At 35.9% G+C, this 230,686-nt stretch carries 219 protein-coding genes, 1 tRNA gene, 1 pseudogene and 1 riboswitch (2 of these 222 running past the window's edge); of the genes and pseudogenes, 30 read left to right on the top strand and 191 right to left on the bottom strand.

From position 1 onward, the window contains the following. From IGI65_RS07540 to IGI65_RS07495, 10 genes are all read right to left on the bottom strand, one after another. On the bottom strand, nucleotides 1-623 hold the 5' portion of the coding sequence (locus IGI65_RS07540; RefSeq protein WP_438773752.1) for a LacI family DNA-binding transcriptional regulator. It extends 334 nt beyond the left edge of the window; only the first 623 of its 957 coding nucleotides appear in the window; it begins with the start codon at nucleotides 621-623; its stop codon lies beyond the left edge, outside the window. 114 nt (nucleotides 624-737) lie between these two features. After that, on the bottom strand, nucleotides 738-1,133 hold the full coding sequence (locus IGI65_RS07535; RefSeq protein WP_071864971.1) for a rhodanese-like domain-containing protein: 396 nt from the start codon (nucleotides 1,131-1,133) through the stop codon (nucleotides 738-740). A gap of 15 nt (nucleotides 1,134-1,148) precedes the next feature. Beyond that, nucleotides 1,149-2,114, bottom strand: a complete 966-nt coding sequence (locus IGI65_RS07530) for an ROK family glucokinase (RefSeq protein ID WP_438773751.1) — start codon at nucleotides 2,112-2,114, stop codon at nucleotides 1,149-1,151. 6 nt (nucleotides 2,115-2,120) lie between these two features. Then, complete coding sequence (locus IGI65_RS07525; protein WP_071864969.1) at nucleotides 2,121-2,327, bottom strand: YqgQ family protein; 207 nt, start codon at nucleotides 2,325-2,327, stop codon at nucleotides 2,121-2,123. A 20-nt stretch (nucleotides 2,328-2,347) separates the two neighbouring features. Further along, complete coding sequence (locus tag IGI65_RS07520; protein WP_438773750.1) at nucleotides 2,348-3,043, bottom strand: rhomboid family intramembrane serine protease; 696 nt, start codon at nucleotides 3,041-3,043, stop codon at nucleotides 2,348-2,350. Then, a complete protein-coding gene (locus IGI65_RS07515) occupies nucleotides 3,036-3,482 on the bottom strand; it encodes a 5-formyltetrahydrofolate cyclo-ligase (protein ID WP_438774424.1) in 447 nt (148 codons plus the stop codon). Before IGI65_RS07515 ends, IGI65_RS07520 begins: the two co-directional genes overlap by 8 nt. After that, complete coding sequence (locus IGI65_RS07510) at nucleotides 3,428-3,601, bottom strand: hypothetical protein (protein ID WP_438773748.1); 174 nt, start codon at nucleotides 3,599-3,601, stop codon at nucleotides 3,428-3,430. Before IGI65_RS07510 ends, IGI65_RS07515 begins: the two co-directional genes overlap by 55 nt. Before the next feature lie 226 nt (nucleotides 3,602-3,827). Continuing rightward, the gene (locus IGI65_RS07505; RefSeq protein ID WP_438773746.1) at nucleotides 3,828-4,817 is read right to left on the bottom strand and encodes a FecCD family ABC transporter permease; all 990 of its coding nucleotides are present in this window, start codon (nucleotides 4,815-4,817) and stop codon (nucleotides 3,828-3,830) included. Nucleotides 4,818-4,819: 2 nt separating this feature from the next. Then, nucleotides 4,820-5,803: a FecCD family ABC transporter permease gene (locus IGI65_RS07500; protein WP_438773745.1), complete on the bottom strand. Its 984-nt coding sequence runs from the start codon at nucleotides 5,801-5,803 to the stop codon at nucleotides 4,820-4,822. Beyond that, nucleotides 5,793-6,593: an ABC transporter ATP-binding protein gene (locus IGI65_RS07495; RefSeq protein WP_095006782.1), complete on the bottom strand. Its 801-nt coding sequence runs from the start codon at nucleotides 6,591-6,593 to the stop codon at nucleotides 5,793-5,795. The genes IGI65_RS07500 and IGI65_RS07495 overlap by 11 nt, the downstream gene beginning before the upstream one ends. Before the next feature lie 204 nt (nucleotides 6,594-6,797). On the opposite strand from IGI65_RS07495, the gene IGI65_RS07490 reads away from it, so the two are divergent. Together IGI65_RS07490 and IGI65_RS07485 are read left to right on the top strand one after the other, a co-directional pair. Beyond that, nucleotides 6,798-7,727: an ABC transporter substrate-binding protein gene (locus tag IGI65_RS07490; protein ID WP_438773744.1), complete on the top strand. Its 930-nt coding sequence runs from the start codon at nucleotides 6,798-6,800 to the stop codon at nucleotides 7,725-7,727. Nucleotides 7,728-8,081: 354 nt separating this feature from the next. Then, nucleotides 8,082-9,101, top strand: coding sequence for an AI-2E family transporter (locus IGI65_RS07485; protein ID WP_438773743.1), 1,020 nt, complete (start codon nucleotides 8,082-8,084; stop codon nucleotides 9,099-9,101). A gap of 426 nt (nucleotides 9,102-9,527) precedes the next feature. Here IGI65_RS07485 and rpmG read toward each other — a convergent pair whose 3' ends face one another. From rpmG to IGI65_RS07465, 4 genes are all read right to left on the bottom strand, one after another. Further along, a complete protein-coding gene (gene rpmG, locus IGI65_RS07480; protein ID WP_016172256.1) occupies nucleotides 9,528-9,677 on the bottom strand; it encodes a 50S ribosomal protein L33 in 150 nt (49 codons plus the stop codon). Nucleotides 9,678-9,917: 240 nt separating this feature from the next. Beyond that, nucleotides 9,918-10,373, bottom strand: a complete 456-nt coding sequence (locus IGI65_RS07475) for a hypothetical protein (protein ID WP_412257664.1) — start codon at nucleotides 10,371-10,373, stop codon at nucleotides 9,918-9,920. A gap of 467 nt (nucleotides 10,374-10,840) precedes the next feature. Next, a complete protein-coding gene (locus IGI65_RS07470; protein WP_438773742.1) occupies nucleotides 10,841-12,061 on the bottom strand; it encodes a CCA tRNA nucleotidyltransferase in 1,221 nt (406 codons plus the stop codon). Then, entirely contained in the window at nucleotides 12,048-12,410 is a 363-nt protein-coding gene (locus tag IGI65_RS07465; RefSeq protein ID WP_438773741.1) for a nucleotide pyrophosphohydrolase, read from the bottom strand. The genes IGI65_RS07470 and IGI65_RS07465 overlap by 14 nt, the downstream gene beginning before the upstream one ends. 151 nt (nucleotides 12,411-12,561) lie before the next feature. On the opposite strand from IGI65_RS07465, the gene IGI65_RS07460 reads away from it, so the two are divergent. Beyond that, nucleotides 12,562-13,470: a YitT family protein gene (locus IGI65_RS07460; RefSeq protein WP_438773740.1), complete on the top strand. Its 909-nt coding sequence runs from the start codon at nucleotides 12,562-12,564 to the stop codon at nucleotides 13,468-13,470. A gap of 76 nt (nucleotides 13,471-13,546) precedes the next feature. On the opposite strand, the gene IGI65_RS07455 is transcribed toward IGI65_RS07460, so the two are convergent. From IGI65_RS07455 to IGI65_RS07375, 17 genes are all read right to left on the bottom strand, one after another. Continuing rightward, nucleotides 13,547-14,107, bottom strand: a complete 561-nt coding sequence (locus tag IGI65_RS07455) for a ReoY family proteolytic degradation factor (RefSeq protein WP_095006789.1) — start codon at nucleotides 14,105-14,107, stop codon at nucleotides 13,547-13,549. A 19-nt stretch (nucleotides 14,108-14,126) separates the two neighbouring features. Then, the gene (locus IGI65_RS07450) at nucleotides 14,127-15,383 is read right to left on the bottom strand and encodes a tetratricopeptide repeat protein (protein ID WP_438773739.1); all 1,257 of its coding nucleotides are present in this window, start codon (nucleotides 15,381-15,383) and stop codon (nucleotides 14,127-14,129) included. Then, the gene (locus IGI65_RS07445) at nucleotides 15,383-16,432 is read right to left on the bottom strand and encodes a hypothetical protein (RefSeq protein WP_438773738.1); all 1,050 of its coding nucleotides are present in this window, start codon (nucleotides 16,430-16,432) and stop codon (nucleotides 15,383-15,385) included. Before IGI65_RS07445 ends, IGI65_RS07450 begins: the two co-directional genes overlap by 1 nt. 126 nt (nucleotides 16,433-16,558) lie before the next feature. Then, a complete protein-coding gene (gene rpsN, locus IGI65_RS07440) occupies nucleotides 16,559-16,828 on the bottom strand; it encodes a 30S ribosomal protein S14 (protein ID WP_071864954.1) in 270 nt (89 codons plus the stop codon). Nucleotides 16,829-17,099: 271 nt separating this feature from the next. Beyond that, on the bottom strand, nucleotides 17,100-18,356 hold the full coding sequence (ilvA, locus tag IGI65_RS07435) for a threonine ammonia-lyase IlvA (protein WP_438773737.1): 1,257 nt from the start codon (nucleotides 18,354-18,356) through the stop codon (nucleotides 17,100-17,102). 24 nt (nucleotides 18,357-18,380) lie between these two features. Beyond that, complete coding sequence (ilvC, locus tag IGI65_RS07430; protein ID WP_438773736.1) at nucleotides 18,381-19,370, bottom strand: ketol-acid reductoisomerase; 990 nt, start codon at nucleotides 19,368-19,370, stop codon at nucleotides 18,381-18,383. A gap of 50 nt (nucleotides 19,371-19,420) precedes the next feature. After that, complete coding sequence (gene ilvN / locus IGI65_RS07425; protein ID WP_071864951.1) at nucleotides 19,421-19,897, bottom strand: acetolactate synthase small subunit; 477 nt, start codon at nucleotides 19,895-19,897, stop codon at nucleotides 19,421-19,423. Nucleotide 19,898: 1 nt separating this feature from the next. Continuing rightward, the gene (gene ilvB / locus IGI65_RS07420; protein ID WP_438773734.1) at nucleotides 19,899-21,608 is read right to left on the bottom strand and encodes a biosynthetic-type acetolactate synthase large subunit; all 1,710 of its coding nucleotides are present in this window, start codon (nucleotides 21,606-21,608) and stop codon (nucleotides 19,899-19,901) included. A gap of 5 nt (nucleotides 21,609-21,613) precedes the next feature. Further along, a complete protein-coding gene (ilvD, locus tag IGI65_RS07415) occupies nucleotides 21,614-23,302 on the bottom strand; it encodes a dihydroxy-acid dehydratase (protein WP_438773733.1) in 1,689 nt (562 codons plus the stop codon). Nucleotides 23,303-24,005: 703 nt separating this feature from the next. After that, nucleotides 24,006-24,764, bottom strand: coding sequence for a C39 family peptidase (locus IGI65_RS07410; RefSeq protein WP_438773732.1), 759 nt, complete (start codon nucleotides 24,762-24,764; stop codon nucleotides 24,006-24,008). Nucleotides 24,765-24,972: 208 nt separating this feature from the next. Further along, nucleotides 24,973-25,248, bottom strand: coding sequence for an HU family DNA-binding protein (locus IGI65_RS07405; protein WP_016172327.1), 276 nt, complete (start codon nucleotides 25,246-25,248; stop codon nucleotides 24,973-24,975). 238 nt (nucleotides 25,249-25,486) lie between these two features. Next, complete coding sequence (gene der / locus IGI65_RS07400; RefSeq protein WP_071864948.1) at nucleotides 25,487-26,797, bottom strand: ribosome biogenesis GTPase Der; 1,311 nt, start codon at nucleotides 26,795-26,797, stop codon at nucleotides 25,487-25,489. Nucleotides 26,798-27,042: 245 nt separating this feature from the next. Next, nucleotides 27,043-28,305 (bottom strand): 30S ribosomal protein S1, encoded by a 1,263-nt coding sequence (gene rpsA, locus IGI65_RS07395; RefSeq protein ID WP_095006797.1) that lies wholly within the window; start codon nucleotides 28,303-28,305, stop codon nucleotides 27,043-27,045. A gap of 279 nt (nucleotides 28,306-28,584) precedes the next feature. After that, complete coding sequence (gene cmk, locus IGI65_RS07390; protein WP_438773730.1) at nucleotides 28,585-29,259, bottom strand: (d)CMP kinase; 675 nt, start codon at nucleotides 29,257-29,259, stop codon at nucleotides 28,585-28,587. Nucleotides 29,260-29,333: 74 nt separating this feature from the next. Then, on the bottom strand, nucleotides 29,334-29,927 hold the full coding sequence (locus tag IGI65_RS07385; RefSeq protein WP_438773729.1) for a LysM peptidoglycan-binding domain-containing protein: 594 nt from the start codon (nucleotides 29,925-29,927) through the stop codon (nucleotides 29,334-29,336). Between the two features lie 74 nt (nucleotides 29,928-30,001). After that, nucleotides 30,002-31,390 carry a RecQ family ATP-dependent DNA helicase gene (locus tag IGI65_RS07380; RefSeq protein ID WP_438773728.1) on the bottom strand — a complete coding sequence of 463 codons (1,389 nt, stop codon included), beginning with the start codon at nucleotides 31,388-31,390 and terminating at the stop codon, nucleotides 30,002-30,004. Further along, complete coding sequence (locus IGI65_RS07375; RefSeq protein WP_438773727.1) at nucleotides 31,374-32,402, bottom strand: helix-turn-helix domain-containing protein; 1,029 nt, start codon at nucleotides 32,400-32,402, stop codon at nucleotides 31,374-31,376. The genes IGI65_RS07380 and IGI65_RS07375 overlap by 17 nt, the downstream gene beginning before the upstream one ends. A gap of 30 nt (nucleotides 32,403-32,432) precedes the next feature. Between IGI65_RS07375 and IGI65_RS07370 the strand changes: the two genes are divergently transcribed. After that, nucleotides 32,433-32,660, top strand: coding sequence for a ferredoxin (locus IGI65_RS07370; RefSeq protein WP_071864942.1), 228 nt, complete (start codon nucleotides 32,433-32,435; stop codon nucleotides 32,658-32,660). A 161-nt stretch (nucleotides 32,661-32,821) separates the two neighbouring features. Here IGI65_RS07370 and IGI65_RS07365 read toward each other — a convergent pair whose 3' ends face one another. The 16 genes from IGI65_RS07365 to IGI65_RS07290 form a co-directional block, all read right to left on the bottom strand. Further along, a complete protein-coding gene (locus IGI65_RS07365; protein ID WP_438773726.1) occupies nucleotides 32,822-34,162 on the bottom strand; it encodes a M20 family metallopeptidase in 1,341 nt (446 codons plus the stop codon). A 181-nt stretch (nucleotides 34,163-34,343) separates the two neighbouring features. After that, nucleotides 34,344-35,846 carry a YfcC family protein gene (locus tag IGI65_RS07360; RefSeq protein WP_071864940.1) on the bottom strand — a complete coding sequence of 501 codons (1,503 nt, stop codon included), beginning with the start codon at nucleotides 35,844-35,846 and terminating at the stop codon, nucleotides 34,344-34,346. Between the two features lie 582 nt (nucleotides 35,847-36,428). After that, nucleotides 36,429-37,022 carry an ECF transporter S component gene (locus IGI65_RS07355; protein ID WP_438773725.1) on the bottom strand — a complete coding sequence of 198 codons (594 nt, stop codon included), beginning with the start codon at nucleotides 37,020-37,022 and terminating at the stop codon, nucleotides 36,429-36,431. 131 nt (nucleotides 37,023-37,153) lie between these two features. Continuing rightward, nucleotides 37,154-37,276: riboswitch (FMN riboswitch) on the bottom strand. 52 nt (nucleotides 37,277-37,328) lie between these two features. Beyond that, on the bottom strand, nucleotides 37,329-38,048 hold the full coding sequence (locus IGI65_RS07350; RefSeq protein ID WP_095006803.1) for a pseudouridine synthase: 720 nt from the start codon (nucleotides 38,046-38,048) through the stop codon (nucleotides 37,329-37,331). After that, entirely contained in the window at nucleotides 38,048-38,632 is a 585-nt protein-coding gene (scpB, locus tag IGI65_RS07345) for an SMC-Scp complex subunit ScpB (RefSeq protein ID WP_071864936.1), read from the bottom strand. The genes IGI65_RS07350 and scpB overlap by 1 nt, the downstream gene beginning before the upstream one ends. Beyond that, complete coding sequence (locus IGI65_RS07340; RefSeq protein WP_438773724.1) at nucleotides 38,622-39,374, bottom strand: segregation/condensation protein A; 753 nt, start codon at nucleotides 39,372-39,374, stop codon at nucleotides 38,622-38,624. Before IGI65_RS07340 ends, scpB begins: the two co-directional genes overlap by 11 nt. Nucleotides 39,375-39,388: 14 nt before the next feature. Then, nucleotides 39,389-40,279 (bottom strand): site-specific tyrosine recombinase XerD, encoded by an 891-nt coding sequence (gene xerD / locus IGI65_RS07335; protein ID WP_412257702.1) that lies wholly within the window; start codon nucleotides 40,277-40,279, stop codon nucleotides 39,389-39,391. Nucleotides 40,280-40,390: 111 nt separating this feature from the next. Continuing rightward, nucleotides 40,391-40,837, bottom strand: a complete 447-nt coding sequence (gene fur, locus IGI65_RS07330; protein ID WP_095006804.1) for a ferric iron uptake transcriptional regulator — start codon at nucleotides 40,835-40,837, stop codon at nucleotides 40,391-40,393. A gap of 90 nt (nucleotides 40,838-40,927) precedes the next feature. Beyond that, complete coding sequence (locus IGI65_RS07325; protein ID WP_438773723.1) at nucleotides 40,928-41,797, bottom strand: CvfB family protein; 870 nt, start codon at nucleotides 41,795-41,797, stop codon at nucleotides 40,928-40,930. Nucleotides 41,798-41,828: 31 nt separating this feature from the next. After that, the gene (locus IGI65_RS07320; RefSeq protein WP_438774423.1) at nucleotides 41,829-42,152 is read right to left on the bottom strand and encodes an AzlD domain-containing protein; all 324 of its coding nucleotides are present in this window, start codon (nucleotides 42,150-42,152) and stop codon (nucleotides 41,829-41,831) included. After that, complete coding sequence (locus tag IGI65_RS07315; protein ID WP_438774422.1) at nucleotides 42,142-42,813, bottom strand: AzlC family ABC transporter permease; 672 nt, start codon at nucleotides 42,811-42,813, stop codon at nucleotides 42,142-42,144. Before IGI65_RS07315 ends, IGI65_RS07320 begins: the two co-directional genes overlap by 11 nt. 132 nt (nucleotides 42,814-42,945) lie before the next feature. Next, nucleotides 42,946-44,856, bottom strand: a complete 1,911-nt coding sequence (locus tag IGI65_RS07310; RefSeq protein ID WP_438773722.1) for a cell division site-positioning protein MapZ family protein — start codon at nucleotides 44,854-44,856, stop codon at nucleotides 42,946-42,948. Between the two features lie 223 nt (nucleotides 44,857-45,079). After that, nucleotides 45,080-46,186 (bottom strand): RNA polymerase sigma factor RpoD, encoded by a 1,107-nt coding sequence (rpoD, locus tag IGI65_RS07305; RefSeq protein WP_016172347.1) that lies wholly within the window; start codon nucleotides 46,184-46,186, stop codon nucleotides 45,080-45,082. Between the two features lie 24 nt (nucleotides 46,187-46,210). Then, entirely contained in the window at nucleotides 46,211-48,076 is a 1,866-nt protein-coding gene (dnaG, locus tag IGI65_RS07300) for a DNA primase (protein WP_438773721.1), read from the bottom strand. 259 nt (nucleotides 48,077-48,335) lie between these two features. Beyond that, nucleotides 48,336-49,178 carry a DUF368 domain-containing protein gene (locus tag IGI65_RS07295; RefSeq protein WP_071863774.1) on the bottom strand — a complete coding sequence of 281 codons (843 nt, stop codon included), beginning with the start codon at nucleotides 49,176-49,178 and terminating at the stop codon, nucleotides 48,336-48,338. An 88-nt stretch (nucleotides 49,179-49,266) separates the two neighbouring features. Next, complete coding sequence (locus IGI65_RS07290) at nucleotides 49,267-49,887, bottom strand: lysozyme family protein (RefSeq protein WP_438773719.1); 621 nt, start codon at nucleotides 49,885-49,887, stop codon at nucleotides 49,267-49,269. Nucleotides 49,888-50,086: 199 nt separating this feature from the next. On the opposite strand from IGI65_RS07290, the gene IGI65_RS07285 reads away from it, so the two are divergent. Both IGI65_RS07285 and mprF read left to right on the top strand, forming a co-directional pair. Continuing rightward, nucleotides 50,087-50,800: an alpha/beta fold hydrolase gene (locus IGI65_RS07285; RefSeq protein ID WP_438773718.1), complete on the top strand. Its 714-nt coding sequence runs from the start codon at nucleotides 50,087-50,089 to the stop codon at nucleotides 50,798-50,800. A gap of 8 nt (nucleotides 50,801-50,808) precedes the next feature. After that, nucleotides 50,809-53,385 (top strand): bifunctional lysylphosphatidylglycerol flippase/synthetase MprF, encoded by a 2,577-nt coding sequence (mprF, locus tag IGI65_RS07280; RefSeq protein WP_438773717.1) that lies wholly within the window; start codon nucleotides 50,809-50,811, stop codon nucleotides 53,383-53,385. Between the two features lie 185 nt (nucleotides 53,386-53,570). Here mprF and lepB read toward each other — a convergent pair whose 3' ends face one another. The 7 genes from lepB to IGI65_RS07245 all read right to left on the bottom strand — a co-directional run bounded on the left by lepB (nucleotide 53,571) and on the right by IGI65_RS07245 (nucleotide 59,007). Next, the gene (gene lepB, locus IGI65_RS07275; protein WP_412257720.1) at nucleotides 53,571-54,110 is read right to left on the bottom strand and encodes a signal peptidase I; all 540 of its coding nucleotides are present in this window, start codon (nucleotides 54,108-54,110) and stop codon (nucleotides 53,571-53,573) included. 15 nt (nucleotides 54,111-54,125) lie between these two features. Then, nucleotides 54,126-55,556, bottom strand: a complete 1,431-nt coding sequence (locus IGI65_RS07270) for a S41 family peptidase (RefSeq protein WP_438773716.1) — start codon at nucleotides 55,554-55,556, stop codon at nucleotides 54,126-54,128. Between the two features lie 15 nt (nucleotides 55,557-55,571). After that, entirely contained in the window at nucleotides 55,572-55,793 is a 222-nt protein-coding gene (locus IGI65_RS07265) for a YozE family protein (protein ID WP_071863769.1), read from the bottom strand. Further along, complete coding sequence (msrA, locus tag IGI65_RS07260) at nucleotides 55,786-56,307, bottom strand: peptide-methionine (S)-S-oxide reductase MsrA (RefSeq protein ID WP_438773715.1); 522 nt, start codon at nucleotides 56,305-56,307, stop codon at nucleotides 55,786-55,788. Before msrA ends, IGI65_RS07265 begins: the two co-directional genes overlap by 8 nt. Before the next feature lie 4 nt (nucleotides 56,308-56,311). Continuing rightward, entirely contained in the window at nucleotides 56,312-56,965 is a 654-nt protein-coding gene (locus tag IGI65_RS07255) for a YpmS family protein (protein ID WP_438773714.1), read from the bottom strand. A 30-nt stretch (nucleotides 56,966-56,995) separates the two neighbouring features. After that, complete coding sequence (locus IGI65_RS07250; RefSeq protein ID WP_438773713.1) at nucleotides 56,996-57,892, bottom strand: SGNH/GDSL hydrolase family protein; 897 nt, start codon at nucleotides 57,890-57,892, stop codon at nucleotides 56,996-56,998. 269 nt (nucleotides 57,893-58,161) lie between these two features. Continuing rightward, nucleotides 58,162-59,007: a DegV family protein gene (locus IGI65_RS07245; protein WP_438773712.1), complete on the bottom strand. Its 846-nt coding sequence runs from the start codon at nucleotides 59,005-59,007 to the stop codon at nucleotides 58,162-58,164. Nucleotides 59,008-59,144: 137 nt separating this feature from the next. On the opposite strand from IGI65_RS07245, the gene trhA reads away from it, so the two are divergent. After that, complete coding sequence (gene trhA / locus IGI65_RS07240; protein ID WP_438773711.1) at nucleotides 59,145-59,798, top strand: PAQR family membrane homeostasis protein TrhA; 654 nt, start codon at nucleotides 59,145-59,147, stop codon at nucleotides 59,796-59,798. 107 nt (nucleotides 59,799-59,905) lie between these two features. Here the strand turns inward: trhA and IGI65_RS07235 are convergent, their stop codons facing one another. From IGI65_RS07235 to IGI65_RS07170, 14 genes are all read right to left on the bottom strand, one after another. Continuing rightward, nucleotides 59,906-60,406, bottom strand: coding sequence for a dihydrofolate reductase (locus tag IGI65_RS07235; RefSeq protein ID WP_438773710.1), 501 nt, complete (start codon nucleotides 60,404-60,406; stop codon nucleotides 59,906-59,908). A gap of 31 nt (nucleotides 60,407-60,437) precedes the next feature. Next, nucleotides 60,438-61,385: a thymidylate synthase gene (locus IGI65_RS07230; protein WP_438773709.1), complete on the bottom strand. Its 948-nt coding sequence runs from the start codon at nucleotides 61,383-61,385 to the stop codon at nucleotides 60,438-60,440. 51 nt (nucleotides 61,386-61,436) lie between these two features. After that, nucleotides 61,437-63,260 carry an ABC-F family ATP-binding cassette domain-containing protein gene (locus IGI65_RS07225; RefSeq protein WP_438774421.1) on the bottom strand — a complete coding sequence of 608 codons (1,824 nt, stop codon included), beginning with the start codon at nucleotides 63,258-63,260 and terminating at the stop codon, nucleotides 61,437-61,439. A gap of 443 nt (nucleotides 63,261-63,703) precedes the next feature. Then, nucleotides 63,704-65,749 carry a cation:proton antiporter gene (locus IGI65_RS07220; protein ID WP_438773708.1) on the bottom strand — a complete coding sequence of 682 codons (2,046 nt, stop codon included), beginning with the start codon at nucleotides 65,747-65,749 and terminating at the stop codon, nucleotides 63,704-63,706. 3 nt (nucleotides 65,750-65,752) lie between these two features. After that, nucleotides 65,753-66,034 carry an AAA family ATPase gene (locus tag IGI65_RS07215; RefSeq protein WP_071863759.1) on the bottom strand — a complete coding sequence of 94 codons (282 nt, stop codon included), beginning with the start codon at nucleotides 66,032-66,034 and terminating at the stop codon, nucleotides 65,753-65,755. Between the two features lie 196 nt (nucleotides 66,035-66,230). Further along, nucleotides 66,231-68,366 (bottom strand): penicillin-binding transpeptidase domain-containing protein, encoded by a 2,136-nt coding sequence (locus IGI65_RS07210; RefSeq protein WP_438773707.1) that lies wholly within the window; start codon nucleotides 68,364-68,366, stop codon nucleotides 66,231-66,233. A gap of 334 nt (nucleotides 68,367-68,700) precedes the next feature. Next, nucleotides 68,701-69,810 (bottom strand): LCP family glycopolymer transferase, encoded by a 1,110-nt coding sequence (locus IGI65_RS07205; RefSeq protein WP_438773706.1) that lies wholly within the window; start codon nucleotides 69,808-69,810, stop codon nucleotides 68,701-68,703. Between the two features lie 156 nt (nucleotides 69,811-69,966). Next, the gene (locus tag IGI65_RS07200; RefSeq protein WP_438773705.1) at nucleotides 69,967-70,776 is read right to left on the bottom strand and encodes an ABC transporter permease; all 810 of its coding nucleotides are present in this window, start codon (nucleotides 70,774-70,776) and stop codon (nucleotides 69,967-69,969) included. 42 nt (nucleotides 70,777-70,818) lie between these two features. After that, a complete protein-coding gene (locus IGI65_RS07195; RefSeq protein WP_438773704.1) occupies nucleotides 70,819-71,874 on the bottom strand; it encodes an ABC transporter ATP-binding protein in 1,056 nt (351 codons plus the stop codon). A 133-nt stretch (nucleotides 71,875-72,007) separates the two neighbouring features. Then, on the bottom strand, nucleotides 72,008-72,403 hold the full coding sequence (tagD, locus tag IGI65_RS07190) for a glycerol-3-phosphate cytidylyltransferase (protein WP_071863754.1): 396 nt from the start codon (nucleotides 72,401-72,403) through the stop codon (nucleotides 72,008-72,010). Nucleotides 72,404-72,503: 100 nt separating this feature from the next. Next, nucleotides 72,504-72,704 (bottom strand): cold-shock protein, encoded by a 201-nt coding sequence (locus tag IGI65_RS07185; RefSeq protein WP_071863753.1) that lies wholly within the window; start codon nucleotides 72,702-72,704, stop codon nucleotides 72,504-72,506. 82 nt (nucleotides 72,705-72,786) lie between these two features. Then, nucleotides 72,787-73,266 (bottom strand): GNAT family N-acetyltransferase, encoded by a 480-nt coding sequence (locus IGI65_RS07180; RefSeq protein ID WP_438773703.1) that lies wholly within the window; start codon nucleotides 73,264-73,266, stop codon nucleotides 72,787-72,789. A gap of 59 nt (nucleotides 73,267-73,325) precedes the next feature. After that, a complete protein-coding gene (locus tag IGI65_RS07175) occupies nucleotides 73,326-73,934 on the bottom strand; it encodes a superoxide dismutase (protein WP_438773701.1) in 609 nt (202 codons plus the stop codon). A gap of 99 nt (nucleotides 73,935-74,033) precedes the next feature. Further along, nucleotides 74,034-74,474: a GtrA family protein gene (locus tag IGI65_RS07170; protein WP_438773700.1), complete on the bottom strand. Its 441-nt coding sequence runs from the start codon at nucleotides 74,472-74,474 to the stop codon at nucleotides 74,034-74,036. Nucleotides 74,475-74,628: 154 nt separating this feature from the next. Here IGI65_RS07170 and IGI65_RS07165 point away from each other — a divergent pair, with 154 nt between their 5' ends. Together IGI65_RS07165 and IGI65_RS07160 are read left to right on the top strand one after the other, a co-directional pair. Beyond that, nucleotides 74,629-75,432 carry a DUF1189 domain-containing protein gene (locus tag IGI65_RS07165; RefSeq protein ID WP_438773699.1) on the top strand — a complete coding sequence of 268 codons (804 nt, stop codon included), beginning with the start codon at nucleotides 74,629-74,631 and terminating at the stop codon, nucleotides 75,430-75,432. Nucleotides 75,433-75,527: 95 nt separating this feature from the next. After that, nucleotides 75,528-76,472: a phosphoglycerate dehydrogenase gene (locus IGI65_RS07160; protein ID WP_438773698.1), complete on the top strand. Its 945-nt coding sequence runs from the start codon at nucleotides 75,528-75,530 to the stop codon at nucleotides 76,470-76,472. A gap of 88 nt (nucleotides 76,473-76,560) precedes the next feature. Here the strand turns inward: IGI65_RS07160 and IGI65_RS07155 are convergent, their stop codons facing one another. The 27 genes and pseudogenes from IGI65_RS07155 to IGI65_RS07025 all read right to left on the bottom strand — a co-directional run bounded on the left by IGI65_RS07155 (nucleotide 76,561) and on the right by IGI65_RS07025 (nucleotide 103,071). After that, nucleotides 76,561-77,502 (bottom strand): glycosyltransferase family 2 protein, encoded by a 942-nt coding sequence (locus IGI65_RS07155; protein ID WP_438773696.1) that lies wholly within the window; start codon nucleotides 77,500-77,502, stop codon nucleotides 76,561-76,563. A gap of 15 nt (nucleotides 77,503-77,517) precedes the next feature. Beyond that, entirely contained in the window at nucleotides 77,518-77,811 is a 294-nt protein-coding gene (locus tag IGI65_RS07150) for a HesB/YadR/YfhF family protein (protein WP_095006827.1), read from the bottom strand. A 12-nt stretch (nucleotides 77,812-77,823) separates the two neighbouring features. After that, complete coding sequence (locus IGI65_RS07145) at nucleotides 77,824-78,489, bottom strand: potassium channel family protein (protein ID WP_438773695.1); 666 nt, start codon at nucleotides 78,487-78,489, stop codon at nucleotides 77,824-77,826. Nucleotides 78,490-78,588: 99 nt separating this feature from the next. Next, on the bottom strand, nucleotides 78,589-79,218 hold the full coding sequence (locus tag IGI65_RS07140; RefSeq protein ID WP_412257574.1) for a response regulator: 630 nt from the start codon (nucleotides 79,216-79,218) through the stop codon (nucleotides 78,589-78,591). A 53-nt stretch (nucleotides 79,219-79,271) separates the two neighbouring features. After that, a pseudogene (locus tag IGI65_RS07135) lies at nucleotides 79,272-80,331 on the bottom strand (sensor histidine kinase). Beyond that, nucleotides 80,328-81,059 (bottom strand): cell wall-active antibiotics response protein LiaF, encoded by a 732-nt coding sequence (gene liaF, locus IGI65_RS07130; protein ID WP_438773694.1) that lies wholly within the window; start codon nucleotides 81,057-81,059, stop codon nucleotides 80,328-80,330. Before liaF ends, IGI65_RS07135 begins: the two are co-directional and overlap by 4 nt. A 332-nt stretch (nucleotides 81,060-81,391) precedes the next feature. Then, nucleotides 81,392-81,871, bottom strand: coding sequence for a transcription elongation factor GreA (gene greA / locus IGI65_RS07125; RefSeq protein ID WP_071863740.1), 480 nt, complete (start codon nucleotides 81,869-81,871; stop codon nucleotides 81,392-81,394). 106 nt (nucleotides 81,872-81,977) lie between these two features. Continuing rightward, on the bottom strand, nucleotides 81,978-83,396 hold the full coding sequence (mltG, locus tag IGI65_RS07120) for an endolytic transglycosylase MltG (RefSeq protein ID WP_438773692.1): 1,419 nt from the start codon (nucleotides 83,394-83,396) through the stop codon (nucleotides 81,978-81,980). Nucleotides 83,397-83,495: 99 nt separating this feature from the next. After that, nucleotides 83,496-85,475, bottom strand: a complete 1,980-nt coding sequence (locus IGI65_RS07115) for a GH25 family lysozyme (RefSeq protein WP_438773691.1) — start codon at nucleotides 85,473-85,475, stop codon at nucleotides 83,496-83,498. A gap of 100 nt (nucleotides 85,476-85,575) precedes the next feature. Then, entirely contained in the window at nucleotides 85,576-86,415 is an 840-nt protein-coding gene (gene rfbD, locus IGI65_RS07110) for a dTDP-4-dehydrorhamnose reductase (RefSeq protein ID WP_438773689.1), read from the bottom strand. Between the two features lie 55 nt (nucleotides 86,416-86,470). Continuing rightward, a complete protein-coding gene (gene rfbB, locus IGI65_RS07105) occupies nucleotides 86,471-87,499 on the bottom strand; it encodes a dTDP-glucose 4,6-dehydratase (protein ID WP_438773474.1) in 1,029 nt (342 codons plus the stop codon). 12 nt (nucleotides 87,500-87,511) lie between these two features. Beyond that, nucleotides 87,512-88,084: a dTDP-4-dehydrorhamnose 3,5-epimerase gene (gene rfbC, locus IGI65_RS07100; protein WP_438774414.1), complete on the bottom strand. Its 573-nt coding sequence runs from the start codon at nucleotides 88,082-88,084 to the stop codon at nucleotides 87,512-87,514. 11 nt (nucleotides 88,085-88,095) lie between these two features. Next, entirely contained in the window at nucleotides 88,096-88,965 is an 870-nt protein-coding gene (gene rfbA, locus IGI65_RS07095; protein ID WP_438773473.1) for a glucose-1-phosphate thymidylyltransferase RfbA, read from the bottom strand. 30 nt (nucleotides 88,966-88,995) lie between these two features. Further along, nucleotides 88,996-90,510 carry a DUF2142 domain-containing protein gene (locus IGI65_RS07090; RefSeq protein WP_438773688.1) on the bottom strand — a complete coding sequence of 505 codons (1,515 nt, stop codon included), beginning with the start codon at nucleotides 90,508-90,510 and terminating at the stop codon, nucleotides 88,996-88,998. 19 nt (nucleotides 90,511-90,529) lie between these two features. Further along, nucleotides 90,530-90,880: a hypothetical protein gene (locus IGI65_RS07085; protein ID WP_438773687.1), complete on the bottom strand. Its 351-nt coding sequence runs from the start codon at nucleotides 90,878-90,880 to the stop codon at nucleotides 90,530-90,532. A gap of 11 nt (nucleotides 90,881-90,891) precedes the next feature. Beyond that, nucleotides 90,892-91,665 carry a glycosyltransferase family 2 protein gene (locus tag IGI65_RS07080; RefSeq protein ID WP_438773686.1) on the bottom strand — a complete coding sequence of 258 codons (774 nt, stop codon included), beginning with the start codon at nucleotides 91,663-91,665 and terminating at the stop codon, nucleotides 90,892-90,894. Between the two features lie 15 nt (nucleotides 91,666-91,680). Then, complete coding sequence (locus IGI65_RS07075) at nucleotides 91,681-92,019, bottom strand: DUF2304 domain-containing protein (protein WP_438773684.1); 339 nt, start codon at nucleotides 92,017-92,019, stop codon at nucleotides 91,681-91,683. Next, a complete protein-coding gene (locus tag IGI65_RS07070) occupies nucleotides 92,019-92,735 on the bottom strand; it encodes a glycosyltransferase family 2 protein (protein ID WP_438774420.1) in 717 nt (238 codons plus the stop codon). Before IGI65_RS07070 ends, IGI65_RS07075 begins: the two co-directional genes overlap by 1 nt. 10 nt (nucleotides 92,736-92,745) lie before the next feature. Further along, nucleotides 92,746-93,477, bottom strand: a complete 732-nt coding sequence (locus IGI65_RS07065; protein WP_438773683.1) for a WecB/TagA/CpsF family glycosyltransferase — start codon at nucleotides 93,475-93,477, stop codon at nucleotides 92,746-92,748. Further along, a complete protein-coding gene (locus tag IGI65_RS07060; protein ID WP_438773682.1) occupies nucleotides 93,474-94,613 on the bottom strand; it encodes a CDP-glycerol glycerophosphotransferase family protein in 1,140 nt (379 codons plus the stop codon). Before IGI65_RS07060 ends, IGI65_RS07065 begins: the two co-directional genes overlap by 4 nt. A gap of 186 nt (nucleotides 94,614-94,799) precedes the next feature. Further along, nucleotides 94,800-95,030, bottom strand: coding sequence for a hypothetical protein (locus tag IGI65_RS07055; RefSeq protein WP_245813011.1), 231 nt, complete (start codon nucleotides 95,028-95,030; stop codon nucleotides 94,800-94,802). Between the two features lie 267 nt (nucleotides 95,031-95,297). Next, the gene (gene asnS / locus IGI65_RS07050; protein ID WP_071863729.1) at nucleotides 95,298-96,596 is read right to left on the bottom strand and encodes an asparagine--tRNA ligase; all 1,299 of its coding nucleotides are present in this window, start codon (nucleotides 96,594-96,596) and stop codon (nucleotides 95,298-95,300) included. Between the two features lie 55 nt (nucleotides 96,597-96,651). Then, nucleotides 96,652-97,845, bottom strand: a complete 1,194-nt coding sequence (locus IGI65_RS07045; RefSeq protein ID WP_438773680.1) for a pyridoxal phosphate-dependent aminotransferase — start codon at nucleotides 97,843-97,845, stop codon at nucleotides 96,652-96,654. Between the two features lie 85 nt (nucleotides 97,846-97,930). Further along, complete coding sequence (locus tag IGI65_RS07040; RefSeq protein ID WP_438773679.1) at nucleotides 97,931-98,434, bottom strand: cell wall elongation regulator TseB-like domain-containing protein; 504 nt, start codon at nucleotides 98,432-98,434, stop codon at nucleotides 97,931-97,933. An 81-nt stretch (nucleotides 98,435-98,515) separates the two neighbouring features. Next, entirely contained in the window at nucleotides 98,516-101,266 is a 2,751-nt protein-coding gene (locus tag IGI65_RS07035; protein WP_438773678.1) for a helicase C-terminal domain-containing protein, read from the bottom strand. A 202-nt stretch (nucleotides 101,267-101,468) separates the two neighbouring features. After that, nucleotides 101,469-101,669: a cold-shock protein gene (locus IGI65_RS07030; protein WP_016172403.1), complete on the bottom strand. Its 201-nt coding sequence runs from the start codon at nucleotides 101,667-101,669 to the stop codon at nucleotides 101,469-101,471. A gap of 280 nt (nucleotides 101,670-101,949) precedes the next feature. Next, nucleotides 101,950-103,071 (bottom strand): baeRF6 domain-containing protein, encoded by a 1,122-nt coding sequence (locus tag IGI65_RS07025; RefSeq protein WP_438773677.1) that lies wholly within the window; start codon nucleotides 103,069-103,071, stop codon nucleotides 101,950-101,952. A 165-nt stretch (nucleotides 103,072-103,236) separates the two neighbouring features. Between IGI65_RS07025 and IGI65_RS07020 the strand changes: the two genes are divergently transcribed. Continuing rightward, entirely contained in the window at nucleotides 103,237-104,571 is a 1,335-nt protein-coding gene (locus tag IGI65_RS07020; protein WP_438773676.1) for a Y-family DNA polymerase, read from the top strand. Nucleotides 104,572-104,671: 100 nt separating this feature from the next. Here IGI65_RS07020 and IGI65_RS07015 read toward each other — a convergent pair whose 3' ends face one another. Further along, a complete protein-coding gene (locus tag IGI65_RS07015; RefSeq protein WP_438773675.1) occupies nucleotides 104,672-105,604 on the bottom strand; it encodes a DUF7916 family protein in 933 nt (310 codons plus the stop codon). 265 nt (nucleotides 105,605-105,869) lie between these two features. Between IGI65_RS07015 and IGI65_RS07010 the strand changes: the two genes are divergently transcribed. Then, a tRNA-Arg gene (locus IGI65_RS07010) sits at nucleotides 105,870-105,943 on the top strand. A gap of 33 nt (nucleotides 105,944-105,976) precedes the next feature. Here IGI65_RS07010 and IGI65_RS07005 read toward each other — a convergent pair. The 11 genes from IGI65_RS07005 to sfsA all read right to left on the bottom strand — a co-directional run bounded on the left by IGI65_RS07005 (nucleotide 105,977) and on the right by sfsA (nucleotide 116,584). Further along, nucleotides 105,977-107,137 carry a GNAT family N-acetyltransferase gene (locus tag IGI65_RS07005; protein ID WP_438773674.1) on the bottom strand — a complete coding sequence of 387 codons (1,161 nt, stop codon included), beginning with the start codon at nucleotides 107,135-107,137 and terminating at the stop codon, nucleotides 105,977-105,979. Nucleotides 107,138-107,312: 175 nt separating this feature from the next. Continuing rightward, on the bottom strand, nucleotides 107,313-107,726 hold the full coding sequence (locus IGI65_RS07000; RefSeq protein ID WP_071863721.1) for a DUF3284 domain-containing protein: 414 nt from the start codon (nucleotides 107,724-107,726) through the stop codon (nucleotides 107,313-107,315). Beyond that, the gene (locus IGI65_RS06995) at nucleotides 107,723-107,920 is read right to left on the bottom strand and encodes a DUF3188 domain-containing protein (protein WP_071863720.1); all 198 of its coding nucleotides are present in this window, start codon (nucleotides 107,918-107,920) and stop codon (nucleotides 107,723-107,725) included. The genes IGI65_RS07000 and IGI65_RS06995 overlap by 4 nt, the downstream gene beginning before the upstream one ends. A 69-nt stretch (nucleotides 107,921-107,989) precedes the next feature. After that, nucleotides 107,990-108,211: a hypothetical protein gene (locus IGI65_RS06990; RefSeq protein ID WP_438773673.1), complete on the bottom strand. Its 222-nt coding sequence runs from the start codon at nucleotides 108,209-108,211 to the stop codon at nucleotides 107,990-107,992. 164 nt (nucleotides 108,212-108,375) lie between these two features. Beyond that, nucleotides 108,376-109,797, bottom strand: coding sequence for a PTS sugar transporter subunit IIC (locus IGI65_RS06985; RefSeq protein ID WP_071863718.1), 1,422 nt, complete (start codon nucleotides 109,795-109,797; stop codon nucleotides 108,376-108,378). 125 nt (nucleotides 109,798-109,922) lie between these two features. Next, nucleotides 109,923-110,225 (bottom strand): PTS lactose/cellobiose transporter subunit IIA, encoded by a 303-nt coding sequence (locus IGI65_RS06980; RefSeq protein ID WP_379924011.1) that lies wholly within the window; start codon nucleotides 110,223-110,225, stop codon nucleotides 109,923-109,925. A 48-nt stretch (nucleotides 110,226-110,273) separates the two neighbouring features. Further along, nucleotides 110,274-110,597 carry a PTS sugar transporter subunit IIB gene (locus IGI65_RS06975; protein WP_071863716.1) on the bottom strand — a complete coding sequence of 108 codons (324 nt, stop codon included), beginning with the start codon at nucleotides 110,595-110,597 and terminating at the stop codon, nucleotides 110,274-110,276. Nucleotides 110,598-110,739: 142 nt separating this feature from the next. Then, the gene (locus IGI65_RS06970; protein WP_438773672.1) at nucleotides 110,740-113,445 is read right to left on the bottom strand and encodes a sigma 54-interacting transcriptional regulator; all 2,706 of its coding nucleotides are present in this window, start codon (nucleotides 113,443-113,445) and stop codon (nucleotides 110,740-110,742) included. A 54-nt stretch (nucleotides 113,446-113,499) separates the two neighbouring features. Next, the gene (locus IGI65_RS06965) at nucleotides 113,500-114,768 is read right to left on the bottom strand and encodes a DEAD/DEAH box helicase (RefSeq protein WP_438773671.1); all 1,269 of its coding nucleotides are present in this window, start codon (nucleotides 114,766-114,768) and stop codon (nucleotides 113,500-113,502) included. Continuing rightward, nucleotides 114,765-115,787: a Gfo/Idh/MocA family protein gene (locus IGI65_RS06960; RefSeq protein ID WP_438773670.1), complete on the bottom strand. Its 1,023-nt coding sequence runs from the start codon at nucleotides 115,785-115,787 to the stop codon at nucleotides 114,765-114,767. The genes IGI65_RS06965 and IGI65_RS06960 overlap by 4 nt, the downstream gene beginning before the upstream one ends. 56 nt (nucleotides 115,788-115,843) lie before the next feature. Then, a complete protein-coding gene (gene sfsA, locus IGI65_RS06955; RefSeq protein ID WP_438773669.1) occupies nucleotides 115,844-116,584 on the bottom strand; it encodes a DNA/RNA nuclease SfsA in 741 nt (246 codons plus the stop codon). Nucleotides 116,585-116,709: 125 nt separating this feature from the next. On the opposite strand from sfsA, the gene IGI65_RS06950 reads away from it, so the two are divergent. The 3 genes from IGI65_RS06950 (at nucleotide 116,710) to IGI65_RS06940 (ending at nucleotide 118,790) form a co-directional block, all read left to right on the top strand. Then, the gene (locus tag IGI65_RS06950; protein ID WP_438773668.1) at nucleotides 116,710-117,057 is read left to right on the top strand and encodes a DUF4828 domain-containing protein; all 348 of its coding nucleotides are present in this window, start codon (nucleotides 116,710-116,712) and stop codon (nucleotides 117,055-117,057) included. A gap of 103 nt (nucleotides 117,058-117,160) precedes the next feature. Continuing rightward, nucleotides 117,161-117,307 (top strand): hypothetical protein, encoded by a 147-nt coding sequence (locus tag IGI65_RS06945; RefSeq protein WP_016172419.1) that lies wholly within the window; start codon nucleotides 117,161-117,163, stop codon nucleotides 117,305-117,307. Between the two features lie 181 nt (nucleotides 117,308-117,488). Next, nucleotides 117,489-118,790, top strand: a complete 1,302-nt coding sequence (locus tag IGI65_RS06940; protein WP_438773667.1) for a serine hydrolase — start codon at nucleotides 117,489-117,491, stop codon at nucleotides 118,788-118,790. 110 nt (nucleotides 118,791-118,900) lie between these two features. Here the strand turns inward: IGI65_RS06940 and IGI65_RS06935 are convergent, their stop codons facing one another. After that, on the bottom strand, nucleotides 118,901-119,383 hold the full coding sequence (locus tag IGI65_RS06935) for a GyrI-like domain-containing protein (RefSeq protein ID WP_438773666.1): 483 nt from the start codon (nucleotides 119,381-119,383) through the stop codon (nucleotides 118,901-118,903). Nucleotides 119,384-119,514: 131 nt separating this feature from the next. On the opposite strand from IGI65_RS06935, the gene IGI65_RS06930 reads away from it, so the two are divergent. Further along, nucleotides 119,515-120,717, top strand: a complete 1,203-nt coding sequence (locus IGI65_RS06930) for an ElyC/SanA/YdcF family protein (protein WP_438773665.1) — start codon at nucleotides 119,515-119,517, stop codon at nucleotides 120,715-120,717. A 67-nt stretch (nucleotides 120,718-120,784) separates the two neighbouring features. On the opposite strand, the gene IGI65_RS06925 is transcribed toward IGI65_RS06930, so the two are convergent. Both IGI65_RS06925 and IGI65_RS06920 read right to left on the bottom strand, forming a co-directional pair. Next, nucleotides 120,785-121,288, bottom strand: coding sequence for an HD domain-containing protein (locus IGI65_RS06925; RefSeq protein WP_071863707.1), 504 nt, complete (start codon nucleotides 121,286-121,288; stop codon nucleotides 120,785-120,787). A gap of 117 nt (nucleotides 121,289-121,405) precedes the next feature. Next, nucleotides 121,406-122,164, bottom strand: coding sequence for a TrmH family RNA methyltransferase (locus IGI65_RS06920; RefSeq protein ID WP_438773664.1), 759 nt, complete (start codon nucleotides 122,162-122,164; stop codon nucleotides 121,406-121,408). A gap of 98 nt (nucleotides 122,165-122,262) precedes the next feature. Between IGI65_RS06920 and IGI65_RS06915 the strand changes: the two genes are divergently transcribed. Continuing rightward, entirely contained in the window at nucleotides 122,263-122,544 is a 282-nt protein-coding gene (locus tag IGI65_RS06915; protein ID WP_071863705.1) for an acylphosphatase, read from the top strand. Nucleotides 122,545-122,744: 200 nt separating this feature from the next. Then, nucleotides 122,745-123,689, top strand: coding sequence for a membrane protein insertase YidC (gene yidC, locus IGI65_RS06910; RefSeq protein WP_071863704.1), 945 nt, complete (start codon nucleotides 122,745-122,747; stop codon nucleotides 123,687-123,689). A 128-nt stretch (nucleotides 123,690-123,817) separates the two neighbouring features. On the opposite strand, the gene glyS is transcribed toward yidC, so the two are convergent. From glyS to IGI65_RS06845, 13 genes are all read right to left on the bottom strand, one after another. Continuing rightward, nucleotides 123,818-125,896, bottom strand: a complete 2,079-nt coding sequence (gene glyS / locus IGI65_RS06905; protein WP_438773663.1) for a glycine--tRNA ligase subunit beta — start codon at nucleotides 125,894-125,896, stop codon at nucleotides 123,818-123,820. 1 nt (nucleotide 125,897) lies between these two features. After that, nucleotides 125,898-126,812, bottom strand: coding sequence for a glycine--tRNA ligase subunit alpha (gene glyQ, locus IGI65_RS06900; RefSeq protein ID WP_071863702.1), 915 nt, complete (start codon nucleotides 126,810-126,812; stop codon nucleotides 125,898-125,900). A 64-nt stretch (nucleotides 126,813-126,876) separates the two neighbouring features. Then, complete coding sequence (locus IGI65_RS06895; RefSeq protein ID WP_438773662.1) at nucleotides 126,877-127,116, bottom strand: hypothetical protein; 240 nt, start codon at nucleotides 127,114-127,116, stop codon at nucleotides 126,877-126,879. 291 nt (nucleotides 127,117-127,407) lie between these two features. Further along, nucleotides 127,408-129,069, bottom strand: a complete 1,662-nt coding sequence (locus tag IGI65_RS06890; RefSeq protein WP_438774419.1) for a formate--tetrahydrofolate ligase — start codon at nucleotides 129,067-129,069, stop codon at nucleotides 127,408-127,410. 244 nt (nucleotides 129,070-129,313) lie between these two features. After that, the gene (gene recO, locus IGI65_RS06885; RefSeq protein ID WP_071863700.1) at nucleotides 129,314-130,084 is read right to left on the bottom strand and encodes a DNA repair protein RecO; all 771 of its coding nucleotides are present in this window, start codon (nucleotides 130,082-130,084) and stop codon (nucleotides 129,314-129,316) included. 11 nt (nucleotides 130,085-130,095) lie between these two features. Next, entirely contained in the window at nucleotides 130,096-130,995 is a 900-nt protein-coding gene (gene era, locus IGI65_RS06880) for a GTPase Era (protein ID WP_071863699.1), read from the bottom strand. A gap of 17 nt (nucleotides 130,996-131,012) precedes the next feature. Beyond that, nucleotides 131,013-131,405 (bottom strand): diacylglycerol kinase family protein, encoded by a 393-nt coding sequence (locus tag IGI65_RS06875; protein WP_211269887.1) that lies wholly within the window; start codon nucleotides 131,403-131,405, stop codon nucleotides 131,013-131,015. Next, the gene (gene ybeY / locus IGI65_RS06870; RefSeq protein ID WP_071863697.1) at nucleotides 131,389-131,865 is read right to left on the bottom strand and encodes an rRNA maturation RNase YbeY; all 477 of its coding nucleotides are present in this window, start codon (nucleotides 131,863-131,865) and stop codon (nucleotides 131,389-131,391) included. The genes IGI65_RS06875 and ybeY overlap by 17 nt, the downstream gene beginning before the upstream one ends. After that, nucleotides 131,865-134,063 (bottom strand): HD family phosphohydrolase, encoded by a 2,199-nt coding sequence (locus tag IGI65_RS06865; protein ID WP_438773661.1) that lies wholly within the window; start codon nucleotides 134,061-134,063, stop codon nucleotides 131,865-131,867. The genes ybeY and IGI65_RS06865 overlap by 1 nt, the downstream gene beginning before the upstream one ends. A 30-nt stretch (nucleotides 134,064-134,093) precedes the next feature. Next, on the bottom strand, nucleotides 134,094-135,065 hold the full coding sequence (locus IGI65_RS06860; protein ID WP_438773660.1) for a PhoH family protein: 972 nt from the start codon (nucleotides 135,063-135,065) through the stop codon (nucleotides 134,094-134,096). A 123-nt stretch (nucleotides 135,066-135,188) separates the two neighbouring features. Next, the gene (locus IGI65_RS06855; RefSeq protein WP_438773659.1) at nucleotides 135,189-135,635 is read right to left on the bottom strand and encodes a GatB/YqeY domain-containing protein; all 447 of its coding nucleotides are present in this window, start codon (nucleotides 135,633-135,635) and stop codon (nucleotides 135,189-135,191) included. A gap of 26 nt (nucleotides 135,636-135,661) precedes the next feature. Next, a complete protein-coding gene (rpsU, locus tag IGI65_RS06850; RefSeq protein WP_002356740.1) occupies nucleotides 135,662-135,838 on the bottom strand; it encodes a 30S ribosomal protein S21 in 177 nt (58 codons plus the stop codon). 174 nt (nucleotides 135,839-136,012) lie between these two features. Then, nucleotides 136,013-136,432 (bottom strand): Fur family transcriptional regulator, encoded by a 420-nt coding sequence (locus IGI65_RS06845; RefSeq protein WP_071863780.1) that lies wholly within the window; start codon nucleotides 136,430-136,432, stop codon nucleotides 136,013-136,015. A 151-nt stretch (nucleotides 136,433-136,583) separates the two neighbouring features. Between IGI65_RS06845 and IGI65_RS06840 the strand changes: the two genes are divergently transcribed. Next, complete coding sequence (locus IGI65_RS06840) at nucleotides 136,584-137,432, top strand: pyruvate, water dikinase regulatory protein (protein ID WP_095006856.1); 849 nt, start codon at nucleotides 136,584-136,586, stop codon at nucleotides 137,430-137,432. 151 nt (nucleotides 137,433-137,583) lie between these two features. Here the strand turns inward: IGI65_RS06840 and thrB are convergent, their stop codons facing one another. The 9 genes from thrB to IGI65_RS06795 form a co-directional block, all read right to left on the bottom strand. Beyond that, nucleotides 137,584-138,447, bottom strand: a complete 864-nt coding sequence (gene thrB, locus IGI65_RS06835; protein WP_438773658.1) for a homoserine kinase — start codon at nucleotides 138,445-138,447, stop codon at nucleotides 137,584-137,586. Beyond that, on the bottom strand, nucleotides 138,444-139,502 hold the full coding sequence (gene thrC / locus IGI65_RS06830) for a threonine synthase (RefSeq protein WP_071863691.1): 1,059 nt from the start codon (nucleotides 139,500-139,502) through the stop codon (nucleotides 138,444-138,446). Before thrC ends, thrB begins: the two co-directional genes overlap by 4 nt. A 2-nt stretch (nucleotides 139,503-139,504) precedes the next feature. Then, nucleotides 139,505-140,782: a homoserine dehydrogenase gene (locus tag IGI65_RS06825; RefSeq protein WP_438773657.1), complete on the bottom strand. Its 1,278-nt coding sequence runs from the start codon at nucleotides 140,780-140,782 to the stop codon at nucleotides 139,505-139,507. 177 nt (nucleotides 140,783-140,959) lie between these two features. Further along, nucleotides 140,960-141,247 (bottom strand): ArsR/SmtB family transcription factor, encoded by a 288-nt coding sequence (locus tag IGI65_RS06820; protein WP_071863689.1) that lies wholly within the window; start codon nucleotides 141,245-141,247, stop codon nucleotides 140,960-140,962. Nucleotides 141,248-141,269: 22 nt separating this feature from the next. Further along, on the bottom strand, nucleotides 141,270-142,997 hold the full coding sequence (locus IGI65_RS06815) for a phospho-sugar mutase (RefSeq protein WP_438773655.1): 1,728 nt from the start codon (nucleotides 142,995-142,997) through the stop codon (nucleotides 141,270-141,272). Between the two features lie 314 nt (nucleotides 142,998-143,311). Further along, nucleotides 143,312-144,247 carry a thioredoxin-disulfide reductase gene (gene trxB, locus IGI65_RS06810; RefSeq protein ID WP_438773654.1) on the bottom strand — a complete coding sequence of 312 codons (936 nt, stop codon included), beginning with the start codon at nucleotides 144,245-144,247 and terminating at the stop codon, nucleotides 143,312-143,314. A gap of 392 nt (nucleotides 144,248-144,639) precedes the next feature. Continuing rightward, complete coding sequence (locus IGI65_RS06805) at nucleotides 144,640-146,100, bottom strand: family 1 glycosylhydrolase (RefSeq protein WP_438773653.1); 1,461 nt, start codon at nucleotides 146,098-146,100, stop codon at nucleotides 144,640-144,642. A 54-nt stretch (nucleotides 146,101-146,154) separates the two neighbouring features. Continuing rightward, entirely contained in the window at nucleotides 146,155-147,588 is a 1,434-nt protein-coding gene (locus IGI65_RS06800; protein WP_438774418.1) for a 6-phospho-beta-glucosidase, read from the bottom strand. Between the two features lie 144 nt (nucleotides 147,589-147,732). Then, nucleotides 147,733-149,121: a 6-phospho-beta-glucosidase gene (locus tag IGI65_RS06795; protein ID WP_438773652.1), complete on the bottom strand. Its 1,389-nt coding sequence runs from the start codon at nucleotides 149,119-149,121 to the stop codon at nucleotides 147,733-147,735. A 180-nt stretch (nucleotides 149,122-149,301) separates the two neighbouring features. Here IGI65_RS06795 and IGI65_RS06790 point away from each other — a divergent pair, with 180 nt between their 5' ends. Next, entirely contained in the window at nucleotides 149,302-150,216 is a 915-nt protein-coding gene (locus IGI65_RS06790; protein ID WP_438773651.1) for a MurR/RpiR family transcriptional regulator, read from the top strand. 64 nt (nucleotides 150,217-150,280) lie between these two features. On the opposite strand, the gene IGI65_RS06785 is transcribed toward IGI65_RS06790, so the two are convergent. From IGI65_RS06785 to IGI65_RS06775, 3 genes are all read right to left on the bottom strand, one after another. Then, nucleotides 150,281-152,185 (bottom strand): beta-glucoside-specific PTS transporter subunit IIABC, encoded by a 1,905-nt coding sequence (locus IGI65_RS06785; RefSeq protein WP_438773650.1) that lies wholly within the window; start codon nucleotides 152,183-152,185, stop codon nucleotides 150,281-150,283. 14 nt (nucleotides 152,186-152,199) lie between these two features. Next, nucleotides 152,200-153,075 (bottom strand): BglG family transcription antiterminator LicT, encoded by an 876-nt coding sequence (gene licT, locus IGI65_RS06780; protein ID WP_412257486.1) that lies wholly within the window; start codon nucleotides 153,073-153,075, stop codon nucleotides 152,200-152,202. A 565-nt stretch (nucleotides 153,076-153,640) separates the two neighbouring features. Next, complete coding sequence (locus IGI65_RS06775; RefSeq protein ID WP_071863680.1) at nucleotides 153,641-153,862, bottom strand: YneF family protein; 222 nt, start codon at nucleotides 153,860-153,862, stop codon at nucleotides 153,641-153,643. Between the two features lie 154 nt (nucleotides 153,863-154,016). On the opposite strand from IGI65_RS06775, the gene ndk reads away from it, so the two are divergent. Next, a complete protein-coding gene (gene ndk / locus IGI65_RS06770) occupies nucleotides 154,017-154,445 on the top strand; it encodes a nucleoside-diphosphate kinase (protein ID WP_438773649.1) in 429 nt (142 codons plus the stop codon). A gap of 120 nt (nucleotides 154,446-154,565) precedes the next feature. Here the strand turns inward: ndk and IGI65_RS06765 are convergent, their stop codons facing one another. Both IGI65_RS06765 and IGI65_RS06760 read right to left on the bottom strand, forming a co-directional pair. Continuing rightward, on the bottom strand, nucleotides 154,566-155,456 hold the full coding sequence (locus IGI65_RS06765) for a deoxyribonuclease IV (RefSeq protein WP_438773648.1): 891 nt from the start codon (nucleotides 155,454-155,456) through the stop codon (nucleotides 154,566-154,568). Between the two features lie 75 nt (nucleotides 155,457-155,531). Continuing rightward, a complete protein-coding gene (locus IGI65_RS06760) occupies nucleotides 155,532-156,437 on the bottom strand; it encodes an AEC family transporter (protein WP_438773647.1) in 906 nt (301 codons plus the stop codon). A 243-nt stretch (nucleotides 156,438-156,680) separates the two neighbouring features. On the opposite strand from IGI65_RS06760, the gene IGI65_RS06755 reads away from it, so the two are divergent. Next, nucleotides 156,681-159,185 carry a transglycosylase domain-containing protein gene (locus tag IGI65_RS06755; protein ID WP_438773646.1) on the top strand — a complete coding sequence of 835 codons (2,505 nt, stop codon included), beginning with the start codon at nucleotides 156,681-156,683 and terminating at the stop codon, nucleotides 159,183-159,185. Nucleotides 159,186-159,262: 77 nt separating this feature from the next. Here IGI65_RS06755 and ccpA read toward each other — a convergent pair whose 3' ends face one another. Next, nucleotides 159,263-160,264, bottom strand: a complete 1,002-nt coding sequence (gene ccpA, locus IGI65_RS06750; RefSeq protein ID WP_071863675.1) for a catabolite control protein A — start codon at nucleotides 160,262-160,264, stop codon at nucleotides 159,263-159,265. A 198-nt stretch (nucleotides 160,265-160,462) separates the two neighbouring features. Between ccpA and IGI65_RS06745 the strand changes: the two genes are divergently transcribed. Beyond that, nucleotides 160,463-161,569 (top strand): aminopeptidase P family protein, encoded by a 1,107-nt coding sequence (locus IGI65_RS06745; protein WP_438773645.1) that lies wholly within the window; start codon nucleotides 160,463-160,465, stop codon nucleotides 161,567-161,569. Nucleotides 161,570-161,710: 141 nt separating this feature from the next. Here IGI65_RS06745 and IGI65_RS06740 read toward each other — a convergent pair whose 3' ends face one another. From IGI65_RS06740 to IGI65_RS06620, 25 genes are all read right to left on the bottom strand, one after another. After that, a complete protein-coding gene (locus tag IGI65_RS06740; protein ID WP_071863673.1) occupies nucleotides 161,711-162,388 on the bottom strand; it encodes a YtxH domain-containing protein in 678 nt (225 codons plus the stop codon). Nucleotides 162,389-162,409: 21 nt separating this feature from the next. Further along, entirely contained in the window at nucleotides 162,410-162,853 is a 444-nt protein-coding gene (locus IGI65_RS06735; RefSeq protein WP_438773644.1) for a DUF948 domain-containing protein, read from the bottom strand. Between the two features lie 185 nt (nucleotides 162,854-163,038). After that, complete coding sequence (gene galU / locus IGI65_RS06730; RefSeq protein WP_071863671.1) at nucleotides 163,039-163,929, bottom strand: UTP--glucose-1-phosphate uridylyltransferase GalU; 891 nt, start codon at nucleotides 163,927-163,929, stop codon at nucleotides 163,039-163,041. A gap of 14 nt (nucleotides 163,930-163,943) precedes the next feature. After that, nucleotides 163,944-164,963, bottom strand: coding sequence for an NAD(P)H-dependent glycerol-3-phosphate dehydrogenase (locus IGI65_RS06725; RefSeq protein ID WP_438773643.1), 1,020 nt, complete (start codon nucleotides 164,961-164,963; stop codon nucleotides 163,944-163,946). Nucleotides 164,964-165,083: 120 nt separating this feature from the next. After that, the gene (lgt, locus tag IGI65_RS06720) at nucleotides 165,084-165,914 is read right to left on the bottom strand and encodes a prolipoprotein diacylglyceryl transferase (RefSeq protein WP_095007085.1); all 831 of its coding nucleotides are present in this window, start codon (nucleotides 165,912-165,914) and stop codon (nucleotides 165,084-165,086) included. Nucleotides 165,915-165,963: 49 nt separating this feature from the next. Then, nucleotides 165,964-166,899 carry an HPr(Ser) kinase/phosphatase gene (gene hprK / locus IGI65_RS06715; protein WP_071863668.1) on the bottom strand — a complete coding sequence of 312 codons (936 nt, stop codon included), beginning with the start codon at nucleotides 166,897-166,899 and terminating at the stop codon, nucleotides 165,964-165,966. A gap of 369 nt (nucleotides 166,900-167,268) precedes the next feature. Continuing rightward, the gene (locus tag IGI65_RS06710; RefSeq protein ID WP_071863667.1) at nucleotides 167,269-167,631 is read right to left on the bottom strand and encodes a phage holin family protein; all 363 of its coding nucleotides are present in this window, start codon (nucleotides 167,629-167,631) and stop codon (nucleotides 167,269-167,271) included. Next, the gene (locus IGI65_RS06705) at nucleotides 167,631-167,936 is read right to left on the bottom strand and encodes a PspC domain-containing protein (protein ID WP_071863666.1); all 306 of its coding nucleotides are present in this window, start codon (nucleotides 167,934-167,936) and stop codon (nucleotides 167,631-167,633) included. Before IGI65_RS06705 ends, IGI65_RS06710 begins: the two co-directional genes overlap by 1 nt. A 57-nt stretch (nucleotides 167,937-167,993) precedes the next feature. Continuing rightward, complete coding sequence (gene liaX / locus IGI65_RS06700; RefSeq protein ID WP_438773642.1) at nucleotides 167,994-169,505, bottom strand: daptomycin-sensing surface protein LiaX; 1,512 nt, start codon at nucleotides 169,503-169,505, stop codon at nucleotides 167,994-167,996. A gap of 336 nt (nucleotides 169,506-169,841) precedes the next feature. Then, a complete protein-coding gene (phoU, locus tag IGI65_RS06695; RefSeq protein WP_071863664.1) occupies nucleotides 169,842-170,519 on the bottom strand; it encodes a phosphate signaling complex protein PhoU in 678 nt (225 codons plus the stop codon). A gap of 10 nt (nucleotides 170,520-170,529) precedes the next feature. After that, nucleotides 170,530-171,288, bottom strand: coding sequence for a phosphate ABC transporter ATP-binding protein PstB (pstB, locus tag IGI65_RS06690; RefSeq protein ID WP_071863663.1), 759 nt, complete (start codon nucleotides 171,286-171,288; stop codon nucleotides 170,530-170,532). Between the two features lie 32 nt (nucleotides 171,289-171,320). After that, the gene (pstB, locus tag IGI65_RS06685; RefSeq protein ID WP_071863662.1) at nucleotides 171,321-172,127 is read right to left on the bottom strand and encodes a phosphate ABC transporter ATP-binding protein PstB; all 807 of its coding nucleotides are present in this window, start codon (nucleotides 172,125-172,127) and stop codon (nucleotides 171,321-171,323) included. Nucleotides 172,128-172,189: 62 nt separating this feature from the next. Next, nucleotides 172,190-173,074 (bottom strand): phosphate ABC transporter permease PstA, encoded by an 885-nt coding sequence (gene pstA / locus IGI65_RS06680; protein ID WP_412257453.1) that lies wholly within the window; start codon nucleotides 173,072-173,074, stop codon nucleotides 172,190-172,192. Then, entirely contained in the window at nucleotides 173,074-173,994 is a 921-nt protein-coding gene (gene pstC / locus IGI65_RS06675) for a phosphate ABC transporter permease subunit PstC (RefSeq protein WP_438773641.1), read from the bottom strand. Before pstC ends, pstA begins: the two co-directional genes overlap by 1 nt. 285 nt (nucleotides 173,995-174,279) lie before the next feature. Continuing rightward, nucleotides 174,280-175,134, bottom strand: coding sequence for a phosphate ABC transporter substrate-binding protein PstS (locus IGI65_RS06670; protein ID WP_071863659.1), 855 nt, complete (start codon nucleotides 175,132-175,134; stop codon nucleotides 174,280-174,282). Nucleotides 175,135-175,456: 322 nt separating this feature from the next. Next, complete coding sequence (cls, locus tag IGI65_RS06665; protein WP_438773640.1) at nucleotides 175,457-176,908, bottom strand: cardiolipin synthase; 1,452 nt, start codon at nucleotides 176,906-176,908, stop codon at nucleotides 175,457-175,459. A gap of 227 nt (nucleotides 176,909-177,135) precedes the next feature. Then, the gene (gene ftsX, locus IGI65_RS06660; RefSeq protein ID WP_438773639.1) at nucleotides 177,136-178,020 is read right to left on the bottom strand and encodes a permease-like cell division protein FtsX; all 885 of its coding nucleotides are present in this window, start codon (nucleotides 178,018-178,020) and stop codon (nucleotides 177,136-177,138) included. After that, a complete protein-coding gene (ftsE, locus tag IGI65_RS06655) occupies nucleotides 178,013-178,699 on the bottom strand; it encodes a cell division ATP-binding protein FtsE (protein WP_071863656.1) in 687 nt (228 codons plus the stop codon). The genes ftsX and ftsE overlap by 8 nt, the downstream gene beginning before the upstream one ends. Before the next feature lie 102 nt (nucleotides 178,700-178,801). After that, nucleotides 178,802-179,915, bottom strand: a protein-coding gene (prfB, locus tag IGI65_RS06650; protein WP_438773638.1) for a peptide chain release factor 2 whose coding sequence is annotated in 2 segments (ribosomal slippage) — nucleotides 178,802-179,842 and nucleotides 179,844-179,915 — 1,113 coding nt in all. Because the reading frame shifts where the segments join, the coding sequence is not laid out codon by codon here. A 136-nt stretch (nucleotides 179,916-180,051) separates the two neighbouring features. Then, nucleotides 180,052-182,559 (bottom strand): preprotein translocase subunit SecA, encoded by a 2,508-nt coding sequence (gene secA / locus IGI65_RS06645; protein WP_071863655.1) that lies wholly within the window; start codon nucleotides 182,557-182,559, stop codon nucleotides 180,052-180,054. A 405-nt stretch (nucleotides 182,560-182,964) separates the two neighbouring features. Next, nucleotides 182,965-183,519 carry a ribosome hibernation-promoting factor, HPF/YfiA family gene (gene hpf, locus IGI65_RS06640; protein WP_016172483.1) on the bottom strand — a complete coding sequence of 185 codons (555 nt, stop codon included), beginning with the start codon at nucleotides 183,517-183,519 and terminating at the stop codon, nucleotides 182,965-182,967. 157 nt (nucleotides 183,520-183,676) lie between these two features. Beyond that, on the bottom strand, nucleotides 183,677-184,357 hold the full coding sequence (locus tag IGI65_RS06635) for a ComF family protein (RefSeq protein WP_438773637.1): 681 nt from the start codon (nucleotides 184,355-184,357) through the stop codon (nucleotides 183,677-183,679). After that, nucleotides 184,347-185,657 (bottom strand): DEAD/DEAH box helicase, encoded by a 1,311-nt coding sequence (locus tag IGI65_RS06630; RefSeq protein WP_438773636.1) that lies wholly within the window; start codon nucleotides 185,655-185,657, stop codon nucleotides 184,347-184,349. Before IGI65_RS06630 ends, IGI65_RS06635 begins: the two co-directional genes overlap by 11 nt. Before the next feature lie 170 nt (nucleotides 185,658-185,827). Then, nucleotides 185,828-186,151 carry a PTS sugar transporter subunit IIB gene (locus IGI65_RS06625; RefSeq protein WP_071863652.1) on the bottom strand — a complete coding sequence of 108 codons (324 nt, stop codon included), beginning with the start codon at nucleotides 186,149-186,151 and terminating at the stop codon, nucleotides 185,828-185,830. Between the two features lie 81 nt (nucleotides 186,152-186,232). Then, nucleotides 186,233-186,520 carry a DUF7662 domain-containing protein gene (locus tag IGI65_RS06620; RefSeq protein ID WP_071863651.1) on the bottom strand — a complete coding sequence of 96 codons (288 nt, stop codon included), beginning with the start codon at nucleotides 186,518-186,520 and terminating at the stop codon, nucleotides 186,233-186,235. A 118-nt stretch (nucleotides 186,521-186,638) separates the two neighbouring features. Here IGI65_RS06620 and IGI65_RS06615 point away from each other — a divergent pair, with 118 nt between their 5' ends. After that, the gene (locus IGI65_RS06615) at nucleotides 186,639-187,277 is read left to right on the top strand and encodes a YigZ family protein (RefSeq protein WP_438773635.1); all 639 of its coding nucleotides are present in this window, start codon (nucleotides 186,639-186,641) and stop codon (nucleotides 187,275-187,277) included. A 71-nt stretch (nucleotides 187,278-187,348) separates the two neighbouring features. On the opposite strand, the gene IGI65_RS06610 is transcribed toward IGI65_RS06615, so the two are convergent. Further along, nucleotides 187,349-188,056: a GntR family transcriptional regulator gene (locus tag IGI65_RS06610; protein ID WP_071863649.1), complete on the bottom strand. Its 708-nt coding sequence runs from the start codon at nucleotides 188,054-188,056 to the stop codon at nucleotides 187,349-187,351. Nucleotides 188,057-188,266: 210 nt separating this feature from the next. Then, nucleotides 188,267-192,511, bottom strand: a complete 4,245-nt coding sequence (locus tag IGI65_RS06605) for an acyl-CoA dehydratase activase-related protein (RefSeq protein ID WP_438773634.1) — start codon at nucleotides 192,509-192,511, stop codon at nucleotides 188,267-188,269. Nucleotides 192,512-192,686: 175 nt separating this feature from the next. Between IGI65_RS06605 and IGI65_RS06600 the strand changes: the two genes are divergently transcribed. Then, nucleotides 192,687-193,292: a TetR/AcrR family transcriptional regulator gene (locus IGI65_RS06600; RefSeq protein ID WP_438773633.1), complete on the top strand. Its 606-nt coding sequence runs from the start codon at nucleotides 192,687-192,689 to the stop codon at nucleotides 193,290-193,292. A gap of 118 nt (nucleotides 193,293-193,410) precedes the next feature. On the opposite strand, the gene IGI65_RS06595 is transcribed toward IGI65_RS06600, so the two are convergent. The 5 genes from IGI65_RS06595 to map all read right to left on the bottom strand — a co-directional run bounded on the left by IGI65_RS06595 (nucleotide 193,411) and on the right by map (nucleotide 198,991). Then, nucleotides 193,411-193,578 carry a hypothetical protein gene (locus IGI65_RS06595; protein WP_438773632.1) on the bottom strand — a complete coding sequence of 56 codons (168 nt, stop codon included), beginning with the start codon at nucleotides 193,576-193,578 and terminating at the stop codon, nucleotides 193,411-193,413. A gap of 115 nt (nucleotides 193,579-193,693) precedes the next feature. Beyond that, nucleotides 193,694-195,775: a heavy metal translocating P-type ATPase gene (locus IGI65_RS06590; RefSeq protein ID WP_438773630.1), complete on the bottom strand. Its 2,082-nt coding sequence runs from the start codon at nucleotides 195,773-195,775 to the stop codon at nucleotides 193,694-193,696. A gap of 114 nt (nucleotides 195,776-195,889) precedes the next feature. After that, complete coding sequence (locus IGI65_RS06585) at nucleotides 195,890-197,011, bottom strand: glycosyltransferase family 4 protein (RefSeq protein ID WP_438773629.1); 1,122 nt, start codon at nucleotides 197,009-197,011, stop codon at nucleotides 195,890-195,892. Nucleotides 197,012-197,028: 17 nt separating this feature from the next. After that, nucleotides 197,029-197,967: a YihY/virulence factor BrkB family protein gene (locus tag IGI65_RS06580; protein ID WP_438773628.1), complete on the bottom strand. Its 939-nt coding sequence runs from the start codon at nucleotides 197,965-197,967 to the stop codon at nucleotides 197,029-197,031. 259 nt (nucleotides 197,968-198,226) lie between these two features. Next, entirely contained in the window at nucleotides 198,227-198,991 is a 765-nt protein-coding gene (gene map, locus IGI65_RS06575) for a type I methionyl aminopeptidase (RefSeq protein WP_438773627.1), read from the bottom strand. Between the two features lie 218 nt (nucleotides 198,992-199,209). On the opposite strand from map, the gene IGI65_RS06570 reads away from it, so the two are divergent. Then, on the top strand, nucleotides 199,210-199,653 hold the full coding sequence (locus tag IGI65_RS06570; protein ID WP_438773626.1) for a flavodoxin: 444 nt from the start codon (nucleotides 199,210-199,212) through the stop codon (nucleotides 199,651-199,653). A gap of 117 nt (nucleotides 199,654-199,770) precedes the next feature. Here IGI65_RS06570 and IGI65_RS06565 read toward each other — a convergent pair whose 3' ends face one another. Further along, a complete protein-coding gene (locus IGI65_RS06565; protein ID WP_071863641.1) occupies nucleotides 199,771-200,343 on the bottom strand; it encodes a TetR/AcrR family transcriptional regulator in 573 nt (190 codons plus the stop codon). A 259-nt stretch (nucleotides 200,344-200,602) separates the two neighbouring features. Between IGI65_RS06565 and IGI65_RS06560 the strand changes: the two genes are divergently transcribed. From IGI65_RS06560 to zwf, 3 genes are all read left to right on the top strand, one after another. Beyond that, complete coding sequence (locus IGI65_RS06560; RefSeq protein WP_095007095.1) at nucleotides 200,603-201,832, top strand: aminopeptidase; 1,230 nt, start codon at nucleotides 200,603-200,605, stop codon at nucleotides 201,830-201,832. 380 nt (nucleotides 201,833-202,212) lie between these two features. Continuing rightward, complete coding sequence (locus tag IGI65_RS06555) at nucleotides 202,213-202,860, top strand: metal-dependent transcriptional regulator (protein ID WP_438773625.1); 648 nt, start codon at nucleotides 202,213-202,215, stop codon at nucleotides 202,858-202,860. A gap of 11 nt (nucleotides 202,861-202,871) precedes the next feature. After that, entirely contained in the window at nucleotides 202,872-204,392 is a 1,521-nt protein-coding gene (gene zwf, locus IGI65_RS06550; protein ID WP_438773624.1) for a glucose-6-phosphate dehydrogenase, read from the top strand. Between the two features lie 175 nt (nucleotides 204,393-204,567). On the opposite strand, the gene IGI65_RS06545 is transcribed toward zwf, so the two are convergent. From IGI65_RS06545 to IGI65_RS06455, 19 genes are all read right to left on the bottom strand, one after another. Then, nucleotides 204,568-206,007 carry a glutamate synthase subunit beta gene (locus IGI65_RS06545; RefSeq protein ID WP_438773623.1) on the bottom strand — a complete coding sequence of 480 codons (1,440 nt, stop codon included), beginning with the start codon at nucleotides 206,005-206,007 and terminating at the stop codon, nucleotides 204,568-204,570. A 1-nt stretch (nucleotide 206,008) separates the two neighbouring features. Further along, nucleotides 206,009-210,475: a glutamate synthase large subunit gene (gene gltB / locus IGI65_RS06540; RefSeq protein WP_438774417.1), complete on the bottom strand. Its 4,467-nt coding sequence runs from the start codon at nucleotides 210,473-210,475 to the stop codon at nucleotides 206,009-206,011. 252 nt (nucleotides 210,476-210,727) lie between these two features. Continuing rightward, complete coding sequence (ileS, locus tag IGI65_RS06535; protein WP_438773622.1) at nucleotides 210,728-213,520, bottom strand: isoleucine--tRNA ligase; 2,793 nt, start codon at nucleotides 213,518-213,520, stop codon at nucleotides 210,728-210,730. A 255-nt stretch (nucleotides 213,521-213,775) separates the two neighbouring features. Continuing rightward, complete coding sequence (locus IGI65_RS06530; protein ID WP_071863635.1) at nucleotides 213,776-214,537, bottom strand: DivIVA domain-containing protein; 762 nt, start codon at nucleotides 214,535-214,537, stop codon at nucleotides 213,776-213,778. 17 nt (nucleotides 214,538-214,554) lie between these two features. Next, entirely contained in the window at nucleotides 214,555-215,337 is a 783-nt protein-coding gene (locus IGI65_RS06525; protein ID WP_438773621.1) for an RNA-binding protein, read from the bottom strand. An 18-nt stretch (nucleotides 215,338-215,355) separates the two neighbouring features. Then, a complete protein-coding gene (locus tag IGI65_RS06520) occupies nucleotides 215,356-215,604 on the bottom strand; it encodes a YggT family protein (protein ID WP_071863633.1) in 249 nt (82 codons plus the stop codon). Nucleotides 215,605-215,635: 31 nt separating this feature from the next. After that, nucleotides 215,636-216,169, bottom strand: coding sequence for a cell division protein SepF (locus IGI65_RS06515; RefSeq protein WP_438773620.1), 534 nt, complete (start codon nucleotides 216,167-216,169; stop codon nucleotides 215,636-215,638). A gap of 14 nt (nucleotides 216,170-216,183) precedes the next feature. Further along, a complete protein-coding gene (locus IGI65_RS06510; protein WP_438773619.1) occupies nucleotides 216,184-216,861 on the bottom strand; it encodes a YggS family pyridoxal phosphate-dependent enzyme in 678 nt (225 codons plus the stop codon). A gap of 24 nt (nucleotides 216,862-216,885) precedes the next feature. After that, the gene (gene ftsZ, locus IGI65_RS06505; protein ID WP_071863630.1) at nucleotides 216,886-218,124 is read right to left on the bottom strand and encodes a cell division protein FtsZ; all 1,239 of its coding nucleotides are present in this window, start codon (nucleotides 218,122-218,124) and stop codon (nucleotides 216,886-216,888) included. Nucleotides 218,125-218,148: 24 nt separating this feature from the next. Beyond that, nucleotides 218,149-219,477, bottom strand: a complete 1,329-nt coding sequence (ftsA, locus tag IGI65_RS06500; protein WP_071863629.1) for a cell division protein FtsA — start codon at nucleotides 219,475-219,477, stop codon at nucleotides 218,149-218,151. Between the two features lie 148 nt (nucleotides 219,478-219,625). After that, nucleotides 219,626-220,723 carry a cell division protein FtsQ/DivIB gene (locus IGI65_RS06495; RefSeq protein WP_245813044.1) on the bottom strand — a complete coding sequence of 366 codons (1,098 nt, stop codon included), beginning with the start codon at nucleotides 220,721-220,723 and terminating at the stop codon, nucleotides 219,626-219,628. 10 nt (nucleotides 220,724-220,733) lie between these two features. Beyond that, on the bottom strand, nucleotides 220,734-221,828 hold the full coding sequence (gene murG / locus IGI65_RS06490; RefSeq protein ID WP_438773618.1) for an undecaprenyldiphospho-muramoylpentapeptide beta-N-acetylglucosaminyltransferase: 1,095 nt from the start codon (nucleotides 221,826-221,828) through the stop codon (nucleotides 220,734-220,736). 18 nt (nucleotides 221,829-221,846) lie between these two features. Next, nucleotides 221,847-223,208 (bottom strand): UDP-N-acetylmuramoyl-L-alanine--D-glutamate ligase, encoded by a 1,362-nt coding sequence (gene murD, locus IGI65_RS06485; RefSeq protein WP_438773617.1) that lies wholly within the window; start codon nucleotides 223,206-223,208, stop codon nucleotides 221,847-221,849. 12 nt (nucleotides 223,209-223,220) lie between these two features. Further along, on the bottom strand, nucleotides 223,221-224,183 hold the full coding sequence (gene mraY / locus IGI65_RS06480) for a phospho-N-acetylmuramoyl-pentapeptide-transferase (RefSeq protein WP_071863625.1): 963 nt from the start codon (nucleotides 224,181-224,183) through the stop codon (nucleotides 223,221-223,223). A 136-nt stretch (nucleotides 224,184-224,319) separates the two neighbouring features. Further along, on the bottom strand, nucleotides 224,320-226,527 hold the full coding sequence (locus IGI65_RS06475) for a penicillin-binding transpeptidase domain-containing protein (protein ID WP_438773616.1): 2,208 nt from the start codon (nucleotides 226,525-226,527) through the stop codon (nucleotides 224,320-224,322). After that, the gene (gene ftsL / locus IGI65_RS06470; RefSeq protein ID WP_412259291.1) at nucleotides 226,528-226,938 is read right to left on the bottom strand and encodes a cell division protein FtsL; all 411 of its coding nucleotides are present in this window, start codon (nucleotides 226,936-226,938) and stop codon (nucleotides 226,528-226,530) included. It lies immediately after the preceding gene. A gap of 14 nt (nucleotides 226,939-226,952) precedes the next feature. After that, nucleotides 226,953-227,906 (bottom strand): 16S rRNA (cytosine(1402)-N(4))-methyltransferase RsmH, encoded by a 954-nt coding sequence (gene rsmH, locus IGI65_RS06465; protein WP_438773615.1) that lies wholly within the window; start codon nucleotides 227,904-227,906, stop codon nucleotides 226,953-226,955. A 14-nt stretch (nucleotides 227,907-227,920) separates the two neighbouring features. Continuing rightward, nucleotides 227,921-228,352, bottom strand: coding sequence for a division/cell wall cluster transcriptional repressor MraZ (gene mraZ / locus IGI65_RS06460; RefSeq protein ID WP_071863621.1), 432 nt, complete (start codon nucleotides 228,350-228,352; stop codon nucleotides 227,921-227,923). Nucleotides 228,353-228,516: 164 nt separating this feature from the next. Further along, on the bottom strand, nucleotides 228,517-228,885 hold the full coding sequence (locus IGI65_RS06455) for a DUF3397 domain-containing protein (protein ID WP_071863620.1): 369 nt from the start codon (nucleotides 228,883-228,885) through the stop codon (nucleotides 228,517-228,519). A 173-nt stretch (nucleotides 228,886-229,058) separates the two neighbouring features. On the opposite strand from IGI65_RS06455, the gene IGI65_RS06450 reads away from it, so the two are divergent. Then, nucleotides 229,059-230,012: a magnesium transporter CorA family protein gene (locus IGI65_RS06450; RefSeq protein ID WP_071863619.1), complete on the top strand. Its 954-nt coding sequence runs from the start codon at nucleotides 229,059-229,061 to the stop codon at nucleotides 230,010-230,012. Nucleotides 230,013-230,090: 78 nt separating this feature from the next. Continuing rightward, the gene (locus IGI65_RS06445) at nucleotides 230,091-230,207 is read left to right on the top strand and encodes a DUF4044 domain-containing protein (protein ID WP_071863618.1); all 117 of its coding nucleotides are present in this window, start codon (nucleotides 230,091-230,093) and stop codon (nucleotides 230,205-230,207) included. Nucleotides 230,208-230,270: 63 nt separating this feature from the next. Here the strand turns inward: IGI65_RS06445 and recN are convergent, their stop codons facing one another. Next, a protein-coding gene (recN, locus tag IGI65_RS06440) for a DNA repair protein RecN (protein WP_438773614.1) crosses the window boundary here: on the bottom strand, nucleotides 230,271-230,686 show its 3' end. Its footprint extends 1,261 nt past the window's final position; only the last 416 of its 1,677 coding nucleotides appear in the window; the start codon falls outside the window, past its right edge; its stop codon occupies nucleotides 230,271-230,273.

The raw sequence follows: 230,686 nt of genomic DNA, 5'->3' as shown, positions 1-230,686 counted from the left end.
TGAGTGGAACGATTGGGTAGACGAAAAATTGTAGAGGGTAATTTATTTGCTGACATAATATCTAAATAGCCTTTTTCTCGCTCTTTTGCAAAAGGTTCTGCTACGTCAATTCCAACAAAAATTATGTTTTGATATCCTACTTTTAACGCATATTTTGTCGCTGTCGCAGTTCCATAACGATTGTCGCTATCCACAAAATCAATATTATGAGTATTTTCGCCAAATAGTATTACTGGTTTGGTTAATGTATTTATCCAATCAAAGTCCTGCGTGCGTACACCGGTCAATATATAACCATCACAAGAACCATGGTCCACCCCATTACTAGTAACTAGCTGCAAAGAATAATGAGCTTTCCCCACAGCACGAGCAATTCCCATCAATAAATTCATATAATAGGGTTCTGTTGTATCTAATTCTTCTAAAATATAGAGCTTAATAATTTGAGAACGATTTGTAACCAATGCCTTTGCCGCAATATTTGGATGATAGTTCAGTTCTTGCATTGCTTGATAGACTAGTTTTTTCAATTCAGTTGTTACTTGCTCAGGATGATTTATCACCCGTGAGACAGTCATTTTTGATACATTGGCACGTTTTGCAACATCAGATAAGGTAGCCATTTTATCTCCTTTAAATGATTACTTAATAGTAAAGCATTTTTTATTTTTAATATGTATTTATCTCTAGTTTAACAAAAAAAGCTGTAACGGAGAATGCCCCGTTACAACTTAAAATTAATTTTTCTTTTTCACTTTACCTTCCCAGCTTTGATAGCCACCTTTAAGCAGATAAAGATTGGTATAGCCGGCTTTACGTAATTTGTTGGCAGCTCGAACAGCAATCGCACGTTTTTGATCGTAAATATAAACGGGTTGATCTTTACGAATACTGCCAATTGAGTTTTTCAAAACAGAATAAGGTATATTGCGAGCTCCTAAAATATGTCCTGCGTCAAACTCATCTTTTTCACGGACATCAATTATTTGCGCTTTACGCATTCCTTCTCGAAATGTTTCTTGATCAATTGTTGTAGCAGATTTTTTTGCCATGATACGAATATATAATTCATTAATTCCAATTCCTAATAAAATGGCAATTAAAACAATATCAATAATAATAATGGGAGACATTTTTTGCTTTCCTTCCTATTTCACAATATCCAATGCTAGAGAAGCTGCGCCAATAACGCCCGCTTCATTGCCTAATTGGGCTAATTTAATACTTGTACTTTCTGTTACTTGTGGGAAAGTAAATTCAGCAAAGTACTTTTCAACGCGGCTACGTAAAAATTCACCCGCAGCAGAAACGCCACCACCTAAAACAATTGCAGATGGATTTAAGGTATTACCTAAATTACCACATGCTAAACCTAAATAATAGCAGACTTTATCTACGACCATTAGTGCAAAAAGATCGCCTGCTTCAGCGTATTCAAAAACATCTTTAGAAGAAATATCATAACCTTCATCTAATTGTGCTTTTAATTTAGAGTCGCCTGCATATTCTTCAGCTAAGTGACGTGCTACGCGCACAACGCCAGTGGCAGAAGAAACAGTTTCAAGACAGCCTTTTTTACCACATGTACACATAAAACCGTTAGGATCAACTGTTACGTGTCCAATTTCGCCAGCACAACCTGCTACACCATGTAATAAGTGACCTTCGGCGATAATTCCACCACCAACACCTGTTCCAAGTGTAATAAAGACTACATCAGGATTATTTTCCCCTGCACCTAGCCAACGTTCCCCAAGGGCTGCGACGTTTGCATCATTATCAATTGCAAATGGAATTTTTGTTCCTGCTTCAATTTGTTCTTTGACAGGTTGTAATGTCGTCCAGTTCAAATTATAAGCACCAATTACTGTCCCTGCTTTACGATCAACACTACCAGGAGTTCCCATACCAATTCCAATAAAGTCTTCTGGTTTCATATTATATAAAGATAAATGATGATTAATTGATTCTACAATTTCTGGTACGATATGACTGCCTTCATCTAAAATGTTGGTTTCAATACTCCATTTTTGTTGGATTTCACCTTCTGCAGTTAAAATTGCAAACTTGACAGTTGTCCCTCCAAGATCAATTCCAATAATTTTTTTGTCCATGCACAATTATCCTTTCTGTCGACTTTCTTCAATACGGTGTTCGCGTTTTAATATACGCCAACAAGTCATATAAGTATCATGATCAATTAAGCGACCTTCATACAATTTTTTTAACTCAATTAACATTAATTCGATATCATAAATGCGCTTGCCAACATAAATATATATACCAAAACGCTTAAATAATTGTTGAACATCGTAAAGAGTTTCCATTTAACACACTTCCTCGCATATTATACAGGCAATCCATATTTTTTTAAACCATATAAAAGACAAATCACTAAAAGAAATCCAAAAATCACCCCAGAAATAATTCTGGTATGAATTGAAAAACGGCCATGATTTTGAGGTAATGCAACGACATTTCCTAATAAAAGTCCACCGATGATACCACCAATATGTCCCCAAATATCAATAGAACGATCAAAGATTCCAAATAATAAACTAAGCCCCACAAAAAGAGCAAATTGTCTGACCATCCCCTGAATGGCAGGATTGTTGCGGAAATAATATCCTAATAGTAAAAATGCCCCAAAAACGCCAAAAATAGCTGTGCTACTACCAGCAGAACGAATGCCAGCATCATTAAAAGCGAAACTAACAAAGTTACCCATTACACCACTTAATAAATACAAAATGAAAAAGCGCCAATGGCCATAAATCGCTTCTACTTGTTGTCCAATAAAATATAAGACAATCGAATTTACAGCGAAATGCGTCAAGGAAAAATGGATAAAAATCGGTGTGATAAAACGCCAGTATTGATGAAGGTAAGCGATAAAAGGCCCAAACATTACTCCTTTTGTTTCAATTTCTAAACTCGGAACAAACATTAGTAAATAAACTACAGTTTGGATAGCCAAAAAACTGTAAGTAACAATTGGTTGATTGAGCCAACGTTTCCATGTCAATTTCCATTCCTTATTCATAAAAAACCTCGTTTCTAAAATCGGTAATTATTTTCTTTACGGGTATATCCAATTCAGCTGGTTGCCAATCATCCCGCAACTGCTCATTAAAAGCTAGGCTAACCGTTTGGCCTTGAAATGTTGTTAAAAAGCGATCATAATAACCGCCTCCAAATCCAATTCGATAACCTTGGCTAGAAAAAATCAATCCTGGCACAATTAATAAATCAATTTCAGACTTTTCCACTTGCTGTTGGACTAGTGGCTCTTCTACGCCAAAATTAGAAAGTAAGTATTGCGTCTTTTCGTCCACAGGATGAAAAGTTAATAAACGGTCTTGCGGTGCTTTGGGGACTACTACTTTTTTTCCTTCAATAAACGCCCTTTGAAAAATAGGTTGAGTATCTAATTCAATTCCAGTAGCACGAATAACACCAACACAACTTGCTTCACTCCATATTTTACTAGAAAATAATAGGCGTAAAATAATAGCTTCTTTATTTTGTTTTTTTTTTGTTTATCGGCGGCCAGTTCTTGCAAAATTGCAATTCCTTCTTTGCGCAATGCTTTTTTATCCAAACGAATCGCTCCTTTATTTGGAAATCTTTTACATGAAGATTAGATCAGTAGCTAAATTGTTCTGATCTACAGAAAAGACTCTTACTTGCATGGTATCGAAAAAGCCACAAAATAGCAAACCTTGCTTTAAGAGGATCTTTTTGCGCTTATTTTAATCAAATAGACAAGAAGAAAGTTAATAATACTTACCTCTTGTCTATTTGGTTAAAAGCTAATTTGTCCTATATTATTGCATTTTGGGTTTTTGAACTAAAAGAGCTAAGAAATAAGGTGCGCCACAAATTGCGACCATCACACCAGCAGGCAGCTCCCCACTTTCTAAAAGTAGTCGTCCTAATGTGTCAGCGGCTAAAACAATACAGGCCCCAATTAATAAAGTTAACGGAAAACGTTGCGTCGCGCGATCTTTTAAAAGCCTTTTAGTAAGATGAGGTGCTAGCAGACCAACAAACGCTAAATTGCCACAAAATGCGACACAACTAGCGGCTATCGCTGCGCCTAAAAATAGAAAACGTAGTCGTATTTTACGGACTTTTACCCCGATACTTAGTGCTTGTTCATCATTTAGTTGCAACAAATCTAAATAAGGCAGCTGCACCAATGTAATGGTAATTAAAATAAACAGCCAAAAAAATAAAATGAAAACATAACTCCAGTTTGCTCCCCATAATGAACCAGCAAGCCAATTAGTTACAAAACGATAGCGATCTGGTGCAACTTTAATTGTACCCAACAACGTTAACGCACCAAAACCAGCGTTTACCGCCACACCTGCTAATAGTAACTTATCAACTGCGATAAAGGGCCCTTTTTGATTGGCGATGACATAAACCAAAAAAACAGCAACTAGCCCGCCACTTAAAGCTAATAAAGGTAATAAAAAACCATTCCCTTGTGCAAAAAAGCCTAAATAAATGAGAACAAAAAAACCAGCACCACTGTTAATACCTAAGATAGAAGCATCCGCTAAATCATTACGTGTGACACCTTGCAATAAAAAACCAGCGGCTCCTAAACCGGCACCGCCTAATAGCGCTAAAACGGTTCGCGGTAACCTTAGTTCAACAATAGTGAACTGAAGAGCCTGACTAGCCGTACCTGTCAGCAGGTTATAAATAGCCGTTATACTTATTCTGTTTTTTCCCCATAAAATACTAGCCAGAAATAAAAGAAGCAATAAAACTGTCAGACTAGTATAAACATATTTTTTCTTCATGACTAGCTCCTCCAAATCCTAAACAACAAGAAAGGAACCCCAACGATTGTAATTAAAAGGCCTAATGGTGTTTCAAATGGTGGGTTTAGTAATCGGGCTAATAAATCTGCTAAGACAACAAAAAAGCCACCACCAACAAGAACTAAAGGTAATAATTTACGATAATTATCACCTGTAAAATGGCGCAAGACATGAGGCACCATCAACCCAATAAAACTAATTGGCCCCACTAATGCCACCGCAATTCCCGCCAAGAAAACTACCAGTATTAAGGTTACAAATCGAATCCGTTCAGGCTTTTTCCCTAACGCCATCGCATTATCGTCACCTAAAATTAACAAATTGATGCCTCCAGCTAAAAACAGCAATCCCCCAACAGCAATCAAATACAGCCACCAAACTTGTTGCAACTGCTGCCAAGTTATATTAGCAACCCCGCCAACAAACCAAAAAGCTATATCTTGTTGTAAATCAAATACTAGCCCCAGTGCTTGACTGATTGCAGTAAAAAGACTACTAATCGCCACACCAGCTAAAATAAGACGTGTTGGTGTTAGAGAAGCAACAGAACGTCTACTAACTAAAAAAATCAAAAAAGCAGCTAAAAAAGCGCCACCAAATGAAAACCAAATTGTTGCAGTAATAGATGTTTTAGGAAAAAAAATAAAAACAAGTGCTAATCCCAGTGAAGCGCCGCTATTAATCCCTAATAAGCCTGCATCTGCCAAAGGATTTCGTGTTACCCCTTGCATCACGGCTCCACTTAACGCAAAGGCGCTACCGACTAAAAAAGCACCAATAATACGAGGCAACCGTAAATTTATAATAATTTGTTGGGATTGCTTTTGACTGTCAAAGTGAAAAAATGCATTACTAATTTCTGTTAGGGAAATATCTGCTGCCCCATTTGTTAATGAAAAGAACAAAATCAAAAAGGCTAGAAAAATTAACAAGCTCCATACTATAATAAGTCGTCTAGTCTTCATCATCTGTCACCTGTAATTCATAATTCATTAAAAGTGGCTTTTCAGTTTTAATATCCACGGTTAATTCTGCTTGAATAGAAAATAAGCGTGCTAAATTTTCAGTGGTCATTACCTTTTGCGGCGTACCACTAGCAATAATTTTCCCCTGTTTTAAACCAATTAAAATATCTGAAAAACGGGAAGCCAAATTTAAATCATGAATAGACATGACAATTGTTTTTTGATATTTTTGATTGATTTTTTGCAAAAGTTGTAAAATTTCCAATTGATGCGCTGGATCTAAAAAAGTTGTTGGTTCATCTAAAATTAAAATATCTGTATCTTGTGCTAATGCCATCGCCAACCAAACCCGTTGTCGTTGTCCTCCTGAAAGAGCTTGTAGAGAACGATCCGCTAGTTTAGTCAAACTAGTCGCCGCTAGCGCCCAGTCAATCGCTTCTTGATCTTTTTGATCCAACTGGCGCAATCCTTTTTGATATGGAAAGCGTCCATAAGAAACCAACTCTTTAACGGTCAATTCTAGATTTTGTTCTGTATTTTGGGCCAATAGCGCAATTTGTTGTGCCACTTCTTTAGTTGGGATTGTTTCAATACTAACCCCATTTAAATTTACTACTCCTTTTTGTGGCTGCATAATCCGCGCCAACGTTTTTAACAATGTCGATTTACCGCTGCCATTTGGGCCGATTAAGCCAATTATTTTTCCCACCGGCAACTCTAAAGATAAGCCCTCAATAATAATCTGCTTTTGATAACCCACCGTTATTTCTTTTGCTTCCAAGGTAGTCATTGCACTTCTCTACTTTCATTGATAATGATTATCAATTATCGCTTTAATTTGTAGATTCGTCAATAGTAGCAAAATTGATTTCAGTTCATTGCCTTTTAAAAATATAATTGACAAAAAAATGAACTATGCTAGTATTTTTAAATGATAATGATTCTCAATTAATTAGACACCAGTTTTATTCTACATGAAAGAAAGGACGCCGTTATGAAAAAGTATCAAAAAATTACAACTAGCTTATTGTTAGTAACCAGTCTCTTTTTATTTGCCGCTTGCGGGACAAATAAAGATACTTCTACTAAAGAAGAAACCCGTACCCTTACTGATCAACTCGATCATAAAGTTAAAGTTCCCAATCACCCCAAGAAAATTATTGGAAGTTATTTAGAAGATTACTTGGTCGCTTTAGGTGAAAAGCCTGTGGCCCAATGGACAGTGGGTGGCGGTACACATCAAGATTACCTAGATAAAGATTTAAAAGATGTTCCCCTAATTAATTACGACTTACCTTATGAAGAAGTATTGTCTTATGAGCCTGATTTATTATTAATTGAATCAAACGGTCTTGTTGAAGGCGCAAAATATGACAAATACGCTAAAATTGCCCCAACCTACGTGGTAAAAAACGGAGAAAATGTGACGTGGCAAGATAAATTAACTGATATTGCTAACGTCTTAAACAAACAAAAAGAAGGCAAAAAAGTACTTCAAGATTATGAAGCACTCGTAAAAGAAACGAAAAATGCTTATGCAGATAAAATAAAAAATAAATCTGTAGCAGTATTGTGGGTTACCAATAACTCAGCCTTTATGGTAGCAGATAATCGCTCTAGTGGTGATTTATTGTATCAGCAATTAGGTTTTGAAGTACCGACTTTAACCAAAGAGATTAGTGAAAAAGCAACTTCTGACTGGTCTGCTGTTTCATTAGAAAAATTAGCTCAAATTGATTGTGATTATTTAATTTTGGTTAATAGCGATAAAGGTGCGGCAATGTTTAAAGACCCCCTTTGGCAAAACATTCCAGCAGTAAAAAATGGGAATCTCTGGGAATTTGGTCCCGAAAAAAGTTGGTTATACAATGGTCCCATCGCTTACCGCGAAATGATTGAAGATGTAAAATCACATTTGAAATAAACGTAAAAGATAACGGGCACTTGCTTTAATAAGCAGGTGTCCTATTTATTAACTGCTTTTAATCTCACTATAAAACAGCTCAAATTTAAGGGATAAACTCTTCTAAATTTAAGCCACGCTACCAACTATAGTGAAACCGAATGCTCATTGATTGCCTTAGTAGCTATCCATAACAAAAAATACCATAAAAAATTTTAGTACATTTCTTAACAGTACTTTCATGAATGCGCATATGTCACACTCCTGTTATACTTATTTTAAGCTAACATTTTTGTTCGTTTAATAGTAATTAATACGTTTGCCCGCAAAATAACGCTATACTAAAGAAAAATTCATCAAAATGGGGTGTGCTTTTTGAAACTTTATGAAAATTTTATCGCCAATTTAAAGCTAAGGCGTTACGTAGTACTTTTAAGCATTGTATTTTTATTGTACTTGGCACGTAGTTTGATGACTCCTATCTTACTGACGTTTATTTTTACTTATTTAGCGGTTCATTTTGTCCATCTCGTTCAACGATTTGTAAAGCTAAGACCTTTTATTATTGTCCTTTTTCTTTACGGTGGCTTATTACTACTCTTATACATCGCATTGACCAAGTACATTCCGATTTTGTTCCATCAAACGTGGAATTTAGTCGAAACAGTCATTGATTTTTATGATAATCAACCAACAAGCTCTAACCAAGTCATTAATTGGATATTAAAATACGTCCAACGCAGCGAATTTCTCGACCAACTAAAAGGTGGTGCAAGTTTTATTATCGGCTACCTCCACGATTTTGGTAATTTAGCAGTTTCTCTTGCATTATCTTTTTTACTTAGCTTCTTTTTTACTGTTGAATTGAAAAAAGTCAAAGACTTCTCCAAATTGTTTTTAACGAGTGATTTTGGTTGGTATTTCCAAGACGTATTTTATTTTGCTCAAAAATTTATTAATACTTTTGGCGTTGTTTTAGAAGCTCAATTTTTCATCGCCATTGTCAATACAGTCATCACCCTCATCTGCTTAGCGATTATGAATTTTCATCAACTGCCAAGTTTAGGTTTAATGGTATTTTTATTTAGTCTTATTCCTGTTGCCGGTGCAATTATTTCCAGTATCCCATTATCATTTATTGCCTATTCGCAAGGTGGAATGTGGGATTTACTTTTCATTTTATTTATGATTCTTGGCATTCATATTTTGGAAGCATACGTTTTAAATCCTAAATTTATGTCAAGCCGCACAGAATTACCGATCTTCTATACTTTTGTCATTCTACTTCTCTCAGAACGATTATTTGGCATTTGGGGGCTTATTGTAGGCATTCCTATTTTTACTTTTTTCTTAGATGTAATGAAAGTAAAAAAAATCCCCCATTCAAAAGAATAGGCAGACTCTTTTTAAATATTCTAAATAAAAAAACTAGCACAAAAGCTATTAACGCGCTAAAAATTACTTTTAAATTACGCATAAACTTTTCAGATTAGTTTTTATAGCTAAACAAAAAATTATTTCTAATTACCCTGTCACCTGCGAAATCAGGTGGCTTTTTTGTACCTTCAAAAGAAAAGGATGTTTACTACGACTGAAAAGTTTTTTGGTATCGCAAAGATCTTTTTTTCTAAAAGACGTTTTTCGCGAGAAAAAAACGCACGGTTTTCTAATCCACATTCTTTACATAGGGAACTAAATAACAAAAAATCGACAGTAGATAAGCTAATTAACCATCTAAATTTCTAACAAATCTACTTCAAAATCTACTTCAAAAAAAGAAAAACCCTCTAAAACACTGGTCTTAAAGGGTTGTTCAAATGATTATTTAGTTTCACGGTGTAAAGTAACTTTTCTTTCGCGTGGGCAATATTTGTTTTTTTCCAAGCGGTCAGGGTTGTTACGTTTGTTTTTGCTTGTTAAATAGTTACGTTCTTTACAAGAAGTGCACTCTAATGTGATGTTTACGCGCATGTTTTTCCCTCCCATATCCTCATTGATACTCTAAGATTTCTCTCAGACTTTAGTATGATAGCATGTTTTTTCTTTGAATGCTAGTCTTTTCAGCGAATTTTGTTAAGTAGTTTTACTTGACGATAAATAACCGTAGTAATTTACTAATATTATTCATTTAGACTTTCATCATGACTAAAGTTGAAAGGAATCTTTACACAAAAAACCTCACAAAAATTATTGTGAGGTTTAAAATTAATTTTATTCGAAATATTCACCATAAACATCTTCAACTGTTTGTTCTGGATTGATGACGATGTAAAGGCTCTTGGTTTCTTCGCTAACTTTAGTTGTTTGGTAAACATTATCCAAACCTTCACTATCTTTGTCTTTGTATGGGAAATACACCATATCTGGTTTACCTGTTTTAAACAAGATTTCCATCCGTTCAATATCTTGATATTTCAAAGCACGGGCAAACATTCCTGATTCTAAACCACCTAAGTTAATATCGTGGGTAGCGACATGATCACCTTCTGGATAAATTTCGATTTTAAAACCTGCACATGGGTGAATTTCTACAAATTCACTCCCGTTAATACGACCATAACTCGTAGTAATTTGTTTAATCCACAAATCACCAATAAAGCGACGACTAATCGTCCAAGTTTCTCCATTACGGAAATAAAATTTCAATGCTGTCATTTCTCTAGCCATCTAATTTCCTCCTTCTATCGTCAACAAATCATTTCAAATTTTGAAACAATGATTGCGATATAACAATTTTTCAATCCATTAATAAGTTTAGCACAATTTTACCGTGTAAGTTAAGAAAATGCTTACAGTTAATACCATTTAGCACAAAAAAAGCGTAATTTAATTCTACTTGATTAGAAGTTTTTATTAACTGCTTCCTTTTTGTCAGATTCATAAAGAACAAATGCTGTTTTTTTATTTTGCGTCAATGTCCAAGTCCGACAGTTATTATAGTTTTCACTTTGAATCTTTTTAAATTTAAATGCCCACTTTAAATGCTAGTTGCAGTAATTATTTTCTAGCTGTTCATGTCAAATAATGATAACGTTTATCAAATATTTTCAAGTAATCAAAAGTTTACGGGTAATTTTAAATCCAACACCCTGCCATCATCCATGGTGACTGAAATAGATTTACTTGTCGTGATATCACTCTTGTTTAGCATCTGCCAAAAGTGTCTCAGCTTTAGCTAGTAACGTTGTAGCATCGTTGGCTAAACTACCTGTCACTACTAGATATTCTAATTGACTTAAAACTTCTTTTAGCCATTTGCCAGGCTTTAATTTGAATTTTTGTAATAAATCATTGCCATTAATCGCAAGTTCACGCAAATGTTTAATAGGTAATGCTGCATAAATATCTTTTACTTTAGTTTCTGCGGGCACTAGATTATAAAAAGGGGTCAATGCTTCTACTGCTAAGCTATTCTCTAAGCCTAGCTGATAGATTTCCCAAGATTTTAACGGCTGCTCTTGGCGCACTTTTAATCCCCAGTGAAGTGCTTGTACTTCCTGAATTAAATCATTGGAAGCCTTCCATTTTTTTAAAAAAGGCCGAATTAAATTTTGCCCAATACCCATTTGCTCAAATAAAACTGTCCACCCTTGCGCCGCAGTAGCAAAAGAAATTGGTTTTAAATCTGCAAAGCGTAATAATGCTTCCCCATAATACCGGAACCCAGGACAATACAAATAACATTCCGTTTCAACTAAAAAACGAATGGCCTGATTACGAAATTTACCTAACAAAAGCTTGCTAAATTCCACATAAATCCGTTCAACTGAAATTTTTTCTAATAGAGCATGATTTTCATTGATGGCATCAAACGTCTCAATTTCAAAAGCAAAGCCTAATTGACTAACAAAACGTAACCCCCGCATCATACGTAATGCGTCTTCATGAAAACGTTCATGGGGATTGCCAACTGCTCGTAAAACATGCTCTTGTAAATCCATTAGACCATCGAATAAGTCGATTATTTCTCCATCATCTTTTAATGCAAAGGCATTAATCGTAAAATCGCGTCGTTTTAAGTCTTCTGTTAAGGAACGGACAAATTCCACTTGATCAGGTCGTCTAAAATCTTGGTAAGTTGATTCGGTTCGAAAAGTTGTCACTTCATACTGATCATCTTGGTGTAAGACTAAGACAGTACCATGTTCAATCCCAATATCAATTGTTCGAGGAAAGATAGCTTTAATTTCTGCTGGAAAAGCACTTGTAGCGATATCTACATCGTGTATCTTGTGTCCAAGTAAAATATCACGGACACTTCCACCGACAAAATATGCCTCAAAGCCCGCTTGTTCAATTTGGGTCATCACCGGTAAAGCTAGTTGAAATTCTTTGGGTAAATTAGCTAATTTCATTTTCATCCTCCGGCGCAAGTTTGCCATCTTTTCGCTCAAAGCGGTATGAATCGCGTTGATTAAACTTTGCCATGTTTTGGTCGAAAACTTCCGTTAAATCAATATCTAGAGAATTCGCCATTAATAACAAAACAAAAAGTACATCTCCTAATTCTTCGGCGACTGTATTTGGTGCTTCATCTGCTTTCTTTTGCTTTTCCCCATAATAATGGTTTACTTCTCTAGCTAATTCGCCTACTTCTTCTGTCATACGCGCCATTTGAGCTAGCGGAGAAAAATAGCCGACTTTAAATTGAGCAATATACGCATCAACTTCTTGTTGCATTTGTTGTAATGTTTTTTCTGTCATGTGATCACTCCTACCATTATCTTATCAAAATAAAGGATCAATTCAAACTACCCACTAATTGTCTATCTGCATTTTTCGTGCTACATTTGATTATATCTACAACAATCGTTATCCTATTTTGTTTTTTAATAAATAAAAAGAAGGTGAAACTATGAACGTAAATAAGTATACACCGTTATTACGTGATTTGGTTTTAATTTTAATTGGTACTTGCATTTACGCATTTGGTTTAATTTACATTAATATTCCTAATAGCCTCGCTGAAGGGGGCGTGACTGGGATTACGTTAATTTTAAGAGGGTTATTTGGAATTAATCCGGCTTATAGCACTTTTATTTTAAATATTCCAATTATCATTTTAGGCGGTCAAATTCTAGGTAAAAGGTCTTTTTACTATACCATTTTTGGGACGACGAGTTTATCTATCTGGTTATTTATTTGGCAAAAAGTCCCACTGGCGATTAATTTAGAACACGATCTATTGATTTCTGCTTTATTAGCAGGAATTGTAGCAGGTTTTGGTAGTGGTATTGTTTATCGTGTTGGCGGAACCACAGGCGGCAGTGATGTTATCGCTCGTATTTTAGAGAAAAAACAAGGAATCTCAGTGGGACGTTCACTATTTTGTTTTGATATTTTAATTTTATTGGCTTCTTTAACCTATATTGACTTAAAGAAGATGATGTACACACTAATTTTTTCTTATGTTTTTGCTAATATTGTTGATGCAATTTTGGATGGTGGGTATTCTGCTAAAGGAATTTTAGTAATTTCAAATGAAACTAAAAAAATGGCACCAGTTTTAATGGCGGTGACTGGTCGGGGTACGAGCTTTTTAAAAGGTGAAGGGGCTTACTCAGGAACAGATAAAAATATTTTATATATGGTTGTGACTTCCCGTGAAGTTATGGAAGTAAAGCGAATTATCGCAGAATATGATTCACAAGCTTTTATTTCTGTCATTAACGTACATGAAGTGACCGGTGAAGGCTTTACTTACAAACGACCAAAGAAAAATTTCCTAAAAAATTGGAAAAATTCTGCGCCTTCACAAAAATAAATTAAAAAGCAAACGACGCTAAAATGATAGTCTCAATTAGTTTTTTAGACTATCATTTTAGCGTCGTTTGCTGGACCTATTCAGCTGTTTTTTGTCCCTTGTGCTGTAATTTTTTATTAACAGCTTCAGATAAACGCAGGAAAGTTTCTTCATCGCCCATTTCTAAAGCCTGATCAATTTCTTCGTATAATTGCTTAATTTGAGCCCTTTGTTCTTCTGTTGCTAGAAATTGATTGATACTTTCCAACACATCTGCATCAATATTTTCATTCCATTTCATAAACGGATTATCTTCTAATATCGCTAAATAACTTGAACTATCCCAAGTATTTTCAAAAAGACACTCAATGTAGAGCGGTTCTTTCCAATTCAAGCGAATTTCATGAAAAATTTGATCGCTATCTTCAAAAGTTTTACCTTGTAAAAATAATTTGAGTGGCTCTCCTTGTACAGTTAAATCGCGAATTTGTAAACCGCGATTAGTGGCATCTGCATTTTCAACAAAGTGAACATTATTTAAAATTGCTTCGTGATTAGCCAAATAATTCAAAATCCAGCAAACCTCTCGGCGACTAAAAGAAGCATGGGTAACAAACCAGTTGAGAAAATTTTTCTTTTCTTTGACGTCGATAATCATCGTCCTCACCTTCTTTTCTTTAAGATAAAGCCTCCACAATCGATTGCACTTCTAAGTCTCCTGGTTCATGGGCCAAGTAGTGTTCCAATAATTCTTTTGCTGCTTGAATTTTTCCTTCTTCTCGTAAGAAGATACCATATTCTTTCATAAATTCCGGTTCATGATGCAATTCAAGATTAGCTTTTTCAAAATGAACGGCAGCTTCGGTAAATTCTTCCAATTGATTATAAGCATGCGCTAAGTTCCATTGGGCATAGGCGTCATCTGAATTATCCATTTCATTAATTGTAGCGATTACCTCTTCATACTCTTCTTGTTTTAAGTATAAATTACTTAGCATAAAGAGTGTTTGATCTAATTTATCTCCTGTTTCTAAAGCTTTTTGTAAATATTCTTCAGCTTTTTTGTCATCGTGAAGGCGATAAACATTTTCAGAAGCAAATTGATAAAAATCGACATTGAAAGGATTTTCTTTAATTCCAGCCTCAATCACTTCTTGAGCCTCTTCTAATTGTTCTTCATCTTGTAAAGCTTCAGCTAAATACAAGTAAAGTGACTGATATTGCGGATTTAAATTCCGTAATTGTTCTAAAAATTGAATAACTTGTTCATTTTCTTTTAATTGCCGGTAAACAAAGGCGATTTGGAAAAGTCGGTCATCGGTGACTTCTGTTTCTAAAGCGCGACGTAAATGAATTATTGCCTCTTCAAATTGCCCTTCCATACTTAGTGCTGTTCCAAGCCGTTCTTCTAACAAAATATCTGCCATCTCAGTAATACCTGAATTTAGTAAAATTTGATAAATCGTAGCTGCTTCACCAAAGCGTTCTGTATTAAAAAACAATTCTGCTAATGCAAATTGAATTAATGGTTCATCTGGTAGAATTTTGGCAGCTTCGGTTAATTTTGCTTCACTTACCTCAGGGATACCAATCATTTGATAAAGGTCAGCTGACAACAACAACGCTTGAACATAATAATCACTATCTTTTGGTACCTTTTCAATAAAGTTTAACGTTTGGTCACTGTTATCATTTTCAATTGCAACTTCAGCCAATCCCAAATAGAGTTCTTCATTATTGGGATACTTTTCTAATAAATGTAAAAAAGTTTGTTCTGCTTCTTCTAAAAACCCAATTTGTACCAAATACTGTGCTAGTTCGTGCAATTCACTGTCTTCATCATGAATTAAAGCTTGATTAAATGCCAAATTGGCACTTACTAAATCTTCGTTTTCCAATGCTTGTAACATTTGTTCGCTATAAGAAGTTTCCATTAACTTTCACTAATCTCCTTTAATATATCTTGATATTTTGTCATTGCTTGTTGTAACGATTGGACAGTTATTTCCTGATTATAGCCTGTTTTACCTATTTCTTCTAATACCGTTATCGCTTCTTGTTTTTGTGCTTGAGCCAAAACTTGTAGTTGGTAGTCAGCTAAAGAAATTTGTTCGGGTAAAAAAATAGGATAACCCAAGTGATTAAACCAGATTAAAAAGTTTTTCAAATTAAAATGAAGTTCATGAATTGCATCACTCCAAAACAAATGAAAAATAATGCCAAAAAGACGCTTCATGTTAGAAGATAATAAATGTCCATTTTCAGTCTGATAAAAAGCCGATTCAAATAATTGACCAAACGTCTCAATTTCAGTTGAACGAGCATAATAATCAATTAGCTCTGTGATTAAAGCAGAAAAAGAGCGACGATAGACTTTCTGTTGCGTAGAAAAGTTTACATATAAATTTTGTAAAAATTGATAATCACAAACAAGACCCGCACGAATAAAAACAAGTAAGTCCACTAATTTTCCATCTCGTTGTGCTTCTGTCAATGTTTGATCAAAATAGATTGCTTGTGGCAAATTGCTAACTTGCAATAAGACTTGATTATTTTGTTTCATAATCGCTTGTTCCACTAAAAGTGCTTTAGCTAACGAGCGTACCGAAACAGGCAGACACCAATACTGACTTTTTAAAACAGTTGTCTGAGCTACAAAACCCGTCAACTGCATCACGCCTTCATTTCCATAAGCACAAAACAAATAGTGGCGATTTTTAGGAAAGCGTTCTAAGAATTGAAGTAAACTCATCAACTCTTCGACGTTATTACAATAAGTCTGGTTACGACAGACATACCAATCAATCTCATCAATCCCTTTAAAAAGTTGATTTATCTTTTCAAAAGAACGATCATAATATTTTTGATTTGTGATGATTATGACGTGCTGGATAGAATTACTTTTAAAATGAATACTTTTATTTAATGTTTCACCATAAAAAATTGCAGTGGTAAAGTGGTTCTTCTGATAGCTTTTTTTCATAAGCTCCTCCTATTACAAGTTTATCATTAAAAGCTAGAGAACCAAAAGATTTCGCCGTTTTTTCACTGTCAAAAAAAGAAAAAAAACTTCCCAATTTTAATGAGAAGTTTAAAAAAACATTATTAATTACCAGCTCGCTTTTTTCACGCCGGGAATTTTACCTTCATGGGCTAATTCTCTAAATTTAACCCGTGACATTCCAAATTTACGCATATAACCTCTTGGACGTCCATCGATGCGATCCCGATTTTTCAATCGATTGGGATTGGAATCTTTGGGTAACTTTGCTAACGCTTCGTAATCGTGATTTTGTTTTAATTCATAGCGGATGTTCGAATAGCGAGCAATCATCGCTTCTTGTTTTTTTGCTTTTGCAATTTTAGATTTTTTTGCCATTTAAACTGTCCTTTCTTTTTACGCTAACAGACAATTTCTTGAGCTTATTTATTTTATAAAACGTAATTCTTACGCTTTATAAATATAACATATTTATCTTTTCACTGCAAATAAGACAACTTCAGTACCAAATTATATCATCTTTTAACGTCAACAACTTAAAAGAAGATGTGACAAAAACAGTTTCCATTTTTAATAAACCAAAATTTGGAAAGTTATTTTCTTTAAATTTTATCTTATTTCCTGAAGCTGACTGTCTCTGTCACAACCGCTAAACCAACAAAGAATAAAGAGAGGGTTCTTTTTGTAGATCAATATATGTTGGATCAAATTCAGCTAATCGGGTTAACAGCGTAGCTAAGTCGCTAGTTTGTTTAAGCAAAATACCCAATACTACTGGTCCAGTACCTCGATTTATTTTTTTGGTATACTCAAAACGCGTTATATCATCATTGGGACCTAAAACTTCACTGACAAATTCTTTTAGCGCACCTGGCCGCTGGGGAAAATTCACTACAAAATAATGTTGCAATCCTTCATACACCAACGATCGTTCTTCAATTTCTGCCATGCGACTGATATCATTATTCCCACCACTAATTATACAGATAACTGTTTTACCTTTAATTTCCGCTTTTAAAACTTCTAAAGCGGCTACACTGAGGGCACCAGCTGGTTCTGCCACGATTGCTTGTTTTGTATATAATTCTAAAATTGTCGAGCAAACCGCTCCTTCATCTACTGTTACTAAAAAATCCAAATAATTTTTAGTCTGAAAATACGTGAGTGAACCAACTTCTTTAACAGCTGCACCGTCGACAAATTTATCAATTTGCTTTAAAGCTATGGGACCATCATTGTCAAACGCAGCCTGCATTGACGGTGCTCCTTTTGGTTCAACGCCAATAATTTTCGTAGATGGACTAGTATTTTTTACATAAGCTGCCACACCGCTAATTAGCCCACCTCCACCAATTGCAGCTAAAATGTAATCTGGTTTAAAGCCTTCTTTTTTAGCATCGCTCATCATCTCAAGTGCTAATGTTCCCTGGCCGGCAATAATATTATGATCATTAAAAGGTGCGATAAAGGCCATCTTTTGTTTTCGTGCAAATTCTTTTGCCGCTTTAGCCGAAGCATCAAAAGTATCGCCAATTAATTGAATTGAAACTTTTTTACCGCCAAAAAATTCAACTTGTGCAATTTTTTGTTGTGGCGTTGTGGTGGGCATAAAAATGACCGCTGGAATATCCATTTCACAACTAGTATAAGCTACACCTTGGGCATGATTACCAGCGCTGGCACAAACCACACCATTTACTAGTCGTTCTGCGGACAATTGTTTAATCGCATAATAAGCGCCTCGTAACTTAAATGAGCGCACTTTTTGTAAATCTTCTCGCTTTAATAAAATAGTTGCTTCGTATTTTTCCGATAAGTAGCGATCATATTGTAAAGGTGTGTGCGTCACTGCTTTTTTTACTACTTGGTAGGCGTCTTTCACTTCAACATCTGTAATCAAGTCCAAGGTTTCCACCTCCTAATACTAATCTTATTTTGTCACAAAAGGCATCATTTTACGTAATTGTGTACCGACTTCTTCAATTTGATGTTCCGCATTTTCTACTCGCATTTTCTTAAATTCAGGGAAACCGGCTTGATTATCAGCAATAAATCCTTGGGCAAATTTGCCATTTTGAATATCCGTTAAAACTGCTTTCATATGTTTTTTTGTTTCAGCTGTAATTACCCTTGGACCAGAAACATAGTCACCGTATTCGGCAGTATTTGAAATAGAATGACGCATCTTCCCAAAGCCACCTTCATAAATCAAATCAATGATTAATTTCATTTCATGACAAACTTCAAAATACGCTAATTCAGGCTGATAACCCGCTTCTACAAGTGTTTCAAAGCCTGCTTCAATCAGTGAAGTTAAACCACCACATAAAACAGCTTGTTCACCAAATAAATCTGTTTCGGTTTCTTCTTTAAAAGTTGTCTCTAAAACACCAACCCGAGTTGCGCCGATTCCTTTGGCGTAAGATAAGGCAATTTCTTGAGCGTAACCAGTAGCATCTTGATAGATAGCAAATAACGCAGGTACCGCAAATCCTTCTGTAAAGGTGCGCCGAACTAAATGGCCTGGTCCTTTGGGTGCTACTAAAAAGACATCAACATCTTTAGGCGGTGTGATAACATCAAAGTGAATGTTAAAGCCATGAGCAAAAGCTAACGCATTACCCGCGTAAAGATTAGGGGCAATTTCTTTTTCATATAGGTTACCTTGAATTTCATCAGGAGCTAAGATCATGACAACATCACTTTCTTTAGTGGCATCTTTAACAGCTTTGACTGTAAAACCATCCTCACGAGCTGCTTGAGCAGATTTACCTTCACGAATGCCAATTATAACGTTATGACCGGTATCGCGTAAGTTTTGCGCATGGGCATGACCTTGTGAGCCATAACCGACAATTGTGATGGTTTTTCCTTGTAATGCATCTTGTGAGACGCTATTTTCGTAATAAACTTTTACCATATTCATGACCTCCATATATTTGAAATTCTATTAACAGCAATTCCTTGCGATTAACCTCTAGTAAAACCGGTGATGCCGGTACGTGCCATTTCTTTAATGCCATATGGACGTAAAATATCAATACAAGCATCAACTTTTTCTGAAGAACCTGCAATTTGAACTGCGATAGTTTTTAAACCAACGTCTACAATATCAGCTCGAAATGGTTCAATCATCGTTTTAATTTCGGTACGAGTAAAAGCTGGAGCATTCACTTTCACTAGTGCCAATTCTCTTTCTAAATGGGGCTCAGCGGTAATATCAGAAACTTTTACGACTGCAATTTGTTTGTTTAATTGTTTTGTCACCTGCTCAACTTCCGCTAAGTCATTTACACTAATAACAAAAGTCATTCGCGAAATTTCCTGATCTTCAGTTTGTCCAACTGAAATACTTTCAATATTCACTTGGCGCCGATATAAAACGCTACTGATACGACTTAATACCCCTACTTGATTGTAGACTAAGGCGGTGATCATCCGTTTCATTTTAATCCACCCCCATCATTTGATCGTTAGCTTTACCTGGCGGAATCATTGGTAAAACATGTTCTGTAGCAGAAACAACCACTTCAATGAGGCCTGGTCCAGGTTTGTTAAAAGCAGTAGTAAAATCGGCTTCCATCGTCTCAGGATCATCAACTCGATCGGCTTCAATTCCATAAGCTTTTGCTAACATGACAAAATCTGGTGAGTTTTTAAAAACAGACTGAGACCGGCGATTGTCAAAGAAAACTTCTTGCCACTGACGCACCATCCCTAAAGAACTGTTATTAAGTAAAATGAATTTAATTGCTAATTGGTGTTCATTTAAAATCGCAAATTCTTGATTCGTCATTTGAAAGCCACCATCCCCAACAAAAACGACAACTTGTTTAGACGGATTACCCAATTTAGCCCCAATCCCAGCAGGAATACCATATCCCATTGTTCCTAAACCACCACTAGTAATTAATTGCTTTGCAAATTTAAAAGGATAATATTGGGCCACCCACATTTGATGTTGTCCAACATCAGTTGCCACAATCGCATTACCTTTAGTCAATTTGCCAACAAGTTCAATCACTTTTTGTGGTTTAATCTCTGAATTATCACAGCGGTCATACTTAAAAGGCTGCTCTTTTCTGCGCTTTTGACAAAGATTTTGCCATTCACGAGTATCTGGGATGGCACATTCACGATCTAACAGCGCCAAAAGTGTTTTTTTCACATCGGCAACAATTGGAATTGTAGTCGGAATCACTTTGCCAATTTCTGCTGGATCAATATCCACATGAACCACCGTCGCATTTTTGGCAAAATCTTTTGAGGAAGTAGCAAGTCGATCCGAAAAGCGACAACCAAGATTAATGAGTAAATCACACTCAACTAACGCCATATTCGCTGCATAAGATCCATGCATTCCCGCCATACCTAAGAACAAATCATGATTAGAAGAAACAACACCCAATCCCAACAAACTTGCAATAATAGGAATTTGATATTTCTCTGCAAGGTAGGTAAGTTCTTTTGAAGCTTCTGCGGCTACTACACCGCCGCCGGCTAATATCACGGGACGTTTTGCTGTCGCTAAGTTTTCCACTAAACGCCGAATTTGAAGTGGTGAAGGTTCCATATTGGGATGATAACTCTCCAAATCAACCGGACAATCAGCTTGTCCTATCGTTTGACAAACCGTCATATCTTTAGGCAAGTCGATTACAACAGGCCCTTTTCTGCCAGTAGTTGCAATGTGAAACGCTTCACTTATAATTCTTGGTAAATCGTTAATATTACGAACTTGGTAATTATTTTTTGTAATCGGCAGTGTGATACCTAAAATATCAGCTTCTTGAAAAGCATCTTTGCCGATTCCTTCTGTGACTACTTGACCTGTAATCACCACTAACGGCACAGAATCACTCATAGCATCTGCAATACCAGTCACGGCATTAGTCGCTCCAGGCCCACTTGTTACAATCACAACTCCTGGTTTTCCTGTCGATTTAGCGTATCCTTGGGCTGCATGCACTGCTCCTTGTTCGTGGCGAGTTAAAATGTTGAGAATGTTGTTTTGATACAGGGCATCATATAATGGCAAGACAGCACCGCCAGGATAACCAAAAATAATTTCAACGTTTTGTTTAACTAGACACTCTAGTAACAGCTTTGCTCCGGAAATTTTGTCTGAAACGATTGCATTTTTTTGTGTACTTGCCATAGATCTCACTCCATTTCTTCTGGTAATTTCATAATGCCACCTGTATGGGCTGAAGTAACCAAAGCCGAATAACGGGCTAACCAACCTTTTTGAACTTTCCGTTTAAAAGGTGACAACCTATCCCGGCGAGAAGCCATTTCTTCTTCTGAGAGGGCGACGTCAATTTTGCGGTTAACTAAATCGATGGTAATTTTATCCCCATCATCGACTAAAGCCAGTGGACCACCGCTTGCTGCTTCAGGCGAAATGTGACCAACTGCAATTCCCCTGGTGGCGCCTGAAAATCGGCCGTCAGTAATCAATGCGACATCTTTGCCTAAACCTCGTCCGACAATACTAGAAGTTGGTGCTAACATCTCAGGCATCCCCGGTCCACCTTTTGGTCCTTCGTATCGAATTACGACAACATGTCCTTTTTGAACAGTGTGATCATCAATTGCTGCGACAGCTTCGTCATGCGAATTAAAACAGATTGCTTTACCAGTAAAGATTTCAATCCTTGGATCAACGCCCCCAACCTTTATAACGCTACCAGCTGGAGCAATATTGCCGTATAAAATGGATAAGCCACCAACTGGACTATAAGGATCTTCTTTAGGATGAATAACTTCTTTGTTTTGAATGGTTGCCTTCGCAACGTTTTGGCGAATTGTTTTTCCTGTTACAGTTATGCGCTCAGGATGAATGGCATCTTCAATGTGAACTAATTCATTAATGATGGCAGAAACGCCACCGGCTTTATGAACGTCATGCATTGAGTAGATAGAAGATGGCGCAATTTTTGCTAAATAAGGGACACGCTTGGCAATCGCATTCACGTCTTCTAGGTTGTAATCAATCTCGGCTTCGTTGGCAATTGCTAAGGTATGTAAGACCGTATTGGTGGACCCTCCCATCGCCATGTCTAATGCAAAAGCATCATCAATTGCATCTTTTGTAACGATATCCCGTGGCTTTATTTGTTTTTTCACAAGATCCATTAAATGATATGCGGACTTTTCAACTAATTTTTTCCGTTCATTTGAAACTGCTAGAACTGTCCCATTACCCGGTAAAGCTAAGCCTAAAATTTCTAACAAACAGTTCATCGAATTTGCCGTGAACATCCCTGCGCATGAACCACAAGTGGGACAAGCATTTTGTTCTAAAAAATTAAAATTTTCTTCTGTCATTTGGCCGTCTTTATATGCTCCGACTGCTTCAAACATCGTTGATAACGTTACTTGATGTCCTTTTTTGTCAATCCCTGCTTTCATCGGGCCACCTGAGCAAAAAATAGACGGGACATTTGTCCGGACAGAAGCCATGATCATCCCTGGGGTAATTTTGTCACAATTTGGCATATAAAAGACACCGTCAAACCAATGGGCGTTAATTACTGTTTCAGCAGCATCCGCAATTAATTCGCGACTCGGTAATGAATAACGCATGCCAATGTGTCCCATCGCAATGCCATCGTCAACCCCAATAGTATTAAATTCAAATGGAATCCCTCCAGCTTTCCGAATAGCATCTTTAGCCACTTCAGCAAGCTCTTTTAAATGAACGTGACCAGGAACAATATCAATATAAGAATTACAAATAGCGATAAAAGGCTTATTCATATCTTGAATATTTTTAACTTGACCAGTTGCGTATAACAGGCTCCGGGCAGGTGCTGCGTCGATTCCTTTTTTTATTTGATCACTTCTCATTTTATCAGCTCCCATTTTTAACCTTTAAGAAAAAAAGCACCCCAAATTTTTTTGGGATGCTTTTGTAAGAATCCCTCTGACTAAAGCAAATAGGACTCAAACAATCGGATTTTTACTCAACTTCCGTGTTTTAAGTCCTCAACTTGATAATTAAAATGACGTTTTCACAATTCAAGTTATATTTGCACATAAAGGTTTTCTCCTGTCCTTAAAAATAGTTTATTTTTAATTAATTTTTTTAAATATATCGTGTTCATTCTTTAAAGTCAATTAATTTTCAGAATTTTTTTTATTTTCTTTCTTTAGCAGCAAAAATAATTATTTTTCAAATAATCAACAAATTATATTCCGGATAGAATAAAAATCTCTAATTTTAACTTTTATCGGTTAGTAAAATTTTCTAAAATAATAACATCTACTAACCAAATAAATCTTCTATTACCTTTTCTCCTCTTTAAACAAAAAAGCCCTTAAGTCTCATGAGCTTAAGGACGATTCAATGACAATATTAGCAATTTTTTAGTTGCTTAATATCCCTAAAAGATAGCACAAACAAATAACATTTTTTAATAGCTCTTTTAGAAATAACAATTTTTTCAGGCGAAAAGATTTTAAGGTTCTTACGACAAAACTTTTTACAGATTTTATGAGCTTTACTTTCCTTTCACCAGGATAATTTTTCTTAAAAAGATTTCAAACTTTATTATTCGGCGTCAACTAAATAAAGCGACTGTGAACCCATTTTTTCATAAATTTCCTCTAAAACGGCACGATCAATTTCTTCATCTTTTTGACCATAAGGATTGTTAACGTAGACATTTGTTCCTTTAACACCTGTTATAACAACCGCATGACACAATCCTGTCACAGAGACACTACCGGATTTGGTTTGCCATAACATAAAATCACCTTCACTTGGAATCTCATAGTCAACTGTACTCACAATCCAAACTGGCGTCCCCATTTTCACTTGTTCTAATAACGTTTCAAAGTCTGTATCACGCGAGCTGACAACTTGATATTGATCTTTTACAACTGCACGGGCTACTTTTTCAATTGGTTCGACAAAAGCACCCATTGCCATATCGCCTCCATAAATATTCCCCACAAAACCTTCTTGTGGATCGCCATGAATATTATTGGCTTCATCTTCATAAACAGGAACATATGTTAATTTAGCAGCTAACTCATTTTTATTTGTTTGAAAACCATAATATTGTAATAACATGGAAAGTGCGGTTATTTCACAGCCATTTTCTAAAGGTATCTCACCTTCAAATTGACTTTCTAAAGGTACATTTAGCAAGGTATTTTGACTCTGTGCTTCTTGCGAACTTGTCTTTACCGTCACATTCTCAGTTGAGATTGCGGTATGATCACTTTCTTTAGAAAGATTTCTCTGAAGTAAAAAAGAACCCGAAAGTACAATTAGAACCAATAACGCTTTTTTTATACTTACCAATTCATTCCCCCCCTTGTGTACTAACTAAAGAATCGCATACTTAACTTAAATGAAACTAAAAAGAACTTAATTAATGGGTCAATAGTGAATTTGGGAATTACGAAATAACGTCTAATTCTTTTCGAGAGCTACTTTTTTGCTACTTTTAGTTTAGCACAAAATAAAAAACCGTCAGAGCCCGAAAGCCCCAACGGTCTTTTCACTGCAATTATTTCACAGCATCTTTCAATGCTTTACCTGGTTTGAACGCAGGTACTTTGCTTGCAGGGATTTCAATTTCATCACCAGTTTGTGGGTTACGTCCTTTACGAGCCGCACGAGAGCGAACTTCAAAGTTACCAAAACCGATTAATTGAACTTTTTCACCTTTAGCTAAAGCATCTTGGATTGTTGAGAAAACAGCATCAACAGCTGCAGTAGCGTCTTTCTTAGTTAAGTCAGTAGCTTGTGCAACTTTTTCGATCAATTCAGCTTTATTTGCCATGGATGATTTCACCTCCTAAAAAGAGTCTTGATGTAAACATCAATTCACAAAAGTTTGAGTGGTCCAAACTTTTGCAAAAAATATTGATCAGTATCAATATTCTGATACTACGTTATCATAAGAACCTTGTAATATCAAGGATTTTGGGCAGTTTAAACTGTATTTTTCACTTCACTTAGGCTTTTTATCAAAAGGGAGCGTTATCTTTTGATAAAGCGGTAAAAATATGATAAAATCGCTATTTTCGCCGTCTTGGAATAACGCGAATTGGTGTACCTTCAAAAGTGAACGCTTTACGAATTTGATTTTCTAAAAAGCGTGCGTAAGAAAAATGCATCAGCTCTTCTTCATTAACAAAAATAATAAAGGTTGGTGGTTTCACTGCCACTTGGGTTGCGTAGAAAATCTTCAAACGTTTGCCTTTATCTGTCGGTGTCGGATTAATAGCCACCGCATCCATAATAATGTCATTTAAAACTGCAGATGGTACACGAAGATTTTGATTCATACTCACTTCTTCAATTAATTCAGGTAATTTATTTAGGCGTTGTTTGGTAACCGCTGAAACGAAAATGATTGGCGCATAATCCAAGTATTGAAATTCTTCTCTGATTTCTGCTTCAAAATCCCGCATCGTATTTGTTTCTTTTTCAACTAAATCCCACTTGTTGACTACGATAATCATTCCCTTACCGGCCTCATGAGCATAACCTGCTACGCGTTTGTCTTGTTCACGAATTCCTTCTTGGCCATTTAAGACCATTAAAACTACGTCAGATCGTTCAATAGCACGCATTGCTCGCATAACAGAATACTTTTCGGTACTTTCATAAACTTTTCCTCGTTTACGCATACCAGCAGTATCAATCATTAAGAATTCTTGCCCGTCTTCAGAAGAAAAATGCGTATCAATCGCATCGCGCGTTGTACCTTCAATATCAGAAACAATCACGCGATCTTCTCCTAAAATAGCATTGATTAAAGAAGATTTACCGACATTAGGCCGACCGATTAAGCTAAACTTAATAACGCCTTCATCGTCTTCTTCCATTTCATCACTAAAGTGTTTAACTGCTTCGTCTAATACATCCCCTAACCCTAAACCGTGACTACCGGAAATAGGATACGGATCGCCTAAACCAAGGGAATAAAATTCATAAATTTCCGCCCGCATTTCTGGATTATCGACTTTATTCACGGCTAAAATGACTGGCTTGTTACTTCGATATAAAATTCGTGCCACCATCTCATCAGCATCCGTAACACCTTCTTTAGCACTTGTGACAAAAATAATTACATCTGCTTCATCAATTGCAATTTCTGCTTGATGCTTGATTTGATCCATAAAAGGTTCATCACCTAAATCAATCCCGCCTGTATCAATAATACTGAAATCTCGACCTAACCATTCCCCATTTGCATAAATACGATCTCGAGTCACGCCGGGAGTATCCTCAACAATTGAGATACGCTCGCCGGCGATCCGGTTAAAAATTGTCGATTTCCCTACATTCGGACGGCCGACAATCGCAAGAGTTGGATTTGCCATTACTCTACCTCCTTAATTCTTTGAAACATTTTCTTTTATAAGAAAACTTTATCTTTATCATAACAATTTTCAGCTGATAATACAGTCCACTTGCACAATCTTTCTTAGTTTACCCAAAGGATTGACAACATGCAAGTAAAATTATGCAACCCTTTTAAGATGCCTTTATCCTAACGAAAAAGAGACACTGCATCTCTTTAGAGAAATTATGCAGTATCTCTTTATTTTTGACAACTTATAAGAAGTTATTCTTCGTCTTCTTTTACGATTTCTTCAGCATCTTCAGAAGTTGAAGCTTCGTCATTTGCTTCATCGCTATTTGATAGAGCTTGACCTAAAATATCTCCCATTGTAAAGCCAGTGCTTTCTTCTGGTAGATCATAGCTGTCTTCTTCTACAACTTTTTCTTCAGCTGGTTTTTCTTCTAACGCTTTAATGGAAAGGGCAATGCGGTGTTCTTCAGGATTTACTTCTAACACTTTCACTTTTACTTCATCGCCTTCATGTAACACTTCATGAGGAGTCGCAATGTGTTTGTGAGAAATTTGAGAAATGTGCACTAAACCTTCAACACCTGGGAATACTTCCACAAAGGCACCAAAGCTAGTTAGGCGTTTTACAGTTCCATCTAAAACCGTACCAACTGCTGCTTTTTCTTCAATATCTGACCAAGGTCCAGGTAAAGTATCTTTAATGGATAAAGAAATACGTTCTTTTTCAGGATCCACTGATAATACTTTCACTTGTACTTTATCGCCCACTTTTAACGCATCGCTTGGTTTAGCCACATGACTATGGGAAATTTCAGAGACATGAACTAAGCCGTCAATTCCACCTAAGTCAACAAAAGCACCAAAGTCTGTTAAACGAGCCACTGTTCCTTCGACTACGTCACCATCATGAATTGAATTTAATAGTTCTTCTTTACGAACTGCTTTTTCAGATTCAACCACTGCTTTATGTGATAAAATCAAACGATTTTCAGAAGGTTCAATTTCAATGATTTTGAAAGCTAAAGTTTTTCCTTTATATTCTTCAAAATCAGCTACAAAATGATCTTCAACCATTGATGCCGGTACAAATCCACGGACACCAACATCCACGACCAAACCACCTTTAACTACATTGGTTACAGGGGCTTCAATAATTTTGCCATCTTTAAAGTCTTGTTCAATTTCTTCCCAAACTTTTTTCGCATCTAGACGGCGTTTTGATAAAAGATAGCTGCCGTTTTCTTTATCTTTACCAATCGTAGAGATAACGACTAGTTCTAAGACATCGCCTACTTTAACTACCTCATTGATGTCTTCAATTGGAAGTGTAGATAATTCTTTTACAGGAACTACCCCTTCAACACCGGCGCCTTCGATTCCTACGATGGCTTGTTTGTCTTCTACGGCTAAAACTTCACCTTTAACAATATCCCCCACGTTAACTTCTTGGAAGCTTTCTAACGCATCCGCCATAGATTCGCCGTTTTCTACTTGATTGTTTTCAAATTCTGTCATGACATATGTCCTCCTAACCAACAATTAATCGTTCGCTGTGCACTACACACTACAACTTTAAGTTTAAATTATTCTAACCTAAAAATAAAGCGATTTCCATTATTTCTTGCAATTTACTTTGTTTTATCAGTTTTTTGCTAAAATGAAGTTTCTAGTAAAATTGCCAAGATAAAAATGTCTTACTGCAATATGTAGCGTAACATCTAAATCTATTATAACGATATAAAAAACATTTCACCAAATAAAAAGGCTCACACCAACCTGTGCAAGCCCTAAAAATTACAAATAACCTTTATCTTTTACAACTGTTTTAATTTTCGCTACAACACCTTCAATCGATTTACCCGTTGTATCAATTAAAATTGCGTCTTTTGCCTGTTTCAAAGGTGAAACTTCTCGATGTGAATCGATATAATCTCGCTTTTCAATTTCAGCTTTTAAAGTTTCAAAATCAGTTTGAATCCCTTTGGTTTGATTTTCTTTATAACGACGTTGCGCTCTTTCTAGAACACTAGCAACTAAGAATATTTTTACTTGAGCATTTGGTAAAACGGCCGTACCAATATCACGTCCATCCATCACTACACCACCGTTTTCAGCGATGATTTGTTGTTGTTTGACTAATTCTTTTCGCACCAGCTCATGAGCAGAAACTTCAGAAACATTGTTAGTAACATCTGGTTGGCGAATAGCTTGACTCACGTCTTCTCCGTCAATAAAAACTAGCTGTCCTGCTTCGGTTTGCTTAAAGGTAATTGGATATTGATGAATTAAGTTCACTAAACTCTTTGCATCAGAAAAAGCAACACCATGCTTAATAGCTAGGTATGTAACACTGCGATACATCGCACCTGTGTCGGTATAAATAAAGCCATAGTCTTTTGCTAAAATTTTTGCCACTGTACTTTTCCCAGAAGACGCCGGTCCATCGATTGCAATATTAATTTTTTCCATTTGTTTGCCACCTATTCTTTAGACATTAAAAAAGCCGAACCAAAAATGCCGTGATTTTTGGACCGGCTATTTTTTTACTTAATTCGTAATTGTTGACCAGGATATAATAAGAAATTATTCGGATCGATACCGTTTAGTTGATACAATTGATCCACTGAAATTCCTGCACGAGCAGCTACTTGATTTGGCCCTTCGCCGTTTTGAACTGTAATATATTGTTCACCCGTTTGAGCGTTTTGGTCTTGTTGATTTTGCCCTTGTTGATTTTGTTCTTGTTGCGCTTGATCTTGATTGTTTTCTGTTGAACTTGGCTCTGTTTGTTCACTAGAACTTGAGCTCGTTTCACTTTCAGAAGATTCGGTTGTTGAACTTTCAGCAGTTGATGATTCTTCTGTCGATGATTCTTCTGTCGTAGACACTAATGATGAAGACGCAGTCGATGGTGTTGAATCGGCATTTTTCTTATCATGTGTTAACCACATTACAAAACCCGCTGGCACTAAAATACATAGTGACAATAAAATAACCAAAATAACTAAAAACTTGGAAGTGCCACGTTTTTGACGTCTTTGTTGCGCGCGTGATGATGTTTCTTCATCAGTATCATAAATTGGTTGTTCCCATGGTTCTTGTGTTTCGTTGTCAAAATCATTTTTCTTTTTACTCAATGTTCCTACCTCCTGAAAAGCTTTCGCAGTGTATTATACCATAGCCCTTTTATTGTTGTCGCAAAAATATGACTTCAATCGTTTTCTTTAAATAATTTTAGGAAAATCTCTTGCCAACTAAAGCATTGTTGATTGTGCTTGAATGATACTTGACTTTGTTTTAAGTCTAAACCATCGTTGTCACAGCAATCGTCGGGTTTTATTTCTATTTTTTCAGCAAAATTCTCTAAAATAAATTCTCGGCGACAGGTCGTAAGGTTAATGTAAGCCAACATTTGATTTAACTTTTTGCTTTTAACCTGCTCGTTTACCGTTATTGCGGCTAATACTTCTTCTTTACCTATGCTCTGGCTTAAATCAAACCACTTATTTTGCAGCTCGCTAAAGGCTTGATTGGTTTTTTCAGCTAATAATTGTTGAAAACCACTACGTTCATCTTGGCGCATTTGTTTGAAGTAATGATGAATTTTTTCATCATTTTTTTGATAAAGTAAAATTGCCTGACTTTTTTTGCCATCTCTGCCTGCACGCCCGATTTCTTGGACGTAATTTTCAATACTATCTGGTAAATCAAAATGAATCACAAAGCGAATATCGCGTTTGTCAATTCCCATCCCAAAAGCATTTGTCGCAACTAAAATATCCAATTGATTACTTTGAAATTGTAATTGTAAACGACTTCTTTCACTACCATCTAATCCGCCATGATAATAACCAATATTATACTCATTTTTTAACTGATGATATAAAATTTCCACTGTTTTTTTGGTAGCACAATAAACAATCCCCGGGCCTCCAATTTTCTTTAATAGCTCAGTTAAAGTCGTAAATTTATCTTCTGTTTGGCGCACAAATAGGGCAATGTTTTTGCGGTCCACAGATCTTTGGATTTTTTCATAGTTTTTAGTTAATAATAGTTTCGCAATATCATTTTGTACAAAAGGAGTCGCTGTTGCAGTCAACGCTAAAGTGGTGGGATTATCTAAATAGTTTTTGACTTTTCCTAATTGACGATATTCTGGTCTAAAATCGATCCCCCATAGTGAAACACAATGGGCTTCATCAATTACAAAAAAAGCAATTTTTTGTCGTTTTAAAATGTGCAAAATCTTATTTTGCCATAACATTTCCGGACTAACAAATAAAAATTTATAATCTGATAAGTGGGCTAAAACGAATTCTTTTTCCGCAAAGGTTAACTGACTATTCAATGCTACCGCCTGAACGCTCTGATGGTTTAATTGACTTACTTGATCTTCCATCAAAGAAATCAAAGGTGAAACAATAATTGTCAAACCTGGAGTTAAATAACTTGGCAGTTGGTAGCATAAACTTTTACCAGTTGCAGTTGGCAAAATACCTAAAACATCTTTTTTCAACAGTAAGGCTTCAATAACTTCTTTTTGCCCTGAGCGAAAATGGTTAAAACCGAAGTATTGTTTTAAACTATCTTCTAACGTCATGGAAAGCCTCTCTTTTCTTTTGTATTTGATATAAACGAAATTCGACAAATTCTAAAGGAAATTGGTTATAAATATCCCGATAAGAAACAGTAAATATATCTGTTATTGGCAAAGACTCTAAATAGGTGTACGTCTTAGGGGAAATAAAGGCTGCAAAAGAAAAATCACGATCAAAAAGAGCCCATTCAATGATATGATCTGAAACCGTGCCTACTTTTAAATGACGATTAGCTGCAACTTGTAAAATACTTTGCCCTGACAATAGTTGTTTGCGGGTTAAGAGCATACTACTATTATAATTTTGCCGCAAAAGACCTTTTAAAAGTTGATAGCAATACGTCTTAGAATCTGACTTTTTTATTTCATTTAGTAATGGATGAAGACAGCTCGCAAAATAAATACTATCCCAAGGTGGACTTTGAAATTTAGCCGGTAACAACTGATAATTCGTTTGTGGCAAAACATCATTGCCACTTAACTGTTGGGCTAAAAAATCCCCATCACTTTGGGGTAACGCCTGAAATAAACTAGTTAACTCTTTAGATAAACTAGCTTTACTTACTTTGTTTTCTTTACAAAGCTGCATAACTGGTCGCGTATAAAGCGGACTTGTTTCTAATGGACGAAGTGATTTTTCTGACGTTTGCACAACTTGTTGAACAAAATAAGCCAACAGGCGAAAACACTGTATATCGCTGCGACCAAAATTAAAATAATCTACTTGTTTTAAACGACTCGTTTTAAAAGTATCGCTTTTTTTCCTACCTTCAGGACTGATAGCGTATAAACCATTAGAGAGTTGGTTGATTAATCGCTCTTTTTCCAACTGGGCAATACTTTTATTAAAGACTGCTTGAGAAAGTTCAGGTTGACTACCCAAAAATGGCAATAAATCCACAAAGTAAGCATAACTCATAATAGCAGACGTTCGTTTACCCGTTAATAAATGAAAAAGCGTACTAGTTTTTAACTTGTCAGTCATAGAAAATAACGCTAAAATAAATTGATTCACTAAATACGCCTCCTGAAAGTTGGTGGAAAAATGACAACTATTTGCCGTCTGGTACCAGAACGCTGTATTGCTTGCGGCCTTTGCGCTATTTATGCTCCTGATATTTTTGATTATGATGAAGACGGAATCGTTTTATTTAAGGAAGAACCTGAAGCCAGTCAACAATTTGTTCGCACTACCGAACAAAAAGCTGTCCTTAAAGCCGCTGCAAAATGTCCTGTCAGAGCAATTTTACTTGAAAAAGAAAAGAGACGCTAGCGATATTTTTTAAGCTCATTCTTTATTACTATAAAAATTAGTTCAAATAAATCAAAATACCCAAACGTTAGAATGCGACTGATATCAAGTAAGAAACAAGCTATCGGTAACTTTCTCCGTTTGGGTATTTGTATTAATTATATTTCTGCATTAAGCAAAATTTATTTTGCACATAAACGATAAATTGATTCTGCGTAAATGTCCATTGCTTTATACATTTGATCTAATTCCCACTGTTCATTCGCTTGGTGCATAAAGTCAGGGGTATCTTCAAACATTGCACCATAGGCAACACAGTTTTTCATCGTCCGGGCAAAAGTTGCGCCGCCAGAAATTTCAGGTTCTGACATATCACCTGTCATTTCGCGGTAAGTTGCTAATAAAGTTTTTACTAAAGTAGAATCTTGTGGTACATATAAAGAATCCAACCAATCGAATTCTTCATAAGTTAAATCGTATTCTTTAACCTTTTCAGCAATTTTTGCTTCCAAATCTTCTTTTTTCACTGTTACAGGTAAGCGCATATCCACACCAATTTTAGTTTCTGTTGGTGAGATTACTAAGCTGGCAAAGTTCATCGTTAATTCACCTGATTGTTCATCTTGTGTTTTACCGACAACGTTTTCCCCTGTTGCATTTTCTTTGACTAATTTACCCAAGAAATTTAAAGGTGCAAAGTCAACTGATTCACTTAAAGCCATAGCTAGGCGTGTAATCGCATTGATTCCTTCTGGCGCATCTTTTGCATGGACACTCTTACCTTGAACGACAACAGCATCGCCTTCCATTTCATAAGGGAAACCTAATTTATCTAAACTTGCTTTGACAGCCTCCACATACTCACCTTCATATGGTGCTGTATCCGGAACAACATTTAATGCGCCGCCAGTATTAACCGCAACTTTGTCTGTCCCAGGACCAACAAGATATGCTTGTAGTAAACCTTTTTCAGCAAAAGTTAGTGGGAAGCTATGGTCAGGGGCGATTCCCGCTGTAGCACTTTCTTCTTTTTCGTTATATTTTTCCATACAACGCCATAAATTTTCTTCATCTGAACCAAAGATAAAACGAATGCGTTGATTAAATTCCACACCACTATCCATTAAAGCTTTAACAGCGTATAGTGCTGCCATGGAAGGACCTTTGTCATCTTGAGAACCACGACCATAAATAATTCCGTCTTTAATTACTGGATCAAAAGGATCAGTATTCCAGCCTTTTTGGTCAGCTGCCGGTACAACATCCATGTGACATAAAATAGCAAATAAATCTTCACCTTCACCCACTTCAGCATAAGCATAATAGCCTTCAGGATCTTTGAAAGTGCGGAAACCAATGCCATCACAAATTTCTAAGACTTGGTCTAAAGCTTTTACAACGTTTTTACCAAAAGGATGGCCTGCGCCACTATCAGACTCATCTAAAACTGAAGGGACTTGGATCAGTTTTTTTAAAGCCTCCACCGCTTCTTCATGATGTTTTTGGGTAACAAATTGTTTCATACAACTACCTCCTAAATTTTAAAAGCAAAAGGTGAACACCATTCACACTCTTACTATACTACCAATAAATAAGAAAAAGAGAGCTTCAAAAATAACCGAAACTCTCTTTTTAAAACTGAGAAACTCAGTTATAGATATGAAGTTAAACCTATCTTAGCCAACTTTAAGCAAAATGTCTATCTTAAAGTAGTGTTCCAATTGCAAGTAAGATACAAATCGCAACAAACAAAATTGCAATTAATTTGGTAATGTATTTCCACCATTTACCAATATCAATTCGTGCAATCGCAACAGCCCCCATAACAATTGCTGAAGTTGGAGTAATTAAGTTTACTAACCCTGAAGCAGACTGGTAAGCAGTAATTACTAAGTCTTTACCAACCCCTGCAAATTCACCCATAGGTCCAATAATACCCATTGTAGCAGCGGCAAGACCTGAAGTTGATGGAATTAAGAATGACATTGGAATATAGAAAACAAATGTCAAGATAATAAAGACGATTGATGAAAGACCAGAAAGACCTTTTTCACCCCAGTTTAGAATTGTGTCAGTAATCATACCGTTATTCATGACAACTTGAATACCACGGGCAACAGCCACAACAATTGCTACACCGATTAAATCAGAAGCACCGGTTAAAAATTCAGAAATAAATTCTGATTCTTTAAAGCCATAAACAATCGCTACAACGATTGACATTAATAAGAACAACATTGTAATTTCAGGGAAGTACCATTGACCAAATGGTAACATATCTTTACCAAGTACCATGCCTAAACCTGGTAGACCAGATAACCATTTTGTAAAGTCAGCGAAAATGTTGATGCCAAACTCTTCCCATGGAATTAAACTTAAAATCATTAATAAGAACGTTACAATAAATAAAATATTTACATTGCGTTGTTTTTTTGTAACCCCTTCTTGACGATTGATAGCATCAATATCAAAGTGTTTCATGTCTTCTTCACGTTGATTGTAAACAAGGGACTGTGTTGGATCTTTTTCAATTTTAGCTGCATAACGGTAAACGTATGCAATTGAAATCGCAACTAAAACAACCCACATGATGATACGTAATAACATCCCATCAGCCATTGAAATACCAACCGCATCAGAAGCAACACCAGTCGCAAACGGATTCACTGTAGATGCTAAACAACCAACTTGTGAACCAATCAAAACGATTGATACCGCAACGATTGAGTCAAAACCTACCGCCATCATAACTGGAATTAGCAATGAATAAAACGGAATAGTTTCTTCGGCCATACCGTAAGTTGAACCACCCAAGGCAAAAATTGGTAATAAAATAAAGATTAAGTTCTTTTCACGGCCTTTAAAGCGTTTTACGATTGAACCGATTCCTGCATCTAATGCGCCAGTTTTATTGACGATTCCAAGGAACCCACCAACGATTAAGATGAAAAATGAAATAGAAATAGCTGGATCTGTTGTTTCAGAACCTAACATCCCTAAAACTGGTGCCATCATCACGTCGTAAAAACCTTGTGGATTTTGAGCCACACGTTCATAGGTTCCCGCTAAAATGTTACCAGCATCGTCCACTTTATAATGACCGGCTGGAATGAACCAAGTCAAAATGGCGATGAATGCAATGATAATAAATAATACCGTGTACGCAGAAGGCATCTGGAATTTTTTCTTCGTTTGCGTATTTTCCATTTTTTCTCTTCCTCTCTTTTCCTATATTTTGTAACTATAAAATAGATTACATAGTTATTTTATCAGAGATAAGACAATCTGGGAAATAATTACACAAGTTTTTTTATCGTCTTTTCGCTGTTTCATTATGTATATTCATTTTATAGTTGACTAATTTGTAAGTAGAACTTGATAGCACGGCTTTTGTTCCACTCCTACAATAATTGTACCGCTAGTTTCTTTTTATAATATGAAAAATACTTACTTGAAAATGCGAAGAATTTCTCTTTATACACTGCCTTTTTGATTATTATACAATTCAGTGCATATACGTTACATTTATTTTGAAAACGCTTTATCATTTTGCCACTTTTTGTATTTTATTTCATCAAAAAAATCAACTTGTTTTTTTTGTACAAATTCTCCAACAAAAAAATTGGCATTGAAGAAATAACTTGAGTAGCAAAAATTGTTGTCAAGTAACTTTTATTCATTTATAAAATATTGTTAGCTTAAGAATATAAAAACGATGGGACTTTTTTTATATCAAAAAAAGAAAAAGGCTGTGACCACCCTTTGGTCACAGCCTTAAGAAATCTTTTTTTACCCGCAATGTTGTTGTTTACGTCGTTTTTGTTCTAAAAAAGGAAGTAGCTTGGTGTAAATAACTAGAAAAGCAGCACTGACAATTGCTCCTTTTAATAAATTAAATGGAACAACTCCAATTGCAATATATTGGGCTAATGAAACACCTAACATTTTATCAGCCGTTAAGCCTAATACGCTTAAATAGACAGGTGTAATGACAAAATAATTTGCAATACTCATAAAAATTGTCATAGCTAAAATTCCACTAGTAATACCTAAAACTTTGTTGCCAATTTTATTTTTTCCTTTAAAGAAATAATACATTGGCAATGTAAAAAGTGAACTAGCAAAAAAGCTTGCCACATCCCCTACCAGATTACTTAACTCTAATCCAGTTGTTAATAGATGTAGTAAAGAGCGAATAAATGCTGTTGCAATCCCTGCCATTGGCCCAAATAAAAACATGCTTAGCATCACCGGTATATCACTGAAATCAACTTTCATAAATGAAAAAGCTGGTATAACCGGAAACGCCACATACTGCAAAATAACACCCATTGCCGCAAACAATGCGACAGCCACCATTTTTTGTACCTTTGTGTTCTTCATTGAAATCCTCCTAATTAAGGACCCATCTTCAATCGAACCTTTTTGAAATAATCTTTTTCATAAAAAAAACTCTATTTTCCATGCAGGGAAAATAGAGTTAGAGTTATCTGAAATAGGTTACTTCAAATAAGCCCTATCTTCTTTATCCAGACTATACTGTCGGTATCGGATTTGCACCGATTCAACCGCAAATGAATGCGGCTCGTGGACTATAACCACCGGTCGGGAATTACACCCTGCCCCTGAAGACGAACCTTTTATTTAATTACACTTACATTATATAAGAAACAAAAAAAATTACAAGTATTAATTCTTAGCTAAATTTAAAAGCTGACTAACTTCTTTTTTGTGTAGTGGACGATATTCGCCTGGACGTAAATTATCTAATGTTAAATTTCCGTATTTTTCCCGTTTTAGTTTTTGAACAGGTAAGCCAACTGCTTGCAACATTTTTTTAACTTGATGATTTTTGCCTTCATGAATTGTCAACTGAATAATTGCAGTTTGTGCTTTAGTATCCGTTGATAAAACATCATAATGGGCTGGTCCATACTTTACTCCTTCAAAACGCAAGCCTCGACTTAATGGACGTAACTGCTGCTTTTCTGGAATTCCTTTGACTTTTGCGACATACACTTTATCTACTTCATGTTTGGGATGAGTTAACTTTTGGGCAAATGCACCGTCATTGGTTAACAACAACAAACCAGAAGTATCGTAGTCCAAACGACCGACCGGATAAATTCGTTCTGTGGTTCCGCTAAAGAAATCTGTGACAACTTTACGGCCCTTGTCATCACTAACAGCAGAAATAACACCCCGAGGTTTATAAAACATGAAATAAACTGGTTCTTCTTGATTAATTGGAACATTATCGACTTCAATTTGATCTTTACTGCTCACTTTAACCCCTAATTCTGTCACGGTTGTCCCATTAACTTTGACGCGACCTTCACTAATTAAAGTTTCAGCTTTACGACGCGAAGCAATTCCTGCATGTGCGATAACTTTTTGTAATCTTTCCATTATTCTTGTCCTCCATTTTCTGTTTCATTGAAACGGTCAAAAAATAAATCCATCGGGACATCTTCTGTTAACTCATTTTCCATTGCTTCAATATCGGGTAGTTCGGCTAAAGATTTTAAGCCAAAATAATCCATAAAATAATCAGTTGTGCCATATAAGATAGCCCGGCCAGGACCATCAACACGACCTTTTTCCTCAATTAATTGTCTTGCAACTAATTTTTGCACCGATCCACTCGATTGCACGCCACGAATCTCATCGACTTCCATTCTAGTCAGTGGTTGTTTATATGCAATAATTGCCAAAGTTTCTAAGGCAGCTTGCGAAAGACTATTTGAAAGTGGTGATTGGGCGTATTTTTTTAGTAAAGGAGCAAATTCTTTTTTAGTTGTTAAGACGAAATGGTTCCCTACTTCTAAAATATGGAGCGCAGAATCACTGTCTTCGTAATAACGTTTTTGTAAAATTTGAATCATTTCATAAGTTTGCGCAGTTTTCGTATTTAATAAATAGCTTAATTCTTCTAAGCCAATTCCTTCGTCGCCAACTACGAATAATATAGCTTCTAATTCACTAATTTTCATCTTTTTCTCCTGTTGCAAATAGGGTAATTTCCCCATAATTTTCCGTCTGACTAATTGTTACACTGCCAGTCTTCATTAATTCTAATACGGCCAAAAAAGTTGTTACGACTTCACTTTTAGTATAGCTTTGTAAAAAGTCAGTTAAGCTTTTTCCTTCACTAGGTTTTAAATTCGCTAAGCTTCGTTTAATAGCAGTCATCTTGTCTTCAATCGTTGCTTCATCTGAAGTAATAGTTGTTTCAATTACTTGTCTTTTTTTCTTTTTTTCTAGCATATTATGAAATGCTAGAAATAGATCAATTGTATTAAACTGATTGGCTGGTAATAATGGGTTATCTTCTTTATAGTCATCTACATCCATTGGTTCTTTAGTAAAGTAATCGCCACGTTCTTTTGCCTTATCTGATAGCACTTCAGCAGCATACTTAAACTTGCGATACTCCAATAATTGACTAACTAAAACTTCACGTGGGTCTTCTTCATAGACGTCTTCTTGGGCCACAATCTCTTGCTTTGGTAAAAGCATTTTTGACTTTATTGCCATCAAAGTTGCAGCCATCACCAAATAATCCCCTGCAACTTCAAGTTCTAGTGTTTGCATAGCATGAATATATTGCATATATTGTTCGGTAATTGCGGCAATTGGTATATCGTAAATGTCGATTTCTAATTTTTGAATTAAATGAAGCAATAAATCTAGCGGCCCTTCAAAAACAGCCAACTTGACATTAATCTCACTCATAAGTTCACCAACTTCTATGCACGGGGAAAATATTGTTTGTAAACATCCGTCATGCGTTTTTTCGTAATGTGGGTATAAATTTGGGTCGTCGAAATATCGGCGTGCCCCAATAGTTCTTGTACCGTTCTTAGATCGGCCCCATTTTCCAATAAATGCGTAGCAAAGCTGTGCCGTAATGTATGAGGTGTCACGGTTTTATAAATTCCAGCCATTTGTACGATTCGTTTCAGATTTTTCCAGATTCCTTGCCGGCTAAGTTTAGTACCATGATTATTAACAAAAAGATAGGCCTCTTCTGGGTTTTTTCGTGTTAAATAGGGTCTTGCTTCTGAAAGATAGCGTTGAACCCATTTAATCGCAATATCGCCTAAAGGAACAATTCGTTCTTTATCCCCTTTACCCAAAGTCTGTAAAAGCCCCATTTCTAAATGGAGATCATTCAATTTTAAATTAACTAATTCACTTACCCGCAGCCCTGTTGCATACATCACTTCTAAAATAGCGCGATCGCGTAAACCTAGTGTCTGTTTAGTATCTGGTGTTTGTAGCAGTTGCTCTACTTCGTTTAAACTTAATGTATCTGGCAGTTTTTGTTGCTTTTTCGGTGAATCAATATGCTGCATTGGATCATGATCTGTATAACGTTCTTGACGTAAAAATTGATGGAATCGCCGTAGACTAGTAATCATACGCGCAATTGTGGCATTAGAGCGATTATCTTCTTTTAGTGTCTGCAAGAAACTAACCACTGTAAAACGATCGACCTCTTGCCAAGCAGTAATTTTTGATTGATTCAAAAAAGCCAGATATTGTAAAAGATCACGTTGATAACTTTTTTTGGTATTTTCAGATAATCCCCGTTCAATCGTTAAATAATGTAAATAATCGGTAATTTGTTCTTGCATCTTCCACCATATCCTCTTTTATAACATCTCTATTATCATACCAAATCGTAACCGTTTATAACAGAAAAAAAATAAGCTACGCCAAAGCCAATGTCGGACTCTGGCATAACTTCACTTTTTTTGACAATTCTGACATATTCCATGAAAAGTCAAGCGATGATCTTTCACGATAAAATGATATTTACTTTCAACAATTTCTTCTACATCGCCTAATAAGTCTTCTTCAATTTCTTCGATATTACCACATTCAATACATAACAAATGATGATGAAAATGTTGTGCGCCTTCTTTGCGGAGATCATAACGAGACACACCATCATTAAAACTCACTTTATCTACTACATGCAATTCAGTTAAAATTTCTAACGTCCGATAGACTGTCGCTAAACCGATTTCCGGACTTTTTCGCTTTACAAAAAAGAAAACTTCTTCGGCGGAAAGATGGTCTTTTTCATTTTCCAATAAAACCAATAATGTCGCTTCCCGCTGCGGAGTTAATTTGAATCCGGCTTCGTGAAGTTGTTGTTTCACTTTTTTCATTGTAGTTATAGTATCCATGTATCCTCCGCAACCCTTTTTTATAATAATTATAAACTAACGTTTTACTATAAAGCTTAGATTATACTTATTATAAGGAAAAAGCAAGAATTATACAAGGTCTGTTTTCTCAATTAGATAAGTAAAACCGTCTTTTTGCTCAACTAATTTTGCTTTTAAGAGATGTCCCATTGCCCGTTTAAATTGGCCTTTACTAATACCAAACATTTCCTTAATTGCTTCAGGATCCGATTTATCGGTGTATGGCATTTTATTTTCTTTTGCTCGGCGTAAATACGCTAAAAGCATTTCCGCATCGTCACTAATCGCTTCATACGCTCTAGGTTTAAGAGATACATTTAAAACACCATCTGGACGAACCCCAATTACACGCCCTGAAACTACCTCTCCTAGACGCGGTTCTTGATAACGTTCGCTAGGATGGATGAAGCCCAGATAGAAATCTTCGGTTAAAATATAAGTTCCGGCAATTTTTAAGCGAAAAACAGTACCGGTAATATTTTGATTTTTTTGTTCTTCTTTTCCTTTTTTGCTCATGGAACGAAAAACTTTTTCCTCTGCTAAAGTGCCCCAAATACGTCCTTTTTGATCGACCCGTAGAGCAACCAATAGTCGATCCCCTTTTTTCGGCCATAATTCTGTTAAAGTAGGCAATTCATCAAGTGAAACGGCGATTTCTTTATCTGGTAAGCCAATATCAACAAAAACGCCCAAATCTCGTCTTGAAGCTATAACTGTTGCAAAAGCGTAATGTCCTTGCCGACTTTTGGGGATTTCAGTAGTGAGGGCATTTTCATGACGTTGGTTTTGATAAGCAAATCCTGTGACGCTTTCACCTAATTGATGTTCACCTTCACTTTTTGGCAAGCGAAAGGTAACGCCGTTTTTTTGGATAAAATAGGCTGTGTCATTTTCATCTATGACCATACCAGTAATAATAGTAGCTAATAAATCATTCATATTTTTTCTCCTTGTTGCGCTTTGCGCTAAACTATATAACAAGACGGATTAAAGCAATTGCGATTATTCCGACAACTACAATTTTCATCAAGTCCTTCGTATAGTAACCTACCATTAAAGCAGGGATGCTGGCAAGTACTTCTGCACCTTTAATTGTCGGCCAATTTCCTGCTCTAAAATGAAGCAGGCTCTGAATTAACAGCGCAAATAAAATACAAAGGGGTAAATAAGACAAAAATATTTCCGCTTTGGGGGGAAATATTAATTTTTTGGCGAGAAGAAAAGGTAAAATACGGGGAACCCAAGTGACAATACTACAGCCTAAAATAAGAATAAGTACATTACTACTGATCATCATGCGTCACCGTCCCAACTAAGCAACCAATTAAAGTCGCCACAATTACTGCAATTTCAGCAGAAGTAAAGCGCATAAATACAATTAAAGTAATACAGACACTCACTAAAACTTGTAACGTTTGCGTTGTTCTTTTCTTCAGGGGTAATTCAACTTGAAACAGACATAAACCTAAAAACATCGCAGTTAAAGCAAAATCCAATCCAAAACGATTAGGATCTGGAATAAATTGTCCCAACAAACCACCCGTAATATTTGCTAGCACCCAAGTAAGATAAGCCGCTATATTCAGGCCATGCATCCAATGCGTTGTTAGAGGGCGTTTTTCTTGGAGGGCTGTAGTTAGCACACCATAAGATTCATCGGTTAAAAGCGTGCCGATTCCAATATTATTTAAGATAGAATATGGTTTAAAATAATTTGTAACAGATAGACTCATCAAAAAATGGCGAGAATTGACCAGAAAGACGGTCAAAATGATAGTTGAAATTGGCGCATGAATAGCTAATAAGCCACAAATAATAAATTGTCCACTACCAGCATAAACTAATAAAGATAATAGTAAAATTTCAAGCAGCGAAAGGCCAACCCCTTTTTCCACGACGCCTGCGGCAAAACCAATTCCCAGATAACCTAACATAGTTGGTATACAGGCTTTCATTCCATCTTGGAAACTTTCATAGCGCTGTGTTTCTTCCAAAAAAATACCCCCTTCTTTTCGTTTGCTTTTAATCATAACGAAAAAAAGAGGGACTGACAAGAAAGCGTCAGAAAATAAATAAAATTCGTTCTTTTATCTAATCGTATGGTCGTTGCCATTGCCACGGAAATAACCCGTTTTACAATTAATCGTAACAATGTAATAAGGCAACGCTTTTTCAGAAATTCCTTTTAATAAAGAAGATTTAGTATTTGTAGCAAATAGATTGTAATATCCTTCGCCATTTTCAATCGTCACAGGCTCTAAATAATAACCACCTGCTACGATATAGCCTCGATCAATACATGTTTGAATGACTTTTTCTTTGATTCCGGCATTCCAAACCCAAGCTGGATTACTAGTATCTGCCACAGCGCTAGGATTTGTCGCCATAATAGGTTCGTTATTATTATTTGGATGCATATTAGGTGAAGCTTCTGCCGGCAAACTATTATTTTGTTGTTCGCTTTGTGATTTTGCCGCTTGTTCTGTTGCTTGCTGTTCAGCTGCTGCTTGGGCTTCTTGTTGTTTTTTTGCTGCGGCAGCTTCTTTTTTCGTTAGAGTGTCATCAACTTTTTTCAAGTTTTCCGTTAAAGTTTTCTTTTGAACTCCATCAAATAATTTTGCTACGGCTTTTTGAGCCGTTTGATATTGTTGACGTGATACGCTGTCTTTGACTTTGTCATCGGCATAAATGACAGCCATTGCCTTTTTAGCGGCATTCAAGTCGTTTAATTGTGACTTGGCATCACTAATAACGTTGTTAATGGCTTTAGAAAATTCGTCATCTGTAGTTAAAGGATCAACGTTTACATCGTCTCCTTTAATTGCAACCGTTGTTTTTACTTGTGAACCATTGACGACAGGACTTTCAAATAAGTTATTTACCGCTGCAACAATCGTCATTTTTTCTTGAAGGCTATTGATTTCATTAGCTAAATCCGTTAGCTGCTCTTTTGTCCCAGCAGTATTGGCTTTCTTTTTCAACTCATTTACTTCTTTAGTTAAGTCTTCAAGTTGTGTGTTTGTTTTATCAGCTTTAATAAATTGATGACTTGTATCCGTATAAAAATCTGCGAGTTTTTCTTTGATACTAGTTTCTTGCGCTTCTATTTTTTGTTGTTCTTGACGAGCTTGCGCTTTAACGTTTTGGTCGTGAACATAATAGCCATAGCCGCCACCACCTAAGATAATTGCAGTTGCCAAAAGCACAAATGGCCATTTTTTACGGGGAGCTTTTGTTGTATTACCAATTTCTGATACACGTTCTTCTTTTGAGCTATTAGCTGTCTTAGCAGGATTTGAAACCAAAGACTCAGAATCACTAGCCGTCTCATCATCAACTTTATCAGCTGGTGTGTTTGTTTGACTTATACTAGCTGAATCGATTGGATCATCCATTGCTTCTTGCTCTTCAGTTGCTTCATTTTCGATACTTTCATTTTTAGTTGCAGAGCTATCAATTATCTCTTGGTCATTTAGTGCTGCTATCTTCGTTTCATTTGAAGGTTCTTCTTCAACTGCTGTTATCTCAGGTTCAACAGGTTCTGACTTTGCAGGATCAGTCTCTTCATTTAGTTTTTCATCATTATCTACACTATTGCCATTTTCTTCTCCAGCTACAATTTCTGGTGATGATTTAGGCTGATCAGGTTCTAAAGATGCTGCAGTTGTCGTTTCACTTTTTTCAGCAACATCTCCTAGTTTAGGCGTTTCAGGTTCTTCATAGTCATCTTTATGCTTTTTAATATAGTCAGCTAAAATAGGATTGACATCCGCTAGATCATCTTCTTTTGTCGCTTCATTTAGTGATTCTTCCATCACAGAACCAATGGAGACATCTTTAAAATCTGACCATTTAACTGAATCATTATTATCAAGATTGTTTTCTTTAATCGTCGCAAGTTTTCCGGCAATATTTTCTTTTATTTCTTCACCACAACGCGGACAAACCATTTGACCATCAAGAGGCTCAAACCCACAGTGGGGACATTTGTTAATCACTGTTTTTCTTGCTTCCTTTCTGCATAAAACTTTGATTTCGCATTAGCTGGCAAAATTTCTGCCAAACTATCTAGTCTATTATAAACGTTTCCGCTTAGGATAGGAAGTTAGGATTTTATTAAGAAAATTGAAGTCAGTCAAAATTCATAAATAGCTTTTAAAATAGAAATTTAAAGAAATTAAAAAAACTGTTACGCCAATAAAACAGCGTAACAGCTTGATATTATTCTAAGAAATCTTTTAATTGTTTCGAGCGAGATGGATGGCGCAATTTCCGCAATGCTTTTGCTTCAATTTGGCGAATCCGTTCTCTGGTAACCCCAAAGACTTTTCCGACTTCTTCTAACGTCCGGGTACGACCGTCATCAAGACCAAAACGAAGACGTAACACATTTTCTTCTCGATCTGTCAAAGTATCTAAAACATCTTCTAATTGTTCTTTTAAGAGTTCATAAGCCGCATGTTCTGCTGGGCTAGTTGCTTCTTGATCTTCAATAAAATCACCTAAATGAGAGTCGTCTTCTTCACCAATTGGCGTTTCTAATGAAACGGGTTCTTGGGCAATTTTTAAGATTTCACGTACTTTTTCAGTTGGCAAATCCATTTCTGCGCCAATTTCTTCAGGTGTTGGTTCTCGTCCTAGGTCTTGTAGTAATTGACGTTGGATTCGAATCAACTTGTTAATCGTTTCAACCATGTGAACTGGAATTCGGATTGTCCGGGCTTGGTCAGCAATTGCACGAGTAATCGCTTGACGAATCCACCAAGTCGCATAAGTAGAAAACTTGAAACCTTTGCGGTAATCGAATTTTTCTACTGCTTTCATTAATCCCATGTTACCTTCTTGGATTAAATCTAAAAATTGCATTCCACGACCAACGTAACGTTTGGCAATGGAAACAACTAAACGTAAGTTTGCTTCAGCTAAGCGTTGTTTTGCTTCTTGATCGCCTTCTTCAATTTTTAAGGCTAGTTCAACTTCTTCTTCAGCCGTTAAAAGTGGTACGCGACCAATTTCTTTTAAATACATACGCACAGGATCATTTATTTTTACCCCTGTTGGTGCGGACAAGTCTTCTTGTTTGGCTGCTTCTGCTTTCTTTTCATTGCTCTTTAAGCTGTGAACAGACGGTTCGCCATTTTCGTCGACGACACTAATACCAGCATCTTCAACTTTTTGGATTAATTTGTCCATTGCGTCAGCATCTAATGAAAAAGGTGTGGCCAATTTATTGGACAATTCGTCGTAAACGACTTGGCCATTGGGTTTATTTTCTTTGATAAAGGCACTTACCGCTTTATCATATTCTGTTTTTTGTTCTTTTGCCATGAAAAGAAGGCCCCCTTTGTGTAATTAAGCTTGCTGCAATTGTTTGGTTAAATCTATTATTTCAACTGCCAACTCTAATGCCTGCTGCATATTGCCCAATTGACTTGCTTCTTGCTGCATAAATTTCTTTTGATTAATTTTTTCAGCAATGCGTGCCTTTTGGAATAAACGCAAAATGCTTTTTATCTCCTCTTCAGAAGAATCTTGCGGTACATTAAGATAGGCAATTTCAATCACTTTATTTTTCACTGCCGTTTCTGCTAAATAATCGAGAAAATCAGGTAAAGAAAAGTTGCCAAAACTCTCGATAAAGTTTTCATACATAAAATAAATCGTTTGATATTCATCATGGATAAAAACTAGCTCTGCTTGTTGTAGACGCGATAACAGTGAACTATCGTTAAAGAGTCGATACAAAATTAGCTGTTCGCCTCGTTCGACCTGAGTTAATGGTCTATTTGGCAGTTGGGTTATAGCTGATGATTTTACTTCCTGTGAACCAAATTGAGGCGCATCTTCAGTCGCTATATTGTGCCGTGGTGCTTTTGTAGCTTCTTGTCGTCGTTTTTGTTTGAATTCACTGAGTTGTTGCTGCAGTGTTTCCCGACTTAAATGAAACTCCGTGGCAATTTGAGTCAGATAACGATCCTGAGCGAGTAATGAATCAACTTTTGCCAATTCTTGTAATAAATCAGTTACATAGTCAAGTTGTTCTTTTTCGTTACTTAAGTTTCTATTTTGGCGTAAATAAGCCATCTTAAAACCAAAAACAGTTTCACGGCCATGATAAGCCAATTCATAAAATGCTTCACTACCGTACTTTTGAACATACTCATCTGGATCAAGTTTTTCCGGTAATTGTAAAATTGCCAAATCCAAATTACTGTGTTCATCTAATAACGCTATCGCCCGATCAGTTGCTTTTAATCCAGCATTGTCGCCATCGTAACTAATGACAATTTCGCCTGCAACTCGTTCGATTATTGCAATTTGTTGACTTGTTAAACTCGTCCCCATACTGGCAATTCCGTTTTTTACACCAGATTGCCAAGCAGCAATAACATCCATAAAGCCTTCAAATAAAAAAACGGTATTTTCTTTGCGGATTACAGATCTGGCTTTATCAAAATTAAAAAGGACTTGGCGTTTATTAAATAATTCGGTTTCCGGTGAGTTTAAATACTTCGGTTGGTTTTCGCCTGGATAATCCGGTGTTATTAAAATACGTCCGGAAAACCCGATCGTCTTTCCCTTTACATCGTGAATTGGAAACATAATCCGTTGATAAAAACGATCGGCTAATTCACCATTTTCTCGTTCCACAAAAAGTCCCGACTGAACTAAAAGAGTGGAATCCACTTTTTCGTTAGCAAAAACTTGTTGCAAAAATTGGCGTTCATTTGGTGCAAAGCCAATTTCAAACTCATCAATCAGCTCTTGGGTTAACCCACGTTCTAATAAATAATCTAAAGCTAACTGCCCGGCAGCTGTATTCACCAACATATGGTGATAAACTTCTTTTGCTTTTTCATGCAGTTTAATTAATGCCTGTTGTGGTGAATTGCCCACTTGCGTCGTTGTATTTAATTTGTATTCATCAGCAAAAGGAATTTGTTCAATTTCTGCTACTTTTGCGACAGCCTCTGGAAAAGTAAGTCCTTCTAATTCTTCAACAAAACCAAAAACGTTTCCTCCCCGACCGCAACCAAAACAGTGAAAAATCTGCTTATCTTCGGCGACAGAAAAAGATGGCGTTTTTTCTTCGTGAAAAGGACACAAGCCAACGTAGTTTTTACCGGCTTTTTTTAGCTGGACGTATTGACCAATGACTTCGACAATATTACTCTTTTCCCGAATTTCATCAATTACATTCTGAGGTATTCTGGCCACTTCATTCACCTCCAGCCTGCAAATTATTAAACAATTGTTATCGGTAAAAAATCGCACTAATTAAAAATCAGCGCGACTTCAAAAAGACCCAATAATACAAACTATATTCTAACATATTCTCTTTGTTTTTCAAGTCTTACGACCTAAAGTCCGTGAATTGAAAAACACTCATTAAAAAAGTGCTAAAGAAAGTATTTGCTCTATTCAAAAGCTCAAAAGCATTTTTTGGCAAAAGCCAAACAAAATTATTTTAGGACAACTATTTGTACTGATCTTCTAGTTTGCTCATCCAAGCACCCAATAATGCGCCCAGCAGACACAACACAACACAACCAGCGTAACCTGCAAAAGTAAACCCTTGATAATTCGTTGGAATAATCATCACAGTCGAAGCAAAAACAATTCCTAAAATAAAATGGAACAATTGAGGATAAGCTTTACTAAAAATATAATCCATCACTTTTGACAAGCCTAAAACGGTGATAATACCACCAATCCCAATTGGAATGATCACACTGAGATTTAAATCTTTAATACCATCAGACATCGCTTTATACATCCCCATGTATACTAAAAAGTTGGAAGGGCTAAGTCCTGGCACAATCATCCCCAAACCAATTAAGCCACCTGCAATTATCCAAGTGAAAAAGTTTTGATCTACTTGAGAAAATAAACCTGAACCTTTCCACAAAAATAAAAAGCCTAATGTAAAACTCACCACTAAAATAATAATTTCTCTTTTACTACGCCCTTTTTTACCGGCTTCTTTCCATAAAGCGGGAACTGTTCCTATAATACACCCCACAAAAAACCATAAAATAATCGTTTCATACGTTCCTAATAAAAAACTCACCACAAAAGATAATAAAAAGACACCAGTGATACCACCTAAACCAACTGGAATAAAAAATAAAACATTTTCTTTAAAATTACGGGTTATGTGCGCTAAAAACGAAATAATCCGTTCGTAAATACCAAAAATTGCCGCTAAAGCTCCCCCAGAAACTCCTGGCAAGATGAAACCTGACCCAATAAACATGCCTTTAACAAAGCGAAGTAGCCAATCTTTTGTTTTCGCCTCTTTTGCCATTGTTTTTCCCATCTTCTAAGACACTCCTCATGATTAAATTCAACTTTAACAATTAATAAAATACCTTTTAAAGTTTAGCATATTTGGTTTTGCTTGCAAGCTAAAATAAAAAGTTCGTCCAATTGATTTTCTTTTCGTTGAATTTCACCAGATCCGCATAAAACATATTCCCGCCATTATGGTATAAAAAGCCACCATTATAAAGTAATGACTGAATTCCCCAATAACGGTATTTCGTTTTATCTTGATTACCTAAAATTGGCGATAAAACATCTTTAGAATATTTTTCCGCTAGTTCGACTGTGTTTGTCCCCCCATTTTTGGCAACAAAATCAATATAATCCAAACCAAAATTATAGGCTTGAACAGCCGTCCAGATATCACAGTCTTGTGCTTGTGCTTTTTTGATAGCGGCAGCTAAAAATTTAACACCGGCATCAATACTTTCGTCTGTATTTGTAATCTTATTTTGGGTACCATAGCTACTTTCAGAACTTTGCATCACGTCAGAGCCTTGCCCTTTTGATTCAGTAAAAATGATAGCCTGCGCTAATTTTTCTTTAGAAGAAATCTGATATTTTTTGGTCGCGCTAGCAACAATCGCATCGTATTGATGGACTTGTTTTAATATTTGATAATTTCGAAAGCCAATAAAAATAATACCTACTAAGACAATCAAAATTAAACACTTTAAAATAATCTTGCTAATTTTTTTTAACATAAAAACCATCCAAACGTTTTGAGTATTTTTCTATACTACTATTTCTCTTTTTCTATGGCTATCACAAAACCATTTCTTGGTAATAATTTTAGAAAAACAAAATATTTGGCAACAACTTACAATATTGTTTGGCTAAAATTATCCATATCATTGTTCATAATTTTAGCCAATCGTTATAATGAAAGAAAGGAGGGTGCCTATGACAAGTGGATTTATTACTTTAACAGATCAAACCAAGCTCTATTATGAACGCTATGGCGCCGGTAAACCTTTGATTTTTTTACATGGCAACAATAGTAGTGGTCGCTATTTTAAAAAACAAGTTCCTTTTTTTGCCAATTATTTTGATTGTCTCATTTTAGATACGCGTGGTCATGGCCGTTCTAATAATGAAGCGAAAGAGCTTAATTTTCGCCTTTTAGCTGGTGATTTAGCAGAGGTTATGGAAATTTTAAAGCTTACTAAGGCTACTATTTTAGGCTTTAGTGATGGTGCCAATCTAGCCATGGTCTTTTCCCATATTTTTCCCGAAAAAGTTGAAGGCCTGATTTTAAATTCCGGCAATTATCGTGTAAACGGGGAAAAGTGGCTAACTAGAGTGGCTACTCAATTGGGCTATTTTAGCTTGGCTTTTTTAGGAGTTTTTAGCACTACTTTTATAAGACAAAAAAACATGCTGAGTTTAATGGTGAATGATTTACCGTTAAGTGAAATAGATTTAGAGAAGATCACTGCCAAAACACTCGTCATCGCAGGCACTTGTGATGTCATTAAAACCAGTCACACCAAAAAAATAGCCGCCCTCTTACCCAATAGTCAGCTAATTTTAATTAGCAAAGCCGGTCACACAGTCGCTTTTAGTCATCCGGAAATTTTCAATCAAATGGTTTACAAATTTTTACAAGAAAAGTAGGTGTTGATATGCAAAAAATTATTGCCAAAGTAAAAAGCTATGAGAGTATTTTAAAAACAATTTTTCTTTTCGCAGTTATCATTATTGTAGTAGGTGAACTTATTTCAATTAGCAAAACAATTAATATCGCCCAGTTAAAAGCTACTTTGGGAGATGTCCCTATTTACAAAGTCTTTTTAATGTTTATTATTGGCCTGATTGCTGTTTTACCAATGGTAGGCTATGATTTCACATTAAATAAGATGTTGAATTTGAATCACAAAAAAAGTTACATTTTTGAAATGAGCTGGTTAATTAATACGATTAACAATATCGCAGGCTTCGGAGGATTTATTAGCATTGGGTTACGTTCAGAATTTTTTGGCAAAGGCCAAAAGGGAAAAGACGTCGCCAGCGCACTATCAAAAATATTGATCTTCTTAATGTCTGGCCTTTCTATTTATAGTTTGATTTCCTTTTTCTTAGTTACTTTTACTGATATTAATCCTTATTTAAAACAGTATTGGATTTGGTTAATCGGTGGTGGCTTATACTTCCCTGTTGTTTTAATCATTACCCATTTTAAAAAGACTGGCTTATTAGGTGGACTTAAACAACAGTATCGTCTTGAACTAATTGCAACTTCCTTTTTGGAGTGGACAGGTGTAGCCGGTTCGTTTCTAGCAATAGGATATTTAATGGAAGTTCCTTTTCCTTTATGGCAAGTCTTGCCACTTTATATCGCAGCTTCTGTTATTGGGATTGTCTCCATGATTCCTGGGGCATTGGGTAGTTTTGATATTATGATGATTTTAGGATTATCCAATCTGGGAATCAACCGTGAAACAGTAGTTGCTTGGCTTTTACTCTATCGAATTTTTTATTACCTGATTCCTTTTGCTATTGGTCTAGCACTTTTCTTCAAAAATCTATGGACAAAAGTGGACGTACGTTACTCTGGTATACCCAAACAACTTACATTGGAAATTTTCCATAAGATCGAAGTAATTATGCTTTATTTTTCCGGTATTATGATGGTCCTAATGGCAACAATTCCCCAAGCGTTTTCTGAATTCAAATGGTTACAACACGTCAATCCATTTCGCTTCCACATTATCGTGCAATTTCCTAGTATCGTTTTAGGATTTAGCTTGTTAATTATGGGTAGAGGGATTGCTTCACGAGTAAAACGCGCCTATTTCCCGACCATTATGTTAATTGTGGCCGCGATTATTTATACGTTTTTAATTGACTTTAGTCTAGCCGCAATTATTTTCTTAAGTCTGATTTTATTGATTACAATTTTATCTAAAACTGAATTATTCCGTGAACAACTCGTCTACTCATGGGAACAATTAACTGTTGACGGTATTATTATCGGTGGCCTAACTCTTTTATATTTAATTATTGGTATTTACAATCTGCCTACATTTCCCCACCATCACCGAAAACCGATTAGCTTTTTCTTGTTTCCTTCAGAAAAGTTATGGTTTTCAGGGTTTGTCGCAATTTTAGTTATCGCTTTGTTTATTTTGCTTTTTGTCCGTTACTTACAAGGGAAAAAGCAACAGCCTGGTCAAGCGTTTGATGAAGCAAAAGTTAGCCATATTCTCACCACATATGGTGGAAATTCAGATTCTCAACTGGTCTATTTAAAAGATAAAAATATTTACGTCTACAATAACGGCAGCGATGATACCGTCTTTTTACAGTTTGCGACTTACAATAATAAAAATGTGGTGATGGGTAGTCCCAATGGCAATAAAGCTGATTTTGAAGCGGCGATTGCCCAATTTATTCACGATGCAGACTTATTGGGCTATTTACCAGTCTTTTATGAAACAGATGAAGAAACCGTTATGATTTTGCATGAATTAGGTTATGACTTCATCAAGATGGGCGAAGAAGCACTAGTTGAATTGGATACTTTTACCACCTCTGGTAAAAAGATGAAAGGAACACGAGCAGTTTTAAATAAAATTGAAAAAAATGGCTTTACTTTTGAAGTTTTACAACCACCATATTCTGACCAACAAATGAAAACTTTTAAAGAAATTTCTGATAGTTGGTTAGACGGCCGAAAAGAAAAGGGATTTTCATTAGGCTTTTTCTCTGAAGATTATTTGCAACGCGGACCAATGGCAGTGGTCAAAAATAGCGATGGTGAAATTGTTTCTTTTGCCAATATTATTCCGACCTATACTAATGAGATTGGTACCATCGATTTGATGCGTCATCATGCCCAAAAAGCGCCATCTGGTAGCATGGATTTCTTGTTTGTTAACTTGTTTTCTTATATGCAAGAAAATGGTATTCAGTATTTTGATTTGGGAATGGCGCCACTTTCAAATGTCGGTCAATCCCGTAAAAGTTTCTTACAAGAACGTATTGCTTATCTAGTGTATGAATTTGGTTCACGATTTTACTCTTTCCAAGGTCTCCGAGACTATAAAGAAAAATATGCCAGCCAATGGCGCTCTCGTTATACCTTGTACTCTCGTGATAGTTGGATTGCTTATGTAATGTTGGCAATATTATTTATTGACAACCGGACAGTTGATAAAAAGACACCACTACACGGTGTAAAACGCTTTTTGAAGCGTTAAGCCAGATTTAATTTTAAAAAAAACAGGTGTGACAAAAATCTTGTCACACCTGTTTTTTGGCGATAAACTCTTGTTTCAAAAGCAAATTTTGCTTAAATAACCCGAAATTTCACAAATATTTAAGTAGCAATTTCTTAACATTACTTCCTATTTCTTGAAGCTGATCGCTTCTGTCACCTATCATTTTAAATAATCCGCCAATGTTTAAAAGGATAATAGACAAAGCGTGCTTTTCCTAAAATTGATTCTGCTTTAATCGCCCCAAAAGAACGACTATCTTTTGAAATACGGCGGTTATCCCCCATCACAAAATAACTATCCGGACCTAATTTTTTAGTCCCAGTTAATTCTTCTAAAGAAAAATCATTGGTAAAAGAGCCCTCATCTGCTAAGTTCTTCTTATTTGTTGCTAAAAAGGGTTCTGAAACGACCTTGCCATTAACGTAAAGCTTATCGTTGTCATAATATAGTTCATCCCCAGGCAAGGCTATGACTCGTTTAATATATGTCGTACCACTTGCTAGTTGAAAAACGACAACGTCAAAACGTTTAATTTTGGAAATTTTTTCCATGATGACCATATCATCTTGTTTTAAAGTAGTCTCCATTGAATTTCCTTCTACCGGCACGGGAATAAGTAAAAAACCACGTACTAAAATAGCAATTGCAAAAGCAATAATGGCATATTTTATTGTCATCCAAAAATATTCTTTAAACTTTTTCATACCATTTCTCCTGCATTAATTCTTTGAAGCCATTTCTTTTTTCAACACGTCAATTCCTTTATGGTACGCTTCATCATGACTCGTAATTTGCGTAGTTAATTGTTTTTCAATCGCATCGGCAGTCTCTGTGTTTAAAGTCTGTGAAACTTCTAAATGTTGTTTAGTTTGAAAATCTTTCAGCGCATTTTTGGTTTTCTCATTAAACACATCTCCAGCGGTATCATAACCTAAAGCATTTAAAAAGCGATTTAGACGTTTGATTTCATCAGAAGACTGGCCTTGTTTTAATTCCTTGTCCCGTGGTAGTGGCGCTAAATAAGCATAATCAGGAAAATCAGCTTTAATCGTTGGTTCTAAACCTTTTTCGTGAATCCAATTACCTTTTGGGGTTAGCCATTTACTGACGGTTAGTTTTAAACTACTTTTATCATCAATCGGACTAACCGTTTGAACCGTTCCTTTACCAAAAGTAGTCGTACCGATAATCGGTATTTTAGCAGATTCTTTTAATGCGGCCGCAAAAATCTCTGAGGCAGAAGCAGAGCCACTATCTACTAACACGACTGTCGGTTCAGTTACTTTAAATCCTTGATCAAATTTTTCGCCAGCAACTGCTTTTGAAACAGTATGATGATTGTCTTTAAATTCTACAATAGTTTGACCATCTTTTAAAAACATACTTGCCATTTTTTCAACTTGATCTAATAGTCCACCAGGATTTTGTCTGACGTCTAAAATAAATGATTTTGCACCTTGCTTACGTAATGAAGTGATAGCATCTTTTAGTTCTTTAGCGGTATTCTCGCCAAAACTACTGATTTGTAGTACCCCAATTTGCTTATTTTCATTACTGATTTTTTCTGTAACAGTGTGAAGCGGAATCTTATCTCGCTTTAAAGTAACTGCGAATGTCTCGTTACCACGCTTTATTTGTAAAACAACTTCGGTTCCTTTTTTACCACGAATTTTACTTACTACTTCAGCTAATTTTTTTCCTTTGGTAGTCATTTGGTCTACTTTTAAAATGATATCATTTGCTCTTAGACCACTTTTAGCAGCTGGAGTATCTTTAATTGGCGCTTGCGCAATTTCAGGATATTCATCTTTTATTTGCAATGTCGCGCCGATTCCTTCAAAACTATCAGATAAAGATTGATTTAATTGACTCGATCCTTCTTCATCTAAAAAAGTCGTATACGGATCATCTAAGGCCTCTGTCATGCCCTTTAACGCTCCATTGACCAATGTCTTCGAATCTACATCCCGATAGTAACTTCCCTTTATTTCATCATACAATTGTTGTACTTGAGCTAAATCATCATTGCTTTTTGCGACTGTTTCATTTTGTAATTCGTGAATAGTCCCATACAAATAGCCGCCAGCGCCAAAAAGAACTGCCACTGTTACGAGGGAAGCAAAATAAATTTTAGGGGATATTTTCTTCATCTTGGGCCTTCTTTCTTAACGATTGTTTTCCACATATTGCTCATAAATGCGATCAAAAATATCCATACTTGTTAGGTAATTAACATTCATCTCCAAATAACTAGATAACTCATCATAATCACTAGTATGTTTGGGAAACTGAATATCATGACTGACATGATTAGCGAAAACTTGTTCTTCACTTAAATGATTTGGCCCTTTTAAAGTCAAAACATAATGATAAAAACTTCTACGCATTAAACTCCTCCCAATGTTCTTTAATAAATTCAGCGCGTCTTTGGTGATTTAAAGCAAAATTTTGAGGATGTTTTTTATAGTAATCTTGATGATAACTTTCTGCTTCATAAAAAGGTTGCGCTGGTTCAATTGTCGTCACAATCGGTTCAGAGAAAACACCGCTATCAGCTAAAGCTTGGCGACTTTTTTCAGCTTTTATTTTTTGTTCTTCATTTAAATAAAAAATAACTGGTCGATAATTATCCCCACGATCTTGAAATTGACCAAAGGCATCGGTGGGATCTGTCTGTTGCCAATAAATTTGCAATAATTCTTCATAGCTAATAATTTCAGGATCAAATATAATTTCCACTGCTTCAGTATGACCTGTGGTATGAGTTAAGACTTGCTCATACGTTGGGTTTTCCACGTGACCTCCTGTATAACCAGAAGTCACTGTATAAATTCCAGGTTGTTCATCAAATGGTTGCACCATGCACCAAAAACAACCACCTGCAAAAATTGCGCGTTCCATCAAATCATTCCTTTCCTTCTGGCAAATATAAGCCTACTTGAATTTCATCGTCAATTAAATTAATCTTTTTAGCTTTGACAAAAAGGCCCGTTGGTAATTGAAACTGATCTAAACGTAAAGTAATAGCTTTATCTTTCGGGGTTACTTCAATCCATTCTGGAAAATCATAATTTCGCTTCACCAATTTCATAACTTCTTCAATGGGCAGACCCAATGTACCAATTGACATGCTCTTGGCCCGCAATTGAATATTTCCGTTTTCCATCACATAAGGATCAAAGTACAAATAAAAATGAACCGGAAAATTTAACACTTTTGTCTCACCTGAAAGCATAGCTTCATTTTCTAGGGCAAATTGATATTTCACGCTACTATCTTTTTGAAAATCAGTTAAATAGTAATCAATTAAAGCATTTAACTGACTTTTGTTCATAGAAATTGTAGTAACTTCTTGTCCTTTAGTATTAGTTACTTTTGCGGTTTCACTATAATTTGGTTCTCTGATAGCAAAAATTCTCGTACCCAAAAAGATACCGGTGCCAATGACAAACGCCGTTAAGACTAAAAATGCAATCTTCCAACCATTCATTTTTTTGAAATTCATCTTTTTGAATATTTGTATTTCTTCACGAGTTTTTTTAGGATTATTTTCAGTCATTTGCGACTACTCCTCGCCTTTATAGGTTTCTTATTTTATCAGCCACTCTGATTTCGTTTGAATTAATTCATCTCGCAATGCATTGGCCATTAACTGATAGCCCAAATTATTCGGATGAAACTTATCCTGGTCATATAACGCATTGTTATCGACAATATTTAAATCACTACTATTTGAACTTTTTATATCAGCTTCTGCTGAAGAATCAAGTGTACTGTCAATGCCCACTTCATTATCAAGTCCACGGTATAACAAATCATTAATTGGAATAAAATGAACATTTTGAAATTCTTTTGTCGTTTCTTCCGTAGCTAAATTCCAGTTATCGACAATTTTTTGCATATCGGTAATTTCAGGAAAATTTAAATAAAATGGATTGTAGATACCAAAAACGTAAATAGGCGCTGTTTGATTTTCTTTTTGCATTAATGTAATGATTTCAGCTACCCTTTTTTGATATTTAGCTTGTGGTTTCTGAAATGTTTTAATAGAAAGGCCAAAGAAATTATCTTGAATCACTTTCATTAAATCATTTCCACCTACAGTTAATGTCAAAATATCTGCCGAAGCAATATTTTTTAAAATTTTCTTTTCTTTTTTCATGCGTTTTAAAATCTGATCACTACGTTCTCCAGCCACCCCGTAATTTTCCACTTCTACACTGGTTAGACGATAGCGTTCTTCAATATCGTTTGTAACGATAGGAACAAAACCACCACGTTTAGTTTCATCACCTATTCCTTCAGTCAAAGAATCACCGACAGCAACAAAGTGAATTTTTTCTTTTTGATTTTTCACCACTTCATTACTAGGTGCTGATTCCAAGATTGGTTTGGCAGCAGGAATTGCTTGATTTAGCACAATATAAACAAACATTGCACCAATCCCCACGATCAAAACGGTAATCAGGGGTTTAAAAATTTTCAATAGCTAAACCTCCTCTTTAAAACTAAGCCAAAAAGCCATAGTATCGCTTATTTTAGCAAAAAAAAGGATAAAAAGGTAGTATCCCACATTAACGCTAATAAAGCTTTACTTTTCTCTAATTACTAGACTGTAAAATTTACCAATCAAAAAGAAGCCAAAACAAAAGTTTGCTCGTAGCAGCTGCTTATTAATCAATTTTTTAGATAAATCATTTCTTATCTCTTTTGATTATTGATTATTTCGCATACTTTTGTTTTAACTTCCAATTATTAATCTTCCGTATAATAAGTTATCGCAAATGCACCTTTACCGGTGTGTGTTGCAATAATCGGCGTGGTGTGTAGCAGTGGGATATGCATTTCAGGAAAAATTTCTTGTAGTTCTTTTTTAAATTCTTCACATAAGGCTAAACCATCAGCATGGGAAATACCAATACTTTTTACGTTGGTTTTTTGCTGTAATTCTTTTTTTAATCCTTCAAACCATTTGGTAAAAGTTTTTGTCCCCCGTCCTTTTACCACTGGAATCAATTCAGAATGATCAAAGTCCATTACAACTCGCATATTGAGTAAGTTAGATAAAATCCCTGTTGCGCGACTAATTCGTCCACCTTTTACGAGATTATCTAACGTTGAGACACCGATATAAAGTTTTGTGTTTTCTCTTACTTTTTCAACCGCTGTCAAAACTTCAGCTAATGAACTGCCTGCTTGTGCCATTTGGGCGGCTTTAATTACTTGAAAAGATAGGCCTTGATCTGTCGTGTCACTGTCAATGACTGTCACGTCACTTTTGGATAAATTACTCGCTTGACGGGCTGCTTCAACTGTCCCACTCAAGCCTTTCGTCATATGGATAGACAAAATTTGACTGCCATCTTCTCCTAGTGCATCAAAAAGCTCAACAAATTCGCCAATTGGTGGTTGACTTGTTTTGGGTAATTCTTTGGCTGTAGCCATCATACTCATAAATTTCTCACCAGATAGTGTTTCGTCATCTTTATATAAGACGCCATCAATCATTACCGATAAGGGAACGATTTCAATTTCTAATTTCTCTTGCACTGCTTTTTCCATCGTACACGATGAATCCGTAACTATTTTAAGTTTTGCCATGGTTCCTTCACTCTTCCTTTAACATTGCTCATCTTCATGTTAAAATACGTCTAAACATGCTCTGTCTCTAAGTATAACAGAGACATTTTGTTTTTTCATTAATTTTGAAACATTCCCTAAAAGGAGGTAGGTAAGATATGGAAAAACCGCAATTTTCTCGTAAATATTTAATCGTAAATGAAGTGCTAAACGCTGTGACTCACGGTATTGGCTTTGGTTTAGCAATCGCTGGACTTGTTATCTTATTAGTCAAAGGTGCCCGTTTAGGATCAGCCATCCATGTAGTTTCTTATGCGATTTATGGATCGATGATGATTCTACTTTTTTTGTGCTCTACTTTATTTCACAGTTTAATTTTTACCAAAGCAAAAAAAGTCTTTCAAGTATTTGATCATGACTCCATCTTTCTTTTGATAGCAGGTAGCTATACTCCTTTTTGCCTTTTAAGTATTAAAGGTTGGCTAGGATGGACGTTATTTGCATTAATTTGGCTCTTAGCAATTACTGGCATTATTTATAAATCTTTGACACTGCATAAAAAAGATACAGTCTCTAAGGTTTCAACTTTTATTTATTTGTTCATGGGTTGGCTTTGTTTAGTGGCGGCTAAAGATTTGTGGTTATCTTTAGGCAATATGGGAACTGCACTTTTAGTTGCTGGCGGCATGGCCTATTCCATTGGAGCCCTGTTTTATAGTCTGAAGAATATTCGCTTTATGCATGTGGTGTGGCATCTTTTTGTTATGTTAGGTGCAGGTTTTATGTATTTCTCCATTTTACTTTATACTTAAAAAGTGATGATCAGTTCATAATTGTTAGTTTAAAATTTTAGCTAACTATCAAATAAAAGCTAAAAAATGAGGTGTGATAAGAGTCCATTATCACACCTCATTTTTTATTAATCCGCATGAATACGTTCATATTCTTCAAAAGTATGGGGGAATTTATTCTTGTCATCAATTTTTCCGGCAACTTTTTTCACCAAGCGCCAATTTTTCCATTCAATCGCAGGAAAATACGTGTCCCCTTCAAAAGAATCTTCAATTACAGTGCGAAAAATGTAATCGCAAAAAGGTAATAACGCCGTATAGACCGCCGCTCCACCTGCAATAAAAACCGTATGCTCTTTTTTTTGTGCATATTCCAACACTGCATTAACATCATGTATTACATAGACGCCTGCTGGAGCTTGATAATCTGGATTACGTGTTAAAATGATAGTTGTTCTTCCCGGTAAAGGTCTTCCGCCCATTCCTTCAAAAGTCCGCCGTCCCATTATTAATGTATTGCCAATCGTCATCTCTTTAAAAAACTTTAAATCGTCTGGTAAATACCAAGGTAAAGCTTCATTTTTGCCGATTAAACCATTTTGATCTTGGGCCCAAATTGCTGCTAACATGACAATCTCCTTTTTATAAATTGTTTTTTATTTAAACTGCAATCGGTGCTTTAATTGTAGGATGAGGATGATAATTTTCCACTTGAATGTCTTCCATTTCAAAGTCAAAAACAGAAGATTTTGTTTGATTTAAAACTAATTTTGGTGCTGGACGAACATCTCGAGTTAACTGTTCATTCATCTGTTCAATATGATTTTGATATAAATGTGCATCCCCTAAAGTGTGGACAAATTCTCCTACGCCTAAACCTGTTTCATGAGCAATTAGATGTGTTAGCAATGCATAGCTTGCGATATTAAACGGCACACCTAAAAAGACATCTGCACTTCTTTGATATAATTGGCAGCTTAACTTACCGTCATAAACATAAAATTGAAACATCGTATGACAAGGAGGAAGCGCCATTGAAGGAACATCTTCTGGATTCCATGCCGTTACGATGAGACGACGGGAATTGGGATTGGTTTTAATCATCTCAATGACATCTTTAATTTGATCAATGAAAGTTCCATCTTGCTTTTCCCAATGACGCCATTGATAACCATAAATATGGCCCAAGTCACCATGTTTTTGGGCAAACTTCTCATCTGCGACAATTTTTTCGCAAAAAGCTTTCATTTGTTTTTGATATTCTTCATTAAATTTCTCATCTACCAAAGAACGACGACCAAAATCCGTCATATCTGGACCAGTATAATCCGCACATTTTACATAGCGTTCAAACGCCCATTCATCCCAAATATGGTTATTGTGTTGCAACAAATAACGAATATTAGTATCACCCTTTAAAAACCACAACAATTCACTTTTGATTAAACCAAAAGGAACGCGTTTAGTCGTCAGTAATGGAAAGCCTTCATTTAAGTCAAAACGCATTTGGTAACCAAATAAACTTTTCGTACCAGTTCCCGTCCGATCCCCTTTATCGTGTCCTTCTTCCAATAGCTTTCTGCCTAGATCTAAATATGCTTGTTCCATAAATATCCTCCTTACCATTCAAAAAGATTTCAGTCATATTATATTCATCGCTTAGTCTGTAGCAAATTCACTTAAATACTCCCACCGTTGCATCTTTTCTTCTAACAAAGCTTCAGATTTACTAATCTGCTTTTGTAATTCTTGTAATTTAGTAAAGTCTGCCCCTTGATGATTCATCTCTTCTGTTAGCGTGGCAATCTTTTCTTCTAGCTTTGTGATTTCTTCTTCGATTGCTTCCCATTCTTTTTGTTCCATGTAAGTCAATTTTTTCTTTACTGCATCTTTTGGCTTGGTTACTGGATCTTCACTGATTTTTTTAGTTACGGATGTGGGAGAATCTCCTATCGTATTTTCCGCTAAATAGTCGGTAATACTACCAAAATAAGACGTAATAATGCCATTCCCTTTGAAAATCAGTAGTTTTTCAGCGACCTTGTCTAAGAAATAGCGATCGTGGGAAACAGTTAAGACTGCACCAGGGAATGTATCTAAATAATCTTCTAAAACAGTTAATGTCGCAATATCTAAGTCATTTGTCGGCTCATCTAACAATAAAACGTTCGGTTGACTCATTAATAATTTTAGTAAAAACAGACGGCGTTTTTCTCCACCGGATAATTTGCCTATTGGTGTGCCGTGGGTTTGGCGTGGAAATAAAAAACGTTCCAGCATTTCCGTCACACTAACTTGAGTACCATCATTTTTTTTGACCATTTCAGCTACTTCTTGCAGATAATTGATCATGCGCTGATTTGGATCCATCACATCACTTTGCTGCGTATAATAAGCCATACGAACAGTTTCACCAATCGTTAAAGTACCGCTTTGTAAAGGAATTTTGCCACTAATAAGATTGAGTAACGTTGATTTACCGGCGCCATTTTCACCAGTGATGCCAATTCTTTCTCTAGCCTGCACTAATAAATTGAAATCATTTAAAATTACTTTATTCTCATAGGCATAATTTGCTTCTTTTAACTCGATTACTTTTTTTCCCAAACGTTTAGTCGCTATTTCAATGGCGACTTGTTCTTCATTTTTAGTTTGGCCCATACTTTCTTTTAAATCTTCAAAACGATTAATACGTGCTTGTTGTTTAGTTGTTCTAGCCTTAGCTCCGGCTCGCATCCAGGCTAACTCTTGTTTATAAAGTTGCTTTTTCTTTTGTTCCGCTTCAGCATTTACCCGTTCTCTTTCAGCTTTTGCCGCTAAATAGTTTTCATAATTTCCACTAAATTCTTGCAACTCCCCATTTGAAAGCTCAAAAATACGATTGGTTACACGATCTAAGAAATAACGATCATGGGTAACCATTAAAAGGGCACCACGATAATTTTTCAAATAATTTTCTAACCATGTAATTGCATCATAATCCAGATGGTTTGTCGGTTCATCTAATAAAAGTAAATCCGGCTCATCAATTAAAACTTGCGCCAAACCGACCCGCTTTTGTTGCCCACCTGATAAATTTTTAATCGGTTCATTTAATTGGTGAATACCTAATTTTTGCAAAATAATTTTAGCATTGGTGTCAGTCTGCCAAGCATCTTGCTCGTTCATCGCTGCTTCTGCTTTGGCAAAACGTTTTTGCGCTTGCTCACTTGTGCCATCTATCGTTAGCTGCTGTAAAGCTTGCTCATATTCTTTTACTACCTGAACTTTCAGGCTGTCACTTTCAAAGACCGCCTGTAAAACAGTTTGATTTGTATCAAAGTTACTTTCTTGGGCCAAATATGCGATACGATAATCTTTGGCATAGTCTAGAGGATTTAAATCACCGTCACCACTTTCAATTCCGGCAATAATTTTTAACAAACTACTTTTACCGGTCCCATTAATTCCGATTAAACCAATCCGATCTTTTTCATGGATCATAAAATTTAAATCGTAAAATAATGTTTTTTCGCCGTAAGTTTTGTGTAGTCCTGTCACTTTTAATTCTTTCATCTGTCACCCTCCAATGTCTCACACATTGTACCATTATTTGTAAAAAAAAACAGTTAGACATTTTGTGTTAACTTTATTTTTTCATTCAATTTTTATCTAATTCAATTGTCTGAAAACTATAAGATGTGGTCGATTTTTAGCCATGATATTTCTCTTAGATACTAATAAAATTAACTATGCAACATTTTTAACCAAACAAAAAAATGCTACTAAATAGTGCCCCACCGCCAAAGCTAATTTTTTGCTTTGAGACTTAGAGGTGGCACCCTTAGTAACATTTTTCAATTAAGTAACTATTTTTTGCATTCATTTATTCATCAGCAAATACTAAATGAGCTAGCTCTTTTTACGAATCAAAATCACCTGTGATTTTAGATTTTTCTAAAAAAAGGTACTCTTGGTAAGTTACCTGTCTGCCCCATTGCATAAGATTCTAAAAGATTCACTTTACGGCGATACTCATTAGCTGCAAAAGTTGTAATAGTTCCAGCCGTTTCAAATAAATCAATCACTTTACGTTCCAAATAATAACCACGTAACATTTCTTTAATATAAGCGGGATCTTGTCGAATCATGACTGCTGCCATAAAATCATTTAGCTCCAATTGTCCCATCATATTTTGACGTTGCTCTAAGAAATGGGCGATAATTTTTTCATCATAAACCCCATCTAAACTAGACAAACTTTGCTTAATTAATTTTGTATTACGCAAGTATACTTTTTTAATTTGATTTAAATCATTTGGTTGCATTTTTTTAGGGGCATTTTGTCTTCTTTCAAAAAAGAGTTTAGGGTGCAAAATCACCCGGATAATTCGTCTCACCACTAATAACCAAAAAGCGAGAAATGACAAAATTTGCTGCCCCACCGAATGTTGAAAATTAGCGATAAAGCGAGAATAAAAACGATAGGTATTACCATCAATTTCATGGCGGCGAAAACTTTCATCTAAACCATCCCGTTCAATACCAATAATTAACGCCTGGATTTCTTGTACTTCTTGCCGTTCGCTTTCTGTCATCGCTACCGTATAAATATCCCACATTCGGTTTTCATACGTTTGGATTACAGCTTTTAATGCAATTTGTTCATTTTCTGTTAATGTTTCATCTAACTGATCTACCTTTAGTTCTTCTTTGACTTCTGATAAGATAGCTAGTCCTTTTTCATCAACTGGTACTTCTGCTTCACCATCAGCAATTTGAGGTAAAACAACTAAGCTAATGATCAAACTTAACAAAATAACTCCAGCGGTTAAAAATAATAGGACGCTACGTTGCGGGAATAATTCACCGTGAAGGCTGGTTGGTAAAATAAAAATAGTCGCTAAACTGACGGTTCCTTTCACCCCACCAAATGTTAAAAGTAAAATTTCTTGCCACGACTTTGCTTTACTTTTTTTAGCACTAAAAAGATTTAAAAGTAGCAAAAAAATAAAACGAATAAAAAACAAAATGATCGTAACTGCTACAATAACCAACAATAATAACCAATTAGCATAAACATCACTTTCCCAAATTGGTGAGAAAACTTGTGAGATTTCAATTCCCAAAAAAATAAAGACGAGACCATTTAAAGTAAAGACAATCGTATTCCATGTCGCCGTAGAAACATTTGCCAGTTCCGCTTGAAATAAAGTTACTTTTTGCCGTCCAGTAGCTTGCATAACTCCCGCTACAACAGCAGCAATAATGCCAGATACACCAATAATTTCAGAAAAAACGTATGCTACAAAGGGTAATAAGAGTTCAATCAACAAATAAGCTGTCACATCTTGGGCAGATAATTGCTCAATTAAACGGATTAATTTTCTTTTTCCCCAAACTACAACGATCCCCACAAGAGCTCCGCCAACGCTAGCAAACAGTAGACGCCACGAACCTTGCCAAATAGAAAAACTCCCAGTAACTAATGCGATGGTAGCAAATTGAAACGCCGTTACACCAGAAGCATCATTTAATAAGCCTTCGCCTTCTAAAATTCGCATTACCCGTGGAGGAATTTTTAACGATTTCGTAATAGAAGACACTGCCACAGCATCAGTTGGTCCTAAAGCCGCGCCAAAAGCCATACAAGCTGCCAGAGGAATGGTTGGCATTAAAGTATGTAACGTTATTCCCACCGCCACTAAAGTTACAAGTACGCCACCAAAAGCTAAAGATAAAATCGTCCCGAAATTTTTAAAAATGACAGGTAAATCCGCATGTTCTCCTTCCCGAAACAAAAGTGGTGCGATAATTAACACTAGAAAAATTTCTGGGCGAAAATTCAACGTCCGACCATAACTTGATAGACCAACTAAAATACCAAAGAATATTTGGATGAAAAAAATAGGTACAGTCGGAATAATCTTGGCTAAAATATTGGAAAATGTAATGGCTACAGCAATTAAAATAATTAATTCAACTAACTCCATCCCTTACTCCTTTTGTTTAAATTCACACAATAATTTTAAAAAGATTTCTTTGCGCGCTACAATTTTTTCTTCGAGTTCTTTTAACTCTTTGGGCTGCTCTTCCAACTCTGTTTGTGCTCTTTTGGCCTCTAAGCGCAAAAGTTCATGTTTCAACCGTTCTAATTTTCGATAGCTAAATAAATTTTTGCGCCTTATTTTTTCTAAAATACGCCGTCTTTCTGCCATTGTTAGACTACCATATTTTGTGCGTAACAAATTCATCTGTGTTTCAAAGTCTTTACTCATGATTTTTCTCCCTTAAAAAATGTCTTATTAACAGTAGCGCAAAGAATTAAAGTTGACAAGTAATAACTGCGTTTCTTAAGGCCAACCCAACTTTTTGTGAAACTTCAATTTATTAAAAAGAAACCGCAGCTGTACACCTTCTATTTCAAAAAAAAGACGATGCGACAAGAATTTTGTCACACCGCCTAAAATATAGTTAGTTATTCATGTAAAGATCATAATAAGCATCCATGATTTCTTTAGCAATAATGACATTGACATGATCATCATCATTTTTCAAGTTTGGCAACATTACGCTAATAGCGACCTTAGCATCATCAGATGGCCCATAAGCGACAATATTACTATTGATGGTATCAATCAGTTTACCATTTTTTGTAGTAACAGAGGTTTCTGCCGTACCTGTTTTAGCTGAAGCTGACATTTTTGCTCCCGCTAAAGCAGTTGCAGTCGTATAAGGATCATTCCCATGAACGGCATCGTAAAATCCACCTTGAATAATATCCATTTGACTTTTTGAAAGATTAACAGTATTTAATATTTTCGGCTGAATCGCTTTTTTCAAATTGCCTAAATTGCCTTCAGCGTCATTTCCATAAATTCCACTCACGATATGAGGTTGAATTCTTTTACCACCATTTGCCACTGTTGCAGCATATTGTGCAAGTTGCATTGGTGTGTAAGTATCAAACTGACCAAAAGATAAATCGAGTACACTCCCCCCATTATTTTGGGAATCTAGGAACCGAGTATCTTTAATCAAACCACTTTCTTCACCAGGAAGATCAATACCTGTTTTTACACCCATCCCATATTCAGAAAATGCTTTTCGCAAAGCATCATAGGTGCCAATCTGTTTGTCAATTAAAGGCATTGAAATATTATATTGATAGTCCATGTGTAGTAATTTAAAAGCAACTTTCATCATATAAGCATTTGATGAAATCTCCAGTGCTTTACGGGCCGATAAATTACGGCTCCCACTACCGTCTTTATTATAGATTGATGCTTTAACAGCGGTACCGTTGACTTTTATTGGTTCATCGTATAGGACTTCGTTGCCATTTAAAACCCCATTTTGCCAACCAGCTGTAAGTGTACCTGCTTTTACTACCGAACCAGGTACAAAGGCTGATTGAACAGTTCCTAAAGCATGTTCCTCTAATGAATCACTTTGTTCTTTATGCAAAAAACCAGCCATAGCTAAGACACCACCAGTATTGGGGTCCATCGCTACAGCATATGCCCCAGGTGAATAATCCGCCTTACCTGCATCAATTAAGCCTTGATAATTTTTTTTCAAAATCGCTTCTACCCGTTTTTGAAATTCAGCGTTAATAGATAACACTAAATTATCTCCTTTTGCTCCAGGCGAGACTTCTTTTTGGCTTGAAATATTACCTTGTCGATCTAACAATACTTCAGATTGTGACTTTGTTCCTTGTAAAACATCCTCATACTGTTTTTCTAAAAAGCTCGTTCCAACCCGATCGTTACGAGCATAACCTTTTGCCAAATATTTGTCTAAATCTTCAGCAGGAAGCCCTGTAGTTTCTGTTGAAACTTTACCTAAAATACTACGTAAAGAGCCATTTTGGGCATAGTCACGTGTCCAGTCAGTTCCAGTTGAAACTCCTGACAATTCACTTGCACGTTCAGCAACAACTGCTAATTCTTCATCTGTTACATCTTGATTTTTAATATAAACCGTATTTAAAGCAGATGCGCTATTCATTCGTTTGAAAATCATTGCGGCTTTTTTTTGTTTCGTATCAAATTCAATTTCTTTTGCAGAAACTTTATCAACCAATTTAGCGTAAAGCTTACTTTGGTCAGTAATTAATTTCTCGCTAGTGCTTAAGCGATCATTAGCTTTTTTCAAATTCTTCGGATCAGCCAACCAATAGTCTTTCAAATCTCGTTCTTGTAATGTTTTATCTATCGGAACATCGATTAATTCATTCAGACGGTTCGCAATTTTCAACAAATCCTCAGCGGACATTGTATTTCCTCTGGTAAAAGTGATGGCAGGATTAGCTTTATTGGTAACTAACGCTTTACCCGTAGCATCATAAATCATTCCTCGCGGTGTACTGCCTTTAATATCAATTGTCGAAGAAGCCTTTAGCTGTGTGGCAATATTATCGCCATTAACAATTTGCAAATAACCAAGTTGTGCAATTAAAGCAATAAATAAGGCAAAAATAATAAAGAAAAGAAAGTTTAAACGAAATGGAACATGGGAACGCGGCGCTGTTTTTGAAGGTGCCCGTCCGTCTTTCAATTTTTTTTCGATATGCGCTTTTGTAAATTTATCTTTAAGATCTTTCATGAGTCAAATCCTTCCAAAACATGAGTACCGTCTTATTTTACCAAAAAACAAGTAAGAATACAGTTTTATTCCTCAAATAAATAAAACCTTAAGCTTGTTTTTAATCTAAAGATAAAATGTTCCACAAGAATAATTATCTTTTTAATTTTTTATCACAAAATCGGGTAATTTAATGGATTTAACCATTATCTTTTTCTCATAAATTGTGAAACATTCTTTTTCCTTACTTTTTGTTTTTTATAAACTGTGGGTAACTACAAAATAAAAAAATCTTGAGAATGAAAAAAAGACAATCTCAAGAAAACTACCCGAGATTGTCTTTTTTAGCATACTATTAGTAAGCAGCTTGTTCTTCATAATTTTGATCATAGTCAGAAGTAGTTTGGCTACCATCATCATACCCTTGTGTCCCTGTTACATTTTGAACAGAGCCATCAGCGTCTGAGGTTTGATTAGTATCATCATAAAACTGTCCTTGCGCATATCCACTTGTATATTCATCACCAGTTGGTAAAGTTTCACTTGTAGGTAAATTCAACTCTGCTTTCAATTTATTTTGCATAGTCAAAATTTGATTTAAACCTAACATTTGGTAATAAATACCATTCATCATTTGGCCTTCGCCTTCTAGTTGATCTTGCTCAATCTTTTTGAAAGCCGGAATATACTTATTGGCAATATCTAACATATCGTCCCAAGAAAGATCGGTCTTAGTATTTTTTTCAACGGCTTTTAAGATTTTTTGATAGTTTGCTACGCTATCAATACTCATCACTTTATTGACGATTTTCGTAATTACTTCCCGTTGGCGTTTTTGGCGACCAATATCACCTTCTGGATCTTGTTTACGCATTCTCGCATAGGCCAGACCAGTTTTACCATTTAATTTGATTTCACCTTTTGGAACGTGGACACCTTCTAGGGTAAAATCAATTTTGTTATTCACAGTAATTCCGCCAACAGCGTCAATTAAATCACGTAATCCTTGCATATTAATCGACACATAATGATCTAATGGAATATCCAGCAAATTTTCTACTGAATCCATCGCCATCTCTACACCACCAAAAGCATACGCATGGTTCAACTTATCCATCGTGCCGTAACCAACAATTTGAGTATAAATATCACGGTCTAAACTAACAATTGTTGAACGTTTCTTTTCTGGGTTTACCGTTACCACCATCATCGAATCTGAACGACCTTGTTCTGTTCTTCCTAAAGCACCGGTATCAATCCCCATTAATAAAACAGAAAAAGGTTCAGTATTATCAATATTGGCTTTTGAAACATGGCGACTATTTTTCCGGTCAACCTTTTCAACGATAGCATTAAACGAACTGTTTGCATCGTGGTACATTTTGATTCCGTAAGCAGTCGCCCCTAAAACAGCGACAGTGATTACACCCACGATTCCTAAGATAATTTTTTGATATAAACGCATTGGACACCTCTTAAGTTAACTTTTTCATTTGTGGAATATCGTATAAATTCTGCCATAATTTTCTACTTTGGGCAATGCCGGATTACTTTTATTACTCAAACTTAACACTTTTGCAACATAAATGAAAAGAAGCAATCAAATCTGATTGCCTCTTTTTTAAATATAATCAACAAAACGAGCCCGGAATTTCATATGCAAATGGCTCCCTAAAATAAGCAAAATTAAAATAATTCCCCAAAATATTAAGGTATAATTGGCTTTTTCCCAAAACCAAGCTCGGCTTAAAAAGGAGTCTCTGATGCCGTCATTAATGTAATAAATTGGATTAAGTTTTAGTATTTTAACCATCCAAATTGGTAGATTGCGATTATCTATATCCCATATTGTACCTGATACATAGAAAAGAAGACGCAAGATAGATTGTAAAAAGATATGATAATCACGAATTAAAACAGTAATTGTAGCATTGAGAATACCAAAAGCAAATAAAAAGACAATTAGACAAATAAAATAATAGAAGTATTGTAACCAATAGATGGTCGGCATAACACCGGTTCCTAAAAGAACGGCTACAACTATTCCTAGCATAGGAAAGTAAGATGACAAATTACTAACAATATTAATGGTCGGCAAGACACTGACGGGAAATTTCATTTTAGCTACCATGCCAACTTGTCGATGAATCGAATTTGATGCCCCTAGAATTGAGGAGTTGGTATAAAACCAGGCGGTAATCCCCATCAACATCCAAACAAAGAAGGAAACTCCATCAATTTTACGATTGCCATTCATACCGACCCCAAAAACCAAATAGTAAATTCCTACTTGAATGGCGGGATTCAAAATTTGCCACGCAAGTCCCAAATAATGGCTTTGATAAGTGGCCTTATCTTCATAGCGGGACATGCGAAAAATCATTCCTAAATGTTGAAACTGTTCTTTAATTATCAACCAAATTTCTTTCACTAAAATCTTCCTTTACATATCAACGACTAGCAATAGTCATCCTTATTTAAAAACTTGTACGATGGTATCTACGGGATGCTTAATAGCATGTGTTAAAGAGCGTCCGCTAAATGATACTAACGAAAAGAAAATTGTCGCAATAGTTGCACCAACGAGAACAGCTTTTGTTACTCCTGTCATTTTATCACCTAATGGCGTCCGCTTTAAATTCTTGTTAATTTGATCTTCAGGTAGTTTTTGTGCCACTAAATGTTGATCTTGTTTAGCGTTTTCTGCCAGTTTAGTAAGGCTAAAAGATTTTTGTTCTTCTTTACACTTATCTTGATAAGCTTTTTGTTCTTTTTTAGACAACTTTTTAAACCAATTGATGAACTCTTTATACTCGCTCATCACCTCATTGGTAGGTCCAATAGCACGCATATCGCCATAATGCATCCAAATAGTTTTATCGCAGAGTTTTTCGACTTGAGCCAACGAATGACTCACAAAGAAAATAGTTTTTCCTTGTGCTTTAAATTCCATAATTTTATCGACACATTTTTGATAAAAAGTTTCATCACCAACAGATAATGCTTCGTCAATGATTAAAATATCGGGATCATTGTGAACTGCAATTGCAAATCCTAATCGCGATTTCATACCACTAGAATAACTTTTAACTGGTTGGTTCACAAAATCACCTAAGTCAGCAAAAGCTACAATTTCATCCATTTTGGCATCAATTTCCTTATTAGTAAGACCAGTCATTAAAGCCTTCAAGCGGATATTTTCAATCCCTGTTAATTGTGGCTTTAAACCAGCTCCAATAGCAATAATTGATGTATCGCCATTTACTTCCATCGTGCCAGAAGTTGGCGGAATGATACCACTAATAATATTGGAAAGCGTCGATTTACCAGAACCATTAATTCCAATAATTCCAACAGATTCACCAGCTTTTACTTCAAAATTAACTCCTTTTAATGCCCAAAAACGGGGAACATTGCGATGATAAAACTTGAAGAGTGCCTTTACTTTATCAGATTTCTTTTTGTACAAATCATACTCTTTTGTAACAAGAGTGCTTCTTACTTTAATATTGTTTTCCAAAATCTTCATCCTTTACCAGATATTGACTTGAAATAGTTCACGCTACATCATACCATATTTTATTTATTGGTCAAAACAGCCTCTAATAAAATAGACCAAAAATATGAAAAAGTCGAGAAAATTCTCGACTTTTTCGAAATTATTATAATTTTAAATCGTTTTTAATTTGCGTAGTGGAGATTTCAGGTGTCCGGGGGAGATAAATAACTTCAGCTTCTGTTTCTTCTTGCAGAAAATCAAACTTACCTGCCCAGTCGTCTCCCATTACAAATTTATCAATATGATAAAGTTCGATGTCACTAACTTTTTGATCCCAGGCTTCTTCAGGAATTACTAAGTCTACATACCGAATTGCTTCTAACAATTGTTTACGTTTTTCATAACTGAAATAACATTTTTTTTGTTTTTCATCCCAGTTAAACTCATCCGTTGACAGAGCAACGACTAAATAATCACCTTGTTCTTTGGCACGCCGTAACAAATTAATATGGCCATAATGCAATAAGTCAAAGGTTCCATAAGTAATAACACGTTTCATATTTTTCCCTCGTTTCTTTTTCATATAACGAAGATAGCAAAAAAGATTTAAAAAGGCAAATAAAGAAAAAAACCGGAATAAAATCCGGTTAAAAAGTAAATTATAATTTAGTTACTTCAGCTGCTTGTGGACCCCGAGCGCCTTCAACGATTGTAAATTCAACATCTTGGCCTTCTTCTAAAGATTTGAAGCCATCCCCTTGAATTGCTGAGAAGTGTACGAAAACATCATCGCCACCTTCAGTTGTAATAAAGCCAAACCCTTTTTCGTTGTTAAACCATTTCACTTTTCCTTGTTCCATATTTCGTGTAGCCTCCAAAAAATATAATTTAACGGATAATCCGTCACTTAATTATAACCAAAATTGGAAGCGGTAGCAAATTTTATTTTTCTAAAATATAATCATTCATAATAAAGCCATTGCCGATCTCATCGTCTTTTGTAGCAACAATTTTAAAGCCACAATGCTCGTACACTGCAATGGAATGCGCGTTATCCCGATTTACTCGCAGTTGTTGTTTTAAGCCTAATTTTTCACTTAAATTATCGTACCAAGTAAAAATTTCACGCATCAATCCCTGTCCTCGAAATTCTTTTTTGATGTAGAGCTTACTAATATAGATTGCTGTATCCTTAATCTCGTAGGCTGTATAACCAATAATTTCATCTTCTTTTAATAACGAAAAATAACGAGCACCTCGTTTTATTTCTGCTTCAATATTTTCTTTTGATTGATAATTGTGTAACATAAAATCCACTTGTTTTGCTCCAATAATTGGCGTAAACCACTCTTGCCAAATTTCGACAATAACAGGATATAATACTGCGATTTCTTGTTTTGTTTCAATTTTCTTTTTTTCCAAATTGTTTCCTCCAAATAAAAAATGTGGTGAAAGTTTCCCTTCACCACATTTTAGACTACTTATTTTGCATTTTCAAAATGTTCATTGGCTTTATCCCAATTTACAACTTCCCAAAAAGCTGCAATATAATCAGGACGCACATTTTTATATTTCAAATAATAAGCATGTTCCCAAACATCTAAGCCGATAATTGGTGTTTTACCTTCCATCAATGGTGAATCTTGATTAGCAGTAGACATAATAGCCAATTTGCCGTTATCAACTACTAACCAAGCCCAACCAGAACCAAAACGTCCAGTCGCAGCTGTTTTAAATTCATTTTTAAAATCTTCAAAAGAACCAAACGTTTCATCAATGGCATCTTTTAGAGCGCCAGTTGGTATGCCACCAGCATTTGGTGCCATAATTTCCCAGAAGAATGTGTGGTTAGCATGTCCACCACCATTGTTTTGAACAGCAGTGCGAATATCAGCTGGAATTTCATCCATGTATGCAATCAATTCTTCAACACTTTTTTCTGCTAATTCAGGATATTTTTCCAAAGCTGCATTTAAATTTGTTACATAAGTGTTGTGATGTTTATCATGGTGTAAGTGCATTGTTTCCACATCAATATAAGGTTCCAATGCATCATATGCGTAAGGTAATTCTGGTAAAGTATAAGCCATTTCTAAACTCCTCCTAAATGTTATTTACAATGTAAACACTATCAAAGAAAAGTCAATTATTCAAAAAATATGCTTCAATTTCTTTAACTTGAGCAACATTTAAACTATTTTATCCTTTGGTTTAAAAATAAACAATTTACTAAACAGATAGTTTGCGATAACCACAATAATTTGGGTTATCAATTTCGACCAGAAATCACTAACTCCAATTCCCTCAATTAAAAGAAACATTACTCCCATATCAATTCCATAAGAAAGTATGCGGTAAAAAATAAATTTAGCAAATTCGATTGAAAGTTCTAAAAAATTTTCCGATTTTGATTGAAAAACCCATAATTTATTGGTGATAAAAGCAAATAACACCGCTGCTATCCAAGAGATTGTATTTGAGTTAAATAAATTCAAATTTAACGTGTCACGAGCTACAAAGTATGTAATAAAATTTACTAGCGTCGCTAAACCGCCAAAAAATAAATAAATAAAAACTTCCCACAAATGTCTTTTTTCCAATTCACTTTTAAATTTAAAATAGTAATTCACACTATTACTCCCTTACATTTCATTCGTTTTCCATGATACACAAATAGCAGTAGCTATTCGAGTGTTTTCAAATAAATTTAACCAATTCTCCTTGTAAAAGCACAAGACCTTCGATAGAATGGATTGAATACTTATAAAAGGAGTCTTGCTCTGAATGTTATCACTAATGAAAAGTTCTTTTTTCCAGTTTCAAAAATTACTGGAAGCAAAAAAATTACCATTTGGAAAGATAATTGGTTATGTCTTTATATTGGGAGCTGTTCTAGCACTACCTCTTGCTTACAAAGTAAGTGGTGTTTTTCATGAAATCCAGCAAGATGGTCAAAAAATTGCCGCAAAACTTCCCGATTTTACTATTGAAAATAATCAACTTACGCCGGCAAAAGAAAATGAAAAAGGTTTTATCTATCAAACAGATTCAATTATTTTTACTTTTGATCCTGAAGGAAAGCGTACTGAAAAAGATATTACTACAGATATGGTTGGCAACTTTTTAAGTATCGGCCTATTAAAAGACAGTCTAGTCGTTGCTATGCCGAGTACTGGAACAGGTTCTGCTTTATTAGGTGACAATCAACTAGTTATCCCCTACACAGAAGCTGCTTTAAAAGGCTTAGACGGCCAACATATTCGTGAGTACTTAAAAGACGCTAAAATACCTTGGTGGATGTATCTGATTGCCTTTTTAGTTTCTCTTTATCCTAGTGTCATCAATTTACTCGTGACGCTATTATTTGCCACTCTTGGCGCAACACTGCAAACAAAAATGCGCCGACTCAACTTAAGTAGTTTTGAAAATTTCAAAATTGTTGTTTTTGCAGCAACTCTCCCAGTTGTTATAACTGCATTAATTCACCTTGTAACCATGGGATTTGACGGAACAATGTTCATCTTGATTGCAACTTTATTTATTTACAATCAAGTGATAAAAGGCCTGGCTGGCAAAGACAAAGTTTAACTTAATCAAAAGACTCTTTTCAAATTTAGAAAAGAGTCTTTTTTTGTTCCTTTTGATACAATGATAGTAGCTAATCATTAAAAGGAGATGTCCTTATGACAAAATTTATCTTATCACAACGTTCTTTTAAATCTGAGTATCTCGATCAAATAAAAAAAATAGCCCCTCAATTTCAATTTATTACAAAGATTCATGCAAAAGAAGATTGGGAAAAAGTTACAGTTACGATTGGCTGGCAAGAAGAATGGCAACCACTATTAGCTTCAAACTCTAATTTAAAATGGGTACAAAGCATTTCCGCTGGGGTGGATTATTTACCACTTAACGATTTTGAAAGTAAAAATATTTTATTAACCAATGCAAAAGGCATTCACAAAGAAGCAATTAGTGAACATGTTTTAACAACTATTTTGATGCGTCTGCGGGGCTTTAATGAAGCAGCGATTGGTCAACGTCATAAAAAATGGAGTCAAGCTGTTTTTTACGGAAAATTAGAAGAACAAAAAATTCTTATCATAGGTACTGGCCAAATTGGTCAAGAACTGGCTAAAACATTAAAATTATTAGGAAATCAACCTGTAGGAGTAAATACAACAGGCCATAAAGTAGCAAATTTTGAACAAACTTTTGCTATTTCACAGTTAAAATCAATCGTTAAACAATTTGATTTTGTCATCAACATCTTACCGCTCACAACACAAACTCATCACTTATATGATGCCGACTTTTTCAACGCTATGAAACACACTGCAACTTTTGTTAACGTTGGAAGAGGAGCTAGTGTTGACACAAACGCTTTACTTGTAGCACTCCAAAAAAGAAGCATTGCTTATGCTGCACTAGATGTTTTTGAAGAAGAACCGCTTCTTCAAACTAACCCATTATGGCAGCTAGATAATATTTTAATTACACCTCACATCGCAGGGATGGTACCACATTTTCAACAAAAATTTATGGCAATCTTTTTACAAAACCTAACATCTTTTGTTTCAAATCAATCTGTCGTTAAAAATCAAGTCGATTTAAAAAAGGGTTATTAACCTTTCCCCTTATATTCTTATATAAAATGCAAAATTAAAAACCTTGGTAAAATAGCTAAATCATTATTTCTAGCTATTTTCCAAGGTTTTAATCATTTTCTTGATCAGATTCTTTAATTAAATAATGAGGTCTTTTTTTAGTTTCCAAAAAGATTTTGCCAATATATTTACCAATAATCCCTAAACAAAGTAATTGCAACCCACCAACAAATAAAAAAATCGAAACCATTGAAGGCCAGCCACTCGTCGGATCACCAAATAATAATGCCCGAATTACAATAAAGATTAAAGCAATACCAGAGCCTAAACAAGAAAATGCCCCTACAAAAGAAGCAATATTTAAAGGTACATCAGAAAAATTTACAATCCCATCGAGAGAATATTTTAATAATTGCCAAAAAGACCAAGAAGTTTTACCAGCAATACGCTCCACATTTTCATAAGCAATGTATTCTGTCTGAAAACCAACCCAGCTAAAAATCCCCTTTGAAAAGCGATTATACTCTGTTATTTGTAAAACAGCATTCACCATTTTTCGTGTCATTAGACGAAAATCTCGTACGCCAGGGACAAGTTCTGTTTCACCAATTTTATTCATCAAGCGATAAAATAAACCAGCAAAAAAACTTCGAATTTTTGGTTCACCAGCACGGTTTTTTCGTCGTGTTCCCACACAATCCAAGTGATGTGCGACTAGTAACTGATACATTTCGACTAATAAGTGCGGTGGATCCTGTAAATCGGCATCCATTAATGTGACATAGTCTCCTTTGGCATTTTGCAAACCAGCATAAATTGCAGCTTCTTTACCAAAATTACGCGAAAAAGAATAGTAATGAATTTTTTTAGGATTTTCTTTTGCTAGGCGTTGCATGAGTGGCAGTGTTTGATCGGTAGAACCATCATCAATTAAAATATATTCGATTTCAAGAGGTAATTTTTGTTCAATTTTTTTCATTTCAGTAAAAAAATAAGGTAAACTTTTTTCTTCATTAAAACAAGGTACAATCACTGATAAAAGCATCTGCATAGGCTCCTAACAATTTTATTCTTCTTGAAATAGATACTTAGGTTCATTTAATTCTTCATCTAAATCAACTGTTAAATCGTAACCTTTAAAAAACCATTCATCTGCTTCATCTGCGTAAAATAAAATACCGTCTGCAGTTGTTTTTCCAATTGGATGTTCAGGTGTATCCACTGACATTCCCACTGAAAAACCTTCATGAACTTGGGTTTTGCCATAAACTTTTCCGTAAAACCGTACACCCATCCCGTCATCTACTGTCAATTCATTTTTAAACCATTGTGCAGCTTGTGGTGTTATTGTTATTTTCATCAGTATCCCTCGCTAGTCATTCATTTTTTCGTCTAATATATCGACATCATCTGTTTCCCCAATCACTAACAAATTATCATTTTTTAAAACGATTTCATCCGCAGTTGGCGAAACGACTACTTTACCATTTACGCGGCGAATTCCTACCACCGTTAAACCAAAATTTTGTCGAAAATTCAGATCTGCTAAACTTTTATCGTAGAATTTCGGATTGGTTACACGAATTTCTGCTAAAGAATAAACATCAGATAATTCTACGTAATCTAAAATATTTTTAGAAACCAAATTATGCGCAATACGTACACCCATGTCTCGTTCCGGATGAACAACGCGATCCGCACCAATCTTTTCTAATACGCGGGCGTGATATTCATTTTGCGCTTTCGCTAAAACATTTGGTACACCCATTTCTTTAACCATAAGCGTAACTAAAATACTTGCTTGAATATCTTCACCAATCGCAACAATGACATGATCAAAATTTCGAATTCCTAATGAACGCAACGTCATTTCATCTTGTGCATTTCCCACAACAGCGTGGGTAGCAATGTTCATATACTCATTCACGCGATCTTCACTACTGTCTATAGCTAATACTTCTTGACCAGATTCAATTAGGGTACGACAAATACTGCCGCCAAATCGTCCCAAGCCAATAATGGCATAATTTTGTTTCATCTTATTCTCCTCATTTTAGAAATTTGAAACTTAGTGACTGTTACTTATGAAGTTAGTATAACAAAGACCCCTTCGTTGTGCTATCGAAGAGGTTTTTTCTTATTTGGCTAAACCATGTTTAAAAGCATAAATAGCAGCTTGAGTTCGATCTTCTACTTCTAATTTGGATAAAATATTAGAAACATGGGTTTTCACCGTTTTTAAAGTAATAAAAAGCTCATCTGCAATCTCTTGGTTGCTTTTTCCTTGCGCGATTAATAATAAAATCTCTCGTTCACGATTGGTTAAATCTTCGTGTAAAATCGGCGTTCTATTGGTTAAGCGATGCATCATTTTATTGGTAACTTCTGGTTCTAAGATTCGTTCACCTCGATACGTCGCCCGAATAGCGTCAGCAATTTCATGTGCTGTAGACGTTTTAAGTAAATAGCCTGATGCACCAGCTTCAATTGCAGGATAAACTTTTTCGTCATCAATAAAACTAGTAACTATTAAAATTTTAGCTTCTGGCCAACTTTTTAGGATGGCTTTGGTCGATGCAATACCATCCATCACATCCATCACCAGATCCATTAAAATCACATCTGGTTTTAATTCCAACGCTTTTTCATAACCAATTTGACCATTCTCAGCTTCACCAACAACTTCTATATCTTCTTGAATCGATAAATAGGAAGAAACCCCTAAGCGAACCATTTCATGATCATCGACAAGTAACACTTTAATCACACCAATATCCTCCTTCAAACCAAATCACATTATCTACGATTATATTTTTAATCCTAGACAATTGGAATTTTTATTTCAACACTTGTTCCTTGTCCTTTAAAACTAATAATCTTACACGTACCACCGACACTGGCGACACGTTCTTTAATATTCATTAAACCATAGCTACCGGCATTTTGCTCGCTTGTATCAAAACCTACACCGTCATCAATGACCCGTAACAAGACATTTTGCCCGACTTTATGCAAATAAACTTCCAATTCTTCTGCTTTAGCGTGACGCAACGTATTGGATAGTAGTTCTTGAACAATTCGAAAAAGCTGATCTTCAATGGTAGGCGCAAGTCTAATTTCTTCTGCTTCCCACTTCAACTTAATCTTTATTTTAGACTGCAGCTCATTTAACAACTGTTCAATCCCCATTTTCAAACTCTTACCTTCTAGACTAACTGGACGCAAATGTAAGAGCAGTGCCCGCATTTTCAGATTGCGAAGCGTTGATGATATCTGAAACCATCTGTAGTTGCTTTTGCTGCGGTAATGGCAATTCCATTTTTTGGGCCTGCTCATTTAATGCTGACAACATCATCATAGCTGCAAACAATTGTTGCGAAACAGAATCATGAAGTTCACGGGCTAAGCGATGCCGCTCCACTTCTAAAATTTCTTCTTTTGTCTGCCCGTCCATTAATTGTGGCCGGCTATTTAAAGTTTGCAGTTCTGTAGAAAGCTTATTTAGCTTTTGACCAATCTGGATTATATCTTGATCAATCGCAGTTAAATAATGATTTTCTTTTGAATGGGAAACAGATTCTTTTAATAACTCCGATTCATAGTTACCCGCCACTAATAATCTTAACTTTTCTTCTATTTCACCAAATGAACTCTTACGGAATAAAGAAATCAAAATATAAGTAACCACACCAAAACCAATGGAAATAGCCAAAATATAAAATATCAAAGGTAAAAAGAAAACCCGCGTTTGTAGTGAAACAAGCCACCAATCTTTAACCTTATTAGCATGAAGATACGAAAATAAAACTAAAATTAACGTGATAAATATGGCAATTCCAGTATAAAGTGCAATCATTCCTTTTGAAATTTTTGCCATCATACTCGAATCACCTCAATATCCCCAATTAAAGTACTAGATAAAATTTTAATACGACGTTCGCTCGTATCATAATCTTCACTATAGACGGTAATTCTTTCACTGCGTAATGCGGTTTGTTCACCTATAAAAGTTACATTTCCAATAAAGCTACCATGCTCTAAGGCTATTCCAATTCCTAGCGGCACTAAAATTCTTGTTTTTCCAAAACCCTTACGTAGCATAATAATATTATCTCGTTTTGGTAAAATCGTATTTCCCAAATCAATAATCGTATCACCAGAAATCATATTGATGTTAATATCATCCCATTCAAAAACTTGATGACCAATTCTTTCATTACCAAATAAAGCTTGGCGCTCCATTTTACTTGGATGAAGCTTTGGAACAGTTGTTTCTACCATCACCATTTGTTTTTTCTTCCAAAAGGCATTTTTGGTTAAATCCAGACCTGTTATTTCTACGCCTTTTAACCCAATAAATAAAACACCAAATACTAACATTAACCAGACAGCAGGATTATTTAAAAGACTGATAAATACTGCTAATAAACCAACAATCAACCAAAAATTGGTTCTACGCCCTCTTTTTTGGGCACGGCTAGTCGTATACAAACATAAAACACCAAATATAAGTAGTAATAATAAAGGCGGACTATTGAAGACCTGCCATAGAGCATAAAGAAACAATAGTGCTTCAACTACAAGAAAAAAACGCCAAGGACTTCTCAATTCTGCCACCTCCGGATAGTTAATCTTTTCATAGATAAATCGCTCCAAAACTTTTGATTCTTCACAACATTTCTATTTTATCATAACGAAAAGTGAAAAAAATAGAATCGGTCTAAAGAATGAAAAAAGAATAAGCTTAACTATTAAAAGTTAAGTGATATTTTCAACCTAAGCGTTAATCAGATTGTAAAAAATCAACTTTTTTATTATTTTTTTGATTACGAGTGCTTAGTTTTATCATTATAAAAAGCCAGCTTAAGAACTTTTATCGTCCTTAAACTGGCTTTTGTTATCTTCTAAAATCTAAATTTTATGAAAATAAATTTACTTTATTAAGCTTGTTCAACTTTAGTAATTTTTACTAACATATCGCCACCAGGAGTTTGGATTGTGACGTCTTCACCAACTTTTTTACCAATCAAAGCTTGTGCAATTGGTGAATCGTTAGAAATTTTACCGGAAAAAGGATCTGATTCCGCACTACCAACAATGGTATATTCTTCTTCATCACCATCTGGTTGTTCTACAAAAGTAACTTTTTTGCCCAGTGAAACTTCATCACTATCGACACCATCATTATCAATAATTTGAGCAAAACGAATCATATTTTCTAAAGTTGTAATTCGGCCTTCTACAAACGCTTGTTCATCTTTTGCAGATTCATACTCAGAGTTTTCTGATAAGTCACCAAAACCACGTGCGATTTTGATTCGTTCGATAATTTCGCCGCGTTTTACTGTTTTTAATTCTTCTAATTCTTGTTCTAATTTCTCTTTACCTTCAACTGTCATTGGATAAACTTTTTCTACCATGGTAATTTCTCCTTCATTCTCAACTCTAAAATCGCAAATAGTAACCTTTTCGCAATTAATATCGAAAAGGTTACCATGCTTTTTTTAAAATGTAAATGTTAATAATTTAATTATTGACATATTTTTCAACTAAAGCTAAATGTTCTTCATAAGTTTCTGCATAATAAACTTTACCTGTTTTAATATCTGCGACAAAATAATAATAGTTATTCGGTGTTGGATCTAATACAGCTTTAATTGATTGTTCGCTTGGACTATCAAATGGTCCTGGGCCGTAACCAGTATTCGTATATAAGTTATATGGCGAATCCACTTGTAAATCTTTATTGTATACTTTTTCTTTGTGTTCTCCTAATGCATACAAAATTGAAATATCCGATTGTAATGGCATTCCTGACGCAATACGATTAAAGAATACTTGGGCAATCTTCTTGCGATCTGTCTCTGTTACACCTTCTTTTTCAACTAAAGAAGCAAGTGTCATAACTTCTTGAACATCCATATTTTTTTGCTTAATTGTTTCATAATATGCAGACATAACACTGTTTGTCTTCTCAATCATTTGTGTCACAATATCTTCTAAAGAAGAAGTCTTGTAATAATCATAAGTTGCTGGGAATAGATAACCTTCTAAACGATAGCGAACACCACTTGCCTTAGCTGCACTTGCTAAAAGATCAGGATATTTTTCCTCCATTTTTTTAAAGAAATCTTCATCTTTCATTAAATCAATAAAATCAGATTTTTTGATTTTGGTATCTTTTGCAATAATATCACCAATTTTATCGATATCAACACCCTCAGGTATGGTAAGTTTGGCATCAGCTCCGGCAGTTCCTGCACCGCCACCTTGTAGGTTCTTACTAATATCTTCTAAAGACATAGAAGGTGAAAAATGATAACTACCAGCTTGAAAACCAGTTAAGTTATTGAATTTCGTATAATAATTAAACACCATTCCACTTTTAATTACTTTATCTTCTTGTAATATTTCACCTATTTGTTTATTAGAGGAACCACTTGGAATTTCGACCGCAATTGTTTTTTTGCTATCGGGATCTAGCGGCTGTAAACTACTAGAAACATAACGATAAACAGAAAATCCTAAAATACTACCAATTACAAGTAGGGCTAAGACGACAACTGTGACAATTTTACTAACAATACGATCTTCTTTTTGACGCATTTTACGTCGCTTCAATTCTTCAGCAGAAGCACTTAAAGCCGGTTTATTATCATTTTTAATCTTTTCTTTAACATTTTTCTTTTTAGCAGGCGTTTTCTTTGTTTCTTTTTTCGTCGTAGTACCTTTTTTAGAGGAAGTGTTAGTTCCCTTGGTTCCGCCACTTCTTCTAGTGCCAACTGACTCTTTTGAAACATTCAAGCGTTCTCTTTGGCTGCCTTTATTTTGTTGACTATCTTGATTGGAACTTCTTTTTGGCTTAGAAGCTTCCTCATCTGAATTATTTAACGAATTTAAAATCTTGTCTTTGAAAGATTCTTCTTCTGGATGTTGTTTAGACAAAACAACTCCTCCTTACTTTCATGATACTAGCTTGTACCATTATACACGAAAGTCAGGAGGAGTAAAATGCTTTTTGCTATTTTAAAACTTTATCAACAATTATTTCGTAGCGTTTGCATTAATATAACCCAGCCATACACCACTGTGACTGTATAAGGAATAATATGTTGCACCATTAAAATGTTTATACTGATATTTAGCAATCAACGTTTGGTTTAAATAGTTATTACTCTTATTTTTTTCTTTCCAAGAAAAATTTTGCCAAATACTATAATTTTTGCGTTTAATTTTTACAGATTTATTATAAGACAACGCAATTCCTTGTTTTCCAGTAATTTTCGTTCCATTTTTATTCACGTAACCTAACCACTTATTATTCTTATCATAAAGAGAAAGATATGAACTACCATTGGTATGCTCATAAATGTATTTCGCATTCAGTGTTTGGTGATAATAGTTTGAAGAAGCATCGCGCTTTTTCCAAGAAAAGTTTTGCCAAAAATTATAGTTTTTACTACTAATAGAAACATATTGATGAAACGCTCGTGCTGGTCCTTGATTTGCTTGTTTTGTCAATTCATCATTTGCCACGTAGCCTAACCATTTACCGTTTATATCATAAAGCGATTCATAACGTCTTCCATTAAAAGCGTTATAATAATATTTAGCCACATACACTTGTTTTTTTATTTCAGCAGTAATATTTTTTGGCTTATTTAGATTTTTATTGGTATACAAATTCGCGTTACTGTTGATCTTAACATAGCTATTTGTTGAATATATTTTACCAAATTGACCACCTGCGCCATTGGTAGTAGCATTTTTATTTAGATAACCTACCCATTTGCCGTTGTTATCATATAAAGAATAGTAACTTGAGCCATTAACGTGGTCATAACGATAGCGTACTTCAAGAGTTTTATTAAGATAAGTTGCAGAATTTGAACGCTTTTTCCACGAAAAATTTTGCCAAATAGAGTAGTTTTTATTAGAAATCGTTACGTAACGCTGATCTTTAATCGCCTCTCCTTGAGGGGTACCAATAAACTTACCTTTGTAATCAGCCGACATATCAAAAACACCATTAACACCTGGAAAAACTACTTGAGAGGTCCATTGCCACGCACTAAACTCTGTATTCCAATGATTAGTTGGGTTATAAGGATATTGGGCTATCCAACAGTTGTCTAAACCTAATTTTTGGGTATCAATCTTCCCTGTGTCAACCCAATGACGCCCAATATAATGCATAGTATTTTTAAAACCTAACTCACTTAATCGTTGGGCAAAAGCCAGCGAATTTTTTGTATGGTCTCCACTGTTAACAATCTGAGGTTCTTCAATATCATTTACCATTAAAGTGTTACTAGTTAATTGTAGGTTCTTTGCAAACGCGGCAAAATATTCCGCTTCTCTTCTTGCCTGTGACACACTAGTGAACCAACTGTAATGATAGACATGAACCTTCAGACCAGCTGCTTGTGCATTTTTGATTTGATCAGCAGCATATGGATTTTTATAAGAAGTAGCTTCAGTAAGCTTCACTACTACACTTCTTACACCATAATTTTTGATTTTAACATAATCCGATACTTTTAAATCACTATTCCAAGAAGATACATCAATAAAATCAAATCGTGGTCTCCCAGACTCACCTGCATTAATTGTTGGAATAGAAAACGCACTTCTACCATAAGAGCGTAGCTTTCTTCGCCCAGCTGCTCCATTCAAATCAGAGCGACTTTCTTGCAAAGGAAATAAGTCATCTGTTTGCTGTAGATACGCTTGTAAGTCACTATCTGTTTCAGAATAATTTTCTGTTGTAGAAGTTTCTGTACTTTCTACAGATTCATCTGTTTTAGTATTTTTTTCTGTAGAATCCGTAGAAAACAAAAGTTCATCTTTACTGGTCTGATTTTTTTCAGTTTCTGATGAAGTACTCTGTATGCTTTTTGTGTCAATTGTCACTTGATTTTCTACGTTATTGGCAAAAGAATCTTCTGCAGCTTTAACTGCTGTAACATTTAATGTTGTACTTAACAACAATCCCCCAACTAACAATCTGATAACATTTTTCAATTTCAATCTCCTTCCAATCTTTTTCCTATTATAATTTAATCATACTATTAAAATAGGAAAAAGCAAAGAGAACTATTAATTTAACTCAAAAAAATTTCGATTAACCTTTTTTACTCAAACTTAATCCCAATACTTTCTTCCACGTAGGAATCTTAAACCCTAAACTTTCTGCCTTGGATAAATCCATTACAGAATATTGTGGACGTGTTGCTTTTTGTGGAAACTCTGTTGAAGTTACAGGTAAGACTTTCACATCTGTATCTTTCAAAATTTCTTTTGCAAATTCATACCATGAGCAACTACCTTCATTTGATAAATGATATGTGCCATATTCTGATTTATTTTCAATCACAAAAAGCATAAATTCAGCTAACGTTCGTGTCCAGGTTGGGCGACCAAATTGATCATTCACAACCGTTAGTGTATCATGCGTTTTTGCTAAGTTTTGCATCGTGAAAACAAAGTTATGACCATATTGTCCAAAAACCCAAGAAGTTCGAATAATATAGTATTTTTCCAGTACATTTTTTACAGCATTTTCACCTAAAAGTTTTGTCCGCCCGTATTCATTTAGTGGGTTTGTTTTATCGTCTACACGATACTCATGTCCTTTTTTTAAGCCATCAAAGACGTAGTCTGTACTAATGTAAATCATCGTTGCATCAACTGCTTTCGCAGCTTTTGCCACATTTTCAGTACCAATCACATTAATTCTTTCGTCCAATTCTTTCCCTTCATCTTCGGCCTTATCTACAGCTGTATAAGCAGCACAATGATAAATGATTGCTGGTTTCAGTTTCATAATAAATTGTAGTGTTTTTTCCGCATCGGTTATATCCAACTCTTTTGCATCAGTCGAAATGTATTCAACCTTATTTTCATCTAATAAATGACGTAACTCAGACCCTAATTGTCCGTTTCCACCTGTAATTAAAATCAATTTTTTTCCTCCTAAAAAAGCAGGAATTCTCCTGCTTTAAACTTTCAACAAATCACTATTGGCCTTGTTTGGCATAGTTGTCTTCAACTTTTTGTTTTTCAGCTTGCCACCAAGTTTGATGATTTGTATACCAGGCAATGGTATCTTTTAAACCAGATCGGAAATCTGTAAATTCAGGTTGCCAACCTAACTCTTCACGCAATTTTGTAGAATCAATAGCATAGCGCAAATCATGCCCTGGGCGATCATTAACATGTTCATAAGCATCTTTAGGTAAGCCCATCTCTTCCAAAATCATTTCCATTACAGTTTTATTATCTTCCTCGCCATCGGCTCCAATAAGATAAGTCTCGCCAATTTTACCTTTTGTGAGAATCAACCAAACTGCAGAAGAATGGTCGTTGGTATGGATCCAGTCGCGTACGTTTTTTCCATCCCCATAAAGTTTTGGTTTAATACCACTCAAGATATTTGTAATTTGGCGTGGAATGAATTTTTCAATGTGTTGATACGGACCATAATTATTCGAACAATTGGAGATGGTTGCTTGTAAACCAAATGAGCGCACCCAAGCCCGAACTAATAAATCTGAACTTGCTTTAGAAGCAGAGTACGGACTAGACGGGTTATAGGGTGTATGATCGGTAAATTTTTCACCCTCACCTTCGCCATGCCCAGGAAGATCTTCACGTAATGGTAAATCTCCATATACCTCATCAGTTGAAACATGATGATAGCGTACGCCAAATTTACGACACGCTTCTAATAAAACAAAAGAACCTATGATATTCGTTTGAATAAATGGAGAAGGGTCTTTTAACGAATTATCATTATGAGACTCAGCAGCATAATGAACAACAGCGTCCGCCTCTTTTACCAAGCTCTCAACAAGAGCAGCATCCGCAATATCTCCTACTACTAGCTCTACGCGATCAGAAGGTAATCCAGCTAAATTTTCTTTATTGCCAGCATAAGTTAATTTATCCAATACTGTTACATGAACTTTAGGATGATTATTTACCACATAATGAACAAAATTTGATCCGATAAAACCAGCTCCGCCGGTAACAATAATATTTTTCACTATTTCAACCTCCTAAATTTCACCATAAACAAATGGATTTTCTACTTCAAATTCTTTTAAAGTTGGATGTTTTTTATCTTTATCTGATAGAATTGCTTTGTCTAAAGCAATTGGCCACTCAATAGCTAAATCTGGATCGTCAAAAGCAATACCTGCATCCGCTTCAGCATTATAATAATTATCACATTTATACAAGAAGTTAACATTCGGTGTTAAGGTGACAAACCCATGGGCAAATCCTTTTGGTACCAATAATTGGCGATGATTGAATTCTGACAATAGATAGCCTTCCCACTTTCCATAAGTAGGGCTTCCTTTACGGATATCCACAATCACATCTAAGACGACACCGGAAACAACACGTATTAATTTCGTTTGTGCCGCTTCCCCTTTTTGAAAATGCAATCCGCGTAAAACACCAGGTTGGGTCGAAAGCGAATGATTATCTTGAACAAAATTATATGTAATTCCAGCTTCTTTAAAATCTTGTTCGGAATAACTTTCAGTGAAAAAGCCACGATGATCTCCAAAGACTGCTGGTTCAATAATTTTAACGTCCTGTAAATTTGTATTTGTTACTTTAATTTTTCCCATCACTATGCCTCTTCTACTAAACGGAGTAAATATTGTCCGTATTGATTTTTCTTTAAAAATTGTGCCAACTCTTTAAGTTCCTCTTTTGTGATATAGCCCATCCGATAGGCAATTTCTTCTAAACACGCCACTTTAAGATTTTGTCGTTTTTCAATTGTCTCAATAAAAGTGGATGCTTCTAATAAAGATTCATGTGTGCCTGTATCTAACCAAGCATAGCCGCGTCCCATCACCTCAACAGAAAGATCTCCTCTTTCCAGATACACTTGATTGACATCCGTAATTTCCAACTCACCCCGTGGTGAAGGCTGAATATTTTTGGCAATTTCAATGACGTCATTATCATAAAAATACAAACCCGTTACAGCATAATTTGATTTTGGTTCTGTTGGTTTTTCTTCAATTGAGATAGCATGCATCTTTTCATCAAATTCAACTACACCGAAACGTTCTGGATCATTGACGTGATAGCCAAAAACAGTTGCACCTACTTCTTTTGTAGCTGCACGTTGTAACATTTTAGATAAGCCACCACCGTAGTAAATGTTATCCCCTAAAACTAAGCAAACACTATCATTTCCAATGAATTCTTCACCAATAATAAAAGCTTGTGCTAAACCATCGGGGCTTGGCTGAACAGCATACTCAATGTGAATTCCTAATTCATGTCCATCACCAAATAATTCTTCAAAACGTGGTGTATCTTGTGGGGTAGAGATAATTAAAATCTCTGTTATTCCTGCCAACATTAATGTCGACATTGGATAGTAAATCATCGGTTTATCGTAAACCGGCATTAATTGTTTAGATGTTGCTTTGGTTAAAGGATATAGGCGTGTGCCGGATCCTCCTGCTAGAATTATACCTTTCATGACTTAGTTTCCCTTTCTAATTCAAAATAATCAATAATACGCACCTATTCTCATGGTCGCCATCCAGACTAATAACAAGATTGAAAATCCCATAATTAGTTGCGAAATGCGACTTTCGTCAATAAATTCTTCAACATTACCAATAAAAAATTTATACGATTGGTTCAAGTAAAATGGAGAAAAAACGAGAATTCCAAAAAAATATCTCCCTTGTACTCCATTAATCACCTTTTCTCCGACTCCTGTAAATGATAAATACATGATAATATTTGTTAAAATTATTATTGCAAAACTTACTAAAATGACCGAAATTTTGAAAAATTTGTTTATTCTACCGATAAACTGCAATGGTGAAAATAATATAATCGCTCCAGCCAATATAAGGCTTATAAAAGCAGCAATTTCTGAGTAATAATATGACCAGCCAAAAGAAAAATATTGTTTGATTTTTAGAATACTTTCGACTACTCCAGAAGATAAACTATTAAAAAAATAACGAGGGTGTTCCATAATATATTTCAATTGTAGAGACTCATTGACTTGATTTGGTAAATCATCAGGCGTAATAGAAGAATAGATTTTAATCCAAAGTAGAGAAAATATTAACACTACTAAACATATACCAAAACTTAAAGAATATAATTTAACATTTCTATATTTTTTAATTGGAATAAAAATTAGCAAACCTATTAAAGCTACATATGGTAATTTACTCATTGCCATCAAACAACATAATACCATTAAATAAATTAAGTCATTTAATTCAATTCTATTATCGCGACAAAAAATACTTGCATACTTGCTAAGTATTAAAAGTATCAACCCATAAAAAATAGCATCTTGACTAAATGAAGCCGATATATATATCGGCAAATGCTGAATTGAAAAGAATGCTAATATCAATTTAAACTTTTCAGATTTTCTTATAGCAAAAAAAGACATTAGCGCGTAAACAAAAAGATTCATCAACCTTCCTAAATAAAACATTACACCAAGATTTCCGGTGAAGATCCTACCTAAAAAAATTCCTAGAGCACTTGGTAAATACATTAAGGTGCCATAAGGCCGAGTTGCTTTTATTTTAGTTTCAATTGTTTTTTTTGAATTATGCTCAATTTCGAATAAATTGAGTTCCATAAGATTTTTTTTAGGGTTCAATCTATTTATACCATTGTATCCTGTTTGCTTCTCCAAAAACTCATAATCCTTTGAAATTTTTAAATTGTTTTTATCATTACTTAAAAAAAAGTTTCCTTCTGCTACGTACTCTGCTCGAGCATAGTGGGCGGGTTCATCTAAAACATCAAATACAGGAGACAGGAAGACAAAAAGAGTTCCAAATAGGGCAATGATAGCCAAAGAGGCCCATTCTATCTCAGAAGTTAGAAATAGAACTGCTGACGCACCTACAAAAAAAACAAGGAGTATGGGCCACCAATCAAATTGACGAAAACCAGTGGAATATCCACCACCAATTATTGCTACAAAAAAACATGAAAGAAGAAACCATCTATTTTTAAAAAAATCTAATCGTAAATTATTCAAAACTTCCTCCGCCTACACCTTATTTTAAATTTAAAATAACAGCACCAACAATAATTAACGATGCTCCTATAATCGTAGTATAGGTAATAGTTTCATTCAATATAAAATATGAACTCACCAATACCGCAAGATTAGTCAACGCAACGCCTAAGGGTACGACAAAACTTATATCAGATTTAGAAATAATATACATCCACATTAAAAAACTAATCATATAGCAAAGTAAACCTAACAGGCTCATTACAGGTATATGAAAACCAAATGCTGTCTTACTGAGTGTCAGAGAAATTCCTCCTCCAGTTGACCCTAATTTGAACAGTACTAAGCCTGAAGTTGATAACACCACATAGAATAAAAATAGAATCATCATAACATCTCCAATTAATTATTTGTTGTTTGACTCTTTGCATAAAATTTTATTAAAAGATTGGCAACTGAGCGCGGCCAAAATTTTCTATACATTAAGATATCTTCTTTTGTTCGCGTATTGTCAGAAATAGTGTTTGTCGTCTCTGAATCTTCGTGAATTCTGTGATACATTAGGTCCTTATTTATAAATTGAAATTTGCCCTCCATTTTACTAATCTCATACCAAGCTAGCCAGTCAAGAGAAACTCTCAACGTTTCATTAAATTTAAATGGATTTATTTTATCTAAATTATAAGTTACAGCAGGACAGCAAATTGGATTTCCAAACGCTAAAATTCGTAATCGCCAAACTTTATTTTTAGGAAAAAGGTCTATAGCGTTTAACATTAATCGTTTAATTTTTAGATTTAAATTTTTTGCAATAACTTCGCCATCCTTCCATTCTTTATAATCACTGTATGCTATTAAGGTATCTTCATCTATTTTCTCCATGATATTTTTTAAATAGTGATTAAGATAGACATCATCTTGGTGTGCAATTGTGACATATTTTGTGGTTATAAATGAGAGTGCATTATTCCAATCTTTTCCAATACCTCCACCAGCCTTAGTATAGAAAGGGATTTCGTACTTTTCTCCTAAAGTTTTAATAAAATTATTTGGCGTAGAACTATACATAATAATTTTAGATTTCAAACTTTGTCTTTTCAGTGATCGTATACAATCTTCTAAATACTCGCTTTCTTTATAGGCACAAATTACAAAAGTATGATCCGTAGAGTCCATAAATAATTCTCCTTGCTATTTTTCTTTTTTCGACTTCAGAATTGATATTTCTTGAATCAGAGTATTAAGCTGGCTTTGTTGTCTAGACAGTTTAATAGAAAGTCGAAATACCAGATAGAGTAAAAATATTATTGCAGAAAACATTAAAAAATTTGACGTAATTTGAAAACCGAATAAATTAGCTATAGCTGCTGGAATTTTAGGGAAAAGAGAAAAAACGACCCAAATAATCCCAAAAGCTATCCATATAGCAGCATTTTCTAAAAGGAATCTATTGGTATTTATATTTCGGATGATGAAATATAAAAATAGTAATGCAATAATTACCATCATAATTGAGAATATATTAATCACTAATCTCCCTCCTTCATAAGAGCAGATATAATTATTGATGAACAAACATCAGACATGTACCTGATAGATTTTAATGGCGTAATAGAGGATTTCCCTCCGTTTCTTTCGAACATATTAACTGCTACTTCTTCAACAAAAAGTTTTTTCTTCAAAATGTGAACAATCGATTCTGGTTCTGGATATTTAACAGGATATCTTTGAGAAAAGAATTGAATGACTGACTTATCAGCAGCACGATATCCTGAAGTTGTGTCAAATATTTTTTTTCCTGTAACCAACTTGATAAAAAAAGAAATAATATTGATTCCAAATCTTCTCATTCCAGTAGTTTGAAAATCAGCTAATTTATCTCCCATAAAACGTGATCCAACTACAAGATTAGCTTGCTGATTTAAAATAGGATTGATTAAATTTTCTAATGAATTAATATCATGTTGACCATCTCCGTCAAATTGTACGGCAATGTCATAATCCATTTCTTTTGCATAACGATATCCTGTTTGCACCGCACCACCAATCCCCATGTTCATAATTAAATTAATTGAATTGATATTCTCGTTTCTTAATAAGTCTTCCGTATTATCAATTGAACCATCATTAATTACAACATAGTCTAAAGTATATGAAAACGAATCGCGAAAATCATTAACTTTTCTAATTGTATTCAATATACTCTCTTCCTCATTATAAGCTGGTATAATAAGTAAAACTTTTATATTCATTTTTTTAATCATTTCCATTCCTCATCTTCCACCACAAACTTTTTACCACAAAAATTGGCAGTTGCACGATGCGACCAATTCGTGTGGGATTACTTAATGAGCGATACAGCCACTCCAAATGTGTCTTAATAAAAAAAGCGGGTGCTCGCTTTACATGGCCACTTAAAACATCAAAACTTCCACCTACATCTTGAAAGATGTTCCCGTTAACATTTGCCATGTTCTCTGCCAACCAAAGTTCTTGGCGCGGAAATCCTAAGGCCACAAAAACAAAATCTGGCTGTACAGCATTCATCTGGGCAACAATTTCATGATTTGTCATTTTTGTGTAGCCGTCGATACTGCCAGCGACTATTAAATTAGGATAATCATTTTGAATATTTTTGATAGCATCGTTTAATACTTCTGGCTTAGCGCCATAAAAAAAACACTTTTTCTGTGTTTTATTGGCATATTCTAAAAGCTCCACCATCAAATCAAAACCGGCAACTCGTTCTTTGATTTTGCCACCGGTAATTTTTGAGACTAAAACAATTCCAATACCGTCTGGAATGCGGTGGGTGCTATTTTCAATTAATTGTATTATAGCAGGGTATTTTTTTGCTTCTAATGCAATTTGAGGATTCACGCTGATAATACTCATTTTTTGTTTGCTAGCTAAAAACTTCGGTACGTCGTCTAAGATAGCAGCATACGTTATTTGATCAACGGGTAATCCAAGAATCATTTCCGTCATCTATTTTCAATCCATCCTATCAATTGTTTGTGGGCATTCCCAGTATTATATGTATTCCACATATGATTGAAATCCACTAAATTTTTATAAGGATAATCTAAAATCCTCTCCACTAATTCTGTTTCTTTTATCACAATGGCTTTTTGTAAGCTTTCACCAAAATTTTGCTGTAAGCCTACCGTTTCATTATACTGATTAAAATCCGGACAATAATAAAGCAATTTCCCCCCTGGATTAGCCAGCGCATATTCAAAAGGAACAGAAGAATAATCTGATATTAAACAATCAACATTTTGCAACAAAGCCGGTAATGAAAGTGAATCAAAACTGGTTATTACATCTTCATGAGCAGCTAGTTTTGCTTGTAAGATTTTATCATGGGGATGCGCTTGAGCAAGTAATTGCCATTCAGCACCTAATTTTTGACGCAAGCTAGTAAAATCTAAAAGGGGTGTTTCATAGCTTTCACGATAAGTTGGTGCATAAAGCAATGTCTTTTTAGTACCAAATCTGGCAATAAATTGTTTTTTATTTTGTCTTTTTAACTCACTGTCAAAATAAATATCGGTTGGTAAATAACCAAACGGCAAAAATTCTGCTTTTTTTGCGTGATAACTATCTTCAAAAATAGTCTTCATTTTTTTGGAACCAATAACATAATGAGTGAAACGATTATAAACCGCTTGATAGCGTTCTTTATCGGCATTACTTTGCGCTTTTGCGTAGTTTGCTTCTAGACCAAAAGACTTAGCTGCACCAGCTGCATGCCACAATTGCACTACCGCCGTTCTATTAGAAAATTGAATTCCTGCTAAAAAAGCAAAATAGTTATCGCATAACACCACATCCGCATTTTTTGTTAATGCGACAATGTTATTACTAAAAATCTTTTTTGCAGCTAGAGAATAAGTATTACAGCCGAATCTTTGATAAGATTGGGCGACCTGTTCACTATTAGCAGTATAGCCAATCACTAACTCATGTTTAAAATGCGGCGCAAGATGATCAAGTATGATATTACTAGTTGTTGGAAAACTCAGTAAAAACACAACTTTCTTTTTTTGCACTGGGCGTTGACTTAGTAGATGGATTAATTTTAGATAACTATTTTTTACTGCCGTACTGACTTTTTTCATATTTACTCCTTTTTACACTATGGTCTATTGTACATGAAAAGCCAATGATTGAAAATAATTGTAAACAAACTGTCATATTAAGATTATGTATTTAGCCTAATTTTCTCTTTCATTCTTTTATATTAATTACTTTATAACAAAAAAATGTCGCAGTCTAATAGACTACGACATTGGCAAATATTCAAATTAACTAAAGAAACAATTTTCGCCTACAGCACGTTTAATATCGTAACTTGTAGCTGTTACATAGGGATTGTCTTGTGATACTTTATCGCGATCGCAAAGCTCACAAAAGTCGACTTTAAAGATAATACCGTCATTGACTACTTTTGCAGCGGTTGCCAAAATGGCACGATGAAATCCTTTCGGTTGGACCATATACTGTTTTCCTAACAAAATTGATTTTTCTGTTATCACTTTTATAACCCCTTTTCTTTTCTTGCGTTGCATTCATGATAACATACCTTTTATAACTTAATCAAGTTAATTTCGCTTTAAATCAATTATTTTAACTTGTATATACATATATACCAATTTTAGACCTAGTTCAAAAAAATGAAATAAAATAATAACTTTTAACTAAAGTTCGATTAAAAAAGGGCAAAAAAACTGCCACACAATAAAAAGACCCCCAAAAGTTAAAATTTTGGGGGGCACTTCAAAAAGCTTATGACAGTTTTTTTGTTATGGATAAATCCGATTTAATAAACGTGGGAATGGAATAGCTTCACGGACATGTTCAATACCAGCTAACCAGGTCACGGTTCTTTCTAAACCTAATCCAAAACCGGAATGCGGAACTGAACCATATTTACGTAAATCTAAATACCATGAATATTCATTTTCATCTAATCCATGCGCACGAATTTGTTCTAAAAGATACTCATAATCAGTTGCTCGTTCAGAACCACCAATAATTTCACCATAGCCTTCAGGGGCAATCATATCGGCACAAATCACCAAATCTTCACGAGTTGGGTGTGGTTTCATGTAAAATGGTTTAATTGCTTTTGGATAATTCAAAATGAAAACTGGACGATCAAAGGAATTAGCAATAAAAGTTTCATGAGGAGAACCAAAATCATCGCCCCATTCAATATCTTCAAAACCATTTTCTTGTAATAATTTAATTGCATCATCATACGTGATACGTGGGAAAGGAAGTTGTGTATATTTTTCTAATACACTACGATCCCGTTTTAAAACATGTAGCGCATAATCGCAATTATCTAAAACACTTTGAACCAAATAGGCAACATATTGTTCTTGTACTTCTAAACTTTCTTCTTGATGCATGAAGGCCATTTCTGGTTCTAACATCCAAAATTCAATCAAATGACGGCGTGTTTTAGATTTTTCCGCCCGAAAAGTTGGGCCAAAAGAAAATACTTTACCAAAAGCCATTGCGGCAGCTTCCATATAAAGTTGGCCAGACTGAGAAAGATAAGCTTTTTGATCAAAATAATTTGTTTCAAACAAATCAGTGGTACCTTCTGGAGCAGATCCGGTTAAAATTGGCGGATCAATTTTAACAAAGCCTTCTTTGTTAAAGAACTCATAACTTGCTCGAATCAACTCATTACGAATTTGCATAATGGCATGTTGACGAGAAGAACGGAGCCATAAATGACGATGATCCATCAAAAAGTCTGTTCCATGTTCTTTTGGCGTAATAGGATAGTCATGACTTTCGCCGATAACTTCAATATTTTGTACACCGATTTCATAGCCAAACTTTGAACGACTATCTTCTCTAATTTCGCCAGTTACTAAAATCGATGTTTCTTGATTTAAGTTTTTGGCTGTTTGGAAAATTTCTTCAGCTACTTCGCTTTTCACTACCACGCCTTGGAAATAAGCTGTCCCATCGCGTAATTGCAAGAAAGCAATCTTACCACTTGAGCGTTTGTTAGCAACCCAAGCTCCAATGGTGACAACTTCGCCTACGTGGTCTTTTGCATCAATGATTTGAATTTGTTCCACTTGTGTCTCTCCTATTCTTTCACACTAATTATTGTGAGGATTTCCTTCTAGCATTCTAATCTTTATTGCGTTTGTTTTCAACAAATTTATGCATTCGTCTTACAGCTTCTTCTAAAACATCCCAACTAGCCGCATAACTTATCCGCACATTTTCTGGTGCGCCAAAGCCTGCACCTGTAACTAAAGCGACGTGACCTTCTTCTAATAAATCTTCGACAAAAACATTGACATCATCATAACCACACATTGCCATGGTCTTTTTAACATTTGGGAAAAGATAGAAGGCCCCTTGCGGTTTTTTCACCTCAACACCAGGAATTGCTGCGATTAAAGGATACAATTTATTCAAGCGTTCCTCAAAAGCTACCCGCATTTTTTCAACAGAGCTTTGATCTCCTGTTAAAGCTTCTAAGGCAGCATATTGACTCGCAGCAGTCGGATTACTTGTTGATTGAGAAGCAATTGTTGTCATTGCTTTAATGATTTTAGCGTCACCTACAGCAAACCCAATCCGCCAACCAGTCATGGAATAAGTTTTTGAAACACCATTAATCACTATTGTCTGTTTAGCAATGGCATCTGATATAGTAGCGATTGGTGTGAATTTATTATCGTCATAAACTAAACGACCATAAATATCATCTGCGATAATTAAAATATCATTTTCAACCGCCCAGTTACCAATTGCTGTTAATTCTTCTTTGGTATAAATCATACCTGTAGGATTAGAAGGTGAGTTGATAATAATCGCAACTGTCTTATCTGTTCGTACTTTTTCCAATTGGGCCACGGTAACTTTAAAATCATTTTCAAAACCACCATTTACATAGACTGGGATACCTTCAGCTAGTTTTACTTGTTCTCCATAACTGACCCAATAAGGCACTGGGATAATAACTTCATCGTCTTTATCTAAAATAGCTTGAAATAAATTATAAAGCGCATATTTTGCGCCATCCGTTATGATAGTTTCTTCCACCTTGTAATCGAGTCCATAGTAGTTTTTCATATAATCAACCACAGCTTGACGCAACTCAGGAATACCAGCAGACTGGGTGTAAAAACTGGCTTTACCAGAAGTGATAGCTGCAATAGCAGCCTCTTCTATGTTTTTTGGGGTGATAAAATCTGGCTCACCTACCGTCAAACTCAGCACATCTACACCTTGCGCTTTTAAAGCTTTTGCCTTAGCAGCAGCAGCTAATGTGACTGATGGTTCTAATTTTTGGGCCCGTTGCGACAATTTCATCCTCATCATCTCCTCAATAAATTAAAAATCGTAAAGCGGTTATTTTAACCGAAATTATTTTCGGAATAAAAACAGTGGGCTTATCTTACACATCTTTAATAACTTTGACTTCTTCCCCTTTTTCAAACGACAATAAATAATAAGTAATTTGCCCATCTTCATCAGTAGCCATTACTTCCCAAACAGGCTTTTTATCATAAATCCCCAATTCAGCTTTTTTAGCAGTTTGGCTATGAAAAGTATTGTTAACTAGCGCTTTTGCTTTAGTAGCTGTAATACCATCTTTTTGGGGTAAGACAGTAATTTTTTCTCCTGATTTAGGAACAATAACAGCAATTTCTTGCCCTTTTTTATCACTACCAATTAAACTAAAATACGTCTGTTGGCGGTTATACCAATAAAATTCATCCACATTTACTAAATCAGTATGTTTTTTTGCTAAAGCAGTCGCTTCTTTTTTTGCTTGCTGCATAGGACTTTGGGCTTTTAAATAACCTAAAATACCTAGCGCAATCAAGATAACTAAAACACCAGAAATAATAAATAAAATTAGCTCCTGACGTTCTTCTTTTGCCAAGTTTTTTTTCACCGATTGACGCTCCTTTTGTGATAATTGCCTTTAATTATAGCAGACTTCAAGTTAAAAAGTTTTTCAGCACTTAAAATTCCGCTAATCTTTTAAAAATTTTGTAATCTCTTCAGTCATTTCTAAAAGTGGAATCTCTTTAATTGCAACTTTTTTAGGAATAGACTGACGTAATTTTTTACCATAAGTAGTATTTACAAAGCGCCGATCCAACACTACTAGTATACCTTGATCTTCAGGGGAGCGAATGAGACGTCCATAGGCTTGACGTAATTTTAACATAGCGTTTGGTAAAGATTCTGTCTGAAAAGGATCAACCCCAATCGATTTCAAAAAGTCATACCGCGCTTTAACCATGGGCCGTTTGGGATTTTCAAAGGGTAAACGTGTCACAATCACAAGCTCCAACTGTTCACCAGGAAGATCAATACCTTCCCAAAAACTATCTGTGCCAAATAAAATTCCAGACTCACTTTGACTAAAGCGTTTCAACAGCTTATCTCGACTGCCACCAATTCCTTGGGCAAGTATTTCTCGTCCATTTTCTAAAAAAGATAAATGCATTTTTTCATATACTTTTTGCAAAACTTCATGGGAGGTAAAAAGTACTAAGGCAGGACGATTAAAATCTTTCAATAAAGCAGTCAAATTTTCTGCTAAAAAGTGACTATACTCATTAGGTGAAAGTTGTGGTATATACGCTGCTTTAGTCGGAACTATAACTTCTGTTTGCTTTTCATAATCAAATGGTGATGGCACAATTTTTAAACTAGCAGCAGGGATTCCCAATCGTTTGGCAAATAAATTACGGTCTTTGGTAAGCTTTAGCGCCCCACCAATATAGATGATCTTTTCAAAGCGAGGATACCATTTTGTTTGCGGTAAAATCGCTGCTTTGAAATCTGTAACTTGAAAGGTTAATCCTGATTGTCTTTCATTTCTTAAGACCCAGTGAAGATAACGAGGCGCAAAATCATGACAAAAGCGTTGTATAATACGTCGTTGTTTTTCTAAATCATTTAATAAATCCGCTAATGTAGCAAAATCAATTTGAGCACAAACGCCCCAAGCAAGTCGCCGTTTAGCGAGAAATTGTTGCCAAAGAGTGCCAATTTCGCTACTTTCTTGTAAAAACAATTCAATTTTTTTTAAACATTTCAAAGTTTTTTTATCAAACTTCGTAAAATCTGCTGCCGTTACGATTTCTTGATCTAAAGATAGTTCTGTTAACAATAAATCTGTTAATGTCTCATAACAATCAGTCAGTGCGATTAACTCTTCTTTTAGTAAATTAATTAATCTTTTTCCTTCTGACTCTTGTGTTAACCAATTATCCAGCCTAGTAAAAACACCTTCATCACTTACAGCCTGTTCTACACGTTTAGTAAAAGAAAATGTATTAAATGATTCTGCGGCGATTTTTTCACAAATCGCTGGTAAATGATGAGCTTCATCGATAATTAGATAAGGTGATTCAGGTAATAAAGGTTCTTTTCGCAAACTTTCTTGCGCCAAATAAGCATGATTAACAATCAGACAATTACTTTCTTGCATCTGACTATTTAAAAACTTTAAAAAATCATGGGGATAAAATGGCGATTTGGGTGATAAGTAGTCTACGCCATGATGCGCAACGTCTTGGAAAAAGAGATGATTTAAATTAATTAAATTCAGTTCGCCCAAGTCCCCTGTTTTGGTTTTTGTTAACCAGACCAAAACCGCCATTTGATAAAGAGTGTATTGCTTTTGTGGTATTGGATTTAGCAGGGTCTGTTTAAACCTCGCTAAGTCTAAATAATGTCGTTTACTTTTTACCACTACAGCTTGAATTTTTTGATCTAAGAAACGATTTAACAACGGAATATCTTTTTTTATAATTTGTTCTTGTAATAGTAAAGAAACAGTGCTGATGACAAGTGGTTTTTCAGGTGTGGCTAAAAAACTCGCTGGTAGCAAATAACCAATCGTCTTGCCCATGCCTGTTGCGGCTTCAATTAATAAATCTTTCGTCTCTGTTTGCGCAAAATGTTGATAAACCAAATTCATCAACCGTGCCTGCTCTTTACGAAAGGATAACTTATTTTGATAGAGTTTTTCTTTTTGGGTTTTCTTTTGCGGATAATTTTTTTGATAGTGACTATCTTCATACAACGTAATTGCTTTTTTTTTCAATGCAATCCCGTCAACTATTTCTAGATCATCTGCTAGCGGTGGATTTTCTTTTACTTGTTGCTGATAAATATTTTCAATATAATCCTTCGTTTGCATCGCAGTTAGGGTAGCTAATTCACTAATTGTCTTTAACGTAACCAGTGGCAATTGTCGCATGATAGCTTCAATGTAAAGTAGCAGTGCTGCGGTAACCTCAGCATCACTATCAGCTTGATGTGGATTATCATGTTGCAGGCCAAAACTTTCCGCTAAATCACTTAACCGAAAACTGCTTTCTTCCGGCAAAAAAATTTGAGCTAATTCAACAGTATCGATACCCGGAATGTCTAAAGGCAAAACGCCACAACGCTTTAATTCAGCATTTAGAAATTGATAATCAAAAAAGATATTGTGTGCTACAAACACAGTATCTGCTAAAAGATCAGCAATAATAAAAGCAACATCTTCAAAATAAGGTGCTTTTTGAACACGGCTATTTGTAATATGCGTTAAATTTTGAATTTGCTTAGGAATTTTCTTTCCAGGATTAATATCCGTAGCAAAACGATTGATTAGACGGCCATTTCTAATCAAAACACAGCCTATTTGGATAATACGATCAACTTTTGGGTCTGTGCCTGTTGTTTCAATATCCACCACGGCATACGTTGTATTTTGGTTCATGATCAGCCATCTCCTAGTAAATTGATAATCTTAATAAAGGTTCATTTGAAATTATACTATTTTTTCAATAGTCATGAAATAAAAACCTGTTTTTCGTAAACAAAGTAAAATATAGTAGCTTGTTCCTTATTAAAATTATATAACCTTAAATACAAAAAAAGCCTGACGAGAAATCTCGTCAGGCTTATAAGTTTAATTTAAATTAAGCTTTGTTAACGTTTGTTGCTTGAGGGCCACGTTGACCTTCTTCAACATCAAAAGTTACTGCTTGGCCTTCTTCTAAAGTTTTGAAGCCGTCGCCTTGGATAGCTGAGAAGTGAACGAATACATCGTTACCGTCTTCTGCTGTAATGAAACCAAAACCTTTGTCTGCGTTGAACCATTTAACTGTACCTGTTTGCATATTAAAAATCCTCCTTGTGTGAAACACACGTATTTGTGCAATTCCTTGTATCCGGTGAAAAAGTGGAAGATGTTTAAATATGAAACAAGCTTGCCATTAATTACCTTTACAATAACTACAAAAAGAATTGTACCACATATATTTTATAAAAGCGAATTTATTTTGACTAAATGTTAAGAAGATTTAATAAAGACCCCAAAAAGGCTCTCCTTTAAAAGAAATCTTCTATTTTCATGCGTGATATTAAAAAAGTCCGTTTCAAAAGAAACGGACTTTTTTTCTAATAACGTAAGATGGCGACTAAACTTTTTTCGTCCGGTGCATCTTTTTGTTCTAATACAAAAACTTTACCACTATTTTTAACCACATCTGCAGCCAAATTGTTTAATACTTGGCGACGATCATATTCTGTATCTGGGTCTTCACCAAAACCATCTACTAAATTAGACGTCGCGATGAATAGATGTGAAATGCGTCCTTCTTTGGCTGCTAAAGCAATATCTGGTAATTGATCAACAAATTTTTTATCTAATAATTTTTGATAAGAAGCAATTTCAGCTTGCGATAAAGTCGTCGTAATTTCAGCTAAATCTGCTTGAATTTTTTTAATGTCCAATTGCGCTGGTGAGCCAGAAATTGCAGCATCCGAGCGATAATAAGGTGTTTTAGCATATTTTTTAAACATCGTTTGATTTTCAGGTAAAGCATATAAATATAGTGGATAATTTTCAGCATTATTAAAAGTATCTTTAAAGAAAGTATCTACTGCTTGATAGTAGTTTACCCAATCAATTTCAACTTCTTCATCTTTGGCGTTAACACCATGATAGGCAATCCCTTCTTTTGAACCAGTTTGACTACCTTGTGAACTGTAATTTAAATTTCCGCCTGTTAATTCGTCACCTAAAGCTGTTTTAACATCAATTGGCGCATCGTCTGGTAAAGCGACTTCACTAATTTCTTTATTGTCGACAAAATAAAGTTTCATCGAATCACGATTTAACGCTAATAAATAGTAGGTGTAATTAAATTGACCATTTTTAATGAGAGCCAATAAATAAGGTAAATCGCCAACATAATATTGATCATCTACTGCAATATTTAAACGATGAACCAGCGTTTCTTCAGGCGTTAAGAAGACGGCGACACTTTTAGTACCACTACGCCAAAATGAGGCATCAGCTAAAAGGACGTCAATTTTATCTTGAATTTTTTTCCATTCTTTTTCAGGATATTTTTTCTCAAAACGTTTTTTGGCTTCTTTGGCAAAGTTTTTAAATTTTATTTGATCTTTTTCTACATCTTGGTGGGCAACGTGTGTATTTAACATAATCGTAACAAAAGGCCCTTTTTCAAGATCAGCAGTTAACTGCTGCAAAACTTCATTTCCAACTTTGGTCATAAAACATTACCTCCTAAAAATAATGAATAACACTACACTAAAAGTGTAACACGCTTACATTTTTACATAAAGCAATAAGACCTTATCTAAGCTTTTATCGACAAAAATTACTACTTTACAAAAACAAACACACGTTCGTATAATATAATCAGTGAGGTGAGAATAATGACAGCGAATTTTGATTATCGTAAAGAAGATGTTCAAGATATTTTATTTATTGATGTTAAATCATTTTACGCTACAGTGGAGTGCGTTATGCGCGGACTCGATCCTTTAACCACTCGTCTAGTTGTAATGAGTAGTGAGGATAGTACCGGTAACGGCTTAATTCTGGCATCTTCGCCTGCAGCAAAAAACGACTTAGGCATAAGTAATGTGACGCGTGCCGATAATTTACCAGATGATTCCACCTTATTGAAAGTTCCTCCTCGCATGAGTCTATATATTAAAGAAAATATGCGCTTTAATGAAATTTTTCAACAATATGTCGCAGATGAAGATTGGCTTCCTTATTCAATTGATGAATCCATTTTAGATGTTACCCATTCTTTAAATCTATTTTATCCTGACACTACTGAGTCACGTTATATGAAACGGATGCGTCTAGCTCGCCATATCCAAAATGAAGTGAAAGAAAAATTAGGTCTAGTTTTATCCATTGGTATCGGTGACAATCCCCTGTTGGCAAAATTAGCATTGGATAATTTTTCTAAACATAGCTCCAATTTTATTGCTGAAATTCGCTATCAAGATGTTTTAACTAAAGTGTGGTCTATCCCTGAATTGACGGATTTTTGGGGAATTGGAAATCGCATGAAAAAGCGACTTTATAACTTAGGAATCGATAACATTAAACAACTCGCTAATAACGATCCTATCCAACTACAAAATCATTTTGGCATTTTAGGTCTACAACTGTATTACCATGCCAATGGTATTGATCGCACAATTATTTCAGAAAAAGCTCCCCAAACAAAAGAAAAATCTTATGGCAACAGTCAAGTTTTACCAAAAGATTATACCAGTCAAGCGGAAATTGAAATTGTGATAAAAGAAATGGCTGAACAAGTTGCTACGCGAATTCGGCGACATCATTGTTTGACGCAATGTGTTTGTCTATACATTGGGGCTAGTCGTGGGGAGGAAAAAGCAGGCTTCTCCCATCAAATGAAAATTTCTGTAACGGACAATACCAAAGAATTAGTGAACCATTGCCTTACAATTTTCCGCCGTTATTATACCGGTCAAATTGTCCGTCACATTGGCGTTAGTTACTCAAAACTAGTTTTTACCAATGCCAAGCAGCTCAATTTATTTACACCGCCGGAAGTGCAGCTAAATGAAGAACGCTTGGATCAAATAATTGATAAAATTCGTTCCAAGTATGGTTTTTCAGCAATTATCCACGCTACAAGCAAATTAACCGGTGCCCGCAGTCTTGCACGAAGTCATCTAGTCGGAGGCCATAACGGCGGCGCTGGTGGGTTAGATGGTTTATAGCCTAGCATAAAAAGTAAAAAGATGCCTTTTAATTTTCAAGCCATACATAAAGGACGTAACCAAAAATGTCACGTCCTCTTTCTAATCTATCTAATTAATATTAACGATTGATTGAGCGAGCAACACGATTAAGTGTGTGGCGCATTCCGCGAATCGCTATAGACATTTCAAAAATATTTTCTGCTGGTGCCATCCCACCATAGCCAGCATCGCCAATATGTTGCAAATCTACGCCGCAAATTTTATTGGTAATCGCCATTTGACGCAGTGTTTCTGGTCGGGCACTTTCCTGACTGGTGCCAATTGCGGTCATTGTTAACAAGTCATTTTCCTTTGCTAGTTTGACTGCTGCAATTAAATCTTGCTCTAAAAAGCCTTGAATCGTCCCTACAGCTGGAAGTAATAAAATATCTGCTCCTGCATTTGCATAGGCTTCAATCGCTTCTGTTGTTACAACAGGCTCACTTGAACCAGCACTGTGCATCTTACCTGCAATAACTAACCCTGAAAAATGTTCTTTTGCAATTTTTACTGCTTCTGCAATTGCTTCATTCGTTACCCCTGTACCTGGGTTACCTGTAAAACAGATGAAATCAACTCCTAATTTTTCGGCTTCTTTAATCGTTTCAACTGAGCTAGTACGACCTTTTGAAATTACCACTTGCTCACTCATTAAATCTAAATCAGCTGGAATCGGTTCTAAATTAATCCCTATTGGTCGCCCGGTTAATTTTTTTAACATAGGAATAGGATTTTCAATTACTGCATTCTTATCAAAAATCATTTCTGAAGTTAAGCCAGGCATACCAAAAACAACCGGCCGAAAACAATCAAAACCATTTAATAAAATCAGATCGGCACCAAAAGCCGCGGCAACTTCAGCATTAGTAATTTCGCCTGCTTGTGGAATTGTTTGAACAACTGTTTCCGTTACAACTACACGACCTTCACTGGCTTTGATGGATTGTTTTAATTCTTTGGCACTCATTTTTTTAACATCACTGTAATCAGCACTAATCAATCGTTTTACCATTTTTCTTCCTCTTTCTTTACGGATGATTTCATCCTTTGTTATATAACAAAATAATTATATTTAGTTGAAATAATAAAACAGCTAATAAACTAATCCAAACGATAACCTCATGGCTATGGCGCAGCGATAATTGGTCTAAACTCCTATGGCAAAGTTACTGGATATGGTTTGACCGTCACCGGGAGAATAGGTTATACTTGAATACGGTTATTTAACTAAATAACGACCAGTTAGCTGTTAAAATTGCAACGCAACAGTAATTTTTGTTCCCGTAGCTCAGTCGGATAGAGCAGTCGCCTCCTAAGCGACAGGCCGCTGGTTCAATTCCAGTCGGGAACGTTAGTGAAGTCCATTTTGGGGCTTCTTTTTTATTTAAAAATAATCTCCTAATAACGGTTTTTCCGTTGGTAAAAGTGTTGTTAATTGGCGTGCCAAATCAGTTGAAAGTTCAATTTTTTCAGCTGCACGTAGCTCATTTAACGAAACACTACCCAAAAATAACTGCGTGAAACTTTGTGGTGTTACTTTTATACGTGGAAGCTTACTTGTCGCAACTTGCTTAACACTTTTTTCTGGCGTAATTTCATAGCATCCGTTATTAATGGGTAGAAAAGAATCCGCGACAATTTCAATCGTGAAACTTTGCTTAATCTTATTTTGCCAAGGATAAGCCTTTAAAAATGTCAGTATATTAACTACCCGCGCCATCATATATGGCAATATTTTCACATCTACTTGTGGATTACAAACTTGTAGCAGTTTTGTCTCACCATTATAAGGACAGCTCCAACCAATCTTTTTGACAGTTCCACTATGCGCTTTAATAAAAGCATGTAAAGCATTAAATCCTGATTGTGTTAACGCAATTAATTCCATAATTTCTAATTTATCTTGAACAATTTGATAAACTACATATCCTCTAGCTTCGTTTTTTTCTTCATATATGGCAAAGTTAAAATCTTTATGCAAGTCAAATTTATATTTCAGCCACCATTCTGCTCGTTGTAAACCACCTTTTTGACTTTCGTCACTTTTTTGGTAAATTGTCTTCATTACCTCTTTTGCAGCTGGAAAAGTAATGCGTCTAACTTTTCCCATGGATTTTTCCGCAAAAGGCCACATTTCAGGGGATGCTTCATACCGAATTTGTAAAAATGCTGATTCATAGCCATAGCGACGGTAAAAAGGATAAGAAAATGGCGCCAAATAAGAAAGCTCTGTCCCTTGCTTATAACTATCTTGTAAAATCTCTCTCATAATGGCATCAATTCGGCCTTGTTTACGAAATTCAGGATAAGTAGAAACAAATCCGATCCCCTTCATTTTAAAAGTTTGATCCCAAAAATTTATGAAAAAAGGCGTCGCCATAATTTGACTGGCTAGTATTTCATCAGCAAATGAACCATAATTTTCTGAATTTTTTGCTAAATACGTAAACCGCTCTTTTTGTTCTGCACTTTTATTTTGTACAAAAGCATAAGTAGCTAGATCAAACATCTGTTGAAAGTCCGCTTGTATCTTTCTGACGGTCATAAAAACCCCTCCAAAGTAAGTGAAATCCTTGCAAATTTTTAAATACGCCACCAGTTTGTTTTTTTAAGTGTCATCAAAAGCAGTTTTATAACTTTAAACAAATAGTGTTAAGATTTTTATTCCTAACAAAATGCTAAATTTTCTGTAAAGCAAAAAAGGTGTCCGTAGACCCCTTTTAATTAGCACTTGCCATGTTTTCTAACATTTTACCAAACTGGCGTTTTCTGAAAAAGCCCAGCATTATCCCCAATAGCAAATCATTCATCTGTTGCATAAAACCAAATGATTTCATATTTTCATTGTAAATAACTAGACATTTGTTTTCATCAATTGGTGTAATCTCATAACGGACGACAAACTCATTACGGCTAGTTGAAGTTTTAAACTGATAAATACGATTTTCAACAAGTTCTTCAATGACAATTTTAGCGCTGCTATTTTTAGAAAATTGTTTAATGTAAGAAAAATTTTTTAATTGTTTACGCGTAATAGATTTTCCTGTTGCTTTGCGAACATCAAATATAACAGAGTTCATCATTTTATCATAAAAATTTTCTGCTGAAGTATTCAGTTTCTTTTCTACTTTCATGCTTTATCGCCTCTTTCATCTTCTTTTGTTGTCTTTTTTTTACGCCAAATCATGACGCCTCCAATTAAGACAAACGCTAATCCTACAACTAAGCGCCCTACATTCATTTGCTGACTCGGCCCACTAAAACTGTAGATTGTGATTAAAAAGCCAATGCTGCATAAAAACAAGCCGTTTTTTACCATGTTCATCATCCTACTTCCTACTTTTGTAACCCTTTGATTCTTATCCTTCACTTACTTTTTTAGTATAATTGAAGCGATTTAACCTTCTGGAACTGCTTGGAAATATAAAACGCTACCCCAAGGTTGTGCTTTAATTAATTGTTTGGCAGTTGCAGCAGCTTGTTGTGCATCTCCAGTTACATCAAAATATAATTTGATTCCTTTTTTTTCTTTAAAAGTATAGCTAATTCCTTCTTCGTTATAATCAGCTAGTAGATTTTTAATTTCTTCTTGTTGCATTGCACTGGCAATACTAATCATTATAATTCCTCCTTATATCTTCAAAAAACAAGTTAATACTCGTTTGTTAAATAATTTCATTTCAATAATTTATACCGTTTTCAATTTCATTTTCTCACAACTTCTCCGAGAAGAAAAGAACTGCTTCCACCTCTTTGGGAAGCGAAAACAGTTCTTCAATCATTTTAAAGATCAGTTGGTTGTACTTTATTCGCTGCAATCACAAATGGTGCATAGATTACAAAAGTTACAGCCATACAAATTACTGATACGACAACCGCGCGCCAGTCCATTGCTGTTGCAAGTAATGCGTTTAAAATTGGTGGTGTTACCCAAACAACTTGTTGTGATACTGGGTTTACCCAACCAGCTTGTGTTGCAAAGAAACCAATTGAAACAGATACTAGTGGTGCTAAAATGTAAGGGATAAATAGCAATGCGTTTAATACGATTGGCATCCCGAACATAACTGGCTCATTGATATTGAAAAGACCAGGACCGACACCTAATGTACCAACTGCACGGTAATCTGCTCGTTTTGAGAAGATTAAAATTGCGATTAGTAACATTAATGTACCACCGGCGCCACCAAACCATGCGTAAATATCAAATGAACCACGAACCCATTTGTAACCGTCGTCTAAGACTGCAGACATACCGCCTTCTTGGAACAAGTTAACGTTTTTAAGTTGGGCTACTGAGAAGACACCTTCTAAAATTGGTGCTAATACGTTGGTACCATGAATACCAAAGAACCAGAATAATTGAACAAACAATGTTACGATTAATACCGCACCATAACCTTGGGAGAAGCCTAATAATGGTTTGGCAATCATTTCTTGAATCCAAGCTAATAATGTCATACCTGGAACTAGTTTAGAGAAGATCCAGTAGAAAATTGCTACTACATATAAAGCTGCTGTCGCAGGAATAATCGCTGCAAAAGCTTTTGATACTGCAGGTGGTACTTGTTCAGGCATTTTAATCGTAATGTTTGCTAGCATTAATTTACAGAAGATAATGCTTGCCACAAAACCAACGATCATCGCTGTGAAGTAGAAGTTGGCATCCATATTGTTTAATGGAATCCACCCCCATGCATTTGCAGTAATGCCATCAGCAGTTGCAGACCAACCACTTGTAGCAGAGTTTGCGTTAATTTGGTCAACCAAATCAGCAGGAACTTTTTGTGCTAATGTTCCTGAGTATGAATATGTCACACCAGAAATAGCAGCAGCTAAAGAAACAATACCACCGGCTAAGTCGTTAACGCCGTATGCACGAGCTAAGTTAAAGCCCCATGAAAAGGCGAAGATAATCCCGGCAATTGCCAATGTACCATTCCAAACGTAACCATTAATTGTAATGATCGTACTAATAAGAGCAAAAATACCTTTTCCTTCAGCAATACTTGCACCCCAAGTTGAGATGAACTGACCAGGTAAATCACGAATAATTGCGTTGATCATAACGGCTACTGAACCTGCCATTGTTGCTGGCATTGTGCCGATGAAGGCATCCCGCAAAGCAACTAAATGTTTTTGGGCCCCAATTTTTGCTGCGATTGGAAGCACGTGTTTTTCTAACCACGCTGTTAATGCGTCCATTTTATTTCCTCCTAATAAAAAGATTACAGGTGCCATCTTTTAACAAACAACCACGATAAAAAAGATGAATTAAACTGCTCACCTGCTCAGCAGTGTACTAACGCTTTATAAATCGAATTTGATTCTTATTTGTCAGCAGTCATTTCAGCCATTTTACGATAAACATCGATTACTTCCTTAGCTAAATCAGTTACCGCAATAGCTGTCATTAAATGATCTTGACTGTGAACAGTTAAAAGTGTCACATCAACATGTTTTCCTTGTGCTTCTTGGGTCAACATATTGGTTTGTGAATGATGCGCTTCAGTCAGAGAATTTTCTGCATCTGCGATTTTTTGGTCTGCTAATTCAAAATCACCTTTTTTAGCGGCTTGAATTGCTTCCATGGCATCGCTTTTGGCATTGCCGCCATACATGATTAAGCCCATGATGGCTTCTAAGTTTTGTTGTTCTCCCACAAAATTCCCTCCTTATGATTATTCTTCATTCATCAATTTTTCAGCTTGCGCTAAAACTTTTTCACCATTCATCATGCCGTAATCGGCCATGTTGATTACATCTAGTTTGATGCCTTTTGGTGCAACTTTTTGTTCAAATTGTGCTTTCATAAAGCGAACTTGTGGGCCAAGTAGCAAGACATCAACATTTTTTTCTTCTAAAATGTTGTCTGCTTCAGATGCTGAAACTGCGAAAATATCGGCGTCAATTCCTTTTGCTTCGGCAGCTTTTTCCATCTTTGTAACAAGTAAACTTGTACTCATCCCCGCTGAACAAACTAACATAATTGTTTCTTTTGCCATTTTATCTCACCTCTTTTTCATTTATCTTACACTTAACTATAATGCAAAAAGCGTGCCAAAATAAAAAAACGATTAAAACACTGTTATTAAAGCGTTTTAATCGTTGTTTTTTAATACACAGATAGCACACACTATTTACACACTAATTATTGCGTGTAAGCGCATACGCACTACTGATTTTATTTTGTTGAATCATTTGCACGACATAAGCAATTTCATCATCGCTAAACTCTACTTGATAATTTTTCGCGATTGGCATTAAGCTCGTTTTTAACAAGTCACATTCCAAACGATATTTTTTTTGAAAAGCTTCTAAGTTATCAAAGCACCGTGACGTGCCACCATTGCGTAAATTATCGACTAAAAAGGCCAGATGAATCATAATTCCCGCATCAACACTCGGCTCTAAAACAGCGTGCATTTGGCCTTCCACATGATGCAAAAGTTGTTGTAATTGTATCATCAACTGTTCAACCCCACTTACACTGGTCAAAGCTTCTTGCAAAGATTTTCCAATTTTTTCAAGGGAGATTTCATCATTAACAATTTGTTTTAATACACGCAATCGTTCGTTATCAAATATTTCATAAGCCGAAAAGAAAGGAATATTCTGATAATCAATTTCTACTGTTCCTGCGATTGCTTTAATCTCATACTCTGTCATTAGCGCATCAATATGTTGTAAGAAGGCGTTTTTTTCAATAAATTGCATTTGAATCACTTCGGTTTGGCTTTGATCTACTACCGGTACAATTCTATCGTAAAGCTTACTTGCGACACCTTCACCGGTAAAACACGTAACTACAACGGCTTTCTTTTGCTTTTGTTTATGCAAATTGAACTCATCTTTTACAATGGCTTTAAATGACAAGAGTGTATTTTGGTAAATATCTTCTAACGTTCTTCCCATATCCACCATTCTTAATGCTTCTAAGACAACCATTGTACTTGTCATTGAAACAGCTTTAGTGCGGATACCAGTTTCTTCATAAATCAAATCCCCAAATGAATTCAAAGACCCCATATCTGTCAGTAGCAAAATACCCCCGTTCCACTTACCAGCATTTTCTTGGACGTATTTTAGGAGTTGGTTATAAATTGTTTGGACTTCCATATCTAGACTCATATTAAAAGCCACGCCAGTTTTTGTATCCAATAATTCTTGCGCTGTTTCAAGCATCGACGTTGCAGTTTGTTTACCGTGCATTAAAACGATAACTTCCACATTTTTCTCTGGTAGTGGTGTATTTTGTCCCACTTGAATGGATAAAAACATACTGATAAATCCAATTTCATCAAAAGGAATTTCAATTTGACAACGATCTTCAATAATCGTTGATAAATCTAGCGCAACTTGAAATTCTTGTTTGAAGTTTTTACGGATATTATTTAAGTCAGGGTGAATAATCGTGTGACCATCTTTTAACCGTTCAATCGTACTTTGCAAATGTAAGGCAAAGGCAAAACGGGCTTTCTCATTGTATTTTCGCTCCAAGCGCTCTTCAGCGACTTCATATAACTCGCTGGTTAACTGCCAAATTTCTTTTGGCAATAACTCTTTATGCAAAGAACTTTGGGTCAATTCTTCGACATAAGTTTCAAAATAAGCATCGACATCCCCTAAGATTAGCTGCTCTAAATCGACATTATTTAAATCTTGGTTAGCTAAAGTTGTCACCTTTTCTTCAATCGCATTATAAACTTGCATGTTGCGTTCTGGATCTTGGCTCCATACTACTTCAGTGGCGCCTGGTTCAAAACTAAGCAGACTACCTTTTCCTTCTAAGAATTGTTTTAAATCATCGCTATGATCTTTACGCATCAGTAGTCCTTTTTGAACCGGCAGTGATAAGTCTTCTTTACGAATTAAAAGAGTATTTTGTTGCTTAGTCCGATAATGCAAGAAGGCTTTGGCACAAACCAGTTTTAAATCACGTTTAATTTGACCGATGTTTCCTTCTGCTTGATACAACATAAAAGCAATAATAGCATCTTGTTCTACTTCAATTTTTTGTTTAAGGCGATTGGCTTCTTGTTTAATGAACAAAGTAATAATCTCATAACGTTCATCTAGTGAGCGTGCTTTAATACTTGGTAATGTAATAGACATCGGAATGCGGCGATTAAAGGTAGTTAAAAAATTCTCGGAAGACTCCGTTGTTGCCCCAATAATTTGAACCGCTGCTTCATATGTCTTATTACTTTCTCCTAAAGGTCGATACACGCCTTTATCAATGAAGGTAAATAGCATTTCTTGGCCTTCTGGGGGTAAACGATGAATTTCATCAAGAAATAAAATTCCATTATCTGCTTTGGCAATTAAGCCAGGACTGTCTTCATTAGCCCCTGTATAAGCACCTTTTTTTATCCCAAAAATATGACCAAAAAGCAGTTGCGGGTTTTGGGCATAATCGGCACAGTTAAAGGAGACAAAAGGCGCATCTTTTTTTAAAGTTTGCGACTTTAAAGCAAATTGATACATACACTCAGCAAAAAGCGATTTACCGGTACCTGTATCGCCAAAAATAATCGTATGCAAGCCTCGTGGTGGATATAAAATTGCAGCTTTTGCTTGCTGAATCGCGACTTTTAAAGAACCCTTTTCGCCAACTAAAGCATCAAAGGTTACCGCAGAAGAATTGTCAACGTGAACTTGTTCTTCAGATAGTGGCTCATAAATAACTGGGCGACCTGAATTTTTGACAATCCGCTGCTCTTTTGCCAACTCATTTAAATAGCGACTCGCATTCGTACGATCAATATTTAGTAACTCCCCAATTTGAACTGCCGTCATGCCTTGTTTGCGCATTTCTAATGTGTGTAAAATTTCTTCTTTTCGTGAATTCATGACAAGCTCCTTGCCTAAATTTTTTACACTCTAAGAATAGCACAAAAAAAGGCGCTAAACGCGCCTTTTCCCAATATTTTTTTGTTTACTGTGCCGTTTTTTCTTTTTCTTTTTCTCAGTGCTTACACTAGTGTGCACTTTTTCTATATCTTTGTGTTTTTCTTTTAGTAAATTCTGTGTGTTTTTCTCATTTGTAGCACTCAGTGGACGCTCAGTCACTAAGTTTCCTTTATACAGATAAATTTCTGTTAAGGGTAGCGTCAATTTTTTTGTCATCTTTTTCAAATAAGACAATTCATTTTCTGCTACTAAGGTTATCACAGTACCTTTTTTTCCCATTCGACCTACCCGCCCAGCGCGATGTAGGTAGCTAGCATCATCCATTGGCACTTCTGCATTGACTACCATAGGTAAATCAGCTAAATCCAGTCCCCGCGCTGCTACATCGGTGGTTAATAAACCATTAATTTTCGCTGTTCGAAAAGCATTTAAGGCAGTTTTACGCAGCAACTTATTTTGATCTGAAGCAAGAGTTGCAACGGGTAATTGATGAAACTGTAATTTTTCAGCGACGGCGCCTAGTTCGGCTACTTCATTGAAAAAGATCAAACTACGAAAGTCTTTGACATGGAGTAACTTCCGGATTGTGTCGGCCTTTTTACGTTTAGAAGTAATGAGATAAAAGTGATTGACTTCTCCTTGGCTTGCATCTTCTTTTGTGACATCGATTAAAGTGAAGTTATCTTTTGTAATTGTTTTTATTTCCGGCATAACATTTAAGGCGGTGGCAGAAAAGAAATTTAACTGACAAGAATTATCCAAATATTGCAAAATTCCCTGAGCAATTTCTAGTGCTTGACCGGTTAAGAGTTGATCTGCTTCATCAAAAACCACTGTCTGTAGCTGATGGCTTTTGATTTTTTTTGATTTCATTAACTCTAACACGCGACCGGCTGTGCCCACTAAAATCTCTGGTTTTTCCTTCAACTTTTCTAATTGTCGTTTTGTATTGGCCCCGCCAATTAATGGTTGAACCTTTAATCCCATCTTTTCTGTCCAAAAACGAGCTGTTTCTACTACTTGCATTGCTAATTCTTGTGACGCAGTTAAAATCAACAGTTGATTTCCTTCGCCTGAGTTTAGTTGCATTAAAATGGGCAGTAAATATGCGACTGTCTTACCAGAACCAGTGGGAGCAACTCCGACTACGTTCTTTTTTTCTTTCAAAGGTTCAAAAACTCGTTCTTGAATTAAAGATGGTTTTTGATAGCCGGCTTTTTGCCATTGTTGTAAAAGTGTTACGGGTAGTTTCTCTAACATCATGAATTTTTTTCCTCATCTTTTTGATCAGCAGTAAAGTGAATACCTGCTTTTTGGCGTAAATCATAAATTAGTTGGTTTACATTACGCGCCAACTCAACCCACTCTTCATATAAAATACCTTGCATTTTGTCCGTTGGATTGTTCAGCACATTCGCAAAGGCCAATGCCTCTTCTTCCATTGGATTTTCTTTTAATGTGATTGGCAACAGCACTCGTTTCTTGGTATTACGATCATAAAATTCTGCTTTTTCAAAAGAGTTAATGCCATTTAACGTTAATGTGCCATTATCAAAATAAATTTCAGACGGTAAGAAAGAATCTCCAATCTTGCCTTGTTGAATCGTAACATCAAATAAATCATAGCGTAAAATAATAGTACCGATACCATCGACATCAGTAGCAATTTTCCGCATAAAATAATGACTTTCATTGGGAACACCAAACCATCCTAGTGCTGCATAAAGGGGATAAACACCTAAATCCATAAGCGAGCCACCGGAAAATTTTGGTGAAAATATATTTGGTTCTAGCCCATCTAAAACTGCATCATAGCGGGAAGAATATTTCATAAAAGTAAAGTTGGCGCCAATAATTCGATCTTTTAAAGGTAAAAAATCGCTAATGGTATCAAATGCTTTTTCATGAATATTGCGGGCTGCTTCAAAGAAGTAGACATTATGAAGGTTAGCTAATTCAATTATTTCATCTATTTCTTTTGGGGTCGAAAATGCTGGTTTTTCGACAATCACATTTTTACCTGCCAAAATAGCAGCCTTGGCTTGCTCAAAATGAAGGGCATTTGGAGATGCAATATAGACAGTGTGCAAATGGGCTAAATTAAAAAAAGTTTTTAAATCCGTTGTGTACGCTATGTCTTCATGATACCGTGCGCCAAATTCTTGCGCTTTTTCCAATGAACGGGAATACACTGCTACTAAGTCGTATTTTTTGGTTGCAAGTGCCGCTTCTACAAATTGGTGGGTAATCCAGTTTGTACCAATAATACCTAAATTAATCATAAGTTTCGCTCCTTTATTTTCTAAAATTAAACAGTAACAACCGCTTTTGATAGCTGCTAGTCAGCCAATGCATTAGGATCAACAAAAGGATATGTCAAATCAAAGGGTACCTGTTTTTTTAATGTTACTTCCTGAGGGTCTACTTTACAATTATACGCTAAAACTTCCACGCCGTCTGCCATTGCGGTGGCAAAACTTGTAGCTAATTGTGGTTGCATTGCATTGTGAATAGTAGCTAGCCGAATTTTTTCAAATTGAACAACAAACAACACATAAGAAAAGTATCCCGCATCATAAGCTACTTGAAGTTCATTGACATGCTTTAAGCCCCTTACAGTCGGCGCATCTGGAAAAGCTCCCACCTCATTATTTTCTAAAGTCATGCCTTTTACTTCAATAAATGCTTTGGCGCCAGTATCACTTATTGCAAACAAATCAAATTTAGAATTACCATACGTAACTTCTCTTTTTAAAGACAAAAGCTGACCAGGGAAATGCGGCAACACAATTTTTCCACTTAAAATACCATCATAGGCTAATTGATTGGGTAGCTGACTATCAATATTAATCCACATCGTTTCTTTTTTTACCGCCACTAAATCATATGCGGTTTTCCGTTTTGGACTCGGTTGATAATTTAATGCGACTAGAGCACCAGTGATTAAAATTTCTTTACCACGGCCTGTATTTTTCACATGGACCGTGACGATTTTTTTATTATTTATTAATTGACAATGACAAATAAACCGATTATCTCTTCTGATAAAATAAGCCATTTGAATATTTTCATATTTCATCTTCTCACCTACTAGCTAAATCCTAACAAAAAAAGGAAAAACCGACAATCTCCAACCTTAGACCGAGGGCTGATTAAATTTCTTATGCTATACTACTCCCATCATAAAAAAAGGAGGCGCGCCTGATGAAAAAAAATTTACCATTAATGTTAGGAATTTCACTGTTAGCCGGTCTAATTGGTACTATTTTCTGGCATAAAAATAAACATGAACCTAAAGCATTTGTGGGAAGTTGGTTTTATCAGACGTCTTTAGAAAAAGTACATTTTACCATTGATGATAATTGGAATCTGACCCGTAATCGACAGCCGGTTAAAACGACGCTAGTTGAATTGACACCAGAACGTCTGATTCTTTTAGATGAGATGGGTTATAAATTAACTTTTCTTTTAAAAGATGACCAGCTTTCTTTTTATGACGAAACGGAAATGGATGGTATTTACCATATCTTATCCCGAGAAGAATTAAAATAGATAAAAAGAAACATTCCAGTGGCTCGATTAGATAATTATTGTTATACTTGTTATGAGGATTTGTAACCGTAGCCAAGTAATTTATAGAAAGAAGGTTTTGCTGATGCTTGCAACGATGATTACACTATTTACCATGTTTAGTTTGGTCGTATTATTGGGCATTTCAGCCTATGCAGTTTTTCGTTATATTAATGACGAAAATCAATTGGAGAAAGTTCCTGTACGCGTAAAAAGTCACCATCGCAATTAATTGTCCCCTATAAAAAGTGTCAATTAGCCACGATTAACGAGTTGAGAAGTCTGCTTCAACTGGTTAATCGTGGCTTTTTTAGCTTTTTTGTGAAACTTTTGGAAGAAGAATTGTTTTGTCTGCTACTCTTTGTTAAAATTACAACTTGTAATGTCTAATTGTCTAATTAAAGGAGCTTATCATGAAAAAAATACAACAAATTCTGATTACTCTTTTACTGTTTTGTGCTACTTTTGGTTTTACTAGCCAAAGTTTCGCCGCCCAAAATACAAATGATTTTTCAGTAGCCGCAAAAGGCGCTATTGCCGTAGACTTCAAAACAGGAAAAGTACTTTATAATCAAGATGGTGATACACCGATGGGAATTGCTTCGATTACAAAAATTATCAGTCTTTATTTAGTTGAAGATGCTGTTAAAGCCGGAAAATTAAATTGGGACGATAAAGTGACTATTTCTGATTACGCTGCAAATCTAAGTGTTACCCCGGATCTTTCCAATGTCCCTTTACACAAAGAAAATGAATACAGCGTAAAAGAACTATTTGATTCTGCCGTTATTCAATCAGCCAATGCTTCGGTGGTGGCTCTAGCTGAAAAAATCGCTGGTTCAGAAGCAAAGTTTGTTGATCAAATGCGTAGCCAATTAGAAAAATGGGGTATTCACGATGCTAAAATCTATAATGCTTCTGGTTTGAATAATAAATATTTAGGTGATAATCGCTATCCTGGTTCTAGCCCAGATGCCGAAAATTTACTATCTGCTCGCGATGTGGCCATTGTCGCCAGTCACTTAATTAAAGACTATCCTGATATTTTAAAAGTTTCAGCTACAACGACGCAAATGTTTGGTGCTAATACCCAATCACCAGTTGAAATGGTCAACTGGAACTGGATGTTGCCAGGTTTTATTAACGCAAAAGAAGGCGTTGATGGGCTTAAAACTGGTACAACCGAACTAGCAGGAGCTTGTTTTGTCGGAACAATTGAAAAAAATGGACAACGGTTAATTACTGTCGTCTTAAATGCTACTGATCATAAAAATAATCCTAGTGCGCGTTTTGTTGAAACAGGGAAATTAATGGATTATTGCTATGAGCATTGGCAACAAAAAGAAGTTTTAAAAGGTGGTACTAAGCTCCCTGGACAAAAAGAAATTGCGGTTACTGATGGTAAACAACTTAAAACTAGCATTTCTTTAAAAGATAGCGTGACATTATGGGTTCGAGATGATCTAAACGAAAACGATTTAACAATTACACCAAAATTTGATAGTAAAGTAAAAGACAACGCTGTTACCGCTCCAGTAGCAAAAGGTGACGTAGTTGGGCAGGCAAGTGTCAGCCTAAAAGGTGATGAGCTTGGCTATTTGGAAAAAGCCCCAACCCACACTACAGATATTATCGTTGATAAGGCGGTAGAAAAAGCAAATATCTTCGTTATTTTTGGTCGTCACGTTGAAAATTTCATTCAATCTGTTTTTTAAATGCAATTAAAAGTTTTGTGACAAATGCAACTTTTGTCACAACCTGTATTTCCAAAAAAAGACGGTGTGACAAGAATTTTGTCACACCGTCTTTTTTTTGGTTTGGTCTTTTAAATTGCTACAACTGGAAAATACAATTCCACTTCCCCTAGAGCAAATTCCGGTAAATAATGTTCTTGGATAGCTCCACTTAAAGTTAGGTTATTTTGTGGTAAAACTTCTAGTAACATTTTCTCAGTCATTGGCGCCAAATTTTCAGCATCTGTTTTAATGACAAAATAATCTGCTGTTGGTATCTGCCATTTTTGCCAATCGGCAGGTACTTCTGTATGCGTGGGGACTGCAATGCCTGCTAAATAACGACCCACTTCTTGCCAAGGGGCAAGCCAGGTATTTTCATCGCTCATCAAACCCCACAAATGAATTTCATCAGGCGTAAGCGTAACATTTCTTGCGATTTCTTCAAAATGTTCATTGACATTATCCCATAATAGCGGTACCCATGACGATCCTTCAGCTGCTAGACCACTACCTTCTTTACCAATCACAGTAAAAGCCGGTAAATTGACTTTTTTTATCTCACCTAATTCCATCTTCTGCCTTCTTTCTACTACTCTTTTTCTTTATTGTACTAGAAAATAACTTTTTTAAAAAATCATATCTTTTTCACAAGCCAAAAGAGTTGTAATCCGCTATACTAAAAAGAGATTAAGGAGTTGAATGTATGAATTTTTTACCCGAAGTTTTATTATTTATTTTTTTAATTGGCGGTATTTTAGCTATTATTTCGTGGCGTAAGAAAAGTCCAGATCCTGATACAATCTTTTTTAGCTTAGTCTGGACCTGTATTTGCTTAATTTTTTATTTTTCTGGCATTGAAATTTTACAAGGCAGCTATTTCTTTATTTTACCGCTTCTTTATCTCGCTATATTTTTATGGCAATATTTTAGAAACAAAACCCGCTTACGTAATGGTCTACTATTCAATATTTTAATTTTTGTTTTTGGTATTTATTTAGTCTATAACGCAAGCATTACCGCAAGTGTGGTCGCTTTTGCCATTTTAGGGCTGGCATTTGTCTTTTTAGCTGCAGTTTTAATTTTTGGCTTTGTATCATTACTGGTTTTTCTTTATTGGAATGCACTAATCGTCTTAAAAAGAGAATCCCGTTCGCTGGCGAATATGTTAACTTTACTCTTAGCTATCTTTTTAACATTCTTTTTAGTCTATGACTTTTTCATTGCCCAGCGCCTACCGGAATGGTTAACTAGTCTTTTAGCGGCATTACCGTTTATGATGTTTTATTTCGCACTCGTTTTCTTCAATTTTTTAAGCGTTTCAATTTTATATCAGTTTAATCATCCCAAGCCAAACCAAGATTACATTATCGTCTTAGGAGCGGGACTTTTAAATGGTGATAGTGTTTCTCCCCTTTTAGCCAAACGCATAGATGTTGCGATAAAATTTTATCAGCATCAACTAAAAGTTGCAGGTAAACATGCGAAGATTTTAATGTCTGGTGGTCAAGGTGCTGATGAAAAGTTGCCAGAAAGTGTTGCTATGGCAACTTATGCAAAAGAAAAAGGCATACCAGAAAGCGACATCCTCATTGAAGAACGATCAACTACTACTTTAGAAAATATGCAGTTTTCAAAAGAAATTATGGATACAAGTCAGCCTGTGCCTTATCGCGTAATTTTCACTTCAAATAACTACCATATTTTTCGCGCAGGTATTTATGCCAGCCAAGCCGGACTAAAAGCTGATGGTCTTGGGGCAAAAACAGCACTTTATTACCTACCAAATGCTTTTTTACGCGAATATATCGCAATCGTTGCCTTGCATAAGAAAAGACATCTCGTTGTCTGTGGTTTGATTCTAGCATTTTTTGTTTTCATTTCGATAATGTCATTTTTTGTTGGTTAGACCATGATGACTACAAAAAAAAGAGGTGTGACAAAAGCAACTTTTGTCACACCTCTTTTATATTGTTTTAAATTGAATTTTTGCGCCCAAATAAATGATTAAAACGCAATCGCATTGATTTAGTCATTGGTTCAGACGCTTCTTTAATTGCACAGTATTTATCTACCATAGTAACGATATAACTTTCTTTATACTTCGGTGGTGCAATTGTTGCGCCCCACATATGTTTTAAAATGATATCTTTTTCTAGGGGAGATAATTCGGTAATTTTTTCTGCATTTTTAATTGCAATTCTTGGGTGCATATAGGCATGGGAACCTTCATCAAATTTCGTCGTGCGCCAATCATAATAAAACAAGTCATGTAAAAGACCTGCTCTCGCCGTTGCTTTAGCATTTGCGCCCCATTTTTTTGCTAATTTATAGCTGTAATAAGAAACACTTATAGAATGTTCTAAACGTGTCGAATTGACGTGTTGTTTATATTGGCTCAACTTTTGGACTTCAGGTGTTGCCAGTAAATCTGCGACATAAGACATATATTCAGAATCTTTGCGCCAGTTTTCAGTCATGTATTAAATAGCCACCTTTAGCTTATCTTTTTTCGTACAAGTGTAAGTATAGCACCTTTTTTAAACTTTTAAAGAAAGCGACCTCAAGCTTAACAGTTCTTTAAAATATTTCAGTTATTACAATTTGAAATGATAAAGTAAAATTCCTGCGGCTACGCCTACATTTAAAGATTCTGCTTGGCCAAAGATAGGAATATATAAATTTTGGTCAGTTATTTGTAGCAACTCTTTGGCCACACCTTGGCCTTCATTGCCCACTAAAATAGCCACATCGCCTTTTGGAACTGTGTGAAAAGGTTTAGCCTCTTTATTTAATTCTGTGCCATAGATTAGCACCGCTAATTTTTTTAATTCGTCAATTGCAGTCGTCAAACTCATAGTAATTACCGGCAAATGAAAGTTGCTTCCCTGCATACTTCTTAAAACTTTAGTACTATATATATCTGCACTACCTTCCCCTAGAATAACACCAGTATAACCTGCAGCATCTGCCGTACGGATAATTGTCCCCACATTACCGGGATCTTGGACACGATCTAATAAAATCCAAGCTCCTTTTTGTAAAGCGGTTTGCTGTTGTCTTTTAGTAACAACAGCAATGATTCCTTGGGGTGTCGGTTGATCTGAGAGCTCTTTTAAAATACTGTCTGTCACTAAATAGCTGTTATTAGGATAAGCTGCTAAAAAAGAGGCACCCTCTTTTTGACCTCTCTCATTAACTAAAATCGTTTGAATCTCTGCACCGCTTTTGTGGGCTTCTTCCACTAAATGGAATCCTTCTAATAAATATTGTTGTTGTTGATCGCGATATTTTTTTTGATGCAATTTTTTTAATGACTTAACCAGTGGATTTTTATTGGATTGAATTTCTTTCATGGTTTCACCTCGTCTTATTATACCATTTTCAGCAGATTGCTTGTGAGAAGTCAGCAAAAAAGCTATCATGAAATTATGATAAAAAAGAGGTGATTGTGATGCGCAAAGTAAGAATGAATGTTCAAGGACGCGTACAAGGGGTCGGTTTTCGTTATACGACTAAAATGTTAGCAGACCAATTAGGAATTCACGGTGCTGTTTGGAATGAAGCAGACGGATCTGTTGGGATTGAGGCAACTGGTTCCACTGAAGCGATGGCAAAATTCATTGAAGGTGTAAAAGCTTCCCCCTCACCTGCCGGACATGTCACATATCTTGATTTGACCGATGATCCAATGATTAAAAATCGCGATAGTTTTGAAGTAACTTTTGGTCATTAGCGGCTTAGCCGCTTTTTTATTTAGCTTACTTTTTTATTTGAGCCAAATAAAGACTTACTTATAAGTAGTTGTTTTTTCTTATCTTTTTAAACGACTTAAGCAACGCTAATTCTTGAATATTTTGTGAAGCACGTTTACAGTTTCTTATTTTTCTAGTATGATTACTTTTGTGTAAATTTACAAAGTAAAGGACGAAGCAAATGACAAAATTAAAAAACTGGCTATTAGCATCTGGTCTAGTGGGAATCATGCTTACACTATCGGGCTGTGTTTCGATGGATAAAAATGGCAATCCTGATAAAAGTGGCATCGTATATCGAATTTTAGTCGAACCGCTAGGAGGCTTTTTACAATATCTAGCTAAAGACTTCAATTGGGGCTATGGTTTAGCGATTATCATGGTGACAGTTATTGTGCGTATTATTTTATTACCACTCGGAATTCACCAATCAAAACAAACAATGGTCCAATCAGAAAAAATGCAATTTTTAAAACCACAAATCGATCAAGCGCAAGCAAAACTAAAAGCAGCGACTTCTCCTGAAGAACAAATGAAAGCCCAACAAGAAATGCAAGCTGTTTACAAAGAAAATGGTGTCAGCATGTTTGGTGGCATGGGTTGTTTGCCGTTACTGATTCAAATGCCTATTTTCTCTGCATTGTATTATACTGCTCGTTTTACTCCCGGTATTCAAAGTGCAACGTTTTTAGGAATTAACTTAGGCGAATCAAATATCGTACTCGTTGTAATTGCTGGGTTATTTTATCTTATTCAAGGTTTTATTTCACAAATTGGTGTGCCAGAAGAACAAAAGAAAACGATGCGCTCAATGTTGATTGTTTCACCATTGATGATTGTTTTTATGTCTATGAGTGCTCCTGCTGGTGTGACGTTATACTGGGTAGTCGGTGGTCTCATTAGCTGTCTACAAACCTTTATTACAAACGTCATTATGAAACCGCGTATTAAAGCTCAAGTTCAAGCAGAAATGAAAAAAAATCCACCAAAAACCGTTGTCACTCCGCCTAAAAAAGATGTGACACCAAAAGAAATAAAAACAAATGTAGCCGATTATACAAAGAAAAATAAAAATCGTAATGCCGGTAAACAAGGTCGAAACGCCGGTAAACAAAAACGTAAATAAGCTGCTATCTAAAAGACTGTGACATAAAAATTGTTACGGTCTTTTTATTTTGTACGTAAAAAGTAATCTCTAAAAATCAGCCCATAGGCCAACTTTTAGAGATTACTTCAGATTATATTATTACATTTCTAATTATTCTTCGTGATTAACGCATCTAAGCTGGCCAATGCCAATGCCATTTTGGCGATTTTATTTAATTGCGTCAAACGATTGCGGCGCACTTTTTCATCTTCTACCATGACCATTGTTTGATCAAAGTAGTTTTCAATTAGCGGTCGTAAAGCTGTCAGACCCTCGTAATTTTCTGCCATTGTTTGGCGAGCAAATCGATTTTCTAAATCCGTCACTGCATCAAAGAGCGCTTTTTCAGCGTCGTTATCAAACAGTTCTGGCTTAACATTTGCGTCTTCTACCTCAGCTTTTTTAGCTAAATTAATAACCCGCGTTAAAGCTTCCATCGATGGTTTAAAATCTGGATCGTTTAAATGTTGACGTAGAATTTGAGCCGCAGAAAAGAGGGCACTTAAGTTGGTTTGTTCGGCATTAATAACAGCATCAATTACATCGTGACGGAGATTTTTCGTCGTTAGGAACTGTTTTAAACGTGCTTTTACAAAATTAACTACTTCGGTTTGACCGCTATTTAATTTAAGACCATAACGTTTTTCATCTTGGCCGATGACTTCGCTAATTTTTGCTTGCAACTCCACTAATGGGAAGGCCCAATGTCTGTTTTCAATAATTCTTACAATCCCATAAGTTTGACGGCGCAATGCGTAAGGATCATTTGAGCCACTTGGAATCATTCCGACAGCAAAGAAAGAAAGTAAGCTATCTAACTTATCTGCAATTGCTAAAACAGCGCCAATATCTGATTTGGGTAGTTCACCTTCACTAGAAATTGGTAAATAATGTTCACGTATAGCTTGGGCAACGCTTGGTTTTTCACCTTGTAATAAAGCATATTTTTCTCCCATGATACCTTGTAATTCAGGGAATTCTCCCACCATGTTGGTGACCAAATCAAATTTATAAATTTCTGCTGCGCGGGCTAAATCCTCCAATTGTTCGCTTGTTAAACCAACTGTCTCTCCAACAATTTGCGCGATTTCAGCAACTCGCTGCATTTTTTCATAAATGCTACCAATTTTTTCATGGAAAGTTACTTGTTTTAGTTTTTCCACACAAGCATCGATTGTCAATTTTTGATCTTCTTTGTAGAAAAATTCGGCATCTTCTAAACGAGCAGTTAAAACTTTTTCATTTCCTTTTACTACATTGTCTAGTTTAACTGCATTCCCATTACGAGCAGAAATAAAATGAGGCAACAACAAACCAGCACTATTCCGAACATCAAAATAACGTTGATGTTCTTTCATAGAAGTAACTAAAACTTCTTCTGGTACTGACAAAAAGCGTTCTTCAAAATCACCTACAAAAGCAGTTGGATACTCCACTAAATTATTGACTTCTTCTAAAAGATCTTCATCAAGTTCAACTTTCCAGTCATTTTTAGTAGTTAATTCATCAATTTGGGCGACAATCATTTCTTTTCGTTTTAATGGATCAGCAATGACAAATTGTTCTTGTAACTTTGCTTCATATTCTTGAGCATTTTCCAAGACTGCATCATCACCTAAGAAACGATGTCCTCTAGTAGTATTACCAGTTTTAACATCTAAAATTGAAAATGGAACAACTTCTTCGCCTAATAAAGCGACAACCCAATGAATTGGTCGAATATATTCAAAATCATATTTATTCCAATGCATCGTAACTGGAAAAGTGAGACTAGTAATCACATCTTTTAAACCAGATAATACTTTTATTGCAGGTTTTCCTTTAGCATATTTGGTCACATAAACATATTCTACCCCTTTTAACTCTCTAAAAGTGATCGCATCTGTTGTTACACCTTGCCCTCTTACAAAACCTTCTGCCGCTTTTGACCAATTGCCTTCACTATCCAAAGCAATTTTCTTAGCCGGACCTTTTACTTCTTCTTCGGTATCGGCTTGTTTTTCAGCTACTTCACTAACCAGCACAGCCAAGCGCCGCGGCGTACTGAAAGACTTAATGGAAGAAAAAGCTAATTTTTCGGTCGCTAAAAATTCACTAACTTTTTGCTCTAATTGTTGCATACTCTTTGTTACTACATGAGCAGGCATCTCTTCTAAACCAATCTCCAATAATAAATCTTTTGCCATCTTAGTTTTCCTCCTTCAATAATTTTGCCGCTTCTTCAGGAGCTAGCAGTGGATAGCCCAACTTCGCCCGTTCAGCCACGAAAATCTTAGCAACGGCTTTAGCCATATTCCGAATGCGGGCTAAATATCCAGCTCTTTCAGTAACAGAAACAGCGCCTCTTGCATCTAATAAATTAAAGGTATGGCTACATTTCAAAATATAATCATAAGCTGGATGAACTAAATCTTGATCGATACAGCGTTTGGCTTCTTTTTCAAAGCGATCAAAATTTCCTAATAATAGTTCTTGATCACTAACTTCAAAAGAATATTTGGAATGTTCATATTCTGGTTGACGGAAGATTTCACCATATTTGACGCCATCTGCCCACTCTAAATCATAAACACTTTCAACTTCTTGAATATAAGAAGCTAAACGTTCCAAACCGTAAGTAATTTCTGAAGTAACAGGTTTACAAGGTAAGCCGCCGACTTGTTGGAAATAGGTAAATTGTGTAATTTCCATACCATCTAACCAAACTTCCCAACCAAGACCAGCACAACCCATTGAAGGATTCTCCCAGTTATCTTCTACAAAGCGGATATCGTGTTCTAAAGGATCAATACCTAATAATTTCAAACTTTCCAAATAAAGTTCTTGAATGTTTTCTGGTGATGGCTTCATTACCACTTGAAATTGATGGTGTTGGTATAAACGGTTCGGATTTTCCCCGTAACGTCCATCGGCAGGACGACGAGAAGGTTCAACATAAGCCGCATTCCAAGGTTCAGGTCCAATCGCACGTAAAAAAGTATACGGACTCATGGTACCGGCACCTTTTTCAGTATCATAGGCTTGCATTAACATACAGCCATTACCAGACCAAAATTGTTGTAGCGTCAAAATAATATTTTGCACAGTCATTTTTTTACTCATTTTATTTCCTCCTACTTTTTACACTTATTACTTCTACTGCTTTATGTTTTAGACTTAGATGCGATTACAATGCGTTTACAACTGGATAAAACTCAACTGGATTTCCCGGTATTAAATGCACTTCTACTACCATATCATCAGTCAAAAAAGCTAAGTCATAGAGCATTTGACTTGGTTCAGTTCTAAACTCTTCCACCAATTGCCCACTATCATTTTTTACAATCACATTTAATGGTACGCTAGCTAAAATCTTCAATTTTTTTTCTTTAAACTCACTGGCATTAATTTCCATATCAAATTGCATTTTTATCCTCCTTAAAAGAATTGTTAACAGGTTTTAAAATAGGAAATAAAAAAGCCCTGCATAGATTTTCATCTATGCAGGGACGAATACTTCGCGGTTCCACCCTGCTTCCGATTGCTCGGCAGCTTTAAAATATTTAACTGAATACTCCCAAGTTGCCCCCAAATAAGTTACTGTCTGTGGCTTCCACTTTCCCACAGTCGCTTTTCAGTTTCTTATTTTTCGTCTTGTTCAACGTATTAACCTTTGTTTATCATAGCTGTTTAACCTGACATTTGTCAATTAAAAAAATTAAAATAAACCGGTAATGTTCCCTTCAGCATCGACATCAATATTTTCTGCCGCCGGTTTTTTCGGCAAGCCTGGCATTGTCATAATATTTCCTGTCAGTGCGACAATAAAGCCCGCTCCTGCTGATACTTTGACAGAACGAATCGTGATTGTAAAATCCGTTGGTGCTCCTAAGAGATTCGGATTATCACTAAAAGAATATTGTGTTTTAGCCATACAAATCGGATAGTTACTAAAACCAAGTTCCGTTAATTTCGCTAATTCGCGTTTGGCTACTGGCGTAAATTCTACTCCACTAGCACCGTATATTTTTTTAGCGATTGTTTCAATTTTTGCTACCAATGAAAGATCGGCCTCATAGGCAAATGATAGCTTACTTTTTGTTTCTGCTAATGCCACTACTTTTTCAGCTAGCTCAATCCCGCCTGCGCCACCTTTACTCCAAACATTTGAAAGTACAACTGTAACACCACGTTTTTGACAAGCTTCTTTAACTGCCGCCAATTCTTCTTTAGTATCACCGGGAAATTGGTTAATACATACCACCACAGGTAAACCAAAATTATCTTTTAAATTGTGTAAATGACGCTCCAAATTGGGTAAACCCGCAATAACCGCTGCAACATTTTCTGTTGCCAACTCATTTTTGGCTACACCACCATGCATTTTTAGTGCCCGAATCGTGGCCACTAATACGGCTGCGTCTGGCTTTAAATCCGCTAGACGACATTTAATATCCACGAATTTTTCAGCACCTAAATCCGCCCCAAAGCCAGCTTCTGTCACTGCATAATCAGCGTATTGTAATGCCATTTTTGTCGCCTGAACACTATTACAGCCATGAGCGATATTAGCAAATGGCCCACCGTGAATAAAAGCAGGTGTTTGCTCTAAAGTTTGAACTAGATTTGGTTTGATCGCATCTTTTAATAATGCCGTCATTGCACCGGCTGCTTTTAGATCACCACAAGTAATCGGCTCACCAGTAAAGGAATAAGCAACAATAATTTTTTCTAAGCGATTTTTTAAATCAGCTAAATCGGCCGCTAAACATAATATCGCCATAATTTCTGAAGCGACAGTAATTTCAAAACTATCTTCGCGGGGTACGCCATTTAAACGGCCTTGGAGACCATCCACAATGTGGCGCAATTGACGATCATTCATATCCACGACGCGCTTCCAAGTAATTTGGCGACTATCTATTCCTAAAGCATTGCCTTGATGAATATGATTATCCAACATTGCGGCTAGTAAATTATTGGCGGCACTAATTGCATGAAAATCACCCGTAAAATGTAAATTAATATCTTCCATTGGTACTACTTGCGCATAACCGCCCCCAGCAGCTCCGCCTTTGATTCCAAAAACAGGTCCTAATGAAGGCTCTCTTAGGGCAATCGCTGCTTTTTTACCAATTTGTCCTAATGCATCAGCTAATCCGACAGCAGTGGTAGTTTTCCCTTCACCGGCTGGAGTAGGACTAATTGCAGTCACTAAAATTAATTTCCCATTTTGTTTTTTTTCAGTACTGGGTTTAATCTTAGCTTTATAATTACCATATAGTTCTAAATCAGTAGCAGGTATCCCTAATTTTTCGGCAATTTTCGTAATATTTTCCATTTCTACTTGTTGTGCAATTTCAATATCTGATAACGTCAAGTCTTTCTCCCCTTTGGTTGCATGGTTAGTAATAATCAATTTAATCATCTTTATTTTACTTTATTTTTCTAAAAAAATCTCCAATATACGACTAATTATTTTAAAAAGCACATCTATTGTTCGTGAAAACGCACAAAAAAAATATCCCAATTCTATTGCCTAATCTCATCTTTACTTTGTTTAAAAGCAAATTTTTGAGAAGTTACAATATTATTCGGATATTTACTAATTTTTTAGCAGCGTTTTAATTATCTGGTTTCATTAAATCTTGCCACTTGTGCATATCATCAATAAATTTTTTGCTTTTCAAATGAATTCCCACATACTCATCATAAAGTTGATCGATTACGCGCCGAATTTCTTTTTTTACTACTGATTTTACTTTAATCGTTTTTACTTTGGTCAAATCGACTTGATTAAATAAACGGATAAAATGCATCGCATTAGGATCTGCATGGTAGCGATGTTCATCTAAGGAAAAATGATTTTCACACAAAACGCCACCATATTTAGAAGAATAATCAAAACGGCCAGTCGTTTTACCACAAATAACGCAATGATCAAAGATTGGCGCAACACCAAACCGTTGTAAAATCTGGACTTCAAAAATATTAGTAATGATTTCAGCATCATAACCGTCGTTGATTAAATTTAGACACAAAGATAAAAATTGGTACAAATGCGGATCATAAACCTTATCTTCAATCGCAGCATCTGCCAAATTCAACAAATAGGTACTATATCCGGCTAAAAAAATATCTTGTTGAATCGTCGTTAGCGGTTTGACGTCTTTGGCACCATTTAAAAAGGACAATCCGTCTGCTTTTAAATTCATAATAAAAGTTGCTTCAGTGAAATTTTGCAAAACAGAAGTCAGTGGATTGTTCTTTTTATGAATACCTTTTACATAAAACATTTGTTTACCGGCAGATTCAGTAAATATTTTTACTAATTTATCTTTTTCCTTATAATCCCGCGAAAATAAAATCAATCCGCGACTTTCAGCTAACTGCATGGAAAAACCCCTTAGTAATCATCCGGACGGTAACCATAATCTTGTAAATATGTTTTTTTATCCCGCCAATCTTTTTGGACTTTAACCCACAATTCCAAGAAGACTTTATCCCCTAATAATTGTTCGATGTCCCGACGCGCCTTGGTGCCAATGTCTTTTAGCATTTTGCCACCTTTACCGATGATAATGCCTTTTTGACTATTCCGTTCGACGATGATTGTCGCTTGAATATGAACTTTATCATTTTCGTTTCGTTTCATACTATCGACTACAACCGCCACTGAATGTGGTACTTCGTCTCTAGTCAATAGCAATACTTTTTCTCTAACCAACTCCGAAACAATAAAATATTCGGGATGATCTGTAATTTGATCATCTGGGAAATATTGTGGACCGGCGGGCATTTGTTCAATTAAGGTCTTCATTAATGTATCAAAGTTATTACCTTCTGTAGCGGAAATTGGGACAACTTCTGCAAAATCCATTTGACTTGTGTAATCTTCAATAATCCCCAATAAATCATCAGGATGAACTTTATCAATTTTATTAATGACTAAAAAGACTGGTGTTTTACTAGTCTTTAAACGTTCCATGATAAAATCATCACCACGACCCCGCTTTTCATCAGCACTAATCATAAATAAAACCGCGTCGACTTCTTTTAATGCACTATAAGCCGTTTCTACCATGAAATCCCCTAAACGATGTTTTGGTTTATGAATCCCAGGTGTATCAATAAAAATAATTTGCGCCTCAGAAGTAGTATAAACACCTTGAATTTTATTGCGGGTTGTTTGGGCTTTATCACTCATAATCGCAATTTTTTGTCCGACAATCCGGTTTAATAAAGTTGATTTACCAACATTTGGGCGCCCCACAATGGCGACAAACCCTGATTTATGTTCTGTCATATTTTTCCTCATTTCTTTTAAAACAATAGTTGCCATATTTTAGGTACAAATAAAATCAAACCAATAATTACAGCAAAAAATGATGTTAATAACACCGCTCCTGCTGCCATATCTTTAATTTTTTTACCGATGGGATGAAAGTGAAAATCGGTGAACATATCCACCACATTTTCAAAAACAGTATTAATAATCTCTACAATCCAGACTAAAAAGACAGCTAATAGTAGCCATAACCATTCAAAACGACTTAACTGAAAAATAAAGCCCGCCAAAAGTGCCAGTATGCCAAAAAAGACGTGTTTACGCATATTACGTTCTTCTTTAAAAACCGTTTGAATTCCAGTTAAGGCAAATTCAACTGAAGTAATGAAATATTTGTTTTTATGTGTATTCTTATCTTTTAAGTCCATAAGCATCCAAAATTTCCTTTTGTAATCCAAACATTTCTTTTTCATCTTCTGGTGTCATATGATCATAACCATTAATATGCAAAAAACCGTGTAGTGCTAAAAAACCTAATTCCCGCTCAAAACTATGGCCATATTCTTTGGCTTGTTCTTTGGTCTTATCCAGTGAAATCATTAAATCTCCCAATTCACGGGGTAAAGGATTCTCCCCGTCGGCGAAGATGACCGGAATTTCCCCATCACCTTCTTCTTCTAACGCAAAGCTGATTACATCAGTAGGGCGATCTTTGCCACGATAATCACGATTAATTACTTGAATTGCGTCATTATCCATAAAAGTTACCGACATCTCGGTTTCCTTTGGTAGTTTTAAATAATCTGCCGCAAACTGTAATAAGTCTTCTACTTCTTGTATTTTGTCAGGAGCTAAAGAATTAGTTTCATCCATAAAGGTAATATCCATTATTTATCGCTTCTTTCTTGTTCTTCTTTCATTTTCTCGGCTTCAGACTTCATTTTAGGATATTTAATCCGCGAATGAAACGTACTGCATAAGCCATTTACCAATGAGTCTTCAATAATCCGAATTTCTTTTAAGGTCAATCCACTATCATCTAATTGTCCGTCTAAAATACGATCAACAATTAAATTATGAACAAATTGACGAATCTTTTCATTAGTAGGATGATCCATTGCCCGCACTGCCGCTTCACAACTATCGGCAATATTCACTATTCCTGCTTCTTTTGTTTGAGGTCTTGGTCCGGGATAACGAAATTCTGCCTCTGTTATTTCAGGATTACGTTCTTTGGCTTTGGCATAAAAGTATTTCATTAAGGTAGTACCGTGATGTTGATAACAAATATCAATCACTAGTTTGGGCATTTTGTATTCTTCTAAAATTTTTGCCCCGTCGGTGACATGACCAAAAATAATTTGTTTACTATCTTCTGGTAATAAGAAATTATGAGGGTTTTCTGCCCCTGCTGGTAAATTTTCAACAAAGAAGTTTGCGTGTTTCAATTTGCCGATATCATGATAATAACAAGCAACACGAGTTAAAAGGGAATGTCCCCCAATTAAAGCTACTGCATTGGCAGATAAGTTCGCTACCATCATACTATGATGATAAGTTCCCGGCGCTTCTTCTAATAGTTTTTTCAATAGTGGATGATTTGGATTACTAAGTTCATTCAAAACAATCACACTATTATCAGTGATTAGTAATTCTATATATTGGTGTAATCCCATGGTAAGTAAAAAAGATAAAACCGTTCCGGCTAAACCACAAACAATGGTTGTCCAAGTTCGACTATCTGTAACCGTCAACCCTTGAAAAACTACTAAAACTAAATTAAGTAAAAAAGGAAAAACGATAATCCACATGACCGCCGTAAATCCTTGTTTAGAGATACGTTCTCTTCTAACAATAGTTCCCATTAACCCTGAGAATAAATACGTAATTAAAATAATTGTCAACGAGTTTGTTCCTAAAGCATCATAATAACAAAAAACAGCAAATACCACTTGGAATATAGCTGCGATAATTCCAGCTCTGCGATTCACAAAAATATTTAACACCAGCGGAACAAAAGCAGCTGGGAAAAATAACGGGATATAAGGCAGTAATTCCGTTTGAAAAACTTGAAAAAATTTCATTAACGCAATACTACCAATCATCGCTAGCGTATAAAAGGTTAAAAATTCTTGACGTTTACTTTTCTCTTGATACTGGTGAGCAAAATAAAGTAAGACCAAAATTTGAACTAAGATGCCAGAAATCATCGCACCGATTGGGAAAAAAGAAGTATTTTGACTCGTTAAACCTAATAACTTTAACTTTTCAATGGCACTAGCATCAATTTGTGAACCCTCGCGGACGATTACTTCCCCTTGAAATATCATAACAGGTGCTACACTAGCACGAGCCTGCTCTTTTAGTTCTTCAGTTTTTTTATCATTGGGAAAATCATTTACTACAATGGCGGTATTTAATAAATCAATCATCGCTTCTTTTGAGATAGCTGGAATAGCAAGACTATTCACCTGATTTTCAGCACTTTCCTTAAAAGTCGCAAGATTTGATTCCCGCACTTGGTTTTTCATTTGTTCAGCTAAAATATTTAAGCTATTGTCTTTTACAGTATTTAATGCGGCACTATTCAATGTAAAAGCGGCTTCGTAAAAAGAATTAGGAATTTCTTGATAGAACTGGACATCTTCATCATTCACTTTTTCAAATGATTTTTTTAAGGCAGCAATATAATCATCGGTTGTAATAGCTGGAATTTCTTTGTCTTTTGCTTCTTGTTGACGTTTTTCATGATCTTCATCGACACTTTTTTTCACATCAGAAATCATCGTAAAAATCGTTTCAACTCGACTATGCTGCGTTTCAACAATATCTTCTTGATACGTATATTCAGGCACAACCGCTTCTGCTGCTAACTGACGTTTTTGATCGGTAGCTGCCTTATTTTCAACGGTCTTATTCGCCCGAATACTTTCACTTGCTACTTGACCTTCATGATAGTCGACACTTTTTTGTTTAACGCTTGTAAATAAAATACCAAAACAGCTAACAAAAAAAATGACTAAAATAAGCGGGACATAAAAACGTCCTAAACGTTCGCGTAATTTTCTTAACGGCTCAATAATCAAATTATTTCCCCCTAATTTTCCTAAGCACCATTACTCTTTTTTCAGATTCGCTTTGTCATAAGCTTCAATAATTTTAGCCACTACAGGATGTCGAACCACATCGCTTGCTTCAAAATTGACAAAAGCAATTTGCGGGATGTTACTTAAAGTTCTTTCTGCGTGAACTAGCCCACTAACTACACCTTTAGGCAGGTCAATTTGACTTGTGTCACCATTGACAATCATTTTGGAATTATAACCTAAACGTGTAAGAAACATTTTCATCTGCATAATCGTTGTATTTTGGGCTTCATCTAAAATGACAAAAGCGTCTTCTAATGTACGTCCGCGCATATAAGCTAGCGGTGCGATTTCAATAATCCCTCGATCCATTAACCGATTAGTATGTTCGACACCAAAAATTTGATACAATGCATCATAAACTGGTCGAAGATAAGGGTCAACCTTTTCTTTTAAATCTCCTGGTAAAAAACCTAGATTTTCACCAGCTTCTACTGCTGGGCGAGTTAAGATAATTTTTTGTACTTGCCCTTTTTTTAAAGCGGCGATTGCTAAAACGACAGCTAAAAAAGTTTTACCAGTACCGGCAGGTCCAATCCCAAAAACAACATCATGCTTTTTCACTGCATCTAAATAGCGTTTTTGACCCCGATTTTTAACACGAATTGCTTTTCCATTACGATCTTTGACAATTTCTTCTTCATATAAAGCTAAAAAGGCATTTGTCCCTTGGCTTGGAATTGCTTTTAATGCTTGCGCTACATCAGGGGTGCTAATATGTACACCACGTTTGATTAATTCTTGTAACGCACTAATAACTTGTTGCGCTATTGCAACAGACTCTATTTGACCTTCAATCATAATCGTTTCCCCACGACTACTAATAATGACGTGCAGATTTTCTTCGATCAATTTTAAATGTTTATCGTGTGCGCCTAATAATAGACTAATATCATCGTCTGCGCTAAGTTTTAATTCCAAAACTTTTTTATCTTCTGTCAAAAAGTTACATCTCCTTGTCGATTCCTTTTTTCCCACTTTAATTAGGTAAGTTTTCTGTTTTATCATACCACATTCAAAACTTAAAAGAAAAAAAATCGCAGACAAAAGTCTGCGATTAAATAACTATTTATTCAGTAACTCTTTGACGATGGCATTTACCTTGTTACCATCAGCTTTTCCTTTTACTAAAGGCATAACCGCACCCATTACTTTACCAAACTCACTTGGTGAAGCGGCACCAGTTTTGCTGATCACATCTGTTACAATCTGGCGAATTTCTTCATCAGAAAGTTGTGCTGGTAAATACTTTTCAACGACTTTGATTTCCGCTTTTACTTGCGTTGCCAAATCGTCTCGTCCTGCTTTTTCAAATTCAGTTAAAGAATCACGGCGTTGCTTCATCTCCCGTGATAATACGGTCAATTCTTCATCGTCAGTTAATTCTGCACCTTTTTTGATTTGTTCGTTTTGCAACGATGCCTTCAACATGCGAATCACCTGCAAAGACTCTTTATCCTTAGCTTTCATCGCTGTCTTCATATCATCGTTCAAAGTACTTAGTAGTGACACACTACCAGCTCCAATCATACTGCAAACTAGAATTTTTTACGTTTTCTAGCAGCTTCAGATTTTTTCTTACGTTTCACACTTGGTTTTTCATAAAATTCCCGTTTACGAGATTCTTGAAGAGTCCCAGCTTTTGAAACGGAACGTTTGAAGCGACGAAGAGCGTCGTCAAGAGATTCATTTTTACGAACCACTGTTTTTGACATGTAAATTCCCTCCCTCCGAGCTTAAAAAGTAACCGTTTTTGTTAATCGAAACATTTTCAAAAAACAACACTGTCCTTTAAAAATTATAGCTAAGTAATAAAATAGTGTCAAGCGTATGGGGCAAAGAAAAAAATCTTTTTCACGAAAATGTTTGCGAAAAAAAAGAAAAAATAACTACTGACAGTCCGCACATCGCCCTAATATCTCAAACCGGTGCCCTTCAATTGTACACCCGGGAAGCTGTCCTTTAAAAAAGTCCATTGGACAAAGATCTAATTCTTGCGTTTTACCACAAACTGTACAAATAAAATGATGATGGTGATGATTTTTATCTTGACAACAGTGGAAACGAAATTTCATTTCGCCATTTAAATCGGTCTCTTCTAATAAACCAATTTCTGAAAAATCATGGAGATTACGATAAATGGTATCAAAACTAATACTACCAAATTCGCCTTCCATATACTCTTGAACTTCTTTAGCTGCGACATAACGATTTTTTGTCGCTAAAAAAGTTAACAGCTTTTCTCTTTTATTGGTTTTTTTAAAACCATGCTCTTTTAAAGTTACCATTGCTTGGTCAATTTTTGTCATTTCTCTTTTCACAAGCAAAGACCTCCTAACGCATTTAGTTGCTATTGTAAGGTAGTATTTTATCACTACACCATAAATCATAATGATTACGAATTAGTTCCACTTCGATATGGTATAATAAATTACAACAAATTACAAGCGAGGGAAAAAAATGAGTAATGCTGCTGAAGAAATCTTAACAATTTTTGTCATTTCCGATTCTGCCGGAGAAACAGCTACCAAATTAGCACAAGCTACTATGGCCCAATATCCTACTGTGGAATTCAATTTATTTCGTAAGACCTTTATGAGTGATAAGGCTATCTTATTAAAAGCCTTAAAAGAAGCAAAAAAACTAAATGCCATGATTTTATATACCATGATTAATGAGGAATTAGTACAATTGATTCGTGATTTTTGTCAAGAAAGTGATCTATTTGGCTTTGACGTTTTGACAGCACCAGTGTTAGAAATCGAAAAAAGAAGTGGTGTTGCTCCAACCCGTGAACCAGGAGCGTTACACCACTTAAACAAAAACTATTTTAAACGTATTGAAGCAATGGAGTTTGCGGTAAAATATGATGATGGCAAAGATCCCCGTGGCTTTTTAGAAGCAGATGTAGTCCTTTTAGGGGTTTCTAGAACTTCAAAAACACCATTAAGCCTCTTTTTAGCCAATAAAAATTTGAAAGTAGCCAATTTGCCACTTGTCCCGCAAGCACACATTCCAAAACAGTTGTGGGAAGTGGATAAGAAAAAAATTGTCGGCTTAACAAATGATCCCAATGTTTTAAACGGTATTCGCAAAGAGCGGATGATTGCTTATGGCTTAAATCCGGATACCGCTTATTCTGATATTGATAAAATTCGTGCAGAATTAGAATTTGCGAATGATTTATATGAAAAATTAGGTTGCGTTGTAATTAACGTTGCATCTCTTTCTATTGAAGAAACTGCTTCGATGATTATGAACGCCTTAGATTTAGAAGATCACAGTTACTACACCACAGAAAATGATTAAAAAAGACGCAAAGGAAAAATTGCAGTTGTCACCCCTTTTAAGGGTAACAACTGCAATTTTTGATTGAGTCTTCTCTTCATGATCACTTATGAATATTAAGGCGAATTCTAATAAGCCCTTCAAAAAAGCTTTTAAAAGTCTCTACCATTTTTTAAAAGACTTGTACGCCTTCACGATCGACTTGAAATACTTCAATTTTTGCAGTCTGATCAAGTGCTTGAAGTTTTCGGGTGATTATAGCCGTAGCCTTTGCTGGTGCTAAAATCATCACCGTAGGACCCGCACCACTTAAATAACAACCATACCCCTCATGCGCATGACTAATTTGGCGAACATCTGCAAAATGCGCAAGTAATGAACTACGATAAATTTCATGAAATTTATCTTGTTCCATCATTTTACCTGCCTGAACAATGTCCCCTTTAATTAAAGAGGCAACCATTACATTGGCAATACTGCTGGCTGCCACCGCATCAGAATAAGCAAAGTCAGCTGGTAATACATCCCGACTTTCACTTGTTTTTAATTCGACATTTGGAATAAAGGCAATTAGCTGGCAATCAGGAAAATAGTGTTTGACGTAATTTACCTTATCGCCATTTCCGCTAGCAATTACCAAATCACCACAAATCGCTGGCGCCACATTATCAGGATGTCCTTCCAATTGACTCGCAAGTTTTACTTTATCGTTTTCACTTAAGTTTAATTGAGCCAAACGGTTAGCTAGCTCAATCCCTGCTACAATTGCGGAAGAACTACTACCCAATCCTCTTGTTAAAGGAATATCAGAAACTACTTTAATTTGATGAGGCAAAAGATTTGGAGCAATCTTCAACGCTGTTTGAACAATTAAATTATTTTCATCATTTGGAATCAGTTCTCCATAACTATGATCTACTTGCCACGCTGCAGTCTTTTTTATGACTTCTACAAATAAATAGCAATTCAGCGCTACACCGCAAGAATCAAAGCCAGGGCCTAAGTTGGCACTGGTAGCAGGTACTCGGATTCTCATAATTTTGCCACTCCTTGGCGTAAGTGATTGCGCATGTCTTCTAAATCACTCATTTTATGAATGGTTACCGCCGTTTCGTTAATCGCTGTATCTGGATCTTTTAGACCGTTACCAGTGAAGACACAGACGACGGTTTCGCCTGGTTTAATTTTTCCTGCTTTGACATGTTGAATAACCCCAGCCAGTGATGCAGCTGAACCCGGTTCAACAAAGACACCATCTTGACCGGCAACCTTTTTATAAGCGTTTAAAATTTCTGCATCTGTTACAGCATCAATATAACCTTTTGACTCATCTCGAGCCGCCTCAGCTAATTTCCAACTCGCTGGATTACCAATGCGGATAGCAGTAGCAATCGTTTCTGGTTGTTCGATTACTTCACCTTTTACAATAGCCGCAGCGCCCATAGCTTCAAAACCATGCATCCGCGGTAAACTTGTTCCTTTTGCTTCATGCCATTCTTTAAACCCTTTCCAATAAGCCGAAATATTACCGGCATTTCCAACGGGAATTGCCAGTACATCAGGTGCCTTTTCTAGTTGTTGACAGACTTCAAAAGCCGCTGTTTTTTGACCTTCTAAACGATAAGGATTAACAGAATTTACTAATGCTACTGCCTCTGTTTCAGCAATTTTTCGCACAGCCTTTAAGGCTTCATCAAAATTGCCGGGAATAGAAATAATATCCGCTCCATAAATAATTGCCTGTGCTAATTTGCCCATCGCAATTTTACCATCAGGGATAACGACATAGGCTTTAATACCTGCTCGTGTCGCGTATGCAGCAGCAGCAGCACTTGTATTTCCTGTAGAAGCACAAATAATTGCCTTCGCTCCTTCTTCGACCGCTTTTGCTACTGCCATAACCATACCCCGATCTTTAAAAGAACCAGTCGGATTTAAACCTTCATATTTACCATACAGATTAATACCCAACTCTTTTGACAAATTGTGAAGCGGAATTAACGGAGTATTTCCCTCTGCTAATGAAATCAGTGGTGTTTTATCCGTAATTGGCAAATAATCTTTAAATGTTTTTAACAATCCTTCATACATCTTTATCCCTCCAATAGTTCCATCATTTGCGTTACTTGTATTTCAGCATTCAACAATGCTGTTAAGACTTTATCGCGCTTTTCTAAGGTGATAGTTTGCGTTAAATAAACTAGGCGCAATGTTTCATTTTTAATTTGTTCCACTAATTCAACCGCTAAATCCTCTTCAGCTAAAATTTCAGCTATCTTAGTAGCTTGAGTGTCATCTTGAGCTTTTAAAGCAATGTAAAAACGCCCCCTAACGTCACTAGCTTTTTGTAACTTTATTTCTGATTTATAGCTGGCAAAGGGGCGGACCTTTACGTTTTCTGCAGTATTTTGCGCAATTACAGCTAAGTCGTTTACAACACTTGTTGCTGTAGGGATAGAACCAGCCCCAGGTCCATAAAACATACTTTGGCCAATCCCTGTACTTTTAACAAAAACCCCGTTTAACTCATTGCGAATACTGACTAATGGATGATTTTTAGCAACTAATTTTGGGGATACGTCTGCATAAACCCCATTGTTAGAATTTTTAGTTTGCGCAATTAATTTCACTTCATATCCTAATTGTTGCGCGAGCTCTAAGTCTGCTAGTTCTATCCCACGAATTCCTTTAATTGTTAGATTTTCCATTTTCAAATCTTGCTCAAAGGCAAAACGGGTTAAAATGATGGCTTTATATGCAGCGTCAATCCCATCGACGTCATTAGTCGGATCAGATTCTGCAAAACCTAATGTTTGTGCTTGTTTTAATGCTGTTTCATAGGCAAGATGATTTTCCACCATCTGAGTTAGCATATAGTTCGTTGTGCCATTTACAATTCCAAAAACTTCTGTAATTGCATCGGCTAAAAAACTGTTGCTTAACGTTTTCAAAATAGGAATACCACCGGCAACACTTGCTTCATAATAAAAATAGCACTCATTTTGTTGTGCAGTGGCAACTAGTTCATTACCATATTGGGCAATTAAATCTTTGTTGGCAGATACGACATGTTTGCCATGCTTAAGGGCTGCTAGAATAAAAGATTTAGCAGGTTCAATTTTTCCCATCACTTCTACCACAATATCAATTTCAGGATCTTCCGTGATAGCAGTGATATCTTGAACTAAGGTGAACCCGTATGTGTCAGCGATTGCTTTTTTATCTTCACCATCCCGCACCAATACTTTAGCAACTTCTAGTTTAATACCGGTAGCTGATAAGATTTTTGCGCTATTTTGGGCAATAACTTTTACGACACCAGAGCCCACTACCCCTAAACCTAATAGACCAATTTTTAATCGTTTTTCCATACTACCTCCTAAAAGTTGTTTGAACAATCATTAGAATACATTCGTTGTTTTCAAAGAAATTTCTTTAAGCATATCAAAAATGATATAAAAAAACTAGAACTTTCGATAATGAAAGCTCTAGTTTTTTAGTAAAGACAAGAAACATAATAAATTACGCGCAAAAGTCTTTGATTAGTTTTAATGATGATGGATATGTTCGAATGTCTGCTCTAAAATATCCAAAACATGGTGGTCATCTAAACTGTATAGGACTGTTTTACCTACTCGTCGTGACTTCACTACGCGACTATCTCGCAAAAGTTTTAATTGATGAGAAACAGCTGATTGTTCCATCTCCACAACTTCACCGATTGTCGTCACATTTAATTCACCTTTTTTTAACGCCAACAAAATTTTAAGCCGTGTTTTATCTGCCAAAACTTTAAAAAGTCGACTCACCTGCATAATTTCTGTTTCTTGATCCATTTTGACACCTCTTTTGCTTTTCCTAATCAGCAGTTATTTCATTAATAGCTGTTTCTAATGCGGCAACTTTTTCAGCTGCATCTTCTTGACTAGCGCCTTTTACGCCAATATAAAATTTGATTTTTGGTTCTGTTCCAGATGGGCGGACAGCAATCCAACTTTCATCTTCTAAAACATATTTTAAAACATCTGAAGCTGGCGTTGTCATTTTTGTTTCATTTCCGTCTAAACCAACGATTGTACGTGCTTTGAAATCTTCTGTTTGAACCACATTAATGCCACCAATTTCACTTGGTGCTTGTGTACGGAATTTATTCATAATCGCTTTAATTTTAGCCGGACCTTCTAAGCCACTTAATGTTACCGAAATTGTTTTTTCTGCATAATAGCCATACGTTTCAAAAATAGCTTGGAGGCCATCATAGAGTGTTTTGCCTTGTTTTTTGTAGTAGGCAGCAACTTCTGCTAACAAGACTAGGGCTTGAATAGCATCTTTATCGCGTACAAATGGTTTTACTAAATAGCCATAGCTTTCTTCAAAACCAAACATAAACGTTTGACTGTGATCTGCTTCAAATTGTTTGATTTTTTCAGCAATAAATTTAAAACCAGTTAAAACATTTAACATTGCGACATTATATTTTGCAGCAATTGCTGTCGGCAATTCACTAGAAACAATTGATTTTAAAACAGCAGCATTATCAGGGAGTGTTCCAGCTTCTTGATGAGCGGCTAAAATGTACTCCGTGAAAATAGCGCCAATTTGATTTCCCGTTAAGACTTGATATTCACCATTAGGTAAACGAACAGCCGCACCTAAGCGGTCAGCATCAGGATCAGTAGCAATCAACAAGTCTGCATCTTCTTTTTTCCCTAAAGCAATAGCATATTCAAATGCTGAATGTTCTTCTGGGTTAGGGGATTTAACAGTTGAAAAATTAGGATCTGCTACTGCTTGTTCAGGTACTAACACAAACTTTTCAAAACCAGCTTGTTTTAAAGCTTTTTCTCCTAACATTTTGCCAGTACCATGTAATGGTGTATAAACTAATTTCAAATCTTTACCCATTTCATCAATCAATTTTTGATTAATGGTGACTGATTTAATTTCTTTTAAATAAGCTGTATCAATTTCTTCACCGACAATATTGATTAATCCGCTATGTTCTACTTCTTCATCAGATAAAACTTGGATTTCTAATGGATTTGCAATTGAACGCACAAATGTCGTTAAAGCATCAGCATCTGCTGGCGGCATTTGCCCTCCATCTTCGCCATATACTTTATAGCCGTTATAAGCAGCTGGATTGTGTGAAGCGGTAATCATAATCCCAGTAAAAGCTTTTAAGTAACGTACTGCAAAAGATAATTCTGGTGTTGGACGTAGGCTTTCAAAAACAAATGAGGGGATATCGTGTTTTGCTAATGTTTTTGCTGCTTCCATTGCAAATTCAGGTGACATATGACGTGAATCATAAGCAATCGCCACACCACGACGTCTTGTTTCATCATCTTGTTCATCCATAAAACGCGCCAAGCCTTCTGTTGCTTGACGAATAGTGTAAATGTTCATCCGGTTAATACCAGGGCCTAAAATTCCCCGCATGCCAGCAGTACCAAATTCCAGAGGTGCGTAAAACGCGTCTTCTAGTTTTTCAGGATCTTCTTTTAGATCAGCTAATTGTTTTTTCAAATTTTCTTCTAAATTTTCATCGTTTACCCATTGTTCATAGACTTGTTCCCAAGACATGAAATAACACCTCTTTCAGTTTTTTAATTACTTTTTAAGTATATCATTTCCCTTTGAGAACGCCAACAATCTTTCCTAACAATGTTTTTAAAATACTTTTTCAACTTTCAAACAAAACAAATTTCTTCAAAAACCTGCTGTTATATTTAAATAATTAGAAAAAGCTAAGTCAAAAAGTTTCGTTTGTAGAAATTAGATATGCCCTTTCGCTAAACGTAAAATCCGAGTAAGTTGCTGACAAAAATTTGCCAATACCTTACTCGGATTTTTTAGAACTGTCATAAAAACTTGTAACAATCATTATTAAACTTGTATTATTTAAGATTTGCTTGGTTATCTTTTAAGTTTTCTAAATATTGAAAGACTTGTTGTCCGGCAATACCGCCTTCTCCGACAGCCGTCGTAATTTGCCGTAAATCTTTGGCACGACCATCACCAATAGCAAAAATGCCAGGAATAGCAGTCTTCATATTACCGTCTGTTATTAACCAACCGGCTTCATCTAAAATTTTCAATTTCGTAAATGGTGCAGATAACGGTTCTAAACCAACATAAATAAAGATACCATCAGCAGCTTCTTCATAAACCTCATCTGTTTTAAGATTGCGAATATTAACCGCTGTGACAACCATATCATTGCCTTTAATTTCTTCAACTACAGAATCCCAGATAAAATTAATTTTTTCATTGGCAAAAGCGCGCTCTTGAATAATTTTTTGGGCCCGTAATTCATCCCGACGATGAACAATCGTTACTTCACTTGCAAACTGAGTTAGGTAAATAGCTTCTTCGACTGCAGAGTCTCCCCCACCAACAACGATTAATTTTTTATTGCGGAAAAATGCACCATCACAGACAGCACAATAAGAAACACCTCGACCGGCATACTCTTCTTCGCCAGGTGTACCTAATTTGCGATGCACACAACCAGTAGCAATAATAACACTTTTGCCTTGATAACTATTTTCTTCTGTAATAACTTCTTTATAATCACCATGATCAACTACTTCTTGAACAATACCGTATTCATTTTTCGTGCCAAATTTTTCGACATTTTGGTACATTTTCATAGAAAGTTCTGGACCCATGATAGATTCAAATCCAGGATAGTTTTCAATTTCGGCGGTATTGTTCATTTGACCACCAGGAGCACCTCTTTCAATCATTAAAACTGATAAATTAGAACGAGATGCATATAGTGCTGCGGTCATGCCCGCGGGACCTGCCCCAATCACGATTACATCATACATTTACTTTCCCTCCACTTACTTTCTATTAGTAAGCTAACTCTAGTTTAAATAGTTTTAGCTGTCTAATAATCTGCTTATAACCCTTTATTTACTTTAAAACTATATTACTTTTTGCTACTAATTGAAATCCCTAACAGCTAATTTTTAACTTCTAATCAACTTTTTTCACATTTGAAATATTTTTAGCTAAATTTTCAATGAAAGTCACTTCAAGCAAAATTTCTGCAAATAAAGGAGGTTTGACAAAAATCTTGTCAAACCTCCTCTTTTAAAATAAATGCTGTTTCAGTAGCAACTTCTACTAAAAAGCAAAATTCCACAAAAATTTGAGTAACAATTTTCTTAAAATGTCGGCATATTTTTGTAGTTAAAAACTTCTGTCACAGCTGCAATTAATCTAAATTTTCACCGTTTGTGGCAATGACATCTTTATACCAATAAAAAGATTTTTTGCGCGAACGTTCTAACGTACCATTGCCATGATCGTCTAAATCAACGTAGATAAAGCCATATCGTTTTTTCATTTCACCTGTTCCTGCTGACACCAAATCGATACAACCCCAAGGTGTGTAGCCGATTAAATCCACGCCGTCTAATGTTACAGCATCTTTCATTGCGGCAATATGCTTTTTGAAATAATCAATGCGATAGTCGTCGTCAATACTGCCGTCTTCTTTTACCACATCAACAGCCCCAAAACCATTTTCAACAATAAATAAAGGAATTTGATAGCGGTCATATAACTTACACAACGAAATACGCAAGCCTAACGGATCGACAGCCCATCCCCATTCTGATTCTTCTAAATAAGGATTTTTCACAGCAGGTTGTTGATTGCCACCGACATATTTTACATTTTCCGGATTAGCCGAAGAAGCCGTTGACATATAATAACTAAAGCCAATATAGTCCACTGTCCCTTTTTTTAGAATTTCATCGTCGTCTGTTTCTTTTTGAATGACAATCTTTTCCCGTTCAAACCATTTTAATTTATGTGCCGGATAAGTACCTTTCACTTGCACATCAATGAAAAATTCTTGTCCGCGATTAAATTCTAACGCTGCCATGACATCTTCTGGATTACTGGTCATAGGATAACTTGGAATATATGCTACCATCATCCCAATCTGAAAATCTGGATTAATTTCATGCCCTAAAATTACCGCCTTAGCACTCGCAACAAACAGATGGTGAATCGCCTGATAACGGTGCTGGTTATCGTTTTGATGAATCCCAATTTGGGTCCAGCTTCTCAAAAAATTAATTTCATTAAAGGTCATCCAATATTTCACTTTGTCTTTATAGCGTTTAAAAATTGTTTCACAAAAGAAGATAAAATAATCGACTGTTTTCCGATTGTTCCAACCATCTAATTCATCGGCTAAATACATTGGAATATCAAAATGATTAATGGTCACGACCGGTTCAATTCCATATTTTAATAATTCATCAAAAACTGCATCGTAAAAAGCTAAACCCGCTTCATTTATTTCATCTGTTCCCTTCGGACAAATTCGCGCCCAAGAAATCGACATACGAAAACACTTAAAGCCCATTTCAGCAAATAAAGCAATATCTTCTTCATAGTGATGATAAAAATCAGTTGCAACATGGCTAGGATAATATTTATCTGGATCAACATACCCTACTGCACCAACTGGCAATGCTTCTTCCCGAGTAACTTCTTTTATTTCTCCATCTTTTGTTTTAAAAGTAATCATTCGCGGCTGATCTTTACTACCACCAGTAATGGCATCTAGAGTAGCTAAACCTTTTCCACCTGATAAATAGCCACCTTCGTATTGGTTAGCCGCTGTGGCTCCACCCCACAAAAAATCTTTACGAAAACTCATCTATCTTCCTCCTGTAACTTTTTTAAAGCCAGCCTATTGCAGCTGGCTTCAAAATTATTCTGCACTTAAATCTTCACCATTGGTCGCAATAACTTGTTTGTACCAGTCAAAAGATTTTTTCTTAGTACGTGCTAATGTACCATTACCAGCATTATCGCGATCGACATAAATAAAGCCATAACGTTTCTTCATTTCACCTGTGCCAGCTGACACTAAATCAATGCAACCCCAAGTGGTATAACCTAACAAATCAACGCCATCTAGTTCAACTGCATCTTTCATAGCGGCAATGTGAGCTGCTAAATATTCAATCCGATAATCATCAATAACATAACCATCTGAATCAGGAGTATCCACAGCGCCTAAACCATTTTCCACAATAAATAATGGTTTTTGATAACGATCATAAATATCATTTAATGTAATTCGTAAACCTAACGGATCAATCTGCCAACCCCATTCACTTGCTTTTAAGTATGGATTTTTAACAGAAGCAAAAATATTCCCCTCTGTTTGTTCCAATAATTCTGGATCAGTAGTTGAAACTCGAGATGAATAATATGAAAATGAAATAAAGTCCACTGTATTTTCTTTTAATAACTCTAAATCGCCAGCTTCCATTTTCAATTCAATCCCATTGCGTTCCAATTCTTTTAACGCATAGGCCGGATATTCACCACGAGATTGAACATCGATAAAGAAATAATTTTCACGATCATTATTCCGCGAAGCCCAAACATCTTCTGGCTTACAAGAATAAGGATAATAAGCTCCTGCTGCTAACATACAGCCTACTTGATTTTCTGGATCTACTTCATGAGCAATTTTAGTGGCCAATGCTGACGCCACTAACTCATGATGAGCTGCTTGATATTTCACTTGTTCTTTGTTTTCACCTGGTTCAAAATAAAGGCCTGCTCCCATAAATGGTGCATGCAAAATCATATTAATCTCATTAAAGGTCAGCCAGTATTTTACTAGTCCTTTATACCGGTTAAAAATAACTCGACATAAGTTTTCATAAAAACCAATTAATTCGCGACTGCGCCATGCCCCATATTCTTCAATTAAGTGCATCGGACAATCAAAATGTGTAATCGTTACTAATGGTTCAATCCCGTATTTTTTACACTCTTTAAAAATATCTTCATAAAATTTTAAACCTTCTTCGTTTGGTTCTTTTTCGTCACCTTTAGGAAAAATTCGACTCCAAGCAATAGATAAACGATATGTCTTAAAGCCCATTTCAGCAAATAAGGCAATATCTTCGCGCCAACGATGATACATATCAATCGCTTCTTTTGCTGGATAAAAATGTTCGTCATCAAAATCAAACATTTTCATTTCTCCTGTAATCACAGGGAAGCGATCTGGTCCAATTGGAACCACATCCACATTTGCTAAACCACGACCACCTTCATTGTAGCCCCCTTCGCATTGATTGGCAGCTGTTGCGCCACCCCATAAAAAGTCTTTTCTAAATCCCATCATAAAGCCTCCGTTTTTTATCTTTTTGTTGATTACCTTTAGTGCTACTAAAAAGTAGCTAATCATCCATATTTTTTGTGCTATTCGTTTCATCTTGGCAATAAATTACTAAGTTACCTTATCTTCTTTTATTTGAAGAAATATTTAGACTTTAACTAGATCCATTGAACGCACTACTTCATCTTGGACTTCGATGCCTTCTTTTTCTAAACGTTCAATTGTTTCTTTAAAGTTTGGTAGATAATCTTTATGGGCAATGAATAGTTCGTCCATAACGCGTTTGGCTGTTTTTCCAGAAGTGATTAGTGGATTTAAGGTAAACGCTTGTAAAGCTGTGCCATAATCACCTGTAACTGCTGCTTCAATCGTTAATAATTCCATTGCTTTCATCACTTGTAACCAGCCTCTTTCTGCGGTTGGTAATGAACCAAAAGCAACATTGCGCGCTCCTTGTGCTCCTACATAAGCGGTTACTTCGACGACACAATCGGCCGGCAAATCTGGCACAGCCCCATTATTTTTTGTTGAAACGACAATCTGTGTTTCTTTATTAGCATAAATCGATGCAATCGTTTCACAGGCAGCATCGGAATAATACGCCCCACCACGTTGAGATAATTGTTCTGGTTTATGATCTAAGTTTTGATCTTTATATAATTCAAACAATTCATGTTCCGTACGTTTTACTTGTTGGGCCCGCGTGCCAATAGTGCGGTATTCTTCCAATGCATGAGCTAACATTTCTTCTTCTTGATAGTAATAACGATGGTACGCACATGGAATCATCTTCATTTGTTCTAATAAATCACGTTCAAAAGGAATATCATAAATGTTTTTTGGCAACCCGTTATCTTCTTGGTACATTTGATCAATGATTTCCATGGTGACGTCCTGACCTTTGTCGTCTGCGACTTTATGCCAATGAAAATGATTTAAGCCTGCAAATTTATAAATTAACTCATCTGTTTTCTTACCCAATAAACCAGGTTCTAACATGGTTGCCATTACCGGTACATTACATAAACCAATTACTTTGTCCCATTTACCGTAACGGACAATCGCCTCTGTTACCATACCACTTGGATTGGCGAAATTAACTAGCCAAGCATTTGGACATAAACGTTTCATATCTTCGACAATCTCTAAGATAACTGGCACCGTACGAAAAGCTTTAAAAATTCCACCAGCACCGTTTGTCTCTTGTCCTAACATGCCATAATAAGCAGGAATTCTTTCATCTTTGACACGGGCATCTAATAAGCCAACTCGAAATTGGGTAGTCACAAAATCAGCATCTTTTAGTGCTTCTTCGCGGTTTAAAGTTAAATGGACTTTAACATCATAAGGTGAAGCATCCCACATTCGTTGTGCCATTGCCCCCACAATTTCTAGCTTTTCTTTTCCTGCTTCAATATCAACTAACCAAATTTCTGCAATGGGTAATTCATCATATCGTTTAATAAAGCCCTCCATTAACTCCGGAGTATAACTACTACCGCCACCAATTGTGGCAATTTTCACGCCTTTTCTCATATTGTCTGCTCCTTTGCTGACTTGATAATTTCATTATTGATGAGTTGTTGTATGAAAACAATAGAATAACACGCAACTCATAAAGCGTTTACAATTTAAAGGAAATTTTTTTCACTTTTTGTAAATAATATTTACAAACGATGTATAATAAATGTAAATAATTTTAAAAAGAGGTTATCTATGCTAATTCAAGAAAAGATCCGTCAAACCAATTTTTCAACGGCTGAACAAAATGTCATTGATTATATTTTAAATCGTCCCCAAAGTCTAAATTTAACAATTAAAGAAGTGGCAGAAGCTGCATTTGTCCATCCCTCTACACTCATTCGAATTGCCAAAAAATTAGATTTTAACGGCTGGTCAGAATTTAAAATCGCTTTTGTTAAAGAACAAGAATACCTCACGCACCACTTTCAAACCGTTGACGCAAATTTACCATTTACGCCAACAGACGGCTTGATGCGCATCGCCAGTAAACTCGCACAATTAGAACAAACCACCATTAGCGATACATTGTCACTACTGCAACACGATAGTCTAAAAAAAGCTAAAGAACTTTTATTAGGCGCCCGTCTGACGCGAATTTTTGGAAATAATGCCAATACATTAATCGCGCAAGATTTTGCAGTTAAAATGAACCGGATCGGTAAGATCGTCACAACTAGTCAAATTCAAGGAGAAACCGCCTATGAAGCCTACAATTTAACCATAAATGATGTCGCCATTCTTATTTCTTATACCGGTGAAAATAAAATGATTTTGCAAACCGCGAACATTTTAATTCAGCAGCAAGTCCCTTTTATTGCAATTACGAGTATTGGGGATAATTCTTTAACAAAACTTGCCACTTGTGTCCTACAAATGACCACTAGAGAACGCCTTTATTCTAAAATAGGTAATTTTACAACAAATTTATCAATCACTTATTTACTAGACGTCTTATACAGCATCGTTTTTGCTGAAAATTATCAACAAGAATTAGATCATCTCATTAAAATCGGTCAAAAAATTGATCATCGGCAAATTAGTTCCACCATTATGGCTGAAAAAAAGCAACCACCTGTCCAAATTCACGATTCTTTTACTCCAAATTAATGACCGCAACCGACTAATTTAGGTGAAAAAGGCGAGCTGACTTTCCTGTCAGCCCGTCTTATTTTTATGCTAATGCAGTAATTAACTCATCACTACCGCTAGCAACATTTGACTTGTCACTTTCTAAAATATCCAAGTAATCTGCTGAGTTGGTCACAATTACCGGAGTTTCAACGCTGTAACCCGCAGCCTGAATCGCCTTAATATCAAAACTCATCAATTTTTGTCCTCGTTTTACTTTATCTCCTTGTTTAACATGAGGGGTAAAGAACTTGCCATCTAATTGGACCGTATCAATTCCAATATGAATTAATAATTCCAGACCATTCTCAGAAACTAGACCAATAGCATGTTTAGTTGGGAATAACGTCATAACAGTTCCGTCAAATGGTGCTACTACTTCACCACTTTCTGGTTGAATTAAGACACCTTTTCCTAAAATACCTTGCGCAAATGCTTCATCTTTTGAAGCTGATAGTGGCATGATGGCACCGTTGATTGGTGCTGTAACAATTTCTTTTCTAACTTCCATTGCCGCTTGTCCTTCTTCAACTTCAACTGTTTGATCTTTCCAAAAGAAAAAGGTAAGAGAGAAACTAATCCCACAAGCGACTAAAACTGCTAAAATAGAAGGAACTACTCTGGAAGCATCGCCTTCTGGTGTGATGAAATTAAAGAAACCAAAAATTCCTAAACCGCCCATAGTGTAAGCGGTAACATTACTTACCATTAAAATTAAGCCGCCAATCGCGCCACCAATCATTGAAAAGATAAATGGGGTCTTTTTAGGCAATGTAATTCCGTAAATAGCCGGTTCTGTCACCCCAAAAATACCTGAAATAATTGCCGGTGGACAAAGTGCTTTTAATTTTTTGTCTTTTAATTTAAAGAACATCGCCAAGACAACTGCTGTTTGGGAAAAACTGGCTGCAAATGAACCTGTTAACACTTGTGAGAAACCTTCTTGTGTTACTTGCATAATTGCTAATGGTACAACAGACCAGTGTAAACCAAAAATTACTAATACTTGCCAGAAGAAACCTAAGATGATACCGTACAATGCCGGTGAGAAGGTCATTAAAGCTTGGAAAGCTGCACTTAGTAAGTCTGTTAACATACTAATAACTGGTCCAATTACTAAAAATCCAACTGGTAACGAAATCAATAAAACGAAAAATGGAACTAAGAAAGTTTGAACAACAGCTGGAATAATGCGTTTCATCAGTTTTTGAATTTGAGCGGCAAAAGCGATAATAAAGATTACCGGTACCACACTACTAGTATAGTTTGCCCCTACCCAAGGAATACCTAAGAAAGTTGTATAAGCCGGCAAACCAAAAATACTATAAGGTGCATTCGCTCCTTCTTCTACTAGTGCTTGTAAAGCAGAGCCTTGAATAGTTGGATAAACAAGAGCTGCCCCAATCGTAATACCAATCATTGGATTTAAATTGAATTTTTTTGAAGCAGTGTAACCCAAAATAACCGGCATAAAGTAAAAGATGGAATCACCAATCGCATTTAACATCATATAAGTGCCAGATTGCGCTGTATAAGTAAACCAACCCAACGTCCCTAAGAAAACTAATAAGGCATTTAACCCTTTAATCATCCCTGCTGCCGCAAGAGCACCTAAGAAAGGTTGGAAACAACCACTTAAAATATCGATTAAACGATTAAAGATATTGCCATCACTGCTTACTTCTTCTGATTCACCAGAAATTCCAGCAACTTCTAATACCTCGGCATAAACATCTGGAACGTGATTGCCAATTACCACTTGATACTGACCACCACTTTTCATAACCGTCACAACGCCATCCATATTTTTTAAAACGTCATCATTGGCTTTACCTTCATCTTTTAACTTGAAACGTAAACGCGTGATACAATGCGTAAGACTATTGATGTTTTCTTTGCCACCTACGTTACTAACAATTTTTTCGGCTAAATCGTGATATTTTCCCACAACAATTCCTCCAATTATTTTTTATTTGTGCTAGTAATGCTCTTTTCTTCTTGTCCTAATTTTTGAACTAGTCTAGCAATGTGAATGGTTAAATACAATTTCTCATCATTGGACATATAATAGTTATATTTTTTGACAACATATTGATTCACTTTTTCAACGCAATTGTAAGCGTTATGATATTTCTTTTGAATAATTAAAAGTAATTCTTCATCTGTTTCGCCTTCATTTTGACGGTGATTCATAATACGTGAAGCAAAAAAACGTAAATGAGTAGAAAAGCGGTAATAATAAACCGACTCTTCATCAAATTGAACTTTAAAATAATAGCTGACAATTCGAATAATTTCTTGCATCAATTCCGTCATAACATATACGTTATCATTCTCAATTTCTGTTTGGGCATTGACGAGATGTAAAGCAATAAAACCGGCCTCATCTTCACCCAAATCGACTTTAAAACGTTTTTTTATTAGTGCTACTGCTTCTTTACCAATCCGATATTCCGCGGTAAAAAAGCGTTTAATATCCCAAAGTAATAAGTTTGGTACCCGGATATTGTTTTTTACGCGCTGAATAGCAGTGTGTAAATGATCTGTTAACGAAATATAGATGGAATCATTTAACGAAGTATGCAATTTTTCTTTTCCACTATCAATAATCTCTGTAGCAAGTTCTAAGTAACCAATTGGTACGTCTTCTAATAATTCTTGTAATTTTGTATTTAAATCAGAATTTGACAAACGATATGTCTTATCGATTTGACATTCAACCACTTCATCTCCTATTCTTTTTTGAAAAGCAAGCCCCTTTCCCATTACGACAAGCTCGTTATTGTGCTTATCTGTTGTAATAATTACGTTGTTATTCAATATTTTTTTAATTTGCATCAGTGTCGGCCTCCACGTCACGCTTTAACTAATCTAAAATTAATATAAAACTCATTTAGATTATAGTTTGATGATACTAATAAGCGTTATTTTTGTCAACGCTTACATTTTCATCTTGTTTTCTTAATAAGACTTTCACCCTCCTTTTAAAAATGGACAAATAAAAAACCTAATGAGCGCACGCAAAATAACGGCATCTTCTCATTAGGTTTAGCTTGTAATTAAACAATCACTATCCATTGCTTTGGTCTATTTAATTTATAGTTATTGTAACAGATTAAAGAAAGCGCTGTCAACATCTTTTTTATTTTTTCTTTTTTGTGAAATACAGCAACCGCTAATTTAAAAGTATGGGAATTTTTCAGATCCTCTCAAAAACTGATCCTAAAATCATACTGCTTTTAGCTATTAAATTATTAGCAGATAAAAACTAAAGAAAAAGTATTCGTTTTTCTCATTTTCCATTAACCAAGTTAAAGAAATTTTTTTAATGATACACCACTTTACAAACGACAAAAAAAGCGAACCGGCTAATCCAGTCCACTTTCTTTTATTCTGCCAAAAATTATTTTTTCCCTTGGTTTTTCATTTGTTGCATCATTTGACGAATTTTTTTCTCGGATGGTTTTTGTCCCATTGACATCATCATTGAACGTAACATTTCCTCGTTAACGGGAGGATTTTTTTCCAAATAGTCTTTCATATATTTACGGGCTAAGAAAAAGCCACCAACTGCGCCAAGTAAAGCAGCAATAATTGCAATAAGCACTACGATAGATGTTGACATGAAAATCTCTCCTTTCTCTTATAGTCTCACTGTGTCATTTTACTAGAAAAGCCCACAAATGAAAAGAGCTTTTCGCTAGTAATTAATAAGTAAGCGTTTTCAAATAGTGAAAAACATGTTATCCTAAACTTATCATTTTTTTGAGGTGAGGATATTGGAAGAAAAAACTTTAGTCATTATTAAACCAGATGGCGTGAAACGCCATTTAGTTGGTCGCATCATTAGTCGTTTTGAAGATCGCCAGTTAACGATTGACAAAATGCGTTTTGGCTGTTTGACAAAAGAAATGGCACAAGCTCATTACGCTCATTTAGCCGACAGACCTTTTTTTCAAGATATTGTTGACTATATGACCTCTGGACCTGTTGTTTTTATAGTCTTAAAAGGAGAAAATGCTATTGAAATGGTGCGAAAAATGATTGGCACAACCAATGCACTAGAGGCTAATCCAGGAACAATTCGGGGTGATTTTGCTACAAATAAATCACAAAATATTATCCACGCTTCAGATTGTTTCGCCGCAGCAGACGTCGAAATAAAGCGTTTCTTTAATGAAGCTAGCTTAACTTCAGTCAAACAATAAATTTTAAAAAAAGCAAAGCATCCTTAGGTTTAAGTGCGCCTTTTATGAAAAAGAAGGCTACCTAAATGGATTGCTTTGCTTTTTTACGGATTACACAAGCTTTTAAAGGTAAGAAAACGTTTATTGTGCCCTAATTTTTTCCAATAAATCAGGATCAAAAACGCCTTTACGTAACATGGAAATTTCAAATTTATAAGGGGGTTTCTTATTTTTCTTATCTTCGCCTACATATGGTGTTTCAAGTATTTTGGGTAAAGAAACAAGTTTTTCATGATTGGCAATATAATGTAATGCATCAAAACCAATGGTTCCAAAACCGATGTTAGCATGCCTGTCTTTTTTTGCCCCTTGCGGATTTTTGGAATCATTTAGATGAACGACTTTTAAACGGTCCAAGCCAATCACTTGATCAAATTCAGCTAACACACCATCAAAATCCTCTTTGACATTGTATCCTGCATCATTGGTATGGCATGTATCAAAAGTAACCGAGAGTTTATCATTTAAAGTGACCCCAGCAATAATTTCTGCCAATTCTTCAAAACTACGACCGATTTCTGTCCCTTTTCCCGCCATTGTCTCTAAAGCAATTTGAGGAATCTGTTCTTTGGTCAAGACTTCATTTAATCCTTTGATAATTTGTTTAATTCCCTCTTTTGGCCCCGCCCCCACATGTGCTCCTGGATGCAGAGTAATTTGTTTAGCACCAAGTTCTTGGGCGCGCATAATTTCAGCCCGTAAAAACTCAATTGCAAAGCCGAAATTTTGTGGTTTAGTCGTATTTCCTAAATTAACAATATACGGTGCATGGACGACAAACTCCTGCATTTTATTTTCTTGCATTAATTTTTTACCTGCAGTGATACTTTCTTGATCCATTTCACTCCGACGAGTATTTTGTGGTGCACCAGTATAAAGCATAAAAGTATTCGCTTCATAACTTAAGGCTTCTTCAACAGAAGAAAGCAGCGCCTTACTGGCTTTAAACGATACATGAGAACCAATTAACATTTCTTCACTTCTTTCTTTTTAATAATATTATTATTGTAAGCAAGCTTTTAATAAAAAGACATTTTTACGCTTTACTTAACGATAAATAAAAATTAGAGCTGTCATCAGCGGCAAGCTAATTAAAAAGCTAAGGGAAGAACAAAAACCGACACTTTCTTCATCACTTCCCGCTAATACTGCATTTATTACATTAAAAATTGGAATTGGGGTAATGGCTAAGATACTTAAGACCAATTTCATCAGCTGATCAAAAGGTGCAAAATAAACCACCCCGACTAACATAAAACCAATTAGATACCGCAAAAATAGTGTTTTAAATACTAAATTACGCGTCTTACCCGCAAGTTTAAACTCAAGATAAAGGCCAATCATAAACATCGATAAAAACGTGTTAGCATTTGCAACTGGCGTAGCAATCGTCAAGATAATCGCAGGAACATTAATCGTCTGCAAGCGTAAAAAGAGCATAATCAAATAGCAAACAAATGGTACGCTACGACCTAATCTTTTTAAAAATAACTTGCCATTAAACACATAATTTTCTCCTGTTAATAATTCTACGACCAAACCCGTTCCACCTGCCAACATAACCGAGTTTCCAATATCAAATAGTGAAATAAGTGGGATCGCTTGGGGGATAAAGCTTTGGGCAAAAGGTAAGGTAAAATTACCAATATTAAAGCCAGAGCCCATGTATAAACTAAATGTCAGATTATCACGGGTTTGCTTTCCTTTAAAAACACGAAATAAAATTAATTGTATCAAAGTAAACAAAATGGCAATCAAAATTAAAGCAATCCGATTCAACGAAACAGTCAACTGAGACAGATTGACAATAATTGCTGCTGGCAAAGTTAAATTCAAAATAATTTGTGATAAGATATTCCCATCAGCTTTACTAAAAATACCAACACGTTTAAAGATAAAACCAAAAAAAATGATAAATAATAGACTAAACGCACTCATTAGGATGGCTTGCACACGATTTCTCCTTCTAAATTTAGATTTTTCCTAAATATTGTTTGATAATGATTTCCCCTATTTACTTTCTTTTATATTTTAGCATATCGACAAAATCAATTAATAAAAACTTTTTATCCCCATTTTATGCGGTAAAAGTTTGGTTTTTTCTTAGTATTTCCCTACCATAATAGTAGAAATCTATCTATTTAAGAACTTTTTTGCTATAATGATGCGGTAAATTTAAAACTGAGGTGAAAGTCATTGCCTAAAAAGCAAAAACATCATAATGAACCTTTTTCTGATCGAAAAAAGGGTTGGTTTTATTTTAATATCTCATTACGGGTTTTACATTCCTTACTTTTAGTGGGAATTTCGTGTTTGATTATCGGAGGTGCATTGGCACTAGGTATTGGTGCAGGTTATTTCGCTTATTTAGTTGAAGATACCCCGGCTCCTAATAAGACCACCATGCAAAAAGAGTTGGGGGATGTTTCCCAAACCTCTAAATTAACTTATGCCGATAACAGCTCGATTGCAACTATCCGTTCTGATTTATTTCGAACATCAGTAAAGTCTGATCAAATCTCTGACCTACTGAAAAAAGCAATTATTGCAACCGAAGATGAATATTTTTATGAACATAATGGCGTTGTCCCAAAAGCGGTTGTGCGTGCTCTTTTATCTGAAGCAACCGGTTTTGGTGGTGGTGGTGGTTCAACTTTAACCCAACAACTCGTCAAACAGCAGGTTTTAACCAGTGAAACGACTTTTAAACGTAAAGCCAATGAAATTCTCTTAGCTATGGAAGTTGAAAAATTCTTTAGTAAAGACGAAATTGTCACGATGTATTTAAACGTTTCTCCTTTTGGTCGAAATAATAAAGGTCAAAATATCGCCGGCGTTCAAGAAGCCGCCAAAGGTATTTTTGGTAAAGATGCCAAGGATGTTAACCTTCCACAAGCAGCCTTTATTGCGGGTTTACCGCAAAGTCCGATCGTCTATAGTCCTTTTGATAATACGGGTAAATTAAAAGAAAATGTCACAGCTGGTTTAGAGCGAAAAGACTTTGTTTTATTTAGTATGTATCGCAATCACGATATTACTAAAAAAGAATACGAAGCTGCGAAAAAATATGATTTGAAAAAAGATTTCTTAAAACAACAAACACAAAATAATGATGATCACGGCTTTTTGTATTATACGATTATGAATGAAGCAAAAAGTATCGTAGCCCAAAAATTAGCGAAAGACGACGGTGTTTCTAACCAAGATTATGAAAAGAAAAAGACCAAAGAAGCTTATCTGGAAAAAGCTCAAAACGAATTAGTTAATGGTGGCTATACTGTCAAATCCACGATTGATAAAAAAATCTATGATGCCATGCAAAAAGGCGTCGCAAAATACGGCTACATGTTAGACAACTACAATGGTGATAAAATTGAAGTCGGAAATGTCATGATGGACAATGCGACTGGGAAAATTTTAGGTTTTATTGGTAGTCGTGATTTTAATGATAACCAAAATAACCACGCTTTTGATACTTCCCGCGCAGCTGGTTCAACAATTAAACCTTTGCTTGTATATGGGCCAGCCATTGATCAAGGTTTAATTGGTAGTCAAACACGCATTTCTGATTATCCTGCGAAATGGAAAGCAGGCGAAGACGCTGGCAAAGAAATTGTCAATGCGACCAATAAAGGCTCAAAAACTTTCCAAACCGTTGAAGATGCTTTAGCTGAATCAACAAACATTACCGCCTATCATGTCTATCAAGAATTACAAGAAAAAAAATCGGCTGACTTTGTTTATGATAATTATTTAGCAAAAATGAATTTTCCTGCTAATAATTCATGGAATGTCGAGTCTGCCCCACTTGGACCAATGGACGTTACAACTGTTCAACAAACAAATGGTTTCCAAGCACTAGCAAACGGTGGTGTCTATCAACAAGGCTACTTAATTGAAGCTATTACTGACAGTCAAGGTAAAGCTATTTACCAACATGAAAATAAACCAGTCCGCGTTTTCTCAAAAGCAACAGCTTCTATTATGAATGATTTGATGCGAAACGTTTTAAGTCAAGGAATTACAACACCTTTCAAATCAACAATTAGTAATTTAAATTGGTATCTTGGTCAAGCTGATTGGGTTGGGAAAACCGGTTCATCAGACTACTACCGTGACTCTTGGTTAATTGTTTCCACACCAAAAGTTACCATTGGCAGTTGGTCTGGGATGGATAGCCAAAAAGAAAAAAATGATAATGGTGCGGGAACTAGAACCGGCAATTACATGGCCTACTTAATTAATCGAATTTATATGGCCAACCCTGAAATTTTTGGCACGGATCAAAAATTCAAATTAGATGATTCTGTCAAACAAGAAACAGTTGCTAAAGCTACTGGCGAGCTTCCTGGCAGCATTAGTTATAACGGTACAACAACGCAAGTACCAAATGATACAACGACCTCACTTTGGGCTAAAAACGGACCTGAAAAAAGTAATTATCGCTTTGGTATTGGTGGCACTGATGCCAACTATGCTGATTATTGGAGTAAAATTTACGCTAAAGCAAAGACAAATGACCAGCAAAAAAACAATACAAATAGTAATAATACAACTAATGGGAATAGCACTAACCAAAACAATACGAATAATAACAACTCAAACGGTGCAAGTAATACAGCTAATAACACCAATGCGAATAATACTAACAACGCTACAAACGGCAATAACGGTGCAAATAGTAATAACACCAATCAATAAGAAAAGCAGGCGCAATAAAATGCGCCTGCTTTTTCATAAAAAACGCCCGCAAGTTTTTTGCAGGCGTTTTTTTATTTTTATTTAGTTGAACCTTTTTCATCAATACCATAAGGTAAAACGATTGTCTTTTCTTCTACTTCTTCTTTATTCATCATTTTAGTTAATAGACGCATTGAAACCGCACCAATATCATATAAAGGTTGTGTGATACTAGATAAACGAGGCCGTGCAACATCAGTTAATAATGAATTATTACTTGTCAGAATTTCAAAGTCTTCTGGCACTTTCACGCCTTCATCAACTAAACCATCTAAAATACCGATTGCTAATTCATCATCTGTCACAAAAGCAGCAGTCGCACCACTATTTTTCAAGCGAGAAACTAATGAAATTCCATCTTTAAAGTTGTATTTTGCTTCAAAGATTAGACCTTCATTATATTCCAAATTATTTTCTTTTAAAGCTTCTTTATAACCTTGTAGACGATTTTGACCATTAATTGGATCAATTAATGCGCCACTAACAAACGCAATTTTTTCATTCCCATTTTTAGCAAGTAAATTCACAGCATCTTTGGTTGCATTTTGATAGTCAATATTCACACTACCCACTTGTTCATCTGGATCAATTGAGCCCGCTAAAACAACTGGTGTTTTCGAACGAGAAAACTCGCCGCGAATTTCGTCTGTGATACGATGACCCATGAAAATTACCCCATCAACTTGTTTGGCTAACAAATTATTCAATACGTTTACTTCTTTTTGGGTATCGCCATCTGAGTTAGCTAAAATAATATTGTATTTATACATTGTTGCTACATCGTCAATTCCTCGTGCTAATGAAGAGAAATACATGTTGCTGACGTCTGGAATAATAACACCCACAGTAGTTGTTTTTTTGCTTGCTAAGCCCCGAGCCACTGCATTAGGACGGTAATCTAGGCGGTCAATAACCTCTAATACTTTTTTACGAGTAGCCGGTTTGACATTAGGATTACCATTTACTACGCGTGAAACAGTAGCCATGGAAACATTAGCTTCACGAGCAACGTCATAGATTGTAATTGTTTGTTTTTCCATTTCAGATCTCCTTATTTAATTGTTTGATTTGTATTTTCTGAAAATACCATTTACATTTCTTTGATAGAATAGCATGGAAAGTTGGAGAATGCAACCGTTTTACTTTGCTTTCCTGAAAATTTTTATCATTTTTCAAAAATTCTTTTTTAAAAGAAGTGTGTTAAAATAAAGTTGATTATTCTGAAAGAAGGTTAGTTTATGAATTTAGCAAAAATTGAAGAATTAAAAAGTTGGTTAAACTCCCATGATATTGACTTAGCGTATATTTCTAATCCTGACCACATCGCTTATTATTCTGGTTATACCAGTGATCCTCACGAGCGCGTCTTGGCACTTTTCATTTCAGCTACAGCCGATCCTTTTTTGTTTACCCCGGCTTTAGAAGTTGAAACTGCCAAAAACAGTAGCTGGCAATTTGATGTATTGGGCTATGCTGACAATGAAAATCCTTGGCAATTAATCGTAAAAGCTCTAAATGAGCGTTATGATGAGCCTAAAAAAATTGCGGTTGAAAAAAACCACTTAACAGTTGATCGCCTTGAAATTTTGCGTTCGCTTTTACTTCATACTGATTTTAATTTCGATTTAACACCCGTTATCCAACAAAGTCAATTGCGTAAAACACTTGAAGAAATTACACTCTTAAAAGAAGCTGGCAGTTGGGCAGATGAAGCTTTTAAAATTGGCTTTGCTGCTATTCAAGCCGGAGCATCAGAAGCTGAGATTACGGCTGAAATTGAATATCAACTAAAACGCCGTGGTGTGAGTCAAATGAGTTTTGATACTATTGTTTTAGCTGGTGATAACGCAGCTAACCCTCACGGTGCACCAGGAGAGCGCAAAATTGTTCCTAATGAGTTAGTTCTCTTTGATTTAGGGGTTATTTGGAAAGGCTATTGTAGTGATGCTACGCGAACTGTAGCATATCAAAAACCAACCGATTTACAAGCAAAAATTTATCAAATTGTTTTAGAAGCCCAACTAGCGGCACAAAATTTTGTCCGCCCGGGTGTAACAGCTGCCCAAATTGATAAGATTGCCCGTGATGTTATTGAAAAAGCGGGATATGGCAAATATTTCAATCACCGTCTAGGTCACGGGATTGGTACGACAGTCCATGAATTCCCATCGCTTGTAGAAGGTAATGATTTAGTTATTGAAGAAGGAATGTGCTTTTCAATTGAACCTGGTATTTATTTACCTGGTGAAGTTGGTGTACGTATTGAAGATTGCGTCCACGTTACACCAAATGGCTGTGAAGCATTTACGAAAACACCAAAAGAATTACAAATTATTACCAAATAATTAACTTAATTAAATAAAGAGGAGTTGTGACAAAAATCATGTCACAACTCCTCTTTTTGCGAATAAACAACATTATAAAAGTAAATTCTTCTTATTTCTTGAAGTGAACCTCTTTTGTTAGAATGTCTTTTTATTCTAGCCTTACTCAGGATTATTTTCTTCAATTTTTTCTTTTAGTTCTTTTTCTGCTTCTTTAAAATCTTGAGCAGCCATCTTTGTTTCAGCCTTAACTGCTTCTTTTGTGTCAGAAGCTTGATTGCTTGCTTGAGCGCCCACTTCTTTGGCAGTGTCTTTAGTATTTTCTTTTAACTCTTTTGCAACTGGTTTTGCTTCATCGATACCTTCTTTAACTGTTTCTTTCATCTCTTTAGCACCAGCAGTTGCATCAATAATAATATCTGCCATGTCTTCTTTTTTATCTTCGGCAATGTCTGCCCCTTGATCTTTTACTTCAGCAGCTGATTTTTTAAATCTTTCCGATAAGTCACCGGTTTGTTTCTTCAAATTTTCAATTAAGTCTTTAGAAGAACCTTGTAAATCATCTAAAGAATCACTTGTCTTATTTTTCAAGCTATCTGCAGTTTCTTCAGCTTGTTGGGATAATTGCGTTGCTTTATCTTTTGCGATATCGGTTAAATCTTGACTTTTCTCTTTAGCCATATCAGCATAGTCACTAGCAAGATCTAATAAATCATCCGTGTGTTCAGCTAATTTTTTTCGTAATTCTTTTCCTGATTCTGGTGCAAGTAACATTACCGCTGCTGCCGCTGCGGCACCACCTACTACAGCTCCTAATAAAAATCCACTTGTTTTTCCCATTTGAATCCCTCCATTTTTTATCTATTCACTTTTTGAATTTGCGTTTTGTTTTCGTTGTTGATTGAAAAATTTTAATGCTGTTTGGCCAACTTTCCCCGCTACTGTTGCTTGAGCCGTCGTTTTTCCAACAGCCCCCAATTTTGCCACTGCATTTTTACCTGAGCGATTTAACTCGGAAATACTTTCACCTAAATCTGCAGCAGCGGTAAATAATGGATCAATAGTGGCTACTTTGCCATTAACATCATTTAAAAGCGTATTGGTTTTAACCAATAACCCTTCTACTTCACTAGTTAAGACATCTACATCTTTTGTCACCACGCGAATTGTTTTGTTCGCTTCCTCCACAGTTGTACTGACGCTTGCTACTGTTTTTTGCACCTGGGCTAATAAACGAATAACAAATACCACTAAAACAGCAAAGGCAATCGCTGCAATTAATGCTGCAATTTCTCCTCCACTCATGCCAAAACTCCTTTCCAACACTGAAATTTTTTAAATTCCGTCATCCTAAGCATATCACGAGGTATCTTTTGAAACAAATAAAAAGAACACGTGAATTTTTCTATTTTCCTACTCCTATCCTTTTGTAAGCCGCTTCCAAAAACAAAAAACCTACGTAAGAAAAAACTTACGCAGGTTTAAAACTGTTATTTTGTTTTTTGATCTTGTTTAAATGTAGCAGCTAGCTCTAAGATATAATCTTTTAATCCATCTTTTACTTCTGGATGTTTCAAACCATAGTCAATGCTAGTTTTCATAAAGCCTAATTTATCCCCAACATCATAACGTTGACCTTTAAACTCACGTGCAAAAACGCGTTGTGTTTTATTTAATTCATCGATGGCATCTGTTAATTGAATTTCATTACCAGCACCTGGTTTTTGTACTTCCAAGACATTAAAAATTTCAGGTGTTAATAAGTAACGGCCGATAATCGCCAAATCGCTTGGTGCTTTATCAGGTGTTGGTTTTTCAACAAAATTTTTAACATTATACAAACCCGGTTGCACTTGTTCACCGGGGTTAATGATACCGTATTTTGAAGTGTCTTCATGAGGAACCTTCATTACTGCAATAGTAGATGCATGTGTTTTTTCGTAGTCATTAATCAATTGTTTTGTCAATGGCACTTTATCTTCCATTAAATCATCGCCAAGCATAACGACAAAAGGTTCGTTACCGACAAAAGCTTTTGCTTGTAAAACAGCATGACCTAAACCTTTCGGATGAGATTGACGGATAAAATGCAAATTAACATCGGTTGTTTCTTCGACCAATTTTAATAGTTCCGTTTTTCCTTTTTCTTTTAAATTAGTTTCTAGTTCAATATTAGCGTCAAAGTGATCTTCAATCGGACGTTTGGCTTTACCTGTTACGATTAAGATATCTTCAATCCCAGATTTTAAAGCCTCCTCAACAATAAATTGGATTGTTGGTTTATCAACAATTGGTAACATTTCTTTTGCCATCGCTTTAGTTGCAGGTAAAAAACGTGTGCCTAAACCTGCGGCAGGAATAACAGCTTTTTTTACTTTCATTTCTAAAACTCCTTTTATTTTAACGTAAATTCATTTTCTTTGCGGCCATCCCGTAGCATAATATCACGAGCAGCCTCTTTGATTGGCTTGCTGTCATATAATACATTATAAATTGTTTCCGTAATTGGCATTTCAATCTTTAAACTTTGTGCAAGTTCCATTGCAGCTTTAGTAGTCGCTACCCCTTCAACGATCATGCCCATATTATCTAAAACTTCATCTAACGAATGACCTTTTCCTAATAAATTCCCAGCACGCCAATTACGCGAGTGGACACTGGTACAAGTTACGATCAAATCACCAACACCACTTAAACCGATAAAAGTTAATGGATTAGCCCCCATCGCTACCCCTAACCGACTAATTTCAGCTAAACCACGAGTCATAATCGCAGCTTTCGCATCATCCCCATAGCCTAAGCCATGAATCGCACCGGCACCAATTGCGATAATATTTTTTAGCGCTGCTCCTGTTTCAACCCCAATAACATCATCATTGGTGTAAATTCTAAAATAGTCGTTCATAAATAGGTCTTGCACGTATTGGGCCGCACTTTGATCACGACTTGCAGCGGTAATCGTGGTAATATCATGGCGCACTACTTCTTCTGCATGACTTGGGCCAGATAACACAACCACTGCTTTACGATTTTCAGCCGGAATTTCTTCAATTAGAATTTCTGAAATACGCTTATGACTTTCTTGTTCTAAGCCTTTTGAAGCATGAATAATCACCGGTTGATGCTTGACGGTTTTAGCAAATTCTTGGGCAACACTACGCATTGCTTTGGTTGGAACGACAAAAAGAACTGCATCGCAGTCTTGAATTGCTTCATTAATATCTTTTACTGCCACAATATTTTCTGGTAACTTCACATCTGGCAAATAATGACGGTTAGTATGATAAGTATTAATCTCATCAATTTGCGCTGGATTGTTTCCCCAAATTCTTACTTCGTGACCATTTTCCGATAGAACTTGTGCTAACGCTGTTCCCCACGAGCCTGGTCCTAAGACAGCAATTTTTTGTTTCAAAATAAACCCTCCTTGATTGTAAAGTTTCATACAACAAATTGTTATAAAAAACTTTTTTTCCGCTAACGGAAAGTTACTATACATTTCATATTTTAGCACATGTGCGAGGTAAACCGTTAGTTAAATTAAAAAACGATTGTTGCCGTGACTACGGTCGTAATCTTTTAACTTGGGATTGTTTTTACGTCGATAAAACAACAGTCCCCACGCGGCAAAAAACAAGACTAAAGATAATACCTGTGAAACGCGAATAGCGCCAAATAGATATAAGCTATCACTACGCATCCCCTCAATAAAGAAACGACCAAAACTATACCAAATAATATAACTTAAGAAAACTTCGCCTTCTTTAAAAACTTTTTTGTTGCGTAAAATAATCAAAAGTAAAAAACCTAAGATATTCCAAAGGGATTCATATAAAAAAGTAGGCTGACGAAAATGACCTTCGATATACATATTGTCAATAATAAACTGCGGTAGATGCAAATTCATTAAAAAGGTTTTAGTGGTAATTCCACCATACGCTTCGTGATTCATAAAATTACCCCAACGTCCAATACCTTGAGCTAAAATAATACTTGGGGCTGCAATATCTAAAAATTTCCAGATGGGAATAAAATGATGACGACAAAAAATCACTAACCAAATACCGCCGGCAATTAATCCCCCATAAATTGCTAATCCTCCTGAACGTAAATTAAAAATTTGAAGCGGATCATTTAAATAAGTAGGTAAATCAAATAATACATAATAAAGTCTAGCGCCAATTAAAGCAACTGGAAGACCCACCAACATGAAGTCTGTCACGTCATCTGCTTTTAAACCAACCCGGACAGCTTCCCGTGAACTTAAAAACATCGCGATAATAACACCTGAGACAATAATAATAGCATACCAGTAAATAGCTATTCCAAATACTTCAAAGGCGACGCGATCAACTACTGCTAACATGAAAAAACTCCTATTCCATTTGATTATCAATATTTAGCAAAATTTAAACTTAACTATCTGAATTTTCTTCAATCAGTTGACTTAGACGTTGCTCAAAAGTTTTCGTTGCGTCATACCCCATTGCCTTAGCTCGGAAATTCATCGCGGCCACTTCAACAATAATTGCCACATTTCGCCCGGTTTTAACAGGAATTTTAATTTGCGGAACATCCACTTCAGCAATTTGAATGGTCGTAGCCGCAGAACCAAGACGATCATACGTCTTTTCTTTGGACCAGCCTTCCAAATAAACAGCTAATTGAACCTGCATACTCCCTCTGACAGCACTGGCACCAAATAAGTTCATCACATCAATAATGCCAATTCCTCTAATTTCAATTAAATGTTGTAAAATTCGCGGTGGTTCGCCTACTAAGGTTAATTCATCTTGTTGGTAAACATCCACACGATCATCGGCAATTAAACGATGACCTCTTTTAATTAATTCTAATGCGGTTTCACTTTTCCCTATCCCACTATCACCTTGGATTAATACACCTAACCCATAGACATCGACTAAAACACCATGGACACTTGTTCGTGGAGCTAACAAACTGCTTAAATAAGCAGACATCTCCCCTAACAAGCGTGATGTCGAAATAGGTGATCGTAAAATCGCAATATCGAATTCTTCACAGGCATCTATCATTTCTTTTGGAATCGGTAGCCCTCTGGAAACGATAAAAGCAGGTGTTTCATCATTACACATCCGTCGCATTACCATTAAACGTTCTTCAGGCATCATCCGTTCTGCAAAAGTAATTTCTTTACTGCCAAATAACTGTAAACGATCATAAGAATAATAATTAAAATAACCCGTTAATTCTAAACCGGGACGTGATATATCAGCCGTTTTAATTAAACGATTTAATGCTTGTTCGGAACCTGTCACCACTTCCAAATTTAATTTTTCAACCATTTGGATGACTTTGACAACCTCAGCCATACAATTTCCCTCATTTCTAAAAGTATAATCTGCCTCATTTTACCATTCTATTAATAAAGTTACTAGGATAGGCGCACGAAAAAAACAGTGGTCAGTCTAATTTACTTTCCTAACTTATATTTACATTCTTTCAAACCAAATTGATAATCATGCAATTATCTTTTAACATTTACAGCTATAATATTGATTAAAAACTAAAGTAAGCAGTTTAATTACTGCTACGATAATAAAAGCTTTAGCCCCTGGTTTTGTAACCGCTGATTTTGTCACACACTGTATTCAAAAAAAGGCAGCAAGATTATTGTAGCAATCTTGCTGCCTTGAAATGAATGATTCTAACAATAAAAAGTGTTTTCTCCCAAAGCTTTATTATTGATCCTGGTATTTTTGCATATTGTGTTCTGTTACAATCATATTTACCAAAGACATAATGACTGCTACCATAATAGCCGCGCCAAAAGAAGAAAAGCCAAAATTCATTTCACCCACAAAAGTTGAAGTCAATTTTAACATCGCTGCATTAATGACGAAACTAAAGAGCCCTAAAGTCAAAAATGTTAATGGTAAAGATAATAAAGACAAAATGGGTTTGACAAATCCATTTAAAATGGAAAGTACAAAACTGGCAATTAAAGCCATCAACCAGCTACTGACATGAACCATCCCTGGCAGTAAAACTGCCAGGGCAATAAAGGTCAATGTGTTAACCAGTAAACGTTGGAAGTAGGTCACTAGAAATCACTCCAATCGTCATCGTCGATTTTTTCGGCCGGTTTGCGGGGACGTGCTTTTGGTTCACTGTAATTTTCATGATAGTTACGCTTTGGTTGTTCATAACCGTTTTGATTACTACGACCAGAAGGCATAATAATCGCTAGGATGATATATAAAGGAATCGTTGAGCCAACACCAAACAAAGTGAAGAACACAAAGATTACCCGCACGATTGTCGGATCAATTCCAAAGAATTCAGCAATTCCTCCCAAAGTACCAGTCAATACGACATTGTTCTTTGATTTTGTTAGTCTTTTTTTCATAATTCTCACCTCTATCCTCTATATAATACACTAGCTTGTTTTTATTTGTCTTACTTTTTATTCAGCATCTTTTAAGAAAATATTACCTGTCGTTGTTGTCAATTCTACATGTGCAACTTCTTCTTCGCTAAGGCGACGGAATTGAAGCATTTGATTCATCTTTTCTTTTTTCTCTCTGACAACATCATAGTCAGTCATGCGAGAGTTAATACTACCTAAGCTAGTTTTTGCATTACCTTCCACACCTAAAGAAGCAGGTAAGGCTATTTTTACATTGCCATTGACAGAACTGGCGCTGACTTTTTTCAAATTATTCTCTTTAAAAGTTAAACGGACATCACCATTAACCAAAGAAACACCTAATGTCTGTGGCGTAGTTGTCATTGTCACTGTCCCATTTACAGTTTCAATAATACTATCTAAGATACTCCCTTTAAATACATCGATGGCACCATTAACACCTTCAATTTCCAACATCGTGGCATTGATGGTTTGAAATTCAATATTTCCGTTCGTTGATTTGGTATATACATCTTTTGCATCTAATTCTTTCACTGTGACATCGCCATTTAATAAACGGAGTGAAACATGGTCATAGATACGTTTTGGTAAATAGAAGACTAAGTCTGCTCTTACACGTTTATTGGGTACTTGAAATGAGATATGGTCATCGTCAACTTCAATTTTGCTTCGAGCTTCAAAGGCTTCAAAAGGTGTTGCTTCATTCATTTTGCCATATAATTTAACTTTGGCATCGACTTTAACGCCCGCTTCATCCCACAATTCAAAACGAATATTCCCGTTGGCAACTTTAACGTCTAAAATGCTCGCTTTAGTTTCAGGATATTCAAAAGTATGCTCAAATTTCGTTGTTGCTACACCGGGAACTTTCAAACTAATATCTTTCCATTCGACGTTGTCATTTACTGTTTCAGAAACAGTTTGAAAGGTTTGTTTTAAAAAGCGGCCTAAATGTGTGCCAGCTTCTGCCATTTTTTCGCCGGCTTGATTAATAGCATCTGTCGCTTGTTCTTTCCAATCATCAGGTAAATCAATTTTAGTAGCAAGTTTTTCTTTAGCTTCTTGCCACTGATCTTTTTTAATATCTTTTAGTTGTGCTTCTAACGCAACTTTTTCAGCGATTAAATCATCTAAAGAAGCTTCTAAATCCTTAATATCTTCTTCTAGTAAGTGGCGTTGTGCTACCTCTGATTCACTAAGCATTTCTAGCTCTTCTTTTGTGTTGTACTCCATTAACGCGTGGCGAACTTCAGCTAATTGCTCTTTCACACCTGCAATTTCAACATTTAATTCATCCAACTCGGCAGATGCTTTACCTGCTTCTGTCGCTAAGTTATCTAAAATATCTTCAACTTCTTTTTTTGCAGCTGATTTGTCATCAACAGTATCATTGTTATCTTCTACAGTATCGGCATGAATCGATTCACTAGCCTTTTTGATTTGTTTTTCATCTCTGGCAGTTGCCATGCTTTCCAGCAAATCTAAGGCTTCTTCCGTTGAAAGTACACCTTTTTTCACTAAATCCAAAATTCGTTCTCTTTCATTCATGGAAATTGCCTCCTTAATTATTATTTGCAAGTTTTCCTTACACGTATATTATGCCTGCTTTGTAGTTACTTGTCATAGGACTTAAGACGTAACTTTTCCTCCACCTTCAGACAAATCTCACTCCCAAGCCTTCAATAATTTTTATTTGAGTTTTAAAACTACTCCCAGCAACCTGATTATCCGGATAAAAATAAGTTACTTCTATCTGTTAGCTGTCAATTTCTTCTACTCACCAATTATTAATAATTAAAAAAAATAAAAAGCCCGCAAACACTTGGTCAAATTCAAAAAGTGACCATTGTGTCGACGAGCTAAAATTTTATAACGATAGTTGACTTAAAAACTTTCATCATGATTTGAATTTAATTCAGTGATTTTACCGGTAGCAAGGTAGACAATCCATTCACAAATATTTGTGACGTAATCGCCAATTCGTTCTAAATACTGAGCAACAGATAAATAATCGGTACCACTAATAACCGTTTCAGGATTTTCTTTCATGCTAATAATCGTCTTTTCATAAATAGAAGCATAGTAATCGTTAATTCGTTGATCCATTTGGGCAATCATACGGGCGTCTTTTTCATTTGTTTTAACATATGCCACTAAGACATTATCAACCATTTTCTTCACGTAATCTGACATATCTGAAATATCTTTTTCAATTTCAGCAATGCGAGTTTCTCCTTTTACCCGAATTGTCGATTTAGCAATTGAAACCGCATGGTCTGCCATTCTTTCCAAATCAGAACTGGCCTTCATTACCGTAATAATCATACGTAAATCCGTTGTCACAGGTTGTTGCAGAGCAATCATTTCAAAACTTTTCTTTTCTAATTTTACTTCCATATCGTTAATAGCTTCATCGTTATTAATGACTTCATTGGCTAATTCTTTATCATGTTTAATAAAAGCTCGTACCGATTTATGCACAGCCGAACTAACCATCATCCCCATTTCATAAAACTGGTTATGCAGATTTAATAACTCTTCTTCAAATTGTGTTCGTAACATATTTTCCCTCCTATCCGAATCTTCCAGAAATATAGTCTTCTGTTTCTTTTTTTTGCGGTTGTAAAAAGATTTTTTTTGTATCATCAAACTCAATTAAGTTACCATCTAAGAAAAAAGCTGTCTTATCTGAAATTCGTGAAGCTTGTGACATATTATGGGTTACCATAATCATTGTATAATTCTCTTTTAATTCTAACAATGTATTTTCGATTTTCCCCGATGAAATTGGATCTAGCGCACTGGTGGGTTCATCAAGTAAAATGATTTCTGGATTGACGGCTAAAACACGAGCAATACATACGCGTTGTTGCTGACCACCTGAAAGAGATAACGCACTAGTATGCAATTTGTCTTTGACATCATCCCACACTGAAGCTGCTTTAAGACTTTCTTCTACTACCTGATCAAGTTTTTGTTTATCTTTTTCACCCTTTAATTTTAACCCATAAATAACATTTTCGTATATTGAAAATGGAAAAGGATTAGGTTGTTGAAAAACCATGCCAATTTCTTTACGTAATTCCACGGTATCTTGTTTAGGGGCATAAATATCTTTACCTTTATAAATCACATTACCCGTAATCGTTACATTTGGAATTAAATCATTCATGCGGTTTAAAGAACGAAGATAGGTGGACTTTCCACAGCCAGAAGGGCCGATCATGGCAGTAATTTCTCCCTTGTTGATGGCTAGTGATATTCCTTTTAACGCTTCTTTTTCACCGTAATAGAGGTGTAAATCTTTTGATTGGATGATTACTTCTGACATTTTATTCCTCCATAATCTAAATAAACTTACAATTAACCAAAGTGTCCTGAAACATAATCTTCTGTCGCTTTAATTTTTGGTCGGGTAAAGATTTTACGCGTTTCATCATACTCAATCGCTTTTCCTAAATAGAAAAACGATGTGTAATCACTAATTCTGGCAGCTTGTTGCATATTGTGCGTCACAATAATAATTGTGTAGTTTTCTTTTAAGTTAACTAGTGTTTCTTCCACCGTCCCTGTTGAAATCGGATCAAGAGCACTAGCGGGTTCATCTAAAAGTAAAATATCTGGTTTCATCGCAATTGCTCGCGCGATACATAAGCGTTGTTGTTGTCCACCAGATAAAGCTAGCGCACTTTTATGCAGACTATCTTTTACTTGATCCCATAAGGCCGCTTGTTTCAAACTTGTTTCAACAATTTCATCTAATTTTTTCTTATCTTTTTGACCATGACGTTTTAAGGCAAATGTAATATTTTCATAAATTGATTTTGAAAAAGGATTGGGCCGTTGAAAAACCATGCCGATTCGTTTACGCATTTCATAAACATCGACATTGGATTGATTAACATCGACGCCTTTATACATAATTTTTCCTGTTACTTTGGTATTGGCAATACCATCATTCATTCGATTTAAAGAACGTAAATATGTTGATTTTCCACAGCCAGAAGGGCCGATTAAAGCCGTAATTTTATTTTTTTCAAATTCTAAATCAACACCTTTAATGGCTTCATTTTGCCCGTACCAAACATGTAAATCATCTGTATACAAAGCCTTTTCTTGATTCTTATCTAAGGTGATAATATGACGATCTTCTAAATTATAAGCACTCATAACAGTTCTCCTTGTTTAAATTGTAAGGAATTTACCATCTTATAGACAGTTGGTAAAAAATTTTATGCAGAAGTCATTTTTTTATAAAGACGTTTTCCTGCAGCGCGTGCGCCAAAATTAAAGATTAAAACAGCAATAATTAAAACAGCAGAAGCACCCGCAGAAACTGCTGCGCCATCAGGCATAGTGCCTTCTGTATTGATTTTCCAAATATGCACGGCTAACGTTTCAGCTTGACGGAAAATACTAATGGGACTTGAAACACTTAATGGATTCCAGTTTGTGAAATCAAGTGCCGGTGCACTTTGGCCAGCCGTATAAATTAAAGCAGCCGCCTCACCAAAAATACGACCTGAACTTAAAATTACGCCGGTTAAAATACCTGGTGTCGCTTCTGGTACAACCACGCGAGTTACTGTTTCCCAGCGAGATAAGCCTAGTGCTAAGCCTGCTTCTCTTTGCGTATAGTGAACCGCTTGTAACGATTCTTCCACATTACGCGTTAAAAGAGGCAAATTAAAGAAGGTTAATGCTAAGGCTCCAGATAAAATTGAAAAGCCATATTCAAACTGAATAACAAAAACTAAGAAACCAAATAACCCTACGACAACCGATGGTAGTGAACTTAGGATTTCAATTGAGGTACGAATGACATCGGTCAACCAATTTTTTTGGGCATATTCCGATAAATAAATCCCCGCTCCCAGTGAAATCGGAAAACTGATCAACATAGTAATAAAAAGAAGATAAAAAGAGTTAAATAACTGAATCCCGATACCGCCGCCAACCTGATAAGCTTTTGAAGGTTTCGTTAAAAAATCCCAGGAAATATGTGGCACCCCACGAACGAGAATATATAACAGTAAAGAGGCTAAAATCAAAACGATGATGCCTGAAATAGCATATAAAACACCCGTTGCGATTTTATCAGAACGTTTTGCATTCATTATTTCAAGTCCCCTTTCTTACCGATTAGACGAATCACAATATTAAAGACTAATGACATTAATAATAAAATAAGTGCCAGTGACCATAAAACATTATTTTCAACTGTTCCCATAATCGTATTTCCAATTCCCATTGTTAAAATAGAGGTTAATGTGGAAGCAGGAGTTACCAAACTATTTGGCATGAGTGCTGCATTACCGATCACCATTTGGATTGCTAATGCTTCCCCAAAAGCTCGCGCCATCCCAAAAACCACAGCCGTTAAAATTCCTGGTACAGCGGCGCGCAATACGACTTTATAAATAGTTTGCCAACGCGTTGCTCCTAAAGCTAAAGAAGCTTCTCGATAATGTCTTGGTACTGCTTTTAAAGCATCGACAGTCATAGTCGTAACAGTTGGTAAAATCATGATGAATAAGACAAATGTACCTGCTAAAATACCAAAACCGGTACCACCAAAAACAGAACGTACTGCAGGAACAATTACTGATAATCCAATAAAACCATAAACAACTGAAGGAATCCCCACTAGTAATTCAATTACCGGTTGTAAGATTTTTTGTCCTTGCTTAGGTGAAATTTCCGTCATAAAAACTGCGGCACCAATCGCAAAAGGTGTTGCTACAATGGCAGATAAAAAAGTAACGATAAAAGAACCCGCAATCATCGGAAGTGCACCTACCATGGGCTTGCCATCAGCCCCCAGTTGACTTGGATTCCATTGTGTTCCAAATAAAAAGTCCAAAACATTAATTTTATCTGTGAAAAATGTTGCTAAACCTTTACTGGCAACAAAATAAAAAATGGACAAAACGACTAGCACAATTAATGCTATACATAAAAAACTGATTATTTTTCCGCGTGTTTCCATTTTAGCCCGTTTTGATTTGGTTAACAAAGCCTTTCTTACATCTTCCAAAGAGAATTCCTCCTTATATTTCAAGTGTATAACACATTTTGATTAACGCTTAAGACATACTCCCTTACTGTTCTAGTTTACTCGCCTAAAATCAATTTGCTTTTAACTTATTGTAAATTTTGTGTAAACTTTGTTTCTTTACGGACTGACTTTTTATACCAAAAAAGCTTTAATATTTACTATCACTTAAATATCTTAATTTTAAAACTGCGACTATTCTGTTTAAATTATTGTAAATCTCACAAAGAAAAAGCATTTTGTCTCAAAAGACAAAATGCTTTTCTTTTAATTTATCACATTTCCTTGCCAATCACGTTCTACTTTCATGCCAGAAACAGGGATATAGCCTAATTTTCCGACAATATTGGTTTGAATATCTTCAGATAAAATATAGTCTAGAAAATCTTTTGTTAGTTTCGTTGGGTTGCCTTTAGTATACATGTGCTCATAAGCCCATATTTTCCAGTCGTTCGTGGTGACATTTTCATCAGTTGGTGAAACACCATCAATTTTTAACGTTGCGACTTCTTTTGTCACATACGAAAATGCTACATAACTGATAGCTCCTGGTGTATCAGCCACAATTTGCCGAACCATACCACTAGAATCTTGTTCTTGTGCCCGCATTGCAGTTTTACCATCCAGCACCCATTTTTCAAAAGTACCGCGTGTACCACTACCGGCGGCACGATTCAAAATGACAATTTCTTGATTTTTTCCACCAACTTTTTGCCAATTGGTAATCTTCCCTAAGAAGATGTCCCGCAGTTGCGCCATCGTTAGCTCCGTTACGCCAACCCCTTTATTTACAATCGGGGTAATGCCCACTACTGCGACTTTGTGATCCACCAGCTGATCGGCTTTAATGCCAGACTTTTCTTCGGCAAATAAGTCAGAATTGCCAATCTCAACTGCACCAGATTGAACTTGACTTAAACCAGTACCACTACCGCCACCTTGGACGTTAACAAATTTACCAGGATATTTATTTTGATACTCTTCTGCTACGGTTTCTACTAAAGGTTGTAAGGCCGAAGATCCTACAGCTGTGATCGATTCACCGCGATCAATCCACTTAGCACAGCCTGTTAGACCTAAAAGTAGCCCACAAGATGCTACAAATAATAATGCTTTTTTCATCATCTGCTCCTTGTCATCTTTGCTATTACTTTTTTGTAATGTAAAGCGTCTTATATATCGTCAATATTTTAACATTAAGTGTCAGTGATTTAAACGAAAAAATTTTCGGCAAATTTTGATAAGGGTTACAAAAATACTATTCAGTTATTTTTTCCTATGCTATACTAATTTGTGAAAAGTATCATTTATAACTTGATTTTTTCTTACTTCCCCAAAATAAGAAATACCCCAAATCGAGTTTTAGTATGACTTTTCACCATTTCAACAGCATTCTCCCCATATGCCGTGAAATGAAAGCAGACTGGCTTTAGCCAGTCTTTTTTTATAGTAACGGGGAAATCAACCGGGCTAAACCTTCTTTAAATTTCACGATTACACTGCGTTTATCATATAGCTCTTTAGTCAGACGTTTTGATTGTAAGGAGTCACTATAAAACGCTTGACGAACTTTTGCTGCCATTTTCTCATCATATAACAACGCATTGACTTCAAAATCTAATCGAAATGAACGGACATCAATATTTGCAGAACCTACTGAAACAATACCACCATCGATAATCATCGTTTTGGCATGCATAAAGCCATTTTCATAGGTTTCAATGATTGCGCCATATTCTAACAATTCCGCAGCAAAAGAATACGTTGCCCAATAAACAAGCGGATGATCAGGTTTGTTGGGAATTTGAATTTGTACATGGACCCCAGACAACAATGCCAACTTAATCGCTTCATGAATCGATTCGTCAGGGATGTAGTAAGGCGTTTGAATCAAAATTTCTTTTTTAGCCATACCAATCATTTTTAAATACGTCATTTTAATTTGTTCATATTCTGAATCAGGACCACTTGTCACAATTTGCATCGGAATTTTACCAGAAGATTTGATTGCTGGAAAATACTCTTCTGCATAAAGCACTTCATTTTTATGTTGTGAATTCCAATCCATTAAAAAGCGGTTTTGTAATGAATAGACAGCTGGACCAAAAATGCGCAGATGATTATCCCGCCAGTAGCCAAATTTTTCGACCTTACCTAAGTACTCATCACCAACATTAAAACCGCCTGTATACCCAATTTTCCCATCAATCACTACAATTTTACGGTGATTGCGATAATTAATGCGTGGATTAATATAAGGTACAAAGAGTGGGAAAAATAAGGATACTTCTCCGCCAGCGTCTTTTAAGTCACTAAAAAAGTTTAAGCTCACTTGGGTAGACCCCCAAGCATCTAGTAAAACTTTGACCTTTACGCCTCTTTTAGCAGCTCGAATTAAAGCGTCTCGCACTTCTACCCCTAAATTATCGCTACGATAAATATAGTACTGCATGTGAATATGATTTGTCGCTGTGTCAATGTCTTGGATTAGGCGATCAAATTTTTTACGCCCATCGGTAAACAACGTTACCTCATTTTCAGTCGTATATAAAGAACGCTCAAAAACCGTTAGCATATAAACAATTTGCCGTACGTCTACTTGAGCCGTATCTGGATGTGGAAATAAATTGCGCATTAAAGCTTGCCTTTGCTCTTCGATTTCCACGTTCATTCCAACTTTTCCTTGCATCTTTAAATCAAATATTTTTTCTTTTGAAATGCCTCGACCAAAAAATATATATAAAATAAAACCCACAACTGGAATAAACATCAACACCAAAAGCCACGCCCAAGTTTGCGCGGTTTCTTTTCGTTCTCTGAAAATAATAACAAAAGACAAAAGCATATTGGCAATCACTAAAATTGTCGATAAGTTTTGTATAAGATAATCCAACACCTTTTTTCTCCTTACTCCATTTAAATTCTCCTTATAAAGGATAGCTGACTTATTAGCCAAAGTAAAGAATAACCAAAAAGAAGCTGTTCCAAAAAGTTGCTAAAATATACCTTTTATCAAAAAAAAGAGCTAGTTAAATTGAACTTTGCTTAAAAGAAGCTGTTTTTATTAGCCTGTTTATTTGAAAAAGAGCTGTGGCGCTTTTGCCACAGCTCTTATTATGATAATTAAACTTTTAAGAAACGACGCATTGACATTACCGAACCAATTGAGCCAATCACAACACCTACGACCACCATTAAAAGACAAATTTGCCAAGTAAATGTGTCCGGTGCTAATAAACTGTAGTTAGAACGAAGTAATGACGGGTTCACCCAGCGATAAACTTGATTATAACCAAATACCATAATCAAGACCGGTACGATTGAACCTAATAAACCAATCCAGCCACCTTCTAAAAAGAACGGCCAACGGATGTAACCATTTTTAGCACCTACTAAGCGCATAATTTGAATTTCTCTTTGCCGTGATAAAATGGTAATCCGAATCGTATTTGAAATTAAAAACATCGCAACAAAGACTAAAAGAACAGCAGCCGCTAATCCCCATGTTTTTACCGCATCGGCAATTTTAAAGATACGATCTGAATTGGTACCACCATAATCAGCTTTAAAAACATTGCTCAGTTCGCCAGCTTCTTTGGAAATGTTTTTGGTATATTGCGGGTTTTCTGCACTGACAACATATACATCGTAAAGAGGATTACTATCTCCTTCAAATTGTTGCCATGCATCTCCCATTGCATCTTGAATTTTCTTTAATTCATCTGCTTTACTAGAAAAGTGAACTCCTTTAACATGGTCCAAACCTTCTAGTTCGGTCTTTAGCTTATCCATATCGGCCTGCTTTGTTCCAATATCCACAAAGACTGAGACGTCAACGTTTTTTTCAATATCTTGTGCCAATTTAGTGGCATTCATAATGACACCCATGAAAATTCCCACTAACGTTAACGTAATGGTAACCGCGCTGACAGAAGCAATTGTCATCCAACCATTACGTTTTAAACTCTTAATACTTTCCAACAAGTGGCGGAAAAAAGTTCTAATCATCGTAACCATATTCTCCTTCCGCTTGGTCGCGAATAATGCGACCATTTTCAATGGCAATAACTCGGTGTCTAATCGTATTTACAATCGTACTATTGTGAGTTGCCATTACAATGGTAGTTCCTTGTCCGTTAATGCGGTCTAATAATTTCATAATTTCCCATGAATTTTCAGGGTCTAGATTACCGGTTGGTTCATCGGCAATTAACACTTTGGGGGTATTGACAATAGCGCGGGCAATAGAGACCCGTTGTTGCTCCCCACCAGATAATTCACTTGGGAAAACGCGGACTTTATGCTTTAAACCAACTAAGTCTAAAACTTCCATTACCCGTTTTTTAATATCCCGTGGTTTACGACCAATTACTTGCATCGCATAAGCTACATTTTCGTAAACAGTCTTTTTTGGTAACAATTTGTAATCTTGGAAAACGACGCCAATTTCGCGGCGCAACAAAGGAACTTCCTTGTTTTTGATTTTTAATAAATCATAACCAGCGACATTCAAAACGCCTTTGGTAGCTTTTTCTTCTCGATACATCAATTTAATAAAGGTTGATTTACCTGCGCCGGAAGGACCGACCACATAAACAAACTCACCTTGATCAATATCGATGGTGATATTACGGATGGCAGTCGTACCATTAGAGTACTTCTTCATTACATCCTTCATTTCAATCATGGCTATCTCTCCATCTCATTTTTTTCATACCCGCTCATTATACCATGTCAATATTGCAGTAATCTTTCATAAGTTTACATTTTGATTTCATTTAAAAGAAACTTATTGTTCTGCTTGTCGTAATTTCAATTTTAAGAAAGCATCAATAAAGCCATCTAAATCACCATCCATGACAGCTGTCACATTGCCGGTTTCATAATTGCTACGATGGTCTTTTACCATGGAATAAGGATGGAAAACATACGAGCGAATCTGTGAGCCCCATCCAATTTCTAACTGTTCGCCTCTTAAAGCAGCGGCTTCTTGTTCTTTTTTCTCAACTTCTAATTGATACAATTTTGCTTTTAACATGCCCATTGCTTGTTCTCTATTTTTTAGTTGAGAGCGTTGCGCTTGGCTAGCAACTACGACACCAGTTGGAATATGAGTAATCCGTACAGCAGACTCCGTTTTATTGATATGCTGACCACCCGCACCACTAGCGCGGTATGTATCAACTTTTAAATCATCCGGATTAATTGCAATATCGATTGTGTCATCTAGTTCTGGCATTACATCAACCGAACAAAAAGAGGTATGACGTCTAGCGTTAGAATCAAAAGGAGAAATGCGAACTAGACGATGAACTCCTCGTTCTGATTTCAAATAACCAAAAGCATTGTGTCCTTTAATTAAAAGCGTGACACTTTTAATTCCCGCTTCATCGCCAGCTTGATAATCGAGCGTTTCGACTTGATATCCATGTTTTTCTGCCCAGCGTGTATACATCCGTAAAAGCATACTTCCCCAGTCTTGCGATTCTGTACCACCTGCGCCTGGATGCAATTCTAAAATCGCATTATTGTGATCATAAGGTTCATCTAATAGTAACGAAAGCTCATACGTCTGCAATTTTTCTTTTAGCGCCGGTAATCTTGCTTCCAGTTCAGCTGCCATTTCTGCATCGTTTTCTTCTTCTAACATTTCAACCATCACAGCTAATTCTTCTTCTTCTTCCGCCAATTGGTTGAATTGATCATATGTCGCTTTATTAGCATTGTTTTCATTAATAACTCTTTGGGCATTTTGGGTATCGTCCCAAAAACCCGGTTCAGCCATTTGATTTTCTGCTTCAGCAATGGACTCTTCTAACTCATCTAAGTCAAAGAGACCTCCTAAAAGATTGAATTTGTTCTTTCATTGCAGTCAATTGCTGCTTCATTTCATTTAATTCCATTGAAAGTTCCTCCTGTTAAAAGTTCTTTTATTTTTAATTTATTATACCATTGCAATGTAATTTGTCGTTTCTATCATAACCAAAAGATAAGGCTGGTACAAGTCGCGTACCAGCCTTATTTTATTTCATTTTTAAACTATGCATTTTTACCGTGACAGTTTTTGTACTTTTTGCCACTTCCGCAAGGACATGGATCATTTCGTCCCACTTTTTTTACTTGTTGCGGTTTTTGAGGTTGTGGTTGTTCTTCTTGTTCCGCTTGTCCCTGTGCCACTTGTTCCCGTTGCACATTTTGGCGAATCTCAGCTTTCATAAATAGACGTGTAACTTCATATTCAATGGCCCCAACCATATCTTCAAACATCGTATAGCCTTCTGTTTGATATTCTACTAATGGGTTATTTTGACCATACGCTCTTAACCCAATGGATTGACGTAATTGATCCATTGCATCAATATGATCTGTCCATTTAGAGTCTACTACCCGTAAAATGACAACTTTTTCAAATTCAAGTAACTGTTCTTGGCTGTTTAGTTGTTCTTGTTTTTGTTCAAAGATAGCTTGTGCTTTATCCATTAAGAAAGTTTTCATTTCTTCTGGTGTTTTGTTTTCTAAATCAGCAGTTGAAATACTATCTTCATGTACAATCGCATTGCCAGCAAAGTCAACAATCCCATCAAGGTTCCATTGACTCTTGTCTTCAACTTGTGTATGAGCATCTACTACTCGACTAATTGTGCGTTTCACCATGTTCATTAACGTTTGTGACAAGTCATTTTCTTCCATAATTACTTCTTGACGTTGTCCGTAGATAACTTCCCGTTGTTCCCGCATCACATCATCGTATTGCAAGACATTTTTACGAGTGTCATAGTTATTACCTTCTACGCGTTTTTGAGCAGATTCAACTTGTTTTGTTAGCATCTTGCTTTGGATTACTTGATCTTCTTCATCTAAGTTCATCCGTTCCATAAAGGCTTTAATACGTTCAGAACCAAAGCGTTTCATCAAGTCATCTTCAAGAGATAAATAAAATTGTGAAACCCCTGGATCACCTTGACGACCTGAACGGCCCCGTAATTGGTTATCAATCCGGCGTGATTCATGACGTTCTGTCCCAATTACCGCCAAACCACCTAATTCAGCAACACCAAGACCCAATTTAATATCGGTCCCCCGCCCCGCCATATTAGTAGCGATTGTGACTGCACCTTTTTGACCGGCGTTTAAGATAATTTCTGCTTCTTTAAAATGGTTTTTGGCATTTAAAACTTCATGGGGCACTTTTTCTTTATCCAACATATTAGATAACAATTCCGAAGTTTCAACAGCGACAGTTCCGACTAGGACCGGTTGCCCTTTGCGGTAACGTTCTTTGATATCTTTTACAACAGCATGAAATTTACTATTAAGATTTGGATATAACAAATCAGGGCGGTCATCCCGTACAACTGGTTGATTTGTTGGAATTTGAATAACTTGCATGTTATAAATTTCGCGGAATTCTTCTTCTTCTGTTTTAGCCGTACCCGTCATCCCAGCTAATTTTTTATACATTCTAAAATAGTTTTGGAAGGTAATCGTAGCCATTGTTTTTGTTTCGTCTTCAATTTCAACGCCTTCTTTTGCTTCGATCGCTTGATGCAAGCCATCAGAATAACGACGGCCATCCATAATCCGACCAGTAAATTGGTCAACGATTAAAACTTTTCCTTCTTGAACAACGTAATCAAAGTCGCGAATCATAATATAATTTGCGCGTAAAGCGTTATCCAAATGATGTGTCAAAGCAGTATTTTCAATATCATACAGATTTTTTAAGCCAAAGTTTTCTTCGGCTTTTTCAATTCCAGCTTCTGTTAAGCCAATCGTTTTGGATTGAATATCAATCTTATAATCTTCCTCTTCTTTTAAGCGTTTAACAAAATTATCGGCGCGAGTATAAAGAGCAGTCGATTTTTCTGCTTGTCCAGAAATGATTAATGGTGTTCTTGCTTCATCAATTAAAATGGAGTCCACTTCATCGACAACAGCGTAATTTAAAGGACGTTGAACCATTTGATTGCGATAAACTACCATATTGTCTCGTAAATAGTCAAAACCTAATTCATTATTCGTTGAGTAAGTAATATCACAAGCATAGGCTGCCCGTTTTTCTTCCGGTGTTTTGGAGTTGATATTTAACCCAACTGTCATACCTAAAAAGTTATACAACTCACCCATCTCTTGGGAGTCACGCGTTGCTAAATATTCATTGACGGTTACAACGTGTACCCCTTCACCACTTAAAGCGTTTAAATAAACAGGCATGGTTGCAGTCAATGTTTTCCCTTCACCAGTACGCATTTCTGAAATATTCCCATCATGTAACACAATCCCACCCATTAATTGGACGTGATATGGATATAAACCTAAAACGCGTTTTGCAGCTTCTCGTACCACGGCAAAAGCTTCTGGTAAAAGCTGATCAAGTGTTTCGCCTTTTTGGTAACGGGCCCGAAATTCATCGGTTTTTTCTTTTAATTGAACATCAGATAAAGCGGCCATTTGGTCAGCAAATGTTTCTACTTCATTGGCAATTTTATCCAAACGTTTTAATTCTTTTTTATCATTTTCAATTAACTTACGTATAAAGTTGGCCATTAGTGAATAATTCCCCTTCTTTGCATCAATTCTCGTTTCAAATTAGAAACTCTCCCGTATATTTTAGCATTAAGTTGAAACAAATGAAATACTTAGCATTAGAAACAAAAAAGCTTTGCTACAATTTAATCTTTATTTTTACTACTCATTTTAAAAATAGGTTATAGAACTAGTTAACGCGCATAAAGATATTTTATCGCACCTGCCTAATTCTTTTTTACCTAAGGAAAGAAATAGAAGCTAGTCTGGTTTACTTGCTCTATTAAAAAAGCAGTAATAAGCATTATAGTAACTACAAATCCTGCTGGAGCCTTTAACTGCGAATTTTTATACTATTTTAATAATTAAAAAGGATTTTGCCCAATAAAAAAGCCAGACAGCATCACTGTCTGGCTAAGACTCTTATTAGTTTGTTTCGATTAATCCATATTTACCATCTTTACGGCGGTAAACGATGCTTGTGCCGTTTGTTTCAGCATCCTCGAAAATAAAGAAGTTGTGTCCTAACATATTCATTTGTAAAACAGCTTCTTCACTATCCATTGGTTTTAAGGATAAGCGTTTTGTCCGAACGATATCTAATGCTGCTTCTGTTTCGTCGTCGCCTGCTTCATTGTTAAACAAAACAGCCGCTTCTGCTGTCGGTACTGCTGTTTCGCGTGATTTACGATTAATTTTTGTCTTGAATTTGCGAATTTGACGTTCTAATTTATCAACGACCAAATCAATACTTGCATATAAATCTGGTGAAGTTTCTTCTGCGCGCAATACCAAATATGGTAGTGGGATAGTCACTTCTACTTTCGCTGTTTTTTCAGTATAGACTTTTAAATTCACATGAGCCGTTGCATCAGGTGCGTCTGTAAAGTAACGCTCTAATTTTCCGACTTTTTTTTCTACATAATCGCGAATAGCTTCGGTAACTTCAATATTTTCTCCGCGTACATTGTATCTAAACATAACAATTGCCCCTTTCGTCTACCACTAAAGAAGGTAAAAGGACCACTCTTTTGCCTTCTTCTTACTATTATTATATCGAACTCTAACCTTTTTGCAAAGTTAAACGCTAACAAATTCATGAATTTCTCAAATCCCAAAAAACTTACATTTTAGTGGTTTAACGAGCTAATGTAAAAGTTACAACCTCTTTTACACCCAATTGAGATAAGAGTTCTACACCGTGATAAATCGTCCGACCAGTCGTATAAACATCATCGACTAAAACGATTTTTTTACCGCTAACAGATTGATTTAATGCTATCTGATAAGGTTGTTGTAACGCCAGACGTTCTTGGCGCGTTTTTAGGGCTTGGGGAGTATCGTGATGCTGACGCATTAGTAAATTTTGATACGAAATATTGGCTGCTTTTAAAAATGCTTCTACCTGATTAAAACCACGTTCTTTTTGACGTGCTTTTGATAGCGGTAAGGGGACAATTGTAAAGCTACGATATTTTTTCAATTTTTCTTTAATTGGTTTGGCAAACGTCCAAGCTAAATTGTAGTCTCCGCCAAATTTATAACGATACAACCAGTCTTGAAAAGCAGCATTATAATGATAAAGCGCTTGGTGTTGCAAAGTAAATTGGGGATAAATTTCGCGCCACCGTTGGCAGTCAAAGCAAAGACTGGCACAATTCGGGCGCATACAGCCAGGACAGGCTTTTTTTATTTCAATTTTTTGAAAAGCAGACTGACAGGTTTGACATATTTCCCACGTTGGAATTAGCCAAGGAAAGATAATCTCTTGAATTAAAAGATTTCGTAAAATTTTTTGTCCGCAATTGCTACACTTCATTAAGCAACCCTGCCTTTTGAGCTTTTTGATTTAACTCTTTGATTTCTTTAATCGCTCCTTTTAGTGCAGGTGTCATCTGACTAAAACAAAAGATAATCTCGCTATGAGAAAATTCCCCCTTACGATCCGCACGACCTGCGATTTGTAACAATGTCGCTTTGGTAAAAATTTGATGATCTGCCTCAAAAACCAAAACTGAAACATTGGAAAAGGTCACGCCTCTTTCTAAGATAGTCGAGCAACAAAAAATTTGAAATGCATTTTGTCGCATATCGGAAATTTTTTCTTGACGCTTAGGATCTGCTGCATGAACACTGCCGACAGCATCTTTTCCTACTTCCTTTTTTAAAAATTCTTCCATCGCTTTCAACTGGCTAATACTGGCACAAAATAAAAGTATATGATTGTGCAATAATAAATGTTTAATCCATTGCAGAAAAACACGTTTATTTCTAAATGTCAGTGGTAAGGATTGCTTTTTTATTCGCACCAGCTTTGGCACAGGTAGCTTACGGCGATGATACCGCGCTGGTAGGCAAAATAGGCCCGCTTGCTGTTGTGCTTTTTTGATTTCAAGTTCACTAGGTGTTGCACTCAAAAAGACTGATGCCCCTGATTCATGTAAAGCATTTGAAACTGCAAAATGCAATTTTTTATCATGGGCATAAGGAAACGCATCAATTTCATCGACAACAATCAGATGAAAAGCAGCTTTAAAATACAGTAATTGATGTGTCGTACAAACTAAGAGTGGCGTCGGCTCATAAGGTTTTGCTCCATAATAACGTAACCCTACAGATAGCTTAGGGAAAACTTGTTGCAGACGCGGCTGAATTTCACAGCATACATCTACGCGCGGACTGCAAAACGCAACAGTTAACCCCTCAGTTAAACAGTAATAAAGTAAAGAAAACAACATTTCTGTCTTCCCTGCCCCTGTCACCGCGTAAACTAGGCTATTTTTTTGCTTTATAAAATTTTGCACCAGGCCTTGACTAATTTTTTCTTGGGCTGGTGTTAGCTTTCCTTTAAAACAAAAAGTTACAGCTTTTTTCACAGGTTTTTTAATTGGTTTTGTTACTAAATAATGAGAAGAAGTAACCCTACCAAGTAAAAGGCATTCCCGACAATAATACCTTCCATCGGGCAAACGATTTTCATGGGCCAAAAAGGAAGTATTGCAGCGCTGGCAACGATAATTTTTTCCATCTTTTATGAGACCTTTTTGTACTATTAGATCAGATTCCCTTTCAAATTCAGTTACTTGGCATACGTATTGATAGCCTGGATAAAATTTCATATAAATCACCTCAAAAAACTATACGCAAAAAAAGAAAAGTATAATTTAATGAGCAAATTTTTACTGATCTTTTAACATCATAAGCTAAAAAAGACCCCTTAAATTAGTTTTTTAAGCTAACTTAAGAGGTCCACTTTCATTTTTTGTCATTTTTACAGATAAAAAGAAACTTATTTATTTTCAATCAATGTCATTGCTTGTTTTAAAACATTTTCACCATTCATCATGCCATAATCCGCCATATTAATAACTTCTAAAGGAATGTTCTTTGGTGCCAAGCGCTTTTCAAAATCAGCTTTCATAAAGCGAACTTGGGGGCCAAGTAACAAAACATCTACGGGTTTACTTTCTAAAGAATTATCCGCATCTGACGCAGAAACTGCAAACACATCTGCTTCAACGCCTTGTGCTTCTGCAGCTTTTTGCATTTTTGTCACTAATAAACTGGTACTCATCCCCGCTGAGCAAACCAACATAATTGTTTTTTTAGCCATTTTCATTTCCTCCTGAAACCATGATTTTAAGATTTTTGCTTATATTAATTATAAGATAACAAAATATTTTGTCAACGCTTACTAATTATCGCTTTTAAGTAGCCATTTGGCTTTTACTAACTTATTAAAGACAACATATTCTTTGTCTAAATTAACATAAACAACTTCATATCCAGCATTTAACCATGCGTATGCACCTTTTTCCGGATGATGATAATCATTGGCCCACCATTCTTTAGTTTTACGGGCACTTTTAGGCAGTCCTGTAGCTGGAAATAGTAGTTCATCAAACTGCGTAAAAGTTAATGTCACTTGTGATCCACCGTTTGTTTTTAAATAATGCGTAATAACATCATATTTTCGTGCCATGAAAATCACCTCTTCTAATTATCCCTTAAATCAGGTAAAAAGTGCAACCATTAGCTATTTGCAACTTTTTCTCATTTTTTCTATACTAAAAAGAAAAGAAAGACCAAGGAGTTTATTCATGATTGATCACTATCTTACCTTACAACAAGATGGAAAAGCAGAAATTGAAATAAAAAAATCGCGGTTTATCTGTACCTTAAAACGCGTAGAAACAGAAAACCAAGCTAGAGAATTTATCCAAAGTGTCAAAAAAGAACATCATAAAGCCACACATAATTGTAGCGCCTTTGTTATTGGGGAAAAAAGTGAAATTAAGCGCAGTAGTGATGATGGCGAACCTAGTGGCACTGCCGGTATTCCTATGCTAGAAGTGCTAGTAAAAAAAGAGTTGATTAATGTTGCTGCAGTTGTCACCCGTTATTTTGGTGGTATCAAATTGGGGTCTGGCGGATTAATTCGTGCCTATTCCCATGCCGTTTCGCACGCAATTGCTGAAATCGGAATCATCGAAGGAAAACTTCAGCAAGAAGTTTTCTTAACCATTGCCTATCCATTATTTGATAAATTACAAAATTATTTAGCAAATAATCAAATTGCGATTTTAGACACCCATTTTACAGCGGCTGTGTTGATTACATGTATGATTGATGAATCCCAAGTAGAGACTTTTCAACAAAATATTACCGAGTTACTAAATGGTCAAGTCGCGTTTTCGCTAGGAGCTAAAAAATATCATGAGATTTTAGTTTCACAATAAAACAAACCTTAGTTTATGTCTAAAAGCTCGCTATTTGATAGCTTTACTTTTAGTAGCATAAACTAAGGTTTTTATTTTTCTAAATAAAATTCAAAGCGATTGCCGACATATTGTGTCCGTACATATTCAAAAGGTGCCCCATCTTCTAAATAAGAGATTTGACGCATTCGTAAAATAGCATCCCCACGTTTAATTTTCAAAAATTCTGCAATTTGCTCTGATGCTAACATAGCAGAAATAGTTTGATTGGCGCCTCCAATTTTTAAGCCGCCTTTTTCTTCCAACGTTTTATAAAAAGACGTAGTAATTTCTGCTTTACTGTAATCTTTAATTAAGTGTTCTGGAATACTCGCGACTTCAAAACAAATGGGCACATCATCAGCATAGCGAATACGCTCCATGCGCAAAATTCCTTCTTCAGGTGCTAATTTTAATTTTTCCATTTCAGAAGAGCTCGGTGCTGTCATAAAATAAGAGACTACTTTACTAGAAGGCTCTCTTCCTTGTGACAACATAATTTCTGTAAAACTGGTGGTACCTGTCATTTTTTCTTGCACTTTTTGACGCGCTACATAAGTTCCAGAGCCAATTTTTCTTTCTAAAATTCCCTCATCGGCTAAAGTCTGAATCGCCTGTCTTAGCGTCATCCGACTCACATTAAATTGCGTTGCCAATTCTCTTTCAGAAGGCAAACGATCCCCGATCTTCCAGCCACCTTTTTCAATTTTGGCTTTAATTTGATCGTGAATCTGGATATAAATTGGTAAACTATCAGACATTAATAATTTCTCCTTCAATTAAGCTCACTTTTAAAATAATTTTCTCATCAAAATCGTATCATCATTATAACTGGTATATACCTAATTAGCAAATTTTCTCTTTCCAATTTGATTAATAGTAGATAAAAGAAGCCTTGAAATAAACTCTTCTCAAGGCTTCTTTCCGATTTTTGTCTTTTATGTCAAAATTTTGGTACAGATAGTTATCAGTTAGACAGACATTTTTTCTTCTGTTAACATTTTATTAGCAGTTGCCATCATTAAACGAATGCGATTCAATTGATTGACTAAAGAAACGCCAGGATCATAATCAATAGCGGCAATATTGGCTTTTGGATATTGATGACGCAATTCTTTAATTACTCCTTTACCAACCACATGATTTGGCAGACAGCCAAAAGGTTGCATACACACAATATTATTAACACCAGATTTCAGTAGTTCAATCATTTCACCTGTTAAAAACCAACCTTCGCCAGTATGATTTCCAATTGATAAAATTTTACTAGCATCCTCTGCTAAATCATAAATGGATTGAATGCCATCAAAACGTTTTGATGCCCGTAAGGCCTTATCCATTGGTCGTTCCACCATCTCAATTAAGCGAATCCCAAACTCTGCTAAAACTTTACCTTTTTTAGCCATTCCTAAGTTTTCATATTTCCAAATTTGGTTGTAAAGCGAATAGTTCATAAAGCCGATAATATCTGGTACTACCGCTTCTGCCCCTTCTTCTTCTAACAAGCGCACAATATCATTATTAGCGGTAGGAGAATATTTCACTAAGATTTCTCCCACTACCCCAACTTTTGGTTTCACAACATCTGATAAAGGAACCGAATCAAAATCGGCAATAATTTTTTTCATGTTCCGATTAAATTGTGTTAAAGAACCATTCTGCACATTTTTCTTAACCTTTTGTAACCAGTCCGCGTGCATTTGGTCAATTTGTCCTTTTTCCAGTTCATAAGGGCGGGTGCGATAGACAACGCGTTCAAATAAATCACCATATAAAAAGGCGACCACAACTCGTTTTAACATTGGTAAAGTAAACTTGAAGCCAGGATTTGACTCAACACCTTTATTCCCCATTGAAACAGAAACTACTGGGACTTGGGGGAAGCCTGCGTCATTTAATGCTTTGCGCAACAATGGAATATAATTTGTCGCCCGACAACCGCCACCAGTTTGCGTCATCATGACACTCGTATTCGCTAAATCGTATTTACCACTTTCTAGTGCTTCGACTAATTGTCCGATTGAAATAATTGCAGGATAACAAGCATCATTATTCACATACTTCAATCCAACATTGACCGCATCTTTATCTTCTGCTGGTAAACAAACCACATTATAACCAGAAGCTTTTAAAGCTTCATCGACTAAACCATCTTGATGAATTGGACTTAACATTGGTAATAATAAAGTATGTTTTTTACGCATATCTTTAGTAAAGACAATTTTTTCCGGTTCGTCATAGCGTTTAGTCGGGGTAAAGTCTTGTTTATCCCGTTCTTTTACAGCAGCTTTTAGCGAGCGCAGACGAATTCGAATAGCGCCCAAATTAGATCCTTCGTCAATTTTTAAAACAGTATAAATCTTACCGTATTGATCCATAATTTCTTCGACTTGATCTGTGGTAACAGCATCTAGTCCACAACCAAATGAATTTAATTGAACTAATTCAAGATTTTTGGACTTTGCTACCACTCTTGCCGCTGCATAAAGGCGAGAATGATAAACCCACTGATTGACCACTCGTAAGTTGCCAACATCACTTAAATGCGAAATACTATCTTCTGTTAAAACATGGAAACCTTCTTGAGTAATTACTTCACTAATTCCATGATTAATTTCAGGATCCAAATGATATGGTCGGCCAGAAATAACGATTCCCCGTTCGCCTTTAGCTTGTAACATGGCTAACGTTTCCTCACCTTTAGTGCGAATCGCTTGTTTAAAGTTTTCCAACTCTTCAAAACCATGATGAACGGCAGCTGCCATTTCCTCTTGACTAATTCCCAGATCTGCAAAAGTTTTACTCATTACCGTCACAACTGCTTCTTCATTGGCTAAATTCAAGAAAGGATTACGATAATCCACTTTCCCTTCACGAATATCATCAACGTTGTTGCGAATTACATCGGGATAACTTTGGACAATCGGACAATTGAAATGATTATCTGCTTCTGGGCTTTCTTGACGTTCAAACACGACACCAGGATAAAAAATTAAAGGAACTTCTTGATCGATTAATGCTTGAATATGACCGTGGGTAATCTTAGCCGGATAACAAGCCGTATCACTTGGAATGGTTTCCATCCCTTGTTCATATAAAGCTTTATTCGAACGTGGTGACAGTTGAACTCTAAAACCTAAGTCGGTAAACACAGTATGCCAGAGCGGATAATTTTCATACATATTTAAAACCCGCGGAATACCAATTACACCTCTAATGGCATCTTTTTTACGCAATGGCCGATATTTGAAAAGCCGTTTGTATTTATAATCGATCAAATTAACCCGTCGATCTTCTTTTTTAATTTTGATTTTCGCGCCTCGTTCACACCGGTTACCAGTAATAAACTGACGTCCATCTGAAAAAATCGTCACCGTCAACTGACATTTATTTTCACATAAATTGCAGTGGGTAAATTCTTTTTCTGCTGTGAAAGTCGCTAGTTCTTCGGCATCTAAAATGGTACTTTCTTCGGCAATATCATAATTTTCCAAAGCGATTAAAGCGGCACCATAAGCTCCCATTAAACCAGCAATAGAAGGACGAACAACTTGACGACCTGAAATTTCTTCAAAGGCACGTAAAACTGCTTCATTATAAAATGTGCCCCCTTGGCAGACGATTTTCTCTCCTAATTCTTCTGGCCGACGAATTTTAATAACTTTATAAATCGCATTTTTAATAACAGAATAAGAAAGTCCCGCTGAAATATCTCCTACACTCGCGCCTTCTTTTTGTACTTGTTTTACTTTTGAATTCATAAAAACGGTACAACGCGAGCCTAAATCTACTGGTGCTTTTGACTGGGTAGCGGCTAGTGCAAAATCTTTCACATTATAATTAAGTGACTTGGCAAAAGTTTCGATAAAAGAACCACAACCAGATGAACAAGCTTCATTTAGTTGAATAGAAGATAAAACGCCATCTTTAATCGTCATGGCTTTCATATCTTGCCCACCGATATCTAAAATAAAATCCACACCTGGTTGAAAATGATTGGCAGCTTTGTAGTGAGCCATTGTTTCAACTTCACCAATATCCACTTTTAACGCATTTTTAATTAACTGTTCGCCATAACCGGTTACGGCTGCTTTCCCAATAAAAACATCGGCTGGCATTTTGTGATAAAGGTCTGTTAAGACTGCCATTGTCGTTTCTAATGGCTGCCCCTCATTGTTACCATAAAACGAAAATAAAATACGGCCAGCATCATCGGTTAGCACCACTTTGGTAGTAGTAGAGCCTGCATCAATCCCTAAAAAAGCCACACCATGATGTTCTGTAAGACTCTTCTCTTCTGCCGTTGCTTTACTGTGACGCGCTCTAAATTCTGCTAATTCCTCCTCACTATTAAATAGCGGTTGTAAGGTATCAGTTGGCTTTAATTGATCTTGTTCTCCATTTTCCAAACGATTTAACAAATCATCTAAAGTCGTCGCTGTCCCATTTTCTGCGAACAAGGCTGCTCCCATAGCCACAAATAGCTGCGGATTTTCGGGAAATACAATATCTTCAGCCGCAATATTTAATGTTTCAATAAAGCGTTTGCGCAATTCTGACATGAAATATAAAGGACCACCTAAAAAAGCGACTTTCCCTTTAATTTTTCGTCCAGCTGCTAGTCCTGCAATCGTTTGGTTTACTACTGCTTGAAAGATACTCGCCGCAATATCAGCTTTATCTGCACCCTCATTGATTAAAGGTTGGACATCGGTTTTGGCAAAAACCCCACAACGTGAAGCAATTGGGTAAATTGTTTGATAGTTTTTCGCTAATTCATTAACCCCATTGGCATCTGTTTTTAAAAGTACTGCCATTTGATCGATAAATGCCCCGGTACCACCAGCACAACTTCCGTTCATTCGCTGTTCAAGGGCGCCTTCAAAAAAGGTGATTTTAGCATCTTCTCCACCTAATTCAATGACAACATCTGTTTGAGGAATAATCGTTTCAACCGTTTTTGTACAAGCAATCACTTCTTGTACAAAGGGGATTTCTAAAACTTCAGCTAAACCCATCCCCCCAGATCCGGTAATTTGTAAAGAAACTGGTGTATCTTTAATTACTTCTTTACCTTCTGTTAAAATTTTACTTGTTGCTTTTTTCACATCGGAAAAGTGACGTTCGTATTTTGCGAAAATTGTTTCATTTTTTTCGTTTAAAATGACTAATTTGACTGTCGTTGAACCTACGTCAATACCCGCTTTTAGTTTCATGTGTATCATCCTTTTTTTATACAACAGTTTGTTGATTAACTTACAATCCGTCTGATATAATACTTATGTCTATTTTAAATTCTTGCTCACTTTTTGACAATACACAAACAAATGTAGTTTGTGACATAAACAACAAACTTACGTTTTTTGTTGTTTAACTAGAAAGGAAATTTCGATGAAAAAAACCGACTTACGGGTTAAACGAACCAACAAAATGATTATTGACGCATTTATTCATCTAGTAGAAAAAAGCGGGTTTGAACAAGTTACAGTCCAAGATATCGCCGATGAAGCTATGATTAATCGGGCCACTTTTTATGCTCATTACAAGGATAAACAGGATCTTTATGAAACAATTTTTGATTATGCTCTAACAGCTTTTACCTCTGTTTTAAATCCTGCTGAATTAGTTAAAGGTAACCTAATTAAGGTCAAACACATTGAGTTAGTGATGACAAAAATTTATAGTAATATTCAAGAAAATCGTAAATTTTATCTAACCATCATGGACGGTTCTGCTAATGAAATCTTACGCAAAAAAATTGCAGATATCTTAAATGAACAATATGCCGATATTTTTAATCGTCTAAAAATTACCGAAAATGATATTGAAGTGCCTATGGATTTTATCATTGAGTATATGACTTCGATTTTTGTCGGTACACTTCACTGGTGGTTAACCACAGATTCACAAATGACACCTGAACATCTGGCCAAATTAGTCATTAAATTAGTTGGAAATGGTCACTTAACCGTTTTAGGAATTGAGATTGAAAAATAAACGAAGCTAAGGGCTACCCTCTACTCTCGAACAGTAATTTTAGTATGGCAGTCTGAATGTTTATAAAAATCCTAGCTTTCCTTTATAAAAAAAGTAGGTTGCAGATGCAACCTACTTTTTAATGATTTTTTGCCTGCCATTTAATTGTATGTCTGGTTGGGCGTGCTTTTTTAATATCAACGCCTTTTTTGGAAACATTAATAAAATAGCTTTCATTTTTCAACATATAACGAACTTTTTCAACTGTTTCTGTCACAGTTTCAGTGATTTTGTCTGTTATCTTCATTTACAAGTCCCCTTTTATTTGACATCATTTACCCAATCACAAATGCAAACTCAGTCATTTCTTCTTAACTTCATTTTAGAGGAATGTAAATAAGAGCGCAAATGATACGGATTTTTTATTTTTTTGGCACACGTAAACAGCGCATAGCGTTTAAAACAGCAATTAAGGTAACCCCGACATCGGCAAAGACAGCCCAGCCCATTGTCACTATTCCTCCTGCACCTAAAAGTAAAAAGAATATTTTTATAGCTAAAGCAAAAACAATATTTTGTTTCACAATTCGTAGTGTTTTTCTAGAAATTTCAATACCGGTAGCAATTTTAGTCGGCCTATCATCCATAATTACCGCATCGGCTGCTTCTATAGCAGCATCACTTCCGAGTCCTCCCATGGCAATACCAATATCTGCAGTTGCTAACACAGGCGCATCATTAATTCCATCACCAACAAAGGCAACTTTTCCCCCTGCCTGACGTAATTTTTGAACATGATCTACTTTATCAGCCGGTAATAAACGAGCAAAAACTTGATTTAAGCCTAATTTTCCACCTACACTTGCCGCCACTTTCTCACTATCACCGGTTAGCATTACGGTCTTTTTAATGCCATTAGCTTTTAATTTTGTCACAGCGGCTTTTGCATCTGATTTAATCTGATCGTTAATAACGAGATAGCCCGCTAGTTTTTCATTTACCACCACGTAGACAATTGTGCCGACTTTTGTAACAGCAGGAAAACTGATATTGTTTTCTTTTAAATATTTTTCATTCCCTACAAAAACTTTTTGCCCCTCAATAGTTCCCATGACACCAAAACCTGCAATTTCTCTAGTTTCTGTTACGTCAGGTAAAACTTCACCTGCTGAGGCAGTAACAATGGAGCGGGCAATCGGGTGACTAGAATTTTGCTCTAAAGCACTTGCATAAGTTAAAATCGGGATCGATTTACAAAGCGTTACAATCTCTTCAACAGAAAATTGCCCTTTAGTTAATGTACCCGTTTTATCAAAAACAACTGTATCTACCTTTGCTAATTTTTCTAGATAATTGGAGCCTTTGATTAAAATCCCTGCACGACTAGCACCACCTATTCCACCAAAAAAGCTTAGTGGAACTGAAATTACTAATGCGCATGGACAAGAGATTACTAGAAAAGTTAAGGCACGGTATATCCACTCTTTTAAATCACCACCAAAAAGAGGTGGAATAATAGCTAATAAAACCGCTAAACCTACCACAATCGGCGTGTAAACACGAGCAAATTTAGTAATAAATTTTTCTGCTGGCGCTTTTTTACTACTAGCATTTTCTACTAAATCTAAAATTTTGCTAACAGTCGATTGACCAAATGATTCGGTAACTTGAATAGTTAAAGGTGTATCTTTATTAACAGAACCACTTAACACTTTATTTCCTACTTCAACAAGTTGTGGCATAGACTCACCTGTTAGTGCTGAGGTATCAATATAACCAATACCTTCTTTAATTGTGCCGTCTAATGGAATTTTTTCCCCAGGATTTACTTGCACAACATCTCCCACAGCTACTGATTCTGGTTTCACGATTTTTAAGCCGTTATTGGTTACAAGTCTTGCCCTGTCTGGACGCACATCCATTAATGCTTTAATATTTTTTTTGGATTGATTGACAGCGTAGTCTTGGAAAAATTCACCAATTTGATACAACAGCATAACCAATACTGCTTCTGGTCGATCACCAATTAAAAAAGCCCCAATGGTCGCAACTGTCATCAAAAAATTCTCATCAAAAAGTTGACCGGAAAATAAATTCAATACAGCCGTTTTAACGATATCATAACCAATCAATAAATAAATGGTCGCATAAAAAATTGTATTCAGTGGCTCAATCGGTTTTAGTAAAATAAGTAACAGCATTATTCCTGCTGTCAATAAGATACGCCCCATCATGACTTTTGGTTTAGTGTGACCATGTTCATGTTGGTGTTCGTGTTCTGTTCCTTTTTTGACCATTGTTACATCTGGCTCAATTTTTTTGATTGCTTTCTGACTAGCTATTTCAACATTTTCTGCCTGTTGTAAATCACAAGTAATCGCTATACTTGACTGCATAAAATCAACCTGGGCTTTTTTTACTCCCTCAACTTTTGATACAGATCGTTCAATTTTTGCTGCGCAGTTAGCGCAATCCAAACCTTTTAATTGATATTTTAATTCCATTTTTCACACCTCTTTACAAAACGTTTACATGAATGTTTGTTCATGTATATTATAAATGAACAGCTATTCATACGTCAAGCAAAAAAAGAAGATTTATCTTTAAAGATAAATCTTCTACTTATTATCACGATGTTTTGATAAAACGGTTTGTCGGAATTTTCTATTTCCCAAAAATTTTAAAGCAAACATTAACGGTTGCCTATTTTCACCAACCAAACCAATTAATTCAATAAATAATTCCAATCCTACAGCCGTAAAGATAATCAGAAGCACCGTTGCCCATGTACTTGCATAATTCATTAGCAATGCAATAAAAGAAAAGACCAGCGCTAAAGCGTAAATTGTTAATACAGCACCTCGATGCGTAAATCCCAGTGATAATAAGCGATGGTGTAAGTGCATTTTATCAGCCGAAGAAATTGGTTGTTTATTAAATTTCCTTCGAATCATTGCATATACGGTATCCGTAATGGGAACGCCCAAAATAAACATTGGGGTTAAAATTGTAATAAAAGTCGCATTTTTTAAACCTTGTAAAGATAAAATAGCAATCATATAACCGAGAAATAAGGCCCCAGTATCACCCAAATAGATGGTAGCCGGATGAAAATTATACGGAAAAAAGCCAATGATAGCAGCTACCAAGCTAAAAATAATAATTGCCAGAAAAACACCGGTATGGGGTAAAAAGAAGTAACTGATTAGACCGATTGTGGTCAAGCCGATAATTGAAACCCCAGATGCTAAGCCGTCTAAGCCATCAATTAGATTAACTGCGTTTGTGATTGCCAAAATCCATATTAGTGTTACCGGTACACTTAACCAGCCTAATTCAAAACGTCCAAAAAAAGGTAAACTAAAAGTATTTATTTCAATTCCAGCAACAAAATATGCTTCTAAAGCAGCTAAAGTAATTCCTAAAGTTTTTTGGAGTGGCGTTAATTCAAAAATATCATCAATGAGTCCAGTAACAACAATAATGAGTGCCCCTAAAAGCATGGGCCAAACTTTATCTAATGGTAATGTATCGTTAAATTCCCATAAAAGTGCAATCGAAAAAGAAATAAAAATACTAAGCCCACCAGCTGTCGGCATTGTTTTCGTATTGATTCGTCTTGCACCAGGCTTATCAACTGCTCCCATTTTAAAAGCTAGTAATTTGACTATCGGCGTTAAAATTAACGAAATTATCATGGTCAAAAAGAGCCTGATAATAAAACGAAAAGTAAAAGTCATCGTCTGTCCTGCTTTCTTTACTTGGAAGAGTCTTCTTTATCATTTCTTCCAATTTTTGCTTCAATTTTATTGCTTAGTTTTACTAATGCTCCTTTGCGATCTTGTACTTCTTGACCCGTTACATACTCGGCAATAATCGCATTGGTAATACCACCTAAAATAATGATGGTTGCCGCCATATTTAACCACAACATTAGCACAATAAAACTCCCAATAATTTGATATCCACTAACTTTCGCGGCAAAAAACTGTGCATAAAGACCAAATACTTGTCCTAATAACATCCACCCGATAGTTGCCACGACTGCTCCTGGCCAGGTAGTCATCAGTTTTACTTTCGCGTTAGGAACTATCCAGTAAATAATCATCATAATCGCTAACAATGCGATGATGGTTAATGGCCATTTAAACCGCTGGAAGGTTTCAATAATTTGACCAGAAAAACCAAGTATTGGCTGAAGGCCATCTAAAATCATCCGTCCAACCCCCAACACCACAGTCACACCTACCATAGCAACTAATAATAAAACAATTACAATTACCGAAACAATGCGCACTGCAATAAAATTTTTACGATCATTTACGCCATACGCACTATTCATGGCCGTTTGTAAGCCATTAATACTTTTACTAGCAGACCATAACGCTGCTAAAGCTGAGATGGATAGTACCCCGCCAGATCCTTGCGTCAACAAATTTTTTATCGCAGGACCAATAAAAGTATAGACTTGATCTGGAATAATATCTTTAACGTAAGGTAAAATTGAATTGGGATTGATGTTTAAAAAAGGCAATAAATTTCCCACAGCAATTAATAAAGGAAAAAGAGAAAGCAGCAAGTAGTATGCTACAATCACAGCGTTATTACCGATTTGCGCATCACTAAAACGATTTTTTACAATCGTAAGAAATCGCATTAATTTTTCATTATTTTTTATTTTCGCAACAAGCTTCATAGGCACTCCTTATTAAATTTCAAGTCAAGAAATGTCGTTATATTGTACGAGGTAACGTTTTTTATCTTCAACATTTTTTATTACAAGCAAGCATAAAAAACGGAGCCATTCAGACATTAATGAAAGTAATTAACAATCACGGCAAGTTTTTTGTCAAGTTTTGTCGTGATTGTTAATTATTTTCAACTTAAGATAATCTTATCACATTGTAGAATAAGCAAGCACCTTTTGCAGCACTTGCTTACTCTTTTTTACTAAATTAATAAGTTCCTTCTTCACCTTGAGAAGTTAAAATTTGCGGACCTTCTTTTGTGATGGCGATGGTATGTTCATACTGACAACTTAACCCTCCGTCTAAAGTATAAGCAGTCCAGCCGTTAGGGTCCATTTTCATTTTCCAAGTCCCAGTGTTAACCATCGGTTCAATGGTGATTACCATACCTTCTTTTAAGCGTAATCCTTTTCCTGCTTCACCAAAATGTGGCACAGCCGGTGCTTCATGAATTGTAGGTCCAATACCATGACCGATAAAATCGCGGACAACGCCATAACCTTCGTTTTCAACATATGTTTGAATAGCATGACCAATATCACCGATTCGATTTCCAACTTGTGCTTGTTCAATTCCTAAATATAGCGCCTTTTTAGTGACAGCCATTAATTTTTCATCTTCTGGAGTAGCTTTTCCGACTACATACGCCCAACAAGAATCTGACATAGCCCCTTTTAGATCCACACACATATCGACTTTCACTAAGTCACCTTCGTGTAATGGCTTTTTACGAGGGAAGCCGTGACAAATTTCAGAATTAATACTGACACAAGTGGCATACTTATACCCTTCAAAGCCAATTTGGGCTGCGACGCCACCGTGGCTTTCGATAAAATTGCGGACAAAAACCTCAATATCCCAACTGGTGATACCTGGTTTAATAAAATCACGTAAATGTCTGTGAACATCTGCTAACAACGCACCTGATTTGCGCATTGCTTCAATTTCTCGAGCAGATTTTAATGTAATCATACTGTCGTCTCCTTTTAAATAAAGATTCCTTTTTGACACTTGATTTGTAAGAAAATTTTTTTATTCTTAAACCTTTATTATTCTACCACAGGCACTTGTTTTCGCCAAATTTTCAAATAACAACCAGTAGGCAAGCTTTCACCCATTTGTTATAATCATTAGGGATTCTTTGAAACGGCAAAAAAAATAGTTTAATTTTACTTAAAGGAGTGGCAAAAATGGCCCTAGCAAAAATTGTTTATGCCAGTTTAACCGGCAATACCGAAGAAATTGCTGACGTTGTAGCAGAGGCTTTTGAAAATCTAAATATCGATGTCTCGGTTGATGAGTGTACGCAAGTTGAAGCTACTGAATTTGAAGAAGCCGATATTTGTGTTGTGGCAACCTATACTTATGGCGAAGGTGAACTGCCAGAAGAAATTATTGATTTCTATGAAGAACTACAAGAGCTGGATTTAACTGGTAAGATTTATGGTGTTTGTGGTTCTGGAGATACTTTTTATGATGATTTTGCTAAATCAGTAGACGATTTTGATCAAGCTTTTAAAAAAACTGGTGCCACAAAAGGCGCTGAAGTTGTGAAAGTTGATTTAAATGTGGAAGCACAAGATATTGATAATTTAGAAGAATTTGCTAAAAAACTAGTCGCTGCCTTAAATTAACTTCATAATCAAATAAACGGACCCGCTAAAGACTGATGATAAATGAAAAGTAAACTTTAAAAGCATTTTGCTACTTTACATTTATCACCAAATTTTAGCGGGTCTTTTGACTATCCCTTAATAGTTAATTGCCAGTGGATCTTCACGTTTTATAATTTGACTGATTGTATCTTGCATCAGGGCAATAATTTGTTCTTCAGTCGGGTTAATAATTCCCGAAGATTTTAATGCTGCAATACCTGTTGCGACAATCCAACAACCTGTATGAAGAGATTCAATTTCACTATCTGTTAAATCTTTAAAAGCTGGATCTGATTTTACGGCATTGGAAAAATACTGGAATGAAAATTCTTGCATCTCTTTTCCCCCACCATATTCTTCTAAGTACATCGCACGATATAAACGCTTATGTTCGGTGGCAAAACCAATGTAATTGAGTGCCAAGTCGACAATCGTCTCGCCGGTGTGTTCAACTGGAAAAACTTCGGTCGCTAAATAATCATGCAGTTTTTTGATAAGTGCCATTTTAAGATCTTCCATGTTTTTAAATTCTAAATAGATGGGCTGGGTAGAGCACTTCATTTTCGCTGCAATATTTCGAGCAGTAAAGCGAGAAAAACCGTCTGTTGCTACGACATCATAAGCCGCATTCAGAATCTGATCGCGGGTGATTGTTTTCTTTCTTGCCATTATTTTTTAACTCCTTTTTTCCTTTAGTCTTTTCATTTTTTTGTTATATTAATATTGTACCATGTTTTTTTACCATTGCAAAAAAGAAAACGGTTGCTTTTTTATCTTCTGAATAATCCCAATGAAAAGATCGCTAAAAACACAAGTACCAAGCCCTTTCATTGTTTTATTCCCAACGAAATGATATTATCTAAATAGTTTGAAAATTAATAAGTAAAGCGGTTTTTTATGCTTCTTATTTGAAATTGGAGGTTTTTTTATGACAAATTTTAACAAAAATTTAGCGAAGTACGCTGAACTAATTGTCGCAGTTGGTGTTAATGTTTCGAAAGGACATACTGTCGTATTGCAAATTAGTGTCGATCAAGCACCATTGGCTCGTCTTATTACCGAAAAAGCTTATAAATTAGGGGCAGCTGAAGTGATTGTGCAGTGGACAGATGATAAAATCCAACGAGAATTTCTTTTACATGCCCAAGAAGATCGTTTAGAAAATATTCCAGCCTATAAAGTGGCACAAACAGACGATTGGCTAAAAAAAGGGGCCAGCCGAATTAGTGTTGTTTCTTCTGATCCTGGGGCGTTAGCTGGTGTGGATGCTGATCGCGTTGCAACTTATCAAGCTGCGACTGGAAAAGCTATGATGAATTTACGCAAAGCGACCCAAGCAAATAAAGTAAGCTGGACTGTGGTAGCAGCAGCTGGTCAAGAATGGGCACAAAAAGTCTTTCCTGAGCTTGAGCCACAAGAAGCACAAATGAAATTATGGGAAGAAATCTTTAAAACTACCCGCATTGACCATGAAGATCCGATTGCAGCCTGGAAACAGCATGACGAAACATTGCGAAATAAAGCCGCAGAATTAAACAAGGAACAATTTTCAGCTCTACATTATACTGCACCAGGAACCGATTTAATTATTGGCTTGCCTGAAAATCACCTGTGGGAAGGTGCTGGCAGTTTTAATGCCCGCGGTGAAGAGTTTATGGCCAATATGCCAACTGAAGAAGTCTTCACGGCACCAGATTTCCGTCGCATTGATGGCGTTATTTCAAGTACAAAACCATTAAGCTATGCCGGCTCTATTATTTCAGGAATGAAATTTACCTTTAAAGATGGCAAAGTCGTTGATTTTTCAGCCGAAGAAGGTCAAGATGTCTTAGCCAAATTATTGGATACTGATGAAGGTGCTAAAAGCTTAGGTGAAGTGGCATTGGTACCTGATCCTTCTCCAATCTCACAATCTGGCATTACTTTTTTCAATACCCTTTTTGATGAAAATGCTTCTAACCACTTAGCATTAGGTTCTGCCTATGCCTTTAGTCTACAAGGGGGCACTGAGATGAGTGAAGAAGAATTAAAAGCGCATGGTTTAAACCGCAGTCAGACACACGTCGACTTTATGGTAGGATCAGATAAAATGAACATTGACGGTATTCGTAAAGATGGTACGCGCGTTCCTGTTTTCCGCAATGGAGATTGGGCGTAACGCTTTAAGTTGCCTCGTAAGTACCTTTTACTCTTGTACCAATCTGTGACTAAATTGAGTGTGTTTACAACATCATCTTGTAACAATTAGATTTTATACCGACCTAAAAGCTAACTTTTTAGGTCGGTATTTTTATTTTCCCTTACTTTTGAAAATCTGAACAAAATATTAAAAAGCTGGTTTAGCTTTTCTAGCTTAAATAAGTATAAAAAGTTAACTGTACTTTTCTTTTTTACGATTCATTAGCTTAAACCAGCAAACTTCAAGCTGAAAACATAGTAAATACTGCATTTTTTTGGTAAAATTTGATGTGATAGCCAGATATAATTCCATTATCTGGTCACTGTGAATGAACGATTCACCAGAAAGGATTGACTCCTGTGACACCTAATCGCGAAGATTATTTAAAATTAATTTTGGAACTAGGAGGCGACGAAGAAAAAATCAGCAATAAGCAAATCGTAGCTGGATTAAGTGTTTCACCAGCTTCTGTCAGCGAAATGTTGTCAAAACTTGTAAAAGAAGGCCTTGTTGAACACACTGCTTACCAAGGTGTACAACTAACAGAGACTGGCAAAAAAAGAGCGAGTGACTTAGTGCGAAAACACAGACTTTGGGAAGTCTTTCTCGTTGAACACCTCCACTACTCTTGGAATGAAGTTCATGACGATGCTGAAGTATTAGAACATGTTACTTCTCATAAATTAGCAAAACGTTTAGATAATTATTTAAACCATCCACCTTATTGTCCTCACGGTGGGCAAATACCAGCTGAAAATTCGTTAGTTACTGAGAAGAAGCGCCAAACCCTCACTGACTTTCCAATTGGTACCAAAGTTAAAATCGCCCGGGTCTTAGACGAGCGAGAATTACTGGATTATTTAGTTAGTATTGATTTAGTAATCCATGAAGAGTACATCATTACAGATATTGCACCTTATGAAGGACCTATTACTATTAGTAACGAACAAAAAACCATGGCCGTAAGCTATAAGGCTGCCAATACGATTTTTGTCGATAAATTGTAAGGAGAGATCACATGACTGAAAATACGAATGTCTTGTTTACTATCTTCGGTGCTACCGGAGACCTTGCCAAACGCAAATTATACCCCTCTTTATTTCGTTTATATAAAAAAGGCGATTTAAATGAGTGTTTTGCTGTTATTGGTACTGCTAGAAGACCTTGGAGTGATGATTATTATCATGAAGTAGTCAAAGAAGCAATCGCATCACTAAACCCTACTCCAGAAGAAGCAGAAAAATTTGCCAGCCACTTTTACTATCAATCTCATGATGTTTCTGATACTAGCCATTACACTGTTTTAAAAGACTTAACAAATAAATTAAACGAAAAATATCAGCTAGGTGGCAATCGCCTTTATTATCTTGCCATGTCACCACGTTTTTTTGGTACGATTGTAACCCAATTAAAAGAAAGTGGCATGCTTGCTACTAACGGCTATCACCGCGTAATTATTGAAAAACCTTTTGGCTCTGATTTTAAATCAGCCAATGAATTAAACAATGAGATTAATCAAGTCTTTGCTGAAAAAGATATTTATCGCATTGATCATTATTTAGGTAAAGAAATGGTGCAAAATATCTCAGCAATTCGTTTTGCTAATAATTTATTTGAATCCCTTTGGAACCAACGCTATATCGATAACGTACAAATTACTTTGGCTGAAAATTTAGGGGTTGAAGATCGCGGAGGCTATTATGATCAAAGTGGTGCTTTAAAAGACATGGTGCAAAACCATATCTTACAAGTACTTTCTTTACTGGTAATGGAACCTCCTGTAGCCTTTACTGAAGAAGCCATCCGAAGTGAGAAAATAAAAGCATTAAATGCGGTACGCCTTTATTCAGAAAAAGAAGTGCAGGAAAACTTTGTTAGAGGTCAATATACCAAAGGAAAACTCGCTGATAAAGAATTTATCGACTATCGTCACGAACCAAATGTAGCTGAAGATTCGAATACAGAAACTTTCGTAGCCGGTAAATTTTTAATTGATAACTTCCGCTGGTCAGGTGTACCTTTTTACGTACGTACAGGGAAACGGTTAACAGAAAAAGGTACTCGTATTAATATTGTCTTTAAACAAGTGCCAATTAACGTTTTTCGCTCTAGTACAACAGAAGTAGGCACTCAAAGTGAATTACCACCAAATGTATTGACAATTTATATTCAGCCGACTGAAGGCTTTAGTATGAGTTTAAACGGTAAAGAAATTGGTCAAGGTTATTCGACTAAACCAGTGAAATTAGATTATCGTAATACTGCCGAAATGGTAGAAAATTCTCCTGAAGCTTATGAACGTTTAATTTTTGATGCGTTAAATGGTGATAGCACTAATTTCACCCACTGGGATGAAGTGGCACAATCTTGGCGGATTGTCGATCGTATTCGCTTTGCTTGGGATAAACAAACACCAGATTTTCCTAACTATGCCGCTGGCACTATGGGGCCACAAGCCGCCTTTGATTTACTTGAAAAAGATGGTTTCAACTGGATCTGGCAACCAGATGAATGGTACAAAGAACGAAATTTATTGTAAAAACCATTATATCCACCGTTTGAGGTAAAGCCTCACTATAAGCAAAAAAAGCCAATAGCACAGGTAAAATAAAGAAGTTGTAACAGAATCTGCTTTTGTCACAACGTTTATTCGAAAAGAGGAGGTATGACCAGACTTTTGTCACACCTCCTCTACTTTTTTAATTTCAATTGATTTATTGATAAACTAGCGCCCGCAACGCTTCATCAACTTTTTCGGCTGTTTTACGTCCTTCACGAATCGCCCAAATTACTAAACTTGGTCCTCTTTTCGCATCTCCGGCTACTAATACCCGTTCATTATTAGTAGTATAATCATCATAAATTTCTGAAATTCCAAATTGTTCAAATAAACTTTGCTCTGCTCCTAAAAAGCCCATTGCTAGTAAAACAAGATCAGCACGTACAACTTGATTGGTCTCTGGAATTGGTTTTAAATTTTGATCAACGGCTATTGTTTCAACCCCGATTACTTGTCCTCTTTCTGCTCCAATAAAACCAGTAGTAGTAGTACTATAAGTGGTAATAGGTTCACCAAATTTTTGCAGCGCTTCTTCTTGTCCATAGCCTACTTTTCCTGTTAAAGGATATTCCGGCCAAGGATTTTGATCTGTGCGTTGTGCCGGTAGCGCAGGTGTAATTTCCAACTGCTTAACCGTAGCAGCTCCTTGACGAATTGCCGCAGCGATACAGTCATTGCCGGTATCTCCTCCACCAATTACGACTACATGTTTTCCCGCTAATTTCTTACTCGTCGCTTCTTTTCCATGTTTTAACACATCTTTTGTGGCTTCAGTTAAATAATCCACCGCAAATTGAATTCCTTGGAAATGGCGACCAGTAACGTCTAAGTCTCGCGGCACACTGGCACCAGTGGCTAAAACGATCCGATCAAATTCTCTTTCCAATGTGTCTACTGTAATATCTACGCCGACTTCAGTATTAGCAATAAAAGTGATACCAAGTTCTTGCATCAGCGCCACGCGACGCAACACGATATCTTTATCTAATTTCATATTTGGTATTCCATACATTAACAGGCCACCAAAACGATCACTTCGTTCATAAACGGTCACGTTATGACCTAATTGATTTAATCGCCAAGCTGCTGATAATCCTGCCGGCCCACTACCGACAATAGCAACCTTAAAATTCGTTTTACAGGCGGGAACGCCACTGTCTTTCACCCAGCCTTCTTCAAACGCCTTATCAATAATGAAACGTTCATTATCATGAATAGTTACGCCTGAACCATTTAGCGATTCCGTACAGCCTTTTTCACAAGGTGCAGGACAAACGCGACCAGTCATTTCTGGCAAAGGATTAGTTTTAGCTAAGCGCTCAAAGGCCGCCTTAAAACGTCCTTGGTAAAGTAAATCGTTCCATTCTGGAATCAAATTGTCATTGGGGCAACCAGAAGCAACTTTCTGCACGCCATAAAAGGTCCCCGAATGACAAAAAGGAATACCACAATTCATGCAACGGGCTGCTTGTTGTCTTCTTTGTTCTTCCAAAAGTGGTTCTTGTAATTCATGCCAGTCATTTATCCTAAGATCTACGGCGCGAAAAGGATTGTCTTGACGTTGATAGTTTAAAAAGCCAAATGGATCTGCCAAATTAGTCACGCTCCTTTCTTAAAACTGAAACAGCTTCTTTTTTGGCACCAATTACTTTTTCAAAAGCTGCATTTAAAAGCGCAGCGCCAGCTAAACCTTCACTAGCCAAATCATTTAGTGCATCATTGACCGCATGAAATTCTTTGGGATAAACTTTCACAAAATCTTTTGCTGCTGTATCCCAATTAGCTAAAATTTCACTAGCAATCGGTGAAGCTGTGTATTGCAAATGCTTTTCAATTAGTTCTTTTAAGATTTTATCTTGGGCATCAAGCGGATAAAGTTCCACCATTTCCAGATTGCAGTTTGGTGGAAAATTCTTCTCAGGATCATAAATATAAGCTAACCCACCAGACATACCAGCGGCAAAATTCCGACCCGTTTTACCTAAAATAACTGCTGCACCACCGGTCATATATTCACATCCGTTATCACCGACACCTTCGACGACAACCATCGCTCCACTGTTACGGACACAAAAGCGCTCTCCTGCTAAGCCTCTAAAATAAGCTTCGCCTTTATTTGCGCCAAAACAAGCTACGTTACCTACAATCGGTGAGTGATTGGTATCATACGCCGCATCTTCAGGTGGAACAATAATTAAGCGTCCTCCACTCAATCCTTTAGCAACATAATCATTGGCTTCTCCGATCAGTTTTAATTCCATTCCTTGGGTGGTAAATGCACCAAAACTTTGACCTGCAATTCCTTGGTACTCATATTTTAATAAGCCAGCAGTTAAGGTGTAATTACCAAAACGTTCTGCAATCCAGCCCCCCATTCGCGCACCAACACTTCGTTTGACATTATTGATGGTTTCTTTGACTGTGACAGTTTGTTTGGCTGCAATAGCTGCAGCTGCGTAATCATCTAATAATGGCCACTGCCGTTTTTCTAAGAATGGATCAACCACCTTGCGCTCAATTCCTGTAGTTGTGGCTAATAGTTTCGAATAATCAAGCGATTTTGCCTTTCCTTTTGCCACATAACGCGGTTTTAAGACTTCTGTATGACCAATCATTTCATCAACTGTTTTAAAGCCTAATTCGGCCATAATTTCTCTTAAATCTTCAGCTAAAAACATCATTGCATTTACTACGTGTTCTGGTTTTCCGGCAAAAAACTGGCGTAAAGCTGGGTTTTGTGTCGCTACACCAACAGGACAAGTGTTTAAACTACAAACTCGCATCATAACACAACCAATTGCTACCAAGGCTAATGAAGCAAAACTATATTCTTCAGCTCCTAATAAGGCTGCAATCGCAAGATCTTTTCCTGTCATTAACTTACCATCAGTTTCCAAAGTAACCCGTTGACGCAAATTATTTAGCGCTAAAGTTTGATGCGCTTCGGCTAAGCCCATTTCCCAAGGTAATCCTGCATCCCGCACTGAATTGCGCGGAGAAGCACCCGTTCCGCCATCGTAACCAGAAATCACTACTACATCAGCTCCAGCTTTGACGACTCCGGTTGCAATCGTTCCCACACCAGTTGAAGAAACTAATTTCACATTAATTTTTGCATAAGGATTAATCGTTTTTAAATCATAAATCAGTTGGGCTAAATCTTCAATTGAGTAAATATCATGATGCGGTGGTGGTGAAATTAAGCGCACCCCAGGGGTTGAACCACGAATTTCGGCTACCCAAGGAAAGACTTTATTGCCTGGTAATTGTCCTCCTTCACCTGGTTTTGCCCCTTGCGCAACTTTAATTTGTAGTTCTTCAGCACTCATTAAATATTCCGCATTTACGCCAAAACGCCCTGAAGCAACTTGTTTAATCTTACTGTTAAAGTTTCGACCATCTGGTAGCGGTTTAAAACGATCACGATTTTCGCCACCTTCACCACTATTTGATTTTGCTCCAATCGAGTTCATGGCTTCAGCTAAACATTTATGTGCTTCTTCACTTAAAGAACCATAAGACATGGCGCCTACTTTAAAACGTTTCACGATGTCTGTTGCTGGTTCAACCTCAGCTAAAGTAATTGCAGGGCGTTCTTTTTTAAATTCCCACATTGCCCGCAAAGTGGTTGGGGTTTTAAGGGCTTCTTCATTCATTGCATTTGCATAATCCTTATAAAGCGCATAGCTGCCACTGCGAACAGCTTTTTGAAAATTGTAAATAGTTTTGGGATTAAATAAATGATGTTCGCCGTCTGCTTTATACTGATAACTCCCGCCTGAAGGTAAATAATCGTTGGCGGTTGGTCCAAAAGCTTTTTGATAGTGAGCGTAATACTCTGCTTCAATTTGTGCTAAATTCAGCCCACCAATTCTACTTGCAGTACCGGTGAAATATTGCTCGATTACAGCATTTGAAATTCCTACTGCTTCAAATAATTGTGCACCGTGATACCCTGCTACCGTTGAAATTCCCATACGTGACATTACTTTAATTAGACCTTTTTCACAAGCAGTTCGGAAATTTTCAACTTTATCACTTAAATTATAGGCGGTAAGGGAAGCATAAGCCAAGTATGGATGCACGCCGCTTGCACCATATCCGACTAACATCGCGCAGTGATGAACTTCACAAACCTCGGCAGTATCAGCTACAATCGAAGCTAATGAGCCCTTGCCCCGCGCAACAAGATAATTATGCAAGCCTGAAACAGCTAATAAAATTGGAATCGCCAGCTCACCTTTTTTTCGATTTCGATCACTTAAAACAATAATCGTACCGCCGTTATCAATTTTTGTTTCCGCTTCTTTAAATACGCGTTCTAACGCTTGTTGTAAGCTATTTGGGTCTTCTTCATTTACCGGATATAAAATCGATTGAACCACAGTCTTTTGCTGGTCATAATCAATCGTCAATAACTTTTCAAATTCTGTCGTATTTAAAATTGGACTCGCAATTTTTACTTTATTGCAATTTTGTGCTTGATCTTGACGTATATCGCTATCTCTACCTAAGAAAAGTTCAGTACCGATGACTAATTTTTCGCGAATCGCATCAATCGGCGGATTGGTGACTTGCGCAAATTGCTGTTTAAAATAAGTAAACAACGATTGAGGCTTGTCGCTTAAAACAGCTAAAGGTGAATCAAATCCCATCGAGATGACAGGCTCTTCGCCGTTTTGGGCCATCGGTAGGATCACCGTTCTTAAAATCTCATCTGTATATCCATTTAATTGCCACAACTGTCGCATTTCTTTTTCAGTCATAACGCAAGTTTTTTTCTTTGGCGGCTTTATTTCATCTAAATTAATTCTCTTTTCAGCTAACCACTTTTCATAAGGCTTAGCGGTAGCATACTTTTGACGAATTTCATCATTACGATAAATCTTACCTTTTTTTGTATCGACAATAAATAAATTGGCTGGGCCTAAAACCCCTTTTTCAATCACTTCATTAGGAGCTAAGTCAACTACACCCGACTCTGAGGCTACGACAATTAAACCATCTTTTGTAATAGAATAACGAGAAGGACGTAACCCATTTCTATCCAATGCGGCTCCAACCATTTCACCATCGGTAAAACATAGAGCAGCCGGTCCATCAAAAGGAGCCATAAAACTAGCGTTGTATTCATTAAATGCTTGTAATTCTTTTGATAAATTGGCTTCTTTAGACCATGCTTCTGGCACCATCATCATTAAAGCATGAGGGATATCTCGGCCATTACGATACAAATATTCCAAACAATTTTCTAATTTAGCTGAATCGGAATTATCTTCGTTATAAATTTCAATTTTATGGCTATGCATCCAGTTTTCTGCACCACGTAATGTGTTAATTTCGCCATTATGTGCCAAAAAACGAAATGGTTGCGCTCGGTCCCAACTTGGAAAAGTATTCGTTGAAAAACGAGAATGCGTTAAAGCAATGCTTGTTTCCATTAATTCATCTTTTAAATCTGGATAAAAGCGGCCAACTTGATACGCATGCAACATTCCTTTATAAACAATTGTTTTGGCTGAAAGACTACAAATTACCAATTCGGTTGGATTGTAGGCTTTTTCAATTTTACGTCTTAAACGAAATAGTTGGTCTTCAAAATCCCGGCCACTTTTAACATCTAATGGTTTTTCGATGAAAAGTTGTAAAAAATTCGGCATTACAGCTTGGGCGCCTGGGCCACATTCATAAAAATTATACGGGACATCTCTAGACCATAATACGTCATAACCCGCTTTTAGAATATCTTCGATTAACACTTGAGTCATTTGTTCTTTTTGAACTTTGTCTTTTGGTAAAAATAACATTGCAACAGCATAATCACCATTTTGAGGTAAAGTTATCCCCGCTTCGCTAGCTTTTTTACGAAAGAAGCGATCTGGTAACGCCATTAAAATACCCGCACCATCGCCAGTATCTGGTTGGGCGCCCGTCCCGCCCCGGTGGTTCATTCGTTCTAACATTGTTAAGGCGTGTTCAACTAATTGGTGGGAGGCTTGGCCATCTTTTTGCGCGATAAAGCCCATTCCACACGCATCTTTTTCAAACTTGGGATCATACATCAAGTTTTTCTCTGCAATTTTTTCCACGCAGGCACCTACTTTTTTTATTTTCTGAAAATTCTAATTTCAAATAGTTTACATTGTTTTTCACAAGACTGCAATTACTTTCAAAAATTTTTCCGCTATTTTTTTAGAAACGTTCGTAAAATATAATAACAGCTCGAAATTTACAGACGAAATAAGGACTTGAAATGCCGACACATTTCAGGTCCTTATTTACTATAACGAGTAACACTATTTTATTTTTTTCTTTTATTCAATTCCCTGTTCTACAGCTTCAGGAAAGCTTTCTTGGACAATTTCAGTACAATGGTGGCACAATGATGGTAATTTAGGGGTGCTACCAATTTCTTTACGGACTTGGCGACAACGATCACATACATGACCATCGGCTTTTTCTACTAAAATCGCCACATCATCAAATTTCATCGCATTACTTGGAACCGCAGTCCCGACTTTTTCAACTGTAAAGTAGTCTGATGCTACAATTAACAGTTGGGCCAAATCACTATCAATTGCTGTTAGTAAGTCTGCTACTTGTTCATTAGGGTAAATCGTCACTTTAGCTTCCAATGGTTTCCCAATTAATTTTTCGTTACGGGCTTCTTCTAACGCTTTTAAGACGTTATCTCTGAAATCTAAAAAGGCACTCCACATATCCAGTAACTCATCTTGATTGGCAAATTCTTCATAACTAGGCATTTCAGCTAATTGCACATAGTCGTCGTCTTCTTGCAAGTAAGACCAGATTTCTTCTGCTGTATGAGGTAGAATTGGTGTCAAAAGTTTTGTCAAAGCAACAGCTGCTTGATAGAAAACAGTTTGCATGGAACGTCTTGCATGATCATTTTCAGCTTCGATATAAACGACATCTTTCGCAAAATCCAAATAGAAAGAAGACAAATCAACTGTTAAAAAGTTCATTACAGTCCGATAAATGTGTAAGAAATTATATTTTTCATAACCATCTTCTAAAATTGTTTTGATAACTTGATTTAAACGAACTGTCATATATTTATCAACTGAACGTAATTCAGAATATGGTACTGCATCTGTTTTCGGATTAAAGTCATTCGTATTAGCAAGTAAAAAGCGCATAGTGTTCCGGATTTTACGATAAACTTCTGAAACTTGATTCAAAATATCCATCGAAACGCGCACGTCTGCTTCATAATCGACACTTGCCACCCAAAGACGCAAGATATCAGCGCCCATTTGATTAATAACTTTTTCCGGCGCAATGGTGTTTCCGAGTGATTTACTCATCTTACGACCTTCACCATCTAAGGTAAAGCCTTGTGATAATACAGCTTTATAAGGTGCAACTCCATTAATCGCAACACTGGTTGTAATACTTGAATTAAACCAACCACGGTATTGATCTGAACCTTCTAAATACATATCGGCTGGAAAACTTAATTCTGGTCGTTGCCGTAAAACAGCTTCATGCGAAGAACCTGAATCAAACCAAACATCCATAATATCATTTTCTTTAGTAAATTCACCATTAGGAGAACCTGGATGTGTGAATCCAGCAGGTAATAATTCTTTTGCTTCTTTTTCAAACCAAATATTTGAACCGTGAGCGGTAAATAATTCTGCGACATGTTCAATTGTTTCAGGGGTAATGATTGCTTCACCATTTTCCGCATAAAAAATTGGCAACGGTACACCCCATGCCCGTTGGCGAGAAATTACCCAATCTCCCCGATCACGAATCATGTTATAAAGACGGGTTTTACCCCATGGAATAATCCAATCAACTTTTTCAATTTCAGCTAAAATATCTGCTCTAAATTTATCAATAGAGGCAAACCATTGTGGTGTTGCACGGTAAATAACTGGTTTTTTCGTCCGCCAATCATGGGGATAGCTGTGGGTGAAGAAATCAAGTTTTAATAAAGCGCCTTTTTCTTCCAATAATTTTGTTACTTCTGGATTGGCTTTATCGTAAAACATCCCTTCAAAACCTGGTGCTTCTGCAGTAAAGACGCCGCGATTATCAATTGGTGATAAAACGTCTAAACCATATTTTTTACCGACGATATAGTCATCTTCACCATGACCTGGTGCAGTGTGAACTAACCCAGTCCCGGCATCTAATGTTACGTGATCTCCACACATTACTAAAGAAGTGCGATCATAAAATGGATGTTGCGCTGTCATGTATTCCATTTTAGTACCAGGAAATTCTTGTAAGATAGTGACATCTTGCCAGCCAATTTCATTTTTGACTGTTTCTAATAAATCTTTTGCCACCACATATTTTTTTCCATCTGCTTCAATTTGGACATACGTATAAGTAGGGTTAACCGAAATACCTAAGTTTGCCGGTAATGTCCAAGGTGTTGTCGTCCAAATAATCAAAGAAGTATCTGTATCTAGTAGACCTTTACCATCGACAACTTTAAATGCTACAAAAATAGATGGTGATTTCACATCTTTATATTCAATTTCTGCTTCTGCTAAAGAAGATTCACTGGAGGGTGACCAATAAATTGGTTTTAGACCTTTATAAATATAGCCTTTTTCTGCCATCTTCCCGAAAACGCGAATTTCAGCAGCTTCATAAGTTGGATCTAGCGTAACATAAGGATTTTCCCAATCTCCGGCGACTCCAAGCCGCTTAAAGTCGTTACGTTGTTTATCAACTTGTGACATCGCATATTCCCGACATTTTTCGCGGTACTCAGCCATGGTCATCTCTTTGCGTTTAATTCCTTTGTTTGCTAATACTTGCTCAATTGGTAAACCATGGGTATCCCACCCCGGAACGTAAGGCGCCCGAAAACCAGACATTGATTTATAGCGCACAATAATATCTTTACTAATTTTATTTAAAGCGTGTCCAATATGAATATTGCCGTTGGCGTATGGCGGTCCATCGTGTAAAACAAAAGAAGGTTTGCCTTCGTTTAACTTTTGGCGTTGTCCGTATAAATCCGCTTCTTCCCAATCTTTTTGCCATTCTTTTTCCCGATTCGGCAAATTCCCCCGCATGGGAAAACCGGTTTTGCCTAGATGCAATGTTTCTTTCATCTTCATCAATATCCGCTCCTATTCTATCTACTCACTATTTTTTCAAAATAAAAAACGTTCATCCCAACCAAGGGACGAACGTTGTCGTGGTACCACCCAAATTTGTACAAAATGTACTTCTTTGTGATTGTTAACGAAATCATACGTTAATGTCTACTTACTTCAACATTAAAACCAATAGAGGATCTTTTTTTTAGCAGGGTTCATCGGTCTTTCACTATCACCGACTCGCTGAAAGAAAGTACTAAAAACTTTTCTGTTCTATTTTTGGTCTTTTTCTTCAATTTTATTTAGTAATTCCTTGGCATCATCTAATGTGTTAACCGCAGGAATTTCTTGACTTGGTGTGATAATTTTTTCACTGGCCTCAACAATATCCATTTGATTTTCAGTCATATCACTGTTTGAGTTTACTTCATCTGGATTTTCTTTGTCAAGCTCTTTTTCCATTAGTTCTTGGAATGCTTCATGTCCATCTTGCACATAACTTGCAAATGGTTTTAAAATTTCATCCCATTCCGGACTTTTCACTTGTTCTAATTGAGATTGTAACATTAACGTCAAGTTTTGATGGAACACTCGCGTTTTTGTTTTCAAATCGTTGGTTTCAGTCGCCAATTGACGTGCGCTTTCACTAGCATCATTTAAAATTTCTTTGGCTTTTTGTTCAGCAGCAGTCGTCAATTCGTGGGCATGTTTTTCAGCACTTGAGACTAATTCATCTGCTCGATTTTGAGCGGAAGTTACGATTACTTCAGATTCTTTACTTGCACTTGTTTTCACTTTATCAGCAGTATCTTGGGCTACGATAATGGATTGATTCAAGGCGTCTTTTAACTCATTGAAATATTCAAGTTTTTCTTCTGCATGTTTTAATGCTTTTTCCATTTCACGATTCTTTTGTAATAACTCTTCATAATCACGACCTACTAAATCTAAAAAGTCGTCAACTTCGTCTTGATTATATCCGCGCATTTTTACCGCGAAAGTTTTATTGTTAATGTCTAATGGAGTCAATGCCATTTTCTTACCACCTCTACTTATTTTCTTAAAACACCTAAAGTTAAGCGTATTTTATCTTTTTTCGTTTTTCCTTCAATTTCTTGTAACTGAATACGGCCAAAACCGCGAACAGAAATAATATCTAATAAATCTAACATAAAATCTGGACGTAATGTTTCGGTCCAATTCACTTTAATTTTGCCACTTTCCACTAATTGTTTAGCTCGTTGACGTGAAATATTAAAAACTGTTGCAATAACTGTATCTAAGCGCAGAGAAGAGACGGTTGTTTTTTCTTCTTCCCAGCTATCTTTTGGGGTTAATATATCAGTATAATGCTGCTCTTCTAATCTAGCTGTTACATTGCCGACTTTGACGATTTGTAAAGCTACAAAACTCGCGACTTCTTTTGCAATAAAGATTTGCCACGCAGAGCCATCACTAATAATATCTCCAAAATACTCGCGCTTAATTCCCGTCCCAATTAACGTTCCCAATAACTTACCATGACTTAAATTTGCAAATTTTTTGGGATAATGAACCTCATAAACGGCAATGTCAAACTCATCTAAAGTTGGTTCATAATAATCGGGATAAATTAATAAGCGCCGTCTTTCAGCTTGCTCATAACCACCGTAAAACATGAATTTCAAATCGGTTTCTTGCCGAATCAAAGTTTCCGCAATATACGCTTGACGTGGATCTAAAAAATCAGTTAGATACGGTGCATATTGCATTTGGACTTGTTCAATCCAGTCAGTCACAGCGTCAATAAAAGGGCGTTCATCAGCCCGAAAATGTTGATAGACATTTACGTTCATAGATTCCCACCCCTTTTCTTAATACATAATATTGACTAAAATTGTTGTTAGACCTTGACTCGCTAAATTCAATACAATAATTGCAACTGCAATTGTTAAATCAATTGGGCCAATCGTTAAATTAAGTCGATCAAATAAACTCAAATATGGTTCACAAATTTTTCTTAGAAAACGACCAATAGCTGACTGATACCCACCAGGAAACCAAGATAATAAAGCATAAATCATTAGTAAAACCGAATAAAAATAAACGGCATCGTTAAGCAAACCTAATAACCTAAAAATGGCAATTGCCTCCTTAATTTAAATCATATAAATCTGTTTCTGTGGGCAAAGAATCTTGACCATCAATTTCAACATCACAAGGCGTACATAAGAAAATTTCATCACCGACGCGTTTTATATCCCCATCTTGGGCATAAACCGTACCAGTCAAAAAATCAACGATTCGTCGCGCTTGATCTTCTTCTACCGATTGAAAATTAACTAATACCGCCTCACCATTTAAAACATGCTGTGCGATTTTTTTTACTTCTTGATAATTGCGAGGTTCCAAAATAGTAATTTTGCTAGCGTTTCCCTTTGAATGACTAGTACCATGTTGCCGTTTAGTATTTGTTGGTGTCTTCATATTTTGACGCAATGAAACAACTTTTTTATCTGTCTTTGGCACCTGATTCACAGGAACACTTTCCTCAATAGGATTTGACTGTTCTACTGGTATTTCTTCAACAACCGCTTCATAACCATCGACCCCAGGGGCCACTTCATATTCATCATAGTTATCTTCTGATAAACCGAAAAAATCTGCCGCTTTGCTAAAAATCGACATGATAACTCCTCCTTTTAGACATCTTTGACTAAAGCAGTACCGACACGAATAAATGTTGCCCCTTCATAAATAGCTGCTTGAAAGTCATTGCTCATTCCCATACTTAATTCATGACAAGGAGCATAGACTAAATTAGCCGCTTCAATCTCTTGTTGCAATTGTCGTAGTCTACCAAAAACATCCCGTTGTACCGATACTGTAGCTCCAAATGGTGCCATTGTCATCAGTCCTACGACCTGTATTTTATCATAAGCGGCTAGGGCTAAAATAAATTCTGAAAGTTCGGCTGGTGCAACGCCATGTTTTGATGCTTCACCTGAAACATTGACTTCCACGAAACATTTAATAACATGTTCGGCTCTTTTTTGAATTTCTGCTGCCAAGCTTAAACTATCTAAAGCGTGGAAATAGTCTATTTCATTTATAACTAATTTTACCTTTCTCCGCTGTAAATTGCCAATAAAATGCCAACAAATCGTATCAATATCAGCCAATTCTTGTTTTTTCTCTAAGAAAACATCGGTACGGTTTTCTGCTAAATCTAAAACGTTCAGATCTGTCAACTGGCGCATTACTTGACTAGAGACCGTTTTTGTCACGGCAACCAACCGGACACTTTTTTCATCACGACCAACAAGAGCACATGACTCCTGTATCTCTTGTCGGACCTCCCGCAAGTTCTCAGCAATCATGTGCTCTTACCTCCAAAGCTTTAATTAACGTTTACGACGGAAAAATGGTGGTGTACTTAATTCATCATCATCACCAGATTTTACATCGTCGCGATTAAATGTATCGAATTCTTTCTTTTCGATATTTTCAAATTGTGTATCATCAACTTTAGGACGCACTGTTTGTTCCTTGCGAATATCCCAGTCACCAAAAGCATTGTCATCTTCTGGTTGTGTTGGTTTTGCTTGTTCCATATCTAAAACCGGTTTTTGTGGGATGCTGTGGATTTGATTTTGTCTTGAAGTACGACCTTTATTTTCCTTTTTTGTCGGATCAATTCCGGTTGCAATTACTGTTACGCGGATTTCATCTCCTAGTTCTTCATTGATTGAAGTACCTAAGATGATGTTGACATCCCCTGTGGCAGCATTTGCTACAATATCAGAAGCATCTTGTGCTTCAAACAAGGTCATATCTAAACCACCAGTAATATTTAATAAGACTTGTTCTGCTCCATCGATTGAAGTTTCAAGTAACGGAGAAGAAATAGCTTTCTTCGTCGCTTCAATGACACGATCTTCACCAGAAGCAACACCGATACCCATTAAAGCAGTACCTTGATTTTCCATTACTGTTTTCACATCAGCGAAGTCCAAGTTCACGTAACCTGGTGCAGTAATTAAATCAGAAATACCTTGTACTCCTTGACGTAAAACGTTATCGGCTTCACGGAATGCTTCAAGCATTGGTGTCTTTTTATCAACAACTTCTAATAGACGGTTGTTTGAAATAATAAGTAAAGTATCCACGTTTTCTTTTAATTGTGCGATACCTTCTGCGGCAAAGCGGCCACGTTTAGGACCTTCAAAAGTGAATGGACGTGTTACGACACCAACTGTCAAAGCGCCAAGTTCTTTTGCAATTTTAGCGACGATTGGAGCAGCACCAGTACCAGTACCACCACCCATACCAGCGGTAATAAAGATCATGTCTGCGCCATCTAATGCTTCGCGAATAGCTTCTTCACTTTCTTCTGCAGCCTTTTGACCAACTTCTGGTTGTGAGCCTGCACCAAGACCTCGGGTATATTTAGGCCCTAATTGAATAACAGTTTCAGCTTTTGAATTTTTTAAGGCTTGGACATCGGTATTAGCTGCGATGAACTCTACACCTTTAACGTTTTCTTCGATCATACGGTTGACTGCGTTGCCACCGCCACCGCCGACACCGATAACTTTAATGACTGCGCCGTCGTTTACGGTATTGTCAATTGAAAATTCCATAATGTTTATTCCTCCTGCTTGGGTTTAGTCGAAAATATTCGAAAAGAAATCTTTTACTTTGTCTTTAACGCTTTCGCCAGTTGATTCGTCAGCTTCTTCATACGTTTCTTCTGGGCTATCATATTCATCATAAGCTGGTTCTTGTGTAACAGGAACCGGTGCTTCTTGACTTGTAGCAGGTTGTGTACGTTCACCCGTTACAGCTGTTTTTGCCAATTGATAAACTTCACTTAAATTTGCAGAATAATCTACAATTGAGATGACATTGGTAAAGACTGGATTACGTAAGCCCATATGATTTGGTACATAAAGTTTAACGTTTGTGCCAAAAATTTCTTGAGCTAAGTCGACAACGCCAGGTAAACTTGCGGCACCGCCAGTTAAGACAACCCCACCTGGTAAACTTAACGCATCAATTTCATCTAAAACTTCTTTTGATTTAGTGAAAATTTGTTCCATCCGAGCTTCAATGATTTCAGCTAAGTAGCGTTCATCAATTTTGACTGGTTCAGATTTACCAATTACGTCTACTGGAAATTCTTCACTAGCAGATGTGCGTTCTGGGTAAGCATCTCCATAATTAATCTTCAAAGCTTCAGCATTGTTAAAAGATGTATTTAAAACAGTTGAAATATCTTTTGTCACGTATTCGCCACCTTCTTGGTTAACGTGAGTAAATTTCAATTGTTTATCATGCATAACTGAGGTCGTCGTTTGGCCACCGCCAATATCAATAACCGTTGTTCCAAAATCTTTTTCACCATCAGATAAAATAGATTCTGTTAAAGCAAGAGGTGTAATCACCATTTCATTTAAGTGAAGACCTGCTTTTTCCACACATTTACGAATGTTGTGTAAAATAGTTTTAGGTCCAGTGAAAACAACACCAAACATTTCTAACCGTACACCAATCATTCCGCGTGGGTCTTTAATACCTTCAAAGCCATCCACTGTAAATTCTTGTGGCAAAATCGTAATGATTTGTCTTTCAGGAGGAACTGAACGTACTAAAGCAGCTGAAGCGACATTGCGTACATCTTCATCTGTAATTTCTTTTGATTCGCTGTTAACAGCAATCATTCCTTGACAATTTTCCACTTCTAATAAATTGGCTGGAACACCAACGCTTACACTACGAATTTGGATACCTGCTTTTTCTTCTGCTTGCTTGACGGCTCGTTGAATTGCTTGAACCGATTTTTCAATATCGACAATAATCCCTCTGTTAATACCTTCAGATTTGGCGTTGCCTACACCAATGATATTCATTTGGTTTTCGACATACTCTGCAACGACAACTTTCACTGAAGTCGTTCCAATGTCAAGGCCGACATACATTCCCGTTTTTGCCATGAATGGGATTCCCTCCTACTAAATTTCCATATAGATCGAACAGTAAAGGTCCGTTTTTATCTATCAGTTTAATATTTTGTTCACTGCTAACAATAATACCACAAAAATCAACTTTTTAGAAATACGTTATGAAAAATATTTGAAATTTTTATTGCTCTATTTGAGTGTTATTATTGGTTTCACTTTGAGTTTCATTTTCTGCTGTATTTTCATTGGTTTCATTTTGATTGTTTTCGCTTTGCGCTGAATTGGAAGAATTCGTTGTTTCTTTCGTTTTTTCATCTTCCTTAGGATACGGATAGGTGAAAATTCCCACTTCCATATCGACAACGCCTTTACCTTTTAACTCCTTAGCAACTTGAGGATAGTACTTTAGTTGCTCGGCTAGATTTGAGATATTAATAATAACGGTATTGCCATCATTCATCAATAAATTTAATAACTCAGCGTTGGCATTTGTTGGCGTGTATTTAATTTGCGAAATACTACTGCGTAATGCTTGTGAAAGTTTTTGGTACTGTTTTAAAACAGCCAAAATACGCTTTTGCGATTTAAAGTCTTCTAGTATGGGCAGGTTTTCTGCTGGTTTTTTTACCGTTTCAGCCAAAACCTTGCCATTTTCAATCACCGGAGCATAGCTGTCACCTTTTTCTAAAATAGCGACTTCTTGATATTCTGTTACAGTTAATTTGAATTCATTAAAATGTTCAATCGCAACCGAAACACTTTTTACTCGTGGCAAAGCTTTCTTTATTTTTGCTTCATTTTCTTTTCGATGCCAATATTGAGACCAAAGGCCCTCGTCAAGATTAAATCCAGCTGCTTGTGTTACAGCTGTTTTTGTTACAGTATCATTTTTTACCACATGAACCGCAGCCAGTTTACTTAAAGGAGAAACGTAGTACAAAGTAAATAACAACGGTATTAAAAAAAGTAAGATTATAATCGTCAAACGGCGGTAAAGTACCGAATTTCGTTCATATTTCAATTTTGGCAACCGATCGGCAAAAGAACCATTTGGGTTTAAAGAACCCCCTTCAATCGGTAAATCACTGGCATTTTCCGGTAATTGTGGTTCTTCTTTTTGCTCCTGTCCAGCAATAACTGTCGGAGACCACGTCGCATCTTGACCATTTTTTTTTCGATACTCCAAGTTGGCTTTTTGCCACGGCGTCAAATTGACAGCATGGACGTCTGACTTTTCACCACTTTTATTGGGCTGGTCTTTCTTACTGATATGCGTCACCACCTTTATCTTACGCAGTAATTTCCTGCACTAATTGGAAGAGTCGTTGACTTGCATCTGGTATACCTTCTGATTTAGAAGCAGATGCCATTTGCTGCCGTTTTACTTGATTTTTCATAATCTCATCAATAGCTGCAACTAATGACTCAGCAGTCAATGCGTCATCTTTAATCATGAATGCAGCGCCAGCGTCGACTAAACTTTGAGCATTTTTGGTTTGATGATCTGCGGTCACGTAAGGACTAGGAATTAAAACTGCTGGTAAGCCTAATGCAGTAAACTCCGCAATAGATGTCGCACCAGCTCGTCCCACCAATAAGTCACAGCAAACCATCACTGCCGCCATCTTATCAATATAGGGCGCAATACTAACATTTGTCAACTGGCTTAAGTCAATCTTTGCTTCATTTTTAATTTCATTAAAGTATCTTTCCCCAGAAGCATATAAGACCTGATAGTCACGGGTAGCAAAAATTGGCAAAGCTTTAGTTACGGCTTGATTGATCTTTAAAGCACCTTGACTACCACCAAAGATTAAGGCAGTTGGTTTGTCTTCTTTTAAACCAAAAGTTGTCAAAATATCAGATTTTTTAGTATCACTTACTTCACTAGCACGAGGATTCCCTACCAATACAGTTTTTTCAGCGGGGAAAAAATGGGCCGCATCTTTAAAACAAATCCCAATCTTAGTGGCATAACGACTTAAAAACTTGTTGGTCATTCCTGGAATACTATTTTGTTCGTGAACAATTGTCGGAATTTTCATTTTAGCGGCTGCATAAACCACCGCTCCAGAAACATAACCACCTGTTCCGATGACGACATCTGGTTGAAAAGATTTTAAAATTTGTTTTGCTTCTTTAATGCTTTTGAAAAAAAGCTGCAAGGTCTTGACATTGTCAAAAGACAGTTTGCGTTTAAACCCTTGAATTTCTAAAGTTTTAAAGGGAATATCGGTTTTAGGTAGAATTTTATTTTCTAACCCTCTTTTCCCCCCCACATACATAAATTCAGCTGTCGGTTCTTGTTCTTTGACGTATTTTACAAAGGCTAAGGCAGGATAGATATGACCACCTGTTCCTCCACCTGTTACTAATACTTTCACGTAATTCGCTCATTTCTATTATTTTTTCAAGTCATTTACGGCTGCAATAAAACGGTCGCCTCTAATTTCAAAATTTTTATATTGATCCCAACTAGCATTGGCAGGAGATAATAAAATCGTATCACCAGGCTCACTTAGGGCGTAAGCTTTTGCTACAGCTGTTTCAGCATTTTCACTAAATTCAATAGTTGGAATATGGGCATCTCGTGCTGCCTGTGCTAGCTTATCTTTTGTCTCACCAAAAACAATTATTGCCTTTAATCCAATTAACGATGGGATTAAATCATCAAAACTATTACCACGATCTAAACCACCGGCTAATAAAATTAATTTTTCATGGTTAAAACCACTCAATGCCATCTCTGTCGCTAAAATATTTGTGGCTTTCGAATCATTGAAAAACCGCCGTTCGTTAATTGTTCCTACAAATTGAGTCCGATGTGGCACCCCACTAAAACTTTGTAACGTTTCTTTAATGTCTTCATTTGAAATATTACGTAATTTCGCTACAGCAATTGCTGCTAACGCATTTTCAACATTATGATTGCCAGGTACTCCTAATGTATCAGCTGCCATAATAAATTCATCATAAAAGTACAATTTACCTTCTTTTTGATAAGCTCCCCGTACTATCTGGGTACTAGAAAAAGGAACAACCTGAGCTTTTGTCGTTTTAGCTAAATCTTGGATAACCTTTTGGTCCCAGTTTAAAACTAAATAATCAGTTGCAGTCATATTCTCTTGGATATGCCATTTAGCTTTTTCATATTCTGCTTGGGAACCATGGTAATCTAAATGAGCAGAAAAAATATTGGTGATAACCGCAATTTCTGGATGAAAGGTTTTAATGCCCATTAATTGAAAACTAGATAATTCTGTTACCATGACATCATCTTTTTTTGCATCTTGGGCTACTGTACTAGCCGGATAACCAATATTACCAGCTAACAGTGCTTTACCTTTTTTCATCCCCGCATTTAGAATTTCACCAATCATTGTCGTTGTAGTCGTTTTTCCATTTGTACCCGTAATTCCAATGAGTGGGCATTCTGCAATTTGATAGGCTAATTCAACTTCAGTAATAATTGGCAAACCTTTTTCCACTGCTTTTTTCACTAGCGGTTGACTATAGGGAATACCAGGATTTTTAACCATTAAGGCAAAATCTTCATCTAATAATTCAATAGGATGACTACCAGTTACAACTTTAACCCCTAACGCCAAAAGATCTTGCGCTTCTGGATTTTCTTCAAAAGGTTTGCCGTCATTAACGGTAACAAGTGCGCCCAAATCATGTAACAATTTGGCCGCACTGAATCCACTTTTTGCTAATCCTAACACAAGAACTTTTTTATTTTGATATTCATTAATTTGTTTCATTTTTTCCATCTCCTACCAAATGATCAAAAGCGTAAGTACCGAACAAACAAAAGCGATCCCCCAAAAAACCAGATCGATTTTCCATTCAGTCCAACCGCTCATCTCAAAATGATGATGGATGGGTGACATTTTAAATAGACGTTTACCGGTTAATTTGAAGGAGGCCACCTGCAACATTACACTGGCAGTTTCAACGACGTAAATAAGACCGATTAATAACAACGTCCATTCTTGATGTAACAAAATAGAAATCGCCGCCAGTAAGCCGCCAAGTGCAAGCGACCCTACATCCCCCATAAAAATCTTAGCTGGTTTGTGATTGTAAGGGAAAAAGCCCAATAGTCCGCCGATTACACTTAAACAAATGATCAAGACATCAAATTGGTTCTGCTTAAAAGCTATGATACCATAAGTTGCAAAGGAAATAACCCCCAAACCAGAAACCAAACCATCAATTCCATCGGTCAAATTAACTGCATTGGAAAAGCCCACTAGCCAAAAAATGACAAAAAGTCCATAGAGAATGCCTAAGTTTACTTCAATTCCAAATATATTTAAAAGATTGCTATTACCTTCTTTTAAAAAGACAAAATAAAAAATAACAGCACCGATGATTTGACCAATTAATTTCTGCAAAGAATTTAAACCCATATTGCGCTTTTTAAAAATTTTAATAAAATCATCTAGGAACCCTAATAAACCATATAAAAACAAAATGAACAATAAGATAAATAAAGAAGCTGTCAATTGATTTAACCAAGCACCGACCCATAGACCTGTTAAAACAGAAGCAATTAAAAAGACAACACCACCCATTGTAGGGGTCCCAGCTTTAACATTGTGCCATTTAGGTCCTTCATCTCTAATTTCTTGTCCGAATTGTTTGACGCGAAAATAGCCGATGAAAAGAGGCATGACTGCATAAGTCATCGCAAAGCTACTCACAATTGGTAAAATCATCTTTGTCCATTCCATTTTTAAAATCTCCTAGTTCTTTTTAATGTAATCATTTTTTTATAAAAAATGAAGCTTATTTTCTCTGCGCATATCATTCCTCTTTGGCAAAATACGCCAAGAGGAGTGATAGCATTTCTATTTGATAAATTTCAGATTATTGTGACATGGTAAATTCAATTTCCTGCCCGTCAATACGCTCATAAGGAGCTAAACTTTGCCCTGAACAGTAACCGTCACCTTTGAATGTAACTTTAACACCTAGTAAATCTCCCAGTTTCACCAAATCAGCTTTCGACCAATTGGTCACATCTGGCATATAGTACTCGGAGCCAGTGGTAAGTAAAATCAATTTTTCACCAGCTAATACTTTAGTGCCGTGAGGTGTTCCTTGCTCTTTAATTTTACTGCCAGTTCCAATTACAATTGGTACTAAACCATTTTTACTTGCGTCAGCTGCGGCACTGTCCTTACCTAAATTACGATAATCCGCAACTTCAATTTTTTCAGTATTTTCACTCGCAGAAGCGGGTTGATCATCTTTAAATTCCATTGCCCGTTTTAACAAAGCATTGCCGATGTCACCTAAAGCTTTTTGTTCCCAATGCTCTGGCATTTTCATTGTCATATACAAGACATATTCTGGATCTTCGGCTGGAATCATTTCAACTATGGAATACAGATATGCAGTATCGCCTTGGTAGTAGCCACCATTTTTTTCATCTGCAATTTGGGCCGTCCCTGTTTTAGCAGCAATTTTATACCCTGGAACATTATAAACACCATAAGCACTACCATAATCTTTACTTTCAATGACATCGCGCATATATTCCCGCACTTTAGTGGCTGTCTGTGCACTAATAGGATTGCCAACAACTTCTGGCTCTGTTACGCGTTCAGTTCCAGTTTGACTGTTTACAACTTTACTAATGTAATGTGGTTCTAACATTTTACCATTATTTGCTATCGCAGAAAAAGCCCGCATCATTTGGAAATTAGTCACACCAATCCCTTGACCAAATGAACTCATCGCCTTATCAACAATGTTATTAGTAGGTAAAATACCACTGTTTTCCCCAGGCAAGCCGGAATACGTACTTTGACCAAAACCAAATTTTTTCAAATAATTTTGCCACGTATCGCCCATTTTTTGTTCTAGCTTAACCATTCCGACATTACTAGACCAAGATAGCGCTTGGCGCATGGTTAATGTTCGTCTTTGTTCTTGATAATCCCAGTCGTTAATCGTTGCATCAGCGACTTTAATTTCACCAGACGTAAAGGTTTCATTTTCATTAAAAACACCATCTTCAATTGCAGCAGCAGTTGTCATGACTTTCATTGTGGAACCAGGTTCATAGCGATCTTCTACTAATAAATTCATCCAATTAAAGTCTTTATTAGAAAATTCCTTTTTCGTTTCAGGATTAAACGTTGGTCGTTGGCTCATGGCTAAAATTTCGCCCGTTTTTGCCTCCATTAATACTGCAGTAGCATCTTCTGGTTTATATTTTTTCACTGCTGTATCCATTAATGATTCTAAATACGTTTGTAGTCCGCTATCTAAAGTCGTATAAATATCTTGACCGTCTTTAGCGGCTTTTTTTTGTGCGACTGTACCAGGTAATGGATTTTGATAATTGTCTTTTTGATAGACAATTTCACCATCAGTTCCGCTTAAAATATCATTATATGCAGCTTCTAGGCCCATCTTCCCGACTAACCCTTTATCTACACCTTTGTCATCCACTTCTGGTTCAGCATAGCCAATAAAATGCGATGCAAATACGCCATTCGGATAAATACGATTAGGATGTTCATCAAAGTCTAACCCTGATAAACCTGCCTTTTCCATCGCTTGTTCGATTTTTTTCTTTTTTTCTAAAGTAATATTCTTACCCTTGCCAGAAAATTCAACTTGATACAATTCATTTTTTGCCCCCTCTTTTAAACGGGACACGACTTCTTTTTCATCTAAGCCTAAAATATCATGTAAAATGGTGGCAACTTTTTCATAGTCCTTACTTTGAACGTAGAGTTTTTTATTTCCTGTTTTATAATTTTTAGACAAAATAGCCTTTAAGGAATAAGATGTTGCATCTTCGGCAATTGCTACGCCATTACGATCATAAATAGTTCCTCTTTTAGCTTTTACTACTTTACTACCTTCATATAAGGCAGCAGTCTTCTTTTCCAAAGAAGTTCCCGCTACGTTTCCAACTACCACCAGATAACCTAAACGGGTGGCAAACAAAAAGAACAACCCAATACTCGTAGCAAAGAGAATAATCCCTACTTTTTTGCGGTTGTTCGTTGGATTTTGATTTTTCTTGCGGAAATACTTTCTAATTCGTTTAAAACGCATTTACTTCACTTTCCTTAAATTATCATCGTTAATTTTAAGTCCTTTTTTCTCCGCAATTTCTTTAATTCGTTCCGTTTTTGAAAGCTCGCTTTTTTCTTGTTCTAAACGGGTTTTTTCTTCGGCTTGTTGAGTCGTTTGTGCTTCAATTTGAGAAACTTCCCGTTCTAGCTGGCTAATATCTGTTCGAACATAAACTGTTAATACCGCCAAACCAATAATAGCAGCCAACAGAAAAATCCCAATGATTTTTTCCAAGCCACTAATCCGTTTTAATTTTCGAGCTGGCGAAGCTGGAATGCGAATAATTTCAGGACGTGGTGGCGTCGATGGTTTCGCTGACGGATTAGGTTGTTCCACTTGTGGTGCTGCTTGATTCATATCATAGTGATATTCACGTTTCGCTTCTGCCATTTCGACGCTCCTTTTTATTCTTTGATTCTTTCAGCAATTCTCAATTTTGCACTGCGGGAGCGATTATTTTCATCTAGCTCATCTTGACTGGCAACAATTGGTTTGCGATTAATTAATTTTAATTCCGGTTGATATTCCACTGGTACCACTGGTAAGCCTGGTGGTAAATCTTTCGGACTACTATATTCTTTAAAAATATTTTTAACCAGACGATCTTCTAATGAATGAAAGGTAATGACGCTGACTCTGCCTGTAACATTTAAAAGAGCAATCGCTTGTTCTAAGGACTTCTCAATTGCCCCTAATTCGTCATTAACGGCAATGCGGATTGCCTGGAAAATCCGTTTAGCAGGATGCCCACCTTTACGTCTAGCAGGAGCAGGAATTGCTTCTTTAATCAACTCTACTAGTTCTCCAGTCGTTTCGATTGGTGCTTTTTCTCTAGCCCGTTCAATTTGTCTGGCGACTTGCTTAGAAAATTTCTCTTCACCATAGCGATAAAAAATTTTCACCATTTCGTGATAATCATACGTATTGACTAAATCATAAGCCGAAAATGGAGCTGATTGATCCATCCGCATATCTAGTGGTGCATCTTGATGGTAACTAAAACCGCGACTAGCTTCATCTAATTGTGGTGATGAGACACCTAAGTCGTATAAGACGCCATCGACTTTTTCAATTCCATGTTCTTTTAAAGCAGCTGCTAGGTTGCGAAAATTATTTTTAATAAATGTCACTTTTCCAGCTGCTACAGCGTCTTTTAAAAATACCTTAGCATGATCAATTGCTTTTTGATCTTGATCAAAAGCATAGAGATGCCCATTATCATTTAATTGTGACAATAAATATTGGCTATGACCAGCACCACCTAAGGTACAATCAACATAAATACCGTCAGGTTTAATATTTAGTCCATCGACTGTTTCTTTAAGCATCACGGTGTAATGTTGAAATGAATCTGCCATTTAAGTTCCTCTTTCTATAAGCCAAAATCAATCATTGTTTCGGCAATTTCATCAAAGTTCTCTTCAGCTTCTTCTGAGAAAGCTTGCCATTTCGCTTCATCCCAAATTTCAATTCGATTACTTACACCGGTAATAACACAATTTTTGGTTAGACCGGCGTGTTTTCGTAAAGTTTGGGGAATATTAATCCGACCTTGTTTATCAATTTCACACTCAGTAGCTGCTGAGTAAAAAAAACGAACGAAAGTACGCGCATCTTTTTTAGCTAATGGCATTTCATTTAACTTTTCTTCTAATTTTTCCCATTCAGCATAAGGATAGCCAAAAAGACAACCATCAAGTCCTCTGGTAACAATAAATTTTTCGCCGAGTTTTTCCCGCAATTTTGCTGGGACGATTAAACGACCTTTGGCATCGATTGAATGCTGAAACTCGCCCATAAACATCGACAAAGACCCCCTGTCACCACTTGATATACACAGTCTACCACAATCCCCCACTTTCTACCACCAAATATGTATGGCGAAAAGCGAAGTTTTTTGACTTTTTTTCACCAAGGATAACAAAAGAATTAATAACAAATTCATTTCAGCTAAAAATCACAAAAAAGTTACAGAAAATACCATAAACTCAACACGACGATGAAAACATAAAATACCATCGTCAATAAGAAAACTAGTCGCCAAAACATTTTCAAGTAACGTCCATAAGCTAACTCGCCATAAAAATAAGCATGGAAAATCGCTAAACCAATTCCTAAAATTAATAATCCGATAATAAAATACGGCAGTGCAGAAAAAGCAAAAGTAGCTTGAGACACTTGATTGATTCCTAAAAACAGCAAAGGAACCGCTAAATCTGGGGCTTTTATTTTGAAACGTTTCGTTAAAGCAAAAGTGGTCACAAGAAAGTTGCAGGCAACCAAAACAATTACCGGAAAAATGTACCAAAATGCTAATAACGGTGTAAACTTTTCCATTTTTCATTTCCTCTCCATACCGCTAGGGTAACTATACTTGATTTTCTTTACATCAGTGTTGCAGTTCTTTTAAAAATTCTTGCAGTCACCTAAGTTTTTCTTAAGTTTTTATTGCCTTTCAAAAGAAATCCCACCGTTTTTCTATTATAATGTTTCATAAAGGATGTGACTACATGATTACGCATTATTTTCTTGAAGATAATCAATTAACTCCAACAAAAGACGTTAAAGAGTCACTTTGGCTTCATGTCGAAAAACCGTCACCCAATGAAATAGACTTTCTTTCACAAAAATATGAACTACCAAAAGATTATTTAACAAGTGTCTTAGATGACGATGAAAATGCCCGCGCAGAAGGACTAAATCAAGAAAACTTTCGGATTCCCGTTTTGCTATTATTACAGTTTCCTTATGTTTCAACCAGTCCAAGTGGCTATTTACAATTTAATACTTATCCTTTGGCGTTAATTATTACCCCGGATAAAAAACTCATTACAGTTTGTAATTATCATATGCCGTTTTTTAAAGATATTTTGGAAAAGCCGTTACCTAAAAACGATATGAGTAGTAAATTGAATCTGGTGTTACAGATTCTTTGGCACTTGGCTTTGACTTACAACCACGATTTAGCCGATTTAAGACATCAAGTCGATAAATTAGAAGGTCAAATACAAGTTTCTACTGAAAATAAGCATTTATATCAATTGATGGATATTCAAAAAAGTCTTGTTTTATTTGAAGCAGCGACAAAAGCTAATTTTAAAACCTTAACTAAATTAGCCAACACGACTGAATTTCAAGATCACCATGCTTATCATAATCATTTACACGATATATTGGTGGAAACAAAACAATCGATGACCTCTGCTAAAATTAATTTGCAACTGGTTAGCCAAATGAATGAAACCTTTTCTGCTATTGTGTCAAATAATTTGAACATTGTCATGAAGATATTGACTTCTTTAACAATTGTTTTAACTATTCCTACTATTATTGGGGGAATATATGGGATGAATGTTAAACTTCCCTTCGCAGAATCGGATAATGCATTTTTACTAATTACAGGGTTAACTATAATTATTTGTTATGTGGCAATTAAATATTTAAAAAAGAGGAATCTTTTGTGAATTTTACAGCAATTAACTTGAAGTACATGAAAAATAAGAGTAAACTCCAAGAGAAGAATTTATGTAAGGGTGGCCTTTATGAACGAAAAAAAATCCAGCAGCACTTTTAGTAAAGTAACTAAAGTTGTAATTTGGACTATGTTGATTTTGACTGTCGGTTCTGTCTTTTTAACAGCTATTTTAAGTGTCATGTAAAATCTATACTATTAAAAATAGCCTGGAAAAAGCAAATGCTTTTTCCAGGCTATTTTTTAATTATTAATGTCCAGCCATTGCTAGTAATTCTTTGGCGTGTTCTAGTGTTAACTCTGTCACTTCAGAACCTGCTAACATCCGGGCTATTTCGTTAACCCGTTTATTTTGAGGAAGTTCTGAGACGATAGTTTGCGTCCGTCCGTCGTGAATTTCTTTTTTAATATAGTATTGGTAATCAGCAATTGCCGCTACTTGAGGTAAATGAGTAATACACAAAACTTGAGAATTTTCAGCAATTTTAGCAATTTTTTCAGCAATCGCTTGTGCTACTCTACCACTTACACCAGTATCTACCTCATCAAAAACAATACTTGTAATTCCTTGATTTTGCGAAAATATCGTTTTTAATGCCAATAACATTCGGGATAACTCTCCGCCAGAAGCAACTTTAACTAGTGGTTTTAACGGTTCCCCTGGAT

Source organism: Enterococcus sp. DIV0755b, assembly GCF_051713765.1.
Taxonomy (GTDB): Bacteria; Bacillota; Bacilli; order Lactobacillales; family Enterococcaceae; genus Enterococcus_C; species Enterococcus_C canintestini.
The sequence above is the reverse complement of the archived record's forward strand: the minus strand, read 5'-3'. Positions and strand labels throughout refer to the sequence as shown.

Coding starts and splice junctions, on each gene's coding strand:
- thrC (WP_071863691.1), bottom strand. CDS start 139,502: ATGTATGAAGGATTGTTAAAAACATTTAAAGATTATTTGCCAATTACG.
- trxB (WP_438773654.1), bottom strand. CDS start 144,247: ATGTATGATGTAATCGTGATTGGGGCAGGTCCCGCGGGCATGACCGCA.
- IGI65_RS07005 (WP_438773674.1), bottom strand. CDS start 107,137: ATGACCGTCAGAAAGATACAAGCGGACTTTCAACAGATGTTTGATCTA.
- IGI65_RS07165 (WP_438773699.1), top strand. CDS start 74,629: ATGTTATCACTAATGAAAAGTTCTTTTTTCCAGTTTCAAAAATTACTG.
- pstB (WP_071863663.1), bottom strand. CDS start 171,288: ATGTCAGAAGTAATCATCCAATCAAAAGATTTACACCTCTATTACGGT.
- mprF (WP_438773717.1), top strand. CDS start 50,809: ATGCAAAAAATTATTGCCAAAGTAAAAAGCTATGAGAGTATTTTAAAA.
- ybeY (WP_071863697.1), bottom strand. CDS start 131,865: ATGGATATTACCTTTATGGATGAAACTAATTCTTTAGCTCCTGACAAA.
- IGI65_RS06595 (WP_438773632.1), bottom strand. CDS start 193,578: ATGAAGATAACAGACAAAATCACTGAAACTGTGACAGAAACAGTTGAA.
- era (WP_071863699.1), bottom strand. CDS start 130,995: ATGACAGAACATAAATCAGGGTTTGTCGCCATTGTGGGGCGCCCAAAT.
- IGI65_RS06590 (WP_438773630.1), bottom strand. CDS start 195,775: ATGGAATTAAAATATCAATTAAAAGGTTTGGATTGCGCTAACTGCGCA.
- IGI65_RS06620 (WP_071863651.1), bottom strand. CDS start 186,520: ATGGCACGAAAATATGATGTTATTACGCATTATTTAAAAACAAACGGT.
- IGI65_RS07230 (WP_438773709.1), bottom strand. CDS start 61,385: ATGGAACAAGCATATTTAGATCTAGGCAGAAAGCTATTGGAAGAAGGA.
- IGI65_RS07355 (WP_438773725.1), bottom strand. CDS start 37,022: ATGAAGAACACAAAGGTACAAAAAATGGTGGCTGTCGCATTGTTTGCG.
- IGI65_RS07205 (WP_438773706.1), bottom strand. CDS start 69,810: ATGCGTTTATATCAAAAAATTATCTTAGGAATCGTGGGTGTAATCACT.
- ilvN (WP_071864951.1), bottom strand. CDS start 19,897: ATGAAACGGATGATCACCGCCTTAGTCTACAATCAAGTAGGGGTATTA.
- IGI65_RS06740 (WP_071863673.1), bottom strand. CDS start 162,388: ATGGGAAAAACAAGTGGATTTTTATTAGGAGCTGTAGTAGGTGGTGCC.
- map (WP_438773627.1), bottom strand. CDS start 198,991: ATGATTACATTAAAATCTGCTCGAGAAATTGAAGCAATGCGCAAATCA.
- IGI65_RS07490 (WP_438773744.1), top strand. CDS start 6,798: ATGAAAAAGTATCAAAAAATTACAACTAGCTTATTGTTAGTAACCAGT.
- phoU (WP_071863664.1), bottom strand. CDS start 170,519: ATGTTACGAACACAATTTGAAGAAGAGTTATTAAATCTGCATAACCAG.
- trhA (WP_438773711.1), top strand. CDS start 59,145: ATGGAAAAACCGCAATTTTCTCGTAAATATTTAATCGTAAATGAAGTG.
- IGI65_RS06745 (WP_438773645.1), top strand. CDS start 160,463: ATGAATTTAGCAAAAATTGAAGAATTAAAAAGTTGGTTAAACTCCCAT.
- IGI65_RS06530 (WP_071863635.1), bottom strand. CDS start 214,537: ATGGCATTGACTCCATTAGACATTAACAATAAAACTTTCGCGGTAAAA.
- IGI65_RS06985 (WP_071863718.1), bottom strand. CDS start 109,797: ATGGACGCATTAACAGCGTGGTTAGAAAAACACGTGCTTCCAATCGCA.
- ftsA (WP_071863629.1), bottom strand. CDS start 219,477: ATGGCAAAAACGGGAATGTATGTCGGCCTTGACATTGGAACGACTTCA.
- IGI65_RS06820 (WP_071863689.1), bottom strand. CDS start 141,247: ATGGATCAAGAAACAGAAATTATGCAGGTGAGTCGACTTTTTAAAGTT.
- IGI65_RS06970 (WP_438773672.1), bottom strand. CDS start 113,445: ATGAATTCACGAAAAGAAGAAATTTTACACACATTAGAAATGCGCAAA.
- gltB (WP_438774417.1), bottom strand. CDS start 210,475: ATGTATGATCCCAAGTTTGAAAAAGATGCGTGTGGAATGGGCTTTATC.
- IGI65_RS07445 (WP_438773738.1), bottom strand. CDS start 16,432: ATGAAAAAAAGCTATCAGAAGAACCACTTTACCACTGCAATTTTTTAT.
- IGI65_RS07450 (WP_438773739.1), bottom strand. CDS start 15,383: ATGGAAACTTCTTATAGCGAACAAATGTTACAAGCATTGGAAAACGAA.
- IGI65_RS07320 (WP_438774423.1), bottom strand. CDS start 42,152: ATGATCAGTAGTAATGTACTTATTCTTATTTTAGGCTGTAGTATTGTC.
- IGI65_RS06560 (WP_095007095.1), top strand. CDS start 200,603: ATGACAAATTTTAACAAAAATTTAGCGAAGTACGCTGAACTAATTGTC.
- IGI65_RS07085 (WP_438773687.1), bottom strand. CDS start 90,880: ATGATGATTCTATTTTTATTCTATGTGGTGTTATCAACTTCAGGCTTA.
- rpmG (WP_016172256.1), bottom strand. CDS start 9,677: ATGCGCGTAAACATCACATTAGAGTGCACTTCTTGTAAAGAACGTAAC.
- IGI65_RS07045 (WP_438773680.1), bottom strand. CDS start 97,845: ATGAAATTGTCGCAACGGGCCCAAAAATTAGAACCATCAGTCACATTA.
- IGI65_RS07175 (WP_438773701.1), bottom strand. CDS start 73,934: ATGGCTTATACTTTACCAGAATTACCTTACGCATATGATGCATTGGAA.
- lgt (WP_095007085.1), bottom strand. CDS start 165,914: ATGTTAGCAGTAGTTGATCGCGTCGCCTTTGAAGTATTTGGAATAGCT.
- ileS (WP_438773622.1), bottom strand. CDS start 213,520: ATGAAGATGAAAGAAACATTGCATCTAGGCAAAACCGGTTTTCCCATG.
- IGI65_RS06925 (WP_071863707.1), bottom strand. CDS start 121,288: ATGACTGAAAACTGGCGCAAAGATTCTGAATATATGTCTTATGTCGCA.
- IGI65_RS07370 (WP_071864942.1), top strand. CDS start 32,433: ATGACAACTATTTGCCGTCTGGTACCAGAACGCTGTATTGCTTGCGGC.
- IGI65_RS06580 (WP_438773628.1), bottom strand. CDS start 197,967: ATGAAGCTTGTTGCGAAAATAAAAAATAATGAAAAATTAATGCGATTT.
- IGI65_RS07215 (WP_071863759.1), bottom strand. CDS start 66,034: ATGAGTAAAGACTTTGAAACACAGATGAATTTGTTACGCACAAAATAT.
- ftsX (WP_438773639.1), bottom strand. CDS start 178,020: ATGATTAGAACTTTTTTCCGCCACTTGTTGGAAAGTATTAAGAGTTTA.
- IGI65_RS07455 (WP_095006789.1), bottom strand. CDS start 14,107: ATGATTATCGACGTCAAAGAAAAGAAAAATTTTCTCAACTGGTTTGTT.
- IGI65_RS07325 (WP_438773723.1), bottom strand. CDS start 41,797: ATGAATGATTTATTAGCTACTATTATTACTGGTATGGTCATAGATGAA.
- IGI65_RS06610 (WP_071863649.1), bottom strand. CDS start 188,056: ATGTCTGATAGTTTACCAATTTATATCCAGATTCACGATCAAATTAAA.
- IGI65_RS06935 (WP_438773666.1), bottom strand. CDS start 119,383: ATGGAATTAGGTGAGATAAAAAAAGTCAATTTACCGGCTTTTACTGTG.
- IGI65_RS07315 (WP_438774422.1), bottom strand. CDS start 42,813: ATGAAAGCCTGTATACCAACTATGTTAGGTTATCTGGGAATTGGTTTT.
- fur (WP_095006804.1), bottom strand. CDS start 40,837: ATGGATACTATAACTACAATGAAAAAAGTGAAACAACAACTTCACGAA.
- ftsE (WP_071863656.1), bottom strand. CDS start 178,699: ATGATTGAAATGAAGGATGTAATGAAGAAGTACTCTAATGGTACGACT.
- IGI65_RS06790 (WP_438773651.1), top strand. CDS start 149,302: ATGCTAATTCAAGAAAAGATCCGTCAAACCAATTTTTCAACGGCTGAA.
- IGI65_RS07460 (WP_438773740.1), top strand. CDS start 12,562: ATGAACGTAAATAAGTATACACCGTTATTACGTGATTTGGTTTTAATT.
- IGI65_RS06705 (WP_071863666.1), bottom strand. CDS start 167,936: ATGAAAAAAAGACTAACAAAATCAAAGAACAATGTCGTATTGACTGGT.
- greA (WP_071863740.1), bottom strand. CDS start 81,871: ATGGTAGAAAAAGTTTATCCAATGACAGTTGAAGGTAAAGAGAAATTA.
- IGI65_RS07160 (WP_438773698.1), top strand. CDS start 75,528: ATGACAAAATTTATCTTATCACAACGTTCTTTTAAATCTGAGTATCTC.
- liaX (WP_438773642.1), bottom strand. CDS start 169,505: ATGAATGAAAGAGAACGAATTTTGGATTTAGTGAAAAAAGGTGTACTT.
- IGI65_RS07520 (WP_438773750.1), bottom strand. CDS start 3,043: ATGAATAAGGAATGGAAATTGACATGGAAACGTTGGCTCAATCAACCA.
- rpsN (WP_071864954.1), bottom strand. CDS start 16,828: ATGGCAAAAAAATCTAAAATTGCAAAAGCAAAAAAACAAGAAGCGATG.
- IGI65_RS06630 (WP_438773636.1), bottom strand. CDS start 185,657: ATGAAATTTTATCCAGGCTATCAATACGTATGCCAAGTAACTGAATTT.
- IGI65_RS07285 (WP_438773718.1), top strand. CDS start 50,087: ATGACAAGTGGATTTATTACTTTAACAGATCAAACCAAGCTCTATTAT.
- rpoD (WP_016172347.1), bottom strand. CDS start 46,186: ATGGCAAAAGAACAAAAAACAGAATATGATAAAGCGGTAAGTGCCTTT.
- ftsL (WP_412259291.1), bottom strand. CDS start 226,938: ATGGCAGAAGCGAAACGTGAATATCACTATGATATGAATCAAGCAGCA.
- IGI65_RS07270 (WP_438773716.1), bottom strand. CDS start 55,556: ATGAAGAAAATATCCCCTAAAATTTATTTTGCTTCCCTCGTAACAGTG.
- IGI65_RS07150 (WP_095006827.1), bottom strand. CDS start 77,811: ATGAAAATAACAATAACACCACAAGCTGCACAATGGTTTAAAAATGAA.
- galU (WP_071863671.1), bottom strand. CDS start 163,929: ATGAAAGTAAAAAAAGCTGTTATTCCTGCCGCAGGTTTAGGCACACGT.
- IGI65_RS06670 (WP_071863659.1), bottom strand. CDS start 175,134: ATGAAAAAAGCATTATTATTTGTAGCATCTTGTGGGCTACTTTTAGGT.
- IGI65_RS06525 (WP_438773621.1), bottom strand. CDS start 215,337: ATGAACGTAAATGTCTATCAACATTTTCGGGCTGATGAACGCCCTTTT.
- IGI65_RS07525 (WP_071864969.1), bottom strand. CDS start 2,327: ATGGAAACTCTTTACGATGTTCAACAATTATTTAAGCGTTTTGGTATA.
- IGI65_RS07185 (WP_071863753.1), bottom strand. CDS start 72,704: ATGGAACAAGGAAAAGTGAAATGGTTTAACAACGAAAAAGGGTTTGGC.
- IGI65_RS07225 (WP_438774421.1), bottom strand. CDS start 63,260: ATGATCCATGAAAAAGATCGGATTGGTTTAATCGGAATTAATGGGACC.
- IGI65_RS07360 (WP_071864940.1), bottom strand. CDS start 35,846: ATGGAAAATACGCAAACGAAGAAAAAATTCCAGATGCCTTCTGCGTAC.
- IGI65_RS07470 (WP_438773742.1), bottom strand. CDS start 12,061: ATGAAATTAGCTAATTTACCCAAAGAATTTCAACTAGCTTTACCGGTG.
- IGI65_RS06585 (WP_438773629.1), bottom strand. CDS start 197,011: ATGACTTTTACTTTTCGTTTTATTATCAGGCTCTTTTTGACCATGATA.
- IGI65_RS06945 (WP_016172419.1), top strand. CDS start 117,161: ATGCTTGCAACGATGATTACACTATTTACCATGTTTAGTTTGGTCGTA.
- IGI65_RS07000 (WP_071863721.1), bottom strand. CDS start 107,726: ATGAAAGTAGAAAAGAAACTGAATACTTCAGCAGAAAATTTTTATGAT.
- IGI65_RS06445 (WP_071863618.1), top strand. CDS start 230,091: ATGAACGAAAAAAAATCCAGCAGCACTTTTAGTAAAGTAACTAAAGTT.
- IGI65_RS06765 (WP_438773648.1), bottom strand. CDS start 155,456: ATGTTAATTGGTTCTCATGTATCGTTTAAAGCCAGTAAGGCGCTGCTT.
- IGI65_RS07020 (WP_438773676.1), top strand. CDS start 103,237: ATGACAGCGAATTTTGATTATCGTAAAGAAGATGTTCAAGATATTTTA.
- IGI65_RS06515 (WP_438773620.1), bottom strand. CDS start 216,169: ATGTCGATTTTTAGCAAAGCGGCAGATTTTTTCGGTTTATCAGAAGAT.
- cmk (WP_438773730.1), bottom strand. CDS start 29,259: ATGGAAAAAATTAATATTGCAATCGATGGACCGGCGTCTTCTGGGAAA.
- hprK (WP_071863668.1), bottom strand. CDS start 166,899: ATGGCTGAGGTTGTCAAAGTCATCCAAATGGTTGAAAAATTAAATTTG.
- IGI65_RS06805 (WP_438773653.1), bottom strand. CDS start 146,100: ATGAGTTTTCGTAAAGATTTTTTGTGGGGTGGAGCCACAGCGGCTAAC.
- IGI65_RS06960 (WP_438773670.1), bottom strand. CDS start 115,787: ATGATTAATTTAGGTATTATTGGTACAAACTGGATTACCCACCAATTT.
- IGI65_RS06825 (WP_438773657.1), bottom strand. CDS start 140,782: ATGGAAAAACGATTAAAAATTGGTCTATTAGGTTTAGGGGTAGTGGGC.
- pstB (WP_071863662.1), bottom strand. CDS start 172,127: ATGAGTGCTTATAATTTAGAAGATCGTCATATTATCACCTTAGATAAG.
- hpf (WP_016172483.1), bottom strand. CDS start 183,519: ATGTTTAGATACAATGTACGCGGAGAAAATATTGAAGTTACCGAAGCT.
- yidC (WP_071863704.1), top strand. CDS start 122,745: ATGACAAAATTAAAAAACTGGCTATTAGCATCTGGTCTAGTGGGAATC.
- rpsA (WP_095006797.1), bottom strand. CDS start 28,305: ATGACAGAATTTGAAAACAATCAAGTAGAAAACGGCGAATCTATGGCG.
- IGI65_RS07500 (WP_438773745.1), bottom strand. CDS start 5,803: ATGAAGACTAGACGACTTATTATAGTATGGAGCTTGTTAATTTTTCTA.
- IGI65_RS07065 (WP_438773683.1), bottom strand. CDS start 93,477: ATGACGGAAATGATTCTTGGATTACCCGTTGATCAAATAACGTATGCT.
- IGI65_RS07505 (WP_438773746.1), bottom strand. CDS start 4,817: ATGAAGAAAAAATATGTTTATACTAGTCTGACAGTTTTATTGCTTCTT.
- IGI65_RS07245 (WP_438773712.1), bottom strand. CDS start 59,007: ATGGCAAAACTTAAAATAGTTACGGATTCATCGTGTACGATGGAAAAA.
- IGI65_RS06930 (WP_438773665.1), top strand. CDS start 119,515: ATGAATTTTTTACCCGAAGTTTTATTATTTATTTTTTTAATTGGCGGT.
- murD (WP_438773617.1), bottom strand. CDS start 223,208: ATGAAACAAATTAATGAATATCAAAATAAAAAAGTTCTTGTGTTAGGA.
- IGI65_RS06975 (WP_071863716.1), bottom strand. CDS start 110,597: ATGGCAAAAGAAACAATTATGTTAGTTTGTTCAGCGGGGATGAGTACA.
- der (WP_071864948.1), bottom strand. CDS start 26,797: ATGGCAAATCCAACTCTTGCGATTGTCGGCCGTCCGAATGTAGGGAAA.
- IGI65_RS06915 (WP_071863705.1), top strand. CDS start 122,263: ATGCGCAAAGTAAGAATGAATGTTCAAGGACGCGTACAAGGGGTCGGT.
- IGI65_RS07405 (WP_016172327.1), bottom strand. CDS start 25,248: ATGGCAAATAAAGCTGAATTGATCGAAAAAGTTGCACAAGCTACTGAC.
- IGI65_RS06450 (WP_071863619.1), top strand. CDS start 229,059: ATGATTACGCATTATTTTCTTGAAGATAATCAATTAACTCCAACAAAA.
- IGI65_RS06875 (WP_211269887.1), bottom strand. CDS start 131,405: ATGGACTTAAAAGATAAGAATACACATAAAAACAAATATTTCATTACT.
- glyS (WP_438773663.1), bottom strand. CDS start 125,896: ATGGCAAAAGATTTATTATTGGAGATTGGTTTAGAAGAGATGCCTGCT.
- IGI65_RS07030 (WP_016172403.1), bottom strand. CDS start 101,669: ATGCAAACAGGTACAGTTAAATGGTTCAACGCAGACAAAGGTTTTGGT.
- IGI65_RS06800 (WP_438774418.1), bottom strand. CDS start 147,588: ATGGGATTTAGAAAAGACTTTTTATGGGGTGGCGCAACAGCTGCCAAT.
- IGI65_RS07210 (WP_438773707.1), bottom strand. CDS start 68,366: ATGAAAGATCTTAAAGATAAATTTACAAAAGCGCATATCGAAAAAAAA.
- licT (WP_412257486.1), bottom strand. CDS start 153,075: ATGCAAATTAAAAAAATATTGAATAACAACGTAATTATTACAACAGAT.
- rpsU (WP_002356740.1), bottom strand. CDS start 135,838: ATGTCAAAAACAGTGGTTCGTAAAAATGAATCTCTTGACGACGCTCTT.
- IGI65_RS06980 (WP_379924011.1), bottom strand. CDS start 110,225: ATGGGCTTAATCATGTATGGCGGCAATGCCAAAAGCGATGCCATGGAA.
- IGI65_RS06510 (WP_438773619.1), bottom strand. CDS start 216,861: ATGATTGCTGAGAACTTGCGGGAGGTCCGACAAGAGATACAGGAGTCA.
- IGI65_RS07220 (WP_438773708.1), bottom strand. CDS start 65,749: ATGGAGTTAGTTGAATTAATTATTTTAATTGCTGTAGCCATTACATTT.
- pstA (WP_412257453.1), bottom strand. CDS start 173,074: ATGAATGCAAAACGTTCTGATAAAATCGCAACGGGTGTTTTATATGCT.
- thrB (WP_438773658.1), bottom strand. CDS start 138,447: ATGAGAATCCGAGTACCTGCTACCAGTGCCAACTTAGGCCCTGGCTTT.
- IGI65_RS06635 (WP_438773637.1), bottom strand. CDS start 184,357: ATGAAGTGTAGCAATTGCGGACAAAAAATTTTACGAAATCTTTTAATT.
- IGI65_RS06775 (WP_071863680.1), bottom strand. CDS start 153,862: ATGTCAACATCTATCGTAGTGCTTATTGCAATTATTGCTGCTTTACTT.
- IGI65_RS06845 (WP_071863780.1), bottom strand. CDS start 136,432: ATGACAAAAATTGACCAAGCAATGGTAACTTTAAAAGAGCATGGTTTT.
- lepB (WP_412257720.1), bottom strand. CDS start 54,110: ATGAAAAAGTTTAAAGAATATTTTTGGATGACAATAAAATATGCCATT.
- IGI65_RS06565 (WP_071863641.1), bottom strand. CDS start 200,343: ATGGCAAGAAAGAAAACAATCACCCGCGATCAGATTCTGAATGCGGCT.
- IGI65_RS07080 (WP_438773686.1), bottom strand. CDS start 91,665: ATGGACTCTACGGATCATACTTTTGTAATTTGTGCCTATAAAGAAAGC.
- IGI65_RS07155 (WP_438773696.1), bottom strand. CDS start 77,502: ATGCAGATGCTTTTATCAGTGATTGTACCTTGTTTTAATGAAGAAAAA.
- IGI65_RS06455 (WP_071863620.1), bottom strand. CDS start 228,885: ATGGAAAAGTTTACACCGTTATTAGCATTTTGGTACATTTTTCCGGTA.
- IGI65_RS07025 (WP_438773677.1), bottom strand. CDS start 103,071: ATGACCAAAGTTGGAAATGAAGTTTTGCAGCAGTTAACTGCTGATCTT.
- rsmH (WP_438773615.1), bottom strand. CDS start 227,906: ATGGCAGATTCATTTCAACATTACACCGTGATGCTTAAAGAAACAGTC.
- IGI65_RS07145 (WP_438773695.1), bottom strand. CDS start 78,489: ATGAAACAAAATTATGCCATTATTGGCTTGGGACGATTTGGCGGCAGT.
- ccpA (WP_071863675.1), bottom strand. CDS start 160,264: ATGGAAAAACAAACAATTACAATCTATGACGTTGCTCGTGAAGCTAAT.
- IGI65_RS07380 (WP_438773728.1), bottom strand. CDS start 31,390: ATGACGTTAGAAGATAGTTTAAAACAATACTTCGGTTTTAACCATTTT.
- IGI65_RS07265 (WP_071863769.1), bottom strand. CDS start 55,793: ATGCGTAGAAGTTTTTATCATTATGTTTTGACTTTAAAAGGGCCAAAT.
- ilvB (WP_438773734.1), bottom strand. CDS start 21,608: ATGGCAAGTACACAAAAAAATGCAATCGTTTCAGACAAAATTTCCGGA.
- IGI65_RS06570 (WP_438773626.1), top strand. CDS start 199,210: ATGGCCCTAGCAAAAATTGTTTATGCCAGTTTAACCGGCAATACCGAA.
- mraZ (WP_071863621.1), bottom strand. CDS start 228,352: ATGTTTATGGGCGAGTTTCAGCATTCAATCGATGCCAAAGGTCGTTTA.
- IGI65_RS07060 (WP_438773682.1), bottom strand. CDS start 94,613: ATGAAAAAAGTCAGTACGGCAGTAAAAAATAGTTATCTAAAATTAATC.
- IGI65_RS07035 (WP_438773678.1), bottom strand. CDS start 101,266: ATGAACCAAAATACAACGTATGCCGTGGTGGATATTGAAACAACAGGC.
- IGI65_RS07365 (WP_438773726.1), bottom strand. CDS start 34,162: ATGAAACAATTTGTTACCCAAAAACATCATGAAGAAGCGGTGGAGGCT.
- IGI65_RS06600 (WP_438773633.1), top strand. CDS start 192,687: ATGAAAAAAACCGACTTACGGGTTAAACGAACCAACAAAATGATTATT.
- IGI65_RS07530 (WP_438773751.1), bottom strand. CDS start 2,114: ATGGACAAAAAAATTATTGGAATTGATCTTGGAGGGACAACTGTCAAG.
- IGI65_RS06795 (WP_438773652.1), bottom strand. CDS start 149,121: ATGAGAAAAGGCGTGAAAATTGCCACAATTGGTGGCGGTAGTAGTTAT.
- IGI65_RS07295 (WP_071863774.1), bottom strand. CDS start 49,178: ATGGGAAAAACAATGGCAAAAGAGGCGAAAACAAAAGATTGGCTACTT.
- ilvD (WP_438773733.1), bottom strand. CDS start 23,302: ATGAGAAGTGATCAAATAAAAAAAGGAATCGACGCAGCACCTGCCCGG.
- tagD (WP_071863754.1), bottom strand. CDS start 72,403: ATGAAACGTGTTATTACTTATGGAACCTTTGACTTATTGCATTATGGC.
- IGI65_RS06840 (WP_095006856.1), top strand. CDS start 136,584: ATGAGTAATGCTGCTGAAGAAATCTTAACAATTTTTGTCATTTCCGAT.
- IGI65_RS06625 (WP_071863652.1), bottom strand. CDS start 186,151: ATGGCTAAAAAAACAATTATGTTGGTTTGCTCAGCGGGGATGAGTACC.
- IGI65_RS07195 (WP_438773704.1), bottom strand. CDS start 71,874: ATGAAGATTTTGGAAAACAATATTAAAGTAAGAAGCACTCTTGTTACA.
- xerD (WP_412257702.1), bottom strand. CDS start 40,279: ATGCAAGAACAAATTACCGATTATTTACATTATTTAACGATTGAACGG.
- IGI65_RS06990 (WP_438773673.1), bottom strand. CDS start 108,211: ATGATTAGTATTGCCAGTGCAATGCAACAAGAAGAAATTAAAAATCTA.
- secA (WP_071863655.1), bottom strand. CDS start 182,559: ATGGCCAACTTTATACGTAAGTTAATTGAAAATGATAAAAAAGAATTA.
- IGI65_RS07350 (WP_095006803.1), bottom strand. CDS start 38,048: ATGGAAAGATTACAAAAAGTTATCGCACATGCAGGAATTGCTTCGCGT.
- IGI65_RS07235 (WP_438773710.1), bottom strand. CDS start 60,406: ATGTTAGCAGCAATTTGGGCCCAAGATCAAAATGGTTTAATCGGCAAA.
- IGI65_RS07535 (WP_071864971.1), bottom strand. CDS start 1,133: ATGTCTCCCATTATTATTATTGATATTGTTTTAATTGCCATTTTATTA.
- msrA (WP_438773715.1), bottom strand. CDS start 56,307: ATGGAACGCGCAATTTTTGCAGGTGGTTGTTTTTGGTGCATGGTGCAA.
- IGI65_RS07340 (WP_438773724.1), bottom strand. CDS start 39,374: ATGAGTGAGATTAATGTCAAGTTGGCTGTTTTTGAAGGGCCGCTAGAT.
- IGI65_RS06995 (WP_071863720.1), bottom strand. CDS start 107,920: ATGATGAACATGGTAAAAAACGGCTTGTTTTTATGCAGCATTGGCTTT.
- IGI65_RS06920 (WP_438773664.1), bottom strand. CDS start 122,164: ATGAAAGAAATTCAATCCAATAAAAATCCACTGGTTAAGTCATTAAAA.
- rfbA (WP_438773473.1), bottom strand. CDS start 88,965: ATGAAAGGTATAATTCTAGCAGGAGGATCCGGCACACGCCTATATCCT.
- IGI65_RS06815 (WP_438773655.1), bottom strand. CDS start 142,997: ATGTCTTGGGAACAAGTCTATGAACAATGGGTAAACGATGAAAATTTA.
- scpB (WP_071864936.1), bottom strand. CDS start 38,632: ATGAAAATTAGTGAATTAGAAGCTATATTATTCGTAGTTGGCGACGAA.
- IGI65_RS06950 (WP_438773668.1), top strand. CDS start 116,710: ATGAAAAAAAATTTACCATTAATGTTAGGAATTTCACTGTTAGCCGGT.
- IGI65_RS07465 (WP_438773741.1), bottom strand. CDS start 12,410: ATGACAGAAAAAACATTACAACAAATGCAACAAGAAGTTGATGCGTAT.
- ilvC (WP_438773736.1), bottom strand. CDS start 19,370: ATGGTAAAAGTTTATTACGAAAATAGCGTCTCACAAGATGCATTACAA.
- IGI65_RS07255 (WP_438773714.1), bottom strand. CDS start 56,965: ATGACTGAAAATAATCCTAAAAAAACTCGTGAAGAAATACAAATATTC.
- IGI65_RS06735 (WP_438773644.1), bottom strand. CDS start 162,853: ATGAGTGGAGGAGAAATTGCAGCATTAATTGCAGCGATTGCCTTTGCT.
- IGI65_RS07290 (WP_438773719.1), bottom strand. CDS start 49,887: ATGTTAAAAAAAATTAGCAAGATTATTTTAAAGTGTTTAATTTTGATT.
- sfsA (WP_438773669.1), bottom strand. CDS start 116,584: ATGAAATATGAAAATATTCAAATGGCTTATTTTATCAGAAGAGATAAT.
- IGI65_RS06940 (WP_438773667.1), top strand. CDS start 117,489: ATGAAAAAAATACAACAAATTCTGATTACTCTTTTACTGTTTTGTGCT.
- mraY (WP_071863625.1), bottom strand. CDS start 224,183: ATGGAATGGACAAAGATGATTTTACCAATTGTGAGTAGCTTTGCGATG.
- ftsZ (WP_071863630.1), bottom strand. CDS start 218,124: ATGGAATTTTCAATTGACAATACCGTAAACGACGGCGCAGTCATTAAA.
- glyQ (WP_071863702.1), bottom strand. CDS start 126,812: ATGAGTAAAAAAATGACTGTGCAAAATATTATTTTGACGCTACAACAA.
- IGI65_RS07495 (WP_095006782.1), bottom strand. CDS start 6,593: ATGACTACCTTGGAAGCAAAAGAAATAACGGTGGGTTATCAAAAGCAG.
- IGI65_RS06965 (WP_438773671.1), bottom strand. CDS start 114,768: ATGATGTTAGAGAAACTACCCGTAACACTTTTACAACAATGGCAAAAA.
- IGI65_RS06895 (WP_438773662.1), bottom strand. CDS start 127,116: ATGCAATTTGATATGGAAATTAATGCCAGTGAGTTTAAAGAAAAAAAA.
- IGI65_RS06605 (WP_438773634.1), bottom strand. CDS start 192,511: ATGAAACTAAAAGCGGGTATTGACGTAGGTTCAACGACAGTCAAATTA.
- IGI65_RS07475 (WP_412257664.1), bottom strand. CDS start 10,373: ATGGCTAGAGAAATGACAGCATTGAAATTTTATTTCCGTAATGGAGAA.
- recO (WP_071863700.1), bottom strand. CDS start 130,084: ATGCAGTTAGCTGAAAGTCGCGGATTGATTTTATTTTCGCGGGATTAT.
- IGI65_RS07015 (WP_438773675.1), bottom strand. CDS start 105,604: ATGGTAAAACGATTGATTAGTGCTGATTACAGTGATGTTAAAAAAATG.
- IGI65_RS06615 (WP_438773635.1), top strand. CDS start 186,639: ATGATTGATCACTATCTTACCTTACAACAAGATGGAAAAGCAGAAATT.
- zwf (WP_438773624.1), top strand. CDS start 202,872: ATGACTGAAAATACGAATGTCTTGTTTACTATCTTCGGTGCTACCGGA.
- IGI65_RS06475 (WP_438773616.1), bottom strand. CDS start 226,527: ATGCGTTTTAAACGAATTAGAAAGTATTTCCGCAAGAAAAATCAAAAT.